215 protein-coding genes and 1 riboswitch (1 of these 216 only partly in view) are annotated in these 227259 nt (G+C 62.9%); of the genes, 111 read left to right on the plus strand and 104 right to left on the minus strand.

Features of this window, described 5'->3' with window-relative positions; all coding sequences use genetic code 11:
* On the minus strand, positions 1-269 hold a 269-nt coding region (locus O7A70_RS16275; RefSeq protein WP_337141262.1), incomplete at its 3' end, for a GTP-binding protein.
* A gap of 1141 nt (positions 270-1410) precedes the next feature.
* Between O7A70_RS16275 and O7A70_RS16280 the strand changes: the two genes are divergently transcribed.
* On the plus strand, positions 1411-1971 hold the full coding sequence (locus O7A70_RS16280) for a response regulator transcription factor (RefSeq protein ID WP_337141263.1): 561 nt from the start codon (positions 1411-1413) through the stop codon (positions 1969-1971).
* 107 nt (positions 1972-2078) lie between these two features.
* Here the strand turns inward: O7A70_RS16280 and O7A70_RS16285 are convergent, their stop codons facing one another.
* The gene (locus O7A70_RS16285; protein ID WP_337141264.1) at positions 2079-3194 is read right to left on the minus strand and encodes a hypothetical protein; all 1116 of its coding nucleotides are present in this window, start codon (positions 3192-3194) and stop codon (positions 2079-2081) included.
* A gap of 524 nt (positions 3195-3718) precedes the next feature.
* Here O7A70_RS16285 and O7A70_RS16290 point away from each other — a divergent pair.
* Complete coding sequence (locus O7A70_RS16290; protein WP_337141621.1) at positions 3719-4306, plus strand: sugar transferase; 588 nt, start codon at positions 3719-3721, stop codon at positions 4304-4306.
* Positions 4307-4431: 125 nt separating this feature from the next.
* Here the strand turns inward: O7A70_RS16290 and O7A70_RS16295 are convergent, their stop codons facing one another.
* Positions 4432-4680, minus strand: coding sequence for a hypothetical protein (locus O7A70_RS16295; RefSeq protein WP_337141265.1), 249 nt, complete (start codon positions 4678-4680; stop codon positions 4432-4434).
* A 407-nt stretch (positions 4681-5087) separates the two neighbouring features.
* On the opposite strand from O7A70_RS16295, the gene O7A70_RS16300 reads away from it, so the two are divergent.
* The 7 genes from O7A70_RS16300 (at position 5088) to O7A70_RS16330 (ending at position 11536) form a co-directional block, all read left to right on the plus strand.
* On the plus strand, positions 5088-6368 hold the full coding sequence (locus O7A70_RS16300) for an O-antigen ligase family protein (protein ID WP_337141266.1): 1281 nt from the start codon (positions 5088-5090) through the stop codon (positions 6366-6368).
* Between the two features lie 7 nt (positions 6369-6375).
* Positions 6376-7209 carry a hypothetical protein gene (locus O7A70_RS16305; RefSeq protein ID WP_337141267.1) on the plus strand — a complete coding sequence of 278 codons (834 nt, stop codon included), beginning with the start codon at positions 6376-6378 and terminating at the stop codon, positions 7207-7209.
* The gene (locus O7A70_RS16310) at positions 7206-8222 is read left to right on the plus strand and encodes a hypothetical protein (protein WP_337141268.1); all 1017 of its coding nucleotides are present in this window, start codon (positions 7206-7208) and stop codon (positions 8220-8222) included. Before O7A70_RS16305 ends, O7A70_RS16310 begins: the two co-directional genes overlap by 4 nt.
* A gap of 94 nt (positions 8223-8316) precedes the next feature.
* Positions 8317-9483 carry a PqqD family peptide modification chaperone gene (locus O7A70_RS16315; protein WP_337141269.1) on the plus strand — a complete coding sequence of 389 codons (1167 nt, stop codon included), beginning with the start codon at positions 8317-8319 and terminating at the stop codon, positions 9481-9483.
* Positions 9473-10468, plus strand: a complete 996-nt coding sequence (locus O7A70_RS16320; protein WP_337141270.1) for a nucleotidyltransferase family protein — start codon at positions 9473-9475, stop codon at positions 10466-10468. Before O7A70_RS16315 ends, O7A70_RS16320 begins: the two co-directional genes overlap by 11 nt.
* A gap of 79 nt (positions 10469-10547) precedes the next feature.
* On the plus strand, positions 10548-10802 hold the full coding sequence (locus tag O7A70_RS16325) for a hypothetical protein (protein ID WP_156938267.1): 255 nt from the start codon (positions 10548-10550) through the stop codon (positions 10800-10802).
* Positions 10803-11026: 224 nt separating this feature from the next.
* Positions 11027-11536 carry a nucleoside kinase gene (locus O7A70_RS16330; protein ID WP_337141271.1) on the plus strand — a complete coding sequence of 170 codons (510 nt, stop codon included), beginning with the start codon at positions 11027-11029 and terminating at the stop codon, positions 11534-11536.
* Between the two features lie 257 nt (positions 11537-11793).
* On the opposite strand, the gene O7A70_RS16335 is transcribed toward O7A70_RS16330, so the two are convergent.
* The 8 genes from O7A70_RS16335 to O7A70_RS16370 all read right to left on the minus strand — a co-directional run bounded on the left by O7A70_RS16335 (position 11794) and on the right by O7A70_RS16370 (position 24849).
* A complete protein-coding gene (locus O7A70_RS16335) occupies positions 11794-14274 on the minus strand; it encodes an RTX toxin (RefSeq protein ID WP_337141272.1) in 2481 nt (826 codons plus the stop codon).
* A gap of 140 nt (positions 14275-14414) precedes the next feature.
* Positions 14415-15920, minus strand: coding sequence for a lipopolysaccharide biosynthesis protein (locus O7A70_RS16340; protein ID WP_337141273.1), 1506 nt, complete (start codon positions 15918-15920; stop codon positions 14415-14417).
* Positions 15921-16177: 257 nt separating this feature from the next.
* A complete protein-coding gene (locus O7A70_RS16345) occupies positions 16178-17056 on the minus strand; it encodes a sulfotransferase family protein (RefSeq protein WP_337141274.1) in 879 nt (292 codons plus the stop codon).
* 197 nt (positions 17057-17253) lie between these two features.
* Complete coding sequence (locus O7A70_RS16350) at positions 17254-18624, minus strand: polysaccharide biosynthesis/export family protein (protein ID WP_337141275.1); 1371 nt, start codon at positions 18622-18624, stop codon at positions 17254-17256.
* Between the two features lie 128 nt (positions 18625-18752).
* A complete protein-coding gene (locus tag O7A70_RS16355; RefSeq protein ID WP_337141276.1) occupies positions 18753-19973 on the minus strand; it encodes a glycosyltransferase in 1221 nt (406 codons plus the stop codon).
* 190 nt (positions 19974-20163) lie between these two features.
* A complete protein-coding gene (locus O7A70_RS16360) occupies positions 20164-21795 on the minus strand; it encodes a hypothetical protein (protein WP_337141277.1) in 1632 nt (543 codons plus the stop codon).
* Between the two features lie 383 nt (positions 21796-22178).
* Positions 22179-22808 carry a transcription termination/antitermination protein NusG gene (nusG, locus tag O7A70_RS16365; protein WP_337141278.1) on the minus strand — a complete coding sequence of 210 codons (630 nt, stop codon included), beginning with the start codon at positions 22806-22808 and terminating at the stop codon, positions 22179-22181.
* A complete protein-coding gene (locus O7A70_RS16370; protein ID WP_337141279.1) occupies positions 22753-24849 on the minus strand; it encodes a GumC family protein in 2097 nt (698 codons plus the stop codon). The genes nusG and O7A70_RS16370 overlap by 56 nt, the downstream gene beginning before the upstream one ends.
* A 414-nt stretch (positions 24850-25263) precedes the next feature.
* Here O7A70_RS16370 and O7A70_RS16375 point away from each other — a divergent pair, with 414 nt between their 5' ends.
* The 3 genes from O7A70_RS16375 to O7A70_RS16385 all read left to right on the plus strand — a co-directional run bounded on the left by O7A70_RS16375 (position 25264) and on the right by O7A70_RS16385 (position 28249).
* Entirely contained in the window at positions 25264-25854 is a 591-nt protein-coding gene (locus O7A70_RS16375; RefSeq protein WP_337141280.1) for a hypothetical protein, read from the plus strand.
* 535 nt (positions 25855-26389) lie between these two features.
* A complete protein-coding gene (locus O7A70_RS16380) occupies positions 26390-27097 on the plus strand; it encodes a Crp/Fnr family transcriptional regulator (RefSeq protein WP_337141281.1) in 708 nt (235 codons plus the stop codon).
* A gap of 714 nt (positions 27098-27811) precedes the next feature.
* On the plus strand, positions 27812-28249 hold the full coding sequence (locus O7A70_RS16385; RefSeq protein WP_337141282.1) for a hypothetical protein: 438 nt from the start codon (positions 27812-27814) through the stop codon (positions 28247-28249).
* 140 nt (positions 28250-28389) lie between these two features.
* Here the strand turns inward: O7A70_RS16385 and O7A70_RS16390 are convergent, their stop codons facing one another.
* The 6 genes from O7A70_RS16390 to O7A70_RS16415 all read right to left on the minus strand — a co-directional run bounded on the left by O7A70_RS16390 (position 28390) and on the right by O7A70_RS16415 (position 34859).
* Positions 28390-29130 (minus strand): ribonuclease activity regulator RraA, encoded by a 741-nt coding sequence (locus O7A70_RS16390; RefSeq protein WP_337141283.1) that lies wholly within the window; start codon positions 29128-29130, stop codon positions 28390-28392.
* A gap of 23 nt (positions 29131-29153) precedes the next feature.
* Positions 29154-30317 (minus strand): mandelate racemase/muconate lactonizing enzyme family protein, encoded by a 1164-nt coding sequence (locus O7A70_RS16395; RefSeq protein ID WP_337141284.1) that lies wholly within the window; start codon positions 30315-30317, stop codon positions 29154-29156.
* A gap of 31 nt (positions 30318-30348) precedes the next feature.
* Positions 30349-31446, minus strand: coding sequence for an ABC transporter ATP-binding protein (locus O7A70_RS16400; RefSeq protein ID WP_337141285.1), 1098 nt, complete (start codon positions 31444-31446; stop codon positions 30349-30351).
* A 10-nt stretch (positions 31447-31456) separates the two neighbouring features.
* Positions 31457-32347 (minus strand): carbohydrate ABC transporter permease, encoded by an 891-nt coding sequence (locus O7A70_RS16405; RefSeq protein WP_337106743.1) that lies wholly within the window; start codon positions 32345-32347, stop codon positions 31457-31459.
* Positions 32344-33303 (minus strand): carbohydrate ABC transporter permease, encoded by a 960-nt coding sequence (locus tag O7A70_RS16410; protein WP_337141286.1) that lies wholly within the window; start codon positions 33301-33303, stop codon positions 32344-32346. The genes O7A70_RS16405 and O7A70_RS16410 overlap by 4 nt, the downstream gene beginning before the upstream one ends.
* A gap of 77 nt (positions 33304-33380) precedes the next feature.
* The gene (locus O7A70_RS16415; RefSeq protein ID WP_337141287.1) at positions 33381-34859 is read right to left on the minus strand and encodes an ABC transporter substrate-binding protein; all 1479 of its coding nucleotides are present in this window, start codon (positions 34857-34859) and stop codon (positions 33381-33383) included.
* Between the two features lie 183 nt (positions 34860-35042).
* On the opposite strand from O7A70_RS16415, the gene O7A70_RS16420 reads away from it, so the two are divergent.
* The 5 genes from O7A70_RS16420 (at position 35043) to O7A70_RS16440 (ending at position 40031) form a co-directional block, all read left to right on the plus strand.
* Positions 35043-35753, plus strand: coding sequence for a GntR family transcriptional regulator (locus tag O7A70_RS16420; protein ID WP_337141288.1), 711 nt, complete (start codon positions 35043-35045; stop codon positions 35751-35753).
* A gap of 56 nt (positions 35754-35809) precedes the next feature.
* The gene (locus O7A70_RS16425; protein WP_337141289.1) at positions 35810-36976 is read left to right on the plus strand and encodes a mandelate racemase/muconate lactonizing enzyme family protein; all 1167 of its coding nucleotides are present in this window, start codon (positions 35810-35812) and stop codon (positions 36974-36976) included.
* A gap of 56 nt (positions 36977-37032) precedes the next feature.
* Complete coding sequence (locus O7A70_RS16430; RefSeq protein WP_337141290.1) at positions 37033-38391, plus strand: mandelate racemase/muconate lactonizing enzyme family protein; 1359 nt, start codon at positions 37033-37035, stop codon at positions 38389-38391.
* 104 nt (positions 38392-38495) lie between these two features.
* Complete coding sequence (locus O7A70_RS16435; RefSeq protein WP_140505846.1) at positions 38496-38822, plus strand: NIPSNAP family protein; 327 nt, start codon at positions 38496-38498, stop codon at positions 38820-38822.
* Between the two features lie 9 nt (positions 38823-38831).
* Entirely contained in the window at positions 38832-40031 is a 1200-nt protein-coding gene (locus tag O7A70_RS16440; RefSeq protein ID WP_337141292.1) for a mandelate racemase/muconate lactonizing enzyme family protein, read from the plus strand.
* 136 nt (positions 40032-40167) lie between these two features.
* On the opposite strand, the gene O7A70_RS16445 is transcribed toward O7A70_RS16440, so the two are convergent.
* Both O7A70_RS16445 and O7A70_RS16450 read right to left on the minus strand, forming a co-directional pair.
* Complete coding sequence (locus O7A70_RS16445) at positions 40168-40761, minus strand: DJ-1/PfpI family protein (RefSeq protein WP_140505914.1); 594 nt, start codon at positions 40759-40761, stop codon at positions 40168-40170.
* Positions 40762-40908: 147 nt separating this feature from the next.
* A complete protein-coding gene (locus tag O7A70_RS16450; protein WP_337141293.1) occupies positions 40909-41610 on the minus strand; it encodes a GntR family transcriptional regulator in 702 nt (233 codons plus the stop codon).
* A 157-nt stretch (positions 41611-41767) separates the two neighbouring features.
* Here O7A70_RS16450 and O7A70_RS16455 point away from each other — a divergent pair, with 157 nt between their 5' ends.
* The 4 genes from O7A70_RS16455 (at position 41768) to O7A70_RS16470 (ending at position 46035) form a co-directional block, all read left to right on the plus strand.
* Entirely contained in the window at positions 41768-42994 is a 1227-nt protein-coding gene (locus O7A70_RS16455; RefSeq protein WP_337141622.1) for an iron-containing alcohol dehydrogenase, read from the plus strand.
* A 17-nt stretch (positions 42995-43011) separates the two neighbouring features.
* Entirely contained in the window at positions 43012-44499 is a 1488-nt protein-coding gene (locus O7A70_RS16460; protein ID WP_337141294.1) for an NAD-dependent succinate-semialdehyde dehydrogenase, read from the plus strand.
* 9 nt (positions 44500-44508) lie between these two features.
* Positions 44509-45318, plus strand: a complete 810-nt coding sequence (locus tag O7A70_RS16465) for an alpha/beta hydrolase (RefSeq protein ID WP_337141295.1) — start codon at positions 44509-44511, stop codon at positions 45316-45318.
* A gap of 249 nt (positions 45319-45567) precedes the next feature.
* Positions 45568-46035 carry a hypothetical protein gene (locus O7A70_RS16470; RefSeq protein WP_337141296.1) on the plus strand — a complete coding sequence of 156 codons (468 nt, stop codon included), beginning with the start codon at positions 45568-45570 and terminating at the stop codon, positions 46033-46035.
* 27 nt (positions 46036-46062) lie between these two features.
* Here the strand turns inward: O7A70_RS16470 and O7A70_RS16475 are convergent, their stop codons facing one another.
* The 10 genes from O7A70_RS16475 to O7A70_RS16520 all read right to left on the minus strand — a co-directional run bounded on the left by O7A70_RS16475 (position 46063) and on the right by O7A70_RS16520 (position 54226).
* On the minus strand, positions 46063-46626 hold the full coding sequence (locus O7A70_RS16475) for a hypothetical protein (RefSeq protein WP_337141297.1): 564 nt from the start codon (positions 46624-46626) through the stop codon (positions 46063-46065).
* Positions 46623-47195, minus strand: a complete 573-nt coding sequence (locus O7A70_RS16480; RefSeq protein WP_337141298.1) for a L,D-transpeptidase — start codon at positions 47193-47195, stop codon at positions 46623-46625. The genes O7A70_RS16475 and O7A70_RS16480 overlap by 4 nt, the downstream gene beginning before the upstream one ends.
* Positions 47182-48345: an AAA family ATPase gene (locus tag O7A70_RS16485; protein ID WP_337141299.1), complete on the minus strand. Its 1164-nt coding sequence runs from the start codon at positions 48343-48345 to the stop codon at positions 47182-47184. Before O7A70_RS16485 ends, O7A70_RS16480 begins: the two co-directional genes overlap by 14 nt.
* The gene (locus tag O7A70_RS16490; protein ID WP_337141300.1) at positions 48342-48968 is read right to left on the minus strand and encodes a TadE/TadG family type IV pilus assembly protein; all 627 of its coding nucleotides are present in this window, start codon (positions 48966-48968) and stop codon (positions 48342-48344) included. The genes O7A70_RS16485 and O7A70_RS16490 overlap by 4 nt, the downstream gene beginning before the upstream one ends.
* 2 nt (positions 48969-48970) lie before the next feature.
* Positions 48971-49504, minus strand: a complete 534-nt coding sequence (locus O7A70_RS16495) for a TadE/TadG family type IV pilus assembly protein (protein WP_337141301.1) — start codon at positions 49502-49504, stop codon at positions 48971-48973.
* A 5-nt stretch (positions 49505-49509) separates the two neighbouring features.
* The gene (locus O7A70_RS16500; RefSeq protein ID WP_337141302.1) at positions 49510-51036 is read right to left on the minus strand and encodes a TadE/TadG family type IV pilus assembly protein; all 1527 of its coding nucleotides are present in this window, start codon (positions 51034-51036) and stop codon (positions 49510-49512) included.
* Between the two features lie 76 nt (positions 51037-51112).
* Positions 51113-51412: a hypothetical protein gene (locus O7A70_RS16505; RefSeq protein WP_337141303.1), complete on the minus strand. Its 300-nt coding sequence runs from the start codon at positions 51410-51412 to the stop codon at positions 51113-51115.
* Positions 51399-52844, minus strand: a complete 1446-nt coding sequence (locus O7A70_RS16510) for a type II and III secretion system protein family protein (RefSeq protein ID WP_337141304.1) — start codon at positions 52842-52844, stop codon at positions 51399-51401. The genes O7A70_RS16505 and O7A70_RS16510 overlap by 14 nt, the downstream gene beginning before the upstream one ends.
* Before the next feature lie 53 nt (positions 52845-52897).
* The gene (cpaB, locus tag O7A70_RS16515) at positions 52898-53959 is read right to left on the minus strand and encodes a Flp pilus assembly protein CpaB (RefSeq protein WP_337141305.1); all 1062 of its coding nucleotides are present in this window, start codon (positions 53957-53959) and stop codon (positions 52898-52900) included.
* Positions 53960-54046: 87 nt separating this feature from the next.
* The gene (locus O7A70_RS16520) at positions 54047-54226 is read right to left on the minus strand and encodes a Flp family type IVb pilin (protein ID WP_337141306.1); all 180 of its coding nucleotides are present in this window, start codon (positions 54224-54226) and stop codon (positions 54047-54049) included.
* A gap of 541 nt (positions 54227-54767) precedes the next feature.
* Between O7A70_RS16520 and O7A70_RS16525 the strand changes: the two genes are divergently transcribed.
* From O7A70_RS16525 to O7A70_RS16555, 7 genes are all read left to right on the plus strand, one after another.
* Complete coding sequence (locus O7A70_RS16525) at positions 54768-56153, plus strand: CpaF family protein (RefSeq protein WP_337141307.1); 1386 nt, start codon at positions 54768-54770, stop codon at positions 56151-56153.
* Positions 56153-57124, plus strand: a complete 972-nt coding sequence (locus O7A70_RS16530) for a type II secretion system F family protein (protein ID WP_337141308.1) — start codon at positions 56153-56155, stop codon at positions 57122-57124. The genes O7A70_RS16525 and O7A70_RS16530 overlap by 1 nt, the downstream gene beginning before the upstream one ends.
* Before the next feature lie 12 nt (positions 57125-57136).
* The gene (locus O7A70_RS16535; protein WP_337141309.1) at positions 57137-58093 is read left to right on the plus strand and encodes a type II secretion system F family protein; all 957 of its coding nucleotides are present in this window, start codon (positions 57137-57139) and stop codon (positions 58091-58093) included.
* 53 nt (positions 58094-58146) lie between these two features.
* Positions 58147-58692: a tetratricopeptide repeat protein gene (locus O7A70_RS16540; RefSeq protein WP_337141310.1), complete on the plus strand. Its 546-nt coding sequence runs from the start codon at positions 58147-58149 to the stop codon at positions 58690-58692.
* A gap of 2 nt (positions 58693-58694) precedes the next feature.
* Positions 58695-59222: a prepilin peptidase gene (locus tag O7A70_RS16545; RefSeq protein WP_337141311.1), complete on the plus strand. Its 528-nt coding sequence runs from the start codon at positions 58695-58697 to the stop codon at positions 59220-59222.
* A gap of 33 nt (positions 59223-59255) precedes the next feature.
* Positions 59256-59930: a methyltransferase family protein gene (locus tag O7A70_RS16550; protein ID WP_337141312.1), complete on the plus strand. Its 675-nt coding sequence runs from the start codon at positions 59256-59258 to the stop codon at positions 59928-59930.
* Positions 59931-60278: 348 nt separating this feature from the next.
* Positions 60279-60476, plus strand: coding sequence for a hypothetical protein (locus tag O7A70_RS16555; protein WP_140505812.1), 198 nt, complete (start codon positions 60279-60281; stop codon positions 60474-60476).
* Between the two features lie 308 nt (positions 60477-60784).
* Here the strand turns inward: O7A70_RS16555 and O7A70_RS16560 are convergent, their stop codons facing one another.
* The 8 genes from O7A70_RS16560 to O7A70_RS16595 all read right to left on the minus strand — a co-directional run bounded on the left by O7A70_RS16560 (position 60785) and on the right by O7A70_RS16595 (position 67009).
* On the minus strand, positions 60785-61078 hold the full coding sequence (locus O7A70_RS16560) for a hypothetical protein (RefSeq protein WP_337141313.1): 294 nt from the start codon (positions 61076-61078) through the stop codon (positions 60785-60787).
* Between the two features lie 65 nt (positions 61079-61143).
* Positions 61144-61662: a YciE/YciF ferroxidase family protein gene (locus O7A70_RS16565; RefSeq protein WP_140746003.1), complete on the minus strand. Its 519-nt coding sequence runs from the start codon at positions 61660-61662 to the stop codon at positions 61144-61146.
* Positions 61663-61814: 152 nt separating this feature from the next.
* Positions 61815-62828, minus strand: coding sequence for an ATP-dependent DNA ligase (locus tag O7A70_RS16570; protein ID WP_442921190.1), 1014 nt, complete (start codon positions 62826-62828; stop codon positions 61815-61817).
* 48 nt (positions 62829-62876) lie between these two features.
* Positions 62877-63320 carry a PPC domain-containing DNA-binding protein gene (locus tag O7A70_RS16575; protein WP_337141316.1) on the minus strand — a complete coding sequence of 148 codons (444 nt, stop codon included), beginning with the start codon at positions 63318-63320 and terminating at the stop codon, positions 62877-62879.
* Between the two features lie 26 nt (positions 63321-63346).
* On the minus strand, positions 63347-63664 hold the full coding sequence (locus tag O7A70_RS16580; protein WP_337141623.1) for a plasmid stabilization protein: 318 nt from the start codon (positions 63662-63664) through the stop codon (positions 63347-63349).
* 109 nt (positions 63665-63773) lie between these two features.
* Positions 63774-65486 (minus strand): HAD-IIB family hydrolase, encoded by a 1713-nt coding sequence (locus O7A70_RS16585; protein ID WP_337141317.1) that lies wholly within the window; start codon positions 65484-65486, stop codon positions 63774-63776.
* Positions 65487-65497: 11 nt separating this feature from the next.
* Positions 65498-66469 (minus strand): SDR family oxidoreductase, encoded by a 972-nt coding sequence (locus O7A70_RS16590; protein ID WP_337141318.1) that lies wholly within the window; start codon positions 66467-66469, stop codon positions 65498-65500.
* Between the two features lie 78 nt (positions 66470-66547).
* Complete coding sequence (locus tag O7A70_RS16595; protein ID WP_337141319.1) at positions 66548-67009, minus strand: hypothetical protein; 462 nt, start codon at positions 67007-67009, stop codon at positions 66548-66550.
* A gap of 137 nt (positions 67010-67146) precedes the next feature.
* Here O7A70_RS16595 and msuE point away from each other — a divergent pair, with 137 nt between their 5' ends.
* Complete coding sequence (gene msuE / locus O7A70_RS16600) at positions 67147-67707, plus strand: FMN reductase (protein WP_337141320.1); 561 nt, start codon at positions 67147-67149, stop codon at positions 67705-67707.
* A 269-nt stretch (positions 67708-67976) separates the two neighbouring features.
* Positions 67977-68840: an S-formylglutathione hydrolase gene (gene fghA / locus O7A70_RS16605; protein WP_337141321.1), complete on the plus strand. Its 864-nt coding sequence runs from the start codon at positions 67977-67979 to the stop codon at positions 68838-68840.
* A gap of 16 nt (positions 68841-68856) precedes the next feature.
* Here the strand turns inward: fghA and O7A70_RS16610 are convergent, their stop codons facing one another.
* Positions 68857-70140, minus strand: a complete 1284-nt coding sequence (locus O7A70_RS16610; protein ID WP_337141322.1) for an NAD(P)/FAD-dependent oxidoreductase — start codon at positions 70138-70140, stop codon at positions 68857-68859.
* Positions 70141-70501: 361 nt separating this feature from the next.
* On the opposite strand from O7A70_RS16610, the gene O7A70_RS16615 reads away from it, so the two are divergent.
* The 7 genes from O7A70_RS16615 (at position 70502) to O7A70_RS16645 (ending at position 77457) form a co-directional block, all read left to right on the plus strand.
* On the plus strand, positions 70502-71275 hold the full coding sequence (locus O7A70_RS16615; protein ID WP_337141323.1) for an SDR family NAD(P)-dependent oxidoreductase: 774 nt from the start codon (positions 70502-70504) through the stop codon (positions 71273-71275).
* An 80-nt stretch (positions 71276-71355) separates the two neighbouring features.
* Positions 71356-72678, plus strand: coding sequence for a histidinol dehydrogenase (gene hisD / locus O7A70_RS16620; RefSeq protein WP_337141324.1), 1323 nt, complete (start codon positions 71356-71358; stop codon positions 72676-72678).
* A 15-nt stretch (positions 72679-72693) separates the two neighbouring features.
* Positions 72694-73722, plus strand: coding sequence for a zinc-dependent alcohol dehydrogenase (locus O7A70_RS16625; RefSeq protein ID WP_337141325.1), 1029 nt, complete (start codon positions 72694-72696; stop codon positions 73720-73722).
* Between the two features lies 1 nt (position 73723).
* Entirely contained in the window at positions 73724-74461 is a 738-nt protein-coding gene (hutC, locus tag O7A70_RS16630) for a histidine utilization repressor (protein WP_337141326.1), read from the plus strand.
* A gap of 300 nt (positions 74462-74761) precedes the next feature.
* The gene (locus tag O7A70_RS16635) at positions 74762-75772 is read left to right on the plus strand and encodes an ABC transporter substrate-binding protein (RefSeq protein WP_337141327.1); all 1011 of its coding nucleotides are present in this window, start codon (positions 74762-74764) and stop codon (positions 75770-75772) included.
* A 124-nt stretch (positions 75773-75896) separates the two neighbouring features.
* Positions 75897-76664, plus strand: coding sequence for an ABC transporter permease (locus tag O7A70_RS16640; RefSeq protein ID WP_337141328.1), 768 nt, complete (start codon positions 75897-75899; stop codon positions 76662-76664).
* Positions 76665-76674: 10 nt separating this feature from the next.
* The gene (locus O7A70_RS16645; protein WP_027145194.1) at positions 76675-77457 is read left to right on the plus strand and encodes an ABC transporter ATP-binding protein; all 783 of its coding nucleotides are present in this window, start codon (positions 76675-76677) and stop codon (positions 77455-77457) included.
* Between the two features lie 38 nt (positions 77458-77495).
* Here the strand turns inward: O7A70_RS16645 and O7A70_RS16650 are convergent, their stop codons facing one another.
* The 3 genes from O7A70_RS16650 to O7A70_RS16660 form a co-directional block, all read right to left on the minus strand.
* A complete protein-coding gene (locus tag O7A70_RS16650; protein WP_337141329.1) occupies positions 77496-77825 on the minus strand; it encodes a hypothetical protein in 330 nt (109 codons plus the stop codon).
* 193 nt (positions 77826-78018) lie between these two features.
* Complete coding sequence (locus O7A70_RS16655) at positions 78019-79911, minus strand: ABC transporter ATP-binding protein (RefSeq protein WP_337141330.1); 1893 nt, start codon at positions 79909-79911, stop codon at positions 78019-78021.
* Positions 79911-81764: an ABC transporter ATP-binding protein gene (locus O7A70_RS16660; protein WP_337141331.1), complete on the minus strand. Its 1854-nt coding sequence runs from the start codon at positions 81762-81764 to the stop codon at positions 79911-79913. The genes O7A70_RS16655 and O7A70_RS16660 overlap by 1 nt, the downstream gene beginning before the upstream one ends.
* 83 nt (positions 81765-81847) lie before the next feature.
* On the opposite strand from O7A70_RS16660, the gene O7A70_RS16665 reads away from it, so the two are divergent.
* Both O7A70_RS16665 and O7A70_RS16670 read left to right on the plus strand, forming a co-directional pair.
* Positions 81848-82030: a hypothetical protein gene (locus O7A70_RS16665; protein WP_337141332.1), complete on the plus strand. Its 183-nt coding sequence runs from the start codon at positions 81848-81850 to the stop codon at positions 82028-82030.
* A 52-nt stretch (positions 82031-82082) separates the two neighbouring features.
* Positions 82083-83525 carry an NAD(P)-dependent oxidoreductase gene (locus O7A70_RS16670; RefSeq protein WP_337141333.1) on the plus strand — a complete coding sequence of 481 codons (1443 nt, stop codon included), beginning with the start codon at positions 82083-82085 and terminating at the stop codon, positions 83523-83525.
* 10 nt (positions 83526-83535) lie between these two features.
* Here O7A70_RS16670 and O7A70_RS16675 read toward each other — a convergent pair whose 3' ends face one another.
* From O7A70_RS16675 to O7A70_RS16695, 5 genes are all read right to left on the minus strand, one after another.
* On the minus strand, positions 83536-85032 hold the full coding sequence (locus O7A70_RS16675) for an HAL/PAL/TAL family ammonia-lyase (RefSeq protein ID WP_337141335.1): 1497 nt from the start codon (positions 85030-85032) through the stop codon (positions 83536-83538).
* Positions 85033-85181: 149 nt separating this feature from the next.
* Positions 85182-86285, minus strand: coding sequence for an alcohol dehydrogenase family protein (locus O7A70_RS16680; protein ID WP_337141336.1), 1104 nt, complete (start codon positions 86283-86285; stop codon positions 85182-85184).
* A 9-nt stretch (positions 86286-86294) separates the two neighbouring features.
* Complete coding sequence (locus O7A70_RS16685; RefSeq protein WP_337141337.1) at positions 86295-87674, minus strand: aspartate aminotransferase family protein; 1380 nt, start codon at positions 87672-87674, stop codon at positions 86295-86297.
* Between the two features lie 36 nt (positions 87675-87710).
* Positions 87711-89204, minus strand: a complete 1494-nt coding sequence (locus tag O7A70_RS16690; RefSeq protein ID WP_337141338.1) for an NAD-dependent succinate-semialdehyde dehydrogenase — start codon at positions 89202-89204, stop codon at positions 87711-87713.
* 128 nt (positions 89205-89332) lie between these two features.
* On the minus strand, positions 89333-89824 hold the full coding sequence (locus O7A70_RS16695; protein WP_015319082.1) for an Lrp/AsnC family transcriptional regulator: 492 nt from the start codon (positions 89822-89824) through the stop codon (positions 89333-89335).
* An 83-nt stretch (positions 89825-89907) separates the two neighbouring features.
* Here O7A70_RS16695 and ehuR point away from each other — a divergent pair, with 83 nt between their 5' ends.
* The 10 genes from ehuR to doeB all read left to right on the plus strand — a co-directional run bounded on the left by ehuR (position 89908) and on the right by doeB (position 99771).
* A complete protein-coding gene (gene ehuR / locus O7A70_RS16700; RefSeq protein WP_337141339.1) occupies positions 89908-91293 on the plus strand; it encodes a MocR-like ectoine utilization transcription factor EhuR in 1386 nt (461 codons plus the stop codon).
* A 144-nt stretch (positions 91294-91437) separates the two neighbouring features.
* Positions 91438-92229, plus strand: a complete 792-nt coding sequence (ehuA, locus tag O7A70_RS16705; protein ID WP_027145205.1) for an ectoine/hydroxyectoine ABC transporter ATP-binding protein EhuA — start codon at positions 91438-91440, stop codon at positions 92227-92229.
* 70 nt (positions 92230-92299) lie between these two features.
* Positions 92300-93151, plus strand: coding sequence for an ectoine/hydroxyectoine ABC transporter substrate-binding protein EhuB (gene ehuB / locus O7A70_RS16710; RefSeq protein WP_027145206.1), 852 nt, complete (start codon positions 92300-92302; stop codon positions 93149-93151).
* Between the two features lie 170 nt (positions 93152-93321).
* Positions 93322-93981, plus strand: coding sequence for an ectoine/hydroxyectoine ABC transporter permease subunit EhuC (ehuC, locus tag O7A70_RS16715; RefSeq protein ID WP_337141340.1), 660 nt, complete (start codon positions 93322-93324; stop codon positions 93979-93981).
* Positions 93982-94015: 34 nt separating this feature from the next.
* Positions 94016-94675 carry an ectoine/hydroxyectoine ABC transporter permease subunit EhuD gene (gene ehuD / locus O7A70_RS16720; RefSeq protein WP_140505765.1) on the plus strand — a complete coding sequence of 220 codons (660 nt, stop codon included), beginning with the start codon at positions 94016-94018 and terminating at the stop codon, positions 94673-94675.
* Between the two features lie 3 nt (positions 94676-94678).
* The gene (eutA, locus tag O7A70_RS16725; RefSeq protein ID WP_337141341.1) at positions 94679-95458 is read left to right on the plus strand and encodes an ectoine utilization protein EutA; all 780 of its coding nucleotides are present in this window, start codon (positions 94679-94681) and stop codon (positions 95456-95458) included.
* A gap of 5 nt (positions 95459-95463) precedes the next feature.
* Complete coding sequence (gene eutB / locus O7A70_RS16730) at positions 95464-96456, plus strand: hydroxyectoine utilization dehydratase EutB (RefSeq protein ID WP_337141342.1); 993 nt, start codon at positions 95464-95466, stop codon at positions 96454-96456.
* Positions 96453-97445 (plus strand): ectoine utilization protein EutC, encoded by a 993-nt coding sequence (gene eutC, locus O7A70_RS16735; protein WP_337141343.1) that lies wholly within the window; start codon positions 96453-96455, stop codon positions 97443-97445. Before eutB ends, eutC begins: the two co-directional genes overlap by 4 nt.
* Positions 97446-97585: 140 nt before the next feature.
* Positions 97586-98764 carry an ectoine hydrolase DoeA gene (gene doeA, locus O7A70_RS16740; protein WP_337141344.1) on the plus strand — a complete coding sequence of 393 codons (1179 nt, stop codon included), beginning with the start codon at positions 97586-97588 and terminating at the stop codon, positions 98762-98764.
* Positions 98765-98769: 5 nt separating this feature from the next.
* Positions 98770-99771, plus strand: a complete 1002-nt coding sequence (gene doeB, locus O7A70_RS16745; RefSeq protein WP_337141345.1) for a N(2)-acetyl-L-2,4-diaminobutanoate deacetylase DoeB — start codon at positions 98770-98772, stop codon at positions 99769-99771.
* A gap of 122 nt (positions 99772-99893) precedes the next feature.
* Here doeB and O7A70_RS16750 read toward each other — a convergent pair whose 3' ends face one another.
* From O7A70_RS16750 to O7A70_RS16785, 8 genes are all read right to left on the minus strand, one after another.
* Positions 99894-100346, minus strand: a complete 453-nt coding sequence (locus O7A70_RS16750; protein ID WP_337106686.1) for a MaoC/PaaZ C-terminal domain-containing protein — start codon at positions 100344-100346, stop codon at positions 99894-99896.
* 8 nt (positions 100347-100354) lie between these two features.
* Positions 100355-101431 carry a Gfo/Idh/MocA family protein gene (locus tag O7A70_RS16755; RefSeq protein WP_337141346.1) on the minus strand — a complete coding sequence of 359 codons (1077 nt, stop codon included), beginning with the start codon at positions 101429-101431 and terminating at the stop codon, positions 100355-100357.
* Positions 101424-101753 (minus strand): L-rhamnose mutarotase, encoded by a 330-nt coding sequence (locus O7A70_RS16760; protein ID WP_337141347.1) that lies wholly within the window; start codon positions 101751-101753, stop codon positions 101424-101426. Before O7A70_RS16760 ends, O7A70_RS16755 begins: the two co-directional genes overlap by 8 nt.
* A 10-nt stretch (positions 101754-101763) precedes the next feature.
* Positions 101764-102876, minus strand: a complete 1113-nt coding sequence (locus O7A70_RS16765) for a mandelate racemase/muconate lactonizing enzyme family protein (protein WP_337141348.1) — start codon at positions 102874-102876, stop codon at positions 101764-101766.
* A 5-nt stretch (positions 102877-102881) separates the two neighbouring features.
* On the minus strand, positions 102882-103979 hold the full coding sequence (locus O7A70_RS16770) for an ABC transporter ATP-binding protein (RefSeq protein ID WP_337141349.1): 1098 nt from the start codon (positions 103977-103979) through the stop codon (positions 102882-102884).
* A 4-nt stretch (positions 103980-103983) separates the two neighbouring features.
* Entirely contained in the window at positions 103984-104850 is an 867-nt protein-coding gene (locus tag O7A70_RS16775) for a carbohydrate ABC transporter permease (protein WP_140617472.1), read from the minus strand.
* 2 nt (positions 104851-104852) lie between these two features.
* Positions 104853-105749, minus strand: a complete 897-nt coding sequence (locus O7A70_RS16780) for a carbohydrate ABC transporter permease (protein ID WP_337141350.1) — start codon at positions 105747-105749, stop codon at positions 104853-104855.
* A 124-nt stretch (positions 105750-105873) separates the two neighbouring features.
* Positions 105874-107193 (minus strand): ABC transporter substrate-binding protein, encoded by a 1320-nt coding sequence (locus O7A70_RS16785; RefSeq protein ID WP_337141351.1) that lies wholly within the window; start codon positions 107191-107193, stop codon positions 105874-105876.
* 168 nt (positions 107194-107361) lie between these two features.
* Between O7A70_RS16785 and O7A70_RS16790 the strand changes: the two genes are divergently transcribed.
* Both O7A70_RS16790 and O7A70_RS16795 read left to right on the plus strand, forming a co-directional pair.
* On the plus strand, positions 107362-108147 hold the full coding sequence (locus O7A70_RS16790) for an IclR family transcriptional regulator (protein ID WP_023771193.1): 786 nt from the start codon (positions 107362-107364) through the stop codon (positions 108145-108147).
* Between the two features lie 65 nt (positions 108148-108212).
* Positions 108213-109052 carry an amidohydrolase family protein gene (locus tag O7A70_RS16795; RefSeq protein ID WP_337141352.1) on the plus strand — a complete coding sequence of 280 codons (840 nt, stop codon included), beginning with the start codon at positions 108213-108215 and terminating at the stop codon, positions 109050-109052.
* A gap of 19 nt (positions 109053-109071) precedes the next feature.
* Here O7A70_RS16795 and O7A70_RS16800 read toward each other — a convergent pair whose 3' ends face one another.
* The 6 genes from O7A70_RS16800 to O7A70_RS16825 all read right to left on the minus strand — a co-directional run bounded on the left by O7A70_RS16800 (position 109072) and on the right by O7A70_RS16825 (position 114837).
* Positions 109072-110193 carry an extracellular solute-binding protein gene (locus O7A70_RS16800; protein ID WP_337141624.1) on the minus strand — a complete coding sequence of 374 codons (1122 nt, stop codon included), beginning with the start codon at positions 110191-110193 and terminating at the stop codon, positions 109072-109074.
* Positions 110194-110225: 32 nt separating this feature from the next.
* Positions 110226-111386, minus strand: a complete 1161-nt coding sequence (locus O7A70_RS16805) for a CaiB/BaiF CoA transferase family protein (protein ID WP_337141354.1) — start codon at positions 111384-111386, stop codon at positions 110226-110228.
* A gap of 2 nt (positions 111387-111388) precedes the next feature.
* Positions 111389-111940, minus strand: a complete 552-nt coding sequence (locus tag O7A70_RS16810; protein WP_337141355.1) for a MaoC family dehydratase — start codon at positions 111938-111940, stop codon at positions 111389-111391.
* A 355-nt stretch (positions 111941-112295) separates the two neighbouring features.
* A complete protein-coding gene (locus O7A70_RS16815; protein WP_337141357.1) occupies positions 112296-113288 on the minus strand; it encodes a Tim44 domain-containing protein in 993 nt (330 codons plus the stop codon).
* A gap of 74 nt (positions 113289-113362) precedes the next feature.
* The gene (locus tag O7A70_RS16820; RefSeq protein WP_027145106.1) at positions 113363-113662 is read right to left on the minus strand and encodes a TFIIB-type zinc ribbon-containing protein; all 300 of its coding nucleotides are present in this window, start codon (positions 113660-113662) and stop codon (positions 113363-113365) included.
* Positions 113663-113847: 185 nt separating this feature from the next.
* The gene (locus O7A70_RS16825) at positions 113848-114837 is read right to left on the minus strand and encodes a zinc-dependent alcohol dehydrogenase family protein (protein WP_337141358.1); all 990 of its coding nucleotides are present in this window, start codon (positions 114835-114837) and stop codon (positions 113848-113850) included.
* A gap of 102 nt (positions 114838-114939) precedes the next feature.
* Between O7A70_RS16825 and O7A70_RS16830 the strand changes: the two genes are divergently transcribed.
* Both O7A70_RS16830 and O7A70_RS16835 read left to right on the plus strand, forming a co-directional pair.
* On the plus strand, positions 114940-115842 hold the full coding sequence (locus tag O7A70_RS16830) for a LysR family transcriptional regulator (RefSeq protein ID WP_337141359.1): 903 nt from the start codon (positions 114940-114942) through the stop codon (positions 115840-115842).
* Between the two features lie 94 nt (positions 115843-115936).
* A complete protein-coding gene (locus O7A70_RS16835) occupies positions 115937-117583 on the plus strand; it encodes an acetolactate synthase large subunit (RefSeq protein WP_337141360.1) in 1647 nt (548 codons plus the stop codon).
* A gap of 12 nt (positions 117584-117595) precedes the next feature.
* Here O7A70_RS16835 and O7A70_RS16840 read toward each other — a convergent pair whose 3' ends face one another.
* The 5 genes from O7A70_RS16840 to O7A70_RS16860 all read right to left on the minus strand — a co-directional run bounded on the left by O7A70_RS16840 (position 117596) and on the right by O7A70_RS16860 (position 123003).
* The gene (locus tag O7A70_RS16840; RefSeq protein WP_337141361.1) at positions 117596-118270 is read right to left on the minus strand and encodes a GNAT family N-acetyltransferase; all 675 of its coding nucleotides are present in this window, start codon (positions 118268-118270) and stop codon (positions 117596-117598) included.
* A gap of 137 nt (positions 118271-118407) precedes the next feature.
* On the minus strand, positions 118408-120699 hold the full coding sequence (locus tag O7A70_RS16845) for a xanthine dehydrogenase family protein molybdopterin-binding subunit (protein WP_337141362.1): 2292 nt from the start codon (positions 120697-120699) through the stop codon (positions 118408-118410).
* A gap of 9 nt (positions 120700-120708) precedes the next feature.
* Positions 120709-121695 carry an FAD binding domain-containing protein gene (locus O7A70_RS16850; protein WP_337141363.1) on the minus strand — a complete coding sequence of 329 codons (987 nt, stop codon included), beginning with the start codon at positions 121693-121695 and terminating at the stop codon, positions 120709-120711.
* Positions 121696-121697: 2 nt separating this feature from the next.
* Positions 121698-122360 (minus strand): 2Fe-2S iron-sulfur cluster-binding protein, encoded by a 663-nt coding sequence (locus O7A70_RS16855; RefSeq protein WP_337141364.1) that lies wholly within the window; start codon positions 122358-122360, stop codon positions 121698-121700.
* A gap of 121 nt (positions 122361-122481) precedes the next feature.
* A complete protein-coding gene (locus O7A70_RS16860; RefSeq protein ID WP_337141365.1) occupies positions 122482-123003 on the minus strand; it encodes an AraC family transcriptional regulator in 522 nt (173 codons plus the stop codon).
* Between the two features lie 579 nt (positions 123004-123582).
* On the opposite strand from O7A70_RS16860, the gene O7A70_RS16865 reads away from it, so the two are divergent.
* Genes O7A70_RS16865 through O7A70_RS16880 form a run of 4 tightly spaced genes read left to right on the plus strand, consistent with a single transcriptional unit; the run spans position 123583 to position 127911 of the window.
* Complete coding sequence (locus tag O7A70_RS16865) at positions 123583-124884, plus strand: ArgE/DapE family deacylase (protein ID WP_337141366.1); 1302 nt, start codon at positions 123583-123585, stop codon at positions 124882-124884.
* Positions 124881-125939, plus strand: coding sequence for a phosphotransferase (locus O7A70_RS16870; protein WP_337141367.1), 1059 nt, complete (start codon positions 124881-124883; stop codon positions 125937-125939). The genes O7A70_RS16865 and O7A70_RS16870 overlap by 4 nt, the downstream gene beginning before the upstream one ends.
* Positions 125940-127238, plus strand: a complete 1299-nt coding sequence (locus O7A70_RS16875) for an aspartate aminotransferase family protein (RefSeq protein ID WP_337141368.1) — start codon at positions 125940-125942, stop codon at positions 127236-127238.
* 16 nt (positions 127239-127254) lie between these two features.
* Entirely contained in the window at positions 127255-127911 is a 657-nt protein-coding gene (locus tag O7A70_RS16880; protein WP_337141370.1) for a GntR family transcriptional regulator, read from the plus strand.
* 22 nt (positions 127912-127933) lie between these two features.
* Here the strand turns inward: O7A70_RS16880 and O7A70_RS16885 are convergent, their stop codons facing one another.
* From O7A70_RS16885 to O7A70_RS16905, 5 genes are read right to left on the minus strand one after another with little or no spacing between them, the layout of a single operon-like run.
* Positions 127934-129238, minus strand: a complete 1305-nt coding sequence (locus tag O7A70_RS16885; protein ID WP_337141371.1) for an NAD(P)/FAD-dependent oxidoreductase — start codon at positions 129236-129238, stop codon at positions 127934-127936.
* Entirely contained in the window at positions 129235-130218 is a 984-nt protein-coding gene (locus O7A70_RS16890; protein WP_337141372.1) for a branched-chain amino acid ABC transporter permease, read from the minus strand. Before O7A70_RS16890 ends, O7A70_RS16885 begins: the two co-directional genes overlap by 4 nt.
* The gene (locus O7A70_RS16895) at positions 130215-131123 is read right to left on the minus strand and encodes a branched-chain amino acid ABC transporter permease (protein ID WP_337141373.1); all 909 of its coding nucleotides are present in this window, start codon (positions 131121-131123) and stop codon (positions 130215-130217) included. The genes O7A70_RS16890 and O7A70_RS16895 overlap by 4 nt, the downstream gene beginning before the upstream one ends.
* Positions 131120-131869 carry an ABC transporter ATP-binding protein gene (locus O7A70_RS16900; RefSeq protein WP_337141374.1) on the minus strand — a complete coding sequence of 250 codons (750 nt, stop codon included), beginning with the start codon at positions 131867-131869 and terminating at the stop codon, positions 131120-131122. The genes O7A70_RS16895 and O7A70_RS16900 overlap by 4 nt, the downstream gene beginning before the upstream one ends.
* Positions 131866-132666: an ABC transporter ATP-binding protein gene (locus O7A70_RS16905; RefSeq protein WP_337141375.1), complete on the minus strand. Its 801-nt coding sequence runs from the start codon at positions 132664-132666 to the stop codon at positions 131866-131868. The genes O7A70_RS16900 and O7A70_RS16905 overlap by 4 nt, the downstream gene beginning before the upstream one ends.
* 126 nt (positions 132667-132792) lie before the next feature.
* Here O7A70_RS16905 and O7A70_RS16910 point away from each other — a divergent pair, with 126 nt between their 5' ends.
* The 7 genes from O7A70_RS16910 (at position 132793) to O7A70_RS16940 (ending at position 138754) form a co-directional block, all read left to right on the plus strand.
* Positions 132793-133527, plus strand: a complete 735-nt coding sequence (locus O7A70_RS16910) for a GntR family transcriptional regulator (RefSeq protein ID WP_337141376.1) — start codon at positions 132793-132795, stop codon at positions 133525-133527.
* Positions 133524-134015 (plus strand): DUF3830 family protein, encoded by a 492-nt coding sequence (locus O7A70_RS16915; RefSeq protein WP_337106657.1) that lies wholly within the window; start codon positions 133524-133526, stop codon positions 134013-134015. Before O7A70_RS16910 ends, O7A70_RS16915 begins: the two co-directional genes overlap by 4 nt.
* The gene (locus O7A70_RS16920) at positions 134008-134361 is read left to right on the plus strand and encodes a TIGR04076 family protein (protein WP_337141377.1); all 354 of its coding nucleotides are present in this window, start codon (positions 134008-134010) and stop codon (positions 134359-134361) included. Before O7A70_RS16915 ends, O7A70_RS16920 begins: the two co-directional genes overlap by 8 nt.
* Positions 134358-135413, plus strand: coding sequence for an aldo/keto reductase (locus O7A70_RS16925; RefSeq protein ID WP_337141378.1), 1056 nt, complete (start codon positions 134358-134360; stop codon positions 135411-135413). The genes O7A70_RS16920 and O7A70_RS16925 overlap by 4 nt, the downstream gene beginning before the upstream one ends.
* Positions 135410-135841: a hypothetical protein gene (locus tag O7A70_RS16930; protein WP_337141379.1), complete on the plus strand. Its 432-nt coding sequence runs from the start codon at positions 135410-135412 to the stop codon at positions 135839-135841. Before O7A70_RS16925 ends, O7A70_RS16930 begins: the two co-directional genes overlap by 4 nt.
* A gap of 47 nt (positions 135842-135888) precedes the next feature.
* Positions 135889-137148 carry an ABC transporter substrate-binding protein gene (locus tag O7A70_RS16935; protein ID WP_337141380.1) on the plus strand — a complete coding sequence of 420 codons (1260 nt, stop codon included), beginning with the start codon at positions 135889-135891 and terminating at the stop codon, positions 137146-137148.
* A 211-nt stretch (positions 137149-137359) separates the two neighbouring features.
* Positions 137360-138754, plus strand: a complete 1395-nt coding sequence (locus O7A70_RS16940; RefSeq protein ID WP_337141381.1) for an FAD-binding oxidoreductase — start codon at positions 137360-137362, stop codon at positions 138752-138754.
* Between the two features lie 3 nt (positions 138755-138757).
* Here O7A70_RS16940 and O7A70_RS16945 read toward each other — a convergent pair whose 3' ends face one another.
* The 8 genes from O7A70_RS16945 to O7A70_RS16980 all read right to left on the minus strand — a co-directional run bounded on the left by O7A70_RS16945 (position 138758) and on the right by O7A70_RS16980 (position 147029).
* The gene (locus tag O7A70_RS16945) at positions 138758-139558 is read right to left on the minus strand and encodes an ABC transporter permease (RefSeq protein ID WP_337141382.1); all 801 of its coding nucleotides are present in this window, start codon (positions 139556-139558) and stop codon (positions 138758-138760) included.
* Positions 139555-140388, minus strand: a complete 834-nt coding sequence (locus tag O7A70_RS16950; RefSeq protein WP_337141383.1) for an ABC transporter permease — start codon at positions 140386-140388, stop codon at positions 139555-139557. Before O7A70_RS16950 ends, O7A70_RS16945 begins: the two co-directional genes overlap by 4 nt.
* Positions 140389-140423: 35 nt before the next feature.
* Complete coding sequence (locus O7A70_RS16955) at positions 140424-141527, minus strand: ABC transporter ATP-binding protein (protein WP_337141384.1); 1104 nt, start codon at positions 141525-141527, stop codon at positions 140424-140426.
* A gap of 76 nt (positions 141528-141603) precedes the next feature.
* The gene (locus O7A70_RS16960; protein ID WP_337141385.1) at positions 141604-142629 is read right to left on the minus strand and encodes an ABC transporter substrate-binding protein; all 1026 of its coding nucleotides are present in this window, start codon (positions 142627-142629) and stop codon (positions 141604-141606) included.
* 53 nt (positions 142630-142682) lie between these two features.
* Complete coding sequence (araD1, locus tag O7A70_RS16965; protein ID WP_337141386.1) at positions 142683-143681, minus strand: AraD1 family protein; 999 nt, start codon at positions 143679-143681, stop codon at positions 142683-142685.
* A 32-nt stretch (positions 143682-143713) separates the two neighbouring features.
* The gene (locus tag O7A70_RS16970; RefSeq protein WP_337141387.1) at positions 143714-144493 is read right to left on the minus strand and encodes an SDR family NAD(P)-dependent oxidoreductase; all 780 of its coding nucleotides are present in this window, start codon (positions 144491-144493) and stop codon (positions 143714-143716) included.
* A gap of 11 nt (positions 144494-144504) precedes the next feature.
* Positions 144505-146232, minus strand: a complete 1728-nt coding sequence (locus O7A70_RS16975) for an IlvD/Edd family dehydratase (RefSeq protein WP_337141388.1) — start codon at positions 146230-146232, stop codon at positions 144505-144507.
* Entirely contained in the window at positions 146229-147029 is an 801-nt protein-coding gene (locus O7A70_RS16980; protein WP_245262246.1) for a FadR/GntR family transcriptional regulator, read from the minus strand. Before O7A70_RS16980 ends, O7A70_RS16975 begins: the two co-directional genes overlap by 4 nt.
* 52 nt (positions 147030-147081) lie before the next feature.
* Here O7A70_RS16980 and O7A70_RS16985 point away from each other — a divergent pair, with 52 nt between their 5' ends.
* Positions 147082-148011 (plus strand): aldose 1-epimerase, encoded by a 930-nt coding sequence (locus tag O7A70_RS16985; RefSeq protein ID WP_337141389.1) that lies wholly within the window; start codon positions 147082-147084, stop codon positions 148009-148011.
* A gap of 265 nt (positions 148012-148276) precedes the next feature.
* Positions 148277-149089, plus strand: a complete 813-nt coding sequence (gene pcaD, locus O7A70_RS16990) for a 3-oxoadipate enol-lactonase (RefSeq protein WP_337141390.1) — start codon at positions 148277-148279, stop codon at positions 149087-149089.
* Between the two features lie 161 nt (positions 149090-149250).
* On the opposite strand, the gene O7A70_RS16995 is transcribed toward pcaD, so the two are convergent.
* From O7A70_RS16995 to O7A70_RS17005, 3 genes are read right to left on the minus strand one after another with little or no spacing between them, the layout of a single operon-like run.
* Positions 149251-150114 carry a carbohydrate ABC transporter permease gene (locus O7A70_RS16995; RefSeq protein ID WP_337141392.1) on the minus strand — a complete coding sequence of 288 codons (864 nt, stop codon included), beginning with the start codon at positions 150112-150114 and terminating at the stop codon, positions 149251-149253.
* Positions 150111-151001, minus strand: coding sequence for a carbohydrate ABC transporter permease (locus O7A70_RS17000; RefSeq protein ID WP_337106639.1), 891 nt, complete (start codon positions 150999-151001; stop codon positions 150111-150113). The genes O7A70_RS16995 and O7A70_RS17000 overlap by 4 nt, the downstream gene beginning before the upstream one ends.
* A gap of 30 nt (positions 151002-151031) precedes the next feature.
* Entirely contained in the window at positions 151032-152324 is a 1293-nt protein-coding gene (locus tag O7A70_RS17005) for an ABC transporter substrate-binding protein (RefSeq protein WP_337141393.1), read from the minus strand.
* Between the two features lie 322 nt (positions 152325-152646).
* On the opposite strand from O7A70_RS17005, the gene O7A70_RS17010 reads away from it, so the two are divergent.
* The 7 genes from O7A70_RS17010 to O7A70_RS17040 are packed head-to-tail and all read left to right on the plus strand — an operon-like array spanning position 152647 to position 158957.
* A complete protein-coding gene (locus O7A70_RS17010; protein WP_337141394.1) occupies positions 152647-153915 on the plus strand; it encodes an extracellular solute-binding protein in 1269 nt (422 codons plus the stop codon).
* Between the two features lie 51 nt (positions 153916-153966).
* Positions 153967-154899 carry a carbohydrate ABC transporter permease gene (locus O7A70_RS17015; protein ID WP_337141396.1) on the plus strand — a complete coding sequence of 311 codons (933 nt, stop codon included), beginning with the start codon at positions 153967-153969 and terminating at the stop codon, positions 154897-154899.
* Complete coding sequence (locus O7A70_RS17020) at positions 154896-155750, plus strand: carbohydrate ABC transporter permease (protein ID WP_337131906.1); 855 nt, start codon at positions 154896-154898, stop codon at positions 155748-155750. Before O7A70_RS17015 ends, O7A70_RS17020 begins: the two co-directional genes overlap by 4 nt.
* A complete protein-coding gene (locus tag O7A70_RS17025) occupies positions 155747-156487 on the plus strand; it encodes a PIG-L deacetylase family protein (RefSeq protein ID WP_337141397.1) in 741 nt (246 codons plus the stop codon). Before O7A70_RS17020 ends, O7A70_RS17025 begins: the two co-directional genes overlap by 4 nt.
* Positions 156484-157359 carry an ROK family protein gene (locus tag O7A70_RS17030; RefSeq protein WP_337141398.1) on the plus strand — a complete coding sequence of 292 codons (876 nt, stop codon included), beginning with the start codon at positions 156484-156486 and terminating at the stop codon, positions 157357-157359. Before O7A70_RS17025 ends, O7A70_RS17030 begins: the two co-directional genes overlap by 4 nt.
* Positions 157356-158126: a GntR family transcriptional regulator gene (locus tag O7A70_RS17035; protein WP_032935721.1), complete on the plus strand. Its 771-nt coding sequence runs from the start codon at positions 157356-157358 to the stop codon at positions 158124-158126. Before O7A70_RS17030 ends, O7A70_RS17035 begins: the two co-directional genes overlap by 4 nt.
* 39 nt (positions 158127-158165) lie before the next feature.
* Entirely contained in the window at positions 158166-158957 is a 792-nt protein-coding gene (locus O7A70_RS17040) for a sugar isomerase domain-containing protein (RefSeq protein WP_140714781.1), read from the plus strand.
* A gap of 202 nt (positions 158958-159159) precedes the next feature.
* On the opposite strand, the gene O7A70_RS17045 is transcribed toward O7A70_RS17040, so the two are convergent.
* Entirely contained in the window at positions 159160-160443 is a 1284-nt protein-coding gene (locus tag O7A70_RS17045; protein WP_337141399.1) for a D-tagatose-bisphosphate aldolase, class II, non-catalytic subunit, read from the minus strand.
* Entirely contained in the window at positions 160440-161393 is a 954-nt protein-coding gene (locus O7A70_RS17050; RefSeq protein ID WP_337141400.1) for a tagatose kinase, read from the minus strand. Before O7A70_RS17050 ends, O7A70_RS17045 begins: the two co-directional genes overlap by 4 nt.
* Positions 161394-161647: 254 nt before the next feature.
* Here O7A70_RS17050 and O7A70_RS17055 point away from each other — a divergent pair, with 254 nt between their 5' ends.
* The gene (locus O7A70_RS17055) at positions 161648-162682 is read left to right on the plus strand and encodes a LacI family DNA-binding transcriptional regulator (RefSeq protein WP_337141401.1); all 1035 of its coding nucleotides are present in this window, start codon (positions 161648-161650) and stop codon (positions 162680-162682) included.
* On the opposite strand, the gene O7A70_RS17060 is transcribed toward O7A70_RS17055, so the two are convergent.
* The 3 genes from O7A70_RS17060 to O7A70_RS17070 form a co-directional block, all read right to left on the minus strand.
* Positions 162670-163620 carry an alpha/beta hydrolase gene (locus tag O7A70_RS17060; RefSeq protein ID WP_337141402.1) on the minus strand — a complete coding sequence of 317 codons (951 nt, stop codon included), beginning with the start codon at positions 163618-163620 and terminating at the stop codon, positions 162670-162672. The two genes, O7A70_RS17055 and O7A70_RS17060, sit on opposite strands and share 13 nt — an antisense overlap.
* 18 nt (positions 163621-163638) lie before the next feature.
* The gene (locus O7A70_RS17065) at positions 163639-164787 is read right to left on the minus strand and encodes a Gfo/Idh/MocA family protein (protein WP_337141403.1); all 1149 of its coding nucleotides are present in this window, start codon (positions 164785-164787) and stop codon (positions 163639-163641) included.
* A 256-nt stretch (positions 164788-165043) separates the two neighbouring features.
* The gene (locus O7A70_RS17070) at positions 165044-165805 is read right to left on the minus strand and encodes a DeoR/GlpR family DNA-binding transcription regulator (protein WP_337141404.1); all 762 of its coding nucleotides are present in this window, start codon (positions 165803-165805) and stop codon (positions 165044-165046) included.
* A 162-nt stretch (positions 165806-165967) separates the two neighbouring features.
* On the opposite strand from O7A70_RS17070, the gene O7A70_RS17075 reads away from it, so the two are divergent.
* The 12 genes from O7A70_RS17075 (at position 165968) to O7A70_RS17130 (ending at position 177683) form a co-directional block, all read left to right on the plus strand.
* On the plus strand, positions 165968-166768 hold the full coding sequence (locus O7A70_RS17075) for a class I fructose-bisphosphate aldolase (protein WP_023756676.1): 801 nt from the start codon (positions 165968-165970) through the stop codon (positions 166766-166768).
* Positions 166769-166771: 3 nt separating this feature from the next.
* Positions 166772-167722 carry a PfkB family carbohydrate kinase gene (locus tag O7A70_RS17080; protein WP_337141405.1) on the plus strand — a complete coding sequence of 317 codons (951 nt, stop codon included), beginning with the start codon at positions 166772-166774 and terminating at the stop codon, positions 167720-167722.
* Between the two features lie 80 nt (positions 167723-167802).
* Complete coding sequence (locus O7A70_RS17085; protein ID WP_337141406.1) at positions 167803-168948, plus strand: ABC transporter ATP-binding protein; 1146 nt, start codon at positions 167803-167805, stop codon at positions 168946-168948.
* Positions 168949-169059: 111 nt separating this feature from the next.
* Positions 169060-170307 (plus strand): ABC transporter substrate-binding protein, encoded by a 1248-nt coding sequence (locus tag O7A70_RS17090; RefSeq protein WP_337141407.1) that lies wholly within the window; start codon positions 169060-169062, stop codon positions 170305-170307.
* Positions 170308-170418: 111 nt separating this feature from the next.
* Positions 170419-171315 carry a carbohydrate ABC transporter permease gene (locus O7A70_RS17095; protein ID WP_337141408.1) on the plus strand — a complete coding sequence of 299 codons (897 nt, stop codon included), beginning with the start codon at positions 170419-170421 and terminating at the stop codon, positions 171313-171315.
* Between the two features lie 6 nt (positions 171316-171321).
* Positions 171322-172164 carry a carbohydrate ABC transporter permease gene (locus O7A70_RS17100; protein WP_337141409.1) on the plus strand — a complete coding sequence of 281 codons (843 nt, stop codon included), beginning with the start codon at positions 171322-171324 and terminating at the stop codon, positions 172162-172164.
* A 206-nt stretch (positions 172165-172370) separates the two neighbouring features.
* Positions 172371-173192, plus strand: a complete 822-nt coding sequence (locus tag O7A70_RS17105; protein WP_337141410.1) for a sugar phosphate isomerase/epimerase family protein — start codon at positions 172371-172373, stop codon at positions 173190-173192.
* A 4-nt stretch (positions 173193-173196) separates the two neighbouring features.
* On the plus strand, positions 173197-174273 hold the full coding sequence (locus tag O7A70_RS17110) for a Gfo/Idh/MocA family protein (protein WP_337141411.1): 1077 nt from the start codon (positions 173197-173199) through the stop codon (positions 174271-174273).
* Positions 174273-175091 (plus strand): sugar phosphate isomerase/epimerase family protein, encoded by an 819-nt coding sequence (locus O7A70_RS17115; protein ID WP_337141412.1) that lies wholly within the window; start codon positions 174273-174275, stop codon positions 175089-175091. Before O7A70_RS17110 ends, O7A70_RS17115 begins: the two co-directional genes overlap by 1 nt.
* Positions 175091-175921, plus strand: a complete 831-nt coding sequence (locus O7A70_RS17120) for an alpha/beta fold hydrolase (RefSeq protein WP_337141413.1) — start codon at positions 175091-175093, stop codon at positions 175919-175921. The genes O7A70_RS17115 and O7A70_RS17120 overlap by 1 nt, the downstream gene beginning before the upstream one ends.
* Positions 175918-176640, plus strand: coding sequence for a ribulose-phosphate 3-epimerase (locus O7A70_RS17125; protein WP_337141414.1), 723 nt, complete (start codon positions 175918-175920; stop codon positions 176638-176640). The genes O7A70_RS17120 and O7A70_RS17125 overlap by 4 nt, the downstream gene beginning before the upstream one ends.
* A complete protein-coding gene (locus O7A70_RS17130) occupies positions 176637-177683 on the plus strand; it encodes an ROK family protein (RefSeq protein WP_337141415.1) in 1047 nt (348 codons plus the stop codon). Before O7A70_RS17125 ends, O7A70_RS17130 begins: the two co-directional genes overlap by 4 nt.
* Before the next feature lie 55 nt (positions 177684-177738).
* Here the strand turns inward: O7A70_RS17130 and O7A70_RS17135 are convergent, their stop codons facing one another.
* Positions 177739-179067, minus strand: coding sequence for a dicarboxylate/amino acid:cation symporter (locus O7A70_RS17135; RefSeq protein ID WP_140715209.1), 1329 nt, complete (start codon positions 179065-179067; stop codon positions 177739-177741).
* A 305-nt stretch (positions 179068-179372) separates the two neighbouring features.
* On the opposite strand from O7A70_RS17135, the gene O7A70_RS17140 reads away from it, so the two are divergent.
* The 3 genes from O7A70_RS17140 to O7A70_RS17150 are packed head-to-tail and all read left to right on the plus strand — an operon-like array spanning position 179373 to position 183000.
* The gene (locus O7A70_RS17140; RefSeq protein ID WP_337141625.1) at positions 179373-181193 is read left to right on the plus strand and encodes a sensor histidine kinase; all 1821 of its coding nucleotides are present in this window, start codon (positions 179373-179375) and stop codon (positions 181191-181193) included.
* Positions 181190-182575, plus strand: a complete 1386-nt coding sequence (locus O7A70_RS17145) for a sigma-54-dependent transcriptional regulator (RefSeq protein ID WP_337141416.1) — start codon at positions 181190-181192, stop codon at positions 182573-182575. The genes O7A70_RS17140 and O7A70_RS17145 overlap by 4 nt, the downstream gene beginning before the upstream one ends.
* On the plus strand, positions 182572-183000 hold the full coding sequence (locus O7A70_RS17150; protein ID WP_337141417.1) for a GNAT family N-acetyltransferase: 429 nt from the start codon (positions 182572-182574) through the stop codon (positions 182998-183000). Before O7A70_RS17145 ends, O7A70_RS17150 begins: the two co-directional genes overlap by 4 nt.
* On the opposite strand, the gene O7A70_RS17155 is transcribed toward O7A70_RS17150, so the two are convergent.
* From O7A70_RS17155 to murA, 9 genes are all read right to left on the minus strand, one after another.
* Positions 183001-184116: an anhydro-N-acetylmuramic acid kinase gene (locus O7A70_RS17155; protein WP_337141418.1), complete on the minus strand. Its 1116-nt coding sequence runs from the start codon at positions 184114-184116 to the stop codon at positions 183001-183003.
* Positions 184117-184119: 3 nt separating this feature from the next.
* The gene (locus O7A70_RS17160) at positions 184120-185130 is read right to left on the minus strand and encodes a serine hydrolase domain-containing protein (protein WP_337141419.1); all 1011 of its coding nucleotides are present in this window, start codon (positions 185128-185130) and stop codon (positions 184120-184122) included.
* A gap of 208 nt (positions 185131-185338) precedes the next feature.
* Entirely contained in the window at positions 185339-187087 is a 1749-nt protein-coding gene (locus tag O7A70_RS17165; protein ID WP_337141420.1) for an ABC transporter ATP-binding protein, read from the minus strand.
* Positions 187084-187923 (minus strand): ABC transporter permease, encoded by an 840-nt coding sequence (locus tag O7A70_RS17170; RefSeq protein ID WP_337141421.1) that lies wholly within the window; start codon positions 187921-187923, stop codon positions 187084-187086. The genes O7A70_RS17165 and O7A70_RS17170 overlap by 4 nt, the downstream gene beginning before the upstream one ends.
* Positions 187923-188882 carry an ABC transporter permease gene (locus tag O7A70_RS17175; protein WP_337141422.1) on the minus strand — a complete coding sequence of 320 codons (960 nt, stop codon included), beginning with the start codon at positions 188880-188882 and terminating at the stop codon, positions 187923-187925. Before O7A70_RS17175 ends, O7A70_RS17170 begins: the two co-directional genes overlap by 1 nt.
* Positions 188883-188919: 37 nt before the next feature.
* A complete protein-coding gene (locus O7A70_RS17180) occupies positions 188920-190431 on the minus strand; it encodes an ABC transporter substrate-binding protein (RefSeq protein WP_337141423.1) in 1512 nt (503 codons plus the stop codon).
* 144 nt (positions 190432-190575) lie between these two features.
* Positions 190576-191499 (minus strand): N-acetylmuramic acid 6-phosphate etherase, encoded by a 924-nt coding sequence (gene murQ / locus O7A70_RS17185; protein WP_337141424.1) that lies wholly within the window; start codon positions 191497-191499, stop codon positions 190576-190578.
* 159 nt (positions 191500-191658) lie between these two features.
* Complete coding sequence (locus O7A70_RS17190) at positions 191659-192540, minus strand: N-acetylglucosamine kinase (protein WP_337141425.1); 882 nt, start codon at positions 192538-192540, stop codon at positions 191659-191661.
* Positions 192537-193793, minus strand: a complete 1257-nt coding sequence (gene murA / locus O7A70_RS17195) for a UDP-N-acetylglucosamine 1-carboxyvinyltransferase (protein WP_337141426.1) — start codon at positions 193791-193793, stop codon at positions 192537-192539. The genes O7A70_RS17190 and murA overlap by 4 nt, the downstream gene beginning before the upstream one ends.
* 154 nt (positions 193794-193947) lie before the next feature.
* Here murA and O7A70_RS17200 point away from each other — a divergent pair, with 154 nt between their 5' ends.
* Positions 193948-194808, plus strand: a complete 861-nt coding sequence (locus tag O7A70_RS17200) for a MurR/RpiR family transcriptional regulator (protein WP_337141427.1) — start codon at positions 193948-193950, stop codon at positions 194806-194808.
* Between the two features lie 6 nt (positions 194809-194814).
* Here the strand turns inward: O7A70_RS17200 and O7A70_RS17205 are convergent, their stop codons facing one another.
* The 3 genes from O7A70_RS17205 to O7A70_RS17215 all read right to left on the minus strand — a co-directional run bounded on the left by O7A70_RS17205 (position 194815) and on the right by O7A70_RS17215 (position 199364).
* Complete coding sequence (locus O7A70_RS17205; RefSeq protein WP_337141428.1) at positions 194815-196170, minus strand: glutamine synthetase family protein; 1356 nt, start codon at positions 196168-196170, stop codon at positions 194815-194817.
* A 248-nt stretch (positions 196171-196418) separates the two neighbouring features.
* A complete protein-coding gene (locus O7A70_RS17210) occupies positions 196419-197117 on the minus strand; it encodes a GntR family transcriptional regulator (RefSeq protein ID WP_337141429.1) in 699 nt (232 codons plus the stop codon).
* 201 nt (positions 197118-197318) lie between these two features.
* Complete coding sequence (locus O7A70_RS17215) at positions 197319-199364, minus strand: N,N-dimethylformamidase beta subunit family domain-containing protein (protein ID WP_337141430.1); 2046 nt, start codon at positions 199362-199364, stop codon at positions 197319-197321.
* 441 nt (positions 199365-199805) lie between these two features.
* Here O7A70_RS17215 and ftsZ point away from each other — a divergent pair, with 441 nt between their 5' ends.
* The 8 genes from ftsZ to O7A70_RS17255 all read left to right on the plus strand — a co-directional run bounded on the left by ftsZ (position 199806) and on the right by O7A70_RS17255 (position 208609).
* Positions 199806-200843 carry a cell division protein FtsZ gene (gene ftsZ, locus O7A70_RS17220; RefSeq protein WP_337141431.1) on the plus strand — a complete coding sequence of 346 codons (1038 nt, stop codon included), beginning with the start codon at positions 199806-199808 and terminating at the stop codon, positions 200841-200843.
* Positions 200844-200957: 114 nt separating this feature from the next.
* The gene (locus O7A70_RS17225; protein WP_337141432.1) at positions 200958-201884 is read left to right on the plus strand and encodes a class I SAM-dependent methyltransferase; all 927 of its coding nucleotides are present in this window, start codon (positions 200958-200960) and stop codon (positions 201882-201884) included.
* 159 nt (positions 201885-202043) lie between these two features.
* Positions 202044-203087, plus strand: a complete 1044-nt coding sequence (locus O7A70_RS17230; RefSeq protein WP_337141433.1) for a LacI family DNA-binding transcriptional regulator — start codon at positions 202044-202046, stop codon at positions 203085-203087.
* 39 nt (positions 203088-203126) lie between these two features.
* Positions 203127-204395: an ABC transporter substrate-binding protein gene (locus tag O7A70_RS17235; protein ID WP_337141434.1), complete on the plus strand. Its 1269-nt coding sequence runs from the start codon at positions 203127-203129 to the stop codon at positions 204393-204395.
* A gap of 136 nt (positions 204396-204531) precedes the next feature.
* Positions 204532-205377: a carbohydrate ABC transporter permease gene (locus O7A70_RS17240; RefSeq protein WP_337141435.1), complete on the plus strand. Its 846-nt coding sequence runs from the start codon at positions 204532-204534 to the stop codon at positions 205375-205377.
* A gap of 39 nt (positions 205378-205416) precedes the next feature.
* Positions 205417-206253, plus strand: a complete 837-nt coding sequence (locus O7A70_RS17245) for a carbohydrate ABC transporter permease (protein WP_442921191.1) — start codon at positions 205417-205419, stop codon at positions 206251-206253.
* A 21-nt stretch (positions 206254-206274) separates the two neighbouring features.
* Complete coding sequence (locus O7A70_RS17250) at positions 206275-207315, plus strand: ABC transporter ATP-binding protein (RefSeq protein ID WP_337141437.1); 1041 nt, start codon at positions 206275-206277, stop codon at positions 207313-207315.
* A 16-nt stretch (positions 207316-207331) separates the two neighbouring features.
* A complete protein-coding gene (locus O7A70_RS17255) occupies positions 207332-208609 on the plus strand; it encodes an amylo-alpha-1,6-glucosidase (protein ID WP_337141438.1) in 1278 nt (425 codons plus the stop codon).
* Between the two features lie 44 nt (positions 208610-208653).
* On the opposite strand, the gene O7A70_RS17260 is transcribed toward O7A70_RS17255, so the two are convergent.
* Positions 208654-209379 (minus strand): MgtC/SapB family protein, encoded by a 726-nt coding sequence (locus O7A70_RS17260; protein WP_337141439.1) that lies wholly within the window; start codon positions 209377-209379, stop codon positions 208654-208656.
* Positions 209380-209625: 246 nt separating this feature from the next.
* On the opposite strand from O7A70_RS17260, the gene O7A70_RS17265 reads away from it, so the two are divergent.
* From O7A70_RS17265 to O7A70_RS17310, 10 genes are all read left to right on the plus strand, one after another.
* Positions 209626-210600: a sugar-binding transcriptional regulator gene (locus O7A70_RS17265; protein WP_337141440.1), complete on the plus strand. Its 975-nt coding sequence runs from the start codon at positions 209626-209628 to the stop codon at positions 210598-210600.
* A 45-nt stretch (positions 210601-210645) separates the two neighbouring features.
* Positions 210646-212091: an ABC transporter substrate-binding protein gene (locus O7A70_RS17270; protein ID WP_337141441.1), complete on the plus strand. Its 1446-nt coding sequence runs from the start codon at positions 210646-210648 to the stop codon at positions 212089-212091.
* 160 nt (positions 212092-212251) lie between these two features.
* A complete protein-coding gene (locus tag O7A70_RS17275; protein ID WP_140505586.1) occupies positions 212252-213175 on the plus strand; it encodes a carbohydrate ABC transporter permease in 924 nt (307 codons plus the stop codon).
* A 9-nt stretch (positions 213176-213184) separates the two neighbouring features.
* Entirely contained in the window at positions 213185-214042 is an 858-nt protein-coding gene (locus O7A70_RS17280) for a carbohydrate ABC transporter permease (RefSeq protein ID WP_027142220.1), read from the plus strand.
* A 2-nt stretch (positions 214043-214044) separates the two neighbouring features.
* Complete coding sequence (locus O7A70_RS17285; protein ID WP_337141442.1) at positions 214045-215163, plus strand: ABC transporter ATP-binding protein; 1119 nt, start codon at positions 214045-214047, stop codon at positions 215161-215163.
* Positions 215160-216284 carry an ABC transporter ATP-binding protein gene (locus O7A70_RS17290; RefSeq protein WP_337141444.1) on the plus strand — a complete coding sequence of 375 codons (1125 nt, stop codon included), beginning with the start codon at positions 215160-215162 and terminating at the stop codon, positions 216282-216284. Before O7A70_RS17285 ends, O7A70_RS17290 begins: the two co-directional genes overlap by 4 nt.
* Positions 216284-217837: an FGGY-family carbohydrate kinase gene (locus O7A70_RS17295; protein ID WP_337141446.1), complete on the plus strand. Its 1554-nt coding sequence runs from the start codon at positions 216284-216286 to the stop codon at positions 217835-217837. Before O7A70_RS17290 ends, O7A70_RS17295 begins: the two co-directional genes overlap by 1 nt.
* A gap of 10 nt (positions 217838-217847) precedes the next feature.
* Positions 217848-218888: a 2-hydroxyacid dehydrogenase gene (locus O7A70_RS17300; protein ID WP_337141447.1), complete on the plus strand. Its 1041-nt coding sequence runs from the start codon at positions 217848-217850 to the stop codon at positions 218886-218888.
* A 46-nt stretch (positions 218889-218934) separates the two neighbouring features.
* Complete coding sequence (locus O7A70_RS17305; RefSeq protein WP_337141448.1) at positions 218935-220452, plus strand: glycerol-3-phosphate dehydrogenase; 1518 nt, start codon at positions 218935-218937, stop codon at positions 220450-220452.
* Between the two features lie 48 nt (positions 220453-220500).
* Positions 220501-221442, plus strand: coding sequence for a sugar phosphate isomerase/epimerase family protein (locus tag O7A70_RS17310; protein WP_337141449.1), 942 nt, complete (start codon positions 220501-220503; stop codon positions 221440-221442).
* Positions 221443-221496: 54 nt separating this feature from the next.
* On the opposite strand, the gene fba is transcribed toward O7A70_RS17310, so the two are convergent.
* Entirely contained in the window at positions 221497-222561 is a 1065-nt protein-coding gene (gene fba, locus O7A70_RS17315) for a class II fructose-bisphosphate aldolase (RefSeq protein WP_027142227.1), read from the minus strand.
* A gap of 272 nt (positions 222562-222833) precedes the next feature.
* Between fba and O7A70_RS17320 the strand changes: the two genes are divergently transcribed.
* From O7A70_RS17320 to derI, 3 genes are read left to right on the plus strand one after another with little or no spacing between them, the layout of a single operon-like run.
* A complete protein-coding gene (locus tag O7A70_RS17320) occupies positions 222834-223604 on the plus strand; it encodes a DeoR/GlpR family DNA-binding transcription regulator (RefSeq protein WP_337141451.1) in 771 nt (256 codons plus the stop codon).
* A gap of 18 nt (positions 223605-223622) precedes the next feature.
* Complete coding sequence (locus O7A70_RS17325; RefSeq protein ID WP_337141452.1) at positions 223623-224381, plus strand: triose-phosphate isomerase; 759 nt, start codon at positions 223623-223625, stop codon at positions 224379-224381.
* Between the two features lie 27 nt (positions 224382-224408).
* On the plus strand, positions 224409-224849 hold the full coding sequence (gene derI, locus O7A70_RS17330) for a D-erythrulose-4-phosphate isomerase (RefSeq protein ID WP_337132541.1): 441 nt from the start codon (positions 224409-224411) through the stop codon (positions 224847-224849).
* Here the strand turns inward: derI and dhaL are convergent.
* The 3 genes from dhaL to O7A70_RS17345 form a co-directional block, all read right to left on the minus strand.
* A complete protein-coding gene (gene dhaL / locus O7A70_RS17335; protein ID WP_337141454.1) occupies positions 224846-225481 on the minus strand; it encodes a dihydroxyacetone kinase subunit DhaL in 636 nt (211 codons plus the stop codon). The two genes, derI and dhaL, sit on opposite strands and share 4 nt — an antisense overlap.
* A gap of 10 nt (positions 225482-225491) precedes the next feature.
* Positions 225492-226505: a dihydroxyacetone kinase subunit DhaK gene (locus tag O7A70_RS17340; protein ID WP_337141626.1), complete on the minus strand. Its 1014-nt coding sequence runs from the start codon at positions 226503-226505 to the stop codon at positions 225492-225494.
* Positions 226506-226633: 128 nt separating this feature from the next.
* Entirely contained in the window at positions 226634-227107 is a 474-nt protein-coding gene (locus tag O7A70_RS17345) for a 6,7-dimethyl-8-ribityllumazine synthase (protein ID WP_337141456.1), read from the minus strand.
* 78 nt (positions 227108-227185) lie between these two features.
* Positions 227186-227259: riboswitch (FMN riboswitch) on the minus strand; it runs 127 nt beyond the window's last position.

A 227259-nucleotide genomic window follows, 5' to 3' on the forward strand; every position in this document is an offset into this window, starting at 1 on the left:
TCGCGCTCGGCCTCGAGGCCGTCGACCAAGAGCGCGAAGTCGATGTCGTCGCCCGTCGTGCCGTGCTTGCGCGAATCGCGTTCGAGCGCGGCGAGCTGGTCCTCGAAAATCTGCTTGGTGTCGGACAAAAGGCGTCCGATCAACGTCGACTTGCCGTCATCCACCGAACCGCAGGTCAGGAAGCGCAGCAGCGACTTCTTCTCCTGCGCGGCCAGATAATCGCGGACGCCATCCGTGGGAGCGAGGCTCTTCGCCTTGATGTGGCGCATGGTCAGAAATACCCCTCGCGCTTCAGGTTGAGACTATCGGTCCTGCAAGCCCTGATGTGAAGCCCATCCGCCGCTGGGTCAAACGTGACCTGTTGCGGGTCAGTACGCCTGGGACCGCAATTGCGGCCGTCGCCTCGCAGATGGGGCGGCGGCTTCAGTCGGGTCTGGATGGAGCGGCCCGGCACCCCCTTGTTGGGATGGGGCTAGGACACCGGGCCTAACCGACGGGCAGTTTGTGAGAAACGGCGCCGGGGGATAACGGACTATATGCGCTCATACCCAAGACGCGCAAAGCATACGAAAGAAGTATGAGGAAAACATGCGGGGTCAACCGATGACCGATCAGCCAGTGACGTGCAGGCGCCGCCTCACGCTCTCTTCCGGCGATTTGCGGGATCAGGCTTGCAGCGCTGCTGCTATCCCTCGTTCTCGCCTAGCCGGGAAACCAGTGACCACGCCACCATCGATCCGGTTGGTCTTGCCGAGGCGCTTGGCCGTGGCGGCGAGGTCGAACCAATGTGCACCTCGGTCGCCGAGTTCGCCGCGATTGGCGGCCGTATGGTTTGTTGCCGGCAAACAGGGGATGACCAGTCGCAACCCCTGTCTCAGCTTATTGATGCGAGACAAGCTGAACGCAATTACAGGTTGTAATACCTTTGGACATATTAGCTAGCTAATATATAATTACCAATTGTTAACCAGGATTAATGCGCCCTTTCCACAGCATTGTAGTATGCCCTTTAGGTTGGGTTACCTCCATAGGGCGGGGAGGCCATACGTCCGTGCGTTGGGGCGGCGTATGCTCTACTCCTTGAATCCAATCCCCGGTTAAATCTAGGCAGCCTGACACGATGGAGCGTATCAGTTCACGCGTCTGACAAGCTTTGCGGGGCCCAATCAAATGGGAGAAAAGCAAGTCGGACGGAGAGGAGTATGTAAGGCGATGGGACCTCACCAAACTTCCGATTCCTGGAATGATGCAATACGACCGTTACACAATGGACATCTGCCGGACTCGAATGGCCTAGGCAGATCCGATGTCGAAGAAGAGCACCGAAGCGAAGGCCTAGTCCTGATTGTAGACAAGCGAGCGCTTGAACGTGAATGCCTTGCTCGTGGCCTTATCGAACACAATCCCACTTTGCGCGTTAGCGCGGTAGGATCGCTTGACGAGATCCAGCACATTGCTGGGAAAGAGGAGCCATCCGCGGTACTGGTCATTCTTGGCGCCAGAAAGGTCTCCGAGCAGAGTGTTCGGGCGGAACTTACGGACTTCATTGCTGAGATTGGCACCGTACCCGTAATCGTCGTGGTGGATTCCGACGACCCGGGGGAGGTTCTCGCCGCACTCGAATGCGGAGCCCGAGGCTACATTCCCACAAGTGTGAAGGTGAAGGTCGCTGCCGAGGCCATTGGTCTCGCTCGCGCCGGAGGGATCTTTGTACCCGCCAGCTGCGTGCTGGCGCTTCGAGAGATCATCCACTCGACGGCAAACGGTGCGCGGCCGCTCGCCGGCATGTTCACGATACGCGAGGCTGCGGTCGTAGAGGCGCTCAGGAAAGGCAAGGCGAACAAGATAATTGCCTACGAACTCAATCTTTGCGAGAGCACCGTCAAGGTCCACATCCGCAATATCATGAAGAAACTGAAGGCTACGAACCGCACGGAAGTAGCCTACAAGCTCAGACAGATGTTGCTGTGACGGCTGCTTCGGACTTTACTTAGCCGGTCCGGCAACTATTGCCGGACCCGCTGAGGTTGGACACCCGCCCGGGTCGTTTTCGCGAACAGACTCGCTCGCGCTAGTGTTTAACTGCGTTGCCTCTCAATGGTCGCGGACCTTGCCTTCACGAGGAATCCAACACTGTCCTCGCCCAGTTCTGCGCCCCGATATGCTGCTTCGGCGGCTTTCAGCCCTCCCGTCAGCCTGCGGACCGTCGGAGCTGCTCCGAGTACGTCAAGTGGCAAGCCTAGCTGATCGCGGCCGGGCCTCTTCGGCGGCCAAACCGTGAGGCCGAAGTAGCTGGCGGCCGAGCGATCGATCCCGCCGCTGAACTGGACCAACAGCGTTTGGTTCGAGTTCCGGCCAATTCGGCCCAGGCTGTTGATGTCCATTGGTGGTTTGTCGCTGGGTCGCATCGCTACGACGATGACATCCCAGGCATCGTCGGTCAGCAGCACCGGGTGCGAAAAAACGCTTACTCCCGCCCCGCGCTCGCGGAGCGCATATTCAAGGGATGATGCACAGGGCGTGTCGCAGACGATGGCGAGCTTGGCCGCGCGTAGATCGACACCGGCATCGTCCAGCAAGGTGCAGCATAACCGCGCGAACTCTGGCAGCAGGTCTACGGCTGGATGGTTGAGATTGAGAGCCGCAACCTTAATGCCGGCCTCGTCACAGGCGTCGAAGTCCACAGTGCCAGGCCGAAGCTCCCATGGTCCAGCCATTAGTGAAACAACCGCATGAGAGGGTAAGAGTTCGACAAGCGATCTAGAAATCGGCCCGACCTGGAGGGAGTTCGTGACGAGGTCGACGTCCTGCCATTTGCGGCTGTCGATGCGGTCCGTCACTTCCACGCGTTCCGACACGTTGGCAAAATTGGCAAATGCCAACGTCGCGGTCGCGGCTGCTGCCAGGCTCGGATGTCTGGAGGATATGCGAGTGAGCGCAACGACGCGGCTGGCCTTAGCGAGCGCCGCCGCTGCCGCAGTCACTGCTTGGTATCCTGTCGCAGCGCCAACGACCACGGTGAGGCCGGAGAGATCGAGATCGAGCAAGGCTATTTGCTTGCGCACGAGAGCAAGGACTTCGGCACGGTCGATCTCGGGAAAATCACGAGCAAACGACCTTGCTGAAAAATGACGTGATGTAGGCATGAAGCTGGGCACCACGTTGCGCGCTCTCACTATCTGGTAGGCCGGCAATGTCCTTTAAGCGGATCCGCTGCCCTGCCGGTCTCGTCTGGGCGCGATGCGCGTGCATTTCCTGCATTGCGTTGGCTGACGCGCTTGCGGCCTTCGCATTTGGTAAACTACTTCCTGTCTATTCTATTCTCGCCCAGGCGAGTGACGGTCCAAATTTGGTTGGCCCTCTGACCTCTTGGTGGCCGAACCCGTTCCAATCCGCGCTTTGGCAATACAGCCGAACCTGCCCGAACTGCTACTGCAGCAAACGGATGCTAGGTGATACCCCGTTTGATCGGAAGACTTACCGAGGCTACGCCTGCGACGCTCGGATCAGGCTAAGGGGGTAACGAGCGCTGGGTACGGCGCTACCTCCTTTGCTTCTCTTGCCGAGAATGACGCGCCGCTGTGAAGTTGGGCAGCAAAACCAGCAGCGTTTCTTGGTGACATCCGTGACAATAAGCGCCTTTGACATAAAGCACCGCGGGCCAGGCATCCGCGTCGGCCAAAACCTCCGTCCGCTTGGAGGCCGGCGCAAGAGGATGATGGACATGACCGTCGCATTGATCGCGCTTGTCCTCGCTGCGCCGGTGATGCTGGCGGTTGCCCTTTTGATATTGGTGACCGACGGCGGACCGGCGGTGTTCTCACACACCCGGATCGGGTTCAACGGCAGGCGCTTCGCCTGTTACAAATTCAGGACCATGGTGGCCAACTCGGAGCGGGTCCTGGCCGACTATCTCGCGAGCAATCCCGAAGCCGCCAAGGAGTGGGAGCAGAATTGGAAATTCAAGAATGACCCGCGGATCACATTCCTGGGGCGCATTCTCAGGAAGTCGAGCCTGGATGAGCTGCCTCAACTCATCAACGTGCTGCGCGGCGAGATGAGTTGCGTCGGCCCTCGTCCAGTCGTTCCCGACGAACTTCAACGTTACGGCTCCTCTGCGATCGATTATCTGAAAACCCGGCCTGGGCTAACTGGCCTTTGGCAGGTGGCCGGCAGAGACGCAATGGATTATCCCAGTCGTGTCTCTATCGACAGCCAATATGTGCGGGAATGGTCCCTATGGGCCGATGTTGTCATTCTCGTCCGGACTGTGGGCGCCGTGATGAAATTCGACCGTGCGTCTTGATTAGTGCGCATCGCAAATTCTTGCCCAATGCATTGCTTTGCCTAAAAACCGCATCGTGTTGTCGCGACCGCGATGGCGAAAGGTGCGGCGCCGGCCGGCCGCGGCGAAATGGCAGCCGCGGACCATTACTGCTCACGTGACATGCCTTGGCGCCAGATTACGCCCAGGAAGAGGCCGAGCAAGTAGGCGCCCTGCAGAACGACAACGAGAAGCAGGATTGAGATGAGGTGGTGCCAATCAAATACACTGCCGATGCCGCCTGCAGCGACGCCGCCCACGACAGTCACCGCGGTCATGATGATGAGCGCGGCAACTCGAAAACGAAATCCCAGCAAGATGCCGATAACACCGACGACGACAAGGCCCCAAAGCACGGCGATCTCCTATGGGTGGAAGACTCAGTGTGCCATCTCCAAGTCTCCCACATCTGCGAAATCGGTACCAACACTCAATCCGGCTGCACCGCCTCGCCGACGAGCGGTCGAGGGGCGGGAAATCGCCGCACACTCCCCCGTGCTGCACAAAAGGCGTAGAGCACCCTGTCCGAATGCCCCCTTTTCGCTCATTTCCTTGTCCACCCGCCGAGCCTACGCTGCATGGAAATAGGTATGCGGAGATTCACCCGCCGTGCGGCAGCATGCAATGATTTATGATCCGGACGCCAAGCCTGTGTTTATCAGTGCAGCTATTCAGGACAACAAGGCGCTGGATGTTGCGCATCAACGCGAGGCTGCGTCGGCGCGCAGTTCCCGCATAATGCCTCTAACGTGACATTCTACCTATGCTTCAGGTATCTGTCCTTTTGCTGATCCTGTCCATCTGGTTCCCTGGCGCCACGCGGATTGCCGGAACGGATGGCTCGCTTTCCTTCGTGCTGGCACTGTTCTGCGCTCTGCTAAGTGTCGGTGCCTATGCGGAAACAGCAAGACGCCTCCATCGGATTGAGGCCGCCCTGACGACAGCGGTGCTGACGATATCTGCTGTCATCATCGTTCTCTCTCTACTGTCGATGCTCTACGCAGACAATCCGATGAGGACGATGCGCGCGGTTTTCTCACAAGTGTTTGGTTTCGCGATCATTCCAGCAGTCGCGGCGATCTCCTTGAGACCGAAGGGTCTCGTGGCAATCGACAGGGTTGTGACGACCATAGTCATCATGACTGTCGTAACATCCTGTCTTGTCGCAATCGGGCTGGGCGATGCCAGATTCGCCGATCGGGCCGAAGGCTATTTCAAGCACTCGAACCAACTCGGGATCGCGTTGTCGGCTGGTCTGCCGCTTGTCGCCGCGAAGCTGGTCACATCCCGCCGGCACCGACTTCTCCTTATGGGCTGCCTCGCTGCGGTGCTCCTGGGTTTGGTGAAATCGGGTTCGAAGACCAACTTCGTTCTCGGTGTGGTGGGCCTTGGTCTTTTCTTTGCACTATACAGTATATATTTAATCAGAAGAAAGCAGAGTCCGTTAAAAGTAATCGTGGGAACCATTGCCGCTCCGGTATTGTTCGAAGCGAGCCTGCTGACATTGCAGTTCCTAAATCCACGGGCTTACGGCCTGCTGGCCCTTCAACTTTCCGGAGGCGAGGCGCATTCGGTGGTATCGCGGCAGCGCCTGTGGTCCATATCGATCGATCTCGGCCTGTCGCACCCGTTCACGGGTGTGGGGGCAGGGCAATGGGTGGAAGATATCGCACCCCATAGCCATAATCTGTTCATTGACTTCTTTAGAACACTGGGAGTGCCCGGCTTGGCGTTGGTGTCGATGCTGGTTCTCGTGGTCATGGCATATCTGGTCAGGGTCGTGTTCTGCACATTATTCGGCAACGACAGGGGGGGCGACCATGCGGCGGAAGTGAATGTGATGGTGCTTGGGACGTCGGTTTCCCTGTGGAACTACATCATCGCAAACCAGATGAGCGACTCCTTCGGTCCATCGACAGCGCCTTTCTTCTGGCTGCCGTTGGCTTTGCTCATCTTCTACCGCGGCGTCCAACGATCACTGCAGACCGGCCCTGAGCGTCCGAAATTGTACGCGGTTCCAGGGTCCCAGCTCTTTCAACATTGAAATTCCCATGGCTTCGCACACAGTCCATGACCTGACGGCAGGCTTGCCGCCAAACGTCGAACCACGCCCACTTCAAACAGACATTCGATTTGTGGAATTCTTTGGTCTCCCCGGGATTGGAAAGACAACCGCAACCACCCTGTTGGCGAACGGTTTGCGGCGGCACGGCCCGTTGGTGGGTGATGTGCGGGTAGCGTCGGAGACAAGAAAGTTCATCGGCCGCCAGATCTACAGAATAGGTATTGTTGCACCAAGGCTTAGGGATCGTGAGTTTCGCTCCTTGCTCTCGCGCATTGCGCGCTTTGTCATCGAAGGTGGGCAATCATCAATTGTCGACATAGCCAGAGTCATCTGGAACCTTTCGTTTCTGATTGCTTATGTTCAAAGCGAGAGACAGGGAAGAAATACAATTATTGTCATGGACCAGGGCCTGTTGCAGGGATTCCTATCCATCTTGCTTAAGAGCAGGCGTGGGGCAACATCCGAGAAGTGGCTTGATATCCTGTTCGCCATTGGCGTGCACGATATTGCTTTTGTCCATCTGCGCGGCGAGATCGGCGTGGCACGAGATCGACTTCTGAAAAGGGGCGATCGGTCCTCGCGGATGCAAAGGACATCTCCTGACCGCGGCCTTGATCTGTGGTCGACCGCGGATGGTGCTTGCCGCCAGATTGCGACCGATCTTGAGTGGAGGATGGGAACGGAAGATCACGCCGGCGTACTGGTGGCGGTCAACGTGGAGAGGGTTGCGTCGCCCGAAGACGTCGCCGAAAGGGTTCTCGACGCGGTGCTACTGGCCTGCCTTGAACGGCATCGGCTGTGCGATAGGGTAGGTCAATGAGCGCGAAAATGGACCGCCGTTCTTTCATGGCCGTCGCCGGCTTGTATCCTGTAATCGCTTTGTTGCCGAGCTCGCTCCGAGCGCAAGGCGGCCAAAAGCCGGGAGGCAACGAGTTCGTCCTGGCGGGTGAGTATGGCTTCAAACAGCAATTAATTCGGAATCTCCAGCCGGGAGCAACTATCAATGCTCGCAATGCTTCCTTCACGGTGGCCAACAGCAGAAACAGCGATCCCAGCGCGACGATGGGCTGCGACGAGGGGCCGTTGCCGGTCAATCGCTATCCCGTCGTCATCCGCAACTGTCCCGGGGTTCGCTTTGTCGGCGGCCGCTTCGACGGCCAGGTACCGCTGACGTCTGATTGGCGGGATACCTACTGCAACAGCGCGGCTCTGCTTGTCAGGGACGGAACCACCGATGCGACAATAGAAGGGGTGCGTGCCCGTCGCTGCTGGGATGGCATTCGCCTCGCCGAGCACGCCGACGGTTTTCGCCTAAAAGGGTGCTGGCTCAGCGAAATCAGGGATGATGCGGTGGAGAACGACTATCTCCTCAGCGGTATCATCGAAGATTGCCTGTTTGACGGATGTTTCTCGGGGATCAGCCTGGACCCTGCGTCAAACGAGCGGGACGGAACAGGGCAAACGGTGCGGGTCGACAAATCCCTCATTCGTATGCATGCCTTCCTGTCCAAGGGCGAAATCACCCATCAGGCGCCGATCAAGGCTGTCGATCAGTCGCCCAGGTTGAGGATCACGGAATCCGTTTTCGCATTGGCCGCGGCCAACATGCGTGGATTCCATCGCCTGGAAAGAACATGGCGGCTGACGATTGAAAGCCGCGACAACGTTTTGCTGTGGCTGCCCGACGAGGCAATCCCCTCCTCGTTGCCGCTGCCGCCATCTGGTTTCAGATTGCTGACGGGCGCCAACGCCCGCGAATATTGGAACAAGGCGCATCTCCAGTGGATCGCGGCGCATCAGGACGTGGTCCGGTTCTCCGACGAATTGCTGTGAGAAGTCGCAGCGTCGGCAATGATTATCCTAACTGCAAAGACAGGTGGCGCTCGCATGCACCCTGCTTGCAACAACAGCTTGGACCGTCACCGCGATGAACCAGCACGAGGCGATTGACAGAAGTATGGCATCAGGATCCGTCGATCACGGCCCTGGCACGTTTGTGATTCAGGGGCGGTTGGTACGCGTCAGGGGACAAAATATCCTGTTCAGCCCTTCCCAGAAGGCCATTTTCGCCGTCAACGATACTGCTGCCGACATCTGGCGCTCTCTGGAAGAAGGCATGCCACCGCACGCCATCTCGGTCGAGATGGCGCGCAGTGGCGTTGATAGACTTGAGGCAGACAGGCATGTCGAGGCTGCACTCGAAGATTGGCAGCGGCTGAACCTGATACGGCCCTGCGCGCCCTTGTCTACTTCGTCAGCTCAAAAGCCTGTGAGCCAGGTGGTCGCGGTTGCGGGCCTCCACATACGCATCGTCTATCCGGCAGCCTACGCCTTTCCCGCGATTTCCGTATTTCGCCACCTCGAGGTCAAAAGAGATACTGCCGACGTACTGCTCGAGGTGGTTGGGCAGGGAGGGAGAGTCCATCTGTTGCGGGATGGCAAGTGGATTTTGTCCTGCTCCCTCGACGAACTACCCGTCATGCTGAAGGGGCAATTGCTGACCGAGGTTCTGGACTACGGCGCATATGAACTTGCCCTCCATGCGGCTGCGCTTCTCAGAAATGAACGCATCGTCCTTCTTTGTGGCAATCCGGGCGCGGGCAAGACGACGCTGACCTTGGCACTGGTCCATGCAGGATTTGGCTTTGTCGCCGATGATGTGACGCTGCTGGACTCTAGCGGGCATGGCGTCGGCCTTCCGTTTGCCCCGGCGGTCAAGGCGGGAGCATGGCCGTTGCTGGCCAAATACTGCCCCGGCCTCGATGCCGTTCCGATCTGTCGCCGCCCCGACCGCAAGCGTGTAAGATTTGCCGTGCCCAAGGCGTTCGTGCCCTTGCCTCCCGCTCCCCTGCCCATTGGCTGTGTGGTTTTGCTCCGTAGAGGTCGTGACTCGAAAGCTAGCCTGGAGCCGATCGATCCAGCTCACGCATTGCGCGGCCTGCTCAACGGCGCGCTGGCACCCGGCGGAGAGCTCAGTGGCACCGCTTTCGAAGTGCTGACCCAACTCATCGGCTCGGCGCAAACCTATTGCCTGACCTATTCGGGGCTTGATGATGCGGTACAGCTTATCTCGAAGGCGTGCCATGACGAGTAGAGGCAACGCGCTTAAGGCGTTGGTCGCTGGACTTCGCGGCGCTCCGACCGACAGCGCCGACTGGCAGGCCGTGATTGCTCTGGCAAATCACACTCTGCTCACACCCGATTTGTTCTCGTCTCTCGCTCGGGCCGGACAAATCCATCAACTCCCGCAGGACGTGCGCGAGTACCTTCGGTTCGTTCACGACTGCAATCGCGAACGGAACCTGCGCTTGCGTACCCAACTGCGTGAAGCCATTGCGGCCCTCAATGGCCGCGACATCGTACCGTTTCTGCTCAAGGGGGCCGTTCCTCTGTTCCTTTCGCCGGGCGGCCAGGTTCCCAGTAGGATGACGAGTGACCTCGACCTAGCCGTGGACCCGCGCGAAGAGACGTTCGCCCGGACCTGTCTTGAAGAGCTTGGCTACGTCGATGTGGCGGGCGCCCGAGGCATGGCCCGCGAGCATGACGCCGGAATGCTGGAACTTCGGCCGAGCCAACCAACCTGCTATGCCCCTCCCGAACTCGTCCAACTCGGAGGACTTCGGGTGAACATTCCTCCCGCTCGGTCTCGCGCCCTGCATTGGATGGTGCACGACCTTCTCAAGGAGGGAGATTACTGGCGCGGAAGGATAGATCTCAGGCACCTTCATGATCTGGCCCGATTGGCGGAAAGCGAGGACGTGGACTGGATGTCACTGCAGGAATCCATGCCGGATCGGAGCGCCCGCAATGCGCTCGACACCCAGCTCTTGGCCTTGCATCATTTCTTTGGAACCAGAATCCCCGCAAAATGTACACAGCGCCCGATGGTCCGTTTCCAGCACTGGAGGCGCGTCTTCACGGCGACCCATCCCATCATTGGCGCCCCGCTGCGCCTGGCAGGCAATTTGATGTGGGGCATATGGCGGTTTTCACGCGCCTACGGGTTGGCGAAACGTGGGCCGTCGGACCCCTTGCATCGCGTCGCTCGCACTCTCTTCAATCCTCGCACGAAAATCTAAGCCTTTTGGGGAACTAGTGCGCCTGTATGGAAAGCGTAAGATCAACCTGCGAATTTGAGAAAGTTTGTGGGAGGTCGAAATGTCAATAGAAAGCACAAAACGCTCGGAACGGACGCAAGAGACGCTGGTCTCGGAGGCTCAAGCGCGCCGTGACTTTCTTAAGAAGGCGGGGCGTTTTGCGGCGGTTACGCCGCCGGCTGTGACGCTTCTGCTCGGCACAAGCTTGAACTCCAAGGCAATTGCCAAATCGGGCGGCACACGCCCCGGCAATGGTTGGGGAGACGAGAACCATATTCACGTCGGCCCGCCCGGCCAGGTGAAAAAAGATCATTGAGCAGGTCGCTGAAAAACAGCGTCTCGACGACATAGGGCCCAGCCCTTCGTGAAAGCCCGGACCGCTTGCGGCACCCAGAGTGCCGCCGGCGGCCCGGGTTTTTTTAACGGCGCCGATACACGTTGCATCGAGCATCGTCCCATTGCCGATTTTTGTAACCGGTCTTCCGCTCCCACGTTGTCGTTCTCTTCTCGCCGGATTGAACGACATGATAAACGGCGCCTATGGGAATCAAGAACTACCTGATCGAAGGCGGTTCCGGCACTGGAAAAACGTCTGTCGCCACCGAACTGGAGCGGCGGGGTTATCATGTCGTCCATGGTGACCGGGCCTTGGCCTATGTCGGCGACCCCGAAACAGGCAAGGCACTGCCAGGACCACCCGAAGGCCAGGATCACATCGCCTGGGGATACGCGCACTGGATTTGGCCCGTCGACAAGGTCCGGGCCATTGCTGCCGACACCACCCATCCTGCCACCTTCTTCTGTGGCGGGTCGCGCAATTTCCATAAATTCCTGGACTTATTCGACAAGGTCTTTGTGCTCGACGTAGACGTTGAGACGTTGAACCGACGATTGGATGGGCGACCGAATGAGCCAGGTTTCGATCCGGCCGAGCGGCGGCTGGTATTGCGCTACCATCATACCCGGGAATATCTTCCCGCTGGCATCGATATCGACACTGCGGGCACGGTCCCAAGCGTTGTCGACGATATCCTCGCCCAACTCGCCTGAAGCCCTGAACGCATCGTGAATGGTTTGCGGGAAGACGCTAATGCATGTCGCCCGGAAATGTCCTCGGTTCCGGAATAACGACATGCATGAAATCAGAAGCTTACAGCAGGTCGGGCGAATCCTATTCGCCGCGACATGCTGTAGTCGCCTCCTGAAGGGCTCACTGGCGGCGCTGAGACTAGCCGACCGGCAGCAGCTTGCGGATTGGCAAGCCGGACGCCCTAACGACTGACTTGAAGACGCGAAGCCGTGCCGGATCAGGCGATTACCCAATCGTTCAAATGGAATTCATAGATCTTGCCGTCGTTCTCGTTCGGATCCGTGTTGTTGTCCACGCCCCGATCGACGATATAGAGGCTCATTTGGTGGCTCGGATCGTCGCTGCTCGGCGCCAGCGCCAATCCGGCCGGTTTATGCGCATCGGCCGCCGAGATATCGAGCGTGCCCAGCAGATTCCCGGTTGGCGTTATCATTGCCACCGAGGTGCGTGACACGATGACGTAAAGCAGGTCGTGGACCGCATCATACGCGAGGCCCCCGTCAGCAGGGGATCCGAGCGATTGTACAGAAAAACTCGTCACGACATCATCGCCACCCGTGCTTGGGACGCCGTCGAATTTGCCGTTCTGGCCCGGAGCGATGGTGTAAATGTTATGGTTTGAGCCATCCTCGAGATAGAGCACTCCGCGTTTTGTGTCGTAGGCAAGAGCCTCCGAATCCTTACTGCCGAACGCGGCGGTCTTGAATGAGGTCACGATATCGTCGGACGTGTTGTAAAGCCCATCCTTGCCTGGGTTCAGCTCGTAGACGCTCTTCGTGCCGGTATCGTCCGAGAAGAAGAGATGGTGGTTGGCAGGATTATAAGCGACCCCGGCCGGCTCGTCCGAGAAGTTGATGGTACTGAGCGTTCCCATGAGATTGCCGGCCAGATTCATTTGGTAGAGATTCTTGCCGGTAAAAATGGGCATTTCATCGACTTCACTGTCGGCAACCAGCAGCGTGCCAAGGTGAGAAATATAGACGATGTCAGTAGGATCGGGGCTCGGCGGCGACCACTGCGAGGTCAGGATGGTATGGGCCAGGGTCACCGATGTCGGCAGCTGGCTGCTACCAGTGACGTCAACGGTGAAAGTGTGAGTATCGAAGCTGCCGTCGGACGAGGTGGCTTTGACGTGGAAATTGATTGTCGGTTCGGACTGGGCGTTGAGCGTGCCGGTGCTCGATCGCGTGATGACCCCGGTGCTGGAATTGATGGCGAAGCGCGAGTCGTCGATCGTGTAGGTGACCATCGAGCCGGCATCGGGATCCGAGGCCGAAGCGGTGATGCCGACGGCAGTACCGGCGGCGGCACTCTGGAGAATCTGGTTGGCCGCGGTGTTGGCATCGGGCGGAGCGTTGAATGCGACCGATTCCGGGCTGTCGAGGACGGCGAGAGTGAAGCTCTTGTTGGCGGTGCTGCCGTCGGAGGAGGTCGCCGTCACCGTCAGGTTGATGGATGGCTGGGTCTCGAAGTCGAGCGTGCCGACGGCCGAGCGCGTGATGACACCGGTGCTGGAATTGATGGTGAAGCGCGCATCGTTGATGCTGTAGGTGACGCTCGATCCGGCATCGGGATCGGTAGCCGAAGCAGTAATTCCGGTAGGGGCACCGGTCGCGGCGAGCTCGTTAATCTCGTTGGTGGCTGAATTGCTATCGGCGGGTGTGTTGAAGGCCACCGGCTTGCCGGATCCTGGCAACAGGTATTCGACGTGCAGCAGCGGCGCACTGGCGGGATTGTACTCGTATGAATCGGCCGTGCGCGTCCCGGTGCCGCTGATCAGGAAGGCCATGTCGTTGAGCGCCACCCAGCCGGAGCGGTTGACGACCTCCTGGACGATGGCCGTAAGGTCCGGCGTGCGCTCGGCAAGGCCCTGTTCGCCCACGACGGTCCACGGGTCCGGTGTCCAGGCGGCGGATGCCGTCGTCCGGGGAAGCGAGGAGACATTGAAGGCGGCGCTGGTGAAGGGGCTGGCGTCGTCGGTGTTGTCGCCCTGGATCAGCAGCGAGGCCGCGCCGGTTTTCACCTCGTTGGCCTGGAACTGGATGTAGGCGCTGGTGATGATGGCACCCTTGGGGATGTCGATGCCGGTGAAGCGAAGGCCGACGGTCTGGCGGGTGCTGCCGTCATAACCCAGCTCCAGATCGCTGATGTTGGTCCCAATCGTACCGGAGCCTTTCTCCTCGACGTCGTCGCCTGCGGTCGCCACCCTGGTCTCGAAGATCGGGTCGATCGCACTTGAGCTGGCGGCGAGGAGGCTGCTGGTGGCGACAGCGCCCCCTGTCGAGACCGTGCGGGTGTCTGCAAGGGCAGGGGCGGTGTAGGTGACGCTTCTGTCCACATGATTCCGGGAGCTGTCGACAAAGGTGCTGTCCAGATGGATGGCAAGTCCAGCCGGCACCTCGGTCTGTCCGGTGAATTTCAATCCGCCGTCGTCTCCCGATGGCGGGATGATCCCATGCCCGGAAATGAGATCGAGCTTGCTCGCGGCTGGTTCCAAGTTCGGAGTGTGGCTGCCCTGGCCGGTTTCGGCAGCAAGCCCCTCGCCAAGATCGGAGAGCACATGACCCGTCTCGTTACCGCTTTCTTTTCCGCTCGGCTGGGTCCAATCGTCAATGTTCAGCCAGTCGCCGCCAATGCCTGCGTCGCTGCCGAATTCAGTCGTCAGGAATTTCGCGCCAACCTCAGTCAGTTTAGTCATGTTGGATTTCCCTTCCCCAATTTCCCGTGATTAAAACCGGCATCGCCACGCGCCCGACAGGAGGTCAGTTCCCATACCCCAGGCGCGAATCGCCACCGCGTCGCGGGCGCATGAAAGCCGCGGCCCGATTGTCCTGCTGGTCAGTCTGTTGCCTTCTTCATCCTGGGCCAGGCCGGCGCCACGGCCGCGAGCAGGCGCAGCAGTGATAGCCCGTCCCGTCCAAGGAACAGCGACGGCAGGATCCAGCACAGCAGCAAGCCTCCGGCGGATGCCAGCAATGCCGTATCGATGAGCAGGGGAAGAGGAGATAGATGGAACTCGCGCAGCCAGTCCACGACTGCCCAGACGCCAGTCCCGACAACACCCGCGAGCGCGAGCCCGGGCAGGTGCGCCGCAAGGAAATCCCCCCATGTCATGCCGGTCACGCGGAGGCTCAACTGTGCCATGAGGAAGAAGTTGATCCCGAAGGCCGCGCCGACGCCGAACGCCACGCCTTCTATGCCCCAGAATTGCCCTATGAGGGAACCGGCGAAGACGCCGATGGTGAAAACCGCCTGGCGCCAGGCACGAGCGTAGACCGTCCCTGTTGCGCGCGAGACGGAATCGCTAAGCTTGTAGCTCGTGCGGAACAGCATGCTGAACGCTAGTATCTGGAGCGGCGCGACTACTCCCACCCATCCCCGCCCGAGAATGACCGCAACCAACTCCGGCGCGACGATCGCTACGACCACACTGGCGGGCAGGACCAGCAGAGCGCAACCCGCGACCGCGCTGCGATAGGCACGAGCAAGCCGCGCCGGCTGCTCCTGGACCAGAGCCATGGTCGGGAACAGCACTCGATCGAGAACCTGCCCGACGATGACCGCCGGCGTCGTCATCAGCTGCGACGACAGGCCGTACAGGCCAAGCGCATCTGCTCCGAGCCAGCGGCCCACGACAAGCCTGTCCGCCTGGGTGGCGAGGTAATTGCATATCCGGGCAATGGTGAAACCGCTTCCGAAATAAAGCAGCTCGACGGTGGCCCGGCGTTCCAGCAAAGGTAGCATCGGATGCGGCTGGCCAGCGAGCAGCACGACCATGCGGATGAATTGCTGGATCAGGAGCGCGCCGACGAGGGCCCAGATACCGAAGCCGAGCCAAGCCAGTACTGGACCGGCAACGACGTAGCCAGCGGCGAAGGCGCAGGCGTCGACGAGCGCCAGCCAGCGGAACCGCAGCGCGCGCTGGGCTGCGGCCAATGCCACCATGGAAGCGCCTTGGAAAAGGAACACAAAGCAGATGGCACGAACGATCGGAGCAAGATCGGGGAGCCGAAGCAGACCGCCAATTGCCGGTGCCATCGCCCATACCAGGGCGGACACAACAAGGCCGAGGACGCACGACAAGGTGAACCCTACCCGAAGATGTCGTTCTTCCAGGACCGGGCGCTGGACGATTGCGGGGCTAATGCCAAGTCCCTGGAAGATCGCCGAAAACTTGATGACGATCAGCGCCGCGGAGTAAAGGCCGAACTCATTGGGCGAGAGCAGTCGGGCCAGGACGAGAAGCGCGACGAGCTCGGCGACCGCGAGGGCGCCCATCGACAGGGCCGTCCAGAACATGCCCACGACACTCTGTTTTGCCAGCCCCCGCCGGTTGTTGCTCACATCTCTCTCCACTCGTCGGCCGGTTCAAAAAGGCGACCACTGCGTCCATCCTGGATCCGCCGAGCCGCAGGCGATGCTCGGCGATGCGCCCGTGATCATCGGCGCCATGGTCATTTTCGTCATTGCCAGGATGACGGCGTAAGGGTCATCCGTGCCCTTCGACACTCGGCTTCACCGCACCTATTTTTCAGTTGCGTGCGCATGAGGCATCAAAGGGCCTCGGCAGCGGTCTCGCTTGCCCGCCCAGCGCGCCTTTCCTATTGAAGGAGCGGGGGGATTTCGTAGCGATAGAACTCCATCTCATCCCGGATCTCCGGTATGATCGCCGTCAAATCTTTCCGTTCGAGGCGGAGCCACTTCTGCTGGCGGCCAGGATCGATCATCTCCTTGGCCTTGTGGACGATATCGTCGGTACAGTTCAGCCCGCAATGCTCATAGATTCGCCGCAAGACCAACTCGGGGTCCTGTATCAAATCCTCGTAGCGAAAAGAGAGCACGCGGCCATTGCCCAGCTTGGCGAGATCTTCGCGAGCCTTTCGATTGCCGCGCGCCCACTGGCGCGCGATCACCGTCAGTTTCTCGTTCTCCGTCAAATCCCGATCTATCCCCTTGTAACGTGGCCCATAGATCGATGTGTATTTCTTCCCCAGCAGCCTTTTTGTGACCACCTGCTTCAGAACGTCTCTTGCGTAATAATGAATCTGTGACACGGGCGTCATCTTCAAGAGCCGTATTAGACCTTTTAAAGATTTAGCTCGCTGCCATTTAAGTTCCATCGAGCTTATGTAAGAAAAAGGATTTCTCGTTATATAGAGAAATATTGCGTCTGGAAATATCTTGTGAACAAACGGCACCCGCAGGACATTGGCAGGCGTATTTTCCATGATCTGTCTGTCGCCGTGTTGCGACTGATATTCAAGGAATCTGCCGCGAATGTAGCGAGCGACCCTATCAGTAGCGTCGGTTTCGACGAATTCGTCATGACGCCGCGCCGGATCGGCGTATAGCCACACTGTTTTCGGCTCGTACCAGGTAACGATGTCGGGGTGCAGCCCGATTAATTTTTGTGCGATTGTGGTTCCAGACCGATAGTTGCCGATCAGGAAAATCGGAGGTTTCAGCTCTGTTGCTGTCATGACAGGTCTCCGTCTCTAAAGGTTAGCCAGGATCGCGCCGACCGGCGTGAAAAGCTCCGCCGCGCGGCTACTGGTCTCTGAACGCACGCATGATCTGGTCCCTCAAAGGTCCATGGCCCGACGAACCCACGATCGTTGCGGAGCGAGGCCGCAGCCTGAAGCGAAGCCATGACCGAGGAAGCGGGCATGTGTTCTTGCTATTGACCGATAAGGCTTGGCTGAAGCGCCGGGCCTTTCGCATTCGGGATCGCCGTTGTTCCGGAAGTGTCTGGGGCGTAGAACCCTTTGTTGGCCACGACAGAGACTTCGATGACGTCGCCAGCTCTGACTTCCGTGTTTTCATCCGCGACGATGTCGTGGGCGGCTTTCTGGTCGCGCCTGAAGATCGAAATCTTCACGGAGCCTTGCAAATCGTCGAAGGTCCTCTGTTCGCCATATGTAAATATAAAGAGAAGCTTGTCGGCGACATACCTTATTTGACTTTGAATTTTCCCCAGCTCGACCTGCGTGTCTTGGGTCTGCGAGATCAAGTCCATTTCATAACTCTGCTTCTTTTTTCGCAGCTCGCTTTCAGCGGTCAGCTGCGCCTGCTGCGCCTGCTCCTGCTGCAGTTCGGTCTGCGAAAGTTCGGCGCGATAGCTGGTATGTGCTCGTTCGGCCGTCATGACATTCGAATTGGTGACCAGGCCCTTTTCCCGCAATGAACGGGCGGACTGCAGTTCCTCGAGTTGAATGTCCGCGGTCTTTTCCCGTTCCTTTCGAGTGGCAGCGACCATATCCGCTTCCTTCCTGGCCCGCTCCAACGAGACATCAAGGTAGGAAATGTCGTCCCGATATGCGGCAAGGCGGGCGTCCAACTGCGCTTGTTCGGATGCTACGATGTCGTCAATCAAGTGGACGCCAAACTCGACTGGCGGATCCGGCGGGGCAACGAAGGATTTGTCCTGTCGGCTTTCCGCCTGGAGCCGGGCAAGCCGAACCTTCAGACGGTATTCCTCGATCGCCAGACCTGCGCGCGCACTGCGTAGATCCGCTATTTGCAGGGCCGGCTCCGTGTTTCCCGCGGTCGTAGCCCGAAAGCCGCCTGCTATGGCGAGTGCATGGCGAACCGTAATGCCGGGTTGAAACGGGTACGATCCGGGATGAGCAACCGTCCCGGAAATAAAGAATGGCCGGTACTGGCCGATCTCCACTTTCACGTAGGGCTCGAGGATGAGCTTCTGCTGCTGGAATGCACGCTGAATGGCCTGCGAAAGGGCAACGCTGCTGAGGCCGCGGGCTTGGACATCACCCAACATGGGAAGTGATATCGAGCCCCGGTCATCGACCACGACTTCCAGAGGATAGGCTGTCTCGCCAATCACGGATACGCGCAGGACGTCGCCGGTGTCGAATGTATAGCCATCGGCACGGGAAGCGTCTGCCGCGATTAGAACAACGGCAATGGCGAGGCCACCAATCATTGCGAGCATGCGGCCGGCCACGGGTCCGGGTCTTGGAAATAGCCATCGGCACCAATCCTGCAGCGAAGGCTTGGATGGAAATTGCTGGTTGGCACGCAAACGCATCGTCGTACTCCCGTTGTCATGCTGCCGTCAGGACCAGTCGACATTCATCGGCGGAACGTCACGGCAGGTATTCGTTGTCGAGAATTAAGCCTTGGAAATCCGTGCTCCGTCGAAGGAGCAAAAAGGGATCAAAATCCGTGCAGTCCTACGGTCTGGTTGGCGAGGCCATCGCGAATTCGCGGGTCATTCGGCCTTGCGGCTGAGAGAGCTGACTCAAGAACGGACTGATAGATCGACTCGACCCTGTCGCACATGGCATCCATTCCCCATGACGAAAGGTCGGTGAATTTCGCGCTGGCAGCCAGTTGAGCGCGATAGCGCTCATTTTGCAGAAGGTCCGCGATCGCCGCCGCTGCGGCGCCAACATCTTCTGCTGGCGTCACAATTCCGTTCACGCCATGCTTCACCACTTCTTCCACGCCCGGCAGGTGCGAGACCACGCTGGCTCGACCACCCGCCAGATACTGCATTACGACCCGAGGTAGTCCTTCTCGCATGGACGTCAGCACACATACATCGGCTAGGCTGATTAGTCGTTCAGGCTCGCAATGGTAGCCGATCATGCGAACGTTGTTTGCGAACGGAGATCGTTCAATCGCCGCTTCAACAGCGGACCGAGTCGGCCCTTCACCGGCTAGGATCAGTCGCACGTTTGGGATTCGGTCTACGACTTGCCCAAATGCTTCAATGAACTCTACATGGCGTTTTCTCGGTTCCAATGCGGCCAGCATAAGGATTACCGGTGGCTTAGGCTCCCCGGCGGCCGTTCCCAGGAGCAGATGCGGCTCCTGGGGCCATTGCGCGTTCGCGAAGCGTGTCAGATCGAAACCGGAATGGACGACGTGGTGCTGATCGGGACTGCCCAAATGATTGGCGATGCAAATGTCGCGCATGGCCTGGCTGACATCGATGAAAGCGCGCGTGACTTTCGCGGCCAGGCGTTCGGCAGCCAGGAACATGAGCCTCTGCGCGTTGCCCACATGCACGAAAGGTAAAATGTGCACGCCATGTACGATGCAACGGACATTGGCTTCCTTGGCGGCAAGGCGACCGACAATCCCGGCTTTGCTTTGATGTGTGTGCACGATGTCAGGTTGCCAATCGCGTATAAGGCGAGTGAGTTGCCCGAATGCGGAAATGTCACGGGATGGCGAAATCGAGTTGATCAGTTTTTCCAGGGTCACCACCCTGATGGCTCCGGCAACCGACGCCCGTAATCCAGCATCGTATTCTTGGCCGTGAACCAAAAGCACTTCGTGGCCATGCCGCGCCTGAGCGAGACAGCAGGCCAATGTGTTCTCTTCGGAGCCTGCCCGAAGCAGTCTGGTGAGCACATGAACAATCTTCATTTGCTTATACCTCAGGGGACATGAATCCGGGGCGGCGCATCCGGGTGAGCGAGCGCCTGGAGGCGGAGCGTTGAGGGCTCCTCGGCGGCTTCCCTGGCACGGCCTGGATCGGCTGTTGCTTGGCGCGATCGTGGCAAGCTGGCCAGCGCGTCTGCTGTGGTGAATGCCGGCGTTAAGCCGCCAGCTGTTCTCAGAAGGACAACCAGATATGCCTGAACAGTTCCTGGCCGACCGCCTCTATGCCGGCGCTCGCGTCAATGGTTCGGATGTTCTTGTCCCTGTCTCGCAATTCCGCCATCAGCGATAGCCGCGCATCGAACGCTTCTTTCCTGATTTCTCCCGGCTTGCGCTGCTCGGAGACGGCAAAATCTGAAACGAGATGCAAAGTGAGTTGTGGCTGGCATTCTGCCATCTTTTGATAGAGCCTTTGCTCGAGGCGGGCGAGAACCGACAGGCCGGGGACGGAGAAGAGGTGCGGTGGGACGGTTGGCCCGTCCAGATATCCGCTACACAGCGCCTGCGGCCACCTGTCACAAATGACGATCAGGCCGCGCGTAGCCCACCGATGCGCACGTTTCACGACAGCGTATCGCTCTAACGCGATCAAGACTGCCCAGAATGCCAGCGCGGCAGCGGCGAGTCCTCCCTTCGACCAATTTCGGCTGAGGGAATTGTTGCCATCGTGCTGGGCCAACGACTTTAGGCGGCGTCTGTAGGGAAAAACCAGAGTCTGCAACGCCTTGCGGAGCCACCACCCATTGCCGTCTCCGATTCCGACATATGCTTGCGCACACCCGAATTTCCATCGAAATATCCGTGTCAGCCGATCAGCTTGAGTGCTCTTTCCCATGCCATCAGGGCCGACGAGCGCCACTACAAAGCCGCCAGCCGCAGGTCGCCTCTTTGGTGGGAATGTGCCGGGCATAAGGCGCTGAAGGGACCTCAACGCCAGATATGAGGTCTTGCGGACCAGATGAACGCCGGCATCGGCGATCCCGTAACCTCCTGTAAAACCGCAGGCTCCACGGATTGAGCGCCGGAGCCTGGCAAGATCTCTGCGGTTTGCCATCAAACCGTCTACGCTTTGCAGAAACCTGCAGCTCGCCAGTCTGCCGCCGCCAAGTGTGTATTCCGCGACACCCAAGCCTTGCTGGCCTGACGGAAGTGGCGGGCGTGCAAACTGGTCCCTCCAACCACCACCGACGGGGATCCACTGTCGCCAAGGCAATGCCCAGGTCCGGAAGGCGAAGCGGGCAATGGTTATTCGAACCTCGTCCTCGGGTGAGACGACTGGAATCGACACCCCATCCACACAAATCGACTCCCATCGTGTAATCGCCGCATAGTCGAATACCGGATATCGCTTGCGAAATTCCCAGCCGACACGGATCCCGATATGCATGTCGAGATGGAGATAGCGGCCATTTGGAAAGTCAGGCAGGAACCAGTCCTCCCGGCCGGCACAGACATTGTCGTAGCAAGACAGGCTCACGCTGCGACAACCGTGCAGCTTGCTCACGATCGAGCAGAAGACCGGGTAGTCGTGCTTGTCCAGAAGGAGATCCAGGTCGTCGCGGCCCGCAAGTCCGCTTTGCAGGGATGCGAGATCCTGAATTATTCCGTACTTCAGGCCGCTCTCATTGAATGCTCGAAACAGTTCGGTGGCGATCGGGAGGGCCGGGACTGTTTCGAGGGGCAGCAAGGAGGCGCTTGCGTCGGTTTGAGAAACACCGGCATCTGCTTTGTTGATCGACGGGCTCGCCCCAACCACCCTAGCTGGCGCTGGAACATTCACCCCCGGCGTCAACGCTTCGACCAGCATGCTTGCCTTGGCTTTTGGAACCCAGCGACGATATTGTTGCGGCTGCAGGCCGTCCCGAGGCTCTCCGGGATCCGTCGGACGGTAGCTTCCGGGTTTGGATTTACGTGAAGGTTGCAAGGGGTTTCCCCTGGTTGATCGCGTCGAGGGTCATTCGCTCATCGTCGCCGGTCATCGTATCGGCGAGGTATATCCAACCAACCTATTGGCGCTGATTTCGTTGAGACGCAGCACCCGATGTTTTCAATGCCGGCCTTCAGCCTTGGATGTCGCCTTGCAAGCTGCCGCATCGAGGGTGAATTGGGTGCCAACTCATCCTTCCTTTGCCGGGTGGTTTCGGCGTCTTCCGAGCAAAAAGATATTATACGAAAACTAACGCATAGAATTCAGGATATAACCGAAAGTTTATCTCGGTCGATCGTGATTGGAATCGAATGGTTCATTATATCAAGAAGAATTTTGACCGCTCCAGCACTTCCAACATGATCAAGAACGCCAAGCTGTTCCGAAAACGGCCCATCTATGATTCTAATTCTTTGACCTGGCCTCAATAAGATATCGGGGTGCAAAATTCCGTCCTCGTCCGTTGCGGCTATCAAGGACTCGACCACGCCGTATGGCGCCGGGACCGGCATTCCTTTGCTCATGACAAGCCTTCGGACGCCGACGGTTGAGTTGATCGGGTACCAACTCTGCTGAGCAGCCAGCGAGACGAACAGATAGCAGTCGAAATACGCACTGGCGACGGTTCTGACAGTGCGAGCGTGGCGAACGGTTCGCCTTCGCTTGGGCAGGTATGTTCGGAAGGTTTGCGATAGCAGGTGCCGCTCCGCCAAGCTCTCGGAATGTTGATGCGTCTGGACCACGTACCAACGCGCTGGGTCCCCGCCGTAAGTCTTTCCAACCGGCTCCGGGTAGCGATCATGGTATAATTCAGCGTGCTGCATGGCGAAACATTCTCTAGTTGAGATAGTAACTGTCCGAGACACTACTTTCGAGGGACGTGTAGCGGCCATATTTTGGCAGCTTTGGTTCGTCCACCATTGTCAGGGCGATGCCGGCAATCTTCGACCGACCGCCAAGGTGTCGAATTCCTTCTGCAACGGCCTCGCGCGCGGTTTCGCGCCACTTCACGACAAAAAGGACCTTGTCGACATACCGCGCCAGGATCGTGGCGTCGGCCGCGGCTCCAACAGGTGGTGCGTCAACGATCACCGTGTCGAACTTTCCGCGAAGCTCTTCGAGAACCGAGCGCATCCGTGCCGAAGCAAGAAGGGCAGGCGGGTTCCGGGTCCTTGCGCCCGCAGGGAGCAGGGATATCCCCGAGCGTTCGTCCAGATGAATTGCGTTTGCTGCCTTCACCGGCAACGTCAGAAGGTCGACCAGGCCGACCTTGTCTGCCATGCCGAAGAAGGCCGTGGTGGCCGAAAGCCGCAAGTCCGCATCGACGACCAGAACCCGTTCGCCGTCGGCTGCTGCGGAGCAGGCCAAGCTCAATACCAGGGTTGTCTTTCCTTCGCCGGGCATCGCCGATGTCACCAGCATGAGGCGCGGCAAGCGGGCCTGTTCGGGCGTCGCATCGATGCCCAGGCGGAGCCGCCGCACGGCCTCGCTAAACCTCGATAGCGGTCTGCGCTCGAGATAAGCCACAGGTTGAGCTTGGGACTGGGCGTCTCTCGACCAGCCCGCCATCCGTGGGATGGATGCAAGAACCGGAACGGACAGCTCTTCCTCTATCTGCTTCTTTGCCATGAAGCCGGAAGCGAAAAGTTCACGAAGAACGGCGCCTGCGCCCCCGACGAAGAAGCCGAGCACAAGCCCCAGCGCCGCGAATAGAGGCCTGTTCGGAAAGCTTGGCGAACCCGGAGTAACCGCATCGGTTATCACGCGCACGCCGCTGTTCAGCAGGGTAGACTTCTCCTCGGTGAGCTTGGCGCGTGAAAGGAATGTCTCAAACAGCTCCTTGTTCGCGGCGGCAATCCTTTCTAGGTCGCGCAACTGCACGCCAACCTGACCTTCGACTTCGGATCGGTTGGATACCGAATTCAAGGCTCGGCTGAGAGAAGCTTCCCGGGCCTCGGCAGCGTCCACTTCATTCTTCAGATTGCCGATGAGACGCTGGACTTCGGCGGTAATCTGCCCCTCGATGTCGCGGCGCTCGGCTTGCGCCGCCAGGACATCCGGATGCCGATCGCCATATTTCAATTTAAGGTCGGCTTCCCGCCGTGTCACTCCAGAGATCTGGGCCCGAAGCGCGCTGATAACCACGGACTGCAAGACGTCCGGCATCGACTGGATGTCGCCTCCGTTAGTCAGCAATTTGTCAACTTGTTGATATTGTGCCCGTTTCTCCGACAATTCCGCGCGTGCGGTGATTAATGCGACATTCAATTCAGACAGCTGCTGATCAGTCAAACTGCCTGCTGGTGTCGCCAATAGATTGTGATCGATCCGAAACTTCTGGACAGCTTGTTCCGAAAGGCTCAGTTCCGCTCGCAGAGATGCGGCCCGCTCACTGAGCCATGTGGACGCTTTCCTGGCCCCTTCGTAACGGGACCTAACTCGATCAGCGAGGTAGGCCTGGGAGATTGCGTTCGCCAGCGATGCTGCTTTCCCCGGGTCGTAGGCGGTCACCGAGATCTCAATAACATCCGCCAATCCGACACGCGAAACCCCAAGGGCGCCCTGTAGCCATATTAATGCCCCCGGCCCGATCTTCGGGTCTTCCGTCAGTTTTTCGCTGTCGACGACCTTCTGGAGGAGCGAGGCGGATCTCAGGACTGCAATCTGACTTTCGATAAATGTCGAATTGTCGGCAAAATCAGAATTGGAATAATCCTGCGGGGTCATATAGTCGACGGGGGAATCGAGTAAGACTTGTGCGACGCCCGTATAGGATGGTGGAAGGAGATAGGCGGCGGCGACAAATAGGGCGAAGGTGATTACAGCAATGCTGCACACCAGCTTCCAGCGGCGGAGAAAGAAATCAAGAATCTCCCGCACGTCGAGCGGCAGTAATTCTCTGGTCATGGTCGGACTGTCAATTGAACTTGCCATTGCCGAATCCTTAACGATCAACAGAACAACGCCCACCCTTCAGCGTCGGCTGAATGTGCTTCACTTCAAAATTGTTTGGGCAGTTGCCTGTTAGGCGCGATGAGACTGCTGACAGGGTTCGCACCCGCCATCCGGCATGTCCAAATCGCTTCCGCCCACCAACGATCGCGTCGCCGGTCAGCCGAAAACATAACAGCTTCGCGCACACCGCCGCCATTACCATTATTGAGTAGTAATTCGGCTAAAGGTCGATCTGGTCTACCCGATGAGCCTTTCAGACCTTAGGACGTTCGCAGGGACATCTATCGCTCGTCCGGGTGCTCTATGACGCGACCACCGAGCCGGCGCGCGCGGGACGGCCTACGCTCCCACACGACGAAGAGGCCGGCCGGCCCCGTTTGTTTCGAGGTTGATATGGACACTTACAGCGACATTGTTCCGGGACTTGTAGATTGGGCGGTCAACAGACCGTTAGCCATTCTGATGCTGTCTGCAACCTGGCCGTTGATGCTTCTTCTAAGTAAGGGCCGGTTGCTGGGCTATGGTGCCCTTGCCTTTTTTATTGGAGTTGGGGCCTTGATCGTGTTCGGCATCGAAAGCCCCGCGGGAGCAGCCATTGTCGTGCTCGCCTACAGTTTGCTGGTTTCAGTTGCCCTGATTTCCACCAGCAGGCGACTTGCCCAAATCGAAAATCGCCTTGCATCGGCCATATCGGTACTCGATGATCTGGAAGTTGCCGAGGAAAGACGGCAGACCTACAAGGCCAAGCATCCGTCGACCTCGCGGCTTCGCCGGAAACCGGCAGCTAGAACAATGGAGTCGGTCGTTGCGGGGGGCATGACAGAGGGTCTCGAAAGTGGGACGCAGGTGATCCCTGGGCCTCCTTGGCAAGAGTTTCAACCGCTAGATCCGACAGTGGGATCGGCGGTTTCGGCATTAACTCCGCCAACAGGATCCGATGTTCTTTCAGAAGAAAAACGTCGAACAAGGCTGGTGTCAAGTTGAGTGGGTCTGTCTTGGATAGTTTCGGCCAAGTGAAGTGACCGCCAGCTAGCGCTGATGCTCCGGCTGGGCGCAGTCCAAAGGAAAAGGTCGACTGCGGGCGACCGGGTTGCTGCTGGCGGACCCACGGGCTACTTGCAGACGTCGATCCGGTAGATAATAAGAGCCGGCTTCGGCGGAGATGCACGGCAGCTGGATCGCTTTTTTCATTCGGTTGCGGTCACAAATCCTTGCCTATGGACCGCACGGCTGCCGAGCGGAACAAAGGTGCCGCGGCCAGAACAATGAAAATCGTGACCCCCGACTGGCCAGTGCGCCCGACGCTCTTGGCTATCGGCGCTGTACCGGCATGGGTGGCCCCAGCAGGCATTGCGGCTCTTTATGACGTTTGCTGCATGCTGATATCCTCCGAAGGTGGTAAGGTAGTGCCCAACGGTGGTAGGTTGCGCCTCCATTCGGATGAAACTATAAATGGAACTTTATGTGTAGCTGTTAGTTTGGGCCTGAGGGACGATCACGGCTGGGGTAATCACACAAAATGAGCTTATCAAAGCAGGCTCTTGGATTGGCGAGGGAGCCTACCCTTGCTGAACCAATTTCAGAAATGGGAATCTCTGTACTGCCTGGAGCTGTCCGGCGCCTTTATCCGGCGAACACGACGATTGCACGGGAGTATCAGGCTAGGTCCTTTATCCTAGTCATGACCGCGGGATGGGCCGCATTCGCCAAAACGCTGCGGAATGGCTCTCGTCTCATCGTCGATTTTGCGCTCCCTCACGAATTTGCCTTCATCGAATTCTGCGGAGACGGGAGCGAGACGGTAACGGCTCTCTCGGACGTGACCGCGATCGAGTTGACGGGTCCGGTCCATACATGTTTTTCGCGTTATCCGCAGTCCATTTGCGAGGCCATCATGCTGGCTGAGGCACGGCGGTACTCAAGGGTCACCGAACATCTGGCAGGAGTCAGTAGAAGAGGACCTATTGAACGCACGGCTCACCTTCTCCTCGAACTGGGCTGCCGCGCACATAGATCGGTCACAGGTTATCCGCAGCGCTTTGAATGCCCGCTGACCCAGGCCCAGTTGGCCGACGCGTTGGGGCTGTCTGCTGTGCATGTAAGTCGCGTGTTGAAGGATTTGCGAGAAAACGGGTTGGTTTCGTTCCGCAATGGTGTGGTCGAGTTGCATGACCACGCGGGACTTATCAAAATAGCCGGATTTGATCGGTCTTACATTTCGAGTTGATGGCGCAATTCCGGTCTCAACCGCGCACCGGCCCTCATCGAGGGTCAACTACCGAGCCGTAGTCGATGCAGAGCCGTAAAGGAAATGGCCGGTGCGGAGGGGCAGCCTTCCGGGGACGTGAAGACCGCACCGGCCACTGCGGCGGGCTTAACGCTACGCACCCGTACTGGTCAATTTAACGCATACTTGCAACCAGGCAATTACGCCAATCGGTGGTGTCCAGGTCAGGGAAATACAGACGGGATCGTACGCCCTCCGTCTTGGCGTGTCTCTTTTCTAGAGCGATTTGTGGTGTCCGATACTTCGGTCGATGGCACATTTCCTATCGGGAGGTGCGCTATCAGTGTACCCGTCTGACGATATGGTTGCGGAAACTCCGGCTGGCTTGTCGGTCGCTGTCCCTGGCTAGGGGCGCCGCAGATCGTCGACGCCTCGGCCATGAACCCTTCCTGCCACCGCCATACGCGGGTCGTCGACTTGGGCGTAGCCGCCATGCTGCCGTGATCGCCTCAAACCAGGCCTGTCGGAGGCCACAACATCGATCATGATACCCGTGCGCATCCCAACCGTCGCAGCGAACACGCTCCTCCGTCTCAATCGGTCAACTCGATGCGTCTAGTTCTTTTGCGTTGTGACCTCATCCAAGTAGTCGAATGGACTGGACGCCATACGGGGCCGTAGCATTCTTTTTTGGCTGCGGGGTTGAGAGGTCGTATGACCATACCTTTACAAATCAAAGAGTTGTTGGAAATCGAGGCGTACCGGCGAACCATCAAGACGCTCGACCACGCCTATGACGTCGACCTGGCAAATGCTTGTACGCCTGTGGAGCGGGAAAAGGCTCAGTACCGACATTATTGGGAAACGTTACTATACTATGAACAGATTGCAGAGATAAAAACGCGGCGGCTCGTCCGGAAGGCGGAGCGTCTCAATCTGTCGATCGGCCCCGCGGACAGCGACAGCCCAATGTGGAGGAGATCGTCTCAGCTAAACAGCTGGATACTTACGACGGTTGGCTGTTCTGAAGTACAAAAAATAATCCGCAAAGAATACAAAGATCGCCGAGAACGAGACACTACCTGGGCTGGCGTAATCATCGGCCCACTCACCCGGCTAGCATCTGTTTGGCTGGTCGAGCGCGGGCAGTAGCCGTCCAGCAGCCAACGCACGCTCCCCCAGTCATGATCGCCGTGAAGGCGGCGGAGATGACCTACTGGATCGCGCCGACAATGTTCTGGCGACGTGCGGCTGCCTGCATTGGAGGGGCATCCCATGACCTCGCCCGTTCATCAGAGTTTCGGGTTGGTTGTCCGCCAAGCTTCATACTCATCGTTCGCACTTGGGTGCAGCGGATAATAGCGTTGCAACGACCCGCCCTCCATGAGCTTCATGCGCGAAAATTCCTCCCAGTCGTGATGCTTTTGGGATTCCTCGATCACCTTTGCGGCCATTGCGACGGGCAGCACCACCACCCCGTCGTCGTCGGCGACGATGATGTCGCCGGGGATCACCGTGACACCGCCGCAGGCAATCGGAACGTTGACGGCGTTGGGATAGATGCTGGTTTGCACGTGGTAGTTGGGCGTCCAGCCGCGCAGCCATAGCGCCAGATCGAGCTTTTCGACATTGGGCCGGTCGCGCATGCACCCGTCGATCACGATACCCGCGCCGCCTCTGCCCTTGAAATACGTCGACATCATATCGCCGAAGACGCCCGAACTCATGTCGCCGCGCGCGTCGACCACGACCACGTCGCCTTCCTGCGCGTGATAGAGCACGTGTCGGTGCAATTGCGTCTCCGGATCGGCATATTCTCCCTCGGTGAAGAGGTCCGGCCGCTGCGGCATGAATTGCAGCGTCAGCGCCGGCCCGACGATCGACTTGCCGTGGTTCTGCGCCACCGGGCCGACCATGTGCGGATTGCGGAAGCCCATATGGCCAAGCGTGCCGGCAACCGTCGCCGCGCCGATCTCCCTTAGCGCGTCGATCAGATCCTTGGGTGGCCGCGTGATGTCGGAGGTATGCGTCATTGTGGACTCCGATTGAAAGGGAACTACCAGTTCGTGACAGAACCATCGTGGCGCTTGAGGTGGGGCGCTTCCCAGAAACGGAAGCTTTGCGCCTGGACCGCCTCTTCGTTGACCTCGACGCCGAGCCCCGGCAGATCGCTGACGGGATAATCGGGGCCGTCGAGCCGTGGTTGCACCGGGAAGAATTCGGAATTGTCGAAGCCAAGCTTTGCTTCGGGCGCCCTGGTCTCCAGCCACGAAAAGTTGGGTACCGCGGCAGCCAGATGCACGGTCGCGGCCGTGCAGACTGGACCAAGCGGGTTGTGTGGCATCAGGTCCACATAATGCGCCTCGCTCCAGCCGGCGACTTTCATCGCTTCGGTGAACCCGCCGACATTGCAGATATCGAGCCGGTTGAACTGGTGGATACCACGCTCGATGTAGGGCAGGAACTGCCACTTGCTGGCAAATTCCTCGCCGATGGCGAAGGGGATGTCGGTCATGGTGCGCAGGGACTCGTAGGCCCCCGGTGTCTCGTCGCGTATCGGCTCCTCGAGGAAATCGAGCACGCCGCGGTCGAGCTTGTTGCAGAAGCTCGCTGCTTCCGCCACCGACAGCCGGTGGTGATAGTCGATGCCGAGGACGACATCGTCGCCCAGCGCCCGGCGCGCCTTGTTCAGCATGCTCGCGGTAGCGCCGATCGACTGGCGTGGCTCGAAGATGTCCCTGCTGTTTTGCCCGGCGGGAAAGAAGCGGATGGCCTGCCAGCCCTGTGCGCGCAGTTCGCGGGCCCGCTCGATGGCGATATCGCCCTCGGCCTCGTCTCCGGTCGAGGCGAAGGTAGGGATCCGGTCACGCTGTTTGCCGCCCAGCAACTCGTAGACCGGCACCCCCAGCGCCTTGCCCTTGATGTCGTGAAGGGCGATGTCGATGGCGGATATCGCCGCCTGCAGAACTCGCCCGCCTTCGAAATACTGGCTGCGATAAACCTCTTGCCAGATGCGCCCGATCTGCATGGGGTCGCGGCCGACCAGGAACTCGCGATAGTGCTCGACCGCGCCGGCCACGGCCCTCTCGCGTCCGCTCAGGCCGCTCTCGCCCCAGCCGAATATGCCATGGTCGGTCTCGACCTTGACCAGCATCTGGTTGCGCGTTCCCACCCATGCCGGATAGGGCTTGATCGCGGTGATCTTAAGCTTCGTAGTCATCCACGCCCACGTTCCACACGCATCCGCCTGCTCAGTTGGCCTCGAGGGCCATTTCAGTTTCGCCGTCGAACAGATGCATCCGCTCCTGGTCGAACTCGAGCCAGATCTGCTCGTCGGGCGCGACGGCAATGTTCGGCGGCACGCTGACGTTGACGACGGCGCCGGACAGGAACGCCTGCACGAAGGTGACGTCTCCGGTTGGTTCCACCGTGTAGACCTTGGCCGGGATGCTGCCTGGCACCGCACTCTTGTGCTGCTTGATCGTCGAGTGACGTGCGCCAAGCACGACTTTTTTGGTCGTTGCCTTCGTGACCTTCTGGACGTTGCGCGGCGAGAGCCCGAGGCTCCAGCCCTCCGCGCTGGTCAACACGGTACCGCCCGGTGCCGTCGATGCCTCCAGCGGAATAAGGCTCATCGCCGGGCTGCCGATGAAACTGGCGACGAACATGTTCACCGGATGGGCAAAGACCTGCGCCGGTGAATCGTATTGCTGCAGGAAGCCGCCGTTCATCACCGCCATCTTGTCGGCCATCGTCACGGCTTCGAGCTGGTCGTGCGTCACATAGATGATCGTCGCCTTGAGGTCCTGATGAAAGCGCTTGATCTCCGACCGCATCTGTACGCGCAGTTTGGCGTCGAGGTTGGAGAGCGGCTCGTCCATGAGAAACACGGCGGGGTCGCGCACAAGGGCGCGGCCCAAGGCCACACGCTGCTGCTGGCCGCCCGAAAGTTCACGCGGCTTGCGCTCGAGCAGGTGCGTCATGTCGAGCACGCGCGCCGCTTCCTTGACCTTCTTGTCGATCTCGTCCTTGGGCAGTTTGCGCATCTGTAGCGGGAAGGCGAGATTCATATAGACCGACTTTTGCGGATAGAGCGCGTAGTTCTGGAACACCATTGCGATGTCCCTGTCCTTGGGGTCGAGATCGTTGACCACCCGTTCCCCGATGACGATGTCGCCCGATGTGATCGGGGTCAGCCCCGCGACGAGATTGAGCGTGGTTGTCTTGCCGCACCCTGAAGGGCCGACGAGCGCAACGAACTCGCCGTCATTGACCGTCAGCGAAACGTGGTTGACGGCCTTGAAGTTGCCGTAGGTCTTGACGAGATCTTTGAGGACCACGTGGGCCATCGGCAACTCCCTAATGCTTGACCGCGCCTTCTGTCAGGGCGCGTACGAAGTATCGTTGCAGGACCAGGAACAGCACCACGACGGGCACGCTCATCATGAAGCTCGCCGCCATCAGGCCCGGAAAGTCCGTCGTGTTTTCCGAGAAGAAGCGCTGGATGCCCACCGGCAGCGTCAACTGGTCGTTCTTGGAGAGGAAGGTGTAGGCGTAGATGTACTCGTTCCACGCGCCGATGAAGGAATAGATCGCGGTGGCGATGATCCCCGGCGTCGAGAGCGGCATCACGATCATGATGAAGGCCTGGAACCGCGTTGCCCCGTCGATGCGCGCCGCCTGCTCGAGCTGCACCGGGATATTGTCATAGAAACCCTTGAGCAGCCAGATCGCCAGGGGCAGGCCGAAGGTGAGGTAGGTCAGGATCAGCGAGCCATGCGTGTTCACCAGCCCGATCGCGCGCATCAGGATGAAGAGCGGCACGAGAAAGATCACTGCCGGGAACATGTTGCGCAGCAGCACGGCGAAGAACAGGAAGTTCCGGCCCGGGAAAGTGAAGCGCGAAAACGCATAGGCCGCGGGAACAGCCACGATCACCGAAAGGATTGTCGTGACGGTCGACACGAACAGGCTGTTCCAGAAGAAGCGCAGGAAGTCCTGGCCGACACTGTTCTGCGGATCGAGCAGCTTCTGGTAGCTGGCAAGCGTGGGCTCGTCAGGCCACCATTGCGGCGGGAATTGCGTCGCCGCGAAGCCCGACTTGATCGAGGTGATCAGCATCCAGATCATCGGCAGCGCTGTGTAAAGCAGCATGAACAGAAGGAAGATGCGCCCGGCCCACCGCCATCCGTCGACGCGCATGCGGCGACGGGTCTGGCCTCGAGACGCTGTCTCGGCAATCGTGCTCATGCGCCACCCTCTTTCCGCTCATTGCCGCTCAGCGCACGGACGTAGAAGTAGCCCAGCATCATCAGGATGAGGAACAGGAGCACCGAATAGGCCGATGCCACGCCCCAGCGTTGCCGGCCGAAGGCGAGCTCGTAAATATGGGTTATCCAGATATGCGATGCGTTCGACGGTCCACCCGCGGTCATGATCCAGGGGATGATGAAGGAATTGAAGTTGGCCACCGCAAGCAGCAGGATCGTCACCACCGAGACGTTGCGCAAGTGCGGGAAGGTGACGTGCCAGAAACGCTGCCATGCATTGGCCCCGTCGACTTTCGCGGCGCGCAACAACTGGTCGGGCACAGTCTGCAGGCCGGCCATCATCATGATCATGGCAAATGGAAACTCGCGCCAGATATTGACGACGATCAGGGCGGGGAGCACCGTGCCGACGTTGTCGATGAAATTCGGTGGCCGGTCGGTCACTCCAAGGCCCACCAGCACCGCGCCGATGATGCCGAAATCCGAATGGTAGATCCATTTCCAGATGTAGGAGGCGGCGACCGCGCTGATCACCCAGGGAATGATCAGGATGGCACGCAGGATGCCACGGCCGACAAAGTCGCGGTGCAGCGCCAGCGCCGTGGCAAACCCCAGGACAAAGGAGATGAAAGTCGACCCGAATGTCCAGATCAGGGTGTTCCAGGTGACTTTCCAGAACACCTCACTGGCGAGGATGGTGGTGTAATTGTCGAAGCCGATGAAGGTCTTGTCGCGGAGCTGCAGCCCGGGCGGCGTCTTATAGAACGACAGCTCGATCGTGTAATAGATCGGATAGGCGATGACGACGAGCATCACGGCGATCGCGGGGAGCACGTATGCGTAGTCGGCGCGATGCTCCCAGATGTTCCGCAACGCGCCGGACCTGCCCGGTTGAAATTTTCGGCGAGCCTCGGCCTTGCCGGTCACGATCGTCACTGTGGCGTGCCCTTGTTCTTCGGAATGAACCGGCTGCACTCTCGGTGCAGCCGGCCAGATCGGAGGTCAGGTCCGGACTAGAGTCCGCCCATCAGGTCCTTCACCTTCTTGGCCGCGTCGTCCGCTGCCTGGTCGACGGTCATCGCTCCGGTCAGGGCATTCTGCAGCATGTCCGGGACGATGATGTTCATGATCTCGGGCGACTCCGGCAGCGCCGGGAACGGGATGCCATACGGCAGCATCGAGGTCGTGACATCGAGGAACTTGATGTGGTCCAGACGTTCCTTCATCCATTTGGTCTTGAAGCCGTTTAGGTTGCCCGGGTTGGAGCCGGCATAGGCCATCTTCAGCGACCATTCCGGGCTCGTCCACATGCAGATGATCGCCTTCGCGGCCGGCTCGTCCACCTTGCCGCCCTCGACATATTCGGGCTTCAGGATGTGAATGTTCGAGCCGCCGAACACGACGGCGCGCTTGCCGTCGGGGCCGGTCGGGATCAGGCCGTAGCGCATATTGTCGATGACGGTCTGCGCCTTCTGCTTGTCGGTGCCCGTCGCCTTTGCCTGCAGATCGAGCATGACGTTGTAGTCGGACGGGTGCGAGATCATCATGCCCAACTGGCCGGCGACGAACAGAGGCTGGTTGTCGGCCTGCTGGTTGGTAAGTGCCGAGACCGGAACCGACTTGTCGCGGACATACATGTCGTATGAGGCTTGCAGCGCCGCCTTGCTCTGCGGGCTGTCGAGTTCCACCTCCTTGTAAGTCGGGTTCGGGGTGGCTTCGTCGAAGACGCCGCCGCCATAGGCCCACAGCTGCGGCATGAAGCGATAGGGCGTATTGCCGGCATTCTTGCGAGCCACGAGCCCGTAGCCGGCAATGCCGAGCTTGTCGTGGATCTGCTTGGAATATTTGACGACGTCGTCCCAGGTTGCCGGAGCCTTGTCCGGATCGAGGCCCGCACGCTTGAAGATGTCGGCGTTCCAGATGAACGCCATCGTCTCGTTGTTCGTCGGTATGCCGTAGGTCACCCCATCCCAGGTCACGGCCTTCATGGCGCCCGGCCAGAAATCCTCGGTCGAATAGCCGACATCCTCTGGTTTGAGCGGCTGCAGATAGCCCTTCGAGGCGAATTCGGTACCACCCAGGATTTGCAGGCGCACCGCCATCGGCGCGGCATTGCCCAGGAGCGCCGTGCGGAATTTGTCGAGAAGGTCGTTATAGGTGAGGGCCTGGTCCTCGAGCTGGATGTTCGGATAGGTCTTGCGGAAAGTCTCGAAGAAATCCTTGTAGTACTGGCGCAGGAGGTCGGGATCGCCCTCGAACACGCCCTGATACCAGAAAGTCAGTCGCCCCTTGTAATCGAGCGGGGTGACCTTGCCGCAATCGCCGGCCGTGTCGAAATCCTGTGTTCCGGCGATGGAGCGCACATATTCGGGCGACCATTTGTTCAGGTCGACCGGCGGCGCACCAAGCGCCGATGTGGACATAAGCGATGCCGCCAAAACACCGACGACAGTGCCGCGCAGGACCGCACTGCCGAGCATGATCCTCGTCATAGGTATCCTCCCTGGTTCTCCGCCCTGCGATCGCGAGGATGGTTCTTTAGTACGGTGTATCCCCTCGATCGCTTAGTACGTTTTCAGATCATGGATTGCCTGTCAACGAGCCAGATCGTACATTGTGTACGGAAACTGTGCGTGATATCGGACAGACTGTGTATTAATTTGGGGAGCCGGCCCTTGGCCGAAACAAACGATTTTAAAGCAAAGCCACCTCCGGGGATCGACGCCATCGGAGCCTCCAGCGAGGGCGCCTCCCTTTACGAACTAATAAGGGAAGACATCATCGAGGGACGGCTCGCCGCCAACGAACGGCTTGTCGTCACCGATCTCGCGCGCCGCCACGGCACTTCGACCAACCCCGTGCGCGAGGCCCTGCAACTGTTGCGGGGCGAGGGGTTCGTCATCTTTTCTCCCAATCGCGGCGCGCGTGTAAGGCCCATTGATCAGGACTTTGTCCGCGACATCTACGAGATCGGTGTTCTGATCGAACCAGCCTTGACGCGATGGTTTGTGAGCATGGCCACCGGCGAGGACATCGCCGAACTGGAACGTATCCAGGGCCTGATTGAAGAGAACAACTTTGCCGACACATTCAGGCACAGTGAGCTGGATACCGCCTTTCACACCGTGATGTACCAGCGGCACTATAACCGCCATGCCGCCGAACTCTGGTGGAAGCATCGCGAAGTGCTGCGAGCGGTGAGCCGACGCTTCAATTTCACGCTCGCGCGGCGTGCCGCGATCATTCGCGAGCACCGCGAACTCATTGCGCTCATCAAGGCGGGAGAGGCAGACAAGGCAGCCGAACTCATCTCCCGTCATGTCGAGGGTTCCGGCCGGCATGTTCTCGAACACATGCGTGCGCGCAATGCCGCTCGGGCCGGATAGGACGAGGGTCAGGTCTGGAACACCGTGGCTGACCCTCACTGGCAAAGGTAGTTGAAATGAAAATCACCAGCGTTCGGCCGTGGCTGATCAAGTCCGATGCTTCTTATTGGGGGGAATTCCTGTTCGTCGAGGTGACGACAGACGAGGGGCTGAGCGGCTGGGGAGAGATCACCACCACCACCAAGCTCGCCAACCGCGCCCTCTGCACGATCCTTCGACAGATCGGAGCCGCGGTGACGGGCGAGGATCCGGCGCGTATCGAGTATCTCTGGCACAAGATCTTCCGCAGCTTCACCTATATGGGCAGTCGTGGCGCCGCGGTCGAATGCGTGAGCGCGATCGACATAGCCCTCTGGGATCTCAGGGGCAAAGCTCTCGGCAAGCCGATCTACGAGCTGTTGGGCGGGCCGGTCCGTGATGAAATCGCGCTCTACACCCACCCCAACCAGGCCAAATTCACCAGCAAGGATGCTGTGGTCCGCGAAATCCTGGACATCGTCGAATCCGGACACACTGCTCTCAAGTTCGATCCTTTCCCCCACCAGGGTCGCGGTGCCAGCGGCGTGTCCCGCGAACAGCGGGACGGCTATCTCGATGGCAGCATGACCCGCAAGGACGAGCGCGAGGCCGCCGAACTCACGGCTCTGGTCCGCGAAACGGCGGGGCCCGATGTCGACATCCTCATCGATGCGCATGGCCGCTTCGACGTTCCGACCGCCATTCGCCTCTGTCGCAGCCTGGAGGAAGCCGGCCAGATCGACTGGTTCGAGGAGCCGTGCCCGCCCGAGAGCCTTAACGCCCTCAAGCAGGTGCGCGAGAAGGTCAGTGCGGCCATCTCGTGGGGCGAGCGCGGCCACACGAAGTGGGATTTCGTGCCGGTTCTAGAGAACAAGCTCGCCGACTACATCATGCCCGACGTCACCTGGACCGGCGGCATTACCGAACTCAAGAAGATCTCCGCCCTATGCGAAGCCTATTACATCCCGGTCTCGCCACATGATGCCGCGGGGCCGATCAACGTGGTCGCGGGAGCACAGGTGATGATGACCGTTCCGAACTTCTACAAGCTCGAAACGTCGGAGTGGAATTTGGGCAAGTACGATCATCTCATCGACAGGCCGCTCGACGTTTCGAACGGCAGCCTCAAGCTTTCGTCGAGGCCCGGTCTCGGCATCGAGATGAACCGCGATTACCTGCAAGCCCATGAGATCGAACTGGCCTAGCAACGTTGTCGGCAGCATGCGGGCGACAAGCCTGCAAATCAGAACGAGGATAAGTCATGCCAAAGACGGATGGAGCCGACGAGGCCCTCAACCGGGTCAACACCAACTCGAAGCCGTCCGAACTTCGCATCACCGACATGCGGGTGGCCGAAATCGTCGGCGCGCCATTCACCTCGGCGCTGCTCAAGATCTACACCAACCAGGGCATCGTCGGGCTTGGCGAGGTGCGCGACGGCGCCAGCGCCACTTACGCGCTGATGTTGAAGAGCCGGCTGCTTGGCGAGAACCCCTGTGACATCGACCGCCTGTTTCGCCGGATCAAGCAGTTCGGCGGGCACGGCCGGCAGGGCGGCGGCGTCTCGGCGGTCGAAATCGCGCTGTGGGACCTCGCCGGCAAGGCCTATGGCGTGCCGATCTACCAGATGCTGGGCGGCAAGTTTCGCGATCACGTGCGCGTCTATTGCGATACCGACGCCGAGAAACCCAGCGGCACCGAAACCGGCAAGCGCCTCAAGGAACGCATGGGCCGCGGGTTCACCTTCTTGAAGATGGACCTGGGCCTGATGCAGATCGCCCATGTCCCGGGCGCCGTGGTCGCACCCGCCGGCGCGCTCGAAGGGTTTCACGGCAACCCGCGCGGCCGCGCTGGATCGTTCGAGGAGCGAAAGGCCCGCAATCTCGCTTATGACGCGCAGAACGTGCAGCACCCGTTCACAGGCCTGCATTTCACCGAAAAGGGGATAGACCTGCTCGAGCAGTATATCCACGAGGTTCGCGAGATCATCGGATACGAGATCCCGCTTGCCATCGACCATGTCGGCCACATCTCGCTGCAGGATGGCATACGCCTGTCGCGCCGTATCGAGAAATTCGTTCCGGCATGGCTGGAGGACGTGATCCCCTGGCAATACACCGAGCAGTACCGGCAATTGCAGCAGGCTACCACGGTGCCGATCTGCACCGGCGAGGACATCTACCTCAAGGAAGGCTTCGAGCCGCTGCTCAAGAGCGGCGGCCTCTCGGTCATCCACCCCGACCTGCTCACCAGTGGGGGCATTCTCGAGACCAAGAAGATCGGCGATATGGCGCAGGATCACGGTGTCGCCATGGCGATCCATATGGCCGAAAGTCCGATCGCCGCGATGGCCGCCGCGCATGTCGCCACCGCGACCGAGAATTTCATGGCGCTCGAATACCACTCCGCCGATGTCGGCTGGTGGGACGATATCGTCACCGGCCTACCCAAGCCGCTTGTCAAGGACGGCTTCATCACCGTGCCCGACAAGCCGGGGCTGGGCATAGACGACGTGGTCGACGAGGTGATCAGCCAGCATCTGCAGCCCGGTGTCACGGGGATATGGCAATCCACCGAGCATTGGGACAATGAATATAGCTGGGACCGGACCTGGAGTTAGCCCAGACCCCCTTGCCCTCATTCCCCCAGGCTCACAGGGCCAACGACCGACCATTCGTGTCGACCGCTCCCAAGGGAGAGGCGAAGAAAGAAACGGACGAAACCATGATCTACGAACTGCGTATCTATGACTGCCTGCCGGGCAGACTGCCGACTTTGCTCAAGCGCTTTTCCGACCAAACGCTGGCCATCTGGGAGAGGCATGGCATCCGCCAAGCCGGGTTTTTCACCACGGCGATCGGCGAAAACAGCAATCGCCTCACCTATTTCCTCGCCTGGGAATCGCTGGCCGAGCGTGAGGCGAAATGGGCGGCTTTCGTCACCGATCCGGCATGGCACAGGGCCCGGGACGAGTCTGAGCGCGACGGGCAGATCATTGCCAATATCAGCAGCCAACTGCTCACGCCGACCGCTTTCTCGTCTGTGAAATAGGACTGCGCCATGAAGATCACCGACCTGCGGTGCGCCGTAATCGGCAAACATCCCATCGTCCGTATCGTCACCGACGAAGGTCTCTACGGCCTTGGCGAGGTCGAGTACACCAAGCCTTATCTCAAGCCATGGGTGCTGCATTTCCGCGAGGCGCTGATCGGCGAGGATCCGACCGACGTCGAGCGGGTCATGTTGAAGATCCGCCAACGCGGCTCTTTCAAGCCCTATGGCGCGGCGGTCAGCGCCATCGAACATGCGCTGTGGGACATAGCCGGCAAAGCCGCCGGCGTGCCGGCCTACAAGCTGCTCGGCGGCAAGGTGCGCGACAAGGTGCGCGTCTACAACGGCTCGATCCGCCAGAAGCGCACGGGCGACCGGCCGGAGGACTACGCCGCCGACGTCAAATGGATGATGGAGCAGCCGCAGAATTTCTTCATGGTCAAGCAAGGAATCTCGTTCCATTCCAACATGAAGGATACGGTCGATGGCTTCCATTACGGCGTGACGCAGAAGAAGGCCGGCTATCATGGTGCGATGGATCAGGGCGTGATCAGCGAACGTGGTTTCAACCACATGCTCGATTGCGTGATCGCGATGAAGGAAGTGTTGGGGGACAAGGTCAGCCTGGCACTCGACTGCGGCCCGGGCTGGATGCTGCCCGATGCGATCAAGTTCGCTCGCGCGGTCGAGAAGTACAATTTGATGTGGCTCGAGGACATGCTGACCGGCGACTATGTACCGTGGGTCAATCCGCAGGCCTACCGGGAGCTGACCAGCTCCACTTCGACGCCGATCCATACCGGCGAGCAGATTTACCTCAGGCACAATTTCAAGGAGCTGATCGAGACGCAGGCGGTGCGCGTCATCGGCCCCGATCCTGCCGACATTGGCGGCATTGCCGAGCTCAAATGGGTCGCCGAGCACGCCTATATGCACTCGATCCTGATGGCGCCGCACGGCACCGCGAACGGCCTGCTGGGCCTAGGCGCGCTGATCAATGTCTGCGCCACCTTGCCCGCCAACTACGTGGCGTTCGAATATCCCAGCGCCTCGGACCCCTGGTGGAAAGACATCGTCATCGGCCTGCCCAAGCAGATCGTGAAGGACAGCATGGTGGATCTGCTGGAAGCACCGGGGCTAGGCCTCGATATCGACGCCGAAGGCGCCAGGAAGTATTTGCTGGCGGAGGATGCCGGCTTCTTCGATTGATTGGCGCCGGTGGCCCTCGATCTCATCGACCGAGGGCATACTTCAAAGTGCGGATGCGAGCGGCTGCCATTGGAGCGTGGCCTGCACACCTTGCAACAACGGAAATCGGCGCATTGTTGACGTGCGCCGGCCTTGTTTAGTTATGGCGGATCTCGGTCCCGAGCACCTTCAGGCATTCGCGGATGAAGGCAGCGAGGGCTGTCCAACCCTTGGCCGACACCATTGTGCCGTCGACATAGGCCTCCGTCGGCGAGAGGTCGACATAGGTTCCGCCTGCCAACGTCACTTCCGGTTCGCAGGCGGCGAGCGCGCCGACCTTCTTGCCACGCACGACGCCGTCTACGGCAATCAGAATCTGGACCCCATGGCAGATCGTGAAAATCGGCTTCCGGGTGTCGTGGAAGTGGCGCACCATGGCTTGCACACGCTTATCCGTGCGGATGTATTCCGGGCCGCGGCCGCCAGCGCAGTATACGGCGTGGTATTGATCGAGCTGCTTTTCCGCCTCGGCAAACGTCTTGTTGATCACCTGAAAATGGCCGAGCTTCTCGGTGTAGGTCTGGTCGCCCTCGAAGTCGTGCAGGGAGGTCTTGATGAGATCTCCGGCCTTCTTGTCCGGGCAGACCACGTGGACGGTGTGACCGACGGCTTCCATCGCCTGCTGGTAGACGAAGATCTCGTACTCCTCGGTGAACTCGCCGGTGAGCATCAATATTTTCTTGCCTGACATAGTCGGTTCCTCTGTCGTGTGAAAAAAAGCCGGGCGAGCCATGCCGCGCCCCGCATTGGCTTTGTCCGTCCTCAGAATGGTGAGTTGGGGAAGTAGTATTCCTCGGCGTTGTCGTTGGTGGTCAGCGGCGCGGACATCGGTTTAGCCTCAATCGAAGGCCGGCAGCAGGCGATCGCGCGAGTGCTCGATGTGGGCGCGCATTGCTTTCGCGGCCGCATCGGGATCGGCCGAACCGAACGCGGCAAGGATCGCCTCATGCTCGTCCAGCGCCTCCTCGGTCACGCGGGAGTGGTACATCAGGCGAAAAATGTGGAAGTGGGTGTGTTGATAACCCAGCGTCTCGCGAATGAGCTCGTTTTCGGCATATTCCATGATCTTGTCGTGGAAAATCGCGTCCTGCCGGGCGAAGTTTGAGTAGCGCAGACGCTCGTCCTTGCCCTCGCGGCGCGACATCACGCCTGCTGCCTCCAGCAGCGTGCCGAGTTTGGCCTCGTCCATCGCGGCAGCGGCCTTCGCCGCCCCGTGCGGTTCGAGCAGGAGACGCATTTCGTATAATTCGTCGAAACGGCGCCGGCTGATCTGCGGTGCGGCGCGGTATCCGATCAGATGCGTCTTCAGAACCAGGCCTTCGCCTTCCAGACGCCCGAGCGCTTCGCGGATCGGCGTATGGGAAACGTCGAACTCCTTGACCAAATTGTCGACGGTGATGCGTGAACCGGGCGCGATCTTCAGCGACATCAGCTGCGCGAAAATGGCCTCGTAGACGTCCTCGGCCAGGCTGCTCGCGCGCTGGATGCGACCCGCTCCCGTGGGTGCTTCACCACTATTGCTCAAAATGACAGGTTGCATTCTTTCGCCTCTCGACAAGGGAGACTGCTAACACGAGGGTTTGACCGATGCAATACTATATCCTATACGATTTTTTCAGCGCCATTCAGTTCAAGGATCTTCGGTGCGGATTTTGCAATGCGACTTTCTCCGACGCCCTTCAAGGATGCAGCCTGTCATGAGCCTTCTCACAGCCCTCCGGCTCCCACGCGAAATTCTATTCGGGAAGGGGCAACGCCATGCACTGCCGGTCGTGGCCGCTCGCTACGGCCAACGCGCCCTGGTCTGCACCGACGAGCGTTTCGCCGGTACGGCCGTGTTCGCCGAAATCATGGCATCCTTGCGGGCAGCGTCGATCGAAGTGCTGGTCCATGACGATGTCCTCCCGGATGTGCCGCGCGACTCCGTGGCGGTGTGCGTCGAGGAAGCGCGGGACTTTGGGCCCGATATGGTGATCGGGATCGGCGGCGGCAGCTGTCTCGATTTCGCCAAATGCGCCGCCTTGCTGATCAGCCACGGCGGCGAACTCCACGACTACTACGGCGAGTTCAAGGTTCCGGGACCGACGCTGCCGCTGATCGCCGTGCCGACCACGGCGGGCACAGGGTCGGAGGTGACACCCGTCGCGGTGATCTCCGATCCGGACCGCACGCTCAAAGTCGGCATATCGAGCCCCCATCTGATCGCTGCCGTTGCCATCTGCGACCCCGAACTGACAATGACCTGTCCGCCGGGCCTGACGGCGATCGCCGGTGCGGACGCCCTCACGCATGCGATCGAGGCCTTCACGGCCATGCGCCGGGACGGTGACTTCACTCTGCCGCAACGCCACGTCTTCATTGGCAAGACGCCGCTGACCGACCATTTCGCGCTGCTGGCCGTCAAACTGCTCGGCCGCAGCCTGGAGAAGGCGTTTACTGACGGCGGCGACGCAGAGGCGCGCGCCGACGTGATGATGGGAGCGCTGGCGGCGGGTTGCGCATTCGGCACTGCCGGCACGGCGGCCGCACACGCCGTGCAATACCCGGCAGGCGCGCTCACACACACGCCGCATGGGCTGGGGGTGGCGACAATGATGCCTTATGTCATGAGCTACAACAGCCGTGTGGCCGCGGCGGAGATCGCCGAGATAGGGATTGCTCTTGGCCTTGAGCCGCACGGTCGAAGCGCCGACGAAATGGCGGGTGCGACCATCGAGGAGATCAGGCGTTTGTTTGCGGCGATCGGTATCACTCCGACGCTGGCCGGTCTGGGGCTTCCGGCCGACAAGCTCGATTGGACCGCCGAGCAGGCACTCGGCATCGATCGGCTGATCAAGAACAACCCGCGCTCATTCGACCTCACCGCCATGCGCCGCCTTGTCCAGGCTGCCTATGACGGCGACCTCAACGCCTGCGCCACGTGAACGTCAGGAACAAGACGATGAACCTTCCCTATAATGCCTTCCAGCTCGATCAGGACCCCTACGAAGTGCGGGGTTTTCCGCACCGACTCTACATTGGCGGACAATGGCTGCCGTCTTCCGACGGCGGGCTCATTGAGGTCACCGATCCATCCTCCGGCGCCGTGATCGCGGCGGTTCCCGATGCGACCCTGGAGGACGCCGCCGCAGCAGTCGAGGCAGCGGCCAAGGCCGCCAAGGGGTGGCGTGAGACCGCGCCACGCAAGCGCTCGGAGATTCTCAGGCGCTGTTTCGAGCTGATGGTCGAGCGGTCGGAGACGCTTGCCATGCTGATCTCGCTGGAGAACGGCAAGGCACTACGCGACGCGCGCGGCGAGGTGGCTTACGCCGCCGAATTCTTCCGCTGGAACGCCGAGGAAGCTGTTCGCATCACCGGCGAGTTCGGCATCGCTCCATCCGGAACCAACCGGATCGTGGTCGACTATCAGCCGATCGGCATCTGCGTCCTCATCACGCCGTGGAATTTCCCCGCCGCGATGGCGACACGCAAGATCGCACCGGCCCTCGCGGCAGGCTGCACGGTCATTCTGAAGCCGGCCAGCGAGACGCCGCTGACCGCCTATGCACTCGCCGCGCTCTACAGCGAAGCCGGCGTCCCGGACGGCGTCGTGAACGTGCTGACGACGTCGACACCCGGCCCCCTGACGTCGGCCATGCTGGCCGATCCGCGCGTCAGGAAGCTCTCCTTCACCGGCTCGACCGGGATCGGCCGGGCCTTGCTCGCCGAGGCCGCCAAACATGTGATCTCCTGTTCCATGGAGCTTGGCGGCAATGCACCCTTCATCGTCTTCGACGATGCCGATCTCGATGCGGCCCTCGATGGCGCCATGATCGCCAAAATGCGCAATGCCGGCGAAGCCTGTACCGCCGCCAACCGCATTTACGTCCAGTCGGGCATCCACGATGCGTTCGCCGACGGCCTGTCCCGGCGCATGGCCGCGCTCAAGATCGGCGCCGGCACCAGGGCAGAAACGGAATGTGGACCCATGATCACCAGGAAGGCGGTCGACAAGATCGACCGGCTGGTCAAGGACGCCGTCAATCGGGGTGCCAAAGTGTTGTGCGGCGGCTCGGTGCCTGAAGGAGATGGCTTTTTCTATCCTCCGACCGTCCTGTCCGAAGTCTCGCCGGACGCCGATATGGCGCATGAGGAGATTTTTGGCCCGGTGGCGCCCATCACCCGCTTCGAGAGCGAGGCGCAAGCCATCCTCCACGCCAACAACACCGAATACGGCCTCGCCGCCTATCTCTACACCCGCGATGTGGCCCGCGGCATGCGGGTGGCCTCGGAGATCGAGGCCGGCATGATCGGCCTCAACCGCGGCCTGATGTCGGATCCCGCCGCGCCCTTTGGCGGGGTCAAGCAGAGCGGCCTCGGGCGGGAAGGGGGCCAGCATCACGGCATCGCCGAGTTCATGGAGGCCAAATACATCGCTGTAACCTTCTGAGCGGACACCATGTCGAAGGATCCTTTTCGCACCCGCGACCACGTTGCCGATTTCGATGACATCGTGGCCGATATCGTCGCCCGCAGCGCCGCGACGCGGGCAGCGCTGCCCATGCTAGCGGATGTCGCCTATGGCCCGCACGAGGCCGAACGCCTCGACCTGTTCTTTCCGGAGGGACCGCGTATGGGCCTCCCGGTGCACATCTTCATCCATGGCGGCTACTGGCGCATGTTCACCAGAAGCGACTATTCCTACATTGCCGAAACGGTGACGAGCGCCGGGGCAATCGCGGTCGTGATCGACTATGCGCTGATGCCTGCCGTCAGGATGGCGGCAATCGTCGACCAGGTCCGGCGCGCGAGGCAATGGGTGCTGGATAATATCGCCGACCATGGCGGCGATCCAGGCCGGCTAAGCGTCAGCGGCCATTCCGCCGGGGCGCATCTGGCGACCTTTTTGTTCAACGAGGGTTCGGCCCCTTCGGCGGCACTTCTGCTCGGCGGGCTGTATGACTTGAAGCCTCTTCAGCATTCCTTCCTGGAGCCTTTGATAGGCTTGACCGACACGGAAGTTGAGGCATTTTCGCCGATGAGCAAATCCCACTCGCCCCGGACAAAAGTCACGGTGTTGGTCGGCGAGCGGGAGACGGAACCTTTTCACCAGCAGGCCAGCTTGTTTGCTGACCGCCTGACGGGGCAGCGCCTAAGTGTGTCGAAGGGCGTGCTCGAGGGGCGCAACCACATGGATAGCGTACGTGATTTGGGGCTGCGCGGGACAGCCGCGGGCGACTGGCTTCACGACGTCGTCGTGGCCGGATAGATTCGACCCGCCTCGTACTGCGGCCGCACGATGCTGTCTCATCGGCTCGAGAGTTCAGGCCTCGACTCGTCGCGACACGGGTGGAATCCGACACTGGTCCCGATGGGCAGACGCAAAAACGCCCCGTTAAGCTTCGCGCAATCTATGCGGCCTAGTCTGCCCATCAGATTGCGAGGCACCATGAAGCGCAAACCACTCTTGCTTTTCGCCTTCCCGGCCTTTGTCCTGCTGATCCTGGCGGCGGAGCGAATGGCCACGATCCTGCTCGGAACCTACCCCGCAAGCCCCGATATGTGGAAGATCTGGCTCGCCTTGCACCCGTCGTCCGGGATGGTCTGGCAGCAGGTCGATGTCTATCTGGGAGGGTCGATGGTCCTGGATTTCGCGTTGCTGGGCACGGCGCTGGGGACCTGCTGGATGGCATGTCAGGCCAGGAGGTCGGCCGCTTTCTTTCTTGCCAACCATGGCGCCCTGATCCTCGCGGCGTCGATGATTTTGATCGGCGGCCGCCCGCAGACCGCCAGCACCATTGCCGCGTTCACGGCGCCGAGCGGCCTTCAGTTCTCACTGACGATGGACTTCACCTGGCTGAACTGCATGCTGGCGGTCATCGGGGTGACGGCGTGCACCTATTGCCATTTTGCCTATGTCCGTGAACTCGGCATGCGCGTTGAATCGCGGCGTGTCCGGATGATGGCGCTGCAGAGGGATTTCTAGCGCGCCGCGCCGCGCCCGAGGCCAGAGCTAGTTTATCTTGTGATAGGTGACCTTGCCTTCCGGGGATACGCTCCGCTGGTAGTTGGAGCTTGGCGCGGGAGGCACTGCCGGAGCCGACCTCCTTCGCGTCACGCGCGGCATATCCTCGACAGCAGGCTGGTCGTCGGCGGCGCTGGCAACCGCCGCCGTATCTTCGGCGGGTGAGGGGAGTTCCACGACGCGCGGCATGTCGCCACCGTGATTTCCCGACATGTCCGGCGCTTGCCGGGCGATGGTGGCGTTGACCTCGCCGAAGCTCGCCCGCAGCCGGTCGTCCAGCGCCTCGAACCGGCTTTGGAATCCGTTGTTGACGGTGTCCAGCCGCGCGCTCATCCGCTGCTCGAACTGGCCGAGGTCTTCCAGCCGCGCCTCGATCGCGCGCAGGTCGTTGATGCCACGGTAGAGATAGACGGCCGCGGTGGCATTCAGAAGGGCAAACAGCGCCAGGCCGACACAAACGGCAACGGCCAATCTGAACCGGCTTTTCTCCTTGTCGAGCAATGGCGGTTCGACCGCCGCCACCAGGTCGTCGGGATCGCTGATCGTCGTCATTGGACCACCACCTTGGTGCCGACAGGCACGCGCCTGAAAAGATCGATGACATCGGTATTGGTCAGGCGAAAACAACCCGACGTGCCGTCGAAACCCACGCCCGAAGGATCGTTGGTGCCATGGATGCGATAGAGCGTGTCGCGACCGTCCCGAAGCAGATAGAGCGCCCGTGCGCCGAGCGGGTTGTAGGGCCCCGAGGGGACCATGTCAGGCAATTCCGGCCGGCGGGCGCGCATTTCCCGGGGTGGGCGCCACGCCGGCCACTCCGTCTTCGCCCCCACCTGGACCGTACCCGTCCAGCCGAAACCATCGCGTCCAACACTGATCCGGTAGCGCAGGGCCTCGCCCTTGCCGGTCACCAGATAGAGCGCTTTTTCCTGCTTGCGGATGATTATGGTTCCAATCTTCTCGGCGGTGGAAAACGCCACTGTCTTGCGCAGGCTGGGACCCATGGCCGGCAAGGGCGGGCGGCTGTCCGCCCACGCGCTCTGTCCGGCCGCAGGCGCCAGCGCCAGGCCGAGGAGGCAGGCCGCCGTCAGTCGAAAGCGTTGGCCGCTAGCGGGCCGCATCGTCGAGCCGCTCGCGGAACATCTTCTTCAGGTCCTTGTTGAAGCGCGCCCGCCCATCCACTTCGGACGGCAGCATCGCGCGGTTCAGGGCGTCGGCCAGCAGGGCGTTGTCGAGGCCGACCGACTTGATGTTCGGCGCCTTGAATATCTTCTCCAGCTCGCTGCGCGAGAAGTGGTTGCCGAACCATTTGCGCTTGTGCTTGTTGGCCACCAGCGTGATTGAGACGGCATTGCCGCGCAGCTCACGGATCTTCTTGTAGAGCCGTTTGCCTTGCCGCAGCGAGGCGACATTGAGCTCGAACACGATGAAGATCTCGTCGCTCGTCGACAGCACGGAATTGTGCCAGGGCGTTTCGATGTTCGGCAGGTCGATGACGATGTCGTCGAAACGGTAGGCCACGAGGTCGAGCAGCCGGAAGACGAAATCGGCGCCATGCGGCTCGAACGGCAGTTGCGGCCGCTCGAAGGCATAGAGCGTCAGGCCGGACGGCCGCGACAGCTTGATGACATCCATCAGTTCGACATCGAGCCGTTCCGGCTGGCCGATGATGCCGGCAAGGTCGAACTGGTTGAACAGGTTGAGATAGGCGCCGCAATTGGCGCTCTGGAAGTCGAGGTCGACCAGGCAGGTCGAGGCCGCGCGCTCGGTCGATTTCGAGGCCAGGAATTCGGCCGCCGATAGCGCCAGCGTCGTGGCGCCGGCGCCGCCGCTGGCGCTGATGAAGGTGATGATGCGGCTCTTGGCGCCCTGATTGCCGCTGTCATGGAAGGTGACGGCGTTGAGCAACTCCTTGCCGTCGAGCGGCTTGTGCAGCCAGTCCGAGGCATTCATGCGCACCAGCACACGCGTCTGCTCCGACGTCAGCTCGTCGGAAACCGCGATCAGCGGCACGGTCGCCCACAGCGCGCGCGCCTCGACGATGCCAGGATTGCCAAGCAATTCGCCATTGCCGAGATCGAGGATGACGATGCCCGGGCGCGTGTCGGCCGGCGGCCCCTTGAGAAAATCACCCGTCTCGGCAACCCGCACATCATAGATCGCCAGCGCATCCAACCGCGTCGCCACATCGCGCTTGAAATTCGGATCGGAGGAAAACAGCGCAACCTGCTTTCGCTTGGTCGGCAGAACCTTGGTGTTGAAGGCGTTCATGGCCAGGTACTCTTCATGTCTTCGCCCGTGACCGTGCTCAGCATGGAGGGCATGGTGATGCTGGTGAACCTCAGGAAGAAGAAGTTGAATGTCAGGTTTTGCAGACTGACGGTGATCGTTGGCACCGGTCCACCCAGACGGGTCTGGTAGCCGAGACCGGTGGCCGTGTAGGTGATGACAATGTTGTCGCGACGCAGGCCCCGGAAAAAGTGACACATGCCGGAGCGTTGGTTTGCGCCCAGTGGGGGGCACGTGTTGTCGTTGGTAACCGCCGTATCGCCTCGAAAAATCCGACTGAAATCGTTGGCACTGAATTTGGTGGAGTCGCCGTTGCAAGCCCCGGTGTTGCCGGTGTACTTGCAGACGAAGGGCGCGTACGCTCCGGCAGCAACCGGCGCGCCCGGATTCGCGGTCGGCGCGGCTGCCGCCAATGCCGTTGCAATCGGATTGGAAATGGATGCCAGCCGGGCTCCGATCTGCACGGCCTTGGTCGCTTCGTTCCACTGATAGAACGCATAGCCGAAATCGACGAAGCCGAGGACAAGCGTGAACAGCAGTGACGAGACGATGGTCATTTCCACCATCGCCGCGCCGTCTTCCGATTTTGCAAAACGTTTGAGCATGGTCAGAACCGGATCAACCGCTCGTCGTGGGAGCCATGAATCGTGAGCGGCCCGATGCCGATGAACGACAGCATTCCAACACCTGCGTATGGGTAGGAGCCGACCGCGCGGACGGTGCAGACCTGTGCCGTGGTGGAGCGATATTGGGTAACGCCGCCCACCACGGTATCCTTGCATGCGTTGTTCATCGTCACCGTCGCATACGATGTCGCCCCTGATGTCTGCCAGCCGCTGACGCGCGCGCTGCCGGTGCCGGTCGGGTTGCCGAACACCGCGATGTTCGCGGCCATGGTGGCGCAGTCGATCGCCGCCAGCCCCGCATCGGTATACATCTGGCTGTTGCAGCGCGCGGCAAAGCGAGCCCCGTCTGTAAGCCCGGCCTCCATCAGCAGCTTGTCATGGATCAGGTTGCCGAACTCGAACACTCCTGCGGACAGGATCAGCATCAGCGGGGTGATCAGTGTCATCTCGACAATCACCGCGCCGCGTTGGTCGTGTCGAAATCGACCGAGATATCGGGACAGCATCTTGAACATCGCGATCACCGGTAGAGCTGCGCTTCGTCGCGCAAGTAGTTGTCGAGCGTACCGCTGCCGCCCTTGCCGGTGATGTCGACCAGCTCGACGTAGATATTCTTGCCGTCCATGACCGGCTCGGTGATGAAGAAGCTGCCGAATCTCCTGACCGGAATGCCCGTCTGGCGGCCGCTGAAATTCGTGCCCGAAGCCTTGAGCGCATTGCAGTCCAGGATTGCGCCGTAAAGCAACCGGCGGTCGGGCGTCGAGATCGGGGTGCCGGCTCCTGCGGGCGGCGTGCCCTTTTCACCTCCAACCGAAGCATCGCCGACGATACTGTCATTGGTGAGCGGGTTTCCGTCGGGATCGATCTCGTAACGGTAAACCTCATACCGCGTCGGGAGGTTGGCACCGGTTCCTGATAAAGCCGTAGGCACCGCACGCGTGGGATGATTGGCGGCCCAGTAGCGTGCGAAGTTCCAGTCGCCGGCGCCCATGCGACCGCCCATCATGGTACAGTTGCCGGCGATCTGGCACGAATCGCGTTCAAGGCCGACACCCTTTGTCGGATCCGTTTCGTAGGTGACCTTGTTGCTCTTGACGTACTGGTCCCCGTTCGTGGCACCCTTGCGCACGTTGACCGCGGGCCCATCCGAGTAGCTGGACGCGTCGATACCGAAGCGCGAGTTGATGCCATTTTGCACCGGACCCGCATTCTGTCCCGGCTCAGTGTCGACGCCGTCGCGCGAATAGCAATTCTGCGGCTTGGAGTCGGCGAGCATCTTTTCAAGTTCATTGGCGCCGTTGCCGAACGGCGAGGCCAGGAAAGCGAAATTGCCGGGGAAGTAAGACCCGTCGCCGCGCAACATGATTTGGCGGCGACGGTATTGCCTGGTTTGCGCTGCCTGTTCCAGTGTGACGCCACCGGTGATGGTTGTGTCCTCATACGGGTTGCACATGAAAACGGGCGTGTAATCGCAGACGCCCGACGTGAACCCGGCAGTCGCCCGGGCAGCAACGTTGAAGCCGTTACTGGCCGAGTTGCCCGTCAGAAACGACGCGGGGAATATCGCGGCGAAACCAGTCGGCGTCACCTTCACTTCAATGAATGCGGTTTCGTCTTCGCCGACAGATTGCGTTGCATTGGCATAGTTTGCGCTGGTGACGAGAGTCCCGTCTGACGCGGGTATGGTCTTCAGGAAACACCACGAAATGTTGCCGGCGCTGTTGCATCGTGCAGTGCCGCCCGGTTGCGCGGAAGTCAAAGTGAACCGGCCAGAAGGGCCAACGGTTGAGAAAGTGGCCTCGTTGGCAACCAGCGTCGCCATGGCGCGTTCGGCTCTGGCCCACGAACCGGGCAAGCCATCGAGCTCGGCGGCTCCAGCCAACGCAAAGGCATCAGCCGCCTTCTGCAGATCATTGTGCAGATTGTTGACTCGGCTCATGTCGATTGCCAGCAGCGAAAAGCCGATAATTGCCGGCAGCATCACGCTGACCAGGATCAGCGCTATTCCCCTCTGATCGTGCCAGAAGGCGCGAATGGTCCGCAACATGGCCTTACTCTTTGCTCCCCTGACGCCAGGTTCCTCGTACGGCCTGGCGCGGTGAAACCGCATCCTTCCGTTCAGTTTACTGTGTCGTAGTAGTCGCACCCGCCCCGCCGACGTTGACCGTGATCGCCGGCGGCGGCGGTGGTGGCGGTGGATATTTGTATCTTTGTGCAACGGCGGCGGCGCGCGTGCCGTCGCCCTCGATGTGTGTGTTCCTGGAGGCCGGATTGAGCGGGTCGACCGTCTGCAGCAGCGAATTGTATTTCTGCGTATCGCCGGCGGCCAGCGTCACCGAGTCATAGTGGTTCAGATAGTCCGCGGCGCAGCCCGTCAGCAGGCCGGTGCACAGAATGAGGACCAAAGCGCTATTTCTTGACATAAAGCATCTTGTCCTTCGATTTGAAGTCCAGCATGTGGCCATAGGGGCCGGTGACGCCGTCGCCCGTTTCGTATTTTCGGATCATGTCCTTGTTCACCTCGAGCTGACCGAGGACGAAGAATTCCGGATCGTTGGCGGGCCGCGTCTTGTCGAACGGCGTCTCGAGCTGCTCGCCGGGTTTTACTGGCCGCACGAGATGCGGCGTGACGATGACGACCAGTTCCGTCTCTTCCTTCTGGTTGCTCGAATTGCGGAACAGCGTGCCGATGACAGGCACCTGGCCGAGCCACGGCACCTGGTTCTGAAGCTTGGTGGTCTTGCTGGACAGAAGTCCGCCGACCGCGAAACTCTGGCCGTCGCGCAATTCGACTACAGTCGACAGTTTGCGGTTGGTGAAGATCGGGTCGCCGGCGGTGGTGAAGCCGGTCAGGTCGCTGACCTCCGGCGCCAGGTTCATATGGATCTTCGTGTCGTCGAGTACGACTGGCGTGAACACCAGATTGACGCCGAATTGCTTGTACACGATGCTAATCTCGTCATTTTTGTCGAGAGTGCGAATAGGGACTTCACCGCCGGCGTTGAAGCTGGCCTGTTCACCGGAAAGCGTGGTGAGGTTGGGGTTCGCAAGCATGCGCACCGCGCCCTTGGCTTCGAGCGCTTCGATGTACAAGTCGACCTTGATGTTGCTGTCGATGACGCGCGTGAGCAGTGCGCCGAACGGCGAGGATTCAGACAGGAGATTGCTGAGCAACGTCCCCGGTCCGAGCACGACCTTGTCTTTGTCGACGGCTGCGATTCCAGTGCCGACTTTAGTCGTGCCATCGCCGTTCGTGCTCCTGATAGACACGCCGAGATCACGGCCCGCATTGCGCTTGGCTTCCAAAACCCGCACTTCGAGATTGACCTGCTGGCTCTCGTCGACCGTGACAGAATTGATAATGTCGTCGGGACCATATTGCTTTGCCACTTCCAGGATCGCCGCCAGCGTGGCGCCGTCCTTGACATGACCGCCAAGCCTGACCCTGCCGTTGACCGAACCGACTTCGATACGCGACCTTGGCGCCACCTGACGGATCGCCTGCGCCATGTCGCTGACGTCGACGCCGACCTCGATCTGGATGACGCCGAGCGAGCGTTTGTCGGTGGAAAACAGATTGACCGTGGTGGTGCCGGCGCTCTTGCCGATGACATAGAGCGTGCGGTCGGTCATCGGCTGGGCATCGGCGATCTTCTCGTCACCGACGACAATGTCGCCGAGATTGGCATTCACCTGGATTGTCACCGATTGCGACGCCGGCAGGAAGACGCGATGAACGCTGGGATTCGACACGTCGATGAACCGGTCGGCTGCTTCAGCCGCCAGGCTAGACAGCAACAGCGCCGCCAGACACGACAACGCGGCCGCCGCCATCCTCACCCAAACCCCCTGCATCCCCGTCTCCCCAATCGCTGCGGTGGCAGCCCGTTGTCATTAGCCGCAGCTTATCACGGTTGTCGCGGCACGTCATATGTCTCGAGCTTCACGCCCCGGAAGACGCCGACAGTCGCCCGCGCCGGCGGCGCGGGGGTCACATATTTAACCACTTCCTTGACGACTTCCTGAACTTCCGGGGCCGACGCCACAGCCGGAGCCGGCTTCACCTTGCTCAGGTCGTCGAGCTTGCTTCCGACCCGGTCGACTGCCTGCGTCAACCCCGCGATCTTATCATCGGCGCGCTTGCGCGCATCTTCCGCACGCTGACGTTCGGCTGCGGCTGTAGCGTCGGCTGCAGCTTGCTTGGCCAGCTCCGCCTGTCGTTTGGCGACGTCTTCAGGCATTTCGCCGGTCAGGTCGGACAGCGTCACGCGCTCGGTCGTCTCACCTTTGCTGGCGGCGGCCTGGCGGAGCGCCAGGGATAACTGGCCGGCGCCGGCGGCCAAGGTCAGCTTCTGCGCGTCCCTGGTGCTGGCCTCGAGCGTTACCGATTTGACGACCGTCGGGCTGTCCTTGCTTTCGTCGGCGACCTGGTCGACGGCCAGCACTTTCATGCTCTGCAACAGCACATCGACAAAACTCTTGTCCGGACCATCGTCGCTGCGCACGGTGCGCGTCAAAAGCACATCGACGCGATCACCCGGGAAGACGAACCCGGCGACGCCAAGCACGTCGTTAACCCGGATGGAAACGGCCTTCATGCCTTCACCCAGAACCGCCGAAAGCGTGGCGCGCTGGCCGGGGCCGGTGATCTTAGTAGCGAGGATTGGTTCGTTGACGCCGATCGCCTGCAAAGCCTGCTTCGAGCCATCACCAGCGAGCAGTTCCTTCGTCGTCTTGAAGGCGCCGGCCGGAACCGCGCCAGATGGCCATGCAACATCACGCAATTTGTCGGCCGACAGGGTGTCGCCGAACTTGATGTCCACTGCGGCCACCACGACCGTATCGCGCGGGACGTCGCCCGTTTGCGCCATCGCATTTCGCTGATTGGCAAGCCAGATGTTGGCGAGAACAACCGCAATAACGCCGAACACGCCGGCGAGAACAATCATGATGACAGTATTTGCGCGCATGACCCAGCCCCTTGATTCCCCCAGGCAAACACTCGTCGCCCCGTGTAGAGATTTGGGCCCGGGATAAAGCCCGGGCCCAAAATGTCGTTAGCCCAGGTTGAGCGCGGTAGTCAGCGTGCCCCAAGATGTGGTCACATAGCCACCGACCAGAACAATCGCCGCAATTGCCGCGGCGCTGATCAGACCAATCAGGATCGAGTATTCGACCATGGCAGCGCCGTTTTCGTCGTCGCGCAACTGCCGGGTCATCGTCATGAGCTTCTTCATGTCAATTTTCTCCCTTTGGAGGTTTGAACCCGACGAGACGAGCCAGAGATGAAATCCATACCCAAGCATCCCCCGTCATCTCGATCCTAGGTCCCGAGAAATTGCGGAGTCAAACGGGATTAACGGTTCCTTAACTTTCCAATACATGAACTTTCGGGTTGAGCGCCGCTTTAAATTTCAGCAAGAGCTTGATTCGTCTAATTTTTCAAGCGCCCTTAACCATTCGTTCACAATTACGCATAGACCCTAATAAAGACACGGCTACTTTAGCCATATGGCATATCCCTTTATATCTAAGGGGTTATAGCCAGATATGGAGCAAGTGCCATGCCGGAGCACGCACGAGGCGTAGGGCGTTCCAAAGCTTAGTGCACCACTCATGTTTGACGGCGTGGAGGCTAGAAATAAAAACGATATTTTCCGGCGCCGCTTCTTAACTATGTTGAAAGTATTGGCTGCGCGGCGCATGCCCCGGCGCTTGTGCGTCGCGTGGTTAACGTTTAGTTTCTTCTAATATCCGCTGTGGGGAGTATAAGCGATTATGTTGGGGCGGTTCATCAAGGGTGGCGAGGCGCGGATCGAGCCGAAGGCGGAGTCGATCGCGGTCCTCCCTATTGCCAACGGCGCGCCGCCTGTCGCCGATTTCGAACCGCATGGCGACGAGTTTCTGGCGCTGAAGGTCGATCTGCATCGACATCTCATTGACCGGTTCAACCTCGCGTCGCTCGAAACTGCGTCGAAGGACGAGATCCTGAACGAGATACGACCCATCGTGCGCGAGTTCGTTCGCGGCCGCAACGTGCCGCTGAATGCCCGCGAACTCGACCAACTGACCAGCGACACCGCCGACGAGATGCTCGGATTGGGGCCGATCGAGCCGCTGCTCAAAGACGATTCAATCGCCGACATATTGATCAACACCCACAAGCGCGTCTTCATCGAACGGCGTGGCGTCATCGAGGAAACCTCGATCCGCTTTCGCGACGAGGCGCATCTGATGCGCGTCATCAACAAGATCGTCTCCGCCATCGGCAGACGCGTCGATGAATCGACGCCAATGGTCGATGCGCGGCTGGAAGACGGCTCGCGTGTTAATATCGCGGTGCGGCCGATCTCAGTGGACGGGCCCTTGGTGTCGATCCGCAAATTCTCAAAGAATCCTTATTCACTCGAGCGCCTGATGGCGTTCAATTCCATCCGCCCGCCGATGGTCGATCTCCTGCGCATCGCCGTGCAGGCGCGCAAGTCGATCCTGGTTTCCGGCGGCACAGGCAGCGGCAAGACGACCTTGCTCAACGCGCTGTCAAGCTACATCCCATCCAGGGAACGCCTGATCACCATAGAGGATGCGGCGGAGCTGCAGCTGCAGCAGCCGCATGTCGGCCGGCTGGAGACCCGTCCGCCCAATGTCGAGGGAAAGGGTGAGGTTCGCCAGCGCGAATTGCTGAAGAACGCGCTGCGCATGCGGCCGGACCGCATCATTGTGGGCGAGGTTCGCGGCGAGGAAGCTTTCGACATGCTGCAGGCCATGAACACCGGCCACGAGGGGTCGATGACCACGATCCACGCCAACACGCCACGCGACGCGATCTCGCGGCTGGAGCAGATGGTCGGCATGGCCGGCATGCCGATGAGCCACGACTCCATCCGGGCGCAGATCGCCTCTGCCATCGACATCATTGTACAAACGCAGCGCCTCTCGGATGGCGGCAGGCGCGTAACATCCATATCGGAGCTGACCGGCATGGAAGGCAATGTTGTCCAGATTCAGGAAATCTACCACTTTGTGCGCCGCGATGTCGGCGCCGACGGTTCCATTGTTGGTGACTTTCGCGCCACCGGTGTTCGACCGCGCTTTGCCCAGGAGGCGGCGACGCTTGGCCATCAGTTCGCCAGGGATGCCTTCAATCCTCAGGTTCCACTCTAATGCCGACCGGACAGACCTTACTCTACTTCATCTATGTGCTGGCAGCGGCCTCAGTCATTCTCGCTGCGGAAACATTCTACGTGTCATTCTCAGGTCGGCGCGCGCGCATCACCACTGTCAACCGGCGTATCAAGCGGTTGAGAGAGGAGGCTCCCGCCGAACAGACGTTGCAGGGGCTGTTACAGGAACGTGGCCTGACGGCGACTGGCGACTTCATCTTCGGCGCGGTCGTGCTCAACAGGCTTTACACGCAATCCGGCATAACGGGTAACCCGCTGGCATTTGCGACGGTATTTCTGTTGGCTGGTCTGGTGTCGGCGCTGGTACTGCCGTTGGTTCTGGGCTTTTCGGCTGTGGCCGGGATCATCGCCTTTTTTGTCGTCGGCTTTATCCTGCCGCTTCTCGTTTTGCGCCGTGCACGAAACAAGCGAATCCAGAAATTTGCTGCCCAACTTCCCAATGCACTCGACATGATTGTGCGTTCGTTGCGCGCTGGTCATCCGACATCGGTGGCAATTGGGCTTGTGGCACGTGAGATGCCGGACCCGCTTGGCACCGAATTCGGCATCGTCTCCGACGAAATCACCTTTGGCCTCAGCCTTGAACAGGCCGTGCGCAAACTTTCGCAGCGCGTCGGCTTCGAAGGTCTCCATCTCCTTACCATATCACTCTCCATTCAGGCCAAGACCGGCGGCAATCTGACCGAGATGTTATCGAGCCTTTCATCTTCGCTCCGCGAGCGGCAGAAATTGAGGCTGAAGATCAAGGCGCTTTCCGCCGAGGGCCGAGCATCGGCGTGGATAATCTCTCTATTTCCCCTAATTATGTTTGGAATACTTCTTTTAGTTGCCCCTAGCTATTATGGAGATATCTGGGGCAGTCCGCTGATAACCCCGGTATTCATGATATTTGGAATATTGGCGCTGCTTGGCGATTTTATCATGTTTCGAATGGTCAACTTCGATTTCTGAGGAGGGCGAGCCATGACCGTTTTTTCAAGCCTTCAGAATTCGGGGCTGCTCATCTCACTCGCCGTTTTCATCGCGGCGATGGCGCTTTTCCTGTTCGGCGCATTTATAATCTTGCCGGCTATGCAGACACGGAAGCTGGTTGCGCAAAGCCTGTTGGCCGAAGGAATTGCTAGCCGTCGCTCGCTGGTGGGCCAGGATCAGCTGGCCAAGATTTCGGCGCAGCGTCCAGTGGAAGCCTATTTTCGGTCGATAGAAAAGGAACGGGACGAACCCAGCGCCCTTGACGCGAAGCTTTTCCGCGCCGGCTTCTATCAGTCAACCGCGCCGGCAGTTTACACTTTGTCACGCCTGGGTGCAGTCTCCATAGGCTTCGCGGTGACGTTCGCAATCCTTTCGCATATACTGCCGTCTAAGGTGCCGGGAGTCGTAGCCTTTGCCGTCGCTGCCGTATTCGGGCTGGCCTGCATAGTCATACCAAGCATCGCCCTCGATAGGTTCGAGAATAGACAAAAGCAGGTCTATCGCCGTGGCTTTCCCGATTTCATGGACATGATGATCACCTGCGCCGACGCCGGCATGAGCCTCGAGGCGGCGGTCGAGCGTGTCGGCACAGAACTTGCCGCCACCCACAAATGGCTCGGCATTCAGCTGTCGATCATGAATTTGCAGTTGCGCGCTGGCAAACCGTTGCGGGATGCACTGCGCGAACTCGCCGACCGAATCGGCCTCGAAGAGGCGAGATCTCTAGCGGTGCTGTTCCGTCAATCGGAAGAGCTCGGCACCAGCCTGACAGACGCCTTGCGGGTCTACAGCGACGAAATGCGCAGTCAGAGAATCCTGCATGCGGAGGAGATCGCAAACGCTCTTCCGGTCAAGATGATGATTCCGTTAGGTCTTTGCATCTTTCCTGTCGTGATGATGATTGTCATGCTGCCGGTGGTTATCCGAATGAAAGGCGTTTTCTTCTAGTCGGTTATATGCTTTGGTCCTAACGTGAGTCGGGGACCCTTTGGGGACGCACTATGAAAAGGCCAATAGCGGCTGCAGCCGGTCTGTTGATGATTGCGCTGGCCGGTTGCCAGACGAACGTGGACTCCACCGACGGTGTCGTCCGCACCAACGAGCCCTCGAAGGGAGACGTGACGTCCTTCGGCGACGCCTTCGACGGGTTGAAGACAGTCAGCGATGTCGAATATCACGCCTCAGACCAGGCTGTGGCCGAAGCCAAGAACCAGTTCCGCGCCGAAAACTACGGCAATGCCGGCGCCCTGTTCTTCAAGGCGACGCAACTGTCGCCCAATGACGGTAATGCGTGGATGGGGCTAGCCGCCTGCAGCGACCGCATCCATCGCTTCGATCTCGCTGACCGGGCCTATGGCCGGGCCTTAAAGCTGGTTGGCCCGACAGCCGAATATTACAACAATATCGGCTATTCCTATCTGCTGCGCGGCAAGCTGCAGGATGCGCGCAGCAATTTCCTCAAGGCCTATGAACTGGCGCCCAACGATCCAACCGTGGTCAACAACCTGCAACTACTGTCGTCCAGCGTGCAGAACATCGAGCGCTGAGTGTGCTGTTTGCCGAGGTGATGGTGCTGCACATGCTGGCTGTGCCCTTGCTGGCGAGGATCGGTTGGCTCGATTTCACCACGCAGAAAATCTCCAACCGGGACGTGCTGCTGCTGTTGTGCCTCGGGCTTGGCTCGCTTCTGCTTTTGTCGCTCCAATCCGGGTCCTGGTGGGATATGGGTTTGAGCGCACTTGCAGGGCTGTTGTTGTTTCTGGCGCTCTTCCCATTCTGGTTGCTGCGCAAGATCGGTGCCGGCGATGTCAAGCTGCTGGCGGTCGTGCCGCTTTTGATCGGCGGCAGTGGCCTGACGGTATTTTCACTGCTGTTGCTGGTTCTAGCGCTCGTCACAGTGCTCATCGTGAAAAATCCGTTCCTGTTGCCGCACGGCGCGTTCCGTGCCTACGCACTGCACCTGGATCAGAAGCGCGTTGTGCCGTTTGGCGTGCCGATCTCGTTGGCGGCAATCTGCACCATAGCTCTACAAGTAGGAAACATCTTTCTTGGAAGCTTTTCAGTTTTGCAGATATAGAAACAGATCTTGGATTCTCCAAAGGAAAAGGCAATGGTTCCTCCGCCCGCAACTCGTGACTTCATAGGCCGATCTGCATTATCGATTTACTTTACAATCTGCGCGACATTGAAAGCCGGAAGCCTGGTTGTGGGTCTTCCCCATGTAGAATGGACGGTGATACAAACAATTGACGTGGTGGCAGATTTTGCCGCTCTCGGCTTTCTCGTGCTCATGGTTGCCACAACCATAGCGCGTCTTCCGCCGGTGAAGACCGCGGAGGGGATCGAACCTCGAATTGCCGCTATGATCGGATGCTTTGCCACCATAACTTTGGTTGCGGTCCCTCGCGTTGAGTCACCTCCGCAGCTTCAGATTGTTGCCGATCTGACCGTTATCGTAGGCTTCACGCTCTGCATCTGGTGTCTTTGGTGGCTCGGCAGATCCTTCAGCATCCTGGCACAGGCGCGGCGACTCGTCACCGCCGGCCCCTACCAAATCGTAAGACACCCATTGTATGCATGCGAAGCGATCGTTCTGCTCGGCGTTGTTTTGCGCAACCCGATATGGATAACGGTCGCAGTCTGCACGATCGCCCTCACTTTCCAGTATCGACGAATGGTCAACGAGGAAAAAGTACTCCAAGCCGCGTTCCCGGAGTACGTCGCCTACAAGCGGGATACGCCGATGTTGGTTCCCTTCCTATCTTCATTGAATTGGTGGCGTTAGGCGCGCTTCAGTTCTTTTGCAATACCGACGAGCCAGGAATGAGGAGGCGATCCTCCTTCCCCGAATACGACCCATATGCCTGGCGCGTCCCAATGCTTTTCCCGCGCTTCCGTCGTGCGGTGCCTGCACCTGGCCGGTGATGTTCAGTCATCCGTTAGGGTGCCCATAGCGCTGCGAGACTCAAGGCGACTTGACTGTCTCCGTTCGTCTTCGCGCTCCCAATCCGGGCCGTAGCTGGCTCGGGAATCACCACGGTTCACGAAATATTATGTGACGGAACGTCCGGGCCGCTAGTTTCTTTGACCCTCGAGGCGGTCGTTCGCCTCGGTAACTCAAAGGAGAAGAAGAATGCCCAATAAAGGCGGTAGCCATGAGCAACATGTGAAAGCGGGCCAGCAGAGCCACAAGAACATGGATGACAAGAACCGTCAGCAGCAGGCGGCCGGTGGCAACCAGCGCCAGCAAGGCGACAGCTCCGGCAATATGCGCGGCGGGACCCATGAACAGCATGTGAGAGCTGGCGAGCAAAGCCATAAGAATCGCTAGCCAGCCCCTGTGGCATCGAGCCCGCCCCGAGCGCTCGGGACGGGCTCTGCGTGGTGATAGGTGCTGCGGTCAACCCACCCGGTCCGGCGAAAGAGAGGCCGCCGAAAGAGAGACAGATTTGATGCCCGATCCGAGAGAACCCGACCCCAACCGCGACGTGCCCATGCCCGCTCCCAACTGGAAGCCCAAGCCGATCGGAGAACCGGAGCCGGACGGATTGCCCGATGAGGCGCCGTTGCCCAATCCAGATGAGAATGAAGAGCCCCCGTTGCATGCGGCCGGCTGACCCGATTGCGGACGTCGTTCGGTCACTCGTCGTCGGCGTGGCCGCCTTCCCTTGAAGGATCGCGTGAAATGACCGCCTCCTCGACATCGTCGGGCAATGCCTCGTCGCTTTCCTGATAGGCGTTGTCGTCACCTTCCTCGGGCAAGTCGCCCTCAGCCTCGTCCTCGACCTCGGCGTCGTCGGGAAGGATTTTCGCGCCTGCGAGCGCGTCCCAGTCCTGCTGCTCGATCACGGGACCTTCGGTTTCTGCCGCGTCTTCGGCCTGCACTGCGTCTTCGGGCTGCACTGCGGGTTGCTTTCTTTTGCGGGGGTCCATCGTCGTTCTCCGAAATCCGGGGAGTTGCCCCGGATCGCCTTGCGCCCGGGGCAATAGCTCGCCAGCTAGGCGGCCTGTTCCAGGGCACGTTCATTGACGCCGCCCTCGCCAAGGCTGGAAAGTGCCTTGTCGGTCGCCGTCTCTTCCTCAAGGGTCTCGTTGAGGAGTTTGACCACGTCGCTCTTGCCGAGCTGTTCGGCCCAGGCGATCAGCGTGCCGTAGCGCGCGATCTCGTAGTGTTCGACGGCTTGCGCCGCTCCGACCAGCCCAGCATCCAGCGCGGGGTCGCCCTTATATTCCTGGAGGACTTCCGAACCCTCCTCGATGATGCCGTCGATGGCCGGACAGGTCTTGCCTCGGGCCGGCTTGTCGAGAAGCTCGAAAATCTGTTCTAGGCGGTCGACCTGGTCCTCGGTCTCCTGCAGATGTTTCTCGAACGCCGCCGAAACATCTTCGGATTCGGCGCCCTTTGCCATTTTCGGCAGCGCCTTCAGGATTTTCTTCTCGGCATAATAAATGTCCTTCAGCCCGTCGAGGAACAGGGCTTCAAGGCCCTTCGGTGCCGCTTTCTTCGCAGTCGCCATGGTTGTCATCTCCAATTATCAATTATCGTGAAGCCCACCAGCGGTGTAGCTGGGCCACAACTTGCTATCGGGGCGGTTGTTCCAGCCATTTCGCGAAGAGGCGACCTGGAGGGCGCCTCCGGCCAGCAAGCGCGCCCGTGGCGCGAACTGCGTCACTCGATCTGCCGCATGGTGCACTGGCGCGGCGCCTTGTCCGGGCGCCAGCGCAACAGTTTGGTGCCATGCCGGAACCTGTCGCCGGTGACATGGTCGAAGCGGACCTCGACCACCAGTTCCGGCCGCAGGGGCTCCCATTCGCCGCTGCGCTGCGTGCTCCAGCGGCTCGGTCCGCCCGGCGCCTTGCCGGTGAAGCCGGGTCCGCCACGCAGCTTTTCCAGCTCTCGGGTGACACGGGCCCGGTCATCCCTGCCGATGGTCGAGGTAAAGCCGACATGGTCGAGTTTACCGCTCTCGTCGTAGAGACCGAGCAGGAGCGAGCCGACCTCCCTGCTTCCGGTCAGATAGCGAAATCCGCCAACCACGCAGTCGGCCGTGCGCAACCGTTTGACCTTGACCATCGCGCGTTCGCCCGGCCGGTAGGGATCGGCCAGCAATTTGGCGACGACGCCGTCGGTTGGGCCGTGACCGGCCCCTTCCAGCCAGCGCCTGGCGGCCGCCGGATCGGTCGCGCTGGGCGAGAGCCGCAAGCCGGGCTTGGCGCAATCGCGAACGAAGCCCTCGACCGCCCGGCGGCGTCGCGACAACGGCTCGCCAAGCAGGATCGTCCCGCCCGGCGCTGCCGGCATGTCGAACAGGATCAGCCGGGCAGGCGTTTGCGCGCTCAGCTTGCGGATACGACTTTCGGCCGGGTGAAGCCGCATCTGCAGCGCGTCGAAGGAAAGCTCGCCATCGAGTTCGATGACGATTTCGCCATCGACAACGAAGTTACGGGCCTCCACCTGCTGCAGCATGGCGACGAGTTCCGGGAAGTAACGGCCAAGAGGTTTGCCGGATTTGGCGCGCAAGTCGACATCCGTGTCGCCCTTGAAGGCGAGGCAGCGAAACCCGTCCCATTTGGGCTCGTATTGCCAAAGGCCTTCCCCCTCCGGCAGGGCGTCGGCGGCCTTGGCCTCCATGGGAGGCGTGTCCAGGGGTAGGGCGAACCTGTCCGTCATTGCCTGAACCATCGCTCTCCGGGGCGTCGCGCCCCGCGGCGGAGCGCCCGCAAAGACACCTCAGGCGCCGAGATCGATCAGAGCCACACCGAACTCGGCACGCTTGCGGCGGCGCAGGTGACCCGGCGCTTCCACCACGGTGACTTCCAATGTCGGCCGAACGGTGCCTTCGAGCAGATGGCCGCCCCTGGTCGTGCCGTCGCTCAAGCCGAGCACCGCGTGGACATGAAGGCTTGGCTTGCCATCATCGCCCGTCGCGACATCACCGATCGCGCTCAGGACCTCGCATTGCTCGTCGACCGGGATTTTTCGATAGCGCTTCGCCTTCAGGTCGAACCAGCCGACAGTGGCCCGTTGGAACGCGCCGATCGCCGTCAGGGACGCGCTGCCGATCGTCTGCTCGACCGCGAAGCTGGTCAGCGCCGCGAACGCTTCCTCACCCGGGTCGAGCACCACGACAAAAGTCCGTTGGCCATTGGCCTCGTTGACGAGTCGCGATTTCATGCCGGTGTCCCGATCTTCGAGGCCGTTCAGTGGGCGTGGTGTTCGGCGTTCCTCTTGCGGGTCGCCGCCGCCTTCCTTGCCGACTCGGACCGGCTCGCGGCCGATCGGGAAGCGGACGCCTTTCCGCCGCTCTTGCCGCCCTTGTGCGCCGCTGGATGACCCGTGTGCTTGCCACGCCCGGAGCCGCCTTCCTTCTTGCCGCCACCATCGTCCTTGTTGACCGTCGCCCATGCGCGTCGCTCGGCTTCCTTGTCGGAGACGCCACGCTTCTCATAGCCTTCGGCAATATGGTCGGCCTTGCGTTCCTGCTTGTCGGTGTATTTGGATTTGTCGCCTCGTGGCATGATCGTTTCTCCTTCTCGATGGAGGTTGAACGTCAAGTCGGCGCCCAGGTTCCAATCGCGGTCGGCGAACCGGCCGTTCCCGACATCGTTCATGACCGCCTCCGGGCTGCTATTCCTCAGGCGCCGTCGCCGGTGCGGTGTAGCGCCGCCGAACGGCATCGAGAACCCGTTTGCGGCTCTCCTCCGCCGAAAGCTTCCTGTCCTTTTCCGCCTCGGTGGTTTCGCGGGCGAGATCCTTGTCCCTGATCTGCTGGCGGAACCATTTCGAATAGTCGCCCGCGCGCAGATGGAACTCCCAGGTCTTGTCGTCTATGCCTTCGGCCATCTGGGCAAAGATCATCAGATTATGGGCCCTAAGGTTCATCGCATCGTCGGGACCGCGGAAATAGAAGCTGCCGGTCTCATCGAGTTGGCCCTCGGCATATTTGCGGCTGTGGCGCTTGAGAGACTGGCGAGGTTCGATAACCTTGACCGTCGTGAGTTTTTTGCGCGCCTGCGGCCGCCAGAACAGAACCCGGTCGCCCTTGGGCGTGGGAATGTCTTTCGGCGGCTCGATGCCGGTCTCGTGGCAGAAGGCCTTCACCACGTCCTTCGCCTTGGGGCCAAGGGCGATGACGGCCGTAACCAGGCGCAGGGCGTCGGTCGAAATCGCCTCGGGATGGACGGTGATCAGGATCGTGCCCGGCAGTTCCAGCGAGAGCACGGAGCGCGTATCGTCGCGCCGCTTCGGAAGAAGATGGTGCGCTTCGTCGATGACCAGCCAATGCGGTCTTGCGGTGCGGCGGCGGAAGCTGCCAAGGCCAGGCAGCAGGTCGGCAAAGAAGTCAGGCCGTTCATCGACACGAAGCGCCAGTCCGTTGACGACGATATTGCTGTCGGCCTTGGCCATCAAATCCAGCACCTGCGCCTTTGTCGGCGCGCTCGACCCATCCCCCAGCCGAACGGCGCCCTCGAGGCCGTCATAGTCACCCTCGGGGTCGAAGACGCAAAACTGAAATCGGCTCTCGACGAAGCGTTCCGTCAGCGCGGTGGCCAGGGTGGATTTGCCGATGCCCGAACTGCCGGCGATGAGCACGCTTTCGGTCGGCGACAGATAGATGTCGTCGCCACCGGACGACCCCAGGACAATGCCGTCATGACGTTTCGGCACGATCCCATGGTCGCGTTCGATCAGCTTGGCGATCAGTTCCTCGACGCCTTTGCCGCGTGCGCAGCGCGTGACCAGGTTTGCGGTGCCTTTGACCGCGGGAATGGCATTGTCGACCGCAACGCTGCAGCCGCAGGCCTGCAGGAAGGCATGATCGTTCTCGGCGTCGCCGATACCCACCACGTTGTGCGGCGACAGGTGAAGGTCCTCGAGTGCGGCGGCCAGCCCGGTGGCTTTGTTGACGCCGCTCGGCAGGATCATCACCGCGCCCTTGTTGAAGATGATTTCGAGCTCGAGCCCCATCTTCTTGATGACCTCGAGCACGGTCGCCTGATGTGGCTCCCACGTGGCGACGATCGACCGTCCCGCCGAAAGTGGCTTTACCCCCTGTTTTTTCAGCCGGGCGATGAATTTGGGCTCCGGCGATGGCGAGATCACCCGCTCCTCCTCACTCGCCGGGGTGTAGATCAGGGCGCCGTTCTCGGCGACGACCTTGTCGAACATGCCGATATCGGGAAACACGCGCTTGAGGTCGGGCAACTCGCGTCCGGTGACCAGAAGCAGTTTGCGGCCACTTTTCTTGAACTGCTCCAGTGCGGCAAGGGTTTTCTTGGAGACAACCCCGTCATGTGCGAGCGTCCCGTCATAGTCGGTCGCCAAGGCAATAAAATACATTTGCGATGACCTCAGTAGCCGCCGACGATCGGCAGGATCTCGCCGGTGATGTAACTCGAGCAGTGCGGGGAGGCGAGGAACACATAGGCCGGAGCCACTTCCTCCGGCTGTGCCGGCCGTTTCATCGGCGTGTCCGCGCCGAATTTCGAAACGTCGTCGGCTTCCTTGTCGGACGGATTGAGCGGCGTCCACACCGGGCCAGGCGCGACCGCGTTCACCCTGATGCCCTTGGCGATGAGATTGCCCGAAAGCGCGCGCGTGAAGGCATGGATGCCGCCCTTGGTCATCGAATAGTCGACCAGTTGCTTCGAGCCGTCTATGCCGGTAACCGAGCCGGTGTTAACGATCGCAGAGCCCGGCGTCATGTGCGGCACCGCTTCCTGTGCCATATGGAAGTAGCCGTAGAGATTGGTCTTCAGCGTGGTGTCGAAATGTTCTTCGGTCAGGTCGCCGAAGTCGCTGGAATGGATCTGGAAGGCGGCGTTATTGACCAGCACGTCGATGCGGCCGAACGTTTCCACCGCTGCCGCCACGGCATCGTGGCAATCCTGCCGTTCGCTGACGTCGGCTTTTATCAGTATGCAGCGTCGGCCTTCTTTTTCGACGGCGGATTTTGTCTCTTCGGCGTCCCTGTCCTCGGCCAGGTAGACGATCGCGATATCGGCGCCTTCGCGGGCGAACAATACCGCCACCGCGCGACCGATGCCGGAATCGCCGCCTGTGATGAGAGCCACCTTCTCCTCGAGTTTCCTTGATCCGAGATAATAGGGTGCATCGTAGAGCGGGGCAGGTTCGATCGCCGCTTCATACCCGGGTTTCGCCTGATGTTGCTTGGGGAAGGGCGGCTCGGGATAGGCGCGCGCGCCTGCCTGCATGGCGTGTTCAGCCTTGCCGTTGCGCTTCGATTTGTCCTTGGCACCGATGCCGCGCTGGATATGACGTTGCTTGGCGGCTTCACCGGCGGTCTGGGATTTCATCTCCATGGTTGTCTCCTCGGCTGAAGAAAGTTCAACGCGCGGCGGACCGAAAGGTTTGCGCGATGCCAAAGCTTGTCGTCCGCGTCAGTCCTTGACATAGGCTCCGGGTTGGCGGTCCGATCTTGGAGACTTCGCGTCCTTCGAGTGTTCGGAGATCGTCGGGCCCGCGCCGGATGTCTTTTCTGTTGCCGGGCCGGGTGTCGCCTTGCCAGGCTGGCCTCCGGACTGATGTGTTTCTTCCTTTGTCTGATCCGCTGGTCGCGTGAGCCCCATTCCGCCTGCCGGCGGCTTGTTGCCCGCTGCATCGGGCGAGAAATCATCGCTCGGATCCGAGCCGGTCCTCGCCGGATATTTCCGTGCGCCGGTTTCGTATTCGGTCCACTCGCGTGCCATGGCCGCCTCCGTGTTTGCCTGAACGGAAAACAGCCGCGGGCCGATCAGGTTCCGAACAAACGGTGATGGTCGTCCATTTTGCCAGCGGTCGCATCGGCCCTCGCGTGCGACGGCTGCAGCCCGCGCGCTCGCCAAGCCATGCTCCTTTTTCAAGGATGGCGCTCCGGAAGAAAAATGTTTTCCGATTTCGCTCCACGGCGACCGTCAATTCCTTTTGTTCGGAAGTAATGTCTATAAAAACTATGGACATTCCGGCCAGCTGGTTCGAAAAAGATGACAGGGCATCCATCATGACCAACCCGGCCATTGTCGGCTTCTCCGGCAATTTCACGCGGCCCTCCAAGACCCGCGGCTTCGTGGACCATATCGTGACGGAGATCGCCGGGCGATACGGCCTTACCGCCAGGACCCATGATATCGTTGATCTCGGTCCCAGCCTTGGCAATGCCAAAGGGATGCGCGACCTGGATGTACAGGCTCGCGCCATTCTCGAGCGGATCCTGGCCGCCGATGTCCTGGTGGTCGGCTCGCCCACCTACAAGGGCAGCTATACCGGTCTGTTCAAGCACTTCTTCGATCTCGTCGACCCGGCGGCCCTCAGGGGCAAGCCGGTGCTGCTGGCGGCGACCGGCGGCGGCGACCGCCATGCGCTGATCGTCGAGCATCAGCTGCGGCCGCTGTTCGGCTTCTTCGAGGCCTTTGCGCTGCCGACGGCCGTCTTCGCCTCGGAGAAGGATTTCGTCGACGGCGTGCTGGCATCCGAAGCGATCCGGGCCCGTATCGGTCTCGCGGTGGACGATGTCGGCCTGGCGCTTTTCGGCCGGCAACGCGCCAGGATCGCCGCCGAGTAGCGTGCTGCGGAATATCTCCCACTCCGACCCATGAGCGCGCTGAAGCGGCCCCTGAACGCGCTTGGCGCGCGGTAGGGCGACATCCAGCACGCTGCCTGTGCCACCTGACCGTCAGCGGCGTTGCCATGCGGGCTGCCGATTTCGAAGGCGATGGCCGACGCCCGATCGGACCTGGCCCGATATCCAAAGCCCAATCCGTCGAGGTTGCCGTAGTCCCGGCCGATGCCGTAGACAAGCGGCGGTGAATCACATTGGCGGAGAAGAAACACATGTCGGATCGGATGAAAATCATCTCCGCTGCCAAGTCGCATGGCGGCGTCCAGGGCGTCTATTCCCACGCTTCGGATGTCTGCGCCTGCGACATGACCTTTGCCGTCTTCGTGCCGCCACAGGCCCGTGAAAGGCCTTGCCCCGTCATATGGTACCTATCCGGTCTCACCTGCACCCACGCCAATGTCATGGACAAGGGGGAGTACAGGCGCATGGCGGCCGAGCTTGGCCTGATCGTAGTCTGTCCCGATACCAGCCCCCGCGGCGCCGGCATTCCCGACGAGAAGGACAATTGGCAGTTCGGCGGCGGCGCCGGATTCTACGTCGATGCCACGCAAGAACCCTATGCCAGTAATTATCGCATGTATTCCTATGTCACCGAGGAATTGCCAGCGCTGATCGCGCGGGAGTTTCCGGCCGACATGACGCGTCAGGCGATCTCCGGTCACTCGATGGGTGGACATGGCGCATTGACCATCGCGCTGAAGAATCCCGAACGCTTCAAGAGCTGCTCGGCCTTCGCGCCGATCGTGCAACCCAGCACCGCCGGCTGGTCGAAGCCGGCCTTCGAAAAATATCTCGGTGCGGACGAGAAATCATGGCGGGGCTACGATGCCACCTTGCTCATCGAGGAGGGCCACCGCTTCCCGGAGCTTTTCGTCGACCAAGGGACATCGGACGGATTTCTCGATGATGGACTGAGGCCCTGGCTTCTGAAAGCGGCATGCGCCAAGGCCGGCATTGCGCTGACGCTGCGCATGCAGGACGGCTACGATCACTCGTATTTCTTCATCTCGACATTCATGGACGATCATCTGAGATGGCACGCCCGAAGACTGTCCGGCGCTGAAGCCGGAGCATAGCGGCGGGCTCTTCTCGTCAAAGCCCGAACCGGTCTTTCACCCGGCCCGAAAGGATCGCCGCCTTGACGCCAAGCGGCCAGAAGCTATGGAACCGGATTGGCTTGAGCGGCGATATCGGCATGGGAAACGGCGATGTCTCGTCGCCCCGCAGACGCCGCGCCAGGGCAGCGCCCATCGCCGAGGCCATGGCAACACCGCGGCCATTGTAGCCAAGGCAGATCAGCACTCCGTCTTTCGGCTCGTGAACGTGCGGAAGGTGGTCCTTGGTGATCGCGACCCGGCCGTTCCAGCCATGTGTCCACCCGGTTCCAGCAAGTGCTGGCCAGAGCCGTAGCGCATAGTCGGTGAGGTAGCGGATGGCGGAAGCATCGCCGATCGGGCTCATCGGGCCCCGGCCACCCATGAGAAGCCGGTTCTGGGGGTCGATGCGATAGTACACGGTGATGTTGCCGGCTTCGTAGACGACGGGCCTTTCGGGGAGAATTGCCGCCGCGGCTGCCGGCGCAAGCGGCTGGGTCGCCGCGATGGCGCTGAACACCGGGACGAGCGACTGCTCCAGGCCCGGCCACAGGTTTCCGGTATAGCCGTTGGTCGCGATCAGGACCTTTTCGGCGCTGACGGAACCGCCTGCCGTCTCGAGGATCCAGCGTCCGGCGTGCCTGCTCAGCGAGAGCACCTCGCTGCCGCCGAATATCCGCGCGCCGGCCTTCTGCGCGGCGGCTGCCAGGCCAAGCGCGTATTTCAAGGGATGGAGGTCGCCGCCGCGGGCATCGAACATGCCTGATATATACCTGTCCGTGCCGATACACGCCGCCATCGCCTTTGCGTCCAGCATTTCAACCGGCATTCCCCGCCGCTCGCATTGCGTTGCCGTGGCCCGCACGGAGGCTGCCGGCTTCGGCCGGATCGCCGCGCGTATGGTGCCGTTCTGCCGGGCCTCGCAATCGATCGACAGGCGCCTGATGAGATCGAAGGTGAAATCCGGCGCGCCGTAGGAGAACTCGATCATCCGCGGCCCAAGCTCCGGGCCGAACATCGCCTCGATGGTGTCCGGATCGTATTTGAGGCCGGGATTGACCTGGCCGCCATTTCTGCCCGACGCTCCCCATCCCGGCTGATGGGCCTCGATCACGCAGACGTCTTCGCCGGCTTCCGCCAGATGCAAAGCGGTGGAAAGGCCCGTGAAGCCACCGCCAACGATGGCGACCCTTGCCTGCTGCGGACCGGCAAGGGCGGGGTACTTGCCGGCACCGCCAGCCGTTTCGCGATAGAGGCTCCTGGGCGGGCTGCTTTCCAGCATATGACGGGCTCTCACGATAGGGCGGCGGGCTTGACGGGCAACCGGCTTTCAACTGCCCGATATCCGGCACGCGCGGCAGACCCAGACTTTTGTGTCGGGTACGCCAGGCAATTCTGCAGGGCTTTCGGAAATCACAGCTTTGGACATGTTGGTCTCTCCCATCGCCGGCCGATTATCGTCTTGGACAAACCTCGAACAATCGCCGCCCGTGGCATCTCGTATGAACGAGCTAACTTTGTGATCGCGCGTGCGGCGGATAACGTCCCCCTCAATCTCACTCGAGGCTGTTTGTACATGCTTGTATATGCAAGTCGATCTGATAGTCTCTCTGCCACGCAACCGAAGCGGCCAAGGAGGATCAATGCGCAACGCTTCTCTTTTCGACCTTTCGGGCAGGAAGGCGCTTGTCACCGGCGCCAGCCGCGGCATTGGCCGCAGCATCGCCGAGGCGCTGAGCGCCGCCGGCGCCGACCTCGCCGTCACGGCGCGTAACCTGGACTCGCTCGATGAGACGGTGGCGGCCATCCGCGCGGCCGGCGGGGTCGCGCATGCCATTGCCCTTGACGTGACCGATGTCGGCCGGTGCCGTGCGGCCACCGTCGAGGCAGCCCGCCTGCTTGGCGGCCTCGACATTCTCGTCAACAATGCCGGGGTGGAAGAGGTCCGGCCCTCGCTCGACGTCGACGAGCCCCTCTGGGACCGGATCATCGATACCAATCTCAAAGGGGCGTTCTTCTGCGCCCAGGCGGCGGCGCGGCAGATGCGGGACGCCGGGCGGCCCGGCGCCATCATCAACCTCTGCTCGCTGACTTCAGAAGTCGGCATTCCAACGGCGGTGCCATACGGTTCGTCGAAATCGGGCCTGCTCGGCATGACACGGGCGCTGGCAGTGGAATGGGCGGAACTTGGCATCAGGGTCAACGCCATCGCCCCGGGCTATTTCAGGACGGCGATGACGGAAATGTTCTACGCCAACGAGGCGTGGCAGCAATCCATGCTCGCCAAGATTCCGCAGCATCGTTTCGGCGATCTGCGCGATCTGCACGGCATCGCCGTGTTCCTTGCTTCGGATGCCGCAGCCTACATAACCGGCCAGTCCATTCCGGTGGATGGCGGTTTCCTCGCATCGATCTGAGGCGGCTCGCCCGGGTTCGAAAACAGAGTCTCCCGCAATGTGACCGGCCGGCACATTGCGTTCCAACAGGAGGGAATACCATGCCTGACGTCAGCTTCCACGATCTGTCATCCCTCGATGCCACCCGGCGGGCCGGTCTGCTGAAACGCGCCGAGAGCGATCTGTCGGTCTTCGTCGAAAAGGTCCGCCCGATTATCCAGGCGGTCAGGGACGAGGGCGACGCCGCCCTGATCCGCTTCGCCAGGGACTTGGACAAGGCCAATGTGGCCGAAGGCGAACTGAAAGTGTCGGAAGCGGAATTTGATGCGGCCTTCGACAAGGTCGAGAAGGATGTCGTGGAGAGCATCGGGTTCGGCATCGAAAACATCCGGCATTTTCATGAAGAGCAGAAGCCGGAAACCATGTGGCTCAAGGAAGTCCGGCCGGGCGCCTATGCCGGCGACAGATATACGCCGATCGCATCGGTCGCGCTCTACGTGCCGCGCGGAAAGGGCGCCTTTCCGTCGGTGACGATGATGACGTCGGTTCCGGCCGTCATTGCCGGCGTGCCGCAGATCGCCATCGTGACGCCGCCAACCTCGGATGGCTCCGTGGACGCGGCCACGCTGGTCGCCGCTCGCCTCGCCGGCGTCGAGACCGTGTACAAATGCGGCGGCGCGCAAGCCGTCGCCGCGGTCGCCTACGGCACCGAGACGGTGAAGCCGGCGCTCAAGATCGTCGGCCCGGGCAGCCCATGGGTGGTGGCGGCCAAGAGCGTGCTGTCCTCGATCATCAACACGGGTCTGCCGGCCGGGCCGTCGGAGGCCATTATCTTTGCCGACGACAGCGTCGACGGAGGCCTGGCCGCGCTCGACCTTTTGATCGAGGCTGAGCACGGGCCGGATTCCTCGGCCTATCTGGTGACGCACAGCCGCAAGGTTGCCGAGGCAGCACTTGCTGCACTTCCCGACCACTGGTCGCGCATGACCGAGCAGCGTGTGGATTTCTCGCGCGCGGTGCTGACGGGAGAGCGCGGCGGCATCGTGCTGACCGCGTCGCTGGAAGACTCTTACCGCTTCATCAACGACTATGCGCCCGAACATCTCGAGATACTCTCGAAGGAGCCGTTCGCGCATCTCGGCCACATCACCGAAGCGGCCGAAATCCTGATGGGTCCGCACACGCCGGTCACCCTCGCCAATTTTGTCCTCGGGCCGAATGCCGTGCTGCCGACCAGCCGCTGGGCGCGGACCTATGGGCCGCTTTCGGTGACGGATTTCGTCAAGCGCTCGTCGGTCGGCTATGTCACCTCGGCCGCCTATCCGGAACTGGCGCTGCATGCCCGCAGGCTCGCGCGCTACGAGGGCTTCAGCTCGCACGAAAACGCGGTTTCGGAAATCCGCGACCGCTATCTCGCCGGCTGAGCGGAGACGATCGCGATGAAGGCGGCACGACTTTATGGACCGGGCGATCTGCGCGTCGAGGACGTCGCCGCGCCGGGCATTCCGGATGCCGGCTGGGTGAAGATCAGGGTCGATGCCGCGGGCATCTGCGGTTCGGACCTGCACAATTTCCGCACCGGCCAATGGATCAGCCGGTCGCCTTCGACAGCTGGCCATGAGCTGACCGGCACGGTGATCGCGCTGGGCGAGGGCGTCGATACCGTCGCCGTCGGCGACAGGGTGGTCGCGGATTCCCGCTTCTGGTGCGGAGATTGCGCGCAATGCCGCGCCGGCAAGCGGCATCTCTGCGCTTCGCTCGGCTTCGTCGGCGAAATCTGCGATGGCGGCTTTGCCGAACAGGCGGTGCTGCCCGCACGTCTGCTGCATGTCATCGCCGCCGGTCTCGACGAACGGGTCGCTGCCATGGCCGAGCCGCTCGCGGTCGCACTGCATGCGGTGCGGCGGTTGCCGAAGACGGCGGGCTCGGTGCTTGTCGCCGGTTGCGGCCCGATCGGTGGTCTCGCCGCGCTGCTGCTCTCCCGAACCTTCGCCGGCACGGTGCTTGTCGCTGACCGCAACCGGGACCGCTGCGCCCGGGTGGCGCGGGTGACCGGCGCCACGATCGTCGATCTCGACCACGATGCCATTGCAGCCGCGACCGCCAATGCCCCGCTGCTGGCGGCCGTCGAGGCGACGGGCAGCATCGCCGCATTCAACCAGCTGCTCGGCGTTCTCGATCCCGGCGGCGCGGTGGCGATGGTCGGCATCTTCCATGGCCGGCTCGACATCGACCCCAATGTTCTGGTCGAGCGCGAGATCGCATTGCTTGGATGCCATGCCTTCGCCGACGAATTGCCCGAGGCCGTGCGGATGCTTGGTGAACTGAGTGAACCGCTGCTGGCCCTGGTCGACCGCGAGATCGGCCTGGACGACATTCCAGCCGCCTATGAGCGGCTGCTGGCCGGGAAGAGCGATGGCCTGAAGACAATCATCCGCGTGCGGCAACCTGCCGGAAAGGATTTTTGAGATGATCGATTTGCCCGATACGGCGAGCCCCCTTTACGAGAAGGTGAAGGATTACATCCTGGTCAACATCGGAACGGGCAAATGGGGCAAGGATCGCAAGCTGCCGTCCGAGAACGAGCTGGTGGTTTCGCTGGGTGTGTCGCGGATGACGGTTCACCGGGCCCTGCGGGAACTGACCGCCGCGGGATTCCTGATCCGGCTGCAAGGTGTCGGCACGTTCATCGCGCCACCCCGGCCACAATCGACGCTGATCGAGATCAACAACATCGCCGCCGAGATCGTCGAGCGCGGCAACAGGCATCGCTCCGAAGTTCTCGTCCTCGAAACCATCATGCCCACGAAGGAACTCGCGCTGTCGTTCGAATTTGCGAAGCGCACCTCGATCTATCACTCCGTCGTCGTCAATTTCGAGAACGACCTGCCGGTGCAACTGGAGGAGCGTTTCGTCAATCCGGGCCTGATTCCCGACTATGACAAGCAAGACTTCGCGAGGACGGCGACCTACGACTACCTCATGCAGAAGACCCCGGTGACCGAGGTCGAGCATATCATCTCCGCCATCCCGGCCGACAAGGAGACGGCGCAGCATCTGGGCATCGATGTCGGCAGTTGCTGCCTTCTCCTGCATCGCCGGACATGGACGGGAGCAGTCGTGGCCACGATCAGCAAGCTGACCTATGCCGGCAGCCGCTACTCGCTCGGCAGCCGCTACTCGCCTTCCAAAGCAAGCGGAAGGTAAGCCCGATGGCGGAACCGACCGGATGACCGGTTTTCTCGATCGGATCGATCTTGAAAAGCGTGAGTAGTCGGGCTGGGGACCCGCCGGTTCAAACGTAAAACTGGACTCCACCAACTTGTATATGCATGTATGTATTTCAGCCTTGACATCCGCGGCCGCTGACGTTGAGATATGTCGGCACTTCAACCATGAAGTGGCGGGCAAGACGCCGAGGCACAGTGCCGCAAGAGCAGAACCCCGCAGTCTCACCAGACCGGATGCCTGGGTGAAAAGCGGTCTGATCATCAAGGGGAACAAAAGATGACGCTCAACCTAGCAGGACAATTTCGCGCATTGGTGATGGCCGTTGCCGTCGGGCTCACCGCCGCCCCGGCGGCCCATGCGGCCGATGCGGCCATTCCCACGACGCCCGAGGCAGGATCGTTCAAGATCGGCATCGAACCGTGGCTTGGATATGGCCAGTGGCACGTCGCCGACGCCAAGGGCCTGTTCAAGACAAACGGCCTGTCGGACGTTCAGATCGTCAATTTCGCAGAGGACAAGGATATCAACGCCGCACTCGCAAGCGGCCAGCTCGACGCCGCCAACATCGCCACCCACACGGCGATGGGCATGGTTGCGGCCGGCCTGCCGGTGAAGATCGTGCTGCTGCTCGATGTCTCCATGACGGCCGACGCCATCGTCGCCGGCAAGGACGTCACCTCCATCGCCGATCTCAAGGGCAAGCAGGTCGCTTTCGAGGAAGGCACGACGAGCGACATCCTGCTCAAATACGCGCTCGCCAGGAACGGCATGTCGGTAGCCGACATCCAGCCGGTTCCAATGCCTGCCGCCGACGCCGGCAGCGCCTTGATCGCGGGCCAGGTGCCGGTCGCGGTCACCTACGAGCCGTACCTCACTGTCGCCATGGCGCAGAACAAGGACATCAAGCTGTTGTTCACCGCCGGCGAGGATCCCGGCCTGATCAGCGACGTGCTGGTGGTGCGCGACGAGGTGATCAAGTCGCGGCCCGGGCAGGTGCTGGCCATGATCAAGAGCTGGGACGCCGCGCTCAAGGACTATAAGGCCGATACATCAGGCGGTCGCGCCATCATCGCCAAGGCGGTCGGTTCCGACGTCAAGGACCTCAACACCGCCTTCGACGGCGTGCGCTACTACTCCCTGGCCGAAAACAAGACGGCGCTCACCGGCGATTTTACCACCAAGACATTCGCCGACGTCGAAGCGGCGGCCAAGAACGCCAAGCTGCTTCAGGCCGATGTGAAGCCGGAGCAGATGATCGACCCGTCCTTCGTCAAGGCGGCGCAATGACGAGATCCGGATCGCGGTGGTAACGCAGATGTCCGGGGAGCCTGCCGCGAAAACCGGTTTGGCCCGCCCGACGCCGGCGCCCGCCGCAAAACCGGCGAGGCGTCGCCGATCCTCCGGGATCGGCGTGCCCATCGCCAGGTCGCGTTTCCTGGCGATAGCGGTGGTTGTCTTTGTCGGCCTTGGTCTCGCCTGGTGGGCGGCGACCGGGCTGGAATGGGTGAAACCCATCTTCCTGCCGTCCCCAGGCAGCGTCGTGACCCAGATCGCCACGCTCGCTGCCGACGGCACCTTGTGGCTGGACCTCAGGGCCTCGATGTACCGCATTTCCATCGGCTTTCTCCTCGCCTCGGCATTGTCCATACCGATCGGCGTGCTGATCGGCAGTTTCCGCTCCTGGGAGGCGGCCATCGAGCCGCTGGTGGATTTTATCCGCTATATGCCGGTTGTCGCTTTCGTGCCGCTCTCCATCCTGTGGGCAGGTACCGGAGACACCCAGAAATTCCTGATCATCTTCATCGGCACCTTCTTCCAGCAGGTGCTGATGATCATGGACAATGTGAAACGGGTTCCTACCGACTTCATCGGCCTTGGCCGCACGCTCGGTCTGCCGGACCGCAAGATCCTGACGCGCATCGTCGTACCCAGTGCCTTGCCGGGCATCTGGGACACGCTGCGCATCAGCCTCGGCTGGGCATGGACCTGGCTGGTGCTGGCCGAGCTCGTCGCGGCGACATCCGGCCTGGGCTATCGCATCACCGTGTCGCAGCGCTATTTCCAGACAAACACCATCATCGGCTACATCCTGCTCCTGGGCGTGCTCGGCCTCATTACCGATCAGGTCATGAAGGCATTGGAGAAGGTGCTGTTCCGGCAGGAAGGCCACCCGCAATGAGGAACCGCCGATGACAGTTCCCAAATTGCGCATCGCCGGTCTCGACAAGAGCTTCGGCACCGGCGAGCGGCGTACGCAAGTGCTGCGGGACATCAATCTCGACCTTGCCGACAACGAGTTCGTCTCCCTCGTCGGCACATCGGGCTGCGGCAAGAGCACGTTGCTGTCGATCGTCGCCGGACTGCAGGATTTTGACGCCGGTGATCTCAGCATCGATGGTGCACCGATCCTGCAACCGGGTCTCGACCGTGGTGTCGTGTTCCAGTCCTACACGCTGCTTCCCTGGCTGACGGCGCGGCAGAATATCGAGTTTGCCCTCAAGGCCGCCGGCTATGATCGCTCCGCCTGCCGCGAGATCGCGCTCGAGCATCTCGACCTCGTCAAGCTGTCGCAAAGCGCTGATCGCTTCCCGTCCGAACTGTCGGGCGGCATGAAGCAGCGCGTCGCCATCGCGCGCGCGCTTTCCTATCGCCCCAAGATGCTGCTGATGGACGAGCCCTTCGGCGCGCTCGATGCCCTGACGCGGCACCAGATGCAGGAACTGCTGACCCAGATCTGGGAAGAGCATCGGCTCACAGTGCTGTTCGTCACGCATGACGTCGAGGAGGCCGTCTACCTCTCGGATCGCATCGTCGTCATGGGGATCGGCCCCGGGCGCATCATGCAGACCTTCAACGTTGACATCGAGCGACCGCGCCGGGAAGAGGTGATGGAAACCCCTGCCTTCATGGATTTGCAGCGCGGCGTGCACAAGGCGATCCGAGAGGCATCAAGACGTCCCGAAATGGCGTAATGCCAGCAACCTTCGTTGGCCCCACCGGCGGTCAGGAATCAGGGGCCGTGGGGACTGCAGATGCCGAGCGTCCATGCGATGGTGCCGCAAAAGTCGCCGGCATACCCACGGTAACTGCCGTACCCATTGTAATAGCTGTCCATCCAGTTGCTGTTGTCGGTCGAATTCTCGCCGGTCCAACCGGCATCAACCCAAACGTAACGGTGTCTGTGTCCGCGGTTCGCGGTCTGCGTGTGGCCATTATGGGCGGTGGTGACGCGGACATAGTGGTGCCTGGCGACGGCGGCTTCGGCGACTGTGGCAAACGGGACAGCGCTCGTGGCCAACGTCAACACGATGGAACCGAGGAATACGTTTCGCTTTTTCATAAGCATGTCTCCTTTTTGATCGAGACATTGGGAAGAACGCGCGCCTCCCTGCACACGTTCCTTCACGAAATCGGCCTTCACGGTCCCGAGGACGGCGTGCAGGTCAGCGGCCATATCAGGGGATCTCGCAAATAAGGTCTTCTCGGCAAAGGGTATGGAAGCAATCCGTCCGTTCGAACCCGCCAGCACGGGCTTACGTTGCTTTTCCGGCCGCCGCGTCCATTTCCATCTCTTCCTCGGAAATGTCGTCGAAGGAAGCGTAGTTCATGTTGTAGAGGCGGGCGTAAAGGCCTTTCCTCTTCATCAGCTGCTCATGGTTGCCGCTTTCGACGACCTCGCCATTCTGCAGCACGATGATGCGATCGGCGCCGCGGATGGTGGCCAGGCGGTGCGCGATGACCAGCCCGGTGCGTCCCTCCAGCAGTTTGATCAGCGCCTTCTGGATCAGCATCTCGGTGTAGGAATCGATGCTGGCCGTGGCCTCGTCGAGGACGAGGATCTTGGCGTCGGCCACCAGCGCGCGCGCGAAGCTGATCAGTTGGCGCTGGCCCAGCGAGAGGTTGCCGCCGCGCTGTTCGAGCTCGGTGTCGTAGCCGTCGGGCAATTGCTCGATAAAGTCGTGCGCACCGACGGCCTGGGCGGCGCGCACCACCTCTTCGCGGCTGGCGCCGGTCTTGTGATAGCGGATATTCTCCAGCACCGTGCCGGAGAACAGGAACGGTTCCTGCAGCACCATGGCCACCTGGTCGCCGAGCGAGTCCTGCGTCAGGTCGCGCACATCATGACCGCCGACCAGGACCTCGCCCGACCAGACATCGTAGAAGCGGTGCACAAGCGCCATCGAGCTCGACTTGCCCGATCCGGTCGGCCCGACAAGCGCGACCGTCTCGCCCGGATTGACCCGGAAGGAGATGTCCTTCAGCACCGGCTGGTTCGGCCGGTAGCCGAAAGTGACATTCCGGAACTCGACCGAACCGTCCATGTCGCGCGACAGTGCCACCGCATTTTCCTTGTCGCTGACATCCACCGGCACGTCGAGCACTTCGGAGATACGCTGGCCCGAAGCCATGGCGCGCTGCATGACACTGTATTGCATGGTGAGTGAGCGGATCGGGTCGAAGAAGCGCTGGATGTAGAACAGGAACGCCACCATCACGCCGATGTCGAGACTGTGCGACAGCACCATCGACCCGCCGACGACGATCACGGTCGCCATGGCGATGCCGGTCAGCGTATCGACGATCGGCACCATCACCTGCGCGTATCTCGCCGATCGCAGATGCGCGTTGAGATTGGCCAGCACCTTCTCGTCGTAGAGGTCGAAATTGACATGCTGGCGCTCCAGGCTCTGCACGGTGCGCACGCCATGGATGCCTTCGGCAAGCGCGCCGTTGGCGATGGAGTTGGTCTCGTGGGCGGCCATGAAGGCGACCTTAGCGCGCGGCAGCCAGAACAGGCGCACGATGAACAGCATCGGCATGGTCGACAGCGTCAGCAGGCCGAGCCGGAAGTCGAGCCACAGCAGGACGGTGACGATGCCGAACAACAGCACGATGTCGCCCACCGACATCACGGAGGTCTCGAGGAATTCCTGCATCGAATTGACGTCGCCCTGCAGGCGCGACATCAGCCGGCCGACCTCGGTCCTGTCCATGAAGCCTAGAGAGACCCGCTGCAGGTGGCTGAACATGGCACGACGCAGGTCGGATAGCACGTTCTCGGCCACCTTGCCGACGACGCTCTCCTGGATATGACTGGCGGCGTAGTTGATGAGGATGATGACGGCAAAAGCGACAATCGCGGAGATCATCACCGATCGGTCGAGCTTGCCCGGAGCCATGCCGTGATCGATGGCGTAGCGGATGACCAGCGGGATCGCCAGCTGCGTCAGCGTGAACACCAGTACCGCGGCGACCGAGATGAAGATCCGGCCTTGGTAGGGTCTGACGAAGCTCCAGATGCGCCTGACGATGCGCGGATCGTAGGCCTTGCCGAAGACCTCTTCCTCGTCGCGGTGCGAACCGACGACCGCCTTGGTCGGGCGCCGACTTGTGTCTTCCTTCTCGTCGTCGTCCTGCGTCGACATCAGGCGGCTCCCTCGAGCCGATCTTCGTCCGGCCGCAGCTGCAGGTCGTAAAGCGCGCGGTAGCGTCCGCCGAGCGCCAGCAATTCCTCATGCTTGCCGCGTTCCACGATCCGGCCGCCCTCGACGAACAGGATCTGGTCGGCATGCATCAGCGAACTCAGCCGGTGCGAAATGATAAGCGTCACGCGATCACTGGCGAAGCGCTTCATCGCCGCCCGGATCCGCTGCTCGGTGCCGGCGTCGACGGCCGCGGTGGAATCGTCGAACACCAGCACTGATGGCCGCAGCATCAGGCTGCGCGCGATGGTCAGGCGCTGCCGCTGGCCGCCGGAAAGCGACGCCCCACGTTCCCCGACGACCGTGGTGTAGCCGGCCGGAAGGCCGATAATGTAATTGTGCAACTGGGCATACTCGGCGGCTTGCCCGATGCGGGTCTCGCGCGCCCAGGGATTGCCATAGGCGATGTTGTTCTCGATCGAGGTGGTGAACAGGAACGCGTCCTGCTGTACGACGCCGACCGCCTTGCGCAGCGATTGCAGCGTGACTTTGCGGATGTCCTGCCCGTCAATGGTGATCGCGCCCGAGGTCACGTCGTAGAAGCGCGGGATCAGATGCGCGATGGTCGACTTGCCGCTGCCCGGCGGGCCGACGATGCCGACGGTCTCGCCGGGCCTGGCTTCGAAGGAAACGCCGGAAAGCGTCGGACGTTCGCCGCCGCCCTCGTAGCGGAAACCGACATTGTCGAAGCGCAGCACGCCGTCGGAGATGACGAGATCTTTGGCATCGGGCGCATCCTTGATGTCGAGCTCCGTGTCGAGCAGTTCGAACAGCCGCGTGCCACAGGTCGAGGCGCGCGCGAAGGAGTTGACCATCAGGCCGAGCTGGCGCACCGGCATCTGCAATATGGTCATGAAGGTGAGGAACTGGGCCAGCGTTCCGACGCTGATCTGGCCCGCGATCACCTTCTGGCCGCCGAACCACAGTACCAGGCCCATGGCGGCAAGGAAGGAAAAATTCATGGCGCCGGTGTTGGAGACGCGGATGTCGACGCGCTCATTGGCGAGCTCCAGCGCATCCTGTTTGGCGCGATCGAATTTTGCCAGCTCATGCCGCTGTGCCGCGAAGGCGCGCACGACACGGATGCCCCCGAGATTCTCGTCCATCACCCGGCTCAGCACCGACAGCCGCTCCTGCAGCGTCAGCCAGGTGCTGCGCAGCCGGAGCTGCGTCACCGAGGAGCGCCAGGCGACGAATGGCACGAAGCTGAGGCTCAACAATCCGAGCACGAGATCGGTGCTGATCAACAAATAGGCGCCGACGCCGATCAGCACGCCAAGCAGCACCACGCGCAGGATGCCGGTGGAAAAGAACATGCGCACGCCGTCGAGATCGAGCAGCCCGAGCGTGATGAGGTCGCCGGTATGGACCTTGTCGTGGAAGGAAAAGCTCAGCCGCTGGATTTTCTCATAGAAGGCGAGCCGCAGCTCATAGCCCGTCTGATGGCCGACGGCCTCGCCATAGTAGTTCTGCGCCATGGTGAAAAGACCGCGCAGGATGCTGACGACCAGCAGCGTCAGCGCCGTATTCCACAGCGCCTGCTCTGCCGCGGTGCCGGCACCCGCGGCCATCACCCCTTGCGCCTGGTCGATGGCGCGGCCCAAGAGGCGCGGAATGAAGAGTTGCAGCGTCGCTGCGACAAAGGTCGAGATGAGGGTGATGGCAACCTGCCAGGGATGGCGCAGCGTCATGCGCACGATGCGCAGCAACGTGCTGAGGCCCTTGCCCCAGGAGGCTTCCGCCACATGGGCAAATGATTTGCCGCGCTTGGCCGCGCTGGTTGCATCCGTGTGCAAGGAAATACCCAGACCAATCCGGACATTAGCCCGAACGAATGTAGCAGACTCAATCAGATAGCGCGATTTTACGCGCGTCCGGCTTGCCCGTTCAAGGGGTCAATGACGGCATCGCACTGTACCTGAAAGGCGGTGCCGGGTGCCATCTCGGCCATGGCCGTCAGCGCCTGATCTGCGGAGCGGTCACCGGCAAGATCGTGTCGCAACTCGCCGCTGGTCTGCCGCCGGTGATCGATCTCGCGACTTTGCGGGCGGATAGGTTCTGATTATTCAGCGCCTGCTCTTCCAGTAGGCTTCCATCCTTCATGAGGGAACGACGTGACCGCGACAACAGACACACACGCCGTTGAATCGATCGATCCGCAACGCGCCTACGCCGTTCTGATCTGCGATCTGATCGGCCTGCGCTTTGATGCTGACGGAAAACCCGACCCTTCGGAGGTGCGTGCCCATATCGAGGCCAAGGGCGGCCGCTTTCATGCGACCGGACTTGGCGACAAGACCGCTCTCGAACCTGGCCGAGTGCATTTCTTCTACCAGCCGGATCTCAGCACCCGCGAAGAGCTGATCGGAGCCGCCGGCGACGGACGCTATGACGCCGTCATTGCCGCCGCCACCTTCCTGCCGGCAGAGACCGTCTTTCCGCTGGCCGGTGTGCGGATCGGCGCCGGCACCGGCAATATGGGCTCGCGCTCGTGGGGCGGCGGCAGCGGCGAGGGCGGCTCGGCGGTCCTGATGAACACGCCCGGCATCAACAGCCGCGCAACCGCGCAGATGGTGATGAAGGCGATCCTGAAAGTGCTGCCGGATCTCCCGGTGGACTTGCTTCACGACCGGGTGGCGCGGGGCTTCTTCGACACCGGCAGGGAGCTGCGCGATTTCCCCACCGCAAAGCTCGAAGGCAAGACCATCGCGATCATCGGCTATGGCAATATCGGCAGGGAGGTGGCCAAGCTTGCCCGCGCCTTCGGCATGCGCGTGGTGATCCACGCGCGGCTCCGGCATCGGGACTGGATAGAAGCCGAGGGCTTTGCCTTTGCGGCGGACCTCGCCGACGCGGCTGCAGGCGCCGATGTGCTGAGCGTTCATGTCGGCCTCGGCAACCAGGATGCGCGGACCGGCCGCTATGCCAATGCCGGGCTCATCGGCGCGGACATTTTGTCTCGCATGAAAAGCGGCGCGGTGCTGATCAATTACGATCGCGGCGAGCTCGTCGACGTCGCGGCCCTGGGCGACGCGCTGAATGCAGGGCAGGTGCGCCACGCCGCGATCGATGCCGACCTGTTCAGGGATGCCTCCACTGGCAGCTTGTCTGGCCCGATGCTGCCTTATCTCGATCTCGTCGAGAGGCATGGCGCCAGGCTCGAGCTTCTGCCGCATGCGGCGGCCGACACGGATCATCCCTCGCGCGTCGCCGGCGCCAAGCAGGCCGTCGACCAGATCTTCGATGTCATCTGCCGCAAGACAGTGACGAACGCAAAAGGCACCGTGCCGCCAAACTATCTTTCCGTTGGAGCGACCACGCCTCCAGGCATCGGACCGGTGACCTCCGACCACCTTTTGAAACTGACCGCCAGCGAATGCTCCGAGTTGGCGGATCTCTGTGATCGCCAAAGCCGGTTGTGGAAAGCTCTCTCGGATACTCCGCCAGCCGAGCGAGTCGCGATTGTCGCCGAACAGGGCGATGACCTTGTCCGGTTGATCGACCGCTTCTGCCTTCTGGCCGAGAACCTCGATCTCAGGGGATCTTTCCAGCAATAGGCCGGAGCTCTCAGTCCCTGGGACCGGCTACCATACGGGCGACCCGCGTCATGTCGGCGCTCATCTCACGATCGTCGTCGAGCGGGCTGACGAGCGCACGGATGGCGGCAAAGGTGCGCTGCGGTCCTTCGCCCATGCTGTCGACGCCGCCACGCAACTCCACGCCCGTCGCCGCGAAGATCAGCTCCATCGCCACGAGGTAGCGCAGGCGTTCGACAATCTCGGCGGTCTTGGCCACCACCCGTGGCGCCATCGACGACTGGTCCTCGATGCCGTCCGATACGGCGAGCGGGCTGAGCGACATCGGGTTGGCCAGATGCCGGATCTCGGCTTCCAGCGCGGCGAGCGGCTTTTGCAGTTCAGCGTAGCCCTGGCGGCTGCCGCCCCTGGCCGACAGGAAGCGCGGTAGCTCCGCAATTGTCGGCGACATCAGCTTCATGCAGCGGTTGGCGGTGCCCACCGCGCAATGCGCGAGCGCCTGGCCAAGCTGCTCCCAGGCCAGGGTCATCGCCGTGAGGTCGAAATTGCCGTTTGAGACGACGCGTCCGTCTTCGGGCAGGATCACCGGGTTGTCGCCGGAATGGGTCAGTTCGATCTCCGTCGCCAGCTTCGCCTGTTCGAACGCATGCAGCAGGCCGCCCCAGACCTGCGGCACGCAGCGATAGCTGAGCGGATCCTGGAGCCGCCGCGCCGCTTTGTCCCTCCACAGGCCGCTTCCCGACAGTTCCGCACGCAGCCGCGCGCCGATCTCGCGCTGGCCAAACGCTGGCCGCGCGGCGAGCGCATCTTCGTCGATCGCGGTCAGGGAAGAGCGGAACGCCTCGTAGTTGAGCGCCACCGCGGCCAGCGCCCAGTCGATGAGATGGGCGACGTCTTCGAGACACAGGCACGCCGTGCCGGTCGACAGGCTGTTGGCGACGATGATGGCGTGGCCGTCCTTCTCGCGCAGATCGAGCGGTTCGAGCCCGGCGAGTGCGAGTGCTTCGGCCGACGGCATGATCTTGCCCTGGTATTCCGTCTCGCCGTCGCCGCGCAGCGCTCGCGCCATGTGGCCGAGATGGGCAAGGTCCGCCGCGCCAATCGATCCCCAGGTGGGGATCACCGGATGGACGCCGGCGTTGAGCGCCGCCACGAGGCCCATCACCACGCGTTCGGAAGTGCCGGTGCCGCCCGCGGCCATGCCTGAGATGCGCGCGGCCATCAGCGCCCGCACCGCCTCGGTCGGAAGGGCCGGGCCGATACCCATGCTGTGGCTGAGCGGCACGCTGTGCTGGAAGGCGATCAGATCGGCCTGCGCGAGCGGCGTGTCGACACAGGCGCCAAGGCCGGTCGTGACGCCATACATCGGCTTGCCGAGTTGCGTCAGCTGCTCGATGAGCGCGCGGCTCGCCCGGATGCGCCGCATCGCCTCCTCGCCCAGCATCAGCCGCGCATTGCGCCGCGCGATCTCGGCGACGTCAGCCGCGCTGAGCGGCTTGGCGTCGAGCAGTATCATTCGGGCTGTCATGTCTCGCCTGTATCCCGTGACCGGATGCCCGGGCCGGTGGCGCTGCGAGCGTCACCGTTTGTGGCGCCTTGCTGGCACGACTGCAAGCCATTCCGATTATGACAGCAGCAGGCGAAGGGAGTTTCGGGCGAAAGGCCGGGGTTCCGGGGCTAGGCGAGGCGCTCCGCGACAGCGTCGGGCACCACCACCAGCTTGCCGACGAAATCCTTGGCGATGAAATCGGCCTGCGCGTGGTGGAAATCGGACAGCTTGTAGACGCCGCCGACCAACGGCCTGATCTTGCCCCCCTCGATGTAGCGAACGATGCGGCGGAAATCGGCGCGCTTGCCCTGGCTCGAACCATGCAACTGCAGCTGCTTGAGATACATGGTCCTGAGGTCGAGCTGGACGACCGGACCTCCAATCGCGCCGGCGGTGGTGTAGCGGCCCTCGGGTCGCAGGATGCGCAGCAGATCGTTGAAGATCGCGCCGCCGACGAGATCGGCGACCACGTCGATCGGCTGGCCACCGGTCGCTTCGGCCACGGCTTGCGGCAAGTCTGCGACGCCACGAGTGATGACCGCCTCGGCGCCGATGTCGAGCACAGCCTGTTCCTTGCCCTTGCCGACGACGGCATAGGGAATGGCGCCACGCGCCCGCGCCAGTTGCACGATGCCGGAACCGACGCCGCCGGATGCACCTGTGACCAGCACCCGTTCTCCGGCTTTAAGTGCGGCGCGTTCCAGCATCTGCTCGCCGGTAAGGTAAGCGCAGCAGAAAGTGGCGAGTTCGACGTCGCTCAATGTGGTGTCGACGACATGCGCATTCTCCGCCGGCACGGTCTGATACTCGGCATAACCGCCATCGCGGCCATGGCCCATATAGTCGATGTCGGCGAGTGAATCGTCGTCGCGGTTGTAGATGGAGAAATCGACCATCACCCGTTCGCCGATGCGATCGGGCGAAACGCCTTCGCCGACGGCAACGATGGTGCCGACCGTGTCGGTGCCCTGGATGCGCGGGAAGGTCAGCGTATTTCCCTGCCTTCGCCAGGTCGACACCGCGTCCGCATCCTCCTCGGTACCATAGGCGCCCTGACGCACCCAGACATCGGTGTTGTTCATCCCGCAAGCGCTGACCCTTATCAGCACATCACCTGAAGCGGGGGCAGGCACTTTGACATCGGTGCGATAGACGAGCTTTTCCGGTCCGCCGTGCCCGGTGAGCAGCACGGCGGCCATGGTGGCGGGGAGCGTTTTGGTCATGGCATTCATCGGTCGGTCTCAGAGATTGGCGAATACGCTGTTCACGGCATCGGCGGTCTTGGCCACCACGATGTCGGCTTCCTCGCGGGTCAGGCACAGCGGCGGCGCGAAGCCGAGGATGTCGCCCTGCGGCATGGCGCGGCCGATGACGCCGCTTGCGGCAAGTGCCGTGGCAATTTGCGGTCCGATCTTCAGCGAAGGGTCGAAGAAGACACGGTCGTCACGATCTCTCACGAATTCGACCGCTGCCAGCATGCCGTCGCCGCGCACCTCACCGACGTGTTTGTGACCGCCGACGGCCTTGGCCAGTTCGGCACGGAAATAAGCGCCGGTCTCGCCGGCATTCCGCACCAGGTCCATCTCGTCGATCAGTTCGAGATTGGCGACCCCGGCGGCGACGCAAATCGGATGCGCCGAATAGGTCCAGCCGTGGCCGAGCGAGCCGAGCTTGTCGGAGCCCTGCACCAGCACCTGCCACATCTTGTCGGCGACGATGACGCCCGACAGCGGCGCATAGGCGGAGGTCAGACCCTTGGCTATGGTGATCAGGTCCGGCTTGATGCCGTAGTGATCGGAGCCGAACATCGTGCCGAGCCGGCCGAAGCCCGTCACCACCTCGTCCGCGACCAGGAGCACATCATACTTTTTCAGCACCGCCTGGATCTTTTCCCAGTAGCCGGCGGGCGGCGGCACGATGCCGCCAGTGCCGAGGATCGGCTCGCCGATGAAGGCGGCAACCGTCTCGGGACCTTCGGCCAGGATCATCTCCTCGAGCTTGTCGGCGCAATGCTGCGAGAACTGCTCCTCGCTCATCGAGCGGTCGGCGCGGCGGAAATAATAGGGCGCCTCGGTGTGCAGGATCGGCGCGCGCGGCAGGTCGAAGGCGTTGTGGAAGAGGTCGAGCCCGGTTAGCGACCCCGTCATCACGCCCGAACCGTGATAGCCGCGCCAGCGTGAGATGATCTTCTTCTTCTCCGGGCGGCCCAGCACGTTGTTGTAGTACCAGATCAGCTTGATGTTGGTTTCGTTGGCATCCGAACCGGACAGGCCGAAATAGACCCTCGACATGCCCTTCGGCGCGCGGTCGATGATCATCTTGGCCAGCGTGATCGAGGCCTCGGTGCCGTGCCCGACATAGGCGTGGTAATAGGCGAGGTTCTTCGCCTGGGTCGCGATGGCATCGGCGATCTTCTGGCGGCCATAGCCGACATTGACGCAATAGAGGCCGGCGAAGGCATCGATGCTCTTCTTGCCGTTGTTGTCCCAGACGGTGACGCCTTCACCACCGGCCATGATCCGCGTCGGGCTCTCGCCCCGGGCATGGGTGCCCATATGCGTCGAGGGATGGAAGAAGTGGTCGCGATCCCAGGCGGCGAGTTCGTTGGACTGGTCGAGCATCTTTTTTGACTCCTTGAAAGAGATCCGGGTGCGAGCCTACGCCACATCCAGGCAAAGGTATTTGAGGTCGGTGAAAGCTTCCAGCCCGTGGCGCGAGCCTTCGCGGCCGATGCCGGACTGCTTGACGCCGCCGAACGGGATCGGCGCGCCGGTGATCTTCACACGGTTGATGGCGACCATGCCATAGTCGAGCGCGCGGCCCATGCGCTGTTGGCGGGCGCCGTTGTCTGTCACCACATAGGCGACGAGGCCATATTCGGTCGCATTGGCGCGGGCGATCACCTCGTCCTCGTCGTCGAATGGTGTCACCGCGGCGACCGGACCAAAGGTCTCCTCGCGCATGATCAGCGCTTCGTCGGCGACATCGGCGAGCAGTGTCGGCTGATAGAACAGCGGCCCGGCCTGATGCCGCTTGCCGCCGGTGAGGCAGCGCGCGCCAAGGGCCATGGCGTCAGCAACCTGTTCCTCGACCTTCTTGACGGCGCGCTCATGCATCAGCGGCCCGATGTCGATGTCATCGGCCAAGCCATTGCCGGCCCGCAGTGCCTCGATGCGCTTGGCGAAAGCGACGCAGAAGCGGTCGTAGAACGGACGCTGGACATAGATGCGGTTGGCCGCAAGGCAGTCCTGGCCCGAGGTGGCGAATTTGGCGTCGATGGCGATGGCCACCGCTTTGTCGATATCGGCGTCGGCAAAGACGATCAGCGGCGCGTGGCCGCCAAGTTCCATCACCAGCCGCTTCATCGTCGGCGCACTTTGCGCCGCGATCAGCCGGCCGATCTCGGTCGAGCCGGTGAAACTCATGGCCCGCACGCGCGGATCTTCGCACATGCGTCCAACGATCGTCGCGGCCTTGCCGGTGACGATGTTGAAGACGCCGGCGGGCAGGCCGGCGCGTTCGCCGAGTTCGGCCAGCGCCAGCGCCGAAAGTGGCGTCTCCGAGGAGGGATGCGCGACGATGGTGCAGCCGGCGGCGAGTGCGGCAGCTGCCTTGCGCGTCAGCATGGCCGACGGAAAATTCCACGGCGTGACCACGCCGACGACGCCGAGCGGTTCGCGCCGCACCATCATCTCCGCGTTCGGCAGATGGCTGGTGACACTCTCGGCGTTGAGGCGTTTCGCTTCCTCGGCATACCATTCGATGAAGGAGGCGGCGTAGTCGATCTCGCCGAGCGACTCCTTCAACGGTTTGCCCTGTTCCAATGTCATCAGCAGGGCGAGGTCGTCTTTCGCCGCGATGATCAGGTCGAACCATTTCCGCAGGACTTTCGAGCGCTCCTGCGGCAACAGAGCCCGCCAGGCCGGAAAGGCGCGCGCGGCGGCGTCGATTGCCTTTGTGGTCTGCCCGGCATCGAGCGCCGCAACGAAGGCCACGGTGGCGCCGGTCGCCGGATCGGTGACCTCGAAGCTCTCCGCAGCCTCACTCGCCGTCCAATGGCCGTCGACGTAGGCGAGTTCGCGCAGCACCCGGCGGTCGGCGAGCCGGTCTAGCGCTTCGTGGCGGTGCGAGCGGGCGAAATGCGCGGACATGGTCAAGCCTCCCGGTTCGGTTTGATGCGGGGAGACTATCCATCAGCGGCAGACAGAGAGGCTGTTTGGACGCCTGGCTGTAGAGAGAATCTCTCTATTGCACCGAGAGGGCAGTAGATCTCTCTGGTCTACGTCGACGCCGGCAACAGGTCCGCTATCGGCAGCGCGATATCATCCTTCACCGTCTTGATGACGATGTAGGTGAAGTAGCGGTCGATGCCGATCTCGCGATCGAGCAACCCGTCGACCAGCCGCTGATAGGCGTCGATGTCGCGTGCCATCACCTTCAACACATAGTCGACGCCGCCACCCACCGACCAGCAGGCGACGATCTCGGGGATGTCGCGGATGACGCGCTCGAAGCGGTCGAAATCGGCCTGGCGGTGGCTGGCCAGCGTCACCTCCATCAGCACGGTGGCGACCGGCGCCACGACGCGCATGGCGATCCGGGCGTGATAGCCCGAAACGATGCCGGCTTTTTCGAGCTTGCGCAGCCGCATCCAGCACGGCGTCGGCGACAGCCCGACCTGCTCGGCCAGCGCCAGCTTGGTGATACGTCCGTCACGCTGGATGGCGTCGAGGATTTTGAGGTCGATCGCGTCGAGTTTCGCAGCAGTCATCAGCGCTCACTTTTTCGTCGATCGTACCATGACGGCGCATTATTTCGATTGTCAATTGCACTGATTTCGATCTCTAATAAGTCATGACATTGTGGCAACCCGATCCCACGCTCATCCGGCGGCCAGCCTATCAATCGTTGGCCGATCAGTTCGCGCGCGCCATCCATGACGGACGCCTTGCCAACGGTGCGCGGCTGCCGACGCATCGCAGGCTGGCGGACGATCTCAAGCTGTCGGTGCAGACCGTGAGCCGCGCCTACGAGGAATTGATCCGGCGTGGCCTGATTTCAGGCGAGATCGGCCGTGGCAGCTTCGTCCAGACGCAGCGCCGCGAACCGGAGCCGCCTTATCTGCCCGAGCGCCTCGGCGAGGTCATCGACCTGTCGATTCTGAAACCGGTCTGCGAGCCGATGCACTTGGAGCGCATGAAGCAGGCGCTGGGCTGGCTCGCCGAAAACCTGCCCTCGAGTTCGGTGCTGTCGTTCCGGCCAAACATGGTATTCCCGCGCCACCGCGCCGTGGCGGTCGAGTGGCTGAAACTGTGCGGCCTCGATGCCTCCCCGCAGAACATCAGCCTGACCAATGGCGCCACCGCCGGCATGACGGTGGCGCTGATGAGCGTGGCGCCGCCGGGCTCCACCGTCGCCACCGAGGCGATCGGCCATCACACGCTGGTGCCGCTCGCCCGTTATCTCGGCTTCAATCTCGAAGGCCTGCCGATTGACGGCAATGGCTTGATTCCGGAAGCGCTGGACGAGGCCTGCCGGCTTTCCGACATCCGCGCCGTGTTCGTCCAGCCTTCCGTCATAAATCCCACGGCAACGCTCATGGATGCGGCGCGCCGCGAGCAGATCGCGGCGGTGGCGCGCAAGCACGACATCGCAATTATCGAGAACGATGTGCTGGGTCCGCTGGTCGAGGATCGACCGCCGCCGGTCGCCGCTTTCGCACCGGAGCGGACGCTCTACGTCACCTCCTTCACCAAGATCACCGTGCCCGGCCTGCGCATCGGTTATCTCGCCGCGCCCGATCGTTACGTTGCGGCCGTCGCCAACCGGCATCTTGTCTCGAACTGGATGGCGACACCAATGGTGGCCGAGATCGCCACAAAATGGGTGACCGACGGCACGGCGATGGAACTGGTGCGCTGGCAGCGCGCGGCGTTGCGTCGCCGGCAGGATATCGCTGGCGAGGTACTCTCAGGCGTCGACTACCGTGCCCGCCGCGACGGATTGCATATCTGGCTGCAACTGCCGGCCGACCGCTCCGAGGAGAGCTTTGTCGCCCAGGCCCGGTTGCAAGGCGTGGCCATCGCGCCGGGCACCTCCTTCCGCATTTCGGATGCACCCTGGCATCCGGCGGTACGCATCTCGCTGGGTTCGACCACCGAGGGGGAACTGCGCGCTGGTCTCGGCGTTGTCACCAAGCTCTTGCTTGGCGATCCCGAGCATTTGCTGCTCGCAATCTAAGCCTGCCCAAAAAGCCGGCTGTGCTTGACTGGAAAATATGCGCAATCGGAATAATTGTCATGATATTATTTTCCCAATTGACATGATTTGGCACGTTCCGCATCGTTAAGGGGCACCAAGCTTCTCCAGCACGGGGAAATTCATTTGTCCGCATCCGCACCCATCATCAAGGTCGACAGCATCTCGAAGAGCTTTGGCAGCTTCAAGGTCCTGGACGGCCTCTCGATGCAGGTCATGCCGCGCGAGAAGCTGGCGCTGATCGGCCCCTCCGGCTCGGGCAAGACGACGATCCTGCGCATCCTGATGACGCTGGAGCGCATCGACGGCGGTCACATCCAGATCGACGGCGAGCAGCTCTACCACATGGAGCGCAACGGCCAGCTGCTGCCGGCCGACGAGCGCCACCTGGCGCGGATGCGCCAGAAGACCGGCATGGTCTTCCAGCTGTTCAACCTGTTTCCGCACAAGAGCGTCATCGACAATGTGACGCTGGCGCCGATGCTGACCAAGGGAACGCCGCGCGCCGCTGCCGAGAAGCGGGCGATGGAACTGCTCGAGATGGTCGGCATGGCCGACAAGGCGAAGGCGATGCCGGCCCAATTGTCCGGCGGCCAGAAGCAGCGCGTGGCGATCGCCCGCGCGCTCGCTTTGCAGCCGAAGATCATGCTGTTCGACGAGGTGACGTCGGCGCTCGACCCGGAGCTGGTCGAGGAGGTACTCAACGTCTTGTGGCGGCTCTGCGCCGAAACCGACATGACCATGCTGCTGGTCACGCACGAGATGGGTTTCGCCCACGACTTCGCCGACCGGGTGCTGTTCTTCGATCGCGGCCGCATAGTCGAGGAAGGCAAGCCAGACGAGATTTTCCGCAATCCCAAGCAGGAACGCACGCAAGGCTTCCTGAAGAAGATCATCGCGGCCGGACACCGTGTCTGACCGCATGCCAAAGGCGGCCAAGCCGTCTTGAAATCACGCAAACCAGGACAAGAACAAGGAGTTGGGAACAATGAAGAAACTTGGCATTCTCGCCGGCGTCGCTGGCCTCGCACTGACGGCGGTGCTTGCGACATCAAGCGTGGGCTCGGCCGCGGACAAGAAGCTCGAACAACTCAAGGCGCAAGGGTTCGCACGCGTCGCTATCGCCAACGAGCCGCCCTATACTGCGGTCGCGGCCGACGGCAAGGTGTCTGGTGCCGCGCCTGACGTGGCGCGCGAAATCTTCAAGCGTCTCGGCGTCGGCGATATTGTTGCCTCCATTTCCGAATACGGCGCCATGATCCCCGGCCTGCAGGCCGGCCGCTTCGACGTCGTCACCGCCGGCCTGTTCATGAAGCCGGAGCGCTGCGCGGCGGTCGCCTATTCCGAGCCGGTTCTGTGCGACGCCGAGGCGATGCTGGTGAAGAAGGGAAATCCGAAAGGCTTCAAGAGCTACGAGGATGTCGCCAAGGACACGTCCGCCACCATCGGCGCGCCCGGCGGCGGCACCGAGGAGAAGCTGGCGCTCAATGCCGGCGTGCCGCGCGAGCGCGTCATCGTCGTGCCGGACGGCCAGAGCGGCCTGAAGATGGTGCAGGACGGCCGCATCGATGCCTATTCGCTGCCTGTGCTCTCGATCAATGATCTGATGAAGAAGGCCGCCGATCCGAACCTCGAAGTCATCGCTCCGGTGCAGGGCGCGCCGGTCTATTGCGACGGCGCCGCCTTCAAGAAGGGCGACGAGGCTCTGCGTGATGCCTATGATGTCGAACTGGCCAAGATGAAGAAGTCGGGTGAGTTCGCCAAGATCATCGAGCCCTACGGCTTCTCGGCGGCGGCGGCAATGTCGACGACGCGCGACAAGCTCTGCTCGGCGAAGTAGCGCGCGCTTTTCTTGCCTTCTCCCCGTTCACGGGGAGAAGGTGGCCCGAAGGGCCGGATGAGGGGCGGCGCCCCGTTTGCCGAACTGGCGCTGCCCCTCATCTGCCTGCCGGCAATCTTCTCCCCGTAAACGGGAAGAAGGACCCTAGTACTACAAACGTTGGAACCTCAATGACCCAGTGGTCCGGCTATTTCGGCCTGATATTGCAGGGAGCGCTTGTCACCATCGAGCTGACGCTGATGGGGTCGGTGCTGGCCCTGATCATGGCCTTTCTCGCCGGCTTGGGGCGCCTGTCGCGCTTCTTCGCGCTGCGGGCCCTGGCGACGGCCTATATCGAATTCTTCCGCGGCACATCGATCTTCGTGCAGCTGTTCTTCGCCTATTTCGTGTTGCCCCTGCTGGGTTTCGAGCTGACCCCGTTGCAGGCCGGCGTATTGGCGCTGGGCTTGAATGTCGGAGCCTATGCCGCGGAGGTGGTGCGCGGCGCCGTGCAATCGATCGGCCGCGAACAGCATGAGGCCTGCATCGCGCTCAATCTGGGCCGCTGGCAAGGCATGCGCCACGTCATCCTGCCGCAGGCGTTTTTGGTGATGCTGCCGACCTTCGGCAACAATGCCATCGAGCTGCTCAAGGCGACATCGGTCGTCTCGCTGATCTCGCTTGCCGACCTCACTTTCCAGGCACAGGTGGTGCGCGCCCAGACGGGCAACACCATGGTGCCGTTCACCACCATTCTTCTCATCTATTTCGTCCTGGCGCTGCTCATCTCGTGGGGTGTGCGCTCGCTGGAACGCCGCATGGCGCGCGGCCTCGACGGGGTGCGGGTCTGATGGCCGGAGCATTCCTGATGAATTGGGTTCGCTGATGGATTGGGATTGGGATTTTGTCCGGCAGATCCTGCCGACCCTGATCCAGGGGGTGAAGATCACCATCCTGGCGACGCTGCTCGGCTCGGTGCTGGCGGCGATTGTCGGCTTGGGCATCGCGCTGGCGCGCCGCTCGCCCAACAAGGCGGTGTCGCGTACCGTCGGCTGGGTGGCCGAATTCATCCGCGGCACACCGCTCCTGGTGCAGCTCTATTTCATATTCTATGTGCTGCCCGACATCGGCATCCTGCTGCCGCCCCTGGTCGCCGGCGTCATAGGGCTCGGCCTGCACTACGGCACCTACACGGCGGAGGTCTACCGCGCCGGCATCGACAATGTGCCGCGTGGTCAGTGGGAAGCCGCCAAGGCCTGCAATCTCAGCGCCCGGCAGACCTGGACGCATATCATCATCCCGCAGGCCATTCCGCCGATGATCCCGGCATTGGCCAACTACTTCATCGCCATGTTCAAGGAGACGCCGCTGCTCTCGGCGATCACCGTTCTGGAACTGATGAACCAGGCAAAAAGCGTCGCCAACACCTATTATCGTTACCTCGAGCCGATCACGTTGGTCGGTGCCTTCTTCCTCGCCATCAGCCTGATTTCGGTCGTGCTGCTGCGCTGGCTGGAACGCCGCTATGGCAAGATTGAAAGATAAAAGATGAAGCCCTTGCCCGAGATCAAGCTTGTGCCCAACCGGCCAGCGCTCGATGAGCGTCCGCTGGAGCGGCGCGTCGGCCTCATCATCCTGGCCACCGACCATACGACCGAGCCGGATTTTCGCCGCATGGTGGCGAGCGAACGGATCGGCGTCTATGTCGCGCGCATCCCCTATGCCAATCCGACGACGCCTGAGAATCTGCGCAAGATGCAGCCGGCGTTGACGGCGGGCGCGGCCTTGATCCTGCCGGACGAGCCGCTCGACGCCATCTGCTATTCCTGCACGTCGGCCTCGGTGGTGATTGGCGATGGAGAGGTCGAGGCTGCGATACAGGCCGCCAAGCCAGGCGTGCCCGTCGTCACGCCAACAATGGCCGGCGTGCGCGGGCTGAACGCGCTTGATGTACGCAGGATCAGCATCCTCACGCCCTATACCATGGAAACCTCCAGGCCGATGGCGACCTATTTCGCCGGACGTGGCTTCGAAATCCTAAGCTTCACCTGCCTCGGCTTCGAGGACGATCGCAAGATGGCGCGCATTGCTCCGGCAGCGCTTGTCGATCTCGCGCGCCAGGCGATGCACCCGCAGGCCGATGCGCTGTTCGTGTCCTGCACGGCGCTGCGCGGCGCACTCGCGGTCACCGGCATGGAAGAGGCGATCGGCCGCCCGGTGGTGACCAGCAACCAGGCGACCGCCTGGAACTGTCTGCGCCTTTGCAGCGACGAGACAGCCCATCCCGAATTCGGCCGTCTGATGACGCTGCCCCTGCCGCGCGACTGACGATCATGGCAACAGTAACCCTTGGCGATATCCGCGCCGCCCGTGAGCGAATTGCAGGCAAGGTCGAGCGCACTTCGATCGTGCTTTCGGCGAGTCTCTCCGAACGGCTGGGCGTCCCGGTTCATCTCAAGCTCGAGCACCGCCAGACCACCGGCAGCTTCAAGTTGCGCGGCGCTTCGAACGCCGTCGCTTCGCTGGATGCCGAGGAGAAGGCGCGCGGCGTCGTCGCGGCATCGACCGGCAATCATGGCCGTGCGCTTGCCCATGCGGCGAAGCTCGAGCGTATGCGCGCGGTTATCTGCATGTCGCGTTTGGTACCCCGGAATAAGCTCGACGAAATCCGCCGCCTCGGCGCGGAAATCCGTATTGTCGGCAACAGCCAGGACGATGCCCAGCAGGAGGTCGAGCGGCTGGTGGCGGCGGAGGGGCTGGTGATGCTGCCACCCTTCGACCATCCCGCGATCATCGCCGGGCAAGGCACGCTCGGGCTGGAGATGATGGAGCAGGTCCCGGATGCCGCTCTGGTGCTGGTGCAACTCTCCGGAGGTGGCTTGGCTTCCGGTGTCGCCGCCGCCATCAAGGGCGTTCGTCCCGGGACAAAAGTCATCGGCATCTCGATGGCGCGCGGCGCCGCGATGAAGGCGAGCCTCGATGCCGGCCATCCCGTGCTGGTCGAGGAACTGCCGACGCTGGCGGATTCGCTCGGTGGCGGCATCGGCCTCGACAACCGGCTGACCTTCGCCATGTGCCGCGACCTGCTCGATGATGTCGTTCTGCTCAGTGAGGACGAGATCGCCGCCGGCATTCGCCACGGCTATGAACAGGAACGCGAGATCGTCGAAGGAGCAGGTGCGGTAGGCATCGCGGCGCTGCTCGCCGGCAAAGTCAAGGCGGAGGGGCCAGTGGTGGTTCTGCTTTCCGGCCGCAACATCGACATGGAACTGCACAGGAAGATCGTCTGCGGGGAGATACCATCGATTTCGGAGCGCGCCGCATGAGCAGGATGACTATCCTAACCGAAGCTGAACTGCGCACAATCGTGACGCTCGATCTCGATGCCGTCGCCTGTGTCGAGAATGCCTTTCGCGCGCTTGCCACGCTGCCCGTGGCGATGCCGCCGATCCTGAGGCTCGATATTCCGCAGCATCGCGGCGAGGTTGATGTGAAGACCGCCTATGTGCCTGGTATCGATGGCTTCGCCATCAAGATCAGCCCCGGCTTCTTCGACAATCCCAAGCTCGGCCTGCCCAGCGTAAACGGCATGATGGTGCTTTTGTCAGCCAGAACCGGCCTGGTCGAAGCCTTGCTGCTCGACAACGGCTATCTCACCGACGTCCGTACCGCTGCCGCGGGAGCAGTCGCGGCCAAACACCTGTCACGGCCGGACTCATCCGTCGCCGCGATCTTCGGCGCTGGCGTCCAGGCAGGGCTGCAGCTGGAAGCGCTGATGCTGGTGCGGCCGATCAGGCAGGCGCGCATCTGGGCGCGCGATGCCGCCAAGGCGGAGACTGCCGCGGCTATCTTGCACGAAAGGCTCGGCATCGACGTGCGTGCCGAACCCGATGCGGCCAACGCTGTTGCCGGCGCCGACATCGTCGTCACCACCACGCCGTCGACCGAACCACTGATCAAAGCCGGGTTTGTCTCGGCCGGCCAGCATATCACCGCCATGGGTTCCGACGCCGAGCACAAGAACGAGATCGCGCCGGCGATCCTGCGCATGGCTGATCTCTATGTCGCCGACAGCGCGAAGCAGACGCGGCGGCTGGGTGAATTGCACCATGCCATCGCGGCAGGCGTGATGGCGGCCGAGACCGATGTGACCGAGCTCGGCCAGATCATCGCCGGCGCGAAGCATGGCCGGCGCTCGGCCAGCGACATCACCATCGCCGATCTTACCGGCACCGGCGTGCAGGATACGGCGATCGCCACGCTCGCCCGCGACCGCGCGCTGGCCGCGAAAGCCGGAACGATCTTTGAAAGCTGATGCCGGCCGCAGGAGCATGATCCGGAAAAAGGGGCGACCGGTTTTCCCGGCAGATCATGCTCCGACAAAAAGAATTACCTGGAGCCGGATTCAACGAAGTTGAAACGGGCTCCAGCCCCAAAAAAACGAGGACCAACACTATGCAGCCGAACCTGAAATTCTCGCGAAGCGAATATGCGGAACGCCTCGCCAAGACGCGGAGAGCCATGGAGGCGAAGGGCGTCGATCTTTTGATCGTCAGCGATCCCTCCAACATGGCCTGGCTGACCGGCTATGATGGCTGGTCGTTTTACGTCCACCAGGCGGTCATCGTGCCGCCATCGGGCGAGCCGGTCTGGTATGGCCGTGGCCAGGACGCCAACGGCGCCAAGCGTACCGCCTATCTCGCCCATGACAACATCGTCGGCTACGCCGACCATTATGTGCAGTCGACCGAGCGCCACCCGATGGATTTCCTGTCCAGCGTGCTGACCGATCGCGGCTGGGGCAAGCTCACCGTCGGCGTCGAGATGGACAATTACTGGTTCTCCGCCGCCGCCTTCGCCTCTTTGCAGAAACATCTGCCCAACGCCCGCCTCGTCGATGCCACCGCGTTGGTCAACTGGCAGCGCGCGGTGAAGAGCCCGACCGAAATCGACTATATGCGCAAGGCCGCCCGCATCGTCGAGGCGATGCACCAGCGCATCGTCGACAAGATCGAAGTCGGCATGCGCAAATGCGATCTGGTCGCCGAGATCTACGATGCCGGCACGCGCGGCGTCGACGGCATCGGCGGCGATTATCCCGCGATCGTTCCGCTGCTGCCGTCGGGCGCGGACGCCTCGGCGCCGCATCTGACCTGGGACGACAAGCCGATGAAGCGGGGCGAGGGCACGTTCTTCGAGATCGCCGGCTGCTACAACAGGTACCATTGCCCGCTGTCGCGCACCGTCTTCCTCGGCAAACCAACGCAGGAATTCCTCGATGCCGAGAAGGCGACGCTGGAAGGCATGGAAGCAGGTCTTGCCGCCGCCAGGCCGGGCAACACATGTGAGGACATCGCCAACGCCTTCTTTGCCGTCCTGAAGAAATACGGCATCGTCAAGGACAACCGCACTGGTTATCCGATCGGCATTTCCTATCCGCCAGACTGGGGCGAACGCACGATGAGCCTGCGTCCCGGCGATCGCACCGAGCTCAAGCCCGGCATGACTTTCCATTTCATGACCGGCCTCTGGCTGGAGACAATGGGACTGGAGATCACCGAGTCCATCCTGATCACCGAAACCGGTGTGGAGTGCCTGGCCAATGTGCCGCGCAAGCTGGTGGTGAAGGATTGAGCCCGATGTCCAGTCTTCGCCCGTCGCCGATCGCGCCGACCGTCGATTTCGATCGCGGCGGCGTCCAGCATGGTTTCCTGCGCCTGCCCTATAGCCGCGACGACTCGGCCTGGGGCTCGGTGATGATCCCGATCTGCGTCATCCGCAACGGCAAGGGGCCGACGGCGCTGCTGACCGGCGGCAATCATGGCGACGAGTATGAAGGGCCGCTGGCGCTCTACGAACTCGCCAGGACGCTCGATCCCGACCAGGTCAGCGGCACGGTGATCATCGTGCCGGCGATGAACTATCCGGCCTTTCGGACCGGCACGCGCACCTCGCCGATCGACAAGGGCAATATGAACCGCAGCTTTCCCGGCCGGCCCGACGGCACGGTGACGCAGAAGATCGCCGATTATTTCCAACGCGAGTTGCTTCCCCGCGCCGACCTCGTCTTCGACTTCCATTCCGGTGGCAAAACGCTGGATTTCGTGCCGTTCTGCGCCGCCCATACCTTGCCCGACAAGGCGCTGGAGCAGAAAGCCTTTGCCGCGGTGGCGGCATTCTCGGCACCGTTCTCGATGCGCATGACCGAGATCGATGCAATCGGCATGTATGACACGGCGGCCGAAGAAATGGGCAAGGTCTTCGTCACCACCGAGCTCGGCGGCGGCGGCACTTCGCGAGCCGAGACGGTGCGGATCGCCCGGCGCGGCATCCTCAACGTGTTGCGTCATGCCGGTATCGTCGCCGGGGCGGTCGAGACGGGCAAAACCCAGTGGCTGGACATGCCCTCGGGAGATTGCTTCTGCTTCGCCGAGGACGACGGCATGATCGAAACCATGGTCGACCTCGGCGAGCCCGTCGAAGCGGGCGTGGTTCTGGCGCGCATCCATTCCACCGGCCGCACCGGCGTTGCTCCGCAGGATATCCGGGCGAAAATGTCGGGCATGCTGGCGGCGCGGCATTTTCCTGGCCTGGTCAAGGCTGGCGACTGCGCCGCGGTGGTCGCTGTGAAGGTCGATTGACTGATGTGATTTCCCCGCCCGGACCATGCCGGGCGGACGCCGCTGCCAGCGGACCGGTTCGCTGCTGCTTGGTCTGGAGCGAATCACCGCCTGCCACCGGTTCGTAGGAATGGCGCGGAGTTTCAGCCCTGCGCCGGCTTGCGTTCGACGATGTAGATGTGGTCGGCCGCCAGCACCACCTCGCCGCGCTGGTTGATCACCTCGCAGCGCTCGATCACCCGCCCCGAGGTGGGCCGCTTGGGGTCGTCCTCCTTGGCCGCGATGGTGGTGCGCGTGCGGATCGTGTCGCCGATGAACACCGGCTTGATGAAGCGCAGCCGGTCATAGCCATAAGAAAAGGCGACAGGGTTGACCACGTTCGCCGTCAGCCCGATGCCGACCGAGAACACCAGCGTGCCATGCGCGATGCGCTGGCCGAACGGCGTCGTCTTCATGAACTCGGCGTCCATGTGGTGCGGGAAGAAATCGCCGGTGTGGCCGGCATGGACGATGAAGTCGGTCTCGGTGATCGTGCGGCCGCTGGTCAGCCGCGTCGAGCCGATCTCGTAGTCTTCGAAATAGGTGATCTGTTCCATGTCCTGCCTTACGGCTTTTCGGCCAGCGGCGTCGCCGGCGCCGCGCTCGATTTATAGGCGGCTTCCACCAGCGCCATGGTGGTCCAGGCGTCTTCGACCGAACTGACCAGCTTGTCGTCCTCTCCGCAAGCAAAGCGCTGGACATTGGCCATGCGCCCGACAAAGGCGTCGGGAAACCATTCGCCGGCCAAAGGCACGGCTATCCAATCGGTCCCGCCTTTCGGATAGATCTCCAGAATGTCCGGCTCGCCTCGGGGATAGTCGAGGTTGAGGCCGAGCTTGAGATAAGCGGCACCTTCCGTGCCGCAGATGCGGAACTCGCAGGCCTGATGCCGGCGCCCGAACTTGTGGTCGTGGTTGATCGACAGCGCGCAACGCACCGTGTCGCCATAGTCGAGAATGGCGCTGGTGCGCGTCTGCGCCACCTTGTGGTTGGGATGGCCGAGTGTCTTAGCGTGGACGCCCCTGGGGTCGCCGAGCAATTGCCGGATCAGGTCGAGATAGTGGATCGAATGCATGGCGATCTCGACGCGCGGCGCCTTGAGCAGGAATTCCCACAATTGCCACGGCGTCGCCAGCGCCAGCCAGGCGTCGAAGTCGACGACCTCGCCGAGCCAGCCCTTGGCGATCGCGTCCTTCAGCGCCAGCATCATCGGCGCGAAGCGCAACTGGAAATTCACGGCCGCTTTGAGGTTCTTGGCGCGACATATCTCGAGGATTTCGGTTGCCTCGCCGAGATAGTTGCCCATCGGCTTCTGGATCAGCGCGAACGCACCGTCGGGCAGGACCTTCAGGATCTCGGCGTGCCGCCCCGGTGGCGTTGCCAGATCGAAGATCGCGTCCTTCACTTCAGCGGCCTCTTCCACCGAGCGGAACGCCGTCACGCTCCATCTATCGGCCAGGGCCTGCGCCTTGGCCTGGTCCGGATCGTAGAGGCCCGCGATCGGAAATGCCGCCTTCCGGTAGGCCGGAAAATGCGCGTCGCCGACGATAGATCCGGCACCGAAGGTGACGATCGGCCGGGGTTTTGAGGGTTTTGGCCAGGACTGGATGAGCGAGGCGGGGTCGAAACCGGCCTCAGTCATGGTGGAAGACTTCGTCCATCGAAGCCCACCACTCACCCTCCTTGCGGGTTGCAAGCGGCTCTTGGCAGGGCACGCAGACGGACCACCATTCCTGCGTCTTCGGGTCGGCCGCCATCTTGGCCATATCGGCCGCGTAGTCGGTGCCGTGATATTCGTAATAGGAAAACAACAGGTTCTCCGGTCGCTTCAGGTAGATCGAATAATTCTTGATGTTGCAGGCCGAGATCATGGTCAGCACATCCGGCCAGACAGCGGCATGGAGGCGGACATATTCCTCGACCTTTTCCGACTTCAGCCCCAGAACCATTCCCATCCGCTGCATGTTCGTTCCCCTATTTCGTGATCGCCGTGGTGAATTCGGCGATGCTCATGGCCTTGACCGCGTCCCAGTCCCAGTCGATGCCGATACCGGGCTCGTAGGGCGCCAGCGCATGCCCATCCTCGATGCGCATGTGCCTGCCGGTCAACTGGTCGAGTTGCGGAATGTACTCGACATACCTGCCGTTCTGAACAGCACAGGTCAGGCTGACATGCAATTCCATCAGGAAATGCGGGCAGACCGGAATGTCGAAGGCTTCCGCCGCATGGGCGATCTTGAGCCAGGGGGTGATGCCGCCGATGCGGCCGACATCGACCTGCACGACCGAGCAGGCGCCTTTCTGCATGTATTCGCGGAGATGGCGCATGGAATAGAGCGATTCGCCAACCGCGATCGGCGTCGGCGTCGAGCTCGACAACCTGATATGTCCGTCGATGTCGTCGGCCGGCAGCGGCTCCTCGATCCATGCGAGATCGAGTTCGCGCAACCTCGCCGCACGCCGGATCGCCTCGTCCACCGAGAAGCCCTGATTGGCGTCGGTCATGATCTCGTAGCCGTCGCCGACCGCCTTTCGCACCGCCGACAGGCGCGCGAGATCCTCAGACCCATGCGGCCTGCCGATCTTCACCTTCGAGCCGCGAAATCCCTTCGCCTTGGCGGCCAGCGCATCGTCGACCAGCGCCTGCGTATCGATATGCAGCCAGCCGCCTTCGGTCGTGTAGAGCGGGCAGCGGTCCTTGGCGCCACCGGCGAGCTTCCACAGCGGCAGGTTCTGTTTCTTCGCCCTGAGGTCCCATAGTGCGATGTCGATTGCCGCGATGGCGATCGCCGTGATCGCACCTATCGTGGTGGCATGGGTGGCGAATTCGAGATCGTGCCAGATCGCCTCGATCATATCAGGATCGCGGCCGATCAGGCGCGGCACCAGGTGGTCGGACAAGAGCCGCATCACAGACGAACCGCCGGTGCCGATCGTATAGCTGTAACCGGTGCCGACCGCGCCGTCGGAATCGGTGATCGTCACGATAGGCGTTTCCTGGCTGACGAAGCTCTGGATGGCGTCTGTGCGCTTGACCTTTGGCACAAGGTCCACCATCCGCAGTTCGATTTTCTCGATCCTTGCCATGTCGGTCAGCTCCGCAATGTCTTTCCGGTCCCGGTGGCAAATAGATGCGCCTGCGACAGGTCGAGGCTCATGGCGACGCGCTCTCCGGATCGCAACGGCCTCGGGTTCAGCATGCGCGAGACCCAATCGCTGGCGTTGAACTCGACGAACACCAGCGTCTCGTTGCCGAGCGGTTCGGTGACGGTGATCGGCAATTCGATCTGGTGCACGTCGGCGGAACTTCCCGAACTGATGCCATGGCCGGTCGGGTAGATGTCGTCGGGTCGCAGCCCGAACACGACCTTGTCGCCGATAGCGACATTGGCCTTGAACTGGCTGGGCAGCGGCAGCTTGGCGCCGCTGGCGAAAGCCAGCCGGCCGTCGTCTATCGTGGCCTCATGCAGGTTCATAGGCGGCGAGCCGATGAAGCCGGCGACGAAGCGTGTCGCCGGGCGCCGGAAAACCTCGTCTGGCGTGCCGACCTGTTCGATGTAGCCGTCGCGCATGATGACGATGCGGTCGGCAAGCGTCATCGCCTCGACCTGGTCGTGGGTGACGTAGATCACCGTCGATTGGACCTTTGCATGCAGCTTCTTGATCTCGGTGCGCATCTGCGTGCGAAGCTTGGCATCGAGATTGGAAAGCGGCTCGTCGAACAGGAAGACATCGGGGTCACGCACGATGGCGCGGCCCATGGCGACGCGCTGGCGTTGCCCGCCGGAGAGTTGCGACGGGCGGCGGTCGAGCAAAGTATCGAGCCCGAGGATGGCTGAAGCCTCGGCGACACGGCGGTCCATATCCTCCTTGGCGGCACCGGCGATCTTCAGCGAGAAGCCGAGATTTTCGCGCACCGTCATATGCGGGTAGAGCGCATAGGACTGGAACACCATCGAGATGTTGCGCGAGCGCGGCGGCAGGTCGTTGACGACGCGCCCGCCGATCTCGATCGAGCCGGCGCTGATCTCTTCCAGCCCGGCGATCATGCGCAACGTCGTCGACTTGCCGCAGCCTGACGGGCCGACCAGCGCGATGAATTCGCGGTCGGTGATGTCGAGGTCGATGCCATGCACGATCTGGATATTGCCGTAGCGCTTGGTCAGCTTTTTGAGGGAAACCGTTGCCATTGGATCAGCCTTTCACCGCGCCGGAGGTCAGGCCGCCGACAAGGTGTTTCTGGACGATGAAAGTAAGGGTGAGCGCCGGGATGATCATCACAACGGCGAGCGCGCACATGCCGCGCCAGTCGATGGTGAACTCGGCCGTGTAGTCGAGCAGGCCGACCGGCAGCGTCTTGGCGCTGACCGAGCGGGTCAGTTGGGAAGCCAGCGCGAACTCGTTCCAGCAGGTCAGGAAGGCGAAGATCGCCGCCGACGCAATGCCCGGTCCGGCGAGTGGGAATTCCACCTGCCAGAAGGCCTGCCAGCGCGTGCAGCCGTCGATCTGCGCTGCTTCCGCGAGGTCCTTCGGCACCTGGCGGAAGAAGCCGTCGATCAGCCAGATGGTGAAAGGCACATTGAGTGCGACATAGGCGAGGATCAGCCCGAAATGCGTGTCGATGATGCCGAGCCGCACATAGAGGAAGAACAGCGGCAGCGACAGCGCGATGCCCGGCACCGTGCGCGTCAGCATCAGGCCGAGGAAGACACTCGACTTGCCGCGGAAGCGGTAGCGCGCGAAGGCATAGCCACCGGCCATGCCGATGGCGACCGCGATAACCGTCGAGGTCACCGAGATGATCAGCGAGTTGCGGAAATATTCGATGACCGGAATGCCGCCCTTGCCGATGCCCGAGAACATCGCGACATAGGCATCGAACGAAATGTCCTGCGGGATCCACACCGGCGGCTTGGCCATGATCTCGACCGTCGGCCGCAGCGACGACAGCACGATCCAGAGGCCGGGCAGGCAGATCGTCAGCATCGCCAGGAACAGGCCGATACGATAGACGATATCAAGCAGCCGGCGCTTGAGGCGGGCGGAAGAATTCTCGTCCATCTTCACCACTCGGCACCGATCTGCGTGCGCGCCGCGGCGAGCTTGTTGAAGAAGTAGACTGTGAAGGCGATCGACAGCAGGATCGAGAAATAGGCCATGGCGTTGGCCATTCCCATGCGTCCGTCGCTATAGGCGGTGCGCGCCACCAGCGTCCAAAGCAGTTCGGTGCGGCCGGCCGGCCCGCCATCGGTCATGATCTTGACGATGTCATAGGCGCGCGCCACGTCGAGCGAGCGAATGGTCATGGCGATGTAGGCGAAGGGCATGACGAACGGCCACGTCACATAGCGGAATGTCTGCCACGGCGTGCAGCCATCGACGCGAGCCGCCTCGATTGGTTCCTTGGGCATGGCGAGCAGCCCCGCCAAGATCAGGATGGCGAAGATCGCCGTCGACGACCAGATCTCGGCGGCTGAAATGGCGATGAAGGCGAGATGGCCCTCGATCAGCCACGGGATGGCGTCGCTGGTGATGCCGAGCGACTGCAGCGCGTTGTTCACCAGGCCGATATTGTCGTTGAACATGAACTTGAACTGAAAGCCGACGAGGATCGGCGAGAACATCATCGGAAACATCATCAGCGTGCGCAGGATGCGCTGGCCGCGTGTCGCCTTCTCGACCAGCATGGCGAGGCCGAGGCCAAGCAGCATTTCAAGATTGAGCGCGATCGTCAGCAGCAGAACCGTGCGCCCGAACGCCCACCAGAAATCGATATTGGCCAGGATCGAAAGATAGTTCCGCAAGCCGATGAAGACGAAAAACGTCTCGGGCTTGGTCAGCCGGAAAGGCGTGAAGCTGGAATAGAGCGAGAGAAGCAACGGCACCACCACGACCGCCGCCAGCACGATGAACGCCGGAAGCAGCAGCAGGAATGGTGCGGATGGCTTGAAGCCCTTCATCGGGGTCCTTTGGTATCTGGCATGCAATTTTGGGGCCGGGGCCTGACCGGTGAATGGACAGCACCGGCAAGGCGCGATCGCCTCCCCCATTGACAAATGGGGGAGGCGGTCTTGGGAACAATGCCTAGAGTTTGCCGGCGTCCTGCAGGATCTGCGTCGCCTTGGCGGCGGCTTCATCCAGTGCCTGCTTGGAGGTCTTGTCGCCGAGGATAGCGGCCTGCAACTCGGGATAGACGGCGTTCGAGATCTCGATCCACTCAGGCGTCTGCGGCACGGCAAAAGCGTGCTTGGCTTCTTCCTGGAAAGCCGACAGAACCTCCTTCTTGTAAGGATCGTTCGCGGCCTGCTGCAGGTCCCAATCCCAGACTGCGGTGCGCGTTGGCAGCGGGCCGGCGGCGGCCTCGAGCTTCTGGCTGTCCTCGTTGGTCAGCCACCACACGAGCGACGCGGCGGCCTCCTTGTTCGGGCAATTCTCGGTCACCGAGAAACCGTGGAAGCCCGACCAGCCGGTGCGCACTCCAGCTGAGCCTTTCGGCGCGACCTTGACGCCGACGTTGCCGGCGACCTTCGACGACTTCGGGTCGTTGAAGAAGCCGGCCCAGCCCGGCCAGTCCAGATTGATGGCGACGGTGCCCGAAGCAAAGCCCTGGCCGAGATCGTCCCAGAGGTAGTTGGTGGTTCCGGCCGGCACGGCCTTGGCCTTGTAGAGGTTGACGAACCAGTCGAGCGCCCGGATGCCGGCCTCGGAATTGAAGACCGGCTTGCCGTCCTTGTCGAGATATTCGCCGCCCTCGGCGACGACCATTTCGTAGAAGCGGCCGTTGATCGCCTCTTCCTTGCCGGCGAACTGGGTGCCGTAGAAATTGGGTGGGTTGGCGAAGAATTCGGCCTGGTCGGTGACTTCCTTCCATGTGTCCGGTGGCACCAGGTCGTAGCCGTATTTGGCCTTGAATTTGGTCTTGTTGTCGGCGTTTTCGTACAGGCTCTTCTGGTAGTAGAGCGCCGAAACGTCGAACTGCGCACGCGGCAGCATCTCCAGCTTGCCGTCGATGGTTGCCGCCTTGATCGTCGACGGCACGAAGCCGTCGATCTCCGATTTCGGCAGGAGCTTGCTGAGATCGGTGTAGAGGCCGGTGTACTGCGGCGCGAAGGAGGAATGGTTCCAGCCGACGCACCAGTTGGTGCTGCCCGAGGCGATGTCGGACTTCAATTCCTTGTCGATATCGAAGCCGTTCTTCTTGGTCAGGATATTGACCTTGGCGCCGGTCGCCTTCTCCCATTCCGGGATGCGCTCGTAGAGCTTTTCATATTGCTGGCCGCCGATCAGCTTTACGTCGACGGTCACGCCTTCGAACTTGCCGGGCAGGTCGCCGGCAAGGGCAGCACCCGCGCCAAATGCGAGTGCCAATGCGCCGGCGGACCCGCCGGAAAGCAGTCTGTTCATCGATATCCTCCCTTGGTGCGCCTCAGCGGCGACCGCAACTCGTCTGATGACAAGAAGTCCTACATTCATATACAAACAAAACATTCATGGATACGTCAAGGCGAAATTTGTTTCCGCCAGCCGCGTTCCTGCGTATATGAAGAGCTGAATTCACTGGAGGGACGAGGCATGGACGACAGCGAAGACGAGCGCTACCGCGCGCCGGCGCTCGACAAGGGGCTCGACATCCTCGAACTGCTGGCTGGCGTCGACGGCGGCCTGACGCAGGCGGAAATCGCCAAGAAACTCGACCGCAGCCCCAATGAATTTTATCGCATGCTGGACCGGCTGGTGCGGCGTGGCTACGTCACGCGGCTGGACGGCGACCGCTATTCGCTGACGCTCAAGCTGTTTGGCCTGGCGCAATTGCACGCGCCGGTGCGGCGGCTGGTTTCCTATGCGACGCCGCTGATGCGCGAGTTGGCCGAGACCTCGCAGCAAGCCAACCAACTCGTTGTTTTTGATCGCGGTTCCGCTGTCGTGATCGGCCAGCAGGAGGCGCCGAACTACTGGGGGATTTCGATCCGTGTCGGCTCCCACATCAGCCTGTTCGACACCGGTTCAGGCCACGTCCTGCTCGCCTTCCGTTCGCCGGAAGAGCGGCAGATGATGATCTCGGAGCATGTCCGCAGCACCGACAAGACCGCGCAGCCGGCCGAGTTCTTCGCCCGTCTCGACCAGATCCGCGACCGCGGCTACGAGATGATGGCTTCCATGCAGACCGCAGGTGTCTTCAACCTCTCGGCCCCGGTGCGCGGTTCCGACGGCAAGGCCATAGCGGCGCTGTCGATCCCCTACATCACCGTGGTCAACGCGCCGTCAGCGCCCGATATCACCCGGACCATCGAGTTGTTGCTGGCAACCTGCGAAAAGCTGTCGCACCTGGCCGGGTCGGCCGTCGGTTCATCGGCATGAATTCTTATTTGAATGAAGAATTCCCCCGTGAGATAATCTGAGAAAGCCAGCGGAGGAGCATCGTCATGATCATCGATACCCATTTGCATCTCATCGATCGCTCGGTGCTGCGCTATCCCTGGCTGGCCGGCGAGCCGGCACTGAACCGCGATTTCTCCTATGAGGAATATGCGGTGGAGGCCCAACGTGTAGGCATCGGGTGCGTGCTGCATATGGAGGTGGATGTCGACCCGGCTGACATCGAGGCGGAAACCGCCCGTGTCGAGGGCCTGTCGCGGCAAGCGGGCAGCATGCTCATCGGAGCCATTGCATCTTGCCGTCCCGAGGAGGCGGATTTCCCTGCCTATCTTGAACGCCAGCGGGCAAATCCCTTCGTCAAAGGCTTTCGCCGTGTCCTCCACGTCGTGCCGGACCATCTTTCGGAAGGGGCATTGTTTCGTGACAATATCAAGCGGCTTGGCGGCACTGGCCTGACCTTCGACCTCGTCGTGCTGCCGCACCAGATTCCCAAGGCGATGGCGCTCGCCGATTTGGCTCCCGATGTCCAGTTCGTGCTCGATCATTGCGGTGTCCCCGACATCAAGGGCAACGCAGAGCATCCCTGGCGTGAACACATGAGCGAGATCGCGCGGCGTCCGAACGTCGTGGCCAAGGTCTCCGGCGTGGTCGCCTATGCAGACTCCGGCAGTTGGACGGTCGAGACACTGCGGCCTTACGTCGAACACACCATCAATTCATTCGGCTGGGACCGTGTTGTCTGGGGCAGCGACTGGCCGGTCTGTACGCTTGGCGGTGGTCTCTCGACCTGGGTGGCGGCGACACATGCACTGCTTGCCGGCTGCAGTGTCTCGGAACGCGACAAGCTGTTGTCGGGAAACGCCCGCAAGCTGTGGCGGTTGAAGTAAGGATCCAGTTCAGGTCCCCTCAGGTGGCAGCCTGTGCACTGGCCCGGAACAGGTTGATGAGATCGGCGACGACCTGACCGGCCGGGTCGCCGGAAGTCAAACCGGAATTGATGCGGTCGGATGCCGCCTGCTGGAACGCCATGTAGCCGTCACGGCGCGGCCGCACCCAGGCGCCTTCCAGCGTCGCGCGCGTGTCCCGATAGAAGTCACCGGTCGCTTCATTGACCGTCTGGTCTCCCCAGGCAGCCGCATGGCCCGGCTGGCCGCCAGCGGCGGCATAGATGCCGCGCTGGACATCGCCGCTGGCGATCCAGTAGGCGAAGTCGATCGCGGCGTCTTTCGCCTTGGAAAAGGCCGAGACCGCAATGCCTGTGCCGCCGAGCGCCGAGCCGATCGGGCCATTGGAACCAATGACCGGGATATCGGCAAAGGCCAGCCTGTTCGAGCGAAAACCCGACGCCGCATAAGAGACATAGCTATAGATCAGTGGCGCGCAGACAATGCGGGAACCGGCCTCGGCCATGCGCTCCGAGACGGCGATCGGATCCATGTCGAAGCAGGTGGGGTCGACCAGCGCCGCGATCTCTCGCATCCTCTCGAAGACTTCGCAGCCCATCTCGACGTCGATAAGATCGCCCGACGGATCGGTCGCGCAGGGATGCCCGAGATTGCCGGCCAGCGTGTAGAATGTCATCAGGCAATGCGGTGGCCGCAGTGGCAGCAACACGCGGCCCTGCCGGGCGACAGCGAGCATCTCGCTCCACGTCGCTGCCGGCGCATCGAGCGCGTCCGGCCGCCAGGCCTGCACCTGCGCCGCCGCGTCGATCGGAAACGCCCATTGCCGGCCTTGCCAGGTGTAACTCGGATAGGACTGGCCGACGCTGCCCGAGGCAAGCGCGGCGCGCTGCGCCTCGCGGCCGGTGACGTCGAGAGGCTCAAGACAGCGCTCCGCCGTGATCTGGCCGACATGCGGATGGTCGATGACGATCAAATCATAGGCGCGCGCCAGCTCCTCGACCGGATAGGATTCGAAATCCTGCAGAGAACGCTTGTCCCACTCGATTGCAACGCCGGTTTTCTGCTCCCACAGAGATGAACACGCGATCATCGGATCATAGCCGCGCGGGTGGCTCCAGGTCATGCCCCTGAGTGTGGGCTTAAGGAAGCGCGTGCTCACAGGCCGAACTCCTCGCGGATTTTCGCACTGTGCTCGCCGATGCGCGGCGCCGCGCGGTCGACCTTGGCTCTGATTCCATCAACCCTGAGCGGTGAACTGGTGGTCAGGATCGAGACATCATCCTCACGCGTCACCGTCTGCAGCATGTCGAGCGACTGGAAACCCTGGCTTGCCAGCATCTCCGGCCAGTTCAACACCTTGGCGCACCAGATATCGGCCGGCTCCAGGATTTCGAGCCATTCGTCGATGGTCTTGGTGGCGATCCTCTGGGCGATGATCGCCTTGATATCGTCGCGCGCGGTGAACCAGGATGCCGGCTTGTCGCGATAAGGGGCCAACTCGCTGAGCGACAAGAGGTCGGCGAGCTTGGGGATAGGCGTCATGGCGATGGCGAGATATCCGTCCTTGGCCGGATAGACGCCATAAGGCGCGGAGAGATAGGCATGCGCGCTGCGGAAACTTGAGCGCCTGGGCAGGCGACGACCGTCATTGAGATGCGTGGTCAGCACCTCGAACTGGAAGTCGACCAGCGCTTCCAAAAGGCTGGTCTCAATATGGCTTCCCTGACCGGTGATGCCGCGCCGCACCAGTGCGGCCAGGATGCCTTGCGCGCAGGCCGCACCCGCCAGCATGTCGCCGATGGCGAGCCCGAACGGCACCGGCCCCTGGTCTTCGTCGCCATTCAGCCACATCACGCCGGAGCGCGATTGCGCCAGAAGATCCTGGCCCGGGCGCTTCACCCACGGACCCTCCTCGCCATAGCCGCTGATCGAGGCATAGACCAGGCGTGGGTTGATCTGGCGGACGGCCTCGTAGTCGAGGCCAAGGCGTTCGATGACACCGGGCCGGAAATTCTGGATCAGCACATCGGCCTTGGCCAGCAGCCCGCGCAATACCTTGAGGTCCGCCTCCTTCTTCAAATCGATGGCGAGGCTTTCCTTGGCCCGGTTGATGGCATGGAAGATCGTCGAATCGCCGCCGATCTCGGTGTCGCTGAGATAGAGCCGGCGCGACAGATCGCCTCCGTCAGGACGCTCGACCTTGATGACGCGGGCGCCGAGATCGAGCAGCCTGAGCGAGCAGTACGGCCCGGACAGGAATTGGCTCATGTCGACGACGACGAGGCCGGCCAGCGGCAATTCGGCTGCTGCCGGCATCTCTATTTCTCCGTCTTGCCGACGAAATCGGCAGGGTTGCGGTACTTCACCGTCTGCAGATGCTCGCAATAGAGCACCAGCTCGCCTTCGCCCTTGAACACCTCGTAGCTGGCGCGGATCAGCCCCATCTCCTTATAGCGGGGCTTCTTGTCGAGGTTGGAACGGATCGAATAGATCGTGTCGCCGATGAAGACGGGCTTTATGAAGCGGAGCTTGTCATAGCCATAGGAGAAGGCGTTGACGCAGTTGGTGGCGACCAGCCCCAGCCCGGCCGAAAAGACGAACGCGCCGGCGATCAGCCTCTTGCCGAAAATGCCATCGCTCTCGGCGAACATCTGGTCCTGCACGTAAGGGTGGATGTCGAGCACCAGCGTGTTGAAGAGGTGGCTGTCGCCTTCCGCCATGGTGCGTCGCAACGAACGGATCTTATGGCCGACGGGCCAATCTTCGTAGAACCAGTTCTCGGCGTTCCACACCGGTAGCGCGGCATGATCGGCAGGCATATTCCCAGGGTGCGTCGAGGCAACGCCGACGGTTGGCGCGAAATCGTTCATGGCTCAATCCACCGGTCTCGCGAGAGCGCCCAGGTGATCATTCGAGCACGCATCGAAGTGCCTGATTGCACGATGTCTCCTCCCCGCCAATCTTCTTTTGTAAATACTATTTTCACATATGGGGCTATGTTGCAAGCGAGGACAGGCGAAATTTTGGCCGGTTTTGCGCGCGGAAGCGCGGGCAGGGCAGGAGCAAATCATGCGCGGTGCCTGGAATGGCCTGTCTGGTGTTTGTCGGCAACCTGAACCGGAAGGCGCCTTATTTTCAGGGCGCCGGCGGTGCTGTCTCCGCCATCGAGATCACACGCCGATGTCCGTCAAGATCGTGGCTTGATCGCCAGTAAACTCGCCAGGCTCAAGCCTCTTGTATCGCCGAGAGCTTCCAGTTCGAGCCGCTCTGACGCGTGAACGTCCACAACTCGGTCGTCTCGGTGGGGTGGCCCTCGTCGCCCCCGACGACCTTGCCGCTCGCCCGTTCGCGCATCACGTCGCGCGACTCATAACGCAATGCGGCGGTGGCGTAGTCGCGGTCATCCTCGCGCCAGCTTTCCGCGATGTCGGCCTGCAGCAGAGTGACATCGGAGACTTCGTTCCTGAGACCTTTCTGGGCATTGTCGGCCAGTTCTTCCGACAGATAGGACACCATCTCGGGCGTCACCGACCGGCGCAATGCGGCATGGTCTTCGCGGCCGAATGCTTCCTGGACCTCGGTCAACAACTGCTGGAAGGCGTCGAGGTCGGTCTGGGCCAGCGTGATCTCCTCGGAGCGGGTGGCCTCATGGTCTCCGTTCGAACCGCCGCCAAAGCCAGGAATGGTGAAGGAGCCCGCGGTTCCGGTCTCCTGCTGTGCCGTTGCGCGGTTCTCAAACCGCGAAGCCTGGGCATTGCCTATGCCGGCGAGCGCGGGCGCGGGGCCACGCGCGGATTGCGACCGGAAGAACCTGATGGCCAGCATGATCGCGCCACCGATGAGCAGGGCCTGGAGCAGGAATCCGAACATGCCGGCGAGGCCACCGAAACCTTGGCCCACGAGCAGTCCGATCAGGCCGCCGAGCAGCAGGCCGCGCATCATCGTTCCGCCGAAGCCGCTCATGAAGCCGGGTCTCTGCGGGCCGGCCTGCGGCTGCCGGGCTGCATTGTTCACGCCGGTGTTGGGTGTCATCGAACGCTCGACCGGCGCGGTCGGCGCCGGCGCGGTCCGGGTCGGCGGTGCCGACTGGAAGGTGCGCGTGCCACGACTGCCGAAGCTGCCGCCGCGCCGCGCCTCGGCATGATCGATCGCGACCATGGAGAAGGCGAGGAACAGGCCGGCAAAGAGGGTAGCGATTCGGCTTGTGCGGGAAATCATCTGATAGAACCTTATCGATGTCGTTTCGGAAAATTTCAGCAAGGCGCTGGCCCGGGTCGCGGGCGTCACAAGGGTCAGTCGAACAGCTCTTCGAAGAATGACTTCTTTCGCTTCGGATAGCGTTGGCCATGCGAGCGGGAATAGTCGTCATCGCGGTCCCGGCTGTGTTGCGGCTGGGCAAATGGCGCGGGCTGCGCTTGCGGCGCGGGCGACGCATCCCTGCCGGAACGTTCGATGATCTTGTCGAGTTCGCCACGATCAAGCCAGACGCCGCGGCACTGCGGACAGTAGTCGATCTCGATCCCCTGGCGTTCGCTCATCACGAGGGCGACGCGGCAGGAGGGGCAAACCATACCAAGGAGAGATGATGTCATCAGGGGCTCCTAACCAGAAAGGAATGAGCCCGCTCGACCGAAAGGAATGGAAACGGGCCCGTTGAAGCGGTCCGACATCACGGTCGCGAGAAGCGACAGTCAGAGGGGCCCGGCCCGCATTCGGGATTTAGGAATGCGGGCCGGCCCCTTCAAGGGGCAATATTGCCGGCGAGAATGATTGCTGCTCAAACGGTGACGACGATCTTGCCGAACTGTTCGTTCGATTCGAGATGGCGATGCGCCTCGACGATCTGGTCGAATGGAAACGTTCTGTCGATGATCGGCCTCAGCGTGCCGTCCTCGAGGCCTCCGAGGATGAACGCCTTGGCAGCCTCCAACTTCTCCGGATTGCCGGTGATCTCGTGGACGAGATAGCCGCGCAACGTCAGCGTCTTGCCCAGTACCGCAGGCAACGGAAACGGCGTCGGGTCGCTGCTGAGGCCGCCATATTCGATCAGAATGCCGCCTTTCGACATGGCCGCGGTCAGCGGTTCGAAGATCGGGCCGCCGACTGCATCGAGCACGACGCGCACGCCATCCTGCCCAGCGATCCCACTCAGCCGCATGGCAAGATCTTCGTCTGCGAGGACCACGACTTCAGCCGCTCCGGCGTCAAGCAGGGCCTGTCTCTTTGCGGATGTCCGCGTCACCGCGATCGCTGTCGCGCCAACCCTGTTGGCGATCTGGATCGCGGCAAGTCCGACGCTGCTCGAGGCCGCGGTGATGACAACGGCATCTCCACTGTTCAACCTGGCGATATCGATCAGGGCGCCGTAGGCAGTGAGGTACTGCATCCAAACCGCCGCCGCGGTTTGCCAGTCGAGGGACGGCGGATGTTTGACGATGAGCCCGGCGGGGAAAGTGACAAGCTCACCGTAGGCCGGCCAGCGGACCATCGATTGCGGCGGGACGACACTGACCGCGTCACCGGGCGCCAGCCCTGTCACGCCTTCGCCAATTGCCTCGATGACGCCTGCCGCTTCCAGCCCAAGTCCGGAAGGGAGGGCGGGTGTCTCGATATAGCTGCCCGCGCGCAGCAGCGCCTCGGCGCGGTTGAGGCCGAATGCCCTGACGCGGATCTGAACCTCGCCCTGGCCCGGTGGGGGCAGGTCGACCTTCTCGATGCGCAGGACCTCGGGGCCACCATGCTGGTGAAAGCGGACTACACGGGTCATTCGGCCAACTCCAAATTATCTGAACCGAATGAGCTATGATGCGAAGCCTCTTGGCGATAAATGGCTAATCAGATTGTACAGTAGAAACCAGGAGTTTCGAATATGGATAGGCTTGAAAGCATGGCCGTGTTCGTCAGGGCGGTTGATCTCGGCTCGTTCGCGGCGGCGGCCACTGCGCTCGATCTATCTGGACCGATGGTCGGCAAGCATGTCCGGTTTCTTGAGGACAGACTTGGCGTGCGTCTTATCAACCGGACCACGCGCCGCCAGAGCCTGACCGATTTCGGCCGCGCCTACTATGAGCGGTGCCGCCTGGTGCTGGCCGAGGCCGAGGCCGCCGATGCACTCGCCGCCGACCAACTCTCGGAACCGCGCGGAAAATTGCGCGTCACCATGCCGGCGCATTTCGGCCGCCACTGCGTGACTCCCGTATTGCTGCAACTGGCGCGGCGGCATCCGATGCTGGAGCTCGACCTCTCGCTCAGCGACCGCTTTGCCGATCTTGCCGAGGATGGCTACGACCTCGCCATCCGGACCGGTGAGCTGGACGACAAGGCCGGCGTGATCGCGCGCCGTGTTGCACGCCAGGACATGGTCGTCTGTGCCGCGCCTTCCTATCTGGAAATTCATGGCGAACCACGGCGGATCGAAGACCTCGCCGATCATCAGGCGATTGTCTATCGCCGGCTCGGCATGATCATTCAGCCCTGGCTGTTCGCGCGCGAGGGACAAGCCGCGCTCGAGTTCGTCCCAAACGGCCGGCTGCGGCTCGACGATCTCGATGCCATCGCCGATGCCGCTGTCGGCGGCATGGGGCTGGCGTGGTTGCCTTACTGGTTGGCTCGCCAGCGCATCCAGGCCGGGGCGCTGGTCGAGCTGTTGCCGGATCAGCCACGCTATCCCTACGACTGTCATGCACTCTGGCTGCAGACGCCGCATCTGCCGCTCAAGGTCCGGCTGGCCGTCGACGCATTGGCGGCGGCCTTGCCGAAAATGATGGCATGATCGCCAGCAGACGACTTGCGCTCTTTGAGGTGTCGCGTTCCGGTGCCATATGAAGATGGCTGACCAAATGCGCGCATCGCAGGAGAGACGGTTCATGACCAAGGGTTCGGATCTGTTCGTGGCGGCCCTCGAGAATGAAGGGGTCGATCGGATCTTCGGCATTCCGGGCGAAGAAAATCTCGACATCGTCGAATCCATCCGCCGCTCGTCGATCCAGCTGATCCTGACGCGCCACGAGCAGGCGGCCGCCTTCATGGCCGCCACCTATGGCAGGCTCACCGGCAAGGCGGGAGTGTGCATCACCACGCTCGGCCCCGGCGCGCTCAACCTGACGACCGGCTCGGCCTATGCGCTGCTCGGTGCGATGCCCATGATCATGATCACCGGCCAGAAGGGCATCCTGTCGTCCAGGCAGGCGCGCTTCCAGATCGTCGACATCGTCGCGGCGATGAAGCCGCTGACCAAGCTGTCGCGCCAGATCGTCTCGCCGAAGATGATCCCGTCGCTGGTGCGCGAAGCCTTCCGCGTTGCCCAGGAGGAGCGCCCCGGCCCCGTGCACCTGGAACTGCCGGAAGACATCGCGGCGGCCGAGTGCGATCCGATTGCGTTGGTGCCGACGCATCCGGTCGAGTTGCCCCTGGCCAGCGCTGGCGCGCTCGATCGCGCCGCCCGCATGATCATCGAGGCCAAGCGTCCGCTGCTGATGTTCGGCGCCGCGGCGTCACGGCCGCGCGTGACCCCCGACGTCGCCCAGTTCGTGCTGCGCACGCGGATTCCCTATTTCACCACGCAGATGGGCAAGGGCACCGTGCCCGGCGGCACCGAGCTTTACATGGGAACGGCGGCTCTTTCGGAGCGCGACTATGTCCACGAGGCCATCGAACAGGCCGATCTGATCATCACCGTTGGCCACGATACGGTCGAGAAGCCGCCCTTCATCATGGGCGCGAAGGGACCGAAGGTTATTCATGTCGGCTACCAGTCGGCTGATGTCGAGCAGGTCTATTTCCCGCAAGCCGAGATCGTCGGCGACCTCGGCCCGTCGCTGGCGCTGCTGGCCGACCGCATCGAAGGCAAGATCCCCAACGCGCAGGCGCTGCTGCCGCTGCGCGAAGGCATTTTGAGCCGCATCGCCGCGCGCGCCACCGAAGACCGCTTCACGCCGCAGCGCATCGTGCACGACGTGCGTGCCGTGATGCCGGCCGACGGCATCCTCGCGCTGGACAACGGCATGTACAAGATCTGGTTCGCGCGCAACTACCGCACGCGCATGGCAAACACGCTGTTGCTCGACAACGCGCTGGCCACAATGGGCGCCGGGCTGCCGTCGGCGATGATGGCGGCGCTGCTCTATCCCCAGCGCCGTGTCATGGCCATTTGCGGCGATGGCGGCTTCATGATGAACAGCCAGGAACTGGAGACGGCTGTCAGGCTCAAGCTCAACCTCGTCGTCCTGCTGCTGGAAGACCATGCGTATGGCATGATCCGCTGGAAGCAGGCGGTCGACGAATTTCCGGATTTCGGCATGACCTTCGGCAATCCCGATTTCGTTAGATACGCCGAGGCCTATGGCGCCAAAGGGACCAGGGTCGGCGCCATCGCCGAGTTGCGGCCGGCGCTGGAACAGGCCTTCACCGGCGGCGGCGTGCATCTCGTCGTCGTGCCCATCGACTATTCCGAAAACACCAGGGTACTTGTCGACGAATTGCGCGAACGGCTGCCGGCGCCGCAGGCGACCTGACGGAGATGCTACTCAGGGCTTGCCTGCTCGCCGCCGTGCGACGTTCTCGCCCTGGGCGCCCTGTTCCATATCGAGCAGCGGAATCTGCGGCGCTGCATCGCGCGGCAAGGTTCCCTTTATCCGGGGATCGTCGATGATCTCAAACCCGGTCGCGAAGGGCACGAACCCGCATGCGCCGTAGAAGCCGATGACGCTCTGATGATCGAAGCTGCTGGTGTGCAACCAGATGCGGCTCGGGTTCAGGCGCCAAGCCAGGTCGAGCGCGCCGGCCATCAGCCGCTTGCCGAAACCGCGGCCGGTCAGGGACGGGAACAGGCCGAAATAAGTGATCTCGATCTCGTTGCTGTCGGCGACGAAGAATTCCGCCATGCCGATGTGAGCGCCGGTTTCATCGTGGCCATAATAGAGGTGCTGACGCGGATCGGCGAAGTGAGCCATTATCTCGGCGTCGGACATTTCGGACACGCGGTCCCACAGCCAGGGCGCGCCGATTTCGAGGAAGATCGCCCGATACGAGGCGCAGTCGGGTGTCGTGATCCGTTTCATGGCGAGCGGCCGCGCCAGACCGGGCAGGGGAGCGCGCGCCTCCATCCAGGTCACCGCATTGGCGAGCTTGCCGGCCGGCAGACGCCGGTAGCCGACGGTGAGATCGGTGATTTCGGCCGGCATCGCATCTTCGGTGATCAAAGCTTGTCCTCGGTTCGTGTGTCCGATAGCAGTATCGGCTAGCATCGGCGGATGCCAACCGTCCATAGCCGACGGCGCCGTTGGATGGATTTCGCCGCCGCCGCTCTTGCATTTCGCGAGACTTTTCGAATGGCGGGTCAAATCCCGGTTAGAGGCAAAATCGGCAGCATCTGGTCCAAAGTGATGGGGAATTCGCGGACCCGAAAGCCGGTCGCATTGTAGACCGCGTTGGCGACCGCAGCCCCGGCGCCGCAAACGCCGAGTTCGCCGAGCCCCTTGCTTCCCAGCGGATTGGCCTTGTCGTCATGCTCTTCCAAGAAGATGACCTCCATGTCGGGGACATCGGCGTTGACCGCGACGTGATACTCGGCGAGGTCGTGATTGACGAAGTGCCCGTGGCGGGGATCGAGCACAGTTTTCTCCATCAGCGCCGCGCCGATGCCCCAGGTCATGCCGCCGATGATCTGCGAACGGGCGGTCTTCGGATTGAGGATGCGTCCGGCGCCGATAACCGAGAGCAAACGGCGCATTCGGATTTCTCCCGTATCACAATCGACCGCGACCTCGGCGAAGTGCGCGCCGTAGGAGTGCTGGGAATACGCTTTGTAGCCGTCGGTTTCGCTGGCGGGTCCAACCGAGCCTTCGGCCTCGAACCCCAAAGGGGCGATCCGGCGAACGAGATCGGCGAGCCGCTCCGAACGACCGCCTATCCTGAGCTCTCCGCCTGCGAAACGCGTATCGTCCGTATTTGCGCGGTAAAACGGTGAGCTTTCATTCGTCAGTGCCGTTTCCAGGATATGCTCCTTGAGCGCGGTACACGCATGATAAAGCGCCGAGCCGGCGCTCGCCGCACCCCATGAGCCGCCCGAACCGGCGGTGCGGGGGAACCTGCTGTCGCCGAGTTCCACCTTGATGGACGACATCGGCACGCCGAGGCTCTCGGCCGCGATCTGGGTTAGGATCGTATAGGTTCCGGTCCCGATGTCGGTCATGTCGAGCCGGGCCGTCACCTGTCCGTTTGCATCGAGTGTGACCTGTGCCCTCGACGCACCGATAAAGTTCGGCCGGATCGCCGCGGCCATGCCGTAGCCGATCAGGTTGCGTCCTTCGCGGGTACTTCCCGGCGCCGGCTTCCGGTGCCCCCAGCCGAAGCGGTGCGCGCCCTCTTTCATGCAGGCGACAAGGTTGCGGGTCGAAAACGGCACCCGGCGCTCCGGATCCTCTACTGGTTCGTTGCGGATCCTCAGTTCGATCGGATCGAGGCCGAGGCGTTCGGCGAGTTCGTCGACGGCGCATTCGAAGGCCAGCATGCCCGGCGCCTCGCCGGGCGAGCGCATCCACTCACCGCGATTGAGGTCGACGGAGACGAGCCGGTGGCGCGTCAGTCGGTTTGGAGCCGCGTAGAGTGAGCGTGCGAAGACCGCCGTCTGCTCGCAATACTCCTCGAAGCGGGACGTCGCCGAATAGACATCGTGCCCGATCGCCGCAAGCCGCCCGTCAGGGTTCGCACCGAGCCTTACCTGCTGGATCATCTCCGCACGGTGGCCGGCGTTAGCGAACATCTGCTGCCTAGTCAGCGCGATCTTCACCGGGCGCTCGAGGATCCGCGCGGCGAGCGCCGCCAGAACCGTATCGGCATGTATGATAAGCTTGGAGCCGAAGCCGCCGCCGATGTATGGGCTCACGATGCGCACGCGTTCGGGCGAGATGTTGAGCGTATTGGCGATGCCGGCCCGGAAGTTCGCGAGCGTCTGGGCCGCAGTATAAATCGTTACCTCGTCGCCGGACCAGATCGCCAGCGTAGCGTGAGGTTCCATTGGGTTGTGATGCTCGAAGGGCGTTCGGTAGGTCGCATCGATCTTCACGGAAGCGGCGGCAAAGGCGCCCTCGAAGTCGCCGACGGCGCTGTCTGTCTCAAAGCCAGCATTGGTCCGTCTGGGTGTGTAGGCCTCGGTCAGACGCTCCTTCAGGTCGAAGATGCCCGCTTCTCGCTCGTAGTGGACCCTGATGAGCCCTACGGCGGCGCGCGCCGCCTCGAATGTCTCGGCCACAACAAGGGCGACCGGCTCGTCGTAGTAGCGCACCCGGTCGGTCGCGAGCATGGGCCGAGCACGGGTGAAAACCTCGGGCACCGTCGGCGTGACCGGCGGGCCGAACACCGGCAGGGGCGGCGCATTCCGGTGGGTCATCACATGCAGGACGCCCGGTGCCTGCTCGGCATCTGTCGTGTCGATCTCCACGATGCGACCCTTGGCGATCGCAGCGCCGAGGATATACCCATAGGCGGTGGCTTCGCCCGCCGCATGCTCATAGGCATAGGTTGCCCGACCCATGACCTTGAGCGCACCATCGATGCGGTCGCTCGGCCGGCCGATAACGCTGCTGTTTGGAGAACTCCGCTCCGTCGCGTTGGTCGTAGTTTCAGTCATCTTGCCACCTCATGCGCCTTTGACGGCCACGGCGAGTGTGTGCCGCACCATTCGCTTCGCCAACGGAATCTTGAAATCATTATCGCCATGGCCCACCGCGCCGGCGAGGGCATCCTCGGCGGCCTCCGCATAGGCATGGTCGGAAGCAGCCGCGCCGACGAGTGCACTTTCAGCCTTCGCTGCACGCCACGGCTTCGGAGCGACGCCGCCCATGGCGATCCGCGCGCTCCGAACGCGCTCGCCGGAGACCTCGACGATCGCCGCGACCGATACCAGCGCGAACGCAAAGGAGGCACGATCGCGCACTTTGCGATAAAGTTGCCGGCCTGGAGACGGAGGTGGCAAGGTCACGGCAGTAATCATTTCGCCATGGCCGAGTGCCGTCTCCATATGCGGCGTTGTGCCCGGAAGCCGGTAAAGGTCGCCAATCGGTATAGTGCGGGTTTCGCCGCCGGGCGCGACGGTCTCGACTTGGGCATCGAGCGCAGCCATGGCGACCGCCATGTCCGAGGGATGGACCGCTATGCAGGCTTCGCTAGCACCGAGAACGGCGTGCATCCGGTTGAATCCCTGGAGTGCCGCACAGCCGGAACCAGGCTCGCGCTTGTTGCAGGGCATGTTGCGGTCATAGAAATAGTAGCAACGCGTTCGCTGCAGCAGGTTGCCGCCGGTAGAAGCCTTGTTGCGAATCTGGCCCGAGGCGCCTGCGAGAAGTGCCTGAGATAGGACCCGATAGCGTGACCTCACGCGCTGGTCGGCAGCAAGGTCGCTGTTGCGGACTTGCGCCCCGATGCGAAGGCCGCCATTCGGCCCGTCCTCGATCCGATCGAGCGGCAGCCGGCTGATGTCGACCAGATGCGCCGGCTTCTCGATCTCGAGCTTCATAAGATCGAGGAGGTTGGTGCCGCCGCTGATGAACTTCGCCTCCGGCCGGGCGGCTATTGCGGCGGCGGCCTCTCTCACGTCACGGGCACGCTCATAGGTGAAAGACTGCATGTTCAGGCGTCCTCTGCCACATCGCGGATCGCCGCGACAATGTTGGGATAAGCGGCGCAGCGGCAGATGTTGCCGCTCATGCGCTCGCGGATCTCGGCGTCAGTGAGCGCTACGGAAAGCGCTGTGATGTCGGCGCTGGCATGGCTTGGCCAGCCGGCTTCCACCTCGCCTAGCATTCCGACTGCCGAGCAGATCTGACCGGGGGTGCAATAGCCGCACTGGAAACCATCACGCGCGACGAATGCCGCCTGCATTGGACCCAGTTCATCGCCGTTAGCGAGGCCCTCAATGGTGGTGATCTCATCGTCTTCGTGCATGGCGGCGAGGGTCAGGCAGGAATTGATCCGCCTCCCGTTCACCAGAACGGTGCAGGCACCGCATTGGCCATGGTCGCAGCCCTTCTTGGAACCGACGAGGCCGAGATAATTGCGCAGCGCATCTAGCAGTGTCGTGCGCGGGTCAATTTCGACAGCGAATTCCTCTGCATTGATCCTCAACGACATCGGCATCGTCGGCACGGGCGTCACAGCGGAAACGGGCGTCGCGACGACCTCCGCCCGTTGGGCTTGGACGGGCACGCCGGCCGCCAGCAGCAAACCGGTCGCAGCCCCACCTTCCAGCACCGTTCGGCGCGTCGGCCAATTCTTCTTGCCAGTCTCGACCATGCAATGCTCTCCTCTTCGCTGCGGCAAAAGCCGAAAGCGGTCTCGCCGGGCTTTTGCTTCATTGGCGCGACTGACGTAGGGGAGAGCCAAGCCGGTTTCTTTCAAGAAACCGGGCACAATGTTAGGATTCCGGAGAAAAATGGGCCCGATAGACCCGAGGGGTCATTCCCCTCAGTCGTCCGAAGGTCGAGGTGAAATGGCTTTGGCTCGAGAAGCCGCAGTGGAATGCGATCACGCTTATTGGCAATTCGGATTCACGCAGCAGCGACTCCGCCCGCCGGACACGTTCCTCGATCACATAAGCATAGGGTGCGCGACCGGTCGTCGCCTTGAAGCGGCGCGCAAATGTGTCGGCCGCCATTCCTGCGATAGTCGCCAGATCGCTCAGCGAAATGTCGGACTTCATGTGTGCGTCTATATAATCCCTGACCCGAGCCAGCGTTCGGCGGCCGAGGCAGCCATGTGACGCAGTCGACGGTTGAGCGCGATCCATCGAAGCCACGCGGAGGCTGGCAAGGGCAACAAGATGCTCGACGTAAAGGGTGTCCGGCTTGTGGCCGAGCGCCATCTCGGCGCGAAGCGAACGTAAGAGCGCGCTGACAACGCCGTCGCTCTTGTTCACCAGGATTGGCAAATCGCTCAAGCATTCGGATCCGGGAATCCCACGATCTGGGTCAACCCACAACGCGGAATAGGAGAGGTCCACGTTGCGATAAAAGCCGAACCGCTCCGCGCCGGCGGGGACGAAAGTGAGGGCTCCTGGCCTGTCCTTCCCATCGTAGAGAGATTTTGCTTCGGAGCGGATAGATGTCCGGGAGGTGCCGCCTTCCTCGGTGAGCACAATGAGGTGATGAGGCGCTGTCCAGCGGAGTTCTGCCTCCTGGCAAGTCCACCGCCGACTGTCAAATACAACGGATGAATCGTCCCAAGAAGCCGTTTGCGGGGCCTCCGTGTTTTGATTGCTGGCCCGGATCAGTCCGTCACCAAGCAGCGGTCTGAATGACAAAGCGACATCCCTTCGTTTTGTCTCGCGCAGCCCTGTTGGTCTAAACGCTTTGCATCCGGACCCGCCGGTGACCTATGCGAACGCCCCTGCTACGTATGTGGGGCAGCCTGGCCCATTTTCCAGGTCGGCCGGGCTTAGGCTTGCCTCTTGAGCGACCGGCCTCCCTTCTAATGGCATATGAGATATGATACACCATTCGCGGGAAAGCGGAACATAATGCCTGAGCGGATTACGGATGAAGCCATTTTGCGGGCGGTCGACGATGGCTTCGACCGTCAACTTGCCTTTCTGGCCGATCTCGTGCGCTTTCCCTCGCAACGCGGTGAGGAACACCTCGCGCAATCCTTCATGGCAGCGGCCTATGAAGCCAATGGCTATGCGGTCGATATGTGGCGCGTCGACGTCGATGCGATTCGCGACCTGCCCGGATTTTCACCCGTCGCGGTTTCGTATGACGATGCCTTCAACGTCGTTGCCACCCACACGCCGAGAAATGCCACCGGTCGCTCGCTGATCCTCAACGGCCATATCGACGTGGTGCCGACGGGACCGCTCGACCGCTGGGTGCGCGACCCCTACGATCCCGTGATCGAGGACGGCTGGATGCATGGCCGCGGCGCCGGCGACATGAAGGCCGGCCTGTCGGCTTGTCTCTATGCCCTGGCCGCCTTGCGCGGCCTTGGCTACCAGCCGGCGGCGAAAGTGTTCCTGCAGTCGGTGGTCGAGGAGGAGTGCACCGGCAACGGCGCGCTCGCTTGCCTGCAGCGCGGCTACCGCGCCGATGCCGCCTTCATTCCTGAGCCGCTGGAGCCAAGGCTGATGCGGGCGCAGGTCGGGCCGATCTGGTTCAGGGTCGAGGTCGACGGCGATCCGCAGCACGCGTCGGGCGCTTTCTCGCCGGGCGCCAACGCCATCGAAAAGGCCTTCCTCATCATCCAGGCGCTGAAGCAGCTCGAAATCGTCTGGAACGCGAGAAAAGTCGATGACAAGCATTTCTGCGATCATCCGCACCCCATCCGATTCAACCTCGGCAAAATCGAGGGCGGGGAGTGGACATCGAGCGTTCCGGCGCGCTGCGTCTTCGAGATGCGTGTCGCGACCTATCCCGGCCAGAAGCTGGAGGATGCGAGGGCCGAACTGGAGGCCTGCATCGCCGATGCGGCACGCGCCGATCCGTTCCTCGCCAATCGCCCGCCCAGGATGACCTATAACGGCTTCATGGCCGAGGGCTATGTGCTGGAAGGTGCCGACGAGATGGAAGCCGTGCTGCGGCGCAGCCATACCGCCGTGTGGGGCGAGCCGCTGACGGAACATGTCACCTCGGCCACCACCGATGCGCGCTTCTTCGGCCTTTATGCCGACACGCCGGCGATCGTCTACGGCCCGATCTGCCGCATGCCGCATGGCTATGACGAGGCCGTCGATCTCGACTCCGTCCGCAAGGTCACCCAGACCATCGCACTCTTCATCGCCGACTGGTGCGGTCTCGAACCCGTCGGTGCCGAGGTCAGGTCATGAACGCGGCCGTATCGGATGCCTTCGGCGAAACGCTCGCCGAGGATGCGCCTGACATTTCGATCGCCGAGGCGCTTGCCATATTGCGCCGGCACTACGGGCTCACCGGCAGTGCGCGCCCGCTACCGGGCGAGCGCGACCATAATTTCCATATCCAGACAGAAGGCGAGGGCGAGTTCGTCCTGAAGGTCTCGCATCCGGCGGAAGAGGCCGGCTTCACCGATTTCCAGAACAAGGCGCTCGACCATATCATGACGGTCGACCCGGCCTTGCCCGTCCCCTCTGTGCGCAAGAGCCTCGAAGGCGAAGCACAGTTCATGGTCAGCGTCGGCGGATCGGCGCCGCGCGTCATCCGGCTGGTTACCTATCTGCCCGGCCAGTTGCTTTCGCGCTCGCCCACGTCAGCGGCGCAGGATCGCAATCTCGGCATCTTCCTCGCCCGGCTTGGCCGGGCACTGCGCGGCTTCTTCCATCCGGCCGCCGGCAGCGACCTTTTGTGGGACATCCGCAAGGTGGCCAAGACACGGCCCATGCTGGCGTACATCGCCGATGCCCACCATCGCGCCATGGTCGAGCGCGTCATCGACGCTTTCGAGCAGCACGCGGCGCCGGTCATCCCCGGGCTGCGCGCGCAGATCGTCCACAACGACATGAACTCCTACAATGTGGTGATGGATGCCTCGCGGCCGGAAATGGTCAGCGGCATCCTCGATTTCGGCGACATGATCCACTCGCCGCTGATCTGCGATCTCGCCATCGGTGCCGTCTATCGCTGGCCGGCTGAAGGTCATCCGCTGGCGCCTGCGGCACGCTTCGTCGCCGGTTACCAGTCCGTGCAGTCGCTCGAGATTGAAGAGCTTGGCATCCTCTTCCAGCTCATTCGTGCCCGCCTCGCACTCATCGCCAATATAGCCAGCTGGCAGGCCGAGCGGTTTCCGGCCAAACGCGACTATGTCCTGCGCCTCATCACCGAGGTCTGGGCCTCGCTCGAACGGCTGGACGGTCTCTCGTCCGCTGAAGCCCGCCGCTATTTTCTCGACCATTCCAAGCCGGAGTAGATGCCTGTGTCCCAGCCCTCGCCCGCAAGTGCTTCTGCCGATGCCGAGCGCGCGCTGCTTGAACGCCGCGCCAGGTTGCTCGGGCCGACCTATCGCGCCTTCTACCGCAACCCGATCCATCTGGTGCGTGGAAGCGGTGTCTGGCTCTACGATGCGCAGGGCCGAAAATTCCTCGATGCCTACAACAACGTCGCCTCGGTCGGACACTGCCATCCGCGCGTTGTCGAGGCATTGTCGGCGCAGGCAGCCACGCTCAACACGCACACGCGTTATCTCAGCGAGATCATCCTCGATTACGCGGAAAAGCTTCTCGGCACGCTTCCGTCCCATCTCGGCCACGCCATGTTCACCTGCACCGGCAGCGAGGCCAACGACCTCGCCATCCGCATCGCCCAGCATTCGAGCGGCGGCACCGGCGTGATCATCACCGACTTCGCCTATCACGGCGCCACGATCGCCACCGCGCAGCTGTCGCCGGCGGCGGTCGGCGCCAAGGGCGTGTCCGCGCATCATCGAGCCGTGGCAGCGCCTGACACGTTCCGCGACGGCGGCCGCGCCGCGCATGATTTCGCCAGGAATGTCGCCGCCGCCATTGCCGACATGCGCGCGCAAAACATCCGCCCGGCGGCGCTGCTGCTCGATTCGGCCTTTTCCAGCGATGGCATTTTCTTCCCCGATGGTTCTGTCATCCGCGAGGCGGCCGATCACGTCAGGAAAGCCGGCGGCATCGTCATTGCCGACGAGGTCCAGTCCGGTTTCGGCCGGCTTGGCCAAGGCATGTGGGGCTTCGCCAATTATGGCCTCGAGCCTGATATCGTCACGTTGGGCAAGCCGATCGGCGACGGGCATCCGATGGGTGCGGTGATCGTGCGGCCGCAGCTGGTGAGCTCGTTCGGTTCGAACACCGGCTACTTCAACACCTTCGGCGGCAATCCGGTCGCGGCCGCCGTCGGCATCGCCGTGCTCGAGGTGATCGAGGGCGAGGGGCTGATCGAGAACGCGCGGACAGTCGGTGTCTATACGAGGAACCTGCTTCGCGCCTTGCAGAGCCGGCACGGCATGGTCGCCGATATCAGGCACAATGGCCTCTATTTCGGCGTCGAGCTGACGGCGGAGGATGGGGCCACTGCCGCTGCCAAGACCTCTTCCGTCGTCGAAGCCATGCGCGAGGACGGCGTGCTGATTTCGTCCTGTGGCCCACGCGGCAATGTGCTGAAGATCAGGCCGCCGCTGCCCTTTTCCAGGGACAATGCCGAGCAACTGGCCGAAACGCTCGACCGCGCGCTGTCGAAATGGTGAGCCGAGCAGTCCGCGCATGCTGAAGCTCGAGCATCAAACCCTCAATGACCGCGCCTATGGCGCGCTCAAGCAGGAATTGATTTCGGGTGGTTTCAGCCCCGGCCAGACGCTGGTCATCCGCAAGCTCGCCGAAACCTTTGGCATATCGACCACGCCGATCCGCGAGGCGTTGCAAAGGCTGGTCGCCGAGCGGCTTCTGGAAATGCAGAACAACCGCTCGATCATCGTGCCGTTGCTCTCCGCGCCCGCTTTCGCGGAACTGACGCGCATCCGCATCGCCGTCGAGGGGCTGGCGGGCGAGATGGCTACGTCACGGATGACCGAAAGCGGGCTGGCCGACATACAAGCCGCGCTCGCCGGCATGCAGCGGGCCGTCGAGGCGCAGGAGGCCACGACCTATCTTTCCCTGAACGAGGCCTTCCATTTCGCTATCTATGAGCATGCCGGCGCGCCCATCCTCTTGAACATGATCCGCGATCTCTGGGGTCGGGTCGGGCCCTATCTCAAGCTCCTGATGCGGGCCGATCGCTACATCCCGCAGTCCAATGACGCACACCACAGGATCGTCGTCGCGCTGGAACAGCGCAACGGTCCAGCCGTTCGGGCTTCCCTCGAGCAGGACATTGTCGCGGCAGCCGCTATCCTCTCCGAAAACCTTTGCACGACCGACTGATCGCACGGCAGGCTCGGTCGGCCTATGGCGTCTCGTCCATCCGGTCGCGCAGCATGCTCCAGCCAAGCAGCATGTTGGGTGCGTGCCGCAGCAGGGCATGGAACGGGATCGGCGCCGGCGGTGCAAAGGGCAGCGGCAAATCACGCGCGTCGGTTCCAGCGGCCCAGTCGGCCAGCACCTTGCCCATCGCCGTGGTCATGGCGATGCCGCGTCCGTTGCAGGCGCGGCCGGCGATCAAGCCCGCCCCAAGGTCCAGGAGGTGCGGCAGGAAATCCGGTTCGACCGCCGCCTTCCCCGACCAGCTGTAGGCAAGCGGCGGCAAATCGGGCAGGTCGAGATGGCTGGCAAGCCGCCGCCAGATTGTTTGCGGCACGCGCGTATCGGCGCCAGTGCCAAGAATATGCATGCCGCCGCTGATCAGCCGGTTATCGGCGTCGAAGCGAAAGGTGAAGAGATTGCGCCTGGTATCGCCGACGCCTTGCCCCCCGGGAAGCAGTCGCGTGCGAATTTCGAGCGGTAGCGGCGCGGTCGCGATCTGGAAAACCTTCAGCGGAATATAGGTTCGCCGCAACAACGGACTGAGCGACCCGCCATAGGCGTTGGTGGCGATCAAGACCTTGGCCGCGCGCACCAAGCCCGACCCTGTTTTAAGCACCCAGCCATCGGCCCCGCGATCGATCGAGGTGACCGGCGTGTGCTCGAAAATCTTCGCGCCAGTCTTCTCCGCCGCATCGGCCAGTCCGCGCGCATAGGCGACCGGATTGAGCACGCCGCCGGAACGATCCATCCAGGCACCGACATAGCCGCGCGCGCCGGTCAGCGCTTCGACCTCTTGCCGATCCAGGGTGACGGCAGGCCGGCCGCGGCGCGCCCATTGGTCCGCACGTGATTTGACCTTCTCTAGGGCGCCGGGCGAGTGCGCCGGCTGGATCCATCCGTTCTGCACGGCGTCGCAGTCGATGCCGTGCCGCCGGATCAGGCCGAAAACGAGGTCGGCACTGCCGGCGGCGAAATTGATGAGGCGTTCACCGCGCTCGGGGCCGAGATGCGCTAGGATGTTGTCCGGATCCATCCTGGCGAAGTTCGGCACGACGAAACCCGCGTTCCTGCCGGTCGCGCCCCAGGCGATGATCTCGGCTTCGAGCACAGCGACGGAGATGCCTTTTTCAGCGGCGTGCAGCGCGGTCGACAGACCGGAAAATCCACCGCCGACGATGGCCAGATCGACATCGAGCCTGCCTTGCAGCGTCGGCCGTTCCCGGCGATCGCGGTTGATCGCATGCCAGAGCGAAGTGCCATTCGCACCCTGCCGGACCGGAGCGTTCATGAACCGGAACTGCTTTTGTCCGTAGCGATCCGCTTACGCTTGCCATAGCGCGGCCGCCTCGGCCTGTCGCCGAACAATCCGTTCGGCCGGATCAGCAGGATCACACAAAGCATGACGCCGATGGCGACGATCTGCAGCGAGGCAGCGCGTGCCTGCTGCTCGGGCGGGAAGAACACGCTGGTCAGCGTGCCCGATCCCGCCCATATCCCCCAGACCAGGACACTGCCGATGACGGCGCCAAGATTGCTGCCCGAGCCGCCGACGATCAGCATCACCCAGACCTGAAAGGTGAGGATCGGCAGGTAATTGTCCGGCGCGATGAAGCCGGTGAAGTGCGCCTGCAGCGCGCCGGCCAGCGCCATGATGGCGCCGCCGACGGCAAACGCCTGGACGCGATAGAAGCGCGCGCTCTTGCCGAGTGAAATCGCCGCCCGCTCGTCCTCCCGCAGCGCCTTCAGCACGCGACCCCACGGGCTTCGCGACAGATGCTCCAAAGCGAGATAGGCAATCAGCGTCACGGCACAAACGACAGCAAGGTTCGACAGGTTGAACAGCAGCGGCGTTTCGGCCAGGCCGCCGAAGGGACGCGGGATGAAGCCGATGCCGAATGGTCCGCCGGTCAGTTTCTGCGCGTTGAGCGCGACCAGTTGCACGACAACGGCCACGCCGAAGGTGGTGATCGCCAGATAGTCGGATCTAAGACGCAGTGTGGCCATGCCGGTAAGCGCGGCGGCAATGCCGCCGACGATCATGGCGCCCGCCCAGCCGGCGAGGATGGGCAGGCCGAAGCCGCCGAGGCGCGCGGGGTCGTCCGGTGTCGTCAGCAGTGCCGAGGTGTAGGCGCCGATGGCGACAAAACCGGCGAGGCCGACATTGAACAGGCCGGTCAGGCCCCATTGCAGGTTGAGCCCCAGCGTGACCAGCGAGAAGATCAGCGCCGTGGTCAGGAAGAAGGCGCCGTAGCCGACCAGATCGATCATCTTTCCCGAACTCCGAAAAGGCCGATCGGCCGCACGAACAGCACCGCCATCAGGATGATGAAGGAGACGGCGGCGCGCCATTCGGCGCCAATCAGTTGCACCGCGCCGGCTTCGGCGAGCCCGATGATCAGGCCGCCGAGCACCGCGCCCGGGATGCTGCCGATGCCGCCGAGGATAGCGGCGGCGAACATGGGCAGCAGCATGTCGAAGCCCATGAACGGGCGGATCTGCACCAGGATGCCGATCATCACGCCAGCCACGCAGGCGAGCGCGCCGCCGATGATCCAGGTGACGCGCACCACCTTGGCGACGTCGATGCCGACGATGCGGGCCAGTGCTGCGTTCTGGCTCAAGGCCTGCATCGAGCGGCCGGTCTGCGTACGCGTCATCAACAGATGCACGCTGAGCACGAGCACGGCGGTCAGCAGCAACAGGGCGATCTGGTCGGGCGTGATGCGGATGCCGAAACCGACCGGCATGGCGATCTGGATCGCCCGGCTGAAATAGGTCGGCCGCGAGGTGAAGGTGAATTCGAGCAGGCTGCGCAGCGCCATCGAGGCGCCGAAACTCGCCATCACAACGATGATTGCCTGGCCTTGCGAGCGCAACCGCGAGAACAACACCTTGTCGAGCAGCAGCGCCAGCAAAGCGGTGAATGCCATGCCGACGACCAGCGCAACAAGGAGCGGCCAGCCGAAGGACAGCGGCCCGATCGGCGCCACCTTGCCGAATATCGCGCCGATGGCGCTGACCACGGCCAGCGTCGCATAGCTGCCCCAGGCCATGAAGTCGCCATGCGCGAAGTTCGAGAAGCGCAGGATCGAATAGGTGAGCGTGACGCCGATGGCGCCGAGGCCGATCATCGAGCCGGTCAGCAATCCGTCGACGATGAATTGCAGGCTCATGCCGCGCCTCCCTTGCCGGCTTGAGAGGGGCGCTGGCCAAGATAGAGCTCGGCCACGACAGGATCATTCCACAGTTCGGAGGCGACGCCCTCGTGCCGGTCCTTACCCTCGACCAGAACATAGGCGCGGTCGCCGATGGCAAGCGCTGCCTTGGCGTTTTGCTCGACCAAAAGAACAGTTACGCCGGATTTGCGGATGCCGGCCAGCATCTCGAATACCATCGCGACGAATTTCGGCGACAGGCCAGCCGACGGCTCGTCCAGCACCAGCACCTTGGGATGGATGATCAGCGCCCGCGCCACGGCAAGCATCTGCCGCTGTCCCCCGGACAGATTGCCGGCGGCGGTGCGCCGCTGGCGGACGAGGTCGGGGAAGGCGGCGTACATTTCCTCGATGCGGGCAGGGACTTCGCGCCGCTCGAGAATGCCGCAGGCAACCCTGAGATTGTCCTCCACCGACATCAGCGGAAAGATGTTCTCGGTCTGCGGCACGAAGGCAAGGCCAAGCCGCACCATGGTGTGGGCGGGCGCGGCGGTGATGTCCCTGCCGTCCAGCAGCACCGTGCCGCCGGTGATCGGGACAAGGCCGGCGATTGCCTTGATGAAGCTCGACTTGCCGGCGCCATTGGGGCCGAGGACGACGACGATCTCACCCTTGTCAACGGTGATGGAGGCGCCGCGCACGATCGGTACGCCGGGTTCATAACCGGCTTCGAGATCGCGGACATCAAGGACGGTCTCGCTCATGCGGTACCTCCGAGATAGGCCTCGATGACGCGCGGGTCTCGGGCGACTTCTTCCGCGGTGCCTTCGCTCAGCAACCGGCCGCTCGCCATGACCAGGACGCGATGGCAGAGCCGCGTCACCATGTCGATATTGTGCTCGATCAGCAGGAAGGTGATGCCGCGCGCGTTGATGTCGCGGATGCGGTCGATGATGACTTCGAGCAGCGTCGCGTTGACGCCGGCCGCGGGTTCGTCGAGCAGGATGATCGCCGGATCGGCCATCATCACCCGGGCGAGTTCGAGCAGCTTGCGCTGGCCGCCAGACAGCACGCGCGCCGGCTCATGCGCGAGATGGCTGAGGGTGACGAGTTCCAGCAGTTCGAGCGCCTTTGTCCGGGCAGCTCTTTCCTGCGCCGCCACCCGCCACGGCGTGATGAAGTTGGCGAGCAGCCTTTCGCCGGCCTGGCCCTGTGCCGCCAGCATGATGTTTTCGATCAGCGTCAGATTGGGCAGCGGGCGCGGGATCTGGAAGGTGCGGCCAAGGCCACGGCCGATGCGCAGGTGAGCGGCTTCGCCCGAGACGCGCGTGCCGTCGAGAAGGATATCGCCGCTGGTGGGCAGGATGCTGCCGGCAAGCAGGTCGAACATCGTCGTCTTGCCGGCGCCGTTGGGTCCGATCAGGCCAAGGATTTCGCCCGCTTTGACATCGAATGAGACATCATTGACGGCGACAAGGCCGCCGAACCGCCTGACGACGTGGCTTGCCGTCAGAACCGGCGGACGGATCTCCTTCCCCTGCCTTTCCGCTGCCTCGCTCATCAAACCCTCTGGCCGAAGACGGTCGTCGCCGTCTCCTGATTATGATTTGTGATCACACTTGCTTTGATCACGCTATTCGGCTTTAATTTCATCCGCAAGCCGAAAACCCGCCGAGAACGGAATTCCATGCAAAAGGCTGCCATCGAAAAAAACAACGAGGCGATCGCGGCCCAACTCGCGCCGGTCGGTCGCGAAACGGTGCAGGATCGCGTCTATTCCGAGCTGCGTCGGGCCTTGATCGGCGGTCTGTTCGAGCCGAGCCAGGTGCTGACGATCCGCGGTCTGGCCGATGCGCTGGTCACCTCGACCATGCCGGTGCGCGAGGCGCTTGGTCGGCTGATCACGGAAAAGGCGCTGGAGGCGCTGCCCAACCGTTCAGTGCGGGTACCGCCAATCACGCTGGAACGTCTCGACGATCTTTTGCGGGCCCGCATCCTGATCGAGGGCGAGGCGATAGCGCTGGCCGCCGCTCGCATGGGGCCGCGCCAGATAGCCACCATCGAAACCATTCTCGGCGAATGGGACGAGATGCGGGCGCTGAAACACAAGAAGGATGTCGACCGCGAAGTGACGCTTAACCAGAGCTTTCACTTCGAGATCTACCGCTCCTGCGGCTCGGCCGTGCTGATCCCGATGATCGAGAGCCTGTGGCTGCAATCAGGTCCTTGCATCCGCGTCGCCATCTACGCCTTCTCGGAGGCCGGCGAGGTCGACACCGCCCAGTATCACCGCCGCATCGTTGAGGCGCTGGCCACGCAGGACGAACGCGCGGCGCGCGAAGCGCTTGTAGCCGATATCAGCCGGCCCTTCACCTTCCTACGCAGCAAACTGCAATCCGCCGCCGCGAAAGGCCAGATATGACCTCCATCAGGATCAGCGAGCCGCGCTCGAAGCTTTCCGTCACGGCGCTGCTGTTGCCGGGGAAGGCGCCGGAAAACGCTGCCTTTCTCACGGCCTATCTCGCCACGCCACGTGTCGTCCCCGCCATTCACGCCATGTGGACGGGACCTGAGATTTCCTGCCCGGTTCCCGCCGCCGATCTCGAGGGGCGGGCCTATGCCCAACCGCTGCCGGCCGAGAACGCGACGCTGACGCCGCAGCCGGGCGACATCGTGTTGTCCTACGTTCCGCCGCGCATGTGGGGCGGCAATCCCAATGCCATCTTCGACATCGGCCTGTTCTACGGGCAGGGCGCGCGGCTTCTGTTCCCGATCGGCTGGCTGGCCGGAAGCGTGGTGGCGCAGGTATCTTCTGGGGAGCGCGATCAGTTCGCCGCCGCCTGTGGGATAATCCGGCGCAACGGCGCCTGCGATATCACCTTCAGCCTGGTGGAGACCTCAAATGGCTGACGACAGTTTCGAGCTCTTCGATCTCCGCGTCGAGGCGGTTATCCCGCAGGGCAAACCGATCTATTGCGGCGCCAAGGCCGGCGACTATTTCGAACTCAAGGGCGAGATGCTGTCGATGCCGGCGGGGCAGGGCTTCTCGATCTATTCGATCTCGGCGGTGCTGCCGCTGCTGGCGGCGAAGCAGCGCCCGACCCACCCGAATGACTGGATGACCTCGGACGCCGAGATCGCCTGTCCCGATCCCAACTGCGCCAGCCGGTTAAGGATCGTCAGGACCGGTAAGCGGCGGTTCAGCCATGCCGAAACCACGGCCGTGCCGCTGCCGAAGGAGAATGACCTGACATGACCGCCAAGGCCTTCGAGCTCAGCCCCGGCTATACCGTTTCGCGTGTCATACGAGGTGGCTGGCAACTGGCCGGCGGCCATGGCGCCATCGATCGTGGCCAAGCCGTGACCGACCTCATCGCCACCTTCGACGCCGGCATCTGGACCTATGACTGCGCCGATATCTACACCGGCGTCGAGGAGCTGATCGGCGCCGCGCGCCTGCGGCTGGCCAATGAGCGCGGCCTTGATGCAGCGGCTAGAATGAAGGTGCACACCAAACTGGTGCCCGACCTCGAACGGCTCGCTACGATCAGCCGTGACTACATCAGGGGCATCGTCGACCAGTCGCTTCGCAGGCTGAAGACCGAGCGGCTCGACCTCGTGCAGTTCCATTGGTGGGATTATGCGCAGCCGCGCTATGTCGAGGCGATGGGTTGGCTCAACGAGCTTCGGCTCGAGGGCAAGCTGCGCAATCTCGGTACCACCAATTTCGACACGCCCCGGCTTGCCGAAATCCTGGCAGCCGGCATACCGCTGGTTAGCCAGCAGCTGCAATATTCGGTGCTCGATCAGCGCCCGGCGCACAGCCTCGCCGCACTTGCACGGGAAAACGGCGTGAGCTTCCTCTGCTACGGCTCGGTGGCCGGCGGCTTCCTCAGCGACAGATGGCTCGATGTCGCCGAACCCGCCGTGCCGCTCGAAAACCGCTCGCTGGTCAAATACAAGCTGATCATCGACGATTTCGGCGGCTGGGACCTGTTCCAGCAACTGCTTCGCGCATTGAAGGCGGTCGGCGACCGCCACGCCGTCGACATTGCCACGATCGCCAGCGCCTGGGTGCTGGAGCAGCCGCAAGTGGCGGCGGTCATCGTCGGTGCCCGCAACCAGGCGCATGCGCTGGCCAACGCCAGAATCATGGATGTCGTACTCGACGCCGACGACCGTGCGCGGATTGCCGCCGTCATAGCGCGGGGCAACGGTCTTGAGGGAGACGTCTACACGCTGGAGCGCGACCGGCACGGCCGCCACGGCTCGATCATGCACTACAATCTCAACGCGGGCCGGATATGAAAACCACGAACGACAAGTTGTTTTCGCAGGCCAGCGCCGAAGTTGTCGACCTGCATCGCTTTTTCGTCGACTGGTTCGTTGCCGAACGCGCTGACCAAGTGGATTTCGGCCGCTTCGAAGCCGTCATGGGCGAAGGCCTGACCATGATCGCACCAGGCGGCCAGATCCTCGACCGCGATGCCGTGATCGACCATGTGCGCTCCAGCCGCGCCACCTGCGACAACGGCTTCGCCATCTCGATCCAGGACATCCGGCCCGGCTGGCAGGCAGCTGGTACGATCGTCGTCCTCTATGTCGAGGCGCAGCTGCGCGCGGGCAAGCACAGCCGTCGCCAGTCGAGCGCGGTCTTCACCACCAGTTCATCGGCGCCCAACGGCGTCCAATGGCGGCATCTGCATGAAACCTGGCTGCAGGTGCCGGAACACTGAGACTTTCCAGACGTCAAATCAGTTCGTGTAACTCAAGGGGAACAACAATGAGAAAGACGATACTCCAGCTCACCACCGCTCTTGCTCTCGTCACGATTGCCAGTGCCGCACAGGCCGCCGACTGCAAGATCACCGTCGGCCTCGTCATGGAACTGACCGGCCCGGCCGGCGAATACGGCCAGGCCGGCGCCAAGTCGGTCGAGATGGCCTTCCGCGACATCAACGAAGCCGGCGGGGTACGCGGCTGCGATCTCGTTACCGACACGCGCGACAGCCAGAGCCAGGGCAACATCGCGGTCGACGCCGCCACCCAGCTGGTTCAGGTCAAGAAAGTGCCTGTTATCATCGGTGGCATCATCTCCTCGGTGTCGATCCCGATCCTGACCTCGGTCACCGCGCCGGCCAAGATCGTCCAGGTCTCGCCGGCCTCATCCTCGCCGACGCTGACGACACTCGGCCGCGACGGCAAGACCAACGGCATCTTCTTCCGCACCATCACCTCGGACGCGCTGCAGGGCGTGGCCGCTGCCAAATACGCCGTCGACAAGGGTTTTAAGAAGCTGGCCATCATCCACGTCAACAACGACTTCGGCGTCAACATGGTGGCCGAATTCTCGCGTGCCTACAAAGCGCTCGGCGGCACCATCGTCTCCGACACGCCCTATAACGAGAAGCAGTCGAGCTATGCCTCGGAAGTCACCGCGGCGATGGCCGGCGAGCCGGATGGGCTTTACCTGGTCAGCACGCCCGTCGACGGCGCCACCATTGCCCGCACCTGGATCTCGCAGGGCGGCGTGCAGAAATTCCTGCTCAATGACGGCATGAACAGCCCTGATTTCATCGAGTCGGTCGGCGCCGATTATCTGAAGGACGCCTATGGCACGTCCTCTGGCACCAGCCCGACCGCCTCGACGGAGTATTTCACCAAGAACTACAAGGCGTTTTCCGGCATCGAACCGTCAAACCCCGCAGCCGACCGCTCCTACGATGCCGGTGCCATTGTCGGGCTCGCCATCGCGATAGCCGGCTCCGAGGACCCGGCCAAGATCAAGGATGCCATGTACAAGGCGGTCGACCCGGCTGGCACGCCGATCTATGCCGGCAAGGAAGAATTCGCCAAGGCGCTCGGCCTGATCAAGGATGGCAAGCCGATCCGCTATGAAGGCGTCATCGGTCCGGTCGCCTTCGACAAGTTTGGCGACATCACCGGTCCGTTCCGGCTGTGGAAAATTGCCGACGGCAAGGTGACCACCGACGGCGAAATGACCACCGACGACGTCAACGCGCTGCAGGCCAAGCTTCAGTAAGCTGCGCGGTCCTTCCGGCATCAATCTCGGCTCTCGCGATTGATGCCGGTTCGCCTAAGGCAGGCCGGTATCGCTTGCACGGCATGCAATCACGAATAGGATCGGCGGGCTGCAATTTGGGAATGGCGAGCGTGTTGGATAAGGATATTCATCGGGCCACCCGGTTGTTGGATGCTGACGATGCGCCTTGTCACGCAGGCGCCTGAGCCCGATGTCGCCTGAGACACAACAGCTTCTCTCCGCGCTTGGCGAAAGGCTGGGCGCGGGCGGCGTGCTCGCCGGCTCCGACGTCGACCAGCGCTACCGCGACGATCCCGACGGCAAGCTCGGCGCGCTTGCCGAAGCCGTGCTGCGCCCGCGCGACACCGAGGGTGTCGCGGCAGCACTCGCAGCGTGCAACGCACTAGGCCAGCCGGTCGTCATCCAGGGCGGACGCACCGGACTGGCCGGTGGCGCACGCGTCCAGCCGGGCGAGGTCGTGCTGTCACTGGAGCGCATGACCGGCCTTGCCGCGCCGGATCGTCAAACCGCCACCGTCGTTGTCGAAGCCGGCGCCACGTTGCAGGCCGTGCAGGAGGCCGCCGGTGGCGCCGGGCTGATGTTCGGCGTCGATATCGGCGCGCGCGGCTCGGCCACGGTCGGCGGCAACATCGCCACCAATGCCGGCGGCATCCGCGTGCTGCGCTACGGCATGTACCGCGCACAGGTGCTGGGACTGGAGGCCGTGCTTGCCGACGGCAGCGTGCTGACTTCATTGAAAGGCCTGCCCAAGGACAATTCCGGCTACGACCTCGGCCAGCTCTTCATCGGCGCGGAGGGGACGCTCGGCGTCGTCACCCGCGCCGCGCTCAAACTGCATCCGAAGCCTGCTTCCGAGGTGAACGCCTTCTGCGCGCTGCCTTCGCTTGACGCGGCGATCGCCTTGCTTGCGCTGCTCCGGCAAAAGCTCGGTCCGTTGTTATCAGCCTATGAGGTCAATTTCGCGCCGCTCTATGACATCATGGTCGCCAGCATGGCCATGCCGGCGCCGTTGCCTTCCGGCTCACCCGTCTATGTGCTGGCCGAAATCCAGGGCAGCGAGCCCGAACGCGACGGCGAGCGCTTCGCCGAGGTGCTGATGCAGGCGGTCGAGGACAGCGTCGTCGACGATGTGGTCGTCTCGCAGTCACCGCGCGAATTCCGCGCGCTGTGGGATGTGCGCGAGGATGCCAACCGCGTCCTGTTTTCGATGAAAGGCCTGATCGGCGTCGACATCAGCATCCCGTTGCAGCGGATGGGGGCATTCCTGCAGGAAGCGGATGCCGCCATCCATGCCGTCGATCCCGGCGCCGACATCTATGTCTTCGGCCATCTCGGCGACGGCAACCTGCACTATCAGGTCCTGACGGTGGATCCGGCGGCGGCCTACGGTATCATCTATCGCGGCGTGGCGGCGGCCGGAGGAGGCGTGTCGGCCGAGCACGGCATCGGCCTCGACAAGAAGCAGTGGCTGCATCTGGTGCGCAGCGACGCCGAGATCGCCACGATGCGGCGGCTGAAGGCCGCGCTCGATCCGAACAACATTCTCAATCCAGGACGAGTCTTCGACCTCAACCCGTTGGCTTAAACCTCAGTTCCGTTCCGCCGCCATCTGCTTGGGAATGAGAAAACGGGCGGCGAGCACGCAGAGCAGGACGGTGAACATCAGGATCAGCGCCACCAGCGCGTTGATGTCGGGCGAGAAGCCAAGCCGCATCATCGCCCACAGCCTGACCGGCAGCGTGCTTTGCGTGCCGGTGACCAGGATGGTGATCATGGTTTCGTCGAACGACAGCGCGAAGGCCAGGATGGCGCCGCCGACCATGGCGCTCGACAGGTTCGGCAGGATGATGCGCCAGAAGGTCTGCCAGCCGCTGGCGCCGAGATCGTAGGATGCTTCGACGAGCGTGCGGCTCATCGACTGCAGCCGCATCAGCACGGTGCGATAGACGATCGCCAGCACGAAGACGGTGTGGCCGATGACGACCGTCAGCAGCGAGCGCTCGAGGCCGATCTCGCGGAAGAAGATCAGCAGCGCCAGGCCGCTGATGATCGGTGGCATCAGGAATGGCAGGAAGACGATGAACTGCAGGATTGAACGTCCTGAGCGGCGGCCGTGATAGTACAGCGCCAGCAGCGTTCCACTGACCACCGACAGCACGACAGTACAGACGCCGACGATCAACGTGGTGCGCAGGGCGGCCAGGATGTCATGGTTCCCCGCCAGCGCCACATAGGTCGAAAGGGTGGGTGACGACCAGTCGACATTGCCATGTGAAATGGTGAAGAACGACGACACGATCGGCACGAAAAGCGGGCTGTAGAGCAGCACCGCGACCAGCGTCGTGATCGCGGCCAGGAAGATGGTGGACGGCCGGGGTAGCGCACTCATACCGACGTCCCCCGGCTGCGTCCGAACCGTTCGCCGATGAGAATGGCGGCGATCACCACGATCGCAAGCGCCACCGACAGCGCCGCGCCGAACGGCCAGTTATAGGCCGTGCCGAACTGGCTGTAGAGGATGCGGCCGAAGGTGAAGCCGCTGATCCCGCCGACCATCTGCGGCGTCAGGAAATCGCCGATCGCCAGCACGAAGACGAAGCTCGCCGCCGAGGCGACGCCGGGCAGGCTGAGCGGCAAGGTGATGCGCAGGAACGTCTGCAGGCCGCTCGCGCCAAGGTCGTCCGAGGCACGCAGCAAGGTCTGCGGGATCCGCTCCAGCGACAGGAAGATCGGCAGGATGGCGAACGGGATCAAAAGCAGGCTCAGCGTCAAAAGGATGGCGTTCATGTTGAACACGAAAAGCGTCGACGGTTGATCTAGGATGCCGAGCGCCACCAGCGCCTTGTTGAGGAAGCCGTTGAGGCCGAGAATGCTGCGGATTGCGTAGATCTTGATGACGTAGCTCATCAGCAGTGGCACCAGCAGCAGCATCAGCAAGGCATAGCGCCACCGTCCCTTCAGCGTCGTCAGGAAATAGGCCGCGGGATAGGCGAGCAGGATGCAGATCACCGCCACCGACACGCACAGCACGATGGTGTTCCAGAACACCGGCAGAAAGATGGGGTCGGTGAAGAACCTGACATAGTTGCCGAGCGTCGGCGCGTAGACGATCGTGCCCTGGTCGACGCTGAAGAAACTGTAGACCAGGAAGATCGCCAGCGGCACGAGGACGAAGATCACCGGCAGGGCAAACGCCAGCAGTGTGACCAACTGTGACAATCGCCGTTCCGCCGCGTGTGTCGAGCCGGCTCTGCTCATGCCAGCACCAGATGGCCTTCATGCGGCGCAAAGCAGAGCGAGACCGTCTCGCCTGACTTGAGCGCGCTGCCGTCGATCCGGCTCGGCATGCGCAACCGCAGGCGTTGCGCTGCATCGTCCGCCCCCGCCATGATCGTGGCGACTGTCGACGAGCCGGCAAAGGCCAGCTCGGCGATGCTGCCGGAAAAGCGGTTGTCGCCATCATTGGCATCCGCAAGACGCAAGGCTTCGGGACGGAACGCCGCGAAGGCGTTGGCGCCGTCGGGGGCGGCCTTCAGATGCGGCTGGTCGCTGATCGAGCAGACCAGGCGTCCGAGAGCCGTCTCGATCGGACGCTGCCCGCCCTGCACGGGACCGAGCCTTCCGGCCACCAGATTGTTCTCACCGAAGAAGCGCGCCACGAACTCGCAATTTGGCTTGTAGTAGAGCTCGTGCGGCGTGCCGAGCTGACGGATATGGCCGGCCTGCATGACGCAGATCCGATCGGCCATGCCGATCGCTTCCTCCTGGTCATGGGTGACGAACAGGAAGGTGGTCTTGATCTCGCGCTGGATGGATTTCAGGAACTCCTGCATCTGCCGGCGCAATTCGAGATCGAGTGCCGCGAGCGGCTCGTCGAGCAGGATCAGGCGCGGCTGGCAGATCAGCGCCCGGGCGAGCGCGACGCGCTGGCGCTGGCCGCCCGAAAGCTGCGCCGGGAAGCGCTCGGCAAAGCGGCCGAGCTGTACCAGTTCGAGGGCTTCTCCGACACGGCGCGCGATCTCCTTGCGCTTGAGATGGCGCACCGAAAGCCCATAGCCGACATTGCCGGAAACCGTCATGTGCGGGAACAGCGCATAGTCCTGGAACACGGTGTTGAACGGCCGCCTGTTGATCGGCATGCGGCTGATGTCCTGGCCGTCCAGCTGGATCTCGCCCGAGCTCAACGGCTCCAGCCCACCGATCAGCCGCAGGACCGTGGTCTTGCCCGAGCCTGACGGTCCGAGAACGGTGAGGAACTCACCGTCCCGGATCGACAGGTCGATGTCGTGCAGCACGGGAACCGTGCCGTAGGATTTCGAGACGGACCGCAGCGTCAAGAGGTCGGTGTTCTGGCTCATGGATCATTCTCGCATACGCTTCGGCGGTCCGGAACGTCCGGACCGCCGGGTCCTTCGAGGTCAAGTGCGGAAGGGATCAGGGCGTCGCCTTGACCTCGTTCCACATGTCCGAACGCTTGAGCGGGTCCTCGACATTGTTGAGCCAGACCAGCTTGTCATTGCCGCCGGCGCTGCTCGACTCGACCACGGTGTTGCCGAACCCGGTACGCTCGGAAAGCTCGCCGCTGACCTTTTTGGTCAGCATGAAGTCGATCCACTTCTCGGCTGCGGCATTGTCGCGGACGCCCTTGGAGATGACCCAATTGTCGAGCCAGGCAAGCGCGCCTTCGCTCGGGTTGACGTAGGCGACATGGGCGCCGATCTTCTGCAGCGCCTTGACCTGCTGCTGGCCGTAGTTCGCCCAGATCAGCGCAACGTCATTGTTCTGGTAGATCTGCTGGGCCTCGTCGGCGGTGGTGTAGAAGCTCAGCACATTGCGCTTGAGTTCGACCAGCTTGGCCTTGACCGCCGCCATCTGCTCCTCATTGAGGTTGAACGGATCCTTGTAGCCGAGCGTCAGCGCGGTGAACGAGAAATTGTGCTCGCCATTGTCATAGGCGAGGATCTTGCCCTTGTAGGCCGGATCCCACAGGACCGACATCGAGGTCGGCGCCGGCTTGACCTTGTCGGTGTCGTAGATCAGCCCGATGGAATCGAAGCAGAACGGAATGCCGTAGACCTTGCCGTCCTTGGTGTCGCCGCTGACCTGGGACAGATCGCGGAAGCGCGGCAGCACGTCCTTCTGGTTCGCCAGCTTGGTGATGTCGATCGGCGATACCAGATCGGCCTTGATGTAGCGCTGCAGCTGGGCGGTGTTGACGGCGAAGACATCGAAGTCCTGCCCTTCGCTGCCCTTGATCTTGGCCCAGATCTCGTCATCGCTGCCGATGAAGACGACATCGACGCCTATGCCGGTGGCGGCGGTGAAGTCCTTCACCCAGTCCGGGTCGGCATAGCCGTCCCAGGCCAGCACGCGCAGGTTCGCGGCCAGCGCCGCCGATGTCATCAGGCCGATGCCGAGCCCGATGGTCGCTAGTCTCAGAAACGCTTTCTTCAGTCCCATTTTTAATCTCCCATTGTCGTTCTGGTGGACCGTAATTTCCGGGGCTGTCGTCGTCACAACCGGGTGACGGCGACCAGTCCCTCGTCCGGCACCGACACCATCCGGTTGCGCAGCGGCTTGCCGAATGCCTGTGCCTGGATTTCATATTCGTCGCCGGAAGCCGTCTTGACGCCGGAGGCGTAGCTCATCACCGCGGCACCGAAGAAATAGGCGTGCAGGTCGCCCGCCCTGCGGTGCATCGGGTAGCGGAAATGGAAATGTTCGAGATTGGCGATCGAGTGCGACATGTGCGCTTCACCCGACAGGAACTCCTGTTCCCAGATGACAGTGCCGTCGCGCAGAATGCGGGAATGGCCGCGCACTTCTTCGGGCAGGTCGCCGATCAAAAGTTCCGGGCCGATCGAGCAGGAACGGAGTTTCGAGTGGGCGAGATAGAGGTAGTTCTCGGCCTCCGTCACATGGTCGGAATATTCATTACCCAGCGCATAGCCGATGCGGTAGGGGCGGCCGTCCGGCCCATTGAGGTAGAGCCCGACGATCTCGGCCTCTTCTGCGCCAGCTTTCGCGAATGCGGGCATCGGCAGGTCGGCGCCGGGCGGCACGACACAGGTGCCGACACCCTTGAAGAACCATTCGGGCTGGATTCCGATCTTGCCGGCACCGGGCTTGCCGCCCTCCAGGCCCATGCGGAAGATCTTCAGCGAGTCCGATTCCTCGGCGTCCTCGCCGTGGGTCAGCACGTGCATCTTGTCGCACGCGGCGGCACTTCCGGTGTGGGTCAGGCCGGTGCCGGTGACCAGGAACCGCGCCGGTTCCGGATGGTCGACGGGAGCGAGCACGCGACCTTCGCGCAGCAGTTCGCCATAGTCGACCGTGGCCGCACCTGTCCGCTTCTCGATCAGCGACGCGATGGACGCGCCCTCGGCGATCGCCGCTTCGGCGAGTTCCAGCACGGTGCTGGTCTTGTCGAGCGGATGCAGGCGATTGCCGTCATCGGAGACGCGGCCGACCCGCCTGCCGCCATCGATCGTTGTGTACTGAACCAGACGCATGAAATACCCTTCTTCCCTTGAGGCTGTACCGGTCAAACCCAGCCCGCATCGACGATGAACTGCTGGCTCGTGCACATGCGGCTGTCGTCGGCGGCAAGGAACAGCGCCATGCGCGCGATATCGGAAGGCTGCAGCCGGTCGGGCAGGCACTGCCGCTCCGCGATCTGGCGTTCGCCGGCCGGGTTCAGCCACAGCCGCATCTGGCGCTCGGTCATGACCCAGCCAGGCACCATGCAATTGACGCGGATGCGCTCGGGGCCGAGTTCGCGGGCCAGCGCCCGCGTCATACCATAGACAGCGGCTTTCGCGGTGACATAGGCCGGACAATCGGGATCGCCGACCATCCAGGTGATGGAGCCGAAATTGATGATCGAGCCGCCGCCATGCGCGCTCATCTGCGGACGCACCGCCTGGGCCGCGAAGAACTGATGGCGCAGATTGACCGCCATGCGGTCATCCCAATAGGCCACAGTCACATCCTTGGTCTGATGGCGGTCGTCATTGCCGGCATTGTTGCACAGCGCCTGGATCGGCCCGTTGTGCCGCGCCGCCTGCGCGGTGGCGGCCTGCAGCTCTTCGACATTGCGCAGGTCGCAGGGAATGAACAGTGGGGCGGGATGTCCTTCGGTCGCGATCGCATCGACCAGGCGTCGTGAAAGCTCCTGCGCCAGGTCGACGAAGGCGACGCGGCTGCCTTGGGCGCAGAAATGGCGCACCAGGCTCTCGCCGATGCCGCTGCCGCCCCCGGTTATGAACACGCTGCGGCCCTTGAGGCTGGGGTAGGTCGCGTAGCTGCCGATCTGATCCGTCATCACGCGCCTCTCTAATGGGAATGCCGGGGGATGCCGGCGTCGCGCCGACCGACGAGAAAGTCGAAGTCGCAGCCCTTGTCGGCCTGCAGCACGCGCTCGACATAGAGGCTCTGGTAGCCCCCCTGCGGCGGGACCGGGGGCTTCCAGTCGCGGCGGCGGATCGCCAGTTCCTCATCCGAGACCAGCAGCTCCAACCGGCGGCCGGCAACATCGAGCTCGATGAGATCGCCGTCGCGCACCAGCGCCAGCGTGCCGCCTGCCGCAGCCTCGGGCGCCACATGCAGCACCACCGTGCCGTAAGCCGTGCCGCTCATGCGCGCGTCCGAAATGCGCACCATGTCGGAGACGCCTTCCCTGAGCAGCTTGGCCGGCAGCGGCATGTTGCCGACCTCGGCCATCCCGGGATAACCGCGCGGTCCGCAATTCTTCAGCACCATCACCGAAGACGCATCGATATCCAGCTGCGGATCGTCGATGCGGGCGTAGTAATGCTCGATGTTCTCGAAGACGACGGCCTTGCCGCGATGCTGCATCAGCTCGGGCGTTGCCGCCGACGGCTTGATGACCGCCCCATTGGGCGCCAGATTGCCGCGCAGGATCGAGATGCCTCCCTCCTTGGTCAGCGGCTCGCTCAGCGGCCGGATGACTTCACGGTTGTAGTTTGGCGCGCCATCGATCAGTTCACCGATGGTCTTGGCGCTGACGGTCATGGCGTCGCGATGAAGAAGCCCCACTTCATCAAGCGACGCCATGACCGCGGCTAGCCCCCCGGCATAGTAGAAATCTTCCATCAGGAACCGGCCCGACGGCATCAGGTCGACGATGGTCGGAACGTCGCGGCCAAGGCGGTCCCAGTCATCGAGGCCGAGATCGACACCGACCCGGTTGGCGATGGCGATCAGATGCAGCACCGCATTGGTCGAGCCGCCGATCGCGCCGTTGACGCGGATGGCGTTTTCGAAGGCTTGCCTGGTGAGGATCTGCGAAATCGTCACGTCCCGGCGGACGAGGTCGACGATCTGCCGTCCGGCCAGTTGGGCGAGCACGCCACGGCGCGAATCAACCGCCGGGATCGCGGCATTGTCCGGCATGCCGATGCCGAGCGCCTCCACCATGCTGGCCATCGTCGAGGCCGTGCCCATCGTCATGCAGCTGCCCGCCGACCGGCTCTGGCCCTGCTCGGCCGCGAGGAAGTCGGAGATCGGCATGCGGCCGGCCTTGACTTCCTCGGCGAATTTCCAGACATGCGTCCCCGAGCCGATATCCTGTCCGCGGAACTTGCCGTTGAGCATCGGCCCACCAGAGACGGCGATGGTCGGCAGATTGCACGAGGCAGCCCCCATCAGCAGCGCCGGCGTGGTCTTGTCGCAGCCGACCAGCAGGATGACGCCGTCAATCGGATTGCCACGGATGGATTCCTCGACATCCATGCTGGCCAGGTTGCGGAACAGCATGGCGGTGGGGCGCATGTTGCTTTCGCCCAGCGACATCACCGGGAATTCCAGCGGCAGGCCGCCGGCTTCATAGACACCACGCTTGACGTGATCGGCCAGCGCCCGCAGGTGGGCATTGCACGGGGTCAGTTCCGACCAGGTGTTGCAGATGCCGATCACCGGGCGGCCGTCGAAAGCATCTGCCGGGATGCCCTGGTTCTTCATCCAGCTGCGATGCATGAAGGCGTTCTTGCCTTCACCGCCGAACCAGGCTTCGGACCGCAGTTTGCGCTTGGTCTCGGTCACGATTGCAGGCCCCGATCGTTGCGGCGCTTGTTGCGGTTCTCGACGCTGCGACGCACGTCATCCTCGGCATTGTCGATGAGCACCAGCAGCGCCTTTTGCGCGCCCGCGGCGTCGCCGGCGGCGATCTTCTCGGCCACTTCCCGGTGCAGCGGCAAGGAGTGGCGCTGGCCCTCAGGATTGTCGTTGGAGAGGCGAAAGCTCATTACCAATGCGGTCTCGACCAGCGCCGCCAGCGAGCCGATCAGCTCGTTGCCGGTCATGCGCAGAATGGTCTGGTGGAACAGAAGGTCAGGCTTGGCGAAGCGGTCGCCGTCGTCGCTGACTGCTTCCATTTCGGTGAGCGCGGCATGGATCTCGGCGACCTGCACCGGCGTGGCGCGCTGGGCGGCAAGGGCCGCCGACATCGGCTCGATGGCCCGGCGTAGTTCGAACAATGCCCGGACATCGTCGGCGCTGACACCGCCAGCATAGCGCCATGACAGGACGTCGGGATCGAGGAAATTCCAGTCCGCGCGCGGACGCACCCGTGTGCCGGTCTTCGGCCGTGATTCCACCAGCCCCTTGCCGGCCAGCACCTTGATCGCCTCGCGCAGCACCGTGCGGCTGACCCCCAGCATCTCGCTGGAATCATCGGCATTCGGCAGGGCTTCGCCGGGCAGGAAATCGCCTTGCACGATGCGCAAGCCGATCTGCTCGACCACCGTCGCGTGCAGCGCGGTGGAACCGCTGGAAACCGCCACGGCAACCCGTGACGTGCGCGCAGTGCTGAATGATTTTCTATTCTTCATACTATTCATATGATATGTCTTATAGCCATGGCGGTTGGAGTCAAGGGATTGGGGAGTGCCGATGACAAAGAAATCCGCAGCCGTTGCCGAGCAACGCACGGAGCTGGTCTCGATCACTGACGGCATCGCGACGGTCGAAATTGCTTCGGCAGCCGGCGGAGCGCTGGCGTCGTATCGGTGGTGGCAAAATGGTTCAGCCGTGGATTGGCTACGCCCGGCCGATCCAGCGGCGATCAGCCGTCGCGATGCCGGCGCCATGGCTTGCTTTCCGCTTGTGCCCTATTCCAACCGGATCAGGGGTGGCCGCTTCGAATTCGCCGGGCGCCCCATTCGACTCCCGACGGGTCCGGACGATCCACATCATGAGCACGGCCATGGCTGGCGTCACCCGTGGACGGTCTTGAGCCATGAAGCGAGCATGATCGTCCTGCGCTATCGCCACGCCGCCGATTCCTGGCCATGGAGCTATGAAGCCGAGCAGAAGATCTCTCTGGCAGGCGGCAGGCTTTGCATGACCATTGCGGTGCGCAACCTGTCGGACGCGCCGATGCCGGTCGGCTTCGGCCTCCATCCCTACTTTCCGGCGACACCGTGGACGCATGTCCAGGCCCGGGTAGCAGGCATGTGGGAAACCGATACGGAGGTCCTGCCCATCCGGCATGTCCCGCCGCCTGCAGGCGCCGATCCATCCATCGGCTTTGACGTATCGGAAGTGGACTTCGACACTGTCTTCACCGGGTGGGCGCGCCACGCCCGGATTTCCTGGCCCGAACGTGGACGGCAGCTGGATATCGAGGCGGAGGCGCCGCTCGATTTCCTCGTCCTCTACACCCCGCCCGGCGAGCCGTTCTTTTGCGCCGAGCCGGTCAGCAACATCACCGATGCCTTCAACCGGATGGACCACGAGGATGTCAGCACCGGCTGCATCGTGCTGGCGCCCGGCCAAAGGCGATCCGCCAGCGTTCGCTTCATGCCGTCATTGGCGGTTTGATCTTCCTTGTCAGCCGCAAGACGACGCCGGAGCCCTTGACGCCGCCAATGGCATCTGTGCTTCATCTCCGACCGCCGCTCGCGATCCCGTTGGCGACCTCGCCGGCTGAAATGATCACACCGCATTGCTCTGCCGCATGAAGGCGCGACCGAATGGTTCCGAGACCGTCTCGATCTCGGTGGCCGGCGCGGTCATGCCGTTGGTGCAAAATATCATTTTGCCGAACCAGATGCCTTGTGCAATGTGGAAATGGAGGATCGAAATCGTGCCATTCGTCACCCTTGGCGGGATCACGCTGCATCACCGGTATGTCGAGGCGAACGGCAGGACGCCACCGCTGGTCTTCATCAATTCGCTGGGCACCGACTTCCGCATCTGGGACGAGGTCGTTGCGCTTCTGGCCGGCGAGATGCCTCTGCTCGTCTATGACAAGCGTGGTCACGGGCTTTCCGACAATGGCACCGGCGTACGCTCGATTGACGACCATGCCGACGATCTGAGCGCCCTCATCGACCATTTCGGTTTCAACGGGGTTGTCCTGGTCGGCCTGTCGGTTGGCGGCATGGTCGCGCAACGCCTCTGCGCCCGCCGCCCCGAGATCGTCCACGCCCTGGTCCTCAGCGATACGGCCCACAAGATCGGCACTGCCGAGAGCTGGAACAGCCGCATTGCGACCATCGAGCGCGACGGCATCGAGGCGATCGCCGATGGCGTGATGAAAGTGTGGTTCACGCCGGATTTCCATGCCGGGCGCGCAGCCGATCTTGCCGGCTGCCGCAACATGCTGATCAGACAGGCACTGCCCGGCTACATCGGAACCTGCATGGCGGTCCGCGATGCCGACTTCACCGACGCGGCGCGCCGCATCGCCGTGCCGACGCTCTGCATCGTCGGCGACCAGGATGGCTCGACGCCTCCCGATCTCGTCCGTTCGCTGGCCGCTCTGATCCCCGGCGCGCGTTTCGAGATCATCCGCGACGCCGGACATATTCCTTGCGTCGAACAACCTGAAGCGCTCACCGCCTTGATCCGCGACTTTGTCGCCTCGCTTCCCGAGGGAAAGCCCGCTCAAGGATGATGTCTCCAAAAACCCCCATCGATAGCGCGAGCATTCGATCATCACGTTGGCGGAAAACTATATCGGCCTGCCCTGTTAGGGCCCGTTCTATCCCGATGGATCGGGGATGGGGAATGATCTTATCCGAAAACCGGTATTCACTTTTCGGGATCATGCTTTAGCTATCCCTTGATGGCCGAGCCGACGATGGAATCGACGAAGAAGCGCTGCAGGAAGACGAACAGGATGAGCGGCGGCAGCACGGCCAGCGTCGCGCCGGCCATCACCAGTCCGGTGTTGACAGCGCCCCGGTTGTAGCTCAACAGCCGGCTCAGGCTGATGACGATCGGATAGGCGTCGGCATTGCCCTGCAGCACCGTCAGCGGCCACAGATAGCTGTTCCAGTGATAGACGAAGGCGAAGAGTGCCAGTGCCGCGATCGCCGGCGCCACGCTCGGCGCCACGATCTTGAACAGGATCAGCAGCTCCGAGGCGCCGTCCATGCGCGCGGCGTCGATCAGATCGTCGGGCACGCCTGCAATGAACTGGCGCATCAGGAAGATGCCGAAGGCGTTGGCGAGGTTGGGCACGATGATGCCGGCGAGGCTGGCATTGAGGCCGATCGAGCCGACGAGGCGGTAGAGCGGGATCAGCGTCACGATCGGCGGCAGGAACATTGTGGCGATCAGCACCGAAAACAAAAGCGAGCGGCCAGGGAAGTGGTATTTGGCGAAGGCGTAGCCGGCCATCATGCTGGTGACCAGGATGCCGGCCGTGGTGATCAAGGCGATGACCATTGAGTTCCACATCGAGCGGCCGACATTGACCACGCCGGAAACCTTTTCATAGGCATCGAGGCTCGGCTTATGCGGGATCCAGACCGGCGGCACCTGCATGCTTTCGGCCGGGGTTTTCAGGCTGGACAGCACCATCCACACCAGCGGGAAGGCGGATGCGACGGCGACGAGCAGCATCAGCGTCGCCAGCAGCGCCTTGCGGCCGGAGGGGCGTCTTCGCGCAAACCGGCTCGACGATCCCGCGCTCATTCCTGGTCCTTCCGGTTGGCGAGTGCGAAGAGTGCGCAGACGACGACGATCAGCGACAGCATCAGCATGACAGCCATGGCCGAGCCCAGTCCGCCCTGCGCGCGTTCAATGCCGACGCGGCGGATGTGATAGGTCAAGACATTGGTCGAGCCGACTGGCCCGCCCTGCGTGATCAGGGCCACAGGCTCGAACACCTGCACAGCGTTGATGATGGCGATGACGGCGCTGAACAGAAGCGTGCGCCGCATCAGCGGCAAGGTGATGAAGCGGAATTGTTCGAAGCGGTTGGCGCCGTCGAGCTTCGCCGCCTCATAGAGGCTGCCTGGGATCTGCGTCAGGCCGGCGATCGCCAGCACGGTGAAATAGCCGACCTGCTGCCAGACGTTGAGGAAGACGATCGAGATCAGCGCCGAGCGCGGCGACGACAAGAAGGGCTGCGGTCCGACACCGACCAGGCCAAGCATCTGGTTGAGCGGTCCTTCGCTCGGCGAATAGAGCTTCGACCAGACCAGCGCCACCGCGATCATCGGCACCATATAGGTGGAGAACAGCACGGTCCGCAGCGCCGTGCCGCCGGCGACATCGTGCTGGTAGACCATCAGGCCGAAGGTCACAGAGAGCGGCAGGATCAGGACGACGGACAGTGCGGTATAGATCGCGGTGTTGGTCAGCGCGCCCTTGAAGTCGCGTCCGACCGAGGTCGGCCCGAAGATCTCGCGGAAATTGTCGAGGCCGATGAAGCTCGCGCTGGAAAATGGCGTCTGCGTCGACCAGTCCTGGAAGGACAGCCAGACGGTGAGCAGCATCGGCAACAGGATGAAGATGCCGATCAGCGTCACGGCGGGCGTAAGCATGATGCCCGCCGAGGCACGATACCTCTGGATCATTATGGTCTGATCATTACTTGGCTCTGATTACTACTTGGCGGCGCGTTCCAGGATCGAAGTGGCATCGGCCTGCGCCGTCGCCTGCGCATCCTTGGCCGAGACCTGGCCATACTGCAACGCCTCGATCGTCTGCTGTAGGGATTCCGAGAATTCCTGTCCGCCCGGCACCACCGGGAAGGGTTTTGCATCGGCGAGCACGCTGACATAGCCGGACAGGAATTCCGAGCCGAGCTTGTCCTTGTGCGCTTCGATGTCGGAGGTGCGCGACGGCAGGATGCCCATCGACATCAAGATATCGGACATCGCCGAAGCGCCGCTCGTGCCGGATTTCGGATTGTTGAGCCAGGCGAGGAATTCCCATGCTGCCTTCTGCTCGGCCTGGCCCGCATTGGCGTTGACCACGGTCATCCAGGAATAAGAGATCGAATGTGGCTTGTCGCCGCTCGGGCCGACCGGGATAGGTGCGGTGGCGATGTCGGTGAACTTGTCGCCCATCCCGGTCTTCAGCGCGCTCTCCCACCAGTTGGCCATGATGATCATGCCGGTCTTGCCGGAGACGAAATTGTCGAGGAATGGCCCGGTGGTGTTGGCGTCGGCCGTCGCGATCGCCGGCACGCTGGCGCCGGACTTGACGAGGTCTTCATAAAGCTGGAACGTCTCGCCTGCCTGCTTGCTGTCCAGCACCGGCTTGCCGTCCTTGACCAGCTCGCCGCCATTGGAAACCAGCAGCGAGGCGAAGGGATGGACGACGCCGGCCGCCCATGAATTGATCATGCCGAACCCCTGCTGGCCGGCATCCTTGTTGGTCAGCTTTTTCGCCGCATCCTTGAACTCGTCCCAGGTCTTCGGTGGAGCGGCGATGCCCGCCTGCTTGAACAGCGCCTTGTTGTAGTTCAGCGCATAGACGTCGATTTCATTGGGAATTCCGTAGAGTTTGCCGCCGACCGAAGCGGCGCTGACGATGCCCGCCGGCCAGGCGCCCCTGACTTCGCTCGCCACCGCGTCAGGGGCGGGCGCGACGAGCCTGTCGCGGGCGAGTTCCGGCAGCCAGAGATCGTAGATACCGCCGATCGTCGGGCCTTCCGCGCTACCGCCTTGGGAGCGAAGCGTGGTCAGGAGATCGCCAAACGGAACGGCGCGCACGGTGACGCTGACATCCGGATTGGTCTTGGCATAGTCCTTGGCCGCCGCCTCCAGCAGCGCCACCGTCTCGGGCGACCAGTGCGTCAGGTAGGAGATGTTGACCGATTGCGCCCAGCCGCTGGCCGGCAGGATGGCAAGGCCCGCGGCCAGTGCCAGTTTCGACGTCCAGGCAAACGACATCCTCGTCCTCCATTTCAGCATAGCGATCACGATGACGTTATGACAACATGAAGCAGGGGCGCAAGGCCCTGTTTGCGAAAAAGCTGCTTGCAGGATCGACGCGGACCTTCTTCTGCTTCAGAAGTATCAATTTTTACCTGTTAAAAACAGCAAGTTAAGCAGATTTACTGGATCGGGAATTCAGCGGTTCTCCCCGAATGGAAAATGACATCTCTTGCGAACAACGCTATGTCGTTATAATGACTTGGGTCGAACGAATGACTCTCTTGCGGCATCGAAGCGCCGCGAGACGCCAAGGACAGGGAAAACGGGAGAACTGGCAATGAGCATGCTTTCAATTCACCGGCGCGCCGCGCTCGGGCTGATCGGCGGCCTTGCCGCCTGCGCGGGCATTTTCACGACCCTGCCGGCGTGGGCCGACAGCACGGTGACGCTGTGGAGTTGGCGCACCGAGGACGAGGCCGCGATGCGTCGCATCTTCGATGCCTTCGAGGCCAAGAACCCCGGCATCAAGGTCGACATTCAGTTCACGCCGGACGCCGATTACCAGAACCGGCTGAGCACGGCGTTGCGCGGTGGTCGCGGGCCCGATATCGCCCAGCTAAAAGCCTATGGCGAGTTGCAGCCCTTCGTCGATGCCGGCTATCTCGACGCGCTCGACGACAGCGTGCCGGAATTGAAGAACATGCCGGATGCCGCCCTTGGCGGCGCGCGCGGCCGCGCCGACGGCAAGCTCTACGGCGTGCCTTATTCGGTGCCGATGATGGGCGTGTTCTACAATCAGGATATCTTTGCCGCGCAAGGCATCGAGATCCCCAAGACCTACAAGGATTTCGTCGCCGCCTGCGGCAAGCTGAAGGCGGCCGGCATTACCCCGATCGCAACCGGCGGCGCCAATGGCTCCGCTTGGGAGCTGGAGATCGGCGTCGGCGTCATTGGCCCGACCGTCTACGGCCCTGGTTTCTACGACGAGATGATAACCGGCAAGGCGACCTTCGACGATCCGCGCTATGTCGCGGCGCTGAAGCGCTTCGCCGAGCTGAAGCCCTATTTCCCGGACGGCTTCGCCGGCATCGACTACACCACGGCCACGCAGCAGTTCATCGGCGGCAAGGCGGCGATGTTCCTCGGTGGGTCCTTTGAAAACGGCAGCTTCAAGGCGCAGAACCCGAAGCTGAAATTCTCGATCTTCCCGTTCCCAGCCGACGATGCCGGGGCAAAGCTCTACACGTCGGCCTTCTCGGACGGCTCCTATGGTCTCGTCTCCGAGAGTCAAAACAAGGAGGCCGCGACCAAGGTGCTGGGCTTCATGGCTTCGGCCGAATTCGCGCAGATGTTCGCCGATGAGCTCGGCTGGCCGCCGGCCCGCACCGACGTCACCGTGAAGGATCCGGTGCTGGCGCAGATGATGGAAATGTCGAAGAACTCAACGCCCTATCTGACGCTGGTCGGCTTCCGCTGGCAGTCGCCGACGGCGTCCTCTGTGTTGCAGTCGGAGATCATCGACATGGTCGAGGGCAACATCGCGCCGGAGAAGCTGGCCGCCGATATGCAGGCCGCCGTCGCCACCTGGTTCAAGCCGAAGCAGTGAGGAGCCAGGCCGGTCGCATCGCGGCCGGCCTCTCGCCGGACAGAACAACGCATGACCAATTTTCACCGCCCAAGCAGCCTGAGACGCACGCAGCAGCGCATGGCCGTGCTTTTCATCCTGCCGGCGCTGGCCGTCTACGCGCTCTTCGTCCTCTATCCGCTGGCGATGTCGCTGTGGGGCAGCTTCTTCATCTGGAAGGGCCTGCGCATGGTCGAATTCGCCGGCCTGTCGAATTTTTCGCGCCTGTTTGTCTTTCCTAGCGGTGCGCGGCTCTATGGCGCGCTGTGGCACAACACCGCCTGGTTCTTCGGCATCATGCTCTTCCAGAATGGCATCGGCCTTTTGTTCGCCTGGCTGCTGTTCCTGCGCGACAGGGGAGCGGCCTTCTTCCAGTCGGTGTTTTTCTTTCCGGCGGTTCTGAGCCCCGTCATCGTCGGGGCGCTGTGGCGCCTGCTTCTGGCGCCGGACGGCGTCGTCGAATGGGCGCTGAACGGGCTCAGCCTCCATCAGGGCAGCCTCACCGTGCTCGGCAACAGCCACACCGCGCTTGGAATGCTGATCGCCGTCGACGCCTGGAACTGGATGGGCCTGCCGGTGCTGATCTACACGGCGGGCCTGCGGCAGATTTCCGGCCAGATCTTCGAGGCGGCGAAGCTCGACGGCGCCGGCAATGCGCGCATGCTGTTTTCCGTCGCGCTGCCGCTTTTGATGCCGGCGCTCGGCACGCTGACGACGCTGTCGTTCATCAACACCTTCAACCAGTTCGACATCGTCTATGTGATGCAAGGCGTGCAGGGCAATCCGAGCTATTCGACCGACACGCTGGTGACCTATTTCTACCGGCTGGCCTTCGGCGCCGAGGGCGCTGTCGGTATCACTGATATCGGTCTGGCGCTGGCCTTGGGCACCGTGCTGTTCCTGATCCTCAGCATCGGCACGCTGCTGATGCTGCGCTTCTTCGATCGCCGCACGGTGCAGCTATGAGCGCGCCGGCGATCCCGTACAGGACGTTTCCGCCAAGACTGGCGCGGCTGCCGGGCTGGACCGTGCTGGCCATTTGGACAGCGGCGGTTCTGCTGCCGCTCTACATTCTCGTCGTCTCCTGCTTCAAGACCACGGCCGAAATCTACGACAACCGGCTCGGCCTGCCGCAAAGTTGGGCTTTCGACAATTTCGTCCGGGCGTGGACGCGCGCCGATCTCGGCCACAATTTCATCAACAGCCTGATCGTCACCGCCGGCGCGGTCATTCTCACCATCGTCGTCTCGGCGATGGCTGCCTATCCGCTCAGCCGCTACAAGCTCGGCTGGAACGCCATCATGCTCGGCCTGTTCCTGTCGGGCATCATGCTGCCGATCAGATTGGCCTCTGTCGAGCTGTTCACCTTGATGCGCAACCTCGGCCTGTTGGACTCCCTGACGGGACTGATCCTCGTCTATTCGGCGATCCGCATTCCCTTCGCCGTCTTCATCTTCGCCAATTTCATGCGCGTGCTGCCCTCCGAACTCGACGAGGCGGCGCGCATGGACGGCGCCGGCGAGGTCCGCATCCTGTTTCAGATCATCCTGCCTATGGTGAAGCCGGCGGTGTCGATCGTCGCCATCTTCACGGCGATCGCTGTGTGGAATGACTTCTTCTTCCCGCTGATCTTCATTTTCGACGACCGCTACAAGACTGTGCCGCTGGCGATCAGCGTCTTCGTCGGCCAGTTCCGCACCGACTGGGGCCTGGTGTTCGCCTCGCTGGCGATCTCCATGGCGCCCATCCTGATCATGTATTGTCTGCTTGCCCGCCAGATTCGCGAAGGCGTCGGTGCCGGGGGAGGCATGAAATGATCGAGGACAGGATTTACGCCGCCAAGTCCATCCTGGTTGTCGGCGCGCACGCCTTCGATGCCGAGGTGATCGCCGGGCCGCTGGCCGCCGCCGCCGCCAAGCGCGGTGCCATGGTGACATTCCTGCACCTGACCATGGGCGAGCAGGGGCATCCCTGTCTCATCCCCGCACATTATTGCGTGCAGAAGGAAGAGGAAGCGGGCAGGGCGGCTGAGCGGCTTGGTGTCAAGGTACGCAGCCTAGGCCTGCGCGACGCCTTCCTGCCGTCGGACGACGAGACGGCGCTCGAAGTATGCGACATCATTCGCGAACTCAAACCAGAGATCGTCATTACCCATTGGCACGGCAGCTGGCACAAGGACCATCGCGCCGCCGCGCATCTGACGCAGACCGGCATCTTCTACGCCGCCCTGCCGACCGTTGCCAGCGACCACGCGGCGCACACGCCCCAACTGCTCCTGTTCGGCGAGAACTGGGAGGACGATGACGGTTTTCGGCCCGAGCATCTCGTCGATGTCAGCGATGGCTTCGAGGCCTGGAGCGAGGCGGTCAAGGAATACGAGCTGGCCCGGGGCCTCAGCAGCTTTCCCTATGTCGATTACTACAGCGCGCTCTACCGGCTGCGCGGCTGCCTGCGCGGTACGCGTTACGCACAAGGCTTCGCGGCGGCGTCGCATTCGTGGAATGCCGGCAGCGGCCTGTTCGCGCCGCCGTTCGGCAAAGGGCCCGGCCGATGACGCGGGTTCTGGCCATCGACCTCGGCGGCACCAATCTGCGCGCCGCCGTCTTCACCGGCGACATCGGTGCGCTGGACATGTCGAGCCGCGAGCCGGCGCCGGCCAGTCTTGATGCGTTCGTCGCCCGCCTCCAGGCCCTGCGCGCCGAGGCTGGGGCTATCGAGGCGTTCGGCATCGCGGTGCCTGGGCTTGTCGAAGGTGCCGTCTGCCGCTGGATCCCGAACCTGCCGTTTCTCGACGGCGTCGACATCCAGGCCTTGTTTCCAGGCCTGCCCGTGGCGCTCGGCAACGACGCGCAGATCGCGCTGCTGGCGGAAGTCGTCGAGGGCGCGGCCAAGGGCATGTCGGATGCGATCCTGCTCGCCATCGGCACCGGCATCGGTTCGGCGGTGCTGGCCAACGGCCGCATCGTTGCCGGCGCGCATGGCGGCGCCTGTTCGTTCGGCTGGGCCTGCGCCGACATCAAGGATCATGGCGAGGAGCGCAGTGGCTGGCTGGAGCGCGTCGCCTCGGGCCGGGCACTCGATGCGCTTGCCGCCCAGATTGGCCTCGCCGATGGCCGCCAGCTGATCGCCGCCGCCCAAGGCGGGGAACTCGCCGCGCAGACCTTGCTGGAAGTGCCGGCGCGGCGGCTCGGCACCGCGCTTGCCGGCGCCGTGGCGCTGCTCGATCCGCAGGCGGTTCTAATTTCGGGAGGACTGGCCGAGGCGCTGGACGTGATCCGACCACCGCTGCTAGCCGCGCTGCGGCGCCAGTTGCCGTCGCATCTGCGTGGCATCGAGGTTCGGTCCGGCCGGTTCGGCCCGGGCGCCGGCCTTATCGGCGCGGCATTGGCTGGTCGCGCGGGGAAAGAGTGGAGACAGGTGCGATGAGCCAAGCGAGTTTTCAGCAGCCGGACCGCAGACGGCCGGAGCCGCTCTGGTATCAGGTAGAGGAGGCGATCCGCGCCATCGTCAAGAGCGGCGAATGGGCGACCGGCGACCAGATCCCGGCCGAAGACCGGCTGTGTGCCCTGTTCGGGGTCAGCCGCATCACTTTGCGCCACGCCCTGCGCAATCTGGAGGAAGGCGGACTGTTACGGCGCGAGCATGGCCGCGGCACCTTCGTGCGCTCCACCACGCTGGTGGCCGGCACGCGCGAGCTGACCAGCTTCACCCAGGAAATGGGCAATATGGGTGTGGTCGCCGGCTCGCGCCTGCTTGACTGCGGCCTGACATCAGCCAATGCGGCTGCCGCCGGCGCGCTGGAGATCGAGGAGGGCGATCCGGTGGTGCGCATCAGGCGTCTCAGGTTGGGCAACAACGAGCCGATCGGCATCCAGACGGCGCAGCTTTCGGCCGCGCGCGTGCCGGGCTTCCTCGACGCCGGCCTGCTGCAGGGTTCGCTCTACGAGGCGCTGGAGCGTCACTACGGCATTGTGCCGGTGGCCGCGCGGGAAAATTACCGCGTCGGCGCGGTTGGGGCGGCGGATGCCGAACTGCTCGACCTGCCCGCCGGCAGCCCCGCCTTCATCGTCGAACGCATCACCACCGACGAGCGCGGCCCGTTCGAATTCACCGTCTCCATCATGCGCGGCGACCGCTACGAAATCCGCTCGACGCTGCGCGCCGGGCGCGTCCCGTCCAATCCGCGAAGCTGATCCACCCTCCCAAGCAGATCTTTAAACAGGAGTACCCACGTGTCCGATCTCTACATCCACCGTCTCGCCGCTCTCATCGACAAGGCAGCGAAAACCAATGAAGAGGCCTTCGGCCAGGCCGCCAGCCGCTTTGCCGATTCGCTGGAAGGCGGCGGGCTGGTCCATCTCTACGGTTCGGGCCATTCGGTGCTGCCTGTGCAGGAAGTGTTCCCGCGCTACGGCAGCTATGTCGGCTTCAATCCGCTGACCGACCCGCGCGTTATGTGGCACAACGTGCTCGGCGCCGGCGGGGTGCGCGAGCTTCTGTGGCTGGAGCGAACTGAAAAGTACGCCGAGAAATTCCTCGACCACCAACCGCTCAACAAGGGCGATTCGATCATCATCTTCGGCCACAGCGGCCGCAATTCGTCCGGCATCGACACCGCTCTCTATGCAAGGAAGCGCGGCATCTTCGTCGTCGCGGTGACCAGCAAGAACAATCTCGACAAGCCGGCGACGCATTCCTCCGGCAAGCGGCTGGCCGACGCGGCGGATCTCGTCATCGACACCTGCTCACCGATCGAGGACGCCATCGTACCGGTCGAAGGTTGGAGCCGTCCGGTGTCGGGCTCATCGACGGTGCTCGCCATGATCCTGGCGCATGAGTTGATAGCGCGCACGGCCGAGCAACTCGCCAAGCGCGGCATCGAACTACCGGTCTTCGCCTCGCCGACGATCGCCGGCGTGACGTTGCACGATACCGACGTCATCTACGGTGTCTACCGCGAACGCATGCTGGAAGCGCAGAAGAAACACCTGCCGACCTTCCAGGCGACGATGCGCGGCGAATAATGTTGCGGCCGGGAAGGCGCTGCCGGCGCCTTCCCGGTGGACCACCGTCCCAGCAGATTGCGCTCGACGGTTTTCAGTGCGCCTGCAGGCCTGATCGACCACCGTTTCGCGCCCGACTGGGCCCACTACACCGACACGCCGGAAAAGCTAGCGCCGCGCCACGGGGGCGCTGGTTCTGATGCCACGGACATAACTGTCGGGATCAGCCAGTTGCGCTGGCATAGATGTCGAGAACATCCGTCACGCCTGCGATCAGGAGTTCCCTGGCCTTTGGCGCGACGGACCCGCTCGCCACCGCGCCGTCGAGACGGCCGAGATACTGGCTGATCAGGGGTGAGGGGATGTCGCGCTCGCCCAGCGCCTGCATCAGCGCGTTCACGGCCTGTCGCGCCGCCTGCGCCGGCCAGTAGTAGCGGATACGGTCGCTGTAGGAGAAATGTCGCTCGATCCGCTGCTCGGCCTCGGAGCCGTGATAGTAATTCTTCCAGTTGTCGGGCGCTGCCAGCATGACGCGCTCCATCGCTGCCGGGAGGCTTTCCCGAGCCGGGTCGGGAGCAAGAATGTCAGCGATGTGGCTCAATCCATAGAGCGCTTCGCGCAGCGCGAAGGTCAGCCATGGCCCGACCTTGAGGATGGCAAAACCGTCATCGACCAAAGCGCTCAGCGCGGCAACCGGCTGGTAGTCGGTCGAGTGGGCCTCGAAGACGAGTTGCGGCAGGTCTCGCAGCGTGCCGGCGAGCGTCCGGGCGCGTTCCGGCCGGTAGGCGATCACCTCGGCATTGCCGAATTCGACGCCCGGCTGCACGACGACGCCGATCGCCCGCGAGAAGGCCTGGTCAAGGCCGCGCTGGCTGAAGGCATCGCGGTGGATGCGCACCGTCTCACGGGCCGCCTCCGGTGTCGTCACCGCCAGATGGTCCATCGCTTCCAGGGCACCGCCCGGCACCGGCACTTCAGTGCCGATGACATAGACAGGCCTGGCGCCGCCTGTTCGTTCAATCGCGGCCTCCGCCACCTCGGCCAGTTCGGCGGCGCGCGCGGCGATCGTGGCGTCGGGCGGTGCCGCACCTTCGCCGGCGCAGCCCATGCTGGCGTCCAGATGGATCTTGGTGAAGCCGGCCTCGGCATAGGCATCCACCATGCGCGATGCCTTTTCCATGGCCTCTGGCGCCGGCAGGTGCTTCCAGGGATTGGGGCCGAGATGATCGCCGCCGAGCACCAGCCTGTCCAGGGGAAAGCCGGCCTTGCCGGCGATGGCCTCGACGAAGCGGCGGAAATCGCCTGGCGCCATGCCGGTATAGCCGCCTTCGTGGTTCACCTGGTTGCAGGTGGACTCGATCAGGACGTCGGCGCCGCGCGCCTTGCCGTGGCGCAGCGCCGCTTCGATGACCAGCGGATGGGCCGAGCAGATCGAGGCGATGCCACAGCGTTCGCCGGCCGCACGGCGCGACGCTATGGCGGCCAGCCTGTCGGTCGCCTGGCTCATGCCGGTGCTCCGGTCCTGGCGGTCGCGATGAACGCCTCGACCTCGGCCAGCGAGGCGATGCCTTCCATCGGTCCCTTCTTCGTCACCGCCAGCGCGCCGCAGCCATTGGCGATCTCGAGCGCTCTCTTGGGTGCCTCTCCACGCAGCCAGAAGCAGACGAAGGCTGCCGCAAAACAGTCACCGGCGCCGGTCGGATCGATTTCGTCGACAACGAAGCCGGGTGAAGCGATGCGCCCTGACCGGTCGTAATGGACCGCGCCTTGCGCGCCTTTCTTGACGACCACGGCGGAGATGCCGCGGTCCAGCATTTCGCGCGCCGCGCTCTCCTCGTCGCTTGCCTCGGCGAAGGTGAAGAGTTCCGGCCCGCTCGGCAGGAACACATCGGTCTTCGACAGCACGAAATGCAAGGCGTCGCGCATGCCTGGCAGATCGAGCATCTCCTTGCGGATGTTGGGGTCGAAGGAGACCGTGCCGCCGCGCGTTTTGACGGCTTCGATCCCGTTGCGGGCAACCTCGATCACCTCGGGCGAGAACAGTGATGTGCCCATGACGTGAAAATGGTCGGCGCCGGCCAGCAGCGCGCGCGCTTCCGCGCCCATCTCGATCAGCCCGGCGGCGCTCTGCTTGATGTTGTAGACGAAGTGCCGGCTGCCGTCGGTCTCATAGGTGACGAAGGCGGTTCCTGTCGCAGCCCCCTGATGGACGGTGATGGCCGAGATGTCGGCGCCGTCGACGCGCAGGCGCTCGATGTTCAAATGGCCGAAATCGTCGTCGCCCACCGCCGCGATCAGTCCTGCCGGCTGGCCGAGCCGCGCCGCCTGATCGATAAAGATGGCGGGAGCGCCTGACGGAAACGGACCGACCAGCGGGCCGGCAGCGCGAAAACTCTGGCCGATCCGCTCGGCCATGATCTCGACCAGGATCTCGCCGGCGCAAACCAGTTTCTTCATGTCCTCACCATCTGCCGGACGGACGGCGTCCGATTGCGCTATCCGCGTGTCCGTGCGGGTCAAAACCTAAGTTGCCATTTTTAAAGCGTCAATAAATAATTTGACGTGCGCAATGCTTTTGCGTTGTAGTGGAAACATGGGAAATTTGACTGAATAAGTTCGGTCAAGCAATGCTGCCTCAGCGCAATGGTCGCAAGACTGATTCTGGCCGGTGCGCGAAGGCTGGCATTAAGGGCAAGGAGCCTGAAATATCGATGGCGGAAAAGACGCACCGGACAATGGATGATTTCGCCAGGGCGTCCGGCGTGTCCCGGCCGACCCTGTCGAAGTACTTTGACGATCCGGCCAGCGTGAAGCCGGCGACACGAGCGCGCATCGAGGCGGCGCTTCGTTCGTCCGACTACCAGCCGAATGTTTTTGCCCGCAATCTCAATCGTAAGCGTACCCGCAATGTCGGCATCGTCGTGCCGGCGATCACAGATCCGTTCTACGCGGAGATGGTCAGCCGCATCGAACTGCGCTGCCGCGACGAAGGGTTTTGGCCGATCGTCATCTCCTCGCACGGTTCGCCGAAGCTGGAGGCCGAATCTGTCAGGACGCTGATGTCGCTGAAGGTCGCCGGCGCCATCGTCGCGCCCTTGGGATTGGTCTCCGAGCCCGGCGTCTTCGAGCGGATGAGCGAGGAAATCCCGATCGTCTATTTCGACACCTATATCGAAGGCGACACGCCGTTCGTCGGCAATGACAACCACCAGAGCACCTCGACGATCGTGGATTATCTCTGCCGGTCCGGCGAACCGCCGGTCTATGTCGACATCCCGCACGTCAACCACAATTCGAGCGAACGCCTGCAGAGCTATATCGATACGATGCACGCCGCCGGCCTGGAGCCCACCGTTCTCAAGGCGGCAGGCGACTATAGCTGGGACTTCGAGCGCATCGGTCACGAATGGATGGACAGGACGCTCGGGAACGGCGGCCTGCCGGCCCGCACGCTGCTCTGCGCCAATGACCGTCTCGCCTTCGGCGTGATGTCGGCTGCCTTTTCGCGTGGGCTGAAGATCGGCCGCCGCGCCGATTGCGATTTCCGTGTAGCTGCTCATGACGATCATCCGCTGAGCCGCTACACCTGTCCCGCGCTGACCACCATGGCGCAGGACTTCGCCGCCATGGCTGGCCGTAGCGTCGAGATCCTGCTGGCGCTTCTGGACGAGGCTGACCCGCCCGGCCAGGATCTGGCGCGCAACGTCAAACTTGGCGCGACCCTGGTGATGCGTCAGTCGGCCTGAGCACACGTCTGCAGGCGGAACCAGGCCGCCGCCTCGCTCACCGCTTGCCGCGCGGCCAGGATGTGCCGGCCCATTGAGACGAAGCCGTGGATCTGACCCGACCAGTGTCGCAGCACCAGCGGCACTCCGTCGGCGCGCAGGCGCTCGGCAAAGGCCGTGCCTTCGTCGGTAAGGATGTCGTGGCCGGCTATCACGACGAAGGCGGGTGGTGCGCCGGCAAGGCTGGAGGCCAGCAGCGGCGATACGCGCCAGTCCGCGATGTCATCAGGCGTTCGCACATAGTGGTCGCGGAACCAGGCCATGGTGGCGGCGGTGAGCCCAAAGCCGTCGCCGAAACGCCGGTAGCTGTCCGCCGTCTGGCGGGCATCGGTGTTGGGATAGATCAGGATTTGGGCGGCAAGCGGCGGCGCCAGCCCGTCGCGGGCAAGCAACGCCAGAACGGCGGCAAGGTTGCCGCCGGCGCTGTCGCCGGCAACCGTAATGCGGGCTGGGTCGATGCCGAGTTCGCCAGCGTTCCCGGCCATGAAGCGGAGCGCCGCCGCGCAATCCTCCAGCCCGGCGGGAAACGTGTGCTCCGGCGCCAACCTGTAGTCGGGGCAGACGACGACGGCGTTGCCGAGATTGGCCAGCCAGCGGCAGATTTCGTCATGCGAATCGAGATTGCCGATCACCCAGCCGCCGCCATGCAGGTAAAGCACGGCGCGCGCCCCGGTCCGCGGCGCGCCGATACCGCGATGGATGCGGATCGTGACCGGGCCGTTCGGCCCGTCGATCTGCTGCTGCCCGGTTGCCGCGACCGGCTCGTGCTCGCCCTGCTGGGTCGGGAACGAAGCGATATAGGCGGCCCGTGCCGCCGCCACGCTGCCATTCTCGAACGGTTCGCCGCCGGCGGCACGGCCGATTTCGAGGGCACGCAATGCATCCGGATCGAGTGTCATCGTCATCTCCGCTGCGGGTCAGGCGAGCAGGCCGCGTGCCTCGTCTTCGCTGAGCAGGGCCGGCTGGACGACGTCACCTGTGATCGCAACCGAGCTTTTCGTCTCGCCCGAATGCAGGATCGCTTCCATGATCTCCAGCACATGCAGGGCCAGATTGCCGGAAGCGCGGGGTGTGGCGCCTGTCCGCAGCGAACGCACCAGGTCGGCGACGCCGAGCATGCGGTAATTGGCGCGGTCGGGCGCCGCGTAAGGCCAGTTGCGGGCGCCGTAGAGTTCGCCTTCGCTGGCGAAATCCTTCCAGTCGGCGCCGCGTTCCGACAGCGAGACGGTGCCGCCGAACGTGTCCGGGTCGGGCAGCCGCAATGAGCCCTCGGTGCCGTGCAGTTCGATCGGATGATTGGAATGCCTGAAGACGTCCCATGATGCGCCGAAGGTGACAGTCGCGCCGGAGCGGAATTCGAGCAGCGACAGCACATTGGTCGGCGTGCCGACCTTGAATTTGGTGTTCTTGAACGGCCCTTCGGCCGATATCAGCCGTTCCTCCTGGCCCTTCGTCGCCATCGCCATGACGCGGGCGACCGGACCGAGCAGGTTGACCAGCATGGTCAGATAGTAGGGTCCCATGTCGAATACGGGGCCGCCGCCAGGCTGATAGTAGAACTGCGGGTTGGGATGCCAGTGTTCCATGCCGCGTCCCATCATGAAGGCGGTGCCGGTGACCGGGCGGCCGATGGCGCCTTCGTCCATCAGGCGGCGCGCTTTGCGTCCGGCCGCACCAAGGAAGGTATCGGGAGCCGAGCCGAGCAGCAGGCTACGCTTGGCCGCCTCGGTCACCAGCCGGCGCCCGTCGCTGGCCGAGATTGCCAGCGGCTTTTCGGTGAAGACATGCTTTCCCGCCGAAAGGGCGGAGAACGAAATGTCGAAATGCGCCGCCGGAATGGTGAGGTTGAGGACGAGGTCGATCTCGGGGTCGGCCAGCAGCGCATCGACGCCGAGTGCCCGAATGCCGTATTCCTTGGCCCGTAACGCCGCCATCTCGGCCGAAATATCGGCGCAGGCGCGCAATTCGATGCCGCCGAACAGCGCGGCGTTGCGCAGGTAAGTCATCGAGATGTTGCCGCATCCGATGACGCCGATGCCGAGTTTGGCCTGTGATTTTGCCTGCATTTTCTGTCGTACCCTCCCGCTGCGGTCACGCTACCCGATCCGTCGCTATGGTGCCGGATCGCTTTCAAAATCGCTATACAACATTTTAAATGTTGACGCGCGTAAAATTTTTATAGAACATGCGGAAATGGCTGGCGCGCATCGGGAGGCTGCCAGCCTTGGGAGGAGAAAATGTCAGAAGGAAAAAACGGCCGGCCGCCGATGCGAATCCGTGGTCATCGGGTCTTTCGGTTGCGGCCGGGGGACCGCGACGGGTTCAGGCATAGATCACCTTGGCCCCGATTTTATCCAGCTGGCTGCGTATTGGACCGGGCAGGGCATCGTCGGTGATCACCACATGGACGCCCGACAGCGAAAATGCCTTCGAGGTCCCGCTGACGCCCCATTTGCTCGAATCCGCAAGGAGGACAACGCGCCGGGCCATGCGCACCAGGTTTCGCTTCGTTCGCGCCATGTCTTCGTTCACGTCGACCACATCCAGGGACGAGTCGATCGCATGCGCGCCAACAAAGACCTGATGCGCCACCAAGCCGCCGAGAGCCGTGTCGGCATCGGTAATCAGCGTGCTCACCGTGTCTGGATAGACCCGGCCACCGATCATGTGCACGTCGAGCCCGGGCCGATGCATCAGATGCTGCACGATATTCATCGCCGTGGCCGCGACCACGACATTGTTGAGCGGCGGTAACTGCATGGCAACCTGCATCAATGTCGAGCCGCCGTCGAAGATGACCGATTGGTTGTCCTCGAACAGATCTACCGCTGCCCGGGCGATGCGTTTCTTCGCATCGAGGTTCGTTTGCATCCGCCGAGCGAACGCGGCCGTGGTCGAATCCGTGGTCCGGGTCACCGCCCCTCCACGGGTCTTGGTCAGTAGGCCCTTGTGGTCCAGTATCTCGAGGTCGGAGCGCACCGTGACTTCCGACACGCCAAAATCGTCGGACAAGTCCTTCGTGCGAACCTGTCCGCTGCGTTGCACCTCACTCAGGATCGATTGGCGTCTCTGCTCTGACAACATTGCCCTGTCCTCGCCTCCATGCGCCGAGCAACCGCCCTGGCCTCGGCTCACCTTACCAAAAATACGCAAATTCGAAAGCTTTCGAAAGATTGCATTTATCGTTTCTTTCGCAAACACTGGTTCCAGGATTTTGAAACCAAACGATTGGGACATTTTGCACTCATGAGCCTAGGAACCAAAGTGCGCCTTGCGCGCCTCTTCTCGCATCCATCGGGAAACCTTTTTGGCGGCGCGGTCGACCACTTTGTCGGCTATGGCGACGTGCGCAAAGGAGGTCTTGCTGATCTGCCGGGCGCGCTCGCTCGCGTCATGGTGGGCAAACCCGACTACGTCAGCATCCAGCCAGGCACCGCGCGCCATCTGTGGCCGCAATACGCGGGCAAGGCTTCCTTGGTGATCCAGGCCGGCTGCTTCACCCCGGACGATCGCATCAGTGAACTGATTGCAACGCCCGAGGATGCGGTGCGCGCTGGCGCCGATGCGTTGGCCGTGGCCATTCCGGTACGCGGCGCGACCGAGGGCAAATACATACGCTGGCTGACCGATTCGGTGAATGCGGCGGCCCGCTACGGCATGCCGGTAGTCGCGCATATCTACCCTCGCGATTTCACCGACGGCGCAAAAATCGTCTTCACCCCCGATGAGATCGCCTATGCGGCGCGCATCGGCTACGAGTCCGGCGTCGACGTGATCAAGATCGGCTACACGGGCGATTTCGAGTCGTTCCGAGAGACCGTTCGGACATGCCCGGTGCCGGTTGTGATCGCGGGTGGCCCGAAGACCGATACACTGCTCGGCGCCCTTCAGCAGACGGCGGACGCCATCCGTGCCGGCGCGCGCGGTGCCGTGGTGGGCCGCAATCTCTGGGGGCATGGCGATCCGGAGAAAGCAGCGATTGCCTTTCGGGGCGTCATCCATGACGGCCTTTCGGCGCAAGATGCCCTGGCGAAGGCGGGTGCCTGAACGATGCCCACCGTCCCTTCAATCCTCGGCTTCGGAGCTATTGCGATCGACGACATCGTTTATGTCGATCAGCCGTTGTCGGCGGGCAAAGGGAAGGTTCTGCAAAGCGCCCGAGCTTTCGGCGGAAATGTCGCGACGGCCCTTGCCGCCGTCGCGCGGCTCGGCGGAACCGCCGGGTTCATCGGATGGCTGGGCAGTGCCGCGGACGACGCCGTGCTGTGCGATCTCGTTGCGAGCGGCGTTGAAACTGCATTCGCGCCGCGCCACCCGCACGCACGCCCGGTGCGCTCGCGGATCACCGTCGGCTCGGATGGGGAGCGGTTCATCGCCTATGACGACGAAGCGATGCTGGGCACCGCGCCGGACTTTCCGGACGAGGTCCTCAGCCGCGCGACAGTCCTGATCGTCGATAGTTACGCGATCCGGTCGCTGGATGTCGTGGTTCGGGCTCGCGATCTCGGCCTTGCGATCCTCGGCGATATCGAATGGAGCAGCGGCCCAGCCACCGAGAGATTGATCGCGCTCTGCGACCATCTCATTCTTCCCCTCGGCTTTGCGCGGACTGCCACGGGGTGTCGATCGCCCGCCGAGATTCTCGATGCCTTGTGGTTGCCGTCGCGATCCGCCGTGGTTCTGACGGATGGCGGCAGGGGCGTCTATTATCGCGGACGCGAAGAGACAGGGCTCTGGCACCTGCCTCCGCATCGGGTCGCCGTCGTCGATTCGACCGGCGCCGGTGACTGCTTTCATGGCGCCTATGCCCTTGCATTGGAGCGCGGGGCCGACACCGCGCGCCGGGTCGCATTCGCGGCCGCGGCGGCGGCCCTTTCGATAACGGGGCGGGGCGGGCGCGAGGCGCTTCCGACCGACGGCCAGGTCATGGAATTCCTGGCATCGACGAACGCACCGTCGGCAGTCGAACTGAAATATGCGCAGCTCGATACTGGAGCCTGAACTATCGCAGTATTTCGCAGGTGAACATAAGCCGAGGAGAATTATAGAAAGCGGTGGATTAGACTTGTGGAGGGAGGAAGATGGCAGAAGTCATTCTTGAGAATATCTGCAAAACCTACGGGAACAATTTCAACGCGATCGACCACTTGAGCCTATCGGTCGAGGACGGTGAATTTTTGATTCTCGTTGGGCCGTCCGGCTGCGGCAAATCCACCGCGTTGCGGATGATCGCCGGGTTGGAGGACATCACCAGCGGCAGCCTTCGGATCGGCGGGATCGACGTCGTCGACATGCCGCCCAAGGACCGCGACATCGCGATGGTCTTCCAGAGCTACGCGCTCTACCCGCATATGACCGTGTTCGAAAACATCGGCTTTTCGATGCGGCTGGCAGGCAAGCCGAAGGCCGAGCGCAAGAAGCGCGTGGACGAGATCGCCAAAACCCTGCAATTGACGTCGCTGCTGGACAGCAAACCCGCGAACCTTTCAGGAGGACAGCGTCAACGGGTTGCCATGGGCCGCGCCATGGTGCGCGAGCCGGCCGCCTTTCTCATGGACGAACCCCTTTCCAATCTGGACGCGAAACTGCGTGTTCAGATGCGCGCTGAAATCACCAGCCTGCAAAAGCAGCTCGGCGTCACGACCATATACGTGACCCACGACCAAACCGAAGCGATGACGATGGGGGACAGGGTCGCGGTGTTGAAGGGCGGCGTGCTGCAGCAGGTCGACACCCCCAAGAGACTCTATGAATCGCCGGTGAACGCCTTCGTTGCCGGCTTCATCGGTTCTCCTTCGATGAACCTTTTCGAGGCGACCCTGACGGGCGACGACCTGATTTCCGGCACCTTCGCCGTCCGGCTGCGGGATGAGGCCTTCATCCGCAGGCCGGGCTTGAGATCGTATGCAGGACGCAAGGTCGTGTTCGGGATCCGACCGGAGCATCTCTATGACAGCAGCCTCGAATCCGGACGCAAGTATCAGACGATACCGGCAAAGGTGACCTCGATCGAGGAGCTCGGATCCGAGCACATCGTCCATCTGAACATCGACGCCGTCCGGGTGGACTCCGGCGACCCGGACGCGGTGGAGGATTTCGGCCGGGCGTCGAACGCGGTGGCGAAATTCGAACCCGTCAGCGCAGTCCGCTCCGGCTCGGAAATCCAGTTGGCCCTGGATGACGTCAAGCTGCATTTCTTCGATCCCGAGACGCATCTGGCGATCTGAAGATCCGTGGCAAGGCCCGCAGGCGAGGGCGAGGCGTCTGCGTAAGAAGACTTCTGAATAACCAGACGATCGGCGGCATTGTGCGGTCGATCCCCAGAGAAGGAGGAGAATATGACGTTCCGTATAAAACCCGCGATGCTGAAAATAGCCGCGGCCGCATGGTTGCTCGGTGCAACTGGCGCCATGGCGGACACGACGCTGGAATTCACCCAATGGTGGGAGCCCGAACTGCCGGCTGGCTCGCTCAGGGCGATCATGGATGACTTCGAGGCCGCGAACCCCGGAATCAAGGTGACGCTGGTCAGCGGCCCCTACGCGACCACGCGAGACCAAATCTCGGTTGGTGCGGCAACCGGAACGCTCAGCGACGTCGTCGGCCTCGACGGCGCCTGGGTAAACAATCTGAACGCGCAGAACGCGCTGGCCGACATGAACCCGATGATGGACGCAAGCGGCTTCGACAAGAGCCAGGTCGCGGATATCATCAAGGTGGACGGCAAGGCGGTGATGTTCCCGGTCGCTTCGTTCGTCTATCCGGTCTTCGTGAATTTGGACCTCGCCGCCCAGGCAGGCGTGACCAAGCTGCCGTCGACCCGCGCGGAATTTCTCGAAGCCGCCAAGAAGATGACGCACGCCGACAAGAACCAGTATGGCTGGGTGCTGCCCCTGTCGCTGCAAACGCCGTCCGGTGTCCAGAACGACATGATGTCGTGGGTCTGGGCTTCGGGTCAATCGATGATGGCGAACGGCAAGCCCGACCTCGAGGGCAAACCGGTGGTGGATATGCTCACCTTCGTCAAATCTCTCAACGACGGCGGCACCATCTCGCCCGGCATCGCCACCAAGACCGAGCAGGAAAAGGTCGAGGAATTCGTCAATGACCGCGTCGGGATGATGATCGACTCGCTCGCGCATGTGAACCTTATCCGCAAGCGCAATCCCAAGCTGAACTTCGACCTCATCCCAGTCCCGGTCGTGGAGAACTATACCGGAAAGCGCGGCCTTCCCTATGCCTCCTGGGGCATCGGCATCTCCGCGGCCTCGAAACATCAGGAGGAGGCCTGGAAACTCGTGCAGTATTTGATGAGCGAAAAGGTGAACGCCAAGCTCGTTTCGCTTGCAAACGCCTTCCCGGGCAACGTCAACGCCAAGCCTGACTTCGTGACGTCCGACAAGGCGTTCGGCAAGGCTTTCGAGATCTTCAAGACCGGCTATCTCGCCAACGAGTTCACGGGCCTGCCGGTGGCTGAAGACTTGATGACCCAGTTCGACGTGCAGGCTCAAAAGATGCTTGCCGGTGAGCAAAAGCCGGAAGAGGCGGCCGCTGCCGCGCAAAAGGGCTGGATGGCGAAATTCTGATCGGCGTGCTCCGCTCTCGCGGCCCACTTATCGGTTGGCCTGCCATTAGGCGGGCCAGCCGGCAGATGACGAACCTGAATAGCTCTTTTCTCTTGTCGCGAGGTTGCCACCATGACCCGGCAGAAGCGCTCCCATCACAAGCTCAAACGAGCTGTGGCGCCCTATCTCTATCTGTCGCCCTCGCTGCTCATAGTCGGGCTCCTGATGCTGTTGCCGATGGTCACGGTGATTGCCTATTCCTTTCAGAACAGCGCGGTACTGCGTCGTGATCCATCCTTTGCCGGGCTAAAGCACTACCAGGCGATCTTTGACGATCCCGTGTTCTGGGCTTCGCTGTGGCATACGCTCTATTTCACATGCATGAGTGTCGTTTTCCATATGACCATCGGTATGATCTTCGCACTCATGCTGAACAGCGACCGCATCAATCCGACGCTGCGCAATGTGCTGCGCGTGCTCTACATACTGCCTTGGCTGTTCACTGCGGTGATCATCGCCGTGATCTGGCGTCTCTTGCTTGAGCCGAACGGTGTCGTGAACAGCATTCTCATGCAGATGGGCATCATCGGTTCCAAGATCGAGTGGTTTTCCTCGCCCGAGACCGCTCTGCACGCCGTCACTTTCGCCAATATCTGGGCGGGCTACCCGCTTTTCATGGTCAGCCTGCTCGCGGGTCTGCAAGGCATTCCCAAGGATTTCTACGAGGCCGCCGATATCGACGGGGCGAAGGCCTACCAGAAGCTGATCTTCATCACCATCCCGCAGCTGATGCCGATCATCATCAGCATCTCGCTGCTCGACTTCATCTGGACCATGCAGGTCTTCCCGTTGATCTGGATAACCACGGGCGGCGGTCCGATATACGCGACCGAGGTCCTCAGCACTTACACCTACAAGCTGGCGTTTTCGAGCTACAACCTGTCCCAGGCGTCGGCGAGCGCTGTGGTCATCCTGCTGATCTCTCTCGGCCTGACGCTGTTCTATATTCGCTATCAGCGGGCTAGGTAGGACGCCATGAGGAAACGGAACTCTGGCAAAGACAAACTGATCACCGTCGCGCTGCATGTTGCCCTTGCGGCAGGGCTGTTCTTCGCAGCCTTCCCGATCTACTGGATGCTCAGCAGCTCGTTCAAGTCGAATACCGAAATCTTTGCCCTGCCACCAACCATCCTGCCGAAGGCCTTCACGCTGGAAGCGTATGCAGCCATCCTTGGCGACCCGGTAAAGCTGCGCTTCTTCTTCAACAGCTACTTCGTGGCGGGAGCGGTGACCGTGCTGACAGTGCTGATCGCCTTGCTGGCGGCCTACGGGTTCAGCCGCTTCAACTTCCGCGGCAAGGGCAGCCTTAACACGCTCATCATCAGCACGCAGACGATCCCGCCGATCACACTTTTGATCCCCTTCTTCGGGCTTGTCGTTTCGTACGGCATCTTCGACACCTATGTCGCGCTGATCCTGACCTACCTGGTGTTTACGTTGCCCTATGCGATCCTGCTGATGACAGGGTACCTGAACACGTTGCCACGCGATCTCGATGAAGCCGTCGCCGTTGACGGCGGCACGAGTTGGACAGCGCTCTGGCGAGTGATCGTCCCGATTTCTCTGCCTGGTATCGTGGCGACGTCGGTCTACACCTTCCTGTTGTGCTGGAACGAATTTCTCTTTGCGCTGACGCTGACGAAGTCAACGTCCATGCGCACCGTCCCGATCGGCATACAGCTGTTGATGGGGCAGCACGCCTTCGAATGGAACCAGATGATGGCGATGAGCGTGCTCGGCTCGCTACCGCTCTTGCTCATCTACCTCGTTGCCCAGAGGTTCTTCCTCGCAGGCATGACCGCGGGCTCGGTCAAGTAGGATGTCCATCCAAGGAGAACTGACGAAGCAGGCCCCCGTGTATTGCAATAGATCATTGGACCCTATCTGCTGGCGGGCGATATCCCCGCGGCCTCGGCCGTCGTCCCGTTCCGCTGATCATGCTCGTGCTGTTCTTCCAGCGCCACATCATCGAAAGCCTGACGCAGGGCCGCCCCAAGGAATAGGCGGAATCAAGGAATGAAAGGATGAACGTGAAAGACCTCAAAGTCGGCTGCCAGACCTTCACCTGGGAAATGCTGGGCAAGAACTGGACTGGCGGCCCCGACGATCTGTTGAAGGCGATCGCGGATGGCGACTACGCCGGCATCGAGATCACCGACACCATGATCGGCCGCTACGCCGGCAAGCCAGCCGAGTTCGCCGCCGCGTTGAAGTCGTCCGGCCTGGCGCTCATTTCCTTCGCCTTCGGTTCGAAGAGCGGCTTCACGCTCAAGGATGAGATCGGCGCCGACCTCGAAACCGCCAGGCGCTGGATCGATTTCGTGGCAAACTTTCCCGATGCGCTGGTGTCGATGGGCTCGGCGACCGTCGTCTCCGACGGGCCGCGCGACGGCAAATTCGCCATCGCGGCCGAGCTGTACAACAAGGCCGGCGAGCTCGGCCGCAAGGCCGGTGTCCAGGTGGCGGTGCATCCGAGTTCGCATCACAACACGCTGCTGTTCGACCGCGCCGATTACGACGCGATCTTTGCCTTGCTCGACCCCGATCTGGTCGGCTGGGTGCCGGACACCGGTCACATCCTGCGCGGCCACAAGGACATGGCCGATACGCTCACCACCTACCGCGACCGCATCCGCTACATCCACCTCAAGGACGTCGACGCCAAGGGCACGTGGGCGATGCTGGGCAAAGGTGTTTGCGACACGCCACAAGTCATCGAGATCGCCGGTACCGCGCCGAACTTCAACGGCTGGCTGGTGCTGGAAGAAGAATCCGACACCGCGGCCGCCGATCCGGCCGGTGCGGTCAAGACCAACCGCCAGACGATGCGCGGCTACGGGGCCTGAGACGATGATCAAGAAACAGGACAGACGCCTCAGGGTCGGTGTGCTCGGCTGCGGCCCGATCGCGCAGTTCGCGCATCTGGAATCCTGCGTCAAGGCCGGCAATGCCGACCTCTACGCCATCTGCGACGCGGCACCCGATCTGCTCGCCCGCATGGGTGCCACCTATGAACCGCAGAAGATGTATGCCGATTATGACGCCATGCTCGCCGATCCCGAACTTGAAGCGGTCATCGTCGCCACGTCGGATGCCTATCACGTGCCGATGTCGATCAAGGCGCTCGATGCCGGCAAGCATGTTCTCTGCGAAAAACCGATCGGAACCTCGATCGAGGAAGGCGAAGCCCTGGCGGAGGCGGTCAAGCGCTCCGGCAAGGTGCTGCAGGTCGGGCACATGAAGCGTTTCGACCCGGCGCTGGAGGCCGCGCGCGACTTCGTTCGCTACGAGATCGGCGAGGTGCTGGCGCTGAAGGCCTGGTATTGCGATTCCACCCATCGCTACACCAACACCGATGCGGTGCAGCCGCTGCCCGTCACCAGCAAGCTGGCGAGGAAGCCTGCGGGCAATCCGAAGGCGGATCTCAGGCAGTATTTCATGCTGGCGCACGGCTCGCATCTCGTCGACACGGCGCGCTTCCTCTGCGGCGAGATCGTCGCCGTGCGCGCCCGCCTCAACGAGCGCTTCGGCGCCTATTGCTGGTTCGTCGAGACCGAATTCGCCAGCGGTACGCTCGGCCATCTCGATCTGACCGTCGCCGTGCGCATGGACTGGCACGAGGGCTTCCAGCTCTATGGCGAGAACGGCTCCGTCATCGCCAAGACGTTCAACCCCTGGTATTTCCGCGCCAGCGAGGTCGACATCTTCCATGAGAAGGACGCGACCTCGCGAAAACCACTCGGCGCCGACGGCCATTTCTTCCGCCGCCAGCTCGAAGGCCTTGCCGACACGGTTCTGAACGGCGCGCCGATGCGCGGCGCCAATGTCGAGGACGGCATCGCCTCGATCCGCGCCATGGTGGCGATTGCCCGTTCTGTCGAGACTGGCGAACGGGTTGAACTTGCCTCGGTTTCGGGTGCCGTCTGATGCGCCTCGGCATCTTCGCCAAGACTTTTCCGGGCACCGATCCGGCCGCCGTCTTGGCCGCGGTCAAGCAGGCCGGATACGAGACGACACAGTTCAATCTCGCCTGCGCCGGCCTGCCGTCGATGCCGGATGTCGTGCCGGCGGATGCCGTCGCCGCCATCCGCGCCGCCGCGCGATCGTCAGGCGTCTCATTGGCCGCGCTGTCGGGCACCTACAACATGGCGCATCCCGACAAGGCTGTGCGCGACGATGGGCTGAGGCGGCTTGGCGTCGTCATCGAGACGGCCGCTGCTTTGGATATCCCGCTGGTGACGCTCTGCACCGGCTCGCGCAATGCCGCCGACCAGTGGGCCTATCACTCCGACAATGCTGATCCGTCCGCCTGGTCCGACATGGTCGCCGAGATGGAAAAGGCGCTGGCGCTGGCCGAGAACGCCGGCGTCGATCTCGGCATCGAGCCCGAGCAGGCCAACATCGTCACCTCGGCCGGGGATGCGATACGCCTGATCGCCGACATGGGCTCCAAACATCTCAAGATAGTGCTCGACCCCGCCAACCTGTTCGAGCATGCGACACCGGAGGAAGCGCTCACCATCGTCGCCGCCGCGATCGATGAGGCAGCCGGCCACATCGCCATGGCGCACGCCAAGGACCGTTTCGCCGACGGCCGCCTCGCCACGTCAGGCCAGGGCGTCGTCGACTTCCCGGACTTCGTCGCGCGCTTGAAGGGCGTGGGTTTCGATGGGGCGCTCGTCACGCACGGCTTGTCCGCCGACGAAGCTGCTGCCGTCGCAATCTTCCTGCGAAGGCTGCTCTGATGGGCGTCGCGCCGACGATCATGCTGCGCGACGATGCCGCGCTCCATGTCTTCGATACGGGGCAGGGCCTTCCCATCGTCTTCCAGCATGGTCTCGGCGGCGATGCCGCCCAGGTTGCGCAGAACTTTCCCGACGGCCCCTCGCGCCGCCGGCTGACCGTCGAATGTCGTGCGCAAGGCGGCGCCAGTGCCGGCAGCGAGCGTCCGTTCTCGATCGCGATGTTCGCCGACGATGTGCTGGCTGCCGCCGATGCGGCGGGAATGGAGCGCTTCGTCGCCGGCGGTATCTCGATGGGTGCGGCGATCGCGCTGCGCCTCGCATTGCATCACCCGGATCGGGTCTCTGGCCTCGTGCTGGTGCGTCCGGCCTGGGCTTTCGACGCGGCGCCTCAAAACATGCAGCCTTACATCGAAGTGGCGGAACTCATCGACCGGCTTCCGCTGGACGAGGCGCGCGATGCCTTCGCGTCCTCCGCGACGGCGACCCGCTTTCGCAGCGAGGCCCCGGACAATCTCGCTTCGTTGCTCGGCTTCTTCGAGCGCGAGAATGCAACCGTCTTCGCCGAGGTAATGCAGTCGATCGCCAATGATGGGCCTGGTGTGACGCGGGCCGAAGCCGCCGGCCTCGCAATCCCGACGCTCGTCATCGGTTGCGGCATCGATCTCGTCCATCCCTTGGCGACCGCCCGCGAACTGGCTGAGACCATTCCCGGCGCCGCGTTTGTCGAGGTAACGCCGAAGGCTCTCGACAAGAACAGCCATTTCGCCGAAATCCGTGCCGCCATCGGTGGGTTTCTCGACAGAAATTTCAACAACCAGGACCAGTCATGATCTCGAAACTCTTGTCAGGCCCGGCCGCCATCGCCGCATTGCCGCGCGACCGTCTGATCGCCGAATTCTCATCGTGGTCTGCCAATCTCGCCAATTTCGAGAGCGACTTGAAGCGCATCGAACCCTATGTCGATCTGCACCACATCGATGTCGCGGATGGCCATTTCGCGCCGTCCTTCCTGTTCTTCCCCGATCTCGTCGCCCGCATTGCCAAACTGACGGCCAGGCCCATTCACGTCCATCTGATGGTCGATGCGGCAATCGTCGAAGAACAGACCCGCCAGTTCATCGAGGCCGGCGCCGACATGATCAGCGTCCATGCCGAGAATGGCGAAGCGGGTCTGCGCGCGGTGCGGCTGGCGCGTGCACTCGGCGCCGAAGCCGGCGTCGTGTTGAGGCTGGAAACGCCGGTCGAGGCGGTGACGCCTTTCGTTTCCGAGGTGGCTTTCGTCACACTTCTTGGCACCGCGATCGGGGTCAAGGGCCAGGGCCTGTCGGAGAAAGCCTGCGACAGGCTGGGCGAGGCCCGCGCTATCCTGCGGCACGCCGGCCGCGAGGCGGCCGTGGTGCTCGCCGCCGATGGCGGTATCCGCCACGAAACCGTGCCGCGGCTTCGCGCGGCAGGCGCCGAGACCGTTGTGCTCGGTTCGCTCGCTTTCGGCGACAAGGATCTCGCCGGCCGCATCGGCTGGCTGCACGGTTTGAAGGTCGCGGCATGAGCATCGAAGCCGCTCTCGCGATCGACCTTGGCGGCAGCGAGCTTCGTGCCGCCCTGGTCGACCGTGACGGCAAGATACTGGCCTTCGCGGTGGTGCCGACGCAGGCGCAGGCCGGCCCTGACGTGGTGATCGGCCAGATCGAGGCGCTGGCCGCGACCGTCCATGCCGAGGCGCCGGGGCTGTCGATCCTCGGCGTCGGCGTCGGCGCGCCGGGCCCGCTCGACCCGCTGGCCGGCATCGCCGTCGGACCGCCGACGCTGGCCGGCTGGCAGGACGTGCCGCTGGCCGACATCCTCGAGCGGCGGCTCGGCCTGCCGGTAAGGCTGGAGAACGACGCCAATGCGGCCGCCCTTGGCGAATGGCGCTTCGGCGCCGGCCACGGCGCTCGCTCGCTGGTCTTCGTCACCGTCTCGACCGGGATCGGCGGCGGCGTCGTCGCCGACGGGCGTATCCTGCACGGCCGCCGCGGCCTTGCCGCCGAGATCGGCCACATGACCATCACCAACGAGGGCGAGCGCTGCGTCTGCGGCGTCGTCGGCTGCTTCGAGGCCATCGCCTCGGGCACCGCGCTCGGCCGCCGCGCCGATGCCGCGACGTCGCCCCTGGACGGCTCGACGCTGCGCCGCCTGTCGGCCAACGCCGAGGTCACCGGCCGCCATGTGGTCGAGGCGGCCAGGCTGCAGGACGATCTCGCTGTGGCCCTGCTCGAGGAGGAGGCGCGTTGGCTCGGCGTCGGCTTCACCAATCTCTTGCATCTCTATTCGCCCGACGTGCTGGTCGTCGGTGGCGGCATCGCCAATGGCCTCGACCTGATGGCGCCCGTCATCGGGGCGACCATCCAGCAGCGCGCCATGCGCGCCTACCGCGATGTGCCGGTCGTCCAGGCCCAGCTCGGCCGCCACGCCGGGCTGGTTGGTGCCGCCAGCCTTGTCCTGTTCGACGATTTGGGCACGTTGGCGGCTCCCATGCCTGTCGGCCCAAGCACATATCCGGACACGAGGAGGGACGCCGCTGGGCAAAGCCGTCTGACATCACGGACATAAGCCGATGACCGCAAGCTGAGTGCTTGCGGCCATGGTCATTTCACGGAACGGCGGATTACTCGGCGGGAACGATGTCCGCCGGCAGGCTGTCGTCGGCCGTACCAGCCAATGCCCTGGCCAGCTTGGCTTCGTCGAGTTCGCCCTCCCAGCGCGCCACGACCAGCGTCGCCACCGCATTGCCGACGAAGTTGGTCAGCGCCCGGCATTCCGACATGAAGCGGTCGACGCCGAGGATCAGCGCCATGCCCGCGACCGGCACCGAGGGAACCACCGAAAGCGTCGCGGCCAAGGTGATGAAGCCGGCGCCGGTGATGCCGGCGGCACCTTTCGAGGACAGCATCGCGACCAGCAGCAGCAGGATCTGGTCTGATATCGACAGATGGATGTTCGTCGCCTGGGCGATGAACAGCGCCGCGAGCGTCATGTAGATGTTGGTGCCGTCGAGATTGAAGGAATAGCCGGTCGGGATGACCAGCCCGACGACAGAGCGCTTGGCGCCGGCCTTTTCCATCTTCTCCATCAGCGAGGGCAGTGCGGCTTCCGACGATGATGTGCCCAGCACCAGCAACAGCTCTTCCTTGATGTACCGGATCAGCGACAGGATCGAGAAGCCGTTGTAGCGACAGACGGCACCGAGCACGACGAACACGAACAGGAACGAAGTCGCGTAGAAGGTTCCGACCAGCATGGCGAGGTTGATGACCGAGCCGATGCCGTATTTGCCGATGGTGAAGGCCATCGCGCCGAACGCGCCGATCGGCGCTGCCTTCATCAGCACGCTGACCAGCTTGAACATCGGCGCCATCAGCGCCTGCAGGAAGTTGAGCACCGGTGTGCCCTTGTCGCCGACCAGCGCCAGCGCAATACCGAACAGCACCGAGAAGAACAGCACCTGCAGGATGTCGCCGTCGGCGAAGGCGCCGACGATCGTGCCGGGGATGATGTTCATCAGGAAGCCGGTGACCGACTGGTCATGCGCCTTGGCGGCGTAAGTGTTCACGGTCGAGGCGTCGAGCGTCGCCGGGTCGATGTTGAAGCCGGCGCCCGGCTGCACGACATTGGCCACGACAAGGCCGATGATGAGCGCCAGCGTGGAGAAGGTGAGGAAGTAGAGCATCGCCTTGCCGGCGACGCGGCCGACCTTCTGCAGGTCGCTCATGCCGGCGATGCCGGTTGCGACCGTCAGGAAGATGACCGGCGCGATGATCATCTTGACCAGCTTGATGAAGGCATCGCCGAGCGGCTTCATGCTCTCGCCGATCGACGGATAGTAATGGCCGAGCAGGATCCCGACGGTGATTGCTACGAGCACCTGCACGTAGAGCTGGGCATAGAGGGGCTTGCGCTGCGCGGCGGGCGCGGCGGATTGGTCTGCGATATGCATCGAACTCTCCCTGGCCGGATGGACGGAACCCGCCCTGCGTGACTTCTCCCATCGCGGCGATCCGGTCGCCCGCCGCTGCAAGGACTTTTGCAAGCGCTGTGCCAGATGGCGGATAGGCCGAAATCCCCGGGTTTCAGCCGTTCCTGCCCTGCTGTCGACGGAGACCTGTGCGGATTTCCGCACAGGTCTTGTTTGCCCTGGCGGAATTTCGCATTAGACTGGGGCCAAAGCCGTACAGGGAAGGGAGAGGGCCGACGCCGCGACAGCGCATCGATAGCGAAGCCCCAGGGTTTGCCGCCCGCGACCTGTTGCGCGAAGCGGTAGTGCGCCTGCGCGGCGGCCATTGGCTGCTTGCGGCGATCGCGCTCGCGGTGCTGGTCGGCGCAGTCGCGGTTGCCGGGCGCATCGCCGAGGGTCAGGCCGCCGGCAACTTGCGCGACGGGGCACTGGCCGCCTTGCCGCTGGCGGCCGGAACCCTGACCGGTGAAATCGAAAAGCAGCGTCTCGTGCCGCTGGTGCTGGCGCGCGACGATGCGGTGCGCGATGCGCTGCGCCGCGCCGGAAAGGTCGAGGAAACAGCTCTCGACGCCAAGCTGAAGGCCATAGCCGGCGATGCATCGGCCTCGGCCATCTATGTCATCGACACGGCGGGCATGGCGATATCAGCCAGCAATGCCGGCCAGCCGGACAGCTTTGTCGGCATCGACTATAATTTTCGTCACTATTTCACCGATGCGATGGCCAAGGGTGCGGCCAGCCAGTATGGCCTCGGCACGATCAGCGGCAAGCCGGGACTCTACCTTGCCGGCCGTGTCGACGATGCTGGCAAGCCGCTTGGCGTCGCGGTTCTGAAGGTCGAACTCGGCGGTGTCGAAGCCAATTGGCGCGCCAGCGGCTTTCTCGTTTTCGTCACCGACGAGCGCGGCGTCGTTCTGGCCACCAGCCAGCCCGATTGGCGCTTCCATGCGCTGGCGCCGCTCTCCGCCGCGGACGCCGCCGCGGCGCACGACCAGCTTCAACTGGTCGACGCCGCCTTCGCGCCGCTGCCGATACGGCGTGGCGCCGGTGACGGTCTGGCGACAATCGACGAAGCCGGAAAATCGCGTCGGTTCGTCGAGGTGGTGCAGGACTTGCCCGGTGCCGTCCCCGGCTGGCGCCTGTGGCTGCTGACACCCGCCGATGCCGCCCTGACCTCCGCCGCCAACACGGCGCGCCTGACGACACTGCTCGGGCTGCTGCTGATGGGGCTGCTTGCCTATGTGTTCACCCGGCGCCGTCGCACACGCCGGCTGCGGCAGGAGGCGCTGGCGCGCATGAACACCGAGCTAGAGAGCCGCGTCAGCACCCGGACCGCCGAATTGACGCGATCGAACACGGCCCTTGCCGGCGAAATCGCCGAGCGCGAAAACGCCGAGGCCAAGGTCCGCCGGCTGCGCGACGATCTCGCCCAGGCCAACCGGCTCTCCATCCTCGGCCAGATCGCCGCCGGCGTGGCGCATGAGATCAATCAGCCGGTCGCCGCGATCCGCACCTATGCCGAGAATGCCGGCCGCTTTCTCGAGGCCGGCAAGACCGAACCGGCGAGCGGCAATCTGACCTCGATCGTGTCGATGACCGAACGCATCGGCGCCATCACCGGCACGCTGCGCACTTTTGCCCGCCGGCCCGGCACTGCTGCATCGCCTTTGCCGGTGCGCGAGGCGATCGACGGTGCGCTGTCGCTTCTGTCCGGCCGCATCCGCGATTCCGGCGTCACCATCGTCAGGCCGCGCGGTAACGCATCGCCATTGGTGATGGCAAGCCGCATCCGGCTGGAGCAGATCCTCGTCAACCTGTTGCAGAATGCGCTGGACGCCATGAAGGACCGGCCCGATCCCCGTATCGAGATCGACCTCGCCGAACGTGGCGACAGGGTGCTGATTTCGGTGCGCGACAATGGTCCCGGCCTCGGGCCGGAAGCCGCCGGCAATCTGTTCATGCCGTTCCAGACCACCAAGGAAAAGGGGCTTGGCCTCGGCCTGGTGATCTCGCAGGAGATCGCCCAGGAATTGGGCGGCACGCTGCGGCTCGACCCCGACACGGCCAGCGGCGCATCCTTCACCATCGACTTGAGGCGGATCGAATGACGCAGGGATCAGGGCTGGTGGCGCTCGTCGACGACGATGCGGACCTGCTTCACGCCACCACGCAACTGCTCGAACTTGCCGGCTTCACGGTGATCGCGCTCGACGCTGCGGAGGCAGCGCTTGGTGTCGTCGACACGGATTTCGATGGTGTGGTCGTCAGCGATATCCGTATGCCCGGCATGAACGGTCTGCAGCTCTTCGACCGCGTCAAGGCTGTTGACCCCGACTTGCCGGTGATCCTGGTCACCGGGCATGGCGATGTCGATCTTGCCGTCGCCGCGCTCAAGGATGGCGTCTATGATTTCATCCCGAAACCCTATGCGGGGGAGCGCCTGGTCGAGGCCCTGAAGCGGGCATCGGAGAAGCGGCGGCTGGTGATGGAAAACCGGCGGCTGCGCGAAGCCGCGGCACTTGCCGCCGACGGCATGCCGTTGATCGGCGAGGCGCCCGCCATCCGCCGACTGCGTGAAACCTTGCGCCAGATCGCGGACATGGATGTCGACGTGCTGGTGGAAGGCGAGACGGGAACCGGCAAGGAAGTGGTTGCCGACCTCCTGCACAGGTGGGGCCGACGCCGCGCAAAGCCCTTCGTCGCATTGAACTGCGGCGCTCTGCCCGAAACCGTCATCGAAAGCGAGCTGTTCGGCCATGAGGCCGGCGCGTTCACCGGCGCGCAGCGGCGGCGGATCGGCCGGATAGAGCACTCCAGCGGCGGCACGCTGTTCCTCGACGAGATCGAATCCATGCCGCCGGCGTTGCAGGTCAAGCTTTTGCGGGTGCTGGAGACGCGCAGCCTCACCCCGCTCGGCTCGAACGAGACGCGGCGCCTCGATCTCAGGGTCATCGCGGCGACCAAGGTCGATCTCGGCCGACCCGACCAGCGCGGCGATTTCCGCGAGGACCTCTATTTCCGCCTCAACGTGGTGACGCTGCGCATACCGCCCTTGCGCGAGCGGCGCGGCGATATCGCGATGCTATTCGGCCATTTCCTCGGCAAGGCGGCGGAGCGATTTGGCCGCCCTGTCGCCAGGGTGAACGCCGCCGTGAGCCATTATCTCCAGTCGCACGACTGGCCGGGCAATGTGCGCGAGCTCGCGCATTTCGCCGATCGCGTCGCTCTCGGACTTGGTCCCGATGACGAAACCAGGGCAGTCGCGCGGCTGCCGGAGCCGGCCGCCGCACTGCCCGAGCGGGTCGGGCAGTACGAGGCGCAGCTCATCCGCGACGCGCTGCGCGATCATGGCGGTGACGTGCGCGGCGCCATCGACGCGCTCGGCGTGCCGCGCAAGACGTTCTACGACAAGCTCAAGCGCTACGGCATCGCCGCATCCGACTTCCGCCCTCTTGACGCTTCCAACCGCGTAATCCGGAAAGAGCCATGAACACGACACTTGAAACGACGGCAAATCCACCGCCGGAAGAACTCGCCTTTCTCAGTGAACGGCTGACGGCGTTCAACGACGGCGATGTCGGCGCGTCCGAAAGGAAGGCGCTGGCCGTGTTCGTACGCGACGAGGACGGCGCTGTCGTCGCCGGCATCTCGGGCTACACCGCCTGGGGCTGGCTCTACGTGCAGTGGCTGTGGGTTGACGAAAGGCTGCGCGGCCAGCACATGGCAGGCCAGATGCTGGACGCAGCCGAGCGCGAAGCCGTGGCGCGCGGCTGCCAAAATGCCTGGATCGACACGTTCAATCCCAACGCCGCCAAGGTCTATCAGCGGCAAGGTTATCAACCGTTCGGGACGCTGGCCGATTTCCCGGTCGGCCGCAGCCGAATTTTCCTGCGGAAGAATCTATCGCCGGCGTGATCAGCCAGCCAGCTTTCCCCCGCGCATCGGCTGCGGTGCGCCGGTCGTGCTCGGGAAACTGATCGGCAGGCCGCGCAGCACGCGCACCGCGAGGAAGGCAAAGCACTCCGCCTCCACCGCGTCGCCGCTCCAGCCCAGGCTTTCGGCCAGCACCACCTCGACGCCGGCGCGGTTGGCGAGCATGGCCATCATCGTCGGGTTGTGACGGCCGCCGCCGCTGACCACCAACTTCTTCGGCCGGCTTGGCAGAAGGTCGAGCGCCTTGCCGACGGCGGCGGCGGTAAACGCGGTGAGCAGCGCCGCGCCATCCTCGGCGCTCAGGCCGTCGGCCATGGCCGCGCCGAAGTCGAAACGGTCGAGCGATTTTGGATAGGCCTTGGTCAGATAAGGATGCTGCAGCAGCTTGGCGAGCCGGGCCTCGTCCACCTTGCCCGCGCGGCCCAGCGCGCCGTCGCGGTCCATTTCACCGAGCCCTTTCGACTTGATGAAATCGTTGAGCGGTGCATTGGCGGGGCCGGTGTCGAAGGCGATGACATTGTCGGCGCCGTCCCACCAGGTGATGTTGGCGACACCGCCGAGATTGAGCACGGCCACCTCGCCACTGGCGCCGGCGCTGCGCATCAGCGCGGTGTGATAGGCGGCTGCCAAGGGCGCGCCTTGCCCGCCGGCGCGCATGTCGGCCGAACGGAAATCATAGGCGACCTTGGTGCCGAGGATCTCATGCATCAACTCGCCGTCGCCAAGCTGGCGGGTCTGGCCGAGCCGTCCGACCTGCGGCGCGCGATGCAGCACGGTCTGACCGTGAAAGCCGACGACGCCGATATCGGCCATTGTCATGCCGTACCCTTCGACGAGTTCCTTCACCGCCGCCGACTGCGCACGCGTCAGCGCCTCTTCCGCCTTGCTGAAGATCGCCGGTTCCGGCCCGACAAAATTCCAGGCCCTGGCCGCCGTCAGCGTCTCCTCCAGCAAGGAGCGGATCGACGGCGGATAGGGCATCAGCCGGTAGGTGCCGAAATCCTCGATCCGCTCGCCATCGGTCTTGATCAGCGCCACGTCGATGTTGCCGTCAAGCACGGTGCCGGTCATCAGGCCGACGGCCCAGATTGGTTCCATGGTCTATCCCTTGCCCCTGTTGATGAGATCGCCGACGGCTTGCCGCAGCGAGACGATGCCGCTGTCGAAATGACGTGTCGGATGAATGCGGTTGGTGAGCAAGGTCCACGCCTTGCCCTTGTCGAAGTCTATCCACAGTCCCGTGCCGGTAAAGCCGGTATGGCCGATCGTTCCCGGACTGCATAACGCCCCCCCGGACCAGCCTTCGTGAGGTCGTTCCCAACCATGGGTTCGGGTGGCCGACAAGGGCTCGCGCATCAGCGCGATCGATTGTTCGGATGCGCCCGTTTCGTCCAGCAGTCCCTGAGCGAAATCGAGCACCGAAGCGGCCGTACCGAACAGGCCGGCGTGACCAGCGCCCTGCAACGCCGAGCAATTGTCGTCGTGCACCTCGCCGGACAGCACGCGGTGGCGCCAGGTGCAATCCTCGGTCGCCGCGGCGGCATCGGGTTCCGTGGACCAGGCAAAGCCCGGGCCGGGTTCCATGTCGCGGATGCTCTTGCCCGACAGCCGCTCGAGCGCGAAGCCGAGCAGGATGAAGTTGATGTCGGAATAAACCGGGTCGCGCGCCCGCCATTCACGCTGCAGGATGAAGGCGCGCAGCAGCTCGGGATCGCGTCCATAGGTGTAGATCGGCTCGACTGCGGGGAATGGCGTCTGGTGGCCGAGGCACTGGCGGAAGGTCACCTTCCGCTCCCAGGCGTTCGCGTCATACTGGCGAAGGTCGGGGAGTAGCGAGATCAGCGGCGCGTCGAGATCGATGATGCCGTCCTGCGCCAGCGCCAGGATACGCGGCGTTGTGAAGATCACCTTGGTCAGCGACGCCAGGTCGAACCAGGTGTTTTCCCGCATCGGCCGCGGCTTCGGCACGAGCCGCGCCGAGCCGATTAGGCGGGCGATGCGCTCGCCATTCCTGTCGACGATACCGAGCACGCCGCCAGGGATTCGCTTGGCGGTCACTGCCGTTGCCAAGGGCGCGAATGCGCGGTCGAAGAGCTGGGAGAGGTCGGTCAATGCTGGCCTCCTTCGGAGAGGTAGCGCCCTACGACGCCCCCCTCTGTCCTGCCGGACATCTCCCCCTCTTGGGGGGAGATCGGATGTTGCATCGGCCTTCGCCAATCTCCAACGTCCGATAGCTGGCGCCGCGCACGAGCTGCCAATCTCCCCCCTAGAGGGGGAGATGCCCGGTAGGGCAGAGGGGGGCGCTGTCCCGCAAACATTTCTAAGCCTCCACCCTCGCCATATGATCCACCCCAAATCGCTCCCATTTCGCCGGCGCCGGCTCAAACCCCTGCGGCCTGACCAGCGACGGCACCTGGCGCGTGTCGATCTCGAAATGCTCGCGTCGCCGGTCGATGGTCGGAACGGCGGCGATCAGCTTCTTCGTATAGGAATGCCTCGGCTTCGACAGCACGGACCGCGCGTCGCCGATCTCGACGATCTGGCCGGCATAGATGACCGCGATGCGGTGCGCGATCCGCTCGACCACGGCCATGTCGTGCGAGATGAACAGATAGGCCAGCGCATATTCGCGCTGCAGGTCGAGCAGCAGCTCCAGCACTTTGGCCTGCACCGAGACATCGAGCGCCGACACCGCTTCGTCGAGAACCACGACGGAGGGGTTGAGCATCAGCGCGCGGGCGATGCACAGTCTTTGCCGCTGGCCGCCGGAGAATTCGTGCGGATAGCGCTCAAGGCTGTTCTTGGGCAGGCCGACGCGTTCGAGCAGGCTCGCCATTCTGGCCCGGGTCTGGGCATCCACCCGCCCACCGGTGGCAATCACCGGTTCGCCCAGGATGCTTTCGATGGCCAGCCTCGGGTTGAGAGAAGCGTAAGGGTTCTGGAACACCATCTGAACGGGCTTGGCGCTGCGCTCCGCCGTGGCCGTTCGCGTGCCGACCGAGAAGCCGCCGCGCGTCGATCGCACCAGCCCCAGCACCGCCTTCGCGGTGGTGGATTTGCCCGAGCCGCTCTCGCCGACGATGGCCAGCGTCTCGCCTTGCATCAGGTCGAAATCGACACCGTCGACGGCATGCACTGCGCCGGTCGCGCGGCTGAAGAAGCTGCTCTTGAGCGGAAACCGAACCACGAGCCCATCGACCTTCAAGGCCGGTTGCGTGTTCGCGGCCTTGTCGCGCTGTCCGTCCGCGCGTGTCGCCCGGCCACTGGCGAAATGCGGCACGTCCTGCAGCAGGTGCTGGGTGTAGGGATGCTGGGGGCTGTCGAGGATCTGGTTCAGTTCGCCCTGTTCGACGGCCTGGCCGTTTTGCATCACCATCACCTTGTCGGCGATGCCGGCGACCAGGCCGATATCGTGGGTGATGAAGATCATCGACATGCCGCTTTCGCGCTTCAGCTCGGCAAGCAGCGCCATGATTTGCGCCTGCACGGTGACGTCGAGCGCCGTCGTCGGCTCGTCGGCGATCAGCAGGCGCGGATTGCAGGCGAGCGCAATGGCGATCATCACCCGCTGCAGCATGCCGCCGGACAGCTGGTTGGGCGTGTATTTCAGCCGTCGCGTGGCATCGGGGATGCGCACGCGGTCGAGCGCGTCCTTGGCTGCCGCCGTGGCTTGCCGGCCTATCAGCCCGCGATGCAGGCGGAACGATTCCTCGATCTGGGTACCAATGGTCAGCACCGGGTTGAGCGATGTCATCGGCTCCTGAAAGATCATGCCGATTTCGGCGCCGCGAATGCCGGTCAGTTGCGGTTCAGTCGCGGCTGCCAACTCGAAGACGGTCCCATCGACCCGCTTCAGCTTCATGGAACCGCCGGTGATGCGGCCGCCGCCGAAATCGACGAGCCGGTTGATTGACAGCGCCGTCACCGACTTGCCCGAGCCGCTTTCGCCGACAATGGCCAGCGTCTCGCCGTCGGCGACATCGAAACCGACGCCGCGCACGACCTCATTGGCCTTGGGATTGCGGCCGAAGCCGACGCGCAGGTCCGAGACCGACAGCAGCGGGGTCATGCCAACGCTCTCCGCATCCTGGGGTCGAGGATGTCGCGCAAGGCGTCGCCCAAAAGGTTGAAGCCCAGAATGCTGATCATGATCGCCAGGCCCGGGAAGATCAGCAGCCAGGGTGCCGTCTCCATCAAATTGCGGCTGTCGCTCAGCATCAGGCCGAGGGACGCGGCGGGCGGCTGCGTGCCAAGGCCGAGAAAGCTCAAGCCGGCTTCGGTGAGCAGCGCCCAGGCCAGCGCCAGCGTCACCTGCACGGTCAACGGCGCCACGAGGTTGAGCAGCAGGTGCCGCGTGACGATATAGCTCGAACTGCTACCGAAGGTGCGCGCGGCGTCGACGAATTCGCGTGTCTTGAGCGACAGCGCGGGGCCGCGCACCACGCGCGTGAAGATCGGCGTGTAGACGATGCCGATGGCCACCACGCTGGTCCATGTGCCCGGCCCGGCGACGGTGACGATGAGCAGCGCCAGAAGGATCGCCGGGAAGGCCAGCAGCACGTCCATGATCCGCATCACCACGCCGTCCCAGCGGCGCCCGAGCCAGGCGGCGGCCAACCCCAGGACCGTTCCGGCAAGGGACGCGAAGGCTACGGAGAAGAAGGCGACCGTAAAGGACTGGCCGATGCCCGCCATCAGGCGGCTGGCGACGTCGCGGCCGAACAGGTCGGTGCCCATCAAGTAGGCGGCGCCGGGCGCGTGCAGCCGGTCGATACGGTACTGCGTGATCGGATTGTGCGGCGTCAGCCCCAGCAGGCCAAGGATGGCGAGCAGCAGATAGACGCACACGATGAAGCCGCCGATGCGGCCGCTGCCATGGCCGAAGATGGCACGCAGGATTCGCATCACTGTTCTCCCAGCCGGATGCGCGGATCGAGCGCGACATAGGCGAGGTCGACCAGGAGATTGACGATCATGAAGTTGAAGGCGATGAACAGCACGCTGCCCTGCACCAGCGCGTAGTCGCGCTGCAGGATGGCGTCGAGCACCATGCGTCCGAGGCCGGGCAGGGCATAGATTTGCTCGACGATGACGGCGCCGCCCAAGAGATAGCCGAACTCTATGCCGCTCAGCGTCACCACCGGGATCAGCGCATTGGGCAAAGCGTGCCGCCAGATGACACTGCGCGCCGAAGCGCCCTTGCTGCGGGCCGTGCGCACATAATCGTCGCTCAACACGTCCAGCATCGCCGAGCGCGCGATGCGGGTGACCGACGCCGCGAAGGCGAAGCCGAGCGTGATAGCGGGCAGGATCAGCTGGCTGAGATTGCGCAAGGGATCCTGCCAGAACGGTGCGAATTCGCCCATCGCCGGCAGCACGCCGAAGCCGGCCGACAGCGTGTAGATGATCAACAGGCCAAGCACGAAGCTCGGCGTCGACTGGCCGATCATGGCGATGATGCGCACCCCAAGGTCGGACGGTTTTTCGTTGTGCGTGGCGGCGTAGATGCCGGCCGGCATGCCGACGAGAAGCGCGATGATCATTGACAGCACTGCCAATTCCAGCGTCAGCGGAAAACGCTCGAGGATGACGTCGAGAACCGGCCTGCCATAGGTGACGGAGATGCCGAAATTGCCGTGCAGGATGCCGCCGATCCAGCGCCAGTATTGAACGAACCAGGGTTGGTCGATACCGAAATAGGCGGCGAGCGAATCCCGTTGTGCCGGCGTCAGCAGGCCGGCCTCGGTGCCCAGCATCGCCGTGATGGAATCGCCAGGCACCATCCGGATCGCGACGAAGACCAGGATGGATACGCCAAGCAAGACGAGAGGAAACGTCGCCAGCCGTCGCAAGAGATAGTTCACGCCAGGAAGACCTCTCGTCCCGTCGCCGAATCCGGCGCTATTGGATCGTCACCTTGCTCAGGCTGAACAGTGTGCCGGTCGGCGTCGGCACGAAGCCGGCGATGTTTTTCTGCTGGGCCGTGTAGCTGTAGGAGGTGTAGAGCCAGATCCACGGCGATACCTCGGCGAGGTGCTTCTCGAACGCGGCGAAGATCGCCTTGCGTTTGGCCGGATCGGTCTCGGCGCGGCCCTGCTGCATCTGGCTGTCCAAAGTATCGTCGATGTAGTTCGCCACCTTCTGCAGATTGCCGGCCTTGGTCCAGTAGCGGTTGTACATGGTGTAGGGGTCGGCGCGGCCGCCATTGAGCGCGATCGCCATGTCGAAATCGCCCTTCAGCCACGCGTCGACATAGACGTTGAGCTCCATCATCTTGATATCGAGCTTGACGCCGATTTCAGCCAGTTGCGACTGGATGACCTGGGCTTCCGCCGCCGCCGTCGGCGGCTCGCCGGTGGCGCCGATCACGGTCGCCGAAAAGCCGTCGGCAAATCCGGCTTCGGCCATCAGCTTCTTGGCCTTTTCGACATCGCGCTTGTAGCAGAACAACTGGCTCGGATCGGTCGCCAGCGCTGGGATGGTCAGCGGTCCGGTGACCTTGCCTTCGCCCAGCGCGGCGGTGTCCAGCACCTCCTGCCGGTCGATGGCGCAGGAGATCGCCTGGCGCACCTTGAGCTCGGTCATCGGCTTGCGCGATGGGTTGAGCTGCAGCACGTTATAGGCAAGCACCGGTACACGGTTCAATTGCAGGTTGGCTTCTTTCGGCACCAGCGTGGCGACGAGCGGGTCGTTGAGCAGGGCGAAATCGATCTGCTTGGTGCGCATGGCGGCGAGGATCGCCGCCTCGTCCGGCAGCACGCTGATCTCGATGCCGTCGACGCCGGTCGCGCCGCCGGCCCAGTCCTTGTTGGCGCTCAAGACTTCCTTGGCGTTGGGGTCCCACTTGTCGAGCTTGAATGGGCCGGAACCGACCGTCTTGGTGCCGATCGAACCGGCCTTGATTTCAGCCGCCGGAACGATGGCCGCGTTGACGTCGCTCATCGCCGTCAGGATCGGCGCGTCGGGCTGCGAGAGGTGGAACACGACGGTCGCCGCATCAGGCGTGTCGATGCTGGCGATCGACAGGAAGTTGGCGCGGGCGGCGGCACCCGTCTTCTCGTCGAGGATCCGCTCGAACGAAGCCTTGACGTCGGCGGAGGTCACCGCCGTGCCGTCCTGGAATTTCGCCTTGGGATCGAGCTTGAAGGTCAGCTCCTTGCCGTCTTTCGAGAATTCCCAGGAGGTGGCGATGGCGGGGATGATCTGCAGGCTGGCGTCGAGCCGCACCAGCGGCTCGTAGATGAGCTCCAAAAGCCGCAGTGACGAGAACGCCGTCTGCTTGTGCGGATCAAGCCCGGTGGCGTCCTGCGACCAGGCCATGTGCAGCGTCGCCGCCTGCGCCGAAACCGTGGCGATGCCGAGCATCGCGGCAAGGGTGATGCCCGAAAGCAGCCTTCCTGTAAGATGAACCATTCTCGTCTCCCATTATTGAACTCGATGCCTTGCAGTTTCCGCGGGCCGCTTCCAAGGCACACATGCTTTGGAGTATCGGCCCAGTCTATGCGGCTTGACGCCGTCTTGTCTAAAGCGGCTTCAGCCGTCTTGTCTGAAGCGGCCTCAGACCGCTTCGTCGCTGATCGCCTTTCGCAGGAACCCTCCGGCCTTGGCCAAAGCGGCCCGCGCCGCTTCGACGTCGAGGCCGGTGATGGTGACCAGGATCGCCAGCTTGACGTCATTGCCGGTCCGGTCGAGCGCCTGCCGCGCCTGCGGCGCGGTGCAACCGGTCGTCTGCATGACGATCCTGATCGCCCGGGCGACCAGCTTCCTGTTCGACGGGTTCAGGTCGACCATCAGGTTCTGGTAGCTCTTGCCGATGCGGATCATCGAAGCCGTGGTCAGCATGTTGAGCACCAGCTTCTGTGCTGTTCCCGATTTCAGCCGCGTCGAGCCGGTGAGCACCTCGGGACCGACGACCGGCGAGATGGCGACATCGGCGATGCCGGCAATGGCCGATGCCGGATTGCAGGACAGGGCGACGGTGGTCGCGCCGATCTGCTTGGCATAGGTCAGCCCGCCGATCACATAGGGCGTGCGCCCGCTGACCGCGATGCCGACCACCACGTCGTCAGGTACGAGCGTGATGTCCTGCAAGGCCTTGGCGCCCATCTTCGGGTCATCCTCGGCGCCTTCCGTTGAGCGCACCAGGGCGTCGGACCCACCGGCGATCAGGCCGACCACCATGCCTTCGGGCACGCCGAACGTGGGCGGGCACTCCGAAGCGTCGAGAACCCCGAGCCTGCCGCTGGTGCCGGCGCCCATATAGACAAGGCGTGCGCCTTTCTGGAAGGCACGCACGATGCGGTCCACCGCGGCGGCGATTTCCGGCAGCACCTTTTCGACGGCCGCGGGGACAAGCCTGTCCTCGTCATTGATCCTGCGCAGCACGTCGATGGTCGGCATCAGGTCGATGTCGACGGTCCCTGGATTCCGGCCTTCGGAAACCAGCCGGTCCAGCTCAGACATCAACCCTTGCTCGGTCATCCCAATGCCTTCAAAAATTCTGCAGCGCGGTCCGGCATGGCTCGACCGGCAACCGGTGCAGACCGTGGTCCGTCATCGCAGCTTCTCCTGTTAACTTTTTAGAATTTGATATTCACATCGTCAACAGAGATTTGGAATATTTTATTCCTACCCTACCAGCTATCCCTTGCAGACCGACCTCTTGGCAAGAATGATCGCTCCGGACACGGCGTCGCCGTCAGCGGGCTTCAGGCGGCGCCGCACATCAGGGGAAAGCCAGGGTTCGAGCGGGCTGGCGAGACCGCCCAGCAAGGTCACGCGCGGCGCACCCTTTTCGAACAGCACCCGCACCAGTGTGTCGATCTGCTCGGCGGCGCTTTGCACGATGCGGCGTCCGGCGGGATCGCCCTGGTCGGCATGCCGCATCACCATCGGTGCAAGTGCGGCATAGTCCGTGGCACTGGCGCGGTCCATCCAGGCGACGGCCTCCATCGGGTCGCCGGCGAAGCGCTGCATGAGCTCCGCCAGCAGCGCCGTCCGTTCGTGGCGACCGTCATGGGCGCGCAGCGCCAGTTGCACGGCTTTCAGTCCGAGGTCGGCGCCGCTGCCCTCGTCGGAGATCGGAAATCCATAGCCGCCGGCGCGCAGGTCGCGGCCCCCGACAAAGCCAAGGCCGATCGAGCCGGTCCCGGCGATGACGATGGCGCCGTCCTGGCCCGAATGCGCGCCAAGGCAGGCGCCGACACCGTCGCTGACGAAGTCGATGCTGGCAAAGGGATGCGCGATTGCCCGCAACGCCTCCAGCGCGCCTTTGCGGCCTATGCCGGCAAGGCCGATCCCGGCATGGATGCGGGCGGTCTCGGCCGGCGCGAAACCTGCTTCATCGATCGCCGCGCCATAGGCTTTGGCAATGGAGCCCCACGCTGCCTCGATGCCGAGCCGCGTCGTCGCCGGGCCGGACAGGCCTTGTCCCAGCACCATGCCATGCGCGTCCTCAAGACGGGCGCGGCAACCGGTGCCGCCACCATCGACGCCGAGAAAATAATCCGCGTCGGTATTCATGCGCCCAGCCGCTCGATGTCGGCGCCGCACAGGCGCAGCTTTCGGTCCAGTTGCTCGTAGCCGCGGTCGAGGTGATAGACGCGGTTGATGATGGTCTCGCCTTCGCTGACCAGCGCCGCCAGCACCAGCGACACCGAAGCGCGCAGGTCGGTGGCCATCACTTGCGCCCCGCGCAGTTTCTCGCCGCCGCGCACCAGCGCCATGGTGCCTTGCAGCTTGATGTTGGCGCCGAGCCGCATCAGTTCGGGCACATGCATGAAGCGGTTCTCGAAGATGGTTTCGCGCAGCAGCGAGGCGCCCTGCGCGCAGCACATCAGCGCCATGAACTGCGCCTGCAGGTCGGTCGGGAACCCCGGATAGGGTTCCGTGGTGAGGTCGGCTGCCTTGAGCGGCCGGTCGCGCGAGACGATCAGTCCCCGGTCGCCCGGCCAGACGCTGACGCCGGTCGCCTCCAGCAATTGCACCACCGAGGCCATGTGTTCGAGCCGGGCATGCGTCAGCTCAAGCTGGCCGCCGGTGATGGCGGCGGCGATGGCATAGGTGCCCGCCTCGATCCGGTCCGGGATGATGTCGTGACTGGCGGCGTGCCAGTTGGTGTCGCCCGCGATCAGGATGCGGTGCGTGCCTGCGCCCTCGATGCGCGCGCCCATGGCGCTGAGGCAAGCGGCGAGGTCAGCCACTTCCGGTTCGCGCGCCGCGTTCAGGATCTCGGTTTCGCCCTTGGCCGTGGTCGCCGCCATCATGGCGGTTTCCGTCGCCCCGACCGATGGCGACGGGAGCACGATGCGGGTGCCGGTCAATCCGTTCGGCACCGAGGCGACGATCAAGCCGTTCTCTATGGCGATCCTGGCGCCCAGCGCGGCGAGGGCGGCGACATGCATGTCGACCGGTCGCGCGCCGATCGCGCAGCCGCCCGGCAGCGAAACCCGGGCATGGCCGAACCGCGCCAGCAACGGCGCCAGCACGAGCACCGTCGCCCGCATCTTCCGAACCGTGTCGTAGGACGCCTCCTTGGAAATGGCAGCGCTGGTGTCAATGATCGCGGCATGGGCGGACCGGGTGATTTCGGCGCCGTGAAGCCGCACCACGTCGAGCATGTTTTCGACGTCGGTCACATCAGGCAGGTTGGTCAGTTCGAGCGGGTAGGGGCTGAGCAGCGCGGCCGCGATCTGCGGCAAAGCGGCATTCTTGGCGCCCGATATGGTGACCGCGCCTTGCAGTCTCTGTCCGCCGGCGATCCGCAATCTATCCATGGTGAAACCTTAAGGGGTCATCCCGGCGACCTGCCTGGGAATCCCGGGCGGTGACCCGGGTCGAGCTGAGAATTAATTCTGCGTTCTTGGCTGTCAATCAAAATTGGAATAATTTATTCCTCGTCTTGCAGGTCTGAAGAGCGAGGGGATTTTCGTGTCTGTCTTAAGCAGGATCAACGCCAAGCTCGACGGCATGGCGCCCGGCGATCGCGAGATCGGCCGTTACATCGTCGACAACCCCAACCAGATGCTGCGGCTGTCGACGGCCGCACTCGCGGCCGAGATCGGCCGCAGCCAGTCGAGCGTCGTCAAGTTCAGCCAGAAGCTCGGCTATGCCAGCTATCAGGAACTCAAGCTCGCCGTCAGCGAGGCCAAGGCGCAGGATTGGCAGGTGCCGGCCGGCGTCATCCACGGCTCGATCGAGGTCGGCGATGGCTTTCCGGTCATCCTGAAGAAGCTGATCGGCAGCAAGCTGCTGTCGATGCAGCAGACCGTCGCCGCCAACAGCGAGCGCATCATCTCCAGGACGCTGGATCTGCTGGATGGCGCGCGGCGCATCCATCTGGTCGGCGTCGGCGCTTCCTCGCTGGTGGCGCGCGATTTCTCCTACAAGCTGATGAAGCTCGGCCGCAATGTGCTGCATGACAGCGACAGCCACATCCAGATGGCCAACGCCTCGACGTTGGGGCCTGACGATGTGCTGTTCGCGCTCTCCTATTCCGGCGCCAGCATCGAAACCTTGCGCATCGCCGAGCTTGCAGCCAAGCGCGGCACGACGGTGATCGCCGTCACCGGTCTGCACGACAATCCGCTCAGCCGGGTCGCCGACATCCGCCTCTACACCATCGCCGACGAGGAGCGCGCGCGCTCCTCCTCCATCACGGCGCGCGACGCGCAACTGACGTTGACCGACCTTCTGTTCATCCTGCTGGTACAGAAGCAGCCGGATGCCAACGACTATGTCCACAACAGCGAGGCGGCGGTCACTGTACTGAAGGCCGAGCGGTCGACGTAAAGGGCCTCAGACGCTTTCGAGATAGGTCTCGATCTCGAAATCGCTGACATTCAGGGCAAACGTATTCAGTTCCTGGCGTTTGCAGGCGATGAAGGAGTCGCGCAGGATCGCCGGGAAGATCTCCGCCACATGCGTCCCGCCTTCAAAGGTCGCGATCGCCGACGCCCAGTCCGGCGGCAGCTTGGCCGGGGCAACGCCTTGCCCGTCCTTCCCCGCCGGGTCGCCCGGTGACATCTGCTTCTCGATGCCGATCAGGGCCGCGCCCAGTATGGCGGCAAGCACCAGGTATGGGTTGGCGTCGGCGCCCGAGACGCGATGTTCGATGCGGCGCGCGCCGGTCGGGCCGCCGGGAATGCGGATCGCGACCATGCGGTTCTCGTACCCCCAGGCGACCGCGGTCGGCGCGTAGGATCGTGGGCGCAGCCTCCGGTAGGAATTGAAGTGCGGCGCGAACACCAGCGTGCTTTCGGCCATCGCCGCCAGCAGCCCGCCGACCGCATGGCGCATGATGTCGGAGCCTTGGTCGGTGCCGTCGTCGAACACGTTGCGCCCTTCGTCGTCGATCACGCTGAAATGGACATGGAAGCCGTTGCCGGCGCGGTCGCCATAGGGCTTGGCCATGAAGCAGGCGGCAAAGCCGTGCTTGCGGGCAATGCCCTTGACCGTGCGCTTGAACAACACCGCATCGTCGGCCGCCCGCAAGGCGTCGGCGACATGGTTCAGGTTGATCTCGAACTGGCCGACGCCGTTTTCGGCAATCGCCGTATCGACGGGAATGCCTTGCGCCCGGCAGGCTTCGTAGATGTCATGGATGAAGGCTTCGAAATCGTCGATCTCGTCGATCGACAGCGCCGCGTCGGAATCGAGACGCCGCCCGGTGACCGGTGAGACTGGCCCGACAGGCCGCTGCGATTGCGGATCGACCAGGTAGAATTCGAGTTCGGTCGCCGCGACCGGAGTGAGGCCGAGCGCCTTATAGCGATCGAGGATGCGGGCCAGTGCCCGGCGGGGGTCGCCGAGATAGGGTGCACCGCTTTCGTCGGCGAGCCAGAGCGGGACGAGCGCCGTCGGATGCGCCGTCCATTCCACCGGCAGAATGCCGCGTCCCGTCCATTGGCAAAGGCCATCGGCATCGCCGGTCGAGAAGACCAGGCTGTTGCCTTCAATGTCCTCGCCCCAGACATCGAGCCCGATCAGCGAATAGGGCATGCGCAGCTTGCCTTCCAGCGCCTTGCGCGCCTGCTCGACCGGGATGCGCTTTCCCCGCATGATGCCGTTGAGGTCGCACACCGCGGCCCTCAGGCTCTGGATGTCGCTTCGGCTTTCAAGCCAACTTAAAACGTCCGCAATTGCATCGCTCAATTTCCGTTACCTCTGGTTCCCTGCGGTGCCGCGCCTGAGGCGGCCACCCTATTTCACGACAAGACAGCTGATGAGTTCATGAAGGCATCTCCGACATCAGTCGGAAGAGTTTCCTTCATTTTTTCAAATCATTAGCGGGGATGTCGGGAGGCATTTCAGGAACCAATTGCGCGATCTGCGATCGCAGCATAGCGACAAGGCAAGGCAAAGCCAAGTGGCATCTGGTGACGGGTCCAGGAGACGCTGGTCTAGCTCTTCGCTCCCGGAAATCTGGCCTGCCGCAGTATGTGGGCGGCGCCCTCGTCGATGTCGCGAACGATGGCCGCCCGCGCCCGCGTGCCGTCCTGCGCCTCGATCGCCGCGACCACTTCCTCGTGATAGTCGATGTCCAGAATGGAGGAGAGGTCGTCCTCGAACCCCGTGGCGAGGTTTCGGAGAAACGGGCCGACCTGCATCCACACCGTCTCGATCAGGAAGATCATCTGCTCGTTGCCGCAATGGCGATAGATCGAGAATTTAAAATCGTGGTTCTTCCTGAGATAGTCGCCGATATCGCCCTTGCGGGCCGCCAGGGTCAATTCGGTGCAATGGCGTCGGATCGCACGCAGATTGTTGCCGTTGATGAGTTTCGTCGCAAGCTCGGTCGCTGGGCCTTCGAGGAGCGTTCGCACGGCGGTCAATTGCGAAAACCGCTCGGCCGAGATCACCGGCACCTCGACGCTGCCGTTCGGCATCGGGCTCAGCGCCCGCAATGCCTGCAGCCGCATGAAGGCACTGCGCACCGGCATGTCGCTGGTGCCGAGTTCCCTGGCGAGTTTGCGCGAGGTCAGCTTCTGGCCGGGCAGGAATTGGCCCGACATCAGGGCCCGCACGAGCTCCAGATAGACCTTCTCATGCAGAGGCACGGTGTCGACGGCGGTCAAACCGAAATGTGTTCTGTCGGCCATTGGCGGGGGCGCTGCTTCATCCGTTCTGAAAATGACCTGACGACACGCGCCGCGGACAAATCTTGAGCCGGGCACGGCGGGAACACCCAGGCCGCCGATTGATCAGGCATGATAGCCGCTTCGACCGTTGCGCGGCAAGCCAACTGCTGGAGCCGGCGCGGTGCCGCGGCGCCCACCTTTCCGGGGCTATCGATCCGGGGTCTACCGGCTCGTTTTCGCTGCCAGATGCGCCAGCAAATTCTTGGTGATCCGGCCGACGTCGTTCATGGCATCGCCCGCCGGCAAGGCGCCGCACCAGGCGACCGAACTCGCGCAGAAGATCAGGCCGCCCGAAGGCAGATGGCGCAGCGTCATCTCCGCGCAGCGGCGCCCGTCGCGCTCGCTGTCACCTCCTTCGTACCAGCGGGTGGCGTCATGGACGAAGCTGTCCGGGAAACCGGTCGCGCGCGCAATGACCATGGTCTCGGGGGATGTGCCCAGATGCGGATCCGTGGCATCGACCTCGTAGCCGGCGGCGCCTCCGAGCACGATGCCATCGTCGCCGAAGGTCTCGCTGGCGACGCCGTCGAACAACCACGCGGCCGAGGGTTGACGACTTTCCGGCGTGCGCGTGAAAGGCCGCGCGCCGTCGAAACCCATCAGCGAGATGGCGACGCCCGTCAGCGAGAACTCGCCGCGCCCGCTGGCGCGCAGATAGCCGCCCGGCTGGTTTGTAATCGACAGTGACTGTTCGGCGATGGCACCGTCCCAGGTCCGGCCCGCCTCGAGCGGCGAGCGGCGCAGTTCCATCAGATCGTCCTGGAACGCCACCTTGCCGGCAAAGCCGTTGCCACCGAGATAGGCGATGCTGCCGCCCGCCGCCGCGAACTGGCGCAGCGCATGCTCCATTTCGACCGACATGTATTCGGGATGGCTGCCGGTGATGACCGCCTGATAATCCTGCAAGCCGGCAAGGCCCCGCTCATGCAGGTCGCGGTCGGTGATGAGATCGAAGGCAATGCCATTGCTGTGGCAGAAGCGCAGAAAATGCAGGTCGACCGGCAGATTGTGCGGACAGCCGCACAGCGGATAATTGTAGTCGTCGCGCAGCGTCGCCTTCGGCTTCCTGGTGGAACAGATCGACACGCCGCTGAGGTCGCTGTGGTAGTCGTAGAGCGACTTCAAATTGTTATCGATCGCGAAGCTGTGGCCGCGATCCTCGCACCTCCATTCGTAGAGATGCGTCGGCAGGAATTCATCCGCGTAGGCGAGGTAGGTGGCCGTCGGCACCAGGAACACCAGTGGCGCGCGGCGTGCCGACGAAGTGATGAAGAAGACGATACGCTCCGACCCTTGGTCGTGACCGACCTCGAAGGCATAGACCCCGGGCGGCGCCTCGGCGGGAACTTGCAATTGGCTGGAGGCGGGCCACTGCAACGCGCCCATGTCGTCGTCGTGGCAATGCACCGCGTCATAATGCGACGGCACCAGGCGGGGGTCGAAACTCGACCCGTCCCAGCGCCGCGAGGTCATGCAGAAGGCGGGCTGGTTGATCGTTTCCAGGAAGAGGACGCGATCGGTGCCTGTCGAGGCGAGCGGGCCGCCCGGCAGCAGGGTCGGAAACGTCCAGGCGACACGACCAGCCGCGGTTTGGAGCGAGATCGCGGAGAATTTCGCGTTGAGCGACCTGACATCGTTTGCCGTGCTGGTACCGAAGACCATGTCACCCGGCAGGGGCTGCCACGGCAGGTCGAATCCGTGATCCAGGTGAAACGGCGCGAGGAGATCGTCCGAGTCGATCCGCAGCACGGTCGCGCCATCGTTCGACGAAATCTGGACCTTGAGCCAGGTGTTCGCCGGCAACGCAACGCCGCTATCGAGCGACTTGCCGTCGTGGCCTGATATCAGCCGGCCGTCCTGCAAGCCGAGGCACAGGTTGCCGCTCTCGAACAGCACGCGGGCGCCATCGTTGCGGGTCAAGTACACTTCGAAGGCGACGCCTTCGATCTCGGTGGCCTTGGCCAGTTCGGTCGCCGCAACCCGGAGGAAGGATCCATGATCGAAGTCACGATGCGATACGGCATTTCCTGTCGGCTCGACGCGCCAGTTCATCGGATCGGCCCCGGGTGTGTCGAGCCGCACGATCCTGATGTCGCGTACCTGCCGCGACGACGAGACATGAAGGGCGACCGGTGTTCCGGCCGCCGTATGCCAGGGAACGGTGTAGCCTGAGACGGCCATGGCGCCGTGATCGACGGGGCGTTTCATCGCTGCAAAGGTCCGTGCCGCGATCCCGGCGGCCGCAATCTCATGGATGGCAAACTGGACAATTCTTTCATACCTTTTCGGGTTCTGGAGGGGATATATACCCCTCTAGCTTTGATTGGTGACGAAGTCCGCAGAGATCTCCTGGCCATTGGGACGATCGGCAAAGGCGGGTTCTGCCCAGCCATCTCCAGGCATCTGTCGTGATGACTGATCTGCGACGACACTATCGCGATCACCCGGGACCGGACAGTCGGTCGCGTGGGGTTCGGCCTCTTCATCACAAATCTTGACCCTCCCGCACTTGCACGTCCGGCCGCTCTCTGGCTTTTTGGGTTATCCATCCGAACGGACTGATTCGCGTCATGCCGCTCGATTGCAATGTCTACGGGCAGTCTGCTTGTGGGCCGTGAAGCGCAGGCAGTTGGCGAAGGAGAAGCAGGCATGGCCGAGTTCAAGAAGCCGGAAATCTCCGAGATGAGACCCAAGATCACTGTTATCGGCGTCGGCGGCGGTGGCGGCAACGCGATCAACAACATGATCGTCGAACAGCTTCAGGGAACCGAGTTCATTGCCGCCAACACCGATGCTCAGGCGCTGACCATGTCGAAGGCGACGCGGCTGATCCAGCTTGGCGCGCATGTCACGGAAGGGCTTGGCGCCGGCTCGTTGCCCGAGATCGGCCGTGCCGCTGCCGAAGAATCGCTCGACGAGATCATGGATCATCTGGCCGGCACCCACATGTGTTTCGTCACTGCCGGCATGGGCGGCGGCACCGGAACCGGTGCGGCCCCGATCATCGCCCAGGCGGCGCGCAAGGCCGGCATCCTGACGGTCGGCGTCGTCACCAAACCGTTCACCTTCGAGGGCAGGCGCCGCATGCAGATGGCTGAAGAGGGCATCGAGCGGCTGCGCGAGGCCGCCGACACCGTGATCGTGATCCCCAACCAGAACCTGTTCCGCATCGCCGATGCCAAGACCACCTTCGCCGATGCCTTCGTGATCGCCGACCGGGTGCTCTATGCCGGCGTCAGCTGCATCACCGACCTCATCGTCAAGGAAGGCCTGATCAATCTTGACTTCGCCGACGTCAAATCGGTGATGCGCGGCATGGGCCGCGCCATGATGGGAACCGGCGAGGCGTCCGGCGACGGCCGGGCGATGAAGGCGGCGGAAGCCGCGATCGCCAACCCGCTGCTCGACGAAATGTCCATGAAGGGCGCCAAGGGCGTGCTGGTCTCGATCTCGGGCGGCAGGGACATGACACTGTTCGAGGTCGACGAGGCGGCCACCCGCATCCGCGAGGAAGTCTACGAGGATGCCGACATCATCGTCGGCGCGATCTTCGACAAGAGCATGGAAGGCCGCTTCAGGGTCTCGGTCGTGGCGACCGGCCTCGATCGTTCGCTCGGCGAGGGTGATGCCGATGCGGGCATCGCGCGCGACCACGCCGGCCAGCCGCCACAGCGGACGCTGCAGTAGGGCTTGCTTGATCAGGATTGATTGGGCCCTGGACTAATTTAGTCGGCCCCGCTGCTTCGCGCGGCCATTGTCAGGCTTGCCGCATGGCGACAGCCTCATGGCGACGACAACGGATTGGTTGCCATTAGGTATCGCGTCTGTTTACCTGAGCCAGCTCTCGAGGTCCGATATTGCCGGCGATTCGCGGAGGGGAATATCAGTACCCGCAAAAATTCAACATCGACCGGCCATGAAGCGAGTGACGCAAGCTGGCTCGATCTTCATTTCGAGTCATCACGGCCGGAATACGAAGACGCACTTACCCAAGTTGGAATGCAACGTGGCTGGGACGTGCTCGACGCGGGATGCGGGGGCGGAAGCTTCCTTCCGCTCATCTGCGAACTGATTGGCCCCAACGGGTCCGTGACAGCTCTTGATCTCGCGCCTGAGAATATTCAACGCGCCGAGAACTTGACTAAGGATGTCCCGGATCGGCCGAAGGTGCGCACCCGCGTCGGCAGCATTCTGTCGCTTCCTTTCAACCATGCCTCCTTCGATTGCGTGTGGTCCGCCAATGTCATGCAATATCTCACGCCGGCGGAATTTCAGCAGGCCACGGATGAGGTAAGACGCGTATTGAAGCCCGGCGGCATCCTCGCCGTAAAGGACTTCGATTCGACGCTTCTGCAGATGCTGCCTATAGATCACGGGGTATTTACCCGCTTCATGACGGCGCGATTGCAGACGTTCCGCGACAAGGGAGTGCTTGGCACCGATTGTGGCTCCTCGCTTCCCGGACTTTTGCGGGACGCAGGGATGGAGATCGTCTGGCGCAAAGGCTGGCTCGTTGAACGGTGGGCCCCTGCTGGGGAGCACACGCGCAATTATGTACGCGACTTGATCTCCTATTTCACGACTGCAGCGCCGGATTACGGCCTCCCTGAGAGCGATCAGCATTATTGGAAGGAACTGGCAGCAAATCCAGGGAGCCTGCTTGATCAGCCTGATTTCTGCTACCGCGAATTCTTCGTTCTGACGGTTTGCAGGAACGCGGCAATCTAAGAGCACGTCCGTTTTTTAATCAGGGTCATCTCCTGCAGCTGAAATAGGGAATCCCAATCCCGATTCCCTATTTCAAAGGACGCCCTAGGTCGAATTTAAAACGTTTGCATTTTTGCGAAAGCCGATTACAAACGTTTCAAATTCGTTCGAGGAGGAACGATGACGAACCGCGTCATCACGCTGAAGGAGCTCGCGGCAAGCCTCGACCTGTCGATCACGACGGTGTCGCGGGCGCTTGCCGGCCATGAGCAGATCGCGCTCAAGACCCGTGAGCGCGTCACGCAGGCGGCGCGGCAGGCCGGCTATGTGCCCAACACGGCGGCGCGCACGCTCGTTTCCGGCCGCAGCGGTTTCGTTGGCCTGGTGTTGCCGATCCGCGGGCCGAACCTTGTCGATTCCTTCCTCGGCGAATTTGTTACCGGGCTTGGCGAAGGGCTGGTGTCGCACGGCGCCGACCTCATCCTTGCCACCGCCGCACTTGGCCATTCGGAGCTGTCGGTGCTGCGCCATGTCGTGGAATCCGGACGTGCCGATGGCGTCGTCGTCACCCGTATCGCCGAAGTCGACGAGCGCCTCGCCTATCTGCGCGAGCGTGGCTTTCCGTTCGTCGCGCACGGCCGGCTGCTCGACAGCGACTTTGGCTACAATTGGCTCGACACCGACGGCGCACACGCCTTCGGCGAAGCCTTCGACATGCTCTATGATCTCGGCCACCGCCATTTCGGACTGGTGACGATCTCCGAGCCGATGACCTTTCGCCATCTCAGGCAGGACGGCCTTGCCGCGGCTATCGCCCGGCGGGGCGACCCGTCGGTGCGGCTCGACGTGGCGACGGCGCCGCGCTTCGACCATCAAGCCCGCGTCCAGGCCGTCAACCAGATGCTGCATGGGCCTGGCCGGCCGACCGCCGTCGTCGCCCTGTTTGACGAGCTGGCGCTGACGGTAATGGAGGAGGCCGCCCGTGCGGGCCTCGATGTGCCGCGCGACCTCTCCGTCATCGGTTTCGACAACATCGCCGCATCGGCCTACGCGCCGCCGGGCCTCACCACGTTCGATGCCTCGATCCGCCAATGCGCGCGCGAGATCGCCGACATGCTGCTTACCGTCATCGCCGGGAAGCCCGGCAAACCGCTGACGCGGCTGATCCGGCCGACGCTGGTTGCGCGCGCAAGCCATGGACCTGCACCGCAGACAAGAAGCTGACGCCGCCATGACGGCGCATATCCAGGGAGGAAGACCGTGATGAAGGGATTGAAAACGCTGGCCGGCGTTGCGCTGGCACTGTCGCTTGCCTCAGGCGAGGCGCACGCCCAGCAGGTGCTGTTCTGGTCGACGCAGGCGCGCCCGGTCGAGGAAACGCAGAAGATGCGCGACGAGGTGCTGAAGGGGTTCGACGGCGCGGTCGACTATCAGGTCGCCGAGGCCGGCCCCTGGCTCACCCGCCTGCAGGCCGAATTGCAGGCCGGCACCGGCACCATCGGCGTGCTCGGTGGCCTGCATGGCGACTTCTCCAGCGTCGGCGCGAACCTTGCCGATCTGTCCGGCGTCGATGTCGGTGCCGTCAAGGTCAACGAAGCCTACAGGAAACTCGGCATGCTCGGCAGCGGCGAGCAGAAATACCTGCCGTGGATGCAGGCCACCTACCTGATGGCGGCCAACAAGCAGGCGCTGCAATATTTGCCGCAAGGCGTCGATCTCAACACCATCACCTATGACCAGCTGATCGAATGGTCGAAAAACATCGCCGAGAAGACCGGTTCGCCGAAATTCGGTTTTCCGGCCGGTCCCAAAGGGCTGAAGCATCGTTTCTTCGAAGGCTTCCTCTATCCGTCCTACACCGGCTCGATGGTGACCAAGTTCCGCTCGGCCGAAGCCGAGATCGCCTGGAACAAGTTCAAGGAACTCTGGCAGTACACCAACCCGAACTCGACCAACTATGCCTTCATGCAGGAACCGCTTTTGAGCGGCGATGTCTGGGTGGCGTTCGACCATGTCGCGCGCCTTGCCGACGCCTTCAACAAGAAGCCCGGCGACTTCGTCGCCTTTCCGGCGCCGGCCGGCCCTGCCGGTCGCGGCTTCATGCCTGTCGTGGCCGGTGTCGCCATTCCCAAGACTTCGCCTGACATGGACAAGGCGAAGGCGCTGGTCGCCTATATGCTCAAGCCGGAAACCCAGATCGCCACGCTCAAGGCGACCAATTTCTTCCCCGTCGTCGACGTCAAGCTGCCAGACGATATGCCGGCTTCGGTCAAGGCCTTCGGCCCGGCGATCGCAACCATGACCGGTGCTTCCGATGCGCTGCCGGCGTTGCTGCCGATGGGGCTCGGCGATCTCGATGGCAAGTTCAACCAGGTATACACCGACAGCTTCGAGCGCATCGTGCTCGGCGGCGAGGACGTGCATGGCGTGCTCGGCGAGGAAGCGACGGCGCTCAAGGCGATCATCGACCAGTCCAAGGCGCCGTGCTGGGCGCCCGACAAGCCATCCGACGGCGCTTGTCCCGTCGATTAGACCATGATCCCGAAAAGTGGAAACCGGTTTTCGGAACAGATCATGGTTAAACGAAAGTAGGAATCCTCCCAAGGGGGCGTCCGGAGTTTGTTGCACTCCGGGCGCCCAGGCCGCGGCATCGCAAAGGATAAACACCATGCACGGCAAGGCTCTGCCCTATCTGCTGCTGATGCCGGCGACCTTGTTCCTCTGCATCTTCTTCCTCTATCCATTCGCGCTGGTCGCCTTCGAGGCGGTGACCCGCGACGGCGCCTTCACACTCGATAATTTCCGCACCATGGCCGGCAGCTGGAAATTCCCCGTCACGGTGCGCAACACCCTGCTGCTGGCGGCAATCGTCGTGCCGATCCAACTGGTCATGGCTCTTTTGATGGCCAGCGTGGTTTCGCGGCTGGAGACCGGACGAAGTGCCGCCCTCTACGTGTTCGCCATTCCGCTCGGCATTTCCGATCTCGCCGCCGGATTGATCTGGCTCGCCATCTTCGACCAGTCCGGCTTCCTCAATACGCTGCTTTCCAGCCTCGGCATCGTCGACAGGCCGGTCATGTTCCTCGGCTACCAGAGTAAGCTGACCATCTTCATCGCCGTGGCGCTGGCCGAGATCTGGCGTGCCACCGCGATCATGATGGTCATCCTAGTGGCCGGCATGGGCCTGATCCCCAAGGAATATTACGAGGCGGCGGAAGTGTTTGGCGCCGGCCCGTGGCAGCGCTTCGTGCGCATCACGCTGCCGCTGCTTCGTCCCAGCCTGCAGACGGCCATCATCCTGCGCGTCATTCTCGCCTTCGAGGTCTTCGCCGTGGTCGCGGCACTTGGCGGCACCAACCTGCCGGTGCTGATGGGTGAGACCTACAACTGGCAGTTCACGTTGCAGGACCGCAATGTCGCGGCCGCCTCCGCGCTGCTCATCCTCGCCATCTCGATCGGCTTCACGCTGTTCTTCCTCCGGGTGCTGCGCGTGCCCAAGGAGGCCAGGATATGACGGAGGCCAGGATATGAAGAACGCGCGGATATGAGCGCCGTGACCGAAGCACAGGTCACCACGCCGGCCGATGCCCGCAAGGCCGGCAACTGGCTGCTGATCGCCACCGCGATCGTGCTCGGCGTCTGGGTGCTGCTGCCGATTTACCTCCTGATCGTCAATGCGCTGTCGTCGCCCGGTGAGGTCACGGCGTTCCCCAAGCGCTTCCTCCCGTCCTTGGATCTCGGCAGCCTGTCGTTCTTCATCAATTTCGCCGGCGTCGCCAGGGCGCTGTGGAACTCGATGCTCGTCGCCACGCTGACGATGATCCTGGCAATCGGCTTCGGTGCGCCGGCCGGCTACGCGCTGTCGCGCTTCGATTTTCCGGGAAAGGGCACGTTCCGCTTCCTGGTGCTGATGACCCGTGCTTTCCCGCTGCCGCTGCTGGCCTTGCCGCTGGCGGTGATGTTCATCCGCACCGGCCTCGACGACACCGCCATTGGGCTGGCGCTGGTTCACACCACGTTGGCGCTGCCGTTCGCCGTGCTCATCACCTTTTCGCTCTTCTCAGGCATCCCGGTCGAGCTCGAGGAAGCGGCCTGGACGCTCGGCTGCACACGTTGGCAAGCTTTTCGCAAGGTCATCCTGCCGCTTGCCTTGCCCGGCATCGCCGCTTCGGCGGTATTTGCCTTCACCATCTCCTGGAACGAGGTGTTCGCCGCCGCCGTGCTCACCATCGAGAACCGCACGTTGACCGCCTTCCTGCTGCAAAGCCTTGGCGAGTCGCCGCTCTATCTCAAATTCGCCGGCGGCGCGGCCTTGGTCGTGCCGGCGCTGATCTTCATCTTCGCCGTCCGGAAATACCTGTTCGCCATGTGGGGGATCGCCAACCGATGACACGCGCCACGGAGACGGCTGATGGCTGAAATCGCAATCAAGGGCGTGGCCAAGCGCTTCGGCGACTTCACCGCGCTGCATCAGGTCGACCTCACCATCGCCGACCAGGAATTCATGGTGCTGCTCGGCGCCTCGGGCTGCGGCAAGACCACGCTGCTCAGGATCGTCGCCGGACTGGAGACACCGAGCCAGGGCGAGGTCTGGATCGGCGGCCGCCGCGTCGATCATCTGCCGCCGCGCGATCGCGGCATCGCCATGGTGTTCCAGAATTATGCCGTCTTTCCGCACCTGACCGTGTTCGAGAACATTGCCTTCGGCTTGCGCATGAAGAAACTGCCGCGGCAGGAAATCGAGCGCCGCGTCAGCCGCACCGCCGAACTCATGCATATCGAGCAACTGCTGAAGCGCTACTCCGGCCAGTTGTCAGGCGGCCAGCGCCAGCGTGTCGCCGTCGCCCGCGCGCTCGCCATGGAGCCTGATGTCATCCTGATGGACGAGCCGCTGTCGAACCTCGACGCGCTGCTGCGGTTGGAAATGCGGGCCGAACTCAAAGGCGTGCTTGCCGGGTCGAAGACCACCACCATCTATGTCACCCACGACCAGGTCGAGGCGATGAGCCTCGCCGACCGCATTGCCGTCATGCATCAGGGCCGCATCGTCCAGGCTGCGTCGCCGGTCGAGGTCTATCGCAATCCGGCGGCGCGCTTCGTCGGCTCCTTCATCGGCAATCCGCCGATGAATTTCCTGCCCGCGACCAGGGCAGCAAACGGCAACTGGGATGTTGCCGGGCTGGCGCTGTCCGGTCCCAAATCGGACAGGCAGAAGGTCGAGTTCGCCATTCGCCCCGAGGATGTCGATGCCGGCGGCGAGGGCCTGCCCGCCACGGTGCGGATCATCGAGCCGCTCGGGCCGCACACGCTGGTCACTTGCGATGTCGAGGGCGCCCTGTTCCGCGCCGTGCTCGAGTCCGGCGCAGCCATTGCCGTCGGCGATCGCCTGCGGCTCGCTCCCAAGCCCGACCGCATCCGCTGGTTCGACCCCGAAACGACGCAAGCCTTGTGAAAGACCTGAATCATCCATGACCGCTCATGCCGCCAATGACATCATCGCCCGCGCCGTCGAAGTGCTGAGGGAGAACGATCAGGGGACCTATACCATCCCGACAAAAGGTCTCTATCCGTTCCAGTGGAACTGGGATTCCTGCCTGACGGCGCTCGGCCTTGCCCATTATGACGAAGCGCGCGCCTGGACCGAGATCGAGACGTTGTTTGCCCATCAGTGGCCGGACGGCATGGTGCCGCATATCGTCTTCCATGTCTGGAACGACAGCTATTTTCCCGGTCCCGAGGTCTGGCGAACCGGTCGCCCGATCGCCACGTCGGGCATTACCCAGCCAGCCGTCGCCGGCTTTGCCGTGCGGCGCCTGTTCGACCGCGCCAAGGACAGAAAGTTGGCCGCCGAGCGGGCCCGCGCATTGCTGCCGAAGATCGATGCCTGGCATCGCTGGTTTTACGAAAACCGTGACCCCAAGGGTGAGGGGCTGGTCGCCATCATCCACCCCTGGGAATCCGGCCGCGACAATTCCATCGATTGGGACGATGCCTTCGAGCGGGTGCCGACCGAAGGCGTCGAGCCCTACACTCGTCGTGATACCTTGCATGCCGATCCGGCGCATCGCCCGACCAAGGCGCAGTACGATCGTTATCTCTGGCTGGTGCAGAGTTTTCGCGGGCTCGGTTGGGACAACGCGAGACTGCACGATGCCTCACCTTTCCAGATTGTCGATCCCGGCTTCAACGCCATCCTGATCCGCGCCGCCACCGACCTTGCCGATCTTGCCGAAGCGCTTGGCGAGACGGCGATCGCCAAGGCCAACCGCGCCCGCGCGCAAAAGGGCCTGGCGGCCATGGAGCGGCTTTGGAGCGACGCGCACGGCCAATACCTCTGTCTCGACCGTGTCGCCGGCACGCTGGTCGACAGCGCTTCCGTTGGCGGCATCCTGCCGGCCTTTGCCGCGATCCCGAAAGACCGCGCCGCTGCAGTCGCCGCCACCGTCGAACGCCTTGCCGGCACCGCGCGTTACGTCGTGCCGTCACATGATCCCGGTGATCGGCGCTTCGACGCCAAGCGTTACTGGCGCGGCCCGGTCTGGCTGGTGGTCAACTACATGATCGCCGACGGCCTTGCCGCCGCCGGCCACGGTCAGGTCGCACAGCGCATCACGCAATCCAGCCTCGACTTGATCCGGGAGAGCGGATTTGCCGAATACTACGACCCGCTGACCGGTGAGCCGCTCGGCGGCGGCCGTTTCACCTGGACGGCGGCGATGGTGATCGAGTTTTTGCGTGATGCGTAAGTGGGTGGTGCCTAAGTTTGTCGGAGCGGGAACGCTTCGTCTCTTCAGGACGCCTTTTCGCCGACTAGATCAAATCGCTCGATCGCGCATTCGCGGCTGACCAGCGTCAGGATTTCCGTTGAAGGTTCGGTCGCATCGGACTGTCTCCATTCGAGATTGAACGAGTACACGAAGCGGTCGCGGCTGATGTCACGCTCCATCCTGGCGAGGCGTGCGCCATAGCCGAGCGGCCGCACCATCTCCTGCAGGTCGGGCGGTGAACTTTTCGGCCAGGAAACTGACAGGATCGCATGGTGGTCGCGCGGAACCTTGAGGTCCACCCATTTCAACACCTGAAGCGTCAGCAGCGTCAGCACTGTTGCAATTGCCGCAAGACCGAACTGGCCGCCGCCAAAGGCAAGCCCGATCATCGTCATGATCCACATGGTGGCCGCGGTGGTGACGCCGGTCACGAGGTCGCCGCGCCGCAGGATGGCGCCGCCGCCGATGAAGCCGACGCCGGTCAGCACGCCGAGCGGCAGACGCAGCACGTCCATGCGGGCGAAGAAATCCATTCCCTTGCCCGTCGTATCAAGCAACAAGTTGGCCTGGATCATCGCAACAGCGGCCGCAAGGCCGACCAGGATGGTCGTCCGAAGCCCGGCGGTGTGGCCGCGCGCTTGCCTGTTGAGGCCAATGAGGAAACCTGCAACCACCACAAGCAGCAGCCGTGCGACAAGATCGGGCCATGTCGGATGAAGCGGCATATCGCAGCAAAGCGGCTCGAACATCGTTCTGTCAGGCGGCGCCGGCGCTCCGCCTCTCCTGCTTCCCCGGGTTCTCGGCACGGCTCGGCGCCGATGTTCCTTGCGGCTGGCCGGTGCGCCGCGACCTCGGGCTGTCGATGTAAGAACCTCTTTGCCCTCCCGAAGTTCCCGCTGGCCAACCGCACGCGATTTGAAAGGTGGCGCTTGACTTCGGTCCCGGCATGTGAAAAATTTTGCAGCAACTGATAAAAATATCACCGGGACGGAAACGTGGTTGGTTTTGGAAACGGCCTTTTTCGGGACGATGATGCCAGCATGGCGGCGCGCGCCGCGTGGCTTCATTACGCCGGCGGCCTGACCCAGTCCGAGGTCGCCAAGCGGCTGGGGCTGACCAGCCTCAAGGCCCACCGCCTCATCACCAAGGCCAACCAGGAAGGGTTGGTGAAGGTCTATATCGACGGCGAAGTGTCGGAATGCGTCGAGCTCGAGGACGAATTGTCCCGCCGCTACGGCCTCGATTATTGCGAGGTGGTCCCGGATTTCGATTCCGAGGATCTGCCGCTCAAGGCGCTCGGCATTGCCGGGGCGCAGTTCCTCAAGCGCGAGATCGAACGCGGCGAGCAGGCGCTGATCGGCGTCGGCCATGGCCGCACGCTCGCCGCTTGCGTGGAGTACCTGCCGCGCACCACCACCGACCGGATCCGCTTCGTCTCGCTGCTCGGCGGCCTGACGCGGAAGTTCTCGGCCAACCCGCATGACGTCATCCACCGTCTCGCCGAACGCACCGGAGCCGAAGCCTATGTGATGCCGGTGCCGATGTTCGCCAACACGGCGGAGGATCGCATCGTGTTGCTGGGCCAGAAGGGCATCAACGAGGTCTTCGATCTCGCCAGATCCGCCGACCTGCTGTTCGCCGGCGTCGGTACCGCCGAACGCGAGGCTTCGCTGGTTGCCACCGGCATGATCGAGAAGGGCGAGATGGAGGAGATCCGCCGCAATGGCGGCGTCGGCGAATTGCTCGGCCATTTCTTCGACGACGCCGGCAAGGCGGTGGCGACCACCGTTTCCAACCGGGCGCTGGCACTGGCGCGCGAGGATATCGCCAGCCGCCGGATCGTCGCTGTCGCCGGTGGCAAGATCAAGGTTCGCGCCATCAAGTCGGTGCTGGAGGGGCGCTATTTGAAAGGCCTGATAACAGACGAGCGGACGGCGCGATCGCTCGTGGAAGAGACGCCGGTCGGGTAGCCGGCAACGGTTCAGTTGAAACTACCCTGTGGAGGAGAAGACGAAATGCATGAGAAAGAGAAAGACCTCATAGACGCCTTCCTGCGCGGACAAGTCGACCGTCGCGGACTGATCAAGGGCCTTGGGGCGATGGGCCTCGCCGCCGGCACCGCCGGCACGCTGCTCAACCTGGGCCAGACCCACGCGCTTGCCGCGGACTTCGACTGGCAGGCGCATAAGGGCAAGACCATCAAGCTCCTGCTCAACAAGCATCCATACGCCGACGCCATGATCGCCAATCTTGAGAACTTCAAGAAACTGACCGGCATGAACGTCGTCTACGACGTATTCCCTGAAGACGTCTATTTCGACAAGGTGACGGCCGCATTGTCGGCGAGCTCGCCCGAATATGATGCCTTCATGACCGGCGCGTACATGACCTGGACCTACGGCCCAGCCGGCTGGATCACCGACCTCAACGAATGGATCAAGGATCCGGCCAAGACCAACCCGAACTATGCATGGGACGACTTCCTGCCAGGCGTCAGGAATTCCTGCGCCTGGAACGGCAAGCCGGGCGGAGCTCTGGGATCGGAAGATGCCAAGCAATGGTGCATTCCGTGGGGGTTCGAGCAGAACAACATCACCTACAACAAGGCGATGTTCGACAAGGCGGGCGTCAAGGTCCCCGGCAATATGGACGAGATGGTGGCCGCGGCCGCCAAGCTCACCAAGGATGTCGGAGGCGGCGTCTACGGCATTGGTGTGCGCGGCTCGCGCTCCTGGGCGACCATCCATCCGGGGTTCCTGTCGGCCTACGCCAATTTCGACCAGAAGGACCTGAATGTGTCGGCCGACGGCAAATTGTCGGCCGCCATGAACACCGCCCAGTCCAAGGCTTTCCACAAGCAGTGGGTGCAGATGATCCAGGAGAGCGGCCCGAAGGACTGGTCGACCTACACCTGGTATCAGGTCGGCACCGATCTGGGCGCCGGCGCCTCGGCGATGATCTTCGACGCCGATATCCTCGGCTACTTCATGAATGGCGGCGACAACAAGATGGCCGGCAAGCTTGCCTTCGCCGCCTTCAAGGCGAATCCGGAGGCCAAGGCACCAACGCCGAACATCTGGATCTGGTCGCTGTCGATGTCCAACTTCTCCAAGGACAAGGACGCCACATGGTACTTCATGCAATGGGCCTCCGGACCCGAGCATGCGCTGTTCGGCGCCACCAAGATGGATTTCGTCAACCCGGTCCGGCAGTCGGTCTGGAAGGATGAAGCTTTCCGCGAGAAGCTGAACAAGAGCTATCCGGGCTATGTCGAGATGTTCGACGCCTCGGCACCCGGCGCCTCGATCAAGTTCACGGCGCAGCCGCTTTTCTTCGATCTCACCACCGAATGGGCGGCGACGCTGCAGAAGATGGTGTCCAAGGAAGTGCCGGTCGACGAAGGCCTCGACAAGCTGGCCGAGAGCATCAACGGCCAGCTCAAGGAAGCCGGTCTCGGTTAAATCGCAACGAGGGCCGGCCTGCTTGGCGGGTCGGCCCTCGTCATATCTTTTCATGTTTGCGATGCGGTGCCGAAAGGTGACCGCTATTTCGCCCGACCGGCCGCCTTGCTCCCTTGGGCGGCCGGCAGGGGCGAAGCGACAGCAACAACGGAGCAGCTCGATGACTGCGGTGGTATCGCAAAGGCTTAAGCCATCCGGCTTCAGGATCAGCAAACGGGTGCTGCCCTATGTGCTCAGCCTGCCGGCCTTGCTGGTCTGCATCGGCATCCTGATTCCGTTCCTGACCTCGGTGGTCTATTCGTTCCAGCGCTACCGGCTGAGCCAGCCCTGGGCGCGGCAGTTCAACTGGGGCGACAACTACATCTCCTTCTTCACCGATCCGAAATTCTGGAACACGCTGAAAGTCTCGCTGCTCTATGCCGGCACCACCGTCGTGCTGGAACTGCTTTTGGGCCTTGCCATCGCCTTGCTGCTGCAGAAGCGCTCGACGCTTAACAACTTCATCTCGATCATGCTCCTGATGCCGCTGATGACGGCGCCGGCGCTGGCAGCGCTGATGTGGAAGCTGATGACCAATCCCGGCTTCGGCGTGCTGAGCTATCTCGCCAGCCTCATCGGGCTGCAGGATTTCCGCTGGGCCTCGTCGCCGTCGACGGCGCTGCTAACCGTCGTGCTGGTCGACATCTGGGTCTACACGCCCTTCATCATGATCCTGCTGCTTGCCGGCCTGCGCAGCCTGCCGACGCAGCCCTTCGAGGCGGCGGCACTCGACGGCGTGCCGCGGAGCTTCGTCTTCTTCCGCATCACCCTGCCGATGCTGACACCCTACATCCTGACGGCGACGCTGTTCCGCCTGCTCGATTCCATCCAGCAGTTCGACATCATCTACGCGATGACGCAAGGCGGCCCGGGCGACACGCTGACCGTCTTCCAGGTCGAGGCCTATCTCAACTTCTTCCAGTCGACCAATGTCGGCCGCTCGGCGGCGCTGATGATCATCCTGTGGGCGATCACCTATTTCCTCTCCAACATCTTCATCAAGAACTGGCTCAGGCTGCGCGAACGCGCCCGCGGCCAGGCATAGGAGGCGGCGATGGAACATACCTCGCTTCTCGAACGCATCCTGCGCGGCGTGGCACTGACGCTGGTGGTGATCTTCTTCATGTTCCCGATCGTCTGGATTTTCATGATGTCTTTCCAGACCAACGAGACCATCCTGCGCATCCCGCCGCAGCTCATCTTCGAACCGACGCTCGCCAATTACACCGCGCTGATCACCGGCAAACTGATGACCGCCGCCGGCACGCTCGACATCGCCTTCATGCGCAACCTCTGGAATTCGGTGTTCCTGTCGGTGACCTCGGTGGCGGTTTCGCTGCTGCTCGGCGTGCCGGCCGCCTACGCCTTCGCGCGCCACAAATTCCGCGGCTCGGAGGACATCGCCTTCACGCTGCTGTCGTTCAGGTTCGCGCCGGCACTTCTGGTGCTGCTGCCGCTGACCCTCTATTTCCAGAAGCTCGGCCTGGCCAACACCTATATCGGGCTGATCTGGGTCTACCAGCTGATCTGCCTGCCGTTGATCCTGTGGATCGTGCGCGGCTATTTCGAGGATATCCCGGCTGACATCGAATATGCCTACCGCATCGGCGGCCATTCCTGGTTCGCCACCTTCCGTAAGATCGCGCTCCCGCTCGCCGGCCCTGGCATTGCGGCGGCCGGCCTGCTCGCCTTCATCTTCGCCTGGAACAATTTCGTCTTCGCGCTGGTGCTGGCTTCGGCCGACAAGCAGCCGGTGACGGTCGGCGCGCTCGCCTTCATCACCTCATCCGGCATCCAGTACGGCCAGATTTCGGCGGCCATCGTTTTGTCGATCACGCCAACACTGGCGCTCGCCCTTTACGCACAGCGCTATCTGGTCGAAGGCCTGTCGCTCGGCGCGGTGAAAGGATAGAAATGGCCAGCCTCGAACTCAGAAATCTCGTCAAGCGCTACAAGAGCCAGACCGTCCTCGACAATTTGTCGCTGACCGTCGCGGATGGCGAAACGCTGGTCCTGTTCGGACCCTCGGGCGCCGGCAAGACTGTGCTGCTGCGCCTGGTCGCCGGCGTCATCGATCCGGACGAAGGCAAGATCCTCATCGGCGGCGAGGACATGACCGATGTCGACGCGGAATTCCGTGGCGTCGGCATGGCGTTCCAGAATTTCGCGCTGTTCCCGCATATGAGCGCGTTCGACAACATCGCGACGCCGCTCGAGGCCAAGCGCTCGTCGCAGAGCGCGATCAAGGCCGGCGTCGAGAGCGTCGCCAAACTGTTGAAGATCGGCCATGTGCTGAGCCACAAACCACGCGCGCTCTCCAACGGCCAGAAGCAGCGCACGGCCCTTGCCCGCGCTTTGGTCGGTTCACCGCCGCTGCTGCTGCTCGACGATCCCTTGCGCAATGTCGACGCCAAGCTGCGCTTCGAGATGCGGCTCGAACTGCCCAGGCTGCTCGCCGATCGCGGCGCCACCGTCGTTTACGTCACCCAGGATTATAAGGAAGCCATGGCGCTCGGCGACCGTATCGCTGTGATGTCGCAAGGCGTCATCAGGCAGCTCGGCACGCCCGAGCAGATCTATCGCGAGCCGGCCAACATCGAGATCGCGCGGCTGTTCGGCGACCCGACCATCAATCTGCTCGACGTCAAGCCCGCGCGCGATGGCAGGGGGGGCTATGTCGGCCTGTCCAATGTGCAGGTCCATCTCGCCGATGTTCCCGAGACCGCCGTCGGTCGCGACTGCATCATCGGGCTGAGGCCGGAGGCACTGCATTTCGTTGGCGAAAACGAGCCCGGCGCCATTCCGGTGACGGTCGAGGCCGAGACGCCGCTCAACGAAAAGATCGTCACCCTGGTGCGCACCGTTCGCGGCCGTGAAATCCTGGTCTCGCGCCCGGCCGGAACGCCGGGCCGCAGCGAAGGCAAGGCCCATATTGTCGTCGACGGCAAGAGCGCCTTGCTGTTCGACAGGGCGAGCGGTGAGCGCATAGGCGCGAAGAACATTGTCAATCTGCGCAGCGGAGAAGCGGCATGAGCGCCAGCGCACTCACCATTTCCGGCGTCGACAAGTTTTATGGCCCGATCGACCGCGGCGTTCACGCCGTCAAGAACCTGACGATGGAAATCGGCAAGGGCGAGATCGTGGCGCTGCTTGGCTCGTCCGGCTGCGGCAAGACCTCGACGCTGCGCATGATAGCCGGCTTCGAGGAGGTCTCGCGCGGCGCGATCGCGGTCGCCGGTCGCCGGGTCCACACTTTGCCGCCGGTCAGGCGCAATGTGGCGATGGCCTTCGAGGGCTACTCGCTCTATCCGCCGCTCACCGTGCGCGAGAACATGGCCTTTGCCCTCAAGGCCGCCCGGCTGCCTCGGAGCGAGGTCGATGCCAAGGTCGCCAGCATCGCCAAACTGCTGGAGATCGAGGACATATTGGAGCGCTATCCCAGCTCCATTTCGGGTGGCCAACAGCAGCGCGCCAGTCTTGGCCGGGCGTTGATCCGTGAGGCCGACCTGCATCTGCTCGACGAGCCGATGGGGCAACTCGAACCGCAGCTTCGCGCGGTGCTGCGCGGCCGCATCAAGCATTTCATCAAGGAGCGCGGCCTGACCGCGATCCTGGTCACTCACGATCAGACCGAGGCCAACGCGCTTGCCGACCGCATCGCGGTGATGGAAGGCGGCGTGCTGCAGCAGTTCGACACGCCGGACCGGCTCAAGGAGCGTCCGGCCAACCTGTTCACCGGAACCTTCGTCGGCGAACCGCCGATGAACGTCTTCGAGGCCTTTGTCGGGACCGCCGCCGGCCGCATCAATCTGCGGCTGCCCGACGGCCTGTCGCTCGACTATGACAAGGACGCCTTCAGCGCTCCGGTGCGCGACCGGTTGCTCAGCCGCGAGCGGGTGGTCATCGGCATCAGGCCCTACGCGGTCCGGCGCTCGAAGGAAGGCGTTCCGGCCAGGGTCTCGGCCAACCAATGGCTCGGCGACCAGACCCACATCGCCGCCGATTTCGCCGGCGGTTCGCTGGTGCTGGTCGAGCATGACCGCACCCGGCTCGACCTCGGCGCGCCCATCAATGTCAGCATCGATCCCAAAAACCTGCACGTCTTCGACCAGGCAAGCGGCATGGCCATCTCGCACGGCATGGAGCTCGCGTGATGCGCGACATACTGATAGGCATCGATGCCGGCACTTCCGTCATCAAGTCCATCGCCTTCGACACGAAAGGCCGCCAGATCGCGGCCGCGGCAACGCCGAACCATTATGAGACGCTGCCGGGCGGCGGCGCCGAACAGGATCTGGCGCGCACCTGGGCCGATGCCGCCACGACCCTGCGCCAGCTCGCCGACAAGGTGCCCGATCTCGCCAGCCGGACCGTCGCCATCGCGGTGACCGGGCAGGGCGACGGCACCTGGCTGATCGATGGCAAGGGCGAGCCGGTGGCCAAGGGCTGGCTTTGGCTCGACGCGCGCGCCGCCGGCGTCGTCGAGGAAATCCGCGCGCGGCCCGACGACCGGCGGCGCTTCGAAAAGACCGGCAGCGGGCTTGCCGCCTGCCAGCAGGGTTCGCAGTTCGTCTTCATGAAGCGCACGATGCCCGAAATGCTTGGCAAGGCTGCCACCGCATTCCACTGCAAGGACTGGCTCTATTTCAAGCTCACCGGCGAACGCGCCACCGACCCGTCCGAAGGGACCTTCACTTTCGGCGACTTCCGCACCCGCGACTATAGCGGCGACGTGCTCGACGTGCTGGGCGTCGCCGATCTCAGGCACCTGCTGCCGCCGATTGTCGACGGCACGAGGCACAGCACCGGACTGTCGCCGGCGGCTGCCGCCGTCACCGGCATGCTTGCCGGGACACCCGTCGTGCTCGGTTATGTCGATGTCGTCTGCACCGCGCTCGGCGCCGGCCTCCTCGACCGCGAGCGCAAGCCCGGCTGCTCGATCATCGGCTCCACCGGCATGCACATGCGGCTGGCCGAGACGCCCGACGATGTGCAGCTGAACGAAGCGGCGACCGGTTATACGATGGCGATGCCGGCGCCGGGCGTCTTCGCGCAGATGCAGTCCAACATGGCGGCGACGCTCAACATCGACTGGGTGCTTGGCCTTGCCTCGGGCATTCTCGCCTCGCAAGGCATAACCCGCAGCAATGGCGAGATGATCGCGCTGGTCGATGCCTGGATCGCGGCCTCGCAGCCCGCCTCGCTGCTCTATCAGCCCTACGTGTCGGAAGCGGGTGAGCGCGGACCGTTCGTCGATGCCAATGCCAGGGCGGGCTTCGTCGGCATTTCGTCGCGCCACGGCTACGCCGATCTGGTGCGCGCCGTCTTCGAAGGCTTGGCCTTCGCGGCGCGCGACTGCTACGCCGCCATGGGCCCGCTGCCACGCGAAATCCGCCTGACCGGCGGCGCCGCCAGAAGCCCGGCGCTGCGCAAGATACTGGGTGCGGCCATCGGCGCCGACACGCGCACCAGCGCGCGCGAGGAGGCCGGCGCCGCCGGTGCGGCGATGATCGCCGCGGTCTGCGTCGGCCAATACGCCTCCATGGACGAATGCGTCGGCGAATGGGTGACGCCGTTGCTCGGCGAGGCCGAACCGAGCGACCCGGACCTCGCCGCGATCTACGACAGGATGGCCCCCTCCTACATGCTGGCGCATCAGGCCTTGCGGCCGGTCTGGCGTGCCATGGCGACATCGCAGGAAAATTGAGAAGTCGAGTATGCCCAGGAAAATAGCGATCATTGGCGACAACTTCATGCTGCCGGAGGTGTTTCGCGCCAAAATCGAGAAGGTTGTCAGTGGCGACCTCGGCATCAGGACCTTGCAGACGGCCTGGCCCGACGAGCCGATGGAGTTCGGCAATCCGGCGCTCGGCCTCGACAAGGTCAAGGAATATTTCGGCCATCCCGACGAGGTCGTCGACTTCATCGGCGACGCCGAAATCCTCGTCACCCAGCTTGCGCCCCTGTCGGAAGGCATGATGCGGCGCCTGCCATCGCTCAAACTGGTCGCGGTGTCGCGCGGCGGACCGATCAACATCGACATGGCTGCCGCCAAGACGCACGGCATCACCGTGGTCAATGTGCCCGGCCGTAACGCCACCGCCGTGGCCGAGTTCACCATCGGCGCCATCCTTGCCGAGACGCGCCTGATCCGGGTCGGCCACGAGGCCCTGCGCAAGGGGGAATGGCGCGGCGATCTCTACCGCGCCGACCGCACCGGCCGCGAACTCGGTGAAATGACCGTGGGCGTCGTCGGCTACGGCAATATCGGCACGAAAGTGGTGCGTCTGCTGCGTGCCTTCGGCTGCCATGTCCTGGTCAGCGATCCCTATGTGCAGTTGAGCGCGGAGGATCGCAACGCCGGCGTCGAACTGGTTGCGCTCGACGATCTCCTGTCGCGCGCCGACGTGGTCACGCTGCATTCGCGGGTGACCGGGGAAACACGCGGCCTGATCGGCAAGGACACCATCGCGCGGATGAAGCCGGGGGTGATCTTCGTCAACACGGCGCGTGGCCCATTGGTCGACTATGACGCGCTTTACGAAGCGCTGGTTTCGGGGCAGATCGCCAGCGCCATGCTGGAGACCTTCGCGGTCGAGCCGGTGCCCTCGGACTGGCCGCTGCTGCGGCTTCCCAATGTGACGCTGACGCCGCATATCGCCGGCGCCTCGGTGCGCACCGTGACCTATGCCGCCGAGCAGGCCGCCGAGGAGGTGCGCCGTTACCTGGCCGGCCTGCCTCCGGTCAATCCGTGCTGAGAGCGATGGCCATGATGCGACAATCCGGCAGCGGGGTGACGGCAAGATGAGCGTCGGCCCTGACATCGTCGACCTCTTCGTCATCGGCGGCGGCGTCAACGGCGCCGGCATCGCGCGCGATGCCGCCGGCCGCGGGCTTTCAGTCATCCTGTGCGAAAAGGACGATCTCGCCGAAGGCACCAGTTCGCGCTCGGGCAAGCTCGTCCATGGCGGTCTGCGCTACCTCGAATATTACGAGTTCCGCCTGGTGCGCGAGGCGCTGATCGAGCGCGAGGTGCTGCTGGAATCGGCGCCGCACATCATCTGGCCGATGCGCTTCGTGCTGCCGCACAGCCCCGATGACCGGCCGGCATGGCTGGTGCGGCTCGGCCTGTTCCTTTACGACCATCTCGGCGGCCGCAAACGGCTGCCCGCCACCCGTACGCTCGACCTGCGCACCGCGCCCGAGGGGGCGCCGATCAAGGACAGTTTCAAGCGCGGCTTCGAATATTCCGATTGTTGGGTCGACGATGCCCGCCTTGTCGTCATCAATGCGCTCGACGCCGCCGAGCGGGGAGCCAAGGTCTTCACCCGCACCGCCTGCACCGCCGCCCGCCGAGAGGGCGGCCTCTGGGTCGTCGAGATGCGTGACGTCAGGACCGGCATCAAGACCAGTGTGCGGGCCCGCGCGCTGATCAATGCCGCCGGTCCCTGGGTCAACGACATCGTCAACCGTGTTGCCGGCCAGAATTCCAGGCGCAATGTCCGCCTCGTCAAGGGCAGCCATATCGTCGTGCCCAAGTTCTGGGAGGGAAGGCAAGCCTATCTCGTCCAGAACAGCGACAAGCGCGTCATCTTCATCAATCCCTACCAGAACGATCTCGCGCTGATCGGAACCACCGACATTCCCTACGAAGGCCGGCCGGAGGATGTGACCGCGGATGAGAGCGAGATCGACTACCTCATCACAGTGGTCAACCGCTATTTCAAGCGCGGCCTTGCGCGCAACGATGTGGTCTATTCCTTCTCCGGCGTCAGGCCGCTCTATGACGACAACGCCGATAATCCAAGTGCAGTGACCCGCGACTATATTTTCGAACTCGACGCGCCGGATGCGCAGGCGCCGCTGCTCTCCGTCTTCGGCGGCAAGATCACCACCTTCCGCAAACTGGCCGAGCATGCGCTGGACAGGATCGCGCCGTTCTTTCCGAAGATGGGCAAAGCATGGACCGCGAAGGCGCATTTGCCCGGCGGCGATATCGCCAATGCCGATTTCGAACAGTTCCTCGGCGACCTCGCGAATGAGTATCCATGGATGCCGGCATCCCTGCTCAAGCATTACGGCCGGCTCTACGGCACCAGGACGCGGTCCGTGGTCGGCGGCGCCCGTTCGCTCGCCGCACTGGGGCGGTGCTTCGGCAGGGATTTCTTCGAGCGCGAGGCGAACTACCTCTTTGAACAGGAATGGGCGGAAGACGCGGCCGACATTCTCGAACGGCGCACCAAGCATGGCCTGCATCTGTCCGCCGAGGAGAAGTCGGCCTTCGAGCATTGGTGCGCGACCCGGCAGGCGAGGGCAGGCTGATGGCGCTCACTGCCCCTATTCGGCGACAGCGTTGAAGGGATAGCGACCTTGGCCTTCACGCTCTCCCTCAACACCAATCCGCTGGTCAACCGCTTCGCGGAGCCCGACGATCTGATCGACACCATCGCCTATGGCATCGGCATCAGGGACGTTCAACTCACGCACGAATTCGTCAATCCGGGCTGGCCGGCGGCGACGATCGTCAAATTCGTCCGCATGTTCCGCAACGCCTTGAGCCGCACCGGCGTGCGCGTCACCTCCGGCATGACCGGCCCTTATGGCCGGCTCAACCATTTCGGCCATCCCGATGCCGATGTGCGCCGCTACTATGTCGATTGGTTCAAGACCTTTGCCGATATCTCGGCCGAGCTTGGCGCTGGCGGCATGGGCACGCAGTTCGCCATTTTCACGCATCGCGACTTCGACGACCCCGACCGCCGCGCGCGTCTGTTCGACATCGCGCTGGACTGCTGGCGCGAGGTCGCCGAACACGCCCGGGCGGCAGGCCTGACCTACCTGTTCTGGGAGCCGATGTCGGTTGGCCGCGAGTTCGGCCACACGATCGAGAATTGCCGGATGCTGCAGGATGCGATCGATGCAGCCGGCATGGCCATTCCGCTGGAGATGATGGTCGACATCGACCATGGCGACGTGACCTCCTCCAACCCGGCCGACATCGATCCCTATGCCTGGGCCGAGGCCTTCCCCCGCAAATCACCGATCATCCACGTCAAGCAGTCGTCGATGAACAAGGGCGGCCACTGGCCGTTCACGTCAGCCCACAACAAGGACGGCCGCATCACGCCTGAGAAGCTGCTGGAGACGGTGCGCCGCGGCGGCGGCACCGACAACGAGATCTGCCTCGAACTGTCGTTCCGCGAGCGCGAGCCGGTCGACCATCAGGTGGTCGCCATGATCCGCGAGTCGGTCGACTATTGGGCACCCTTCATCGAGACCGGCAGGCCTGGCCTGCTGCCGAAAGCCGGATAGAAATTGGACAGGAGCCGATGCGGCTCCTGTCCGTGAAATGCAACCGGATCGAACTCAGGCGAATTTCGGATCGAGGCTGCCCGACTTGTAGCGCTTGGCCATTTCCGAGACCGGCAGCGGCTTGATCTTCGGCGCATTGCCGGCGGTTCCGAATTGCTCGAAGCGCTCCTTGCAGAGCTTCCTCATCGCCGCCATCGCCGGCGTCAGGTATTTGCGCGGATCGAACTCGCTCGGGTTTTCGGTCAGCACCTTGCGGATCGCGCCGGTCAACGCCATGCGGTTGTCGGTGTCGATGTTGATCTTGCGCACGCCATGCTTGATGCCGCGCTGGATCTCTTCCACCGGCACGCCCCAGGTCGGTTTCATCTGGCCGCCATATTTGTTGATGATTTCCTGCAAGTCCTCCGGCACCGAAGACGAACCGTGCATGACCAGGTGCATGTTCGGCAGCCGGCGGTGGATCTCCTCGATGACATTCATGGCCAGAACCGCGCCGTCGGGCTTGCGCGAGAATTTATAGGCGCCGTGGCTGGTGCCCATGGCCACCGCCAGCGCATCGACATGGGTGTCACGCACGAACTGCTCGGCCTGCACCGGATCAGTGAGCAACTGATCGTGGCTGATCGCGCCTTCGACGCCGTGGCCGTCTTCCTGCTCGCCGCCGCCGCTCTCGAGCGAGCCCAGCACGCCGATCTCGCCTTCCACCGACACGCCACCCCAATGCGCCATGTCGACCACACGCCGTGTGATACCGGAATTATAGGCATAGTCGGCCGGCGACTTGCCGTCCTCCTTCAGCGAACCGTCCATCATCACCGAGGTGAAGCCGTACTGGATCGCGGTGACGCAGGTGGCTTCGTTGTTGCCGTGGTCGAGATGCATGCAGACCGGGATGTCGGGGTGGATTTCCACCAGGGCGTCGATCAGCTTGGCCAGCACCACGTCATTGGCATAGGCGCGCGCACCGCGGCTTGCCTGCAGGATGACCGGCGACTTGGTCTCCTCCGCGGCCTCCATGATGGCCAGGCCCTGTTCCATGTTGTTCATGTTGAAGGCCGGCACGCCATAGCCGTATTCGGCGGCGTGATCGAGCAATTGTCTCAGTGTGATGCGAGCCAACGATTAGTCTCCCGTATCTGGTTTCAAACCTGTGGTTGCGGGCTGTCCGCGCATCGTTCAGCCCACCGATGCTTCTGGCCGGAATTCCGCGCAACCGCAACCGTGACAGACCGTCCCGGCAGCAATTCTTGTTACAGCGGCGCGATAAAAGCCGGCGAAATATCCCAGTGAAATATCTCATTATCACAAAAATTATGATACATGCGCGGCAATGTCTGTTATGTCTTGGTTCGATCAAGGAGCCCGGCTTCTGCGTTGCCGGGTCGGCGAGAATGAAGAGCGACAACAGACGGCAAGGCATCATGGACTTCCTGATGGACGCCGGCGCGGCGAGTGTCGACGATCTTGCCTCCCGCTTTGGCGTCTCGAGGATGACCGTGCACCGCGACCTCGACGAGCTCGAGGAGAGTGGTTTCCTGCGCAAGGTGCGCGGCGGCGCCTCGATACAGCCGAGCAGCCTCTTCGAAAGCGATTTCCGCTACCGGCAGAAGCAGGCGACTGGGGAAAAAGAGCGGCTTGCGGCGGCGGCCGCGGCCATGATCGAACCCGGCCAGACGGTCATCATCGACGACGGCTCGACGGCGGGCAGTATCGCGCGACATCTCGGCGATCTCAGGCCGCTGACGGTGATCACCAACAATCTCGCCGTCATCCAGGATCTGGCCGGTGCCGGAGGCATCAACCTGATCGCGCTCGGCGGCCAATACTCGAAGAAATTCCATGGCTTCTTCGGCCTGCTCGCGGAGGCTTCGCTGCGATCGCTGCGCGCCGATGTCGCCTTCCTGTCGTCATCCGCCATCCACGGCGGCTCCGCCTTCCATCAGGACCAGGAAGTGGTGCAGGCCAAGCGGCTGATGATGGCCGCGGCGACCCGCAAATACCTGCTGGTCGATCACGGCAAGTTTGGCCGCAGTGCGCTGCATTTCCTGACCGATCTCAAGGCATTCGATACCGTCTTCACCGGACGCGAGCCGGAGCCCGGGATGCGCGCGACGCTGGATGCGGCCGGGGTTTCGCTGACGGTGGTCGGCGACAAGGATTGAGGATCAAGGAGAGTACGCGTGGTTTACTGGGTCGGTACAAGCTGGAAGATGAACAAGACGCTCGCCGAGGCGCTTGATTTTGCCGGGGCGCTGGCCGGCTTCGTGCCGGGTTTCGACGATCGCATCCAGCCTTTCGTCATTCCGCCCTTCACGGCGGTGCGCGAAGTCAGGCAGTCGCTGTCGGCCACGCGCATCAAGGTCGGCGCGCAGAACATGCATTGGGCCGATGCCGGCGCCTGGACCGGCGAGATCTCGCCGGTGATGCTGAACGATTGCGGCCTCGACCTGGTCGAACTCGGCCATAGCGAACGGCGCGAACATTTCGGCGAGACCGATCGCACGGTCGGGCTGAAGACGGCGGCAGCGGTCAAGCATGGACTGATACCACTGATCTGCGTCGGCGAGACGCTGGCCGAGCGCGAAAGCGGCAAGGCCGATGCGGTGCTGACCAACCAGGTCGAGGGTGCATTGCAATTTCTCGAAGGCGAGGCGAAGGGGGCAAAAATCCTGTTCGCCTACGAGCCGGTCTGGGCGATCGGCGACAAGGGCATTCCGGCCAGCTCCGACTATGCCGACAAGCAGCAGGCGCTGATCAAGAAGGTCGCCGCCGGTCTGCTACCGTCCGCGCCGCCGGTGCTCTATGGCGGCAGCGTCAACCCTGGCAATGCCGCGGAACTGATCGACCGGCCCAACATCGATGGCCTGTTCATCGGCCGCTCCGCCTGGCAGGCCGAAGGCTACATCGACATCCTGCGCCGCGCGTCAGCCGCGATCTGAATCAATCGAACTGGAAAGGGACAAAAAATGAAAATAGCCATTGGAGCCGATAGCGCCGGCAAGCCGCTGCTCGACGTCATCGCCGCGCATCTGGCAACCAAGCCCGGCCTCACCGTCAGCGACCTCAGCCAGGCCGGCTTCTATGCCGACCTGTCGCAGAAACTTGCCCAGACGATCGTCGACGGCGAGAACGATCGCGGCATCCTGTTCTGCGGCACCGGCATCGGCGTCTCGATCTCGGCCAACAAGGTGCCGGGGATCCGCGCGGCACTTACCCACGACACCTACTCGGCCGAACGCGCGGCGAAATCCAACAACGCCCAGATCATCACCATGGGCGCCCGTGTTATCGGTCCGGAACTGGCCAAAGCCATTGTCGACACCTGGCTGGCCTCGGAGTTCGACGAGAAGGGGCCCTCGGCCGGCAACGTCCAGGCGATCAACAGGCTCGACGCGGCAAAGAGCTAAGAGAGACTGTCGCGCATGGCCCCGATGACGGTGACGGCCGAGGCCGCGCCTGGGTCCATGTGTCCGAGCGACCGCTCGCCAAGCCGTGACGAGCGGCCCTTGGCGGCGATCATGTCCCTGGTCGATTCCGCGCCGCGCTCGGCGGCGGCAAGGGCTGCCTGCAGGCTTTCAGCAAGGTCTTTTCCTGCTGCATTGCTGGCGCCGGCCGCTTCCGCCGCCGGTTGCCAGGCGTCGACCATTGTCTTCTCGCCGATCTCGGCCTTGCCGCGATCCTTGATGCCTTGCGCCATGGCCTGCAGCAGCGCGATGAACTCGGCGTCCGCGAGCGTCGCCTTGCCCTTGACGGCGGCGGCGGCGCGCATGAAGGCGGTGGCATAGAGCGGTCCGCAGGACGCGCCGACGGCATTGAGGAACGATTTCGCCGCCGTGTTGAGGAGCGTGGTCGGCTCGGTCGCCGCAAGGTCGACCAATGCCAGCGCATCGCGCACGGCGTTGAACCCGAGCGCCATCGCAATGCCGTGGTCGGCGTCGCCGATGACGCCGTCGAGCTGGCAAAGCCGGTCCCTGTCGGCTTCGATCGCCACCGCGATCGCATCGAACATTCTTTTCAGGTCGGAGGCAGCGATGGTCATGGAGCGCTCCTCAGCCGGCACGGAACATGGCGCAGTCGCAGGGATGGTCGAGCATCGTCTGCAACTCTTCGTCGAGATGGAAAAGCGTCACCGAGGCGCCGGCCATTTCCAGCGACGTGCAATAATTGCCGACCCAGGTCGCGTGGACGGAAACGCCGATTGCATCGAGCCGCTGCTTGACCCGGCGGTTCATGATATAGAGCTCCATCAGCGGCGTCGATCCCAGCGAGTTGACCAGCACCGCGACCTTGTCGCCCCGCTTCGGCGCCATCTCGGCGAAAATCCTGTCGAGCATCTCGTCGGCAATCTCATCGGCGGTCCCGAGCTTGCCACGCGCGATGCCGGGTTCGCCATGGATGCCCATGCCGATCTCCATTTCGTCGGCGCCGATCTCGAAATTCGGCCGCCGCGTCTGCGGCAGCGAGCAGGGCGACAGCGCCACGCCCATGGTGAAGGTGTGGTCATTGGCCTTGCGCGCGATCCGTTCGCATTCGTCGAGCGAGAGCATGAGGTCGCAGGCCGCACCGGCGGCCTTGAAGATGAAGAAATTGCCGGCGACACCACGGCGCTTCTGCCGCTGGTCAAGCGGTGCCGAGGCGACGTCGTCGGTGGTCAGCACGGTTCGCACCTCGACGTCTTCCATGCCGGCCATCTCGGCCGCCATGTCGAAATTCATCACGTCGCCGGCATAGTTGCCGTACATGAACAGGACGCCGGCACCGCCGCTGACCGCCTTGGCGCATTCCAGGATCGGATCCGGTGGTGGCGAGGCAAAGACGTTGCCGATCGCCGCCGCGTCCGCCAGCCCCTTGCCGACAAAGCCGAGAAAGGTCGGCTCGTGGCCGGAGCCGCCACCGATCACCAGCCCGACCTTGCCGGGCCGTGCGCCGTCGCGGGCGATGATCGAGCGCGGGCTGCCGTCCACGCTTGTGAGATGGCGAGGATGCGCGGCCAGGATCCCTTCGAGCATTTCGTCGACGGCGCGGTTGCCGTCGTTGATGATCTTCTTGGTCTGCACCGGCATCCTCCCGAACTCGGCATTTTCCAGGTCTTGTTTATGCACGTCGTTATCCCAAAACCGCTGCGCGTTTTTGGGCGACATGCATCCGATACTACCGGCTGTTGCCGGGATTTCCACCCGGCTTCAGTGCTTCAGGCCGCGATCTTTTCCCGCGCGGCGAGGATCTGCACACAGGCGTTGGCCGCCTCTTTGCCCTTGACCGTGAAATGCTCGAAGAAGAAGCGGTGATGCTCGGCGTTGTCGTGAAAATTGTGCGGCGTGAGCACCGCCGAAAGGACCGGCACGCCGGTCGAAAGCTGCACGTTCATCATGCCGTCGATGACGGCGCCTGCAACGAAGTCGTGCCGGTAGATGCCGCCATTAACGACGAACGCCGTACCGAGGATCGCGGCGTAGCGGCCGGTCCCGGCAAGTGTCTTGGCATGCAGCGGAATCTCGTAGGCACCGGGCACGTCGAAGACGTCGGCGGCAAAGCGTCCGCCGCCGATCTCGGCCAGCTCCGCCTCGAAGGCTTGCACGCACTGGTCGACAATGTCGGCATGCCAGCGCGCCCTGATGACGGCGATGCGGGTTGTTTCATAGTCTTTGTGGGAATGCTGATTCATGGGTCCATTCCTTCCGTTTCGAACCAGAATCAGGACGCACGATACGAAATCCGGCCCGCCGAGGCGGTCCGTTTTCCGTTTCGTTCTCTTTCATCCGGACTCTAACCGTCGGCTCCGGAATCACACCGGATCTGCTGACCTTTCCGATGCCG

Origin of the sequence: Mesorhizobium sp. Cs1299R1N1 (genome assembly GCF_037179655.1) — a bacterium.
GTDB classification, from domain to species: domain Bacteria; phylum Pseudomonadota; class Alphaproteobacteria; order Rhizobiales; family Rhizobiaceae; genus Mesorhizobium; species Mesorhizobium salmacidum.

What these genes read in the sequence shown, in the direction of transcription:
- O7A70_RS16290 (WP_337141621.1), top strand. Translation starts at nt 3,719, where the DNA reads ATGGACATGACCGTCGCATTGATCGCGCTTGTCCTCGCTGCGCCGGTG.
- O7A70_RS16300 (WP_337141266.1), top strand. Translation starts at nt 5,088, where the DNA reads ATGCTTCAGGTATCTGTCCTTTTGCTGATCCTGTCCATCTGGTTCCCT.
- O7A70_RS16305 (WP_337141267.1), top strand. Translation starts at nt 6,376, where the DNA reads ATGGCTTCGCACACAGTCCATGACCTGACGGCAGGCTTGCCGCCAAAC.
- O7A70_RS16310 (WP_337141268.1), top strand. Translation starts at nt 7,206, where the DNA reads ATGAGCGCGAAAATGGACCGCCGTTCTTTCATGGCCGTCGCCGGCTTG.
- O7A70_RS16315 (WP_337141269.1), top strand. Translation starts at nt 8,317, where the DNA reads ATGAACCAGCACGAGGCGATTGACAGAAGTATGGCATCAGGATCCGTC.
- O7A70_RS16320 (WP_337141270.1), top strand. Translation starts at nt 9,473, where the DNA reads ATGACGAGTAGAGGCAACGCGCTTAAGGCGTTGGTCGCTGGACTTCGC.
- O7A70_RS16325 (WP_156938267.1), top strand. Translation starts at nt 10,548, where the DNA reads ATGTCAATAGAAAGCACAAAACGCTCGGAACGGACGCAAGAGACGCTG.
- O7A70_RS16330 (WP_337141271.1), top strand. Translation starts at nt 11,027, where the DNA reads ATGGGAATCAAGAACTACCTGATCGAAGGCGGTTCCGGCACTGGAAAA.
- O7A70_RS16335 (WP_337141272.1), bottom strand. Translation starts at nt 14,274, where the DNA reads ATGACTAAACTGACTGAGGTTGGCGCGAAATTCCTGACGACTGAATTC.
- O7A70_RS16345 (WP_337141274.1), bottom strand. Translation starts at nt 17,056, where the DNA reads ATGACAGCAACAGAGCTGAAACCTCCGATTTTCCTGATCGGCAACTAT.
- O7A70_RS16350 (WP_337141275.1), bottom strand. Translation starts at nt 18,624, where the DNA reads ATGCGTTTGCGTGCCAACCAGCAATTTCCATCCAAGCCTTCGCTGCAG.
- O7A70_RS16355 (WP_337141276.1), bottom strand. Translation starts at nt 19,973, where the DNA reads ATGAAGATTGTTCATGTGCTCACCAGACTGCTTCGGGCAGGCTCCGAA.
- O7A70_RS16360 (WP_337141277.1), bottom strand. Translation starts at nt 21,795, where the DNA reads ATGCTGGTCGAAGCGTTGACGCCGGGGGTGAATGTTCCAGCGCCAGCT.
- nusG (WP_337141278.1), bottom strand. Translation starts at nt 22,808, where the DNA reads ATGGCCGCTACACGTCCCTCGAAAGTAGTGTCTCGGACAGTTACTATC.
- O7A70_RS16370 (WP_337141279.1), bottom strand. Translation starts at nt 24,849, where the DNA reads ATGGCAAGTTCAATTGACAGTCCGACCATGACCAGAGAATTACTGCCG.
- O7A70_RS16375 (WP_337141280.1), top strand. Translation starts at nt 25,264, where the DNA reads ATGGACACTTACAGCGACATTGTTCCGGGACTTGTAGATTGGGCGGTC.
- O7A70_RS16380 (WP_337141281.1), top strand. Translation starts at nt 26,390, where the DNA reads ATGAGCTTATCAAAGCAGGCTCTTGGATTGGCGAGGGAGCCTACCCTT.
- O7A70_RS16385 (WP_337141282.1), top strand. Translation starts at nt 27,812, where the DNA reads ATGACCATACCTTTACAAATCAAAGAGTTGTTGGAAATCGAGGCGTAC.
- O7A70_RS16390 (WP_337141283.1), bottom strand. Translation starts at nt 29,130, where the DNA reads ATGACGCATACCTCCGACATCACGCGGCCACCCAAGGATCTGATCGAC.
- O7A70_RS16395 (WP_337141284.1), bottom strand. Translation starts at nt 30,317, where the DNA reads ATGACTACGAAGCTTAAGATCACCGCGATCAAGCCCTATCCGGCATGG.
- O7A70_RS16400 (WP_337141285.1), bottom strand. Translation starts at nt 31,446, where the DNA reads ATGGCCCACGTGGTCCTCAAAGATCTCGTCAAGACCTACGGCAACTTC.
- O7A70_RS16405 (WP_337106743.1), bottom strand. Translation starts at nt 32,347, where the DNA reads ATGAGCACGATTGCCGAGACAGCGTCTCGAGGCCAGACCCGTCGCCGC.
- O7A70_RS16415 (WP_337141287.1), bottom strand. Translation starts at nt 34,859, where the DNA reads ATGACGAGGATCATGCTCGGCAGTGCGGTCCTGCGCGGCACTGTCGTC.
- O7A70_RS16425 (WP_337141289.1), top strand. Translation starts at nt 35,810, where the DNA reads ATGAAAATCACCAGCGTTCGGCCGTGGCTGATCAAGTCCGATGCTTCT.
- O7A70_RS16430 (WP_337141290.1), top strand. Translation starts at nt 37,033, where the DNA reads ATGCCAAAGACGGATGGAGCCGACGAGGCCCTCAACCGGGTCAACACC.
- O7A70_RS16435 (WP_140505846.1), top strand. Translation starts at nt 38,496, where the DNA reads ATGATCTACGAACTGCGTATCTATGACTGCCTGCCGGGCAGACTGCCG.
- O7A70_RS16440 (WP_337141292.1), top strand. Translation starts at nt 38,832, where the DNA reads ATGAAGATCACCGACCTGCGGTGCGCCGTAATCGGCAAACATCCCATC.
- O7A70_RS16445 (WP_140505914.1), bottom strand. Translation starts at nt 40,761, where the DNA reads ATGTCAGGCAAGAAAATATTGATGCTCACCGGCGAGTTCACCGAGGAG.
- O7A70_RS16450 (WP_337141293.1), bottom strand. Translation starts at nt 41,610, where the DNA reads ATGCAACCTGTCATTTTGAGCAATAGTGGTGAAGCACCCACGGGAGCG.
- O7A70_RS16455 (WP_337141622.1), top strand. Translation starts at nt 41,768, where the DNA reads ATGAGCCTTCTCACAGCCCTCCGGCTCCCACGCGAAATTCTATTCGGG.
- O7A70_RS16460 (WP_337141294.1), top strand. Translation starts at nt 43,012, where the DNA reads ATGAACCTTCCCTATAATGCCTTCCAGCTCGATCAGGACCCCTACGAA.
- O7A70_RS16465 (WP_337141295.1), top strand. Translation starts at nt 44,509, where the DNA reads ATGTCGAAGGATCCTTTTCGCACCCGCGACCACGTTGCCGATTTCGAT.
- O7A70_RS16470 (WP_337141296.1), top strand. Translation starts at nt 45,568, where the DNA reads ATGGCCACGATCCTGCTCGGAACCTACCCCGCAAGCCCCGATATGTGG.
- O7A70_RS16475 (WP_337141297.1), bottom strand. Translation starts at nt 46,626, where the DNA reads ATGACGACGATCAGCGATCCCGACGACCTGGTGGCGGCGGTCGAACCG.
- O7A70_RS16480 (WP_337141298.1), bottom strand. Translation starts at nt 47,195, where the DNA reads ATGCGGCCCGCTAGCGGCCAACGCTTTCGACTGACGGCGGCCTGCCTC.
- O7A70_RS16485 (WP_337141299.1), bottom strand. Translation starts at nt 48,345, where the DNA reads ATGAACGCCTTCAACACCAAGGTTCTGCCGACCAAGCGAAAGCAGGTT.
- O7A70_RS16490 (WP_337141300.1), bottom strand. Translation starts at nt 48,968, where the DNA reads ATGCTCAAACGTTTTGCAAAATCGGAAGACGGCGCGGCGATGGTGGAA.
- O7A70_RS16495 (WP_337141301.1), bottom strand. Translation starts at nt 49,504, where the DNA reads ATGTTCAAGATGCTGTCCCGATATCTCGGTCGATTTCGACACGACCAA.
- O7A70_RS16500 (WP_337141302.1), bottom strand. Translation starts at nt 51,036, where the DNA reads ATGTTGCGGACCATTCGCGCCTTCTGGCACGATCAGAGGGGAATAGCG.
- O7A70_RS16505 (WP_337141303.1), bottom strand. Translation starts at nt 51,412, where the DNA reads ATGTCAAGAAATAGCGCTTTGGTCCTCATTCTGTGCACCGGCCTGCTG.
- O7A70_RS16510 (WP_337141304.1), bottom strand. Translation starts at nt 52,844, where the DNA reads ATGCAGGGGGTTTGGGTGAGGATGGCGGCGGCCGCGTTGTCGTGTCTG.
- cpaB (WP_337141305.1), bottom strand. Translation starts at nt 53,959, where the DNA reads ATGCGCGCAAATACTGTCATCATGATTGTTCTCGCCGGCGTGTTCGGC.
- O7A70_RS16520 (WP_337141306.1), bottom strand. Translation starts at nt 54,226, where the DNA reads ATGAAGAAGCTCATGACGATGACCCGGCAGTTGCGCGACGACGAAAAC.
- O7A70_RS16525 (WP_337141307.1), top strand. Translation starts at nt 54,768, where the DNA reads ATGTTGGGGCGGTTCATCAAGGGTGGCGAGGCGCGGATCGAGCCGAAG.
- O7A70_RS16530 (WP_337141308.1), top strand. Translation starts at nt 56,153, where the DNA reads ATGCCGACCGGACAGACCTTACTCTACTTCATCTATGTGCTGGCAGCG.
- O7A70_RS16535 (WP_337141309.1), top strand. Translation starts at nt 57,137, where the DNA reads ATGACCGTTTTTTCAAGCCTTCAGAATTCGGGGCTGCTCATCTCACTC.
- O7A70_RS16540 (WP_337141310.1), top strand. Translation starts at nt 58,147, where the DNA reads ATGAAAAGGCCAATAGCGGCTGCAGCCGGTCTGTTGATGATTGCGCTG.
- O7A70_RS16550 (WP_337141312.1), top strand. Translation starts at nt 59,256, where the DNA reads ATGGTTCCTCCGCCCGCAACTCGTGACTTCATAGGCCGATCTGCATTA.
- O7A70_RS16555 (WP_140505812.1), top strand. Translation starts at nt 60,279, where the DNA reads ATGCCCAATAAAGGCGGTAGCCATGAGCAACATGTGAAAGCGGGCCAG.
- O7A70_RS16560 (WP_337141313.1), bottom strand. Translation starts at nt 61,078, where the DNA reads ATGGACCCCCGCAAAAGAAAGCAACCCGCAGTGCAGCCCGAAGACGCA.
- O7A70_RS16565 (WP_140746003.1), bottom strand. Translation starts at nt 61,662, where the DNA reads ATGGCGACTGCGAAGAAAGCGGCACCGAAGGGCCTTGAAGCCCTGTTC.
- O7A70_RS16570 (WP_442921190.1), bottom strand. Translation starts at nt 62,828, where the DNA reads ATGGTTCAGGCAATGACGGACAGGTTCGCCCTACCCCTGGACACGCCT.
- O7A70_RS16575 (WP_337141316.1), bottom strand. Translation starts at nt 63,320, where the DNA reads ATGAAATCGCGACTCGTCAACGAGGCCAATGGCCAACGGACTTTTGTC.
- O7A70_RS16580 (WP_337141623.1), bottom strand. Translation starts at nt 63,664, where the DNA reads ATGCCACGAGGCGACAAATCCAAATACACCGACAAGCAGGAACGCAAG.
- O7A70_RS16585 (WP_337141317.1), bottom strand. Translation starts at nt 65,486, where the DNA reads ATGTATTTTATTGCCTTGGCGACCGACTATGACGGGACGCTCGCACAT.
- O7A70_RS16590 (WP_337141318.1), bottom strand. Translation starts at nt 66,469, where the DNA reads ATGGAGATGAAATCCCAGACCGCCGGTGAAGCCGCCAAGCAACGTCAT.
- msuE (WP_337141320.1), top strand. Translation starts at nt 67,147, where the DNA reads ATGACCAACCCGGCCATTGTCGGCTTCTCCGGCAATTTCACGCGGCCC.
- fghA (WP_337141321.1), top strand. Translation starts at nt 67,977, where the DNA reads ATGTCGGATCGGATGAAAATCATCTCCGCTGCCAAGTCGCATGGCGGC.
- O7A70_RS16610 (WP_337141322.1), bottom strand. Translation starts at nt 70,140, where the DNA reads ATGCTGGAAAGCAGCCCGCCCAGGAGCCTCTATCGCGAAACGGCTGGC.
- O7A70_RS16615 (WP_337141323.1), top strand. Translation starts at nt 70,502, where the DNA reads ATGCGCAACGCTTCTCTTTTCGACCTTTCGGGCAGGAAGGCGCTTGTC.
- hisD (WP_337141324.1), top strand. Translation starts at nt 71,356, where the DNA reads ATGCCTGACGTCAGCTTCCACGATCTGTCATCCCTCGATGCCACCCGG.
- O7A70_RS16625 (WP_337141325.1), top strand. Translation starts at nt 72,694, where the DNA reads ATGAAGGCGGCACGACTTTATGGACCGGGCGATCTGCGCGTCGAGGAC.
- hutC (WP_337141326.1), top strand. Translation starts at nt 73,724, where the DNA reads ATGATCGATTTGCCCGATACGGCGAGCCCCCTTTACGAGAAGGTGAAG.
- O7A70_RS16635 (WP_337141327.1), top strand. Translation starts at nt 74,762, where the DNA reads ATGACGCTCAACCTAGCAGGACAATTTCGCGCATTGGTGATGGCCGTT.
- O7A70_RS16645 (WP_027145194.1), top strand. Translation starts at nt 76,675, where the DNA reads ATGACAGTTCCCAAATTGCGCATCGCCGGTCTCGACAAGAGCTTCGGC.
- O7A70_RS16650 (WP_337141329.1), bottom strand. Translation starts at nt 77,825, where the DNA reads ATGAAAAAGCGAAACGTATTCCTCGGTTCCATCGTGTTGACGTTGGCC.
- O7A70_RS16655 (WP_337141330.1), bottom strand. Translation starts at nt 79,911, where the DNA reads ATGTCGACGCAGGACGACGACGAGAAGGAAGACACAAGTCGGCGCCCG.
- O7A70_RS16675 (WP_337141335.1), bottom strand. Translation starts at nt 85,032, where the DNA reads ATGACAGCCCGAATGATACTGCTCGACGCCAAGCCGCTCAGCGCGGCT.
- O7A70_RS16680 (WP_337141336.1), bottom strand. Translation starts at nt 86,285, where the DNA reads ATGAATGCCATGACCAAAACGCTCCCCGCCACCATGGCCGCCGTGCTG.
- O7A70_RS16685 (WP_337141337.1), bottom strand. Translation starts at nt 87,674, where the DNA reads ATGCTCGACCAGTCCAACGAACTCGCCGCCTGGGATCGCGACCACTTC.
- O7A70_RS16690 (WP_337141338.1), bottom strand. Translation starts at nt 89,204, where the DNA reads ATGTCCGCGCATTTCGCCCGCTCGCACCGCCACGAAGCGCTAGACCGG.
- O7A70_RS16695 (WP_015319082.1), bottom strand. Translation starts at nt 89,824, where the DNA reads ATGACTGCTGCGAAACTCGACGCGATCGACCTCAAAATCCTCGACGCC.
- ehuR (WP_337141339.1), top strand. Translation starts at nt 89,908, where the DNA reads ATGACATTGTGGCAACCCGATCCCACGCTCATCCGGCGGCCAGCCTAT.
- ehuB (WP_027145206.1), top strand. Translation starts at nt 92,300, where the DNA reads ATGAAGAAACTTGGCATTCTCGCCGGCGTCGCTGGCCTCGCACTGACG.
- ehuC (WP_337141340.1), top strand. Translation starts at nt 93,322, where the DNA reads ATGACCCAGTGGTCCGGCTATTTCGGCCTGATATTGCAGGGAGCGCTT.
- ehuD (WP_140505765.1), top strand. Translation starts at nt 94,016, where the DNA reads ATGGATTGGGATTGGGATTTTGTCCGGCAGATCCTGCCGACCCTGATC.
- eutA (WP_337141341.1), top strand. Translation starts at nt 94,679, where the DNA reads ATGAAGCCCTTGCCCGAGATCAAGCTTGTGCCCAACCGGCCAGCGCTC.
- eutB (WP_337141342.1), top strand. Translation starts at nt 95,464, where the DNA reads ATGGCAACAGTAACCCTTGGCGATATCCGCGCCGCCCGTGAGCGAATT.
- eutC (WP_337141343.1), top strand. Translation starts at nt 96,453, where the DNA reads ATGAGCAGGATGACTATCCTAACCGAAGCTGAACTGCGCACAATCGTG.
- doeA (WP_337141344.1), top strand. Translation starts at nt 97,586, where the DNA reads ATGCAGCCGAACCTGAAATTCTCGCGAAGCGAATATGCGGAACGCCTC.
- doeB (WP_337141345.1), top strand. Translation starts at nt 98,770, where the DNA reads ATGTCCAGTCTTCGCCCGTCGCCGATCGCGCCGACCGTCGATTTCGAT.
- O7A70_RS16750 (WP_337106686.1), bottom strand. Translation starts at nt 100,346, where the DNA reads ATGGAACAGATCACCTATTTCGAAGACTACGAGATCGGCTCGACGCGG.
- O7A70_RS16755 (WP_337141346.1), bottom strand. Translation starts at nt 101,431, where the DNA reads ATGACTGAGGCCGGTTTCGACCCCGCCTCGCTCATCCAGTCCTGGCCA.
- O7A70_RS16760 (WP_337141347.1), bottom strand. Translation starts at nt 101,753, where the DNA reads ATGCAGCGGATGGGAATGGTTCTGGGGCTGAAGTCGGAAAAGGTCGAG.
- O7A70_RS16765 (WP_337141348.1), bottom strand. Translation starts at nt 102,876, where the DNA reads ATGGCAAGGATCGAGAAAATCGAACTGCGGATGGTGGACCTTGTGCCA.
- O7A70_RS16770 (WP_337141349.1), bottom strand. Translation starts at nt 103,979, where the DNA reads ATGGCAACGGTTTCCCTCAAAAAGCTGACCAAGCGCTACGGCAATATC.
- O7A70_RS16775 (WP_140617472.1), bottom strand. Translation starts at nt 104,850, where the DNA reads ATGGACGAGAATTCTTCCGCCCGCCTCAAGCGCCGGCTGCTTGATATC.
- O7A70_RS16780 (WP_337141350.1), bottom strand. Translation starts at nt 105,749, where the DNA reads ATGAAGGGCTTCAAGCCATCCGCACCATTCCTGCTGCTGCTTCCGGCG.
- O7A70_RS16785 (WP_337141351.1), bottom strand. Translation starts at nt 107,193, where the DNA reads ATGAACAGACTGCTTTCCGGCGGGTCCGCCGGCGCATTGGCACTCGCA.
- O7A70_RS16790 (WP_023771193.1), top strand. Translation starts at nt 107,362, where the DNA reads ATGGACGACAGCGAAGACGAGCGCTACCGCGCGCCGGCGCTCGACAAG.
- O7A70_RS16795 (WP_337141352.1), top strand. Translation starts at nt 108,213, where the DNA reads ATGATCATCGATACCCATTTGCATCTCATCGATCGCTCGGTGCTGCGC.
- O7A70_RS16800 (WP_337141624.1), bottom strand. Translation starts at nt 110,193, where the DNA reads ATGACCTGGAGCCACCCGCGCGGCTATGATCCGATGATCGCGTGTTCA.
- O7A70_RS16805 (WP_337141354.1), bottom strand. Translation starts at nt 111,386, where the DNA reads ATGCCGGCAGCAGCCGAATTGCCGCTGGCCGGCCTCGTCGTCGTCGAC.
- O7A70_RS16810 (WP_337141355.1), bottom strand. Translation starts at nt 111,940, where the DNA reads ATGAACGATTTCGCGCCAACCGTCGGCGTTGCCTCGACGCACCCTGGG.
- O7A70_RS16815 (WP_337141357.1), bottom strand. Translation starts at nt 113,288, where the DNA reads ATGATTTCCCGCACAAGCCGAATCGCTACCCTCTTTGCCGGCCTGTTC.
- O7A70_RS16820 (WP_027145106.1), bottom strand. Translation starts at nt 113,662, where the DNA reads ATGACATCATCTCTCCTTGGTATGGTTTGCCCCTCCTGCCGCGTCGCC.
- O7A70_RS16825 (WP_337141358.1), bottom strand. Translation starts at nt 114,837, where the DNA reads ATGACCCGTGTAGTCCGCTTTCACCAGCATGGTGGCCCCGAGGTCCTG.
- O7A70_RS16830 (WP_337141359.1), top strand. Translation starts at nt 114,940, where the DNA reads ATGGATAGGCTTGAAAGCATGGCCGTGTTCGTCAGGGCGGTTGATCTC.
- O7A70_RS16835 (WP_337141360.1), top strand. Translation starts at nt 115,937, where the DNA reads ATGACCAAGGGTTCGGATCTGTTCGTGGCGGCCCTCGAGAATGAAGGG.
- O7A70_RS16845 (WP_337141362.1), bottom strand. Translation starts at nt 120,699, where the DNA reads ATGACTGAAACTACGACCAACGCGACGGAGCGGAGTTCTCCAAACAGC.
- O7A70_RS16850 (WP_337141363.1), bottom strand. Translation starts at nt 121,695, where the DNA reads ATGCAGTCTTTCACCTATGAGCGTGCCCGTGACGTGAGAGAGGCCGCC.
- O7A70_RS16855 (WP_337141364.1), bottom strand. Translation starts at nt 122,360, where the DNA reads ATGGTCGAGACTGGCAAGAAGAATTGGCCGACGCGCCGAACGGTGCTG.
- O7A70_RS16865 (WP_337141366.1), top strand. Translation starts at nt 123,583, where the DNA reads ATGCCTGAGCGGATTACGGATGAAGCCATTTTGCGGGCGGTCGACGAT.
- O7A70_RS16870 (WP_337141367.1), top strand. Translation starts at nt 124,881, where the DNA reads ATGAACGCGGCCGTATCGGATGCCTTCGGCGAAACGCTCGCCGAGGAT.
- O7A70_RS16875 (WP_337141368.1), top strand. Translation starts at nt 125,940, where the DNA reads ATGCCTGTGTCCCAGCCCTCGCCCGCAAGTGCTTCTGCCGATGCCGAG.
- O7A70_RS16880 (WP_337141370.1), top strand. Translation starts at nt 127,255, where the DNA reads ATGCTGAAGCTCGAGCATCAAACCCTCAATGACCGCGCCTATGGCGCG.
- O7A70_RS16885 (WP_337141371.1), bottom strand. Translation starts at nt 129,238, where the DNA reads ATGAACGCTCCGGTCCGGCAGGGTGCGAATGGCACTTCGCTCTGGCAT.
- O7A70_RS16890 (WP_337141372.1), bottom strand. Translation starts at nt 130,218, where the DNA reads ATGATCGATCTGGTCGGCTACGGCGCCTTCTTCCTGACCACGGCGCTG.
- O7A70_RS16895 (WP_337141373.1), bottom strand. Translation starts at nt 131,123, where the DNA reads ATGAGCCTGCAATTCATCGTCGACGGATTGCTGACCGGCTCGATGATC.
- O7A70_RS16900 (WP_337141374.1), bottom strand. Translation starts at nt 131,869, where the DNA reads ATGAGCGAGACCGTCCTTGATGTCCGCGATCTCGAAGCCGGTTATGAA.
- O7A70_RS16905 (WP_337141375.1), bottom strand. Translation starts at nt 132,666, where the DNA reads ATGAGCGAGGCAGCGGAAAGGCAGGGGAAGGAGATCCGTCCGCCGGTT.
- O7A70_RS16910 (WP_337141376.1), top strand. Translation starts at nt 132,793, where the DNA reads ATGCAAAAGGCTGCCATCGAAAAAAACAACGAGGCGATCGCGGCCCAA.
- O7A70_RS16915 (WP_337106657.1), top strand. Translation starts at nt 133,524, where the DNA reads ATGACCTCCATCAGGATCAGCGAGCCGCGCTCGAAGCTTTCCGTCACG.
- O7A70_RS16920 (WP_337141377.1), top strand. Translation starts at nt 134,008, where the DNA reads ATGGCTGACGACAGTTTCGAGCTCTTCGATCTCCGCGTCGAGGCGGTT.
- O7A70_RS16925 (WP_337141378.1), top strand. Translation starts at nt 134,358, where the DNA reads ATGACCGCCAAGGCCTTCGAGCTCAGCCCCGGCTATACCGTTTCGCGT.
- O7A70_RS16930 (WP_337141379.1), top strand. Translation starts at nt 135,410, where the DNA reads ATGAAAACCACGAACGACAAGTTGTTTTCGCAGGCCAGCGCCGAAGTT.
- O7A70_RS16935 (WP_337141380.1), top strand. Translation starts at nt 135,889, where the DNA reads ATGAGAAAGACGATACTCCAGCTCACCACCGCTCTTGCTCTCGTCACG.
- O7A70_RS16940 (WP_337141381.1), top strand. Translation starts at nt 137,360, where the DNA reads ATGTCGCCTGAGACACAACAGCTTCTCTCCGCGCTTGGCGAAAGGCTG.
- O7A70_RS16945 (WP_337141382.1), bottom strand. Translation starts at nt 139,558, where the DNA reads ATGAGTGCGCTACCCCGGCCGTCCACCATCTTCCTGGCCGCGATCACG.
- O7A70_RS16955 (WP_337141384.1), bottom strand. Translation starts at nt 141,527, where the DNA reads ATGAGCCAGAACACCGACCTCTTGACGCTGCGGTCCGTCTCGAAATCC.
- O7A70_RS16960 (WP_337141385.1), bottom strand. Translation starts at nt 142,629, where the DNA reads ATGGGACTGAAGAAAGCGTTTCTGAGACTAGCGACCATCGGGCTCGGC.
- araD1 (WP_337141386.1), bottom strand. Translation starts at nt 143,681, where the DNA reads ATGCGTCTGGTTCAGTACACAACGATCGATGGCGGCAGGCGGGTCGGC.
- O7A70_RS16970 (WP_337141387.1), bottom strand. Translation starts at nt 144,493, where the DNA reads ATGACGGATCAGATCGGCAGCTACGCGACCTACCCCAGCCTCAAGGGC.
- O7A70_RS16980 (WP_245262246.1), bottom strand. Translation starts at nt 147,029, where the DNA reads ATGAATAGTATGAAGAATAGAAAATCATTCAGCACTGCGCGCACGTCA.
- O7A70_RS16985 (WP_337141389.1), top strand. Translation starts at nt 147,082, where the DNA reads ATGACAAAGAAATCCGCAGCCGTTGCCGAGCAACGCACGGAGCTGGTC.
- O7A70_RS16995 (WP_337141392.1), bottom strand. Translation starts at nt 150,114, where the DNA reads ATGAGCGCGGGATCGTCGAGCCGGTTTGCGCGAAGACGCCCCTCCGGC.
- O7A70_RS17000 (WP_337106639.1), bottom strand. Translation starts at nt 151,001, where the DNA reads ATGATCCAGAGGTATCGTGCCTCGGCGGGCATCATGCTTACGCCCGCC.
- O7A70_RS17005 (WP_337141393.1), bottom strand. Translation starts at nt 152,324, where the DNA reads ATGTCGTTTGCCTGGACGTCGAAACTGGCACTGGCCGCGGGCCTTGCC.
- O7A70_RS17010 (WP_337141394.1), top strand. Translation starts at nt 152,647, where the DNA reads ATGAGCATGCTTTCAATTCACCGGCGCGCCGCGCTCGGGCTGATCGGC.
- O7A70_RS17015 (WP_337141396.1), top strand. Translation starts at nt 153,967, where the DNA reads ATGACCAATTTTCACCGCCCAAGCAGCCTGAGACGCACGCAGCAGCGC.
- O7A70_RS17020 (WP_337131906.1), top strand. Translation starts at nt 154,896, where the DNA reads ATGAGCGCGCCGGCGATCCCGTACAGGACGTTTCCGCCAAGACTGGCG.
- O7A70_RS17025 (WP_337141397.1), top strand. Translation starts at nt 155,747, where the DNA reads ATGATCGAGGACAGGATTTACGCCGCCAAGTCCATCCTGGTTGTCGGC.
- O7A70_RS17030 (WP_337141398.1), top strand. Translation starts at nt 156,484, where the DNA reads ATGACGCGGGTTCTGGCCATCGACCTCGGCGGCACCAATCTGCGCGCC.
- O7A70_RS17035 (WP_032935721.1), top strand. Translation starts at nt 157,356, where the DNA reads ATGAGCCAAGCGAGTTTTCAGCAGCCGGACCGCAGACGGCCGGAGCCG.
- O7A70_RS17045 (WP_337141399.1), bottom strand. Translation starts at nt 160,443, where the DNA reads ATGAGCCAGGCGACCGACAGGCTGGCCGCCATAGCGTCGCGCCGTGCG.
- O7A70_RS17050 (WP_337141400.1), bottom strand. Translation starts at nt 161,393, where the DNA reads ATGAAGAAACTGGTTTGCGCCGGCGAGATCCTGGTCGAGATCATGGCC.
- O7A70_RS17055 (WP_337141401.1), top strand. Translation starts at nt 161,648, where the DNA reads ATGGCGGAAAAGACGCACCGGACAATGGATGATTTCGCCAGGGCGTCC.
- O7A70_RS17060 (WP_337141402.1), bottom strand. Translation starts at nt 163,620, where the DNA reads ATGACACTCGATCCGGATGCATTGCGTGCCCTCGAAATCGGCCGTGCC.
- O7A70_RS17065 (WP_337141403.1), bottom strand. Translation starts at nt 164,787, where the DNA reads ATGCAGGCAAAATCACAGGCCAAACTCGGCATCGGCGTCATCGGATGC.
- O7A70_RS17070 (WP_337141404.1), bottom strand. Translation starts at nt 165,805, where the DNA reads ATGTTGTCAGAGCAGAGACGCCAATCGATCCTGAGTGAGGTGCAACGC.
- O7A70_RS17075 (WP_023756676.1), top strand. Translation starts at nt 165,968, where the DNA reads ATGAGCCTAGGAACCAAAGTGCGCCTTGCGCGCCTCTTCTCGCATCCA.
- O7A70_RS17080 (WP_337141405.1), top strand. Translation starts at nt 166,772, where the DNA reads ATGCCCACCGTCCCTTCAATCCTCGGCTTCGGAGCTATTGCGATCGAC.
- O7A70_RS17085 (WP_337141406.1), top strand. Translation starts at nt 167,803, where the DNA reads ATGGCAGAAGTCATTCTTGAGAATATCTGCAAAACCTACGGGAACAAT.
- O7A70_RS17090 (WP_337141407.1), top strand. Translation starts at nt 169,060, where the DNA reads ATGACGTTCCGTATAAAACCCGCGATGCTGAAAATAGCCGCGGCCGCA.
- O7A70_RS17095 (WP_337141408.1), top strand. Translation starts at nt 170,419, where the DNA reads ATGACCCGGCAGAAGCGCTCCCATCACAAGCTCAAACGAGCTGTGGCG.
- O7A70_RS17100 (WP_337141409.1), top strand. Translation starts at nt 171,322, where the DNA reads ATGAGGAAACGGAACTCTGGCAAAGACAAACTGATCACCGTCGCGCTG.
- O7A70_RS17105 (WP_337141410.1), top strand. Translation starts at nt 172,371, where the DNA reads ATGAACGTGAAAGACCTCAAAGTCGGCTGCCAGACCTTCACCTGGGAA.
- O7A70_RS17110 (WP_337141411.1), top strand. Translation starts at nt 173,197, where the DNA reads ATGATCAAGAAACAGGACAGACGCCTCAGGGTCGGTGTGCTCGGCTGC.
- O7A70_RS17115 (WP_337141412.1), top strand. Translation starts at nt 174,273, where the DNA reads ATGCGCCTCGGCATCTTCGCCAAGACTTTTCCGGGCACCGATCCGGCC.
- O7A70_RS17120 (WP_337141413.1), top strand. Translation starts at nt 175,091, where the DNA reads ATGGGCGTCGCGCCGACGATCATGCTGCGCGACGATGCCGCGCTCCAT.
- O7A70_RS17125 (WP_337141414.1), top strand. Translation starts at nt 175,918, where the DNA reads ATGATCTCGAAACTCTTGTCAGGCCCGGCCGCCATCGCCGCATTGCCG.
- O7A70_RS17130 (WP_337141415.1), top strand. Translation starts at nt 176,637, where the DNA reads ATGAGCATCGAAGCCGCTCTCGCGATCGACCTTGGCGGCAGCGAGCTT.
- O7A70_RS17135 (WP_140715209.1), bottom strand. Translation starts at nt 179,067, where the DNA reads ATGCATATCGCAGACCAATCCGCCGCGCCCGCCGCGCAGCGCAAGCCC.
- O7A70_RS17145 (WP_337141416.1), top strand. Translation starts at nt 181,190, where the DNA reads ATGACGCAGGGATCAGGGCTGGTGGCGCTCGTCGACGACGATGCGGAC.
- O7A70_RS17150 (WP_337141417.1), top strand. Translation starts at nt 182,572, where the DNA reads ATGAACACGACACTTGAAACGACGGCAAATCCACCGCCGGAAGAACTC.
- O7A70_RS17155 (WP_337141418.1), bottom strand. Translation starts at nt 184,116, where the DNA reads ATGGAACCAATCTGGGCCGTCGGCCTGATGACCGGCACCGTGCTTGAC.
- O7A70_RS17165 (WP_337141420.1), bottom strand. Translation starts at nt 187,087, where the DNA reads ATGACCCCGCTGCTGTCGGTCTCGGACCTGCGCGTCGGCTTCGGCCGC.
- O7A70_RS17170 (WP_337141421.1), bottom strand. Translation starts at nt 187,923, where the DNA reads ATGCGAATCCTGCGTGCCATCTTCGGCCATGGCAGCGGCCGCATCGGC.
- O7A70_RS17180 (WP_337141423.1), bottom strand. Translation starts at nt 190,431, where the DNA reads ATGGTTCATCTTACAGGAAGGCTGCTTTCGGGCATCACCCTTGCCGCG.
- murQ (WP_337141424.1), bottom strand. Translation starts at nt 191,499, where the DNA reads ATGACCGAGCAAGGGTTGATGTCTGAGCTGGACCGGCTGGTTTCCGAA.
- O7A70_RS17190 (WP_337141425.1), bottom strand. Translation starts at nt 192,540, where the DNA reads ATGAATACCGACGCGGATTATTTTCTCGGCGTCGATGGTGGCGGCACC.
- murA (WP_337141426.1), bottom strand. Translation starts at nt 193,793, where the DNA reads ATGGATAGATTGCGGATCGCCGGCGGACAGAGACTGCAAGGCGCGGTC.
- O7A70_RS17210 (WP_337141429.1), bottom strand. Translation starts at nt 197,117, where the DNA reads ATGGCCGACAGAACACATTTCGGTTTGACCGCCGTCGACACCGTGCCT.
- O7A70_RS17215 (WP_337141430.1), bottom strand. Translation starts at nt 199,364, where the DNA reads ATGAAACGCCCCGTCGATCACGGCGCCATGGCCGTCTCAGGCTACACC.
- ftsZ (WP_337141431.1), top strand. Translation starts at nt 199,806, where the DNA reads ATGGCCGAGTTCAAGAAGCCGGAAATCTCCGAGATGAGACCCAAGATC.
- O7A70_RS17230 (WP_337141433.1), top strand. Translation starts at nt 202,044, where the DNA reads ATGACGAACCGCGTCATCACGCTGAAGGAGCTCGCGGCAAGCCTCGAC.
- O7A70_RS17235 (WP_337141434.1), top strand. Translation starts at nt 203,127, where the DNA reads ATGAAGGGATTGAAAACGCTGGCCGGCGTTGCGCTGGCACTGTCGCTT.
- O7A70_RS17240 (WP_337141435.1), top strand. Translation starts at nt 204,532, where the DNA reads ATGCACGGCAAGGCTCTGCCCTATCTGCTGCTGATGCCGGCGACCTTG.
- O7A70_RS17250 (WP_337141437.1), top strand. Translation starts at nt 206,275, where the DNA reads ATGGCTGAAATCGCAATCAAGGGCGTGGCCAAGCGCTTCGGCGACTTC.
- O7A70_RS17255 (WP_337141438.1), top strand. Translation starts at nt 207,332, where the DNA reads ATGACCGCTCATGCCGCCAATGACATCATCGCCCGCGCCGTCGAAGTG.
- O7A70_RS17260 (WP_337141439.1), bottom strand. Translation starts at nt 209,379, where the DNA reads ATGTTCGAGCCGCTTTGCTGCGATATGCCGCTTCATCCGACATGGCCC.
- O7A70_RS17270 (WP_337141441.1), top strand. Translation starts at nt 210,646, where the DNA reads ATGCATGAGAAAGAGAAAGACCTCATAGACGCCTTCCTGCGCGGACAA.
- O7A70_RS17275 (WP_140505586.1), top strand. Translation starts at nt 212,252, where the DNA reads ATGACTGCGGTGGTATCGCAAAGGCTTAAGCCATCCGGCTTCAGGATC.
- O7A70_RS17280 (WP_027142220.1), top strand. Translation starts at nt 213,185, where the DNA reads ATGGAACATACCTCGCTTCTCGAACGCATCCTGCGCGGCGTGGCACTG.
- O7A70_RS17285 (WP_337141442.1), top strand. Translation starts at nt 214,045, where the DNA reads ATGGCCAGCCTCGAACTCAGAAATCTCGTCAAGCGCTACAAGAGCCAG.
- O7A70_RS17290 (WP_337141444.1), top strand. Translation starts at nt 215,160, where the DNA reads ATGAGCGCCAGCGCACTCACCATTTCCGGCGTCGACAAGTTTTATGGC.
- O7A70_RS17295 (WP_337141446.1), top strand. Translation starts at nt 216,284, where the DNA reads ATGCGCGACATACTGATAGGCATCGATGCCGGCACTTCCGTCATCAAG.
- O7A70_RS17300 (WP_337141447.1), top strand. Translation starts at nt 217,848, where the DNA reads ATGCCCAGGAAAATAGCGATCATTGGCGACAACTTCATGCTGCCGGAG.
- O7A70_RS17305 (WP_337141448.1), top strand. Translation starts at nt 218,935, where the DNA reads ATGAGCGTCGGCCCTGACATCGTCGACCTCTTCGTCATCGGCGGCGGC.
- O7A70_RS17320 (WP_337141451.1), top strand. Translation starts at nt 222,834, where the DNA reads ATGAAGAGCGACAACAGACGGCAAGGCATCATGGACTTCCTGATGGAC.
- derI (WP_337132541.1), top strand. Translation starts at nt 224,409, where the DNA reads ATGAAAATAGCCATTGGAGCCGATAGCGCCGGCAAGCCGCTGCTCGAC.
- dhaL (WP_337141454.1), bottom strand. Translation starts at nt 225,481, where the DNA reads ATGACCATCGCTGCCTCCGACCTGAAAAGAATGTTCGATGCGATCGCG.
- O7A70_RS17340 (WP_337141626.1), bottom strand. Translation starts at nt 226,505, where the DNA reads ATGCCGGTGCAGACCAAGAAGATCATCAACGACGGCAACCGCGCCGTC.
- O7A70_RS17345 (WP_337141456.1), bottom strand. Translation starts at nt 227,107, where the DNA reads ATGAATCAGCATTCCCACAAAGACTATGAAACAACCCGCATCGCCGTC.